The 219,568-nt window shown below is 69.9% G+C and carries 221 protein-coding genes, 1 other RNA gene and 4 pseudogenes (1 of these 226 cut by a window edge); 92 read left to right on the top strand and 134 right to left on the bottom strand.

What is annotated here, in order from left to right:
• Both hslU and hslV read right to left on the bottom strand, forming a co-directional pair.
• A protein-coding gene (gene hslU, locus OF850_RS06340) for an ATP-dependent protease ATPase subunit HslU (RefSeq protein ID WP_301589089.1) crosses the window boundary here: on the bottom strand, positions 1-582 show its start. The gene continues 759 nt to the left of window position 1, outside the view; 582 of the gene's 1,341 nt are visible here — the first part of the coding sequence; the start codon lies at positions 580-582; its stop codon lies off the left edge, out of view.
• Complete coding sequence (gene hslV / locus OF850_RS06335; protein WP_301589087.1) at positions 579-1,139, bottom strand: ATP-dependent protease subunit HslV; 561 nt, start codon at positions 1,137-1,139, stop codon at positions 579-581. The genes hslU and hslV overlap by 4 nt, the downstream gene beginning before the upstream one ends.
• Before the next feature lie 64 nt (positions 1,140-1,203).
• Between hslV and OF850_RS06330 the strand changes: the two genes are divergently transcribed.
• Both OF850_RS06330 and OF850_RS06325 read left to right on the top strand, forming a co-directional pair.
• On the top strand, positions 1,204-2,532 hold the full coding sequence (locus tag OF850_RS06330; protein WP_301589086.1) for a leucyl aminopeptidase family protein: 1,329 nt from the start codon (positions 1,204-1,206) through the stop codon (positions 2,530-2,532).
• A 173-nt stretch (positions 2,533-2,705) separates the two neighbouring features.
• Entirely contained in the window at positions 2,706-3,104 is a 399-nt protein-coding gene (locus OF850_RS06325; RefSeq protein WP_301589085.1) for a MarR family transcriptional regulator, read from the top strand.
• Between the two features lie 7 nt (positions 3,105-3,111).
• Here OF850_RS06325 and OF850_RS06320 read toward each other — a convergent pair whose 3' ends face one another.
• From OF850_RS06320 to OF850_RS06280, 9 genes are read right to left on the bottom strand one after another with little or no spacing between them, the layout of a single operon-like run.
• Entirely contained in the window at positions 3,112-4,044 is a 933-nt protein-coding gene (locus tag OF850_RS06320) for a 2-hydroxyacid dehydrogenase (RefSeq protein WP_301589083.1), read from the bottom strand.
• A gap of 3 nt (positions 4,045-4,047) precedes the next feature.
• A complete protein-coding gene (locus OF850_RS06315; RefSeq protein ID WP_301589082.1) occupies positions 4,048-4,509 on the bottom strand; it encodes a hypothetical protein in 462 nt (153 codons plus the stop codon).
• Positions 4,506-6,122, bottom strand: a complete 1,617-nt coding sequence (locus OF850_RS06310) for an ABC transporter ATP-binding protein (RefSeq protein ID WP_301589081.1) — start codon at positions 6,120-6,122, stop codon at positions 4,506-4,508. Before OF850_RS06310 ends, OF850_RS06315 begins: the two co-directional genes overlap by 4 nt.
• A complete protein-coding gene (locus OF850_RS06305) occupies positions 6,122-7,162 on the bottom strand; it encodes an ABC transporter permease (RefSeq protein WP_301589080.1) in 1,041 nt (346 codons plus the stop codon). The genes OF850_RS06310 and OF850_RS06305 overlap by 1 nt, the downstream gene beginning before the upstream one ends.
• A complete protein-coding gene (locus OF850_RS06300; RefSeq protein WP_301589079.1) occupies positions 7,159-7,887 on the bottom strand; it encodes a DUF3891 family protein in 729 nt (242 codons plus the stop codon). Before OF850_RS06300 ends, OF850_RS06305 begins: the two co-directional genes overlap by 4 nt.
• Positions 7,884-8,984: a microcin C ABC transporter permease YejB gene (locus OF850_RS06295; protein ID WP_301589078.1), complete on the bottom strand. Its 1,101-nt coding sequence runs from the start codon at positions 8,982-8,984 to the stop codon at positions 7,884-7,886. The genes OF850_RS06300 and OF850_RS06295 overlap by 4 nt, the downstream gene beginning before the upstream one ends.
• The gene (locus OF850_RS06290; protein ID WP_301589077.1) at positions 8,981-10,813 is read right to left on the bottom strand and encodes an extracellular solute-binding protein; all 1,833 of its coding nucleotides are present in this window, start codon (positions 10,811-10,813) and stop codon (positions 8,981-8,983) included. Before OF850_RS06290 ends, OF850_RS06295 begins: the two co-directional genes overlap by 4 nt.
• A gap of 8 nt (positions 10,814-10,821) precedes the next feature.
• Entirely contained in the window at positions 10,822-11,610 is a 789-nt protein-coding gene (locus OF850_RS06285; RefSeq protein WP_301589194.1) for an inositol monophosphatase family protein, read from the bottom strand.
• The gene (locus tag OF850_RS06280; protein WP_301589076.1) at positions 11,607-12,143 is read right to left on the bottom strand and encodes a c-type cytochrome; all 537 of its coding nucleotides are present in this window, start codon (positions 12,141-12,143) and stop codon (positions 11,607-11,609) included. The genes OF850_RS06285 and OF850_RS06280 overlap by 4 nt, the downstream gene beginning before the upstream one ends.
• A 135-nt stretch (positions 12,144-12,278) precedes the next feature.
• Here OF850_RS06280 and OF850_RS06275 point away from each other — a divergent pair, with 135 nt between their 5' ends.
• The 3 genes from OF850_RS06275 (at position 12,279) to OF850_RS06265 (ending at position 14,850) form a co-directional block, all read left to right on the top strand.
• A complete protein-coding gene (locus OF850_RS06275) occupies positions 12,279-13,124 on the top strand; it encodes a prephenate dehydratase (RefSeq protein WP_301589075.1) in 846 nt (281 codons plus the stop codon).
• 74 nt (positions 13,125-13,198) lie between these two features.
• Complete coding sequence (locus tag OF850_RS06270) at positions 13,199-13,603, top strand: DUF2382 domain-containing protein (RefSeq protein ID WP_301589073.1); 405 nt, start codon at positions 13,199-13,201, stop codon at positions 13,601-13,603.
• 20 nt (positions 13,604-13,623) lie between these two features.
• Positions 13,624-14,850: a YsnF/AvaK domain-containing protein gene (locus OF850_RS06265; RefSeq protein ID WP_301589072.1), complete on the top strand. Its 1,227-nt coding sequence runs from the start codon at positions 13,624-13,626 to the stop codon at positions 14,848-14,850.
• Between the two features lie 18 nt (positions 14,851-14,868).
• On the opposite strand, the gene OF850_RS06260 is transcribed toward OF850_RS06265, so the two are convergent.
• From OF850_RS06260 to OF850_RS06250, 3 genes are read right to left on the bottom strand one after another with little or no spacing between them, the layout of a single operon-like run.
• Complete coding sequence (locus OF850_RS06260; protein WP_301589071.1) at positions 14,869-15,153, bottom strand: phosphoribosylamine--glycine ligase; 285 nt, start codon at positions 15,151-15,153, stop codon at positions 14,869-14,871.
• Positions 15,150-16,076: an NAD(+) diphosphatase gene (gene nudC, locus OF850_RS06255; RefSeq protein ID WP_301589070.1), complete on the bottom strand. Its 927-nt coding sequence runs from the start codon at positions 16,074-16,076 to the stop codon at positions 15,150-15,152. Before nudC ends, OF850_RS06260 begins: the two co-directional genes overlap by 4 nt.
• Before the next feature lie 57 nt (positions 16,077-16,133).
• Positions 16,134-16,265, bottom strand: a complete 132-nt coding sequence (locus tag OF850_RS06250) for a hypothetical protein (protein ID WP_301589069.1) — start codon at positions 16,263-16,265, stop codon at positions 16,134-16,136.
• A gap of 66 nt (positions 16,266-16,331) precedes the next feature.
• Between OF850_RS06250 and ffs the strand changes: the two genes are divergently transcribed.
• From ffs to OF850_RS06225, 5 genes are all read left to right on the top strand, one after another.
• Positions 16,332-16,428: signal recognition particle sRNA small type (ffs, locus tag OF850_RS06245), an RNA gene on the top strand.
• A 22-nt stretch (positions 16,429-16,450) separates the two neighbouring features.
• A complete protein-coding gene (locus OF850_RS06240) occupies positions 16,451-18,322 on the top strand; it encodes a DNA polymerase III subunit gamma/tau (protein WP_301589068.1) in 1,872 nt (623 codons plus the stop codon).
• The gene (locus OF850_RS06235) at positions 18,323-18,646 is read left to right on the top strand and encodes a YbaB/EbfC family nucleoid-associated protein (protein ID WP_207539931.1); all 324 of its coding nucleotides are present in this window, start codon (positions 18,323-18,325) and stop codon (positions 18,644-18,646) included. It begins immediately after the preceding gene.
• Positions 18,647-18,665: 19 nt separating this feature from the next.
• The gene (gene recR / locus OF850_RS06230; protein WP_301589067.1) at positions 18,666-19,253 is read left to right on the top strand and encodes a recombination mediator RecR; all 588 of its coding nucleotides are present in this window, start codon (positions 18,666-18,668) and stop codon (positions 19,251-19,253) included.
• Between the two features lie 84 nt (positions 19,254-19,337).
• Positions 19,338-20,789 (top strand): FAD-dependent oxidoreductase, encoded by a 1,452-nt coding sequence (locus OF850_RS06225; protein ID WP_301589066.1) that lies wholly within the window; start codon positions 19,338-19,340, stop codon positions 20,787-20,789.
• Between the two features lie 4 nt (positions 20,790-20,793).
• On the opposite strand, the gene OF850_RS06220 is transcribed toward OF850_RS06225, so the two are convergent.
• The 6 genes from OF850_RS06220 to OF850_RS06195 form a co-directional block, all read right to left on the bottom strand.
• Entirely contained in the window at positions 20,794-22,284 is a 1,491-nt protein-coding gene (locus OF850_RS06220; protein WP_301589064.1) for a flavin monoamine oxidase family protein, read from the bottom strand.
• Between the two features lie 147 nt (positions 22,285-22,431).
• Entirely contained in the window at positions 22,432-22,917 is a 486-nt protein-coding gene (locus tag OF850_RS06215; protein ID WP_301589063.1) for a DUF1178 family protein, read from the bottom strand.
• Between the two features lie 89 nt (positions 22,918-23,006).
• Positions 23,007-23,264, bottom strand: a complete 258-nt coding sequence (gene grxC / locus OF850_RS06210; RefSeq protein WP_301589193.1) for a glutaredoxin 3 — start codon at positions 23,262-23,264, stop codon at positions 23,007-23,009.
• A 32-nt stretch (positions 23,265-23,296) separates the two neighbouring features.
• Positions 23,297-23,980 (bottom strand): double zinc ribbon domain-containing protein, encoded by a 684-nt coding sequence (locus tag OF850_RS06205; RefSeq protein WP_301589062.1) that lies wholly within the window; start codon positions 23,978-23,980, stop codon positions 23,297-23,299.
• Complete coding sequence (locus OF850_RS06200; RefSeq protein ID WP_301589061.1) at positions 23,958-25,496, bottom strand: rhodanese-like domain-containing protein; 1,539 nt, start codon at positions 25,494-25,496, stop codon at positions 23,958-23,960. The genes OF850_RS06205 and OF850_RS06200 overlap by 23 nt, the downstream gene beginning before the upstream one ends.
• Positions 25,496-26,110, bottom strand: coding sequence for a cysteine dioxygenase family protein (locus OF850_RS06195; protein ID WP_301589060.1), 615 nt, complete (start codon positions 26,108-26,110; stop codon positions 25,496-25,498). Before OF850_RS06195 ends, OF850_RS06200 begins: the two co-directional genes overlap by 1 nt.
• A gap of 97 nt (positions 26,111-26,207) precedes the next feature.
• On the opposite strand from OF850_RS06195, the gene OF850_RS06190 reads away from it, so the two are divergent.
• The 3 genes from OF850_RS06190 (at position 26,208) to OF850_RS06180 (ending at position 28,700) form a co-directional block, all read left to right on the top strand.
• The gene (locus OF850_RS06190; RefSeq protein ID WP_301589059.1) at positions 26,208-27,068 is read left to right on the top strand and encodes a class I SAM-dependent methyltransferase; all 861 of its coding nucleotides are present in this window, start codon (positions 26,208-26,210) and stop codon (positions 27,066-27,068) included.
• Between the two features lie 71 nt (positions 27,069-27,139).
• Positions 27,140-27,943 (top strand): type I methionyl aminopeptidase, encoded by an 804-nt coding sequence (gene map / locus OF850_RS06185; RefSeq protein ID WP_301589058.1) that lies wholly within the window; start codon positions 27,140-27,142, stop codon positions 27,941-27,943.
• Positions 27,944-28,229: 286 nt separating this feature from the next.
• Positions 28,230-28,700: a JAB domain-containing protein gene (locus OF850_RS06180; protein WP_301589057.1), complete on the top strand. Its 471-nt coding sequence runs from the start codon at positions 28,230-28,232 to the stop codon at positions 28,698-28,700.
• Positions 28,701-28,709: 9 nt separating this feature from the next.
• Here OF850_RS06180 and OF850_RS06175 read toward each other — a convergent pair whose 3' ends face one another.
• From OF850_RS06175 to OF850_RS06165, 3 genes and pseudogenes are all read right to left on the bottom strand, one after another.
• Positions 28,710-29,273: a hypothetical protein gene (locus tag OF850_RS06175; RefSeq protein ID WP_301589056.1), complete on the bottom strand. Its 564-nt coding sequence runs from the start codon at positions 29,271-29,273 to the stop codon at positions 28,710-28,712.
• Entirely contained in the window at positions 29,270-29,905 is a 636-nt protein-coding gene (locus tag OF850_RS06170) for a YjbE family putative metal transport protein (RefSeq protein ID WP_301589055.1), read from the bottom strand. The genes OF850_RS06175 and OF850_RS06170 overlap by 4 nt, the downstream gene beginning before the upstream one ends.
• A 516-nt stretch (positions 29,906-30,421) precedes the next feature.
• Positions 30,422-31,027, bottom strand: a pseudogene (locus OF850_RS06165) (TerC family protein); the annotation flags it as partial.
• Positions 31,028-31,186: 159 nt separating this feature from the next.
• Between OF850_RS06165 and purB the strand changes: the two are divergent.
• From purB to grxD, 12 genes are all read left to right on the top strand, one after another.
• Positions 31,187-32,524 (top strand): adenylosuccinate lyase, encoded by a 1,338-nt coding sequence (gene purB, locus OF850_RS06160; protein WP_301589054.1) that lies wholly within the window; start codon positions 31,187-31,189, stop codon positions 32,522-32,524.
• A 63-nt stretch (positions 32,525-32,587) separates the two neighbouring features.
• Positions 32,588-32,878: a hypothetical protein gene (locus OF850_RS06155; protein WP_301589053.1), complete on the top strand. Its 291-nt coding sequence runs from the start codon at positions 32,588-32,590 to the stop codon at positions 32,876-32,878.
• Positions 32,879-32,909: 31 nt separating this feature from the next.
• A complete protein-coding gene (locus tag OF850_RS06150) occupies positions 32,910-33,611 on the top strand; it encodes an NRDE family protein (RefSeq protein ID WP_301589052.1) in 702 nt (233 codons plus the stop codon).
• Between the two features lie 78 nt (positions 33,612-33,689).
• Positions 33,690-34,454 (top strand): phosphoribosylaminoimidazolesuccinocarboxamide synthase, encoded by a 765-nt coding sequence (gene purC / locus OF850_RS06145; protein ID WP_301589051.1) that lies wholly within the window; start codon positions 33,690-33,692, stop codon positions 34,452-34,454.
• Complete coding sequence (gene purS / locus OF850_RS06140) at positions 34,451-34,693, top strand: phosphoribosylformylglycinamidine synthase subunit PurS (protein ID WP_301589050.1); 243 nt, start codon at positions 34,451-34,453, stop codon at positions 34,691-34,693. Before purC ends, purS begins: the two co-directional genes overlap by 4 nt.
• Positions 34,690-34,953 carry a hypothetical protein gene (locus OF850_RS06135; RefSeq protein WP_301589049.1) on the top strand — a complete coding sequence of 88 codons (264 nt, stop codon included), beginning with the start codon at positions 34,690-34,692 and terminating at the stop codon, positions 34,951-34,953. Before purS ends, OF850_RS06135 begins: the two co-directional genes overlap by 4 nt.
• Positions 34,947-35,162: a hypothetical protein gene (locus OF850_RS06130; protein WP_301589048.1), complete on the top strand. Its 216-nt coding sequence runs from the start codon at positions 34,947-34,949 to the stop codon at positions 35,160-35,162. Before OF850_RS06135 ends, OF850_RS06130 begins: the two co-directional genes overlap by 7 nt.
• A complete protein-coding gene (locus OF850_RS06125; protein ID WP_301589047.1) occupies positions 35,159-35,503 on the top strand; it encodes a hypothetical protein in 345 nt (114 codons plus the stop codon). Before OF850_RS06130 ends, OF850_RS06125 begins: the two co-directional genes overlap by 4 nt.
• Before the next feature lie 12 nt (positions 35,504-35,515).
• Positions 35,516-36,193: a phosphoribosylformylglycinamidine synthase subunit PurQ gene (purQ, locus tag OF850_RS06120; RefSeq protein WP_301589046.1), complete on the top strand. Its 678-nt coding sequence runs from the start codon at positions 35,516-35,518 to the stop codon at positions 36,191-36,193.
• Positions 36,194-36,232: 39 nt separating this feature from the next.
• Positions 36,233-38,440: a phosphoribosylformylglycinamidine synthase subunit PurL gene (gene purL, locus OF850_RS06115; protein WP_301589192.1), complete on the top strand. Its 2,208-nt coding sequence runs from the start codon at positions 36,233-36,235 to the stop codon at positions 38,438-38,440.
• Between the two features lie 6 nt (positions 38,441-38,446).
• Complete coding sequence (locus OF850_RS06110; RefSeq protein WP_301589045.1) at positions 38,447-38,680, top strand: BolA family protein; 234 nt, start codon at positions 38,447-38,449, stop codon at positions 38,678-38,680.
• Positions 38,681-38,694: 14 nt separating this feature from the next.
• Positions 38,695-39,030 carry a Grx4 family monothiol glutaredoxin gene (grxD, locus tag OF850_RS06105; protein ID WP_301589044.1) on the top strand — a complete coding sequence of 112 codons (336 nt, stop codon included), beginning with the start codon at positions 38,695-38,697 and terminating at the stop codon, positions 39,028-39,030.
• A 7-nt stretch (positions 39,031-39,037) separates the two neighbouring features.
• Here grxD and OF850_RS06100 read toward each other — a convergent pair whose 3' ends face one another.
• Positions 39,038-39,955: a DUF1796 family putative cysteine peptidase gene (locus OF850_RS06100; protein WP_301589043.1), complete on the bottom strand. Its 918-nt coding sequence runs from the start codon at positions 39,953-39,955 to the stop codon at positions 39,038-39,040.
• A gap of 54 nt (positions 39,956-40,009) precedes the next feature.
• Entirely contained in the window at positions 40,010-40,651 is a 642-nt protein-coding gene (rpsD, locus tag OF850_RS06095) for a 30S ribosomal protein S4 (protein ID WP_301589042.1), read from the bottom strand.
• Between the two features lie 171 nt (positions 40,652-40,822).
• On the opposite strand from rpsD, the gene OF850_RS06090 reads away from it, so the two are divergent.
• Positions 40,823-41,059 carry a hypothetical protein gene (locus OF850_RS06090; RefSeq protein WP_301589041.1) on the top strand — a complete coding sequence of 79 codons (237 nt, stop codon included), beginning with the start codon at positions 40,823-40,825 and terminating at the stop codon, positions 41,057-41,059.
• Here OF850_RS06090 and OF850_RS06085 read toward each other — a convergent pair.
• From OF850_RS06085 to OF850_RS06040, 10 genes are all read right to left on the bottom strand, one after another.
• A complete protein-coding gene (locus OF850_RS06085) occupies positions 41,056-41,856 on the bottom strand; it encodes an RNA methyltransferase (protein ID WP_301589040.1) in 801 nt (266 codons plus the stop codon). The two genes, OF850_RS06090 and OF850_RS06085, sit on opposite strands and share 4 nt — an antisense overlap.
• Positions 41,853-43,265, bottom strand: a complete 1,413-nt coding sequence (gene cysS, locus OF850_RS06080) for a cysteine--tRNA ligase (protein ID WP_301589039.1) — start codon at positions 43,263-43,265, stop codon at positions 41,853-41,855. Before cysS ends, OF850_RS06085 begins: the two co-directional genes overlap by 4 nt.
• Before the next feature lie 144 nt (positions 43,266-43,409).
• Positions 43,410-44,735, bottom strand: coding sequence for a glutamate--tRNA ligase (gene gltX / locus OF850_RS06075; RefSeq protein ID WP_301589038.1), 1,326 nt, complete (start codon positions 44,733-44,735; stop codon positions 43,410-43,412).
• Positions 44,732-45,178 (bottom strand): hypothetical protein, encoded by a 447-nt coding sequence (locus OF850_RS06070; protein ID WP_301589037.1) that lies wholly within the window; start codon positions 45,176-45,178, stop codon positions 44,732-44,734. The genes gltX and OF850_RS06070 overlap by 4 nt, the downstream gene beginning before the upstream one ends.
• Positions 45,175-46,833 carry an NAD+ synthase gene (locus OF850_RS06065; RefSeq protein WP_301589036.1) on the bottom strand — a complete coding sequence of 553 codons (1,659 nt, stop codon included), beginning with the start codon at positions 46,831-46,833 and terminating at the stop codon, positions 45,175-45,177. The genes OF850_RS06070 and OF850_RS06065 overlap by 4 nt, the downstream gene beginning before the upstream one ends.
• A 44-nt stretch (positions 46,834-46,877) precedes the next feature.
• Complete coding sequence (locus OF850_RS06060) at positions 46,878-48,014, bottom strand: beta/alpha barrel domain-containing protein (protein WP_301589035.1); 1,137 nt, start codon at positions 48,012-48,014, stop codon at positions 46,878-46,880.
• On the bottom strand, positions 48,011-49,396 hold the full coding sequence (locus OF850_RS06055; RefSeq protein WP_301589034.1) for a class II 3-deoxy-7-phosphoheptulonate synthase: 1,386 nt from the start codon (positions 49,394-49,396) through the stop codon (positions 48,011-48,013). Before OF850_RS06055 ends, OF850_RS06060 begins: the two co-directional genes overlap by 4 nt.
• 64 nt (positions 49,397-49,460) lie before the next feature.
• Complete coding sequence (gene gorA, locus OF850_RS06050; protein WP_301589032.1) at positions 49,461-50,858, bottom strand: glutathione-disulfide reductase; 1,398 nt, start codon at positions 50,856-50,858, stop codon at positions 49,461-49,463.
• On the bottom strand, positions 50,845-51,918 hold the full coding sequence (locus OF850_RS06045; RefSeq protein ID WP_301589031.1) for a class I SAM-dependent methyltransferase: 1,074 nt from the start codon (positions 51,916-51,918) through the stop codon (positions 50,845-50,847). Before OF850_RS06045 ends, gorA begins: the two co-directional genes overlap by 14 nt.
• Positions 51,915-53,387: an NAD-dependent succinate-semialdehyde dehydrogenase gene (locus OF850_RS06040; RefSeq protein WP_301589029.1), complete on the bottom strand. Its 1,473-nt coding sequence runs from the start codon at positions 53,385-53,387 to the stop codon at positions 51,915-51,917. The genes OF850_RS06045 and OF850_RS06040 overlap by 4 nt, the downstream gene beginning before the upstream one ends.
• A 108-nt stretch (positions 53,388-53,495) precedes the next feature.
• Between OF850_RS06040 and OF850_RS06035 the strand changes: the two genes are divergently transcribed.
• Both OF850_RS06035 and OF850_RS06030 read left to right on the top strand, forming a co-directional pair.
• Positions 53,496-54,284, top strand: a complete 789-nt coding sequence (locus OF850_RS06035; protein WP_301589027.1) for a cyclase family protein — start codon at positions 53,496-53,498, stop codon at positions 54,282-54,284.
• A 5-nt stretch (positions 54,285-54,289) separates the two neighbouring features.
• Positions 54,290-55,237 (top strand): tripartite tricarboxylate transporter substrate binding protein, encoded by a 948-nt coding sequence (locus OF850_RS06030; RefSeq protein WP_301589026.1) that lies wholly within the window; start codon positions 54,290-54,292, stop codon positions 55,235-55,237.
• A 48-nt stretch (positions 55,238-55,285) separates the two neighbouring features.
• Here OF850_RS06030 and glmS read toward each other — a convergent pair whose 3' ends face one another.
• Together glmS and glmU are read right to left on the bottom strand one after the other, a co-directional pair.
• On the bottom strand, positions 55,286-57,109 hold the full coding sequence (glmS, locus tag OF850_RS06025; RefSeq protein WP_301589024.1) for a glutamine--fructose-6-phosphate transaminase (isomerizing): 1,824 nt from the start codon (positions 57,107-57,109) through the stop codon (positions 55,286-55,288).
• A gap of 4 nt (positions 57,110-57,113) precedes the next feature.
• The gene (glmU, locus tag OF850_RS06020; RefSeq protein ID WP_301589022.1) at positions 57,114-58,415 is read right to left on the bottom strand and encodes a bifunctional UDP-N-acetylglucosamine diphosphorylase/glucosamine-1-phosphate N-acetyltransferase GlmU; all 1,302 of its coding nucleotides are present in this window, start codon (positions 58,413-58,415) and stop codon (positions 57,114-57,116) included.
• A gap of 207 nt (positions 58,416-58,622) precedes the next feature.
• On the opposite strand from glmU, the gene OF850_RS06015 reads away from it, so the two are divergent.
• Positions 58,623-59,825: an RNA-guided endonuclease InsQ/TnpB family protein gene (locus OF850_RS06015; RefSeq protein ID WP_301589020.1), complete on the top strand. Its 1,203-nt coding sequence runs from the start codon at positions 58,623-58,625 to the stop codon at positions 59,823-59,825.
• Positions 59,826-59,917: 92 nt separating this feature from the next.
• On the top strand, positions 59,918-60,544 hold the full coding sequence (locus tag OF850_RS06010) for an HAD-IA family hydrolase (protein ID WP_301589018.1): 627 nt from the start codon (positions 59,918-59,920) through the stop codon (positions 60,542-60,544).
• On the opposite strand, the gene OF850_RS06005 is transcribed toward OF850_RS06010, so the two are convergent.
• The 14 genes from OF850_RS06005 to OF850_RS05940 form a co-directional block, all read right to left on the bottom strand.
• Positions 60,529-61,230 carry an ABC transporter ATP-binding protein gene (locus OF850_RS06005; RefSeq protein ID WP_301589016.1) on the bottom strand — a complete coding sequence of 234 codons (702 nt, stop codon included), beginning with the start codon at positions 61,228-61,230 and terminating at the stop codon, positions 60,529-60,531. The genes OF850_RS06010 and OF850_RS06005 overlap by 16 nt on opposite strands.
• Positions 61,223-61,984 (bottom strand): ABC transporter ATP-binding protein, encoded by a 762-nt coding sequence (locus tag OF850_RS06000; protein WP_301589015.1) that lies wholly within the window; start codon positions 61,982-61,984, stop codon positions 61,223-61,225. Before OF850_RS06000 ends, OF850_RS06005 begins: the two co-directional genes overlap by 8 nt.
• A complete protein-coding gene (locus OF850_RS05995) occupies positions 61,981-63,780 on the bottom strand; it encodes an ABC transporter permease (protein WP_456313807.1) in 1,800 nt (599 codons plus the stop codon). The genes OF850_RS06000 and OF850_RS05995 overlap by 4 nt, the downstream gene beginning before the upstream one ends.
• Before the next feature lie 30 nt (positions 63,781-63,810).
• Positions 63,811-65,019, bottom strand: a complete 1,209-nt coding sequence (locus OF850_RS05990) for an ABC transporter substrate-binding protein (protein ID WP_301589014.1) — start codon at positions 65,017-65,019, stop codon at positions 63,811-63,813.
• Between the two features lie 60 nt (positions 65,020-65,079).
• Positions 65,080-66,216, bottom strand: coding sequence for an acyl-CoA dehydrogenase family protein (locus OF850_RS05985; protein ID WP_301589013.1), 1,137 nt, complete (start codon positions 66,214-66,216; stop codon positions 65,080-65,082).
• Between the two features lie 40 nt (positions 66,217-66,256).
• Positions 66,257-67,459 (bottom strand): acyl-CoA dehydrogenase family protein, encoded by a 1,203-nt coding sequence (locus OF850_RS05980; RefSeq protein ID WP_301589012.1) that lies wholly within the window; start codon positions 67,457-67,459, stop codon positions 66,257-66,259.
• Between the two features lie 55 nt (positions 67,460-67,514).
• Complete coding sequence (locus OF850_RS05975) at positions 67,515-69,596, bottom strand: 3-hydroxyacyl-CoA dehydrogenase NAD-binding domain-containing protein (RefSeq protein ID WP_301589010.1); 2,082 nt, start codon at positions 69,594-69,596, stop codon at positions 67,515-67,517.
• A 131-nt stretch (positions 69,597-69,727) separates the two neighbouring features.
• On the bottom strand, positions 69,728-70,438 hold the full coding sequence (gene phoB, locus OF850_RS05970; protein ID WP_301589009.1) for a phosphate regulon transcriptional regulator PhoB: 711 nt from the start codon (positions 70,436-70,438) through the stop codon (positions 69,728-69,730).
• Between the two features lie 17 nt (positions 70,439-70,455).
• Positions 70,456-71,178 (bottom strand): phosphate signaling complex protein PhoU, encoded by a 723-nt coding sequence (gene phoU, locus OF850_RS05965; RefSeq protein ID WP_301589008.1) that lies wholly within the window; start codon positions 71,176-71,178, stop codon positions 70,456-70,458.
• A 10-nt stretch (positions 71,179-71,188) separates the two neighbouring features.
• A complete protein-coding gene (pstB, locus tag OF850_RS05960) occupies positions 71,189-71,986 on the bottom strand; it encodes a phosphate ABC transporter ATP-binding protein PstB (RefSeq protein WP_301589190.1) in 798 nt (265 codons plus the stop codon).
• 38 nt (positions 71,987-72,024) lie between these two features.
• Positions 72,025-72,927, bottom strand: coding sequence for a phosphate ABC transporter permease PstA (gene pstA, locus OF850_RS05955; protein ID WP_301589007.1), 903 nt, complete (start codon positions 72,925-72,927; stop codon positions 72,025-72,027).
• Positions 72,928-72,934: 7 nt separating this feature from the next.
• Entirely contained in the window at positions 72,935-73,876 is a 942-nt protein-coding gene (gene pstC, locus OF850_RS05950; RefSeq protein ID WP_301589006.1) for a phosphate ABC transporter permease subunit PstC, read from the bottom strand.
• 92 nt (positions 73,877-73,968) lie between these two features.
• Positions 73,969-75,027 (bottom strand): phosphate ABC transporter substrate-binding protein PstS, encoded by a 1,059-nt coding sequence (gene pstS, locus OF850_RS05945; RefSeq protein WP_301589005.1) that lies wholly within the window; start codon positions 75,025-75,027, stop codon positions 73,969-73,971.
• Between the two features lie 162 nt (positions 75,028-75,189).
• Positions 75,190-75,396 carry a hypothetical protein gene (locus OF850_RS05940; protein ID WP_301589004.1) on the bottom strand — a complete coding sequence of 69 codons (207 nt, stop codon included), beginning with the start codon at positions 75,394-75,396 and terminating at the stop codon, positions 75,190-75,192.
• A gap of 52 nt (positions 75,397-75,448) precedes the next feature.
• Here OF850_RS05940 and OF850_RS05935 point away from each other — a divergent pair, with 52 nt between their 5' ends.
• Positions 75,449-76,303, top strand: a complete 855-nt coding sequence (locus OF850_RS05935) for an FkbM family methyltransferase (RefSeq protein ID WP_301589003.1) — start codon at positions 75,449-75,451, stop codon at positions 76,301-76,303.
• Here the strand turns inward: OF850_RS05935 and OF850_RS05930 are convergent.
• Genes OF850_RS05930 through OF850_RS05915 form a run of 4 tightly spaced genes read right to left on the bottom strand, consistent with a single transcriptional unit; the run spans position 76,300 to position 81,826 of the window.
• The gene (locus OF850_RS05930; protein ID WP_301589002.1) at positions 76,300-76,647 is read right to left on the bottom strand and encodes a hypothetical protein; all 348 of its coding nucleotides are present in this window, start codon (positions 76,645-76,647) and stop codon (positions 76,300-76,302) included. The two genes, OF850_RS05935 and OF850_RS05930, sit on opposite strands and share 4 nt — an antisense overlap.
• A gap of 45 nt (positions 76,648-76,692) precedes the next feature.
• Entirely contained in the window at positions 76,693-77,829 is a 1,137-nt protein-coding gene (locus OF850_RS05925; RefSeq protein ID WP_301589001.1) for an acyl-CoA dehydrogenase family protein, read from the bottom strand.
• 11 nt (positions 77,830-77,840) lie between these two features.
• A complete protein-coding gene (locus OF850_RS05920) occupies positions 77,841-78,452 on the bottom strand; it encodes a hypothetical protein (protein WP_301589000.1) in 612 nt (203 codons plus the stop codon).
• Positions 78,453-78,499: 47 nt separating this feature from the next.
• Positions 78,500-81,826: an indolepyruvate ferredoxin oxidoreductase family protein gene (locus tag OF850_RS05915; RefSeq protein WP_301588999.1), complete on the bottom strand. Its 3,327-nt coding sequence runs from the start codon at positions 81,824-81,826 to the stop codon at positions 78,500-78,502.
• Positions 81,827-81,933: 107 nt separating this feature from the next.
• Between OF850_RS05915 and OF850_RS05910 the strand changes: the two genes are divergently transcribed.
• Positions 81,934-82,389, top strand: coding sequence for an Lrp/AsnC family transcriptional regulator (locus tag OF850_RS05910; protein ID WP_301588998.1), 456 nt, complete (start codon positions 81,934-81,936; stop codon positions 82,387-82,389).
• 150 nt (positions 82,390-82,539) lie between these two features.
• Here OF850_RS05910 and OF850_RS05905 read toward each other — a convergent pair whose 3' ends face one another.
• The 5 genes from OF850_RS05905 to OF850_RS05885 all read right to left on the bottom strand — a co-directional run bounded on the left by OF850_RS05905 (position 82,540) and on the right by OF850_RS05885 (position 86,917).
• Positions 82,540-84,003: an ATP-binding protein gene (locus OF850_RS05905; protein ID WP_301588997.1), complete on the bottom strand. Its 1,464-nt coding sequence runs from the start codon at positions 84,001-84,003 to the stop codon at positions 82,540-82,542.
• 85 nt (positions 84,004-84,088) lie between these two features.
• A complete protein-coding gene (gene bcp / locus OF850_RS05900; RefSeq protein WP_301588996.1) occupies positions 84,089-84,556 on the bottom strand; it encodes a thioredoxin-dependent thiol peroxidase in 468 nt (155 codons plus the stop codon).
• 56 nt (positions 84,557-84,612) lie between these two features.
• Positions 84,613-85,254, bottom strand: coding sequence for an aspartate/glutamate racemase family protein (locus OF850_RS05895; protein ID WP_301588995.1), 642 nt, complete (start codon positions 85,252-85,254; stop codon positions 84,613-84,615).
• A gap of 3 nt (positions 85,255-85,257) precedes the next feature.
• On the bottom strand, positions 85,258-85,695 hold the full coding sequence (locus OF850_RS05890; protein ID WP_301588994.1) for a hypothetical protein: 438 nt from the start codon (positions 85,693-85,695) through the stop codon (positions 85,258-85,260).
• 10 nt (positions 85,696-85,705) lie between these two features.
• Positions 85,706-86,917 carry an MFS transporter gene (locus tag OF850_RS05885; RefSeq protein ID WP_301588993.1) on the bottom strand — a complete coding sequence of 404 codons (1,212 nt, stop codon included), beginning with the start codon at positions 86,915-86,917 and terminating at the stop codon, positions 85,706-85,708.
• Between the two features lie 48 nt (positions 86,918-86,965).
• Here OF850_RS05885 and queA point away from each other — a divergent pair, with 48 nt between their 5' ends.
• The 3 genes from queA to queF are packed head-to-tail and all read left to right on the top strand — an operon-like array spanning position 86,966 to position 89,593.
• A complete protein-coding gene (gene queA, locus OF850_RS05880) occupies positions 86,966-88,027 on the top strand; it encodes a tRNA preQ1(34) S-adenosylmethionine ribosyltransferase-isomerase QueA (RefSeq protein WP_301588992.1) in 1,062 nt (353 codons plus the stop codon).
• Entirely contained in the window at positions 88,024-89,142 is a 1,119-nt protein-coding gene (gene tgt, locus OF850_RS05875) for a tRNA guanosine(34) transglycosylase Tgt (RefSeq protein ID WP_301588991.1), read from the top strand. Before queA ends, tgt begins: the two co-directional genes overlap by 4 nt.
• Positions 89,135-89,593 (top strand): preQ(1) synthase, encoded by a 459-nt coding sequence (queF, locus tag OF850_RS05870; RefSeq protein ID WP_301588990.1) that lies wholly within the window; start codon positions 89,135-89,137, stop codon positions 89,591-89,593. Before tgt ends, queF begins: the two co-directional genes overlap by 8 nt.
• Before the next feature lie 7 nt (positions 89,594-89,600).
• On the opposite strand, the gene OF850_RS05865 is transcribed toward queF, so the two are convergent.
• Positions 89,601-90,431: a DUF1206 domain-containing protein gene (locus tag OF850_RS05865; protein ID WP_301588989.1), complete on the bottom strand. Its 831-nt coding sequence runs from the start codon at positions 90,429-90,431 to the stop codon at positions 89,601-89,603.
• A gap of 81 nt (positions 90,432-90,512) precedes the next feature.
• On the opposite strand from OF850_RS05865, the gene OF850_RS05860 reads away from it, so the two are divergent.
• The gene (locus OF850_RS05860; RefSeq protein ID WP_301588988.1) at positions 90,513-91,229 is read left to right on the top strand and encodes a phosphatase PAP2 family protein; all 717 of its coding nucleotides are present in this window, start codon (positions 90,513-90,515) and stop codon (positions 91,227-91,229) included.
• Entirely contained in the window at positions 91,226-92,116 is an 891-nt protein-coding gene (locus tag OF850_RS05855) for a lipid kinase (protein ID WP_301588987.1), read from the top strand. The genes OF850_RS05860 and OF850_RS05855 overlap by 4 nt, the downstream gene beginning before the upstream one ends.
• Here the strand turns inward: OF850_RS05855 and OF850_RS05850 are convergent.
• Positions 92,113-93,504: an amidase gene (locus tag OF850_RS05850; protein WP_301588986.1), complete on the bottom strand. Its 1,392-nt coding sequence runs from the start codon at positions 93,502-93,504 to the stop codon at positions 92,113-92,115. The genes OF850_RS05855 and OF850_RS05850 overlap by 4 nt on opposite strands.
• A complete protein-coding gene (locus OF850_RS05845; RefSeq protein WP_301588985.1) occupies positions 93,501-93,695 on the bottom strand; it encodes a hypothetical protein in 195 nt (64 codons plus the stop codon). The genes OF850_RS05850 and OF850_RS05845 overlap by 4 nt, the downstream gene beginning before the upstream one ends.
• 63 nt (positions 93,696-93,758) lie before the next feature.
• Between OF850_RS05845 and OF850_RS05840 the strand changes: the two genes are divergently transcribed.
• The 5 genes from OF850_RS05840 (at position 93,759) to OF850_RS05820 (ending at position 99,727) form a co-directional block, all read left to right on the top strand.
• Positions 93,759-95,399, top strand: coding sequence for a thiamine pyrophosphate-requiring protein (locus OF850_RS05840; RefSeq protein WP_302474161.1), 1,641 nt, complete (start codon positions 93,759-93,761; stop codon positions 95,397-95,399).
• Entirely contained in the window at positions 95,399-96,448 is a 1,050-nt protein-coding gene (locus OF850_RS05835) for an ABC transporter ATP-binding protein (RefSeq protein ID WP_301588983.1), read from the top strand. The genes OF850_RS05840 and OF850_RS05835 overlap by 1 nt, the downstream gene beginning before the upstream one ends.
• Positions 96,449-96,479: 31 nt before the next feature.
• Positions 96,480-97,805, top strand: coding sequence for an ABC transporter substrate-binding protein (locus tag OF850_RS05830; protein WP_301588982.1), 1,326 nt, complete (start codon positions 96,480-96,482; stop codon positions 97,803-97,805).
• 65 nt (positions 97,806-97,870) lie between these two features.
• Positions 97,871-98,827, top strand: a complete 957-nt coding sequence (locus tag OF850_RS05825) for a carbohydrate ABC transporter permease (RefSeq protein WP_301588981.1) — start codon at positions 97,871-97,873, stop codon at positions 98,825-98,827.
• A 24-nt stretch (positions 98,828-98,851) separates the two neighbouring features.
• Positions 98,852-99,727 carry a carbohydrate ABC transporter permease gene (locus OF850_RS05820; RefSeq protein ID WP_301588980.1) on the top strand — a complete coding sequence of 292 codons (876 nt, stop codon included), beginning with the start codon at positions 98,852-98,854 and terminating at the stop codon, positions 99,725-99,727.
• A gap of 7 nt (positions 99,728-99,734) precedes the next feature.
• Here OF850_RS05820 and OF850_RS05815 read toward each other — a convergent pair whose 3' ends face one another.
• Positions 99,735-100,316, bottom strand: coding sequence for a transglycosylase (locus OF850_RS05815; RefSeq protein ID WP_301588979.1), 582 nt, complete (start codon positions 100,314-100,316; stop codon positions 99,735-99,737).
• 408 nt (positions 100,317-100,724) lie between these two features.
• On the opposite strand from OF850_RS05815, the gene OF850_RS05810 reads away from it, so the two are divergent.
• Genes OF850_RS05810 through OF850_RS05800 form a run of 3 tightly spaced genes read left to right on the top strand, consistent with a single transcriptional unit; the run spans position 100,725 to position 103,330 of the window.
• Positions 100,725-101,705 (top strand): tripartite tricarboxylate transporter substrate binding protein, encoded by a 981-nt coding sequence (locus OF850_RS05810; RefSeq protein WP_301588978.1) that lies wholly within the window; start codon positions 100,725-100,727, stop codon positions 101,703-101,705.
• 59 nt (positions 101,706-101,764) lie between these two features.
• Positions 101,765-102,931 (top strand): thiolase domain-containing protein, encoded by a 1,167-nt coding sequence (locus tag OF850_RS05805; RefSeq protein WP_301588977.1) that lies wholly within the window; start codon positions 101,765-101,767, stop codon positions 102,929-102,931.
• A gap of 6 nt (positions 102,932-102,937) precedes the next feature.
• Complete coding sequence (locus OF850_RS05800; protein WP_301588976.1) at positions 102,938-103,330, top strand: Zn-ribbon domain-containing OB-fold protein; 393 nt, start codon at positions 102,938-102,940, stop codon at positions 103,328-103,330.
• A 126-nt stretch (positions 103,331-103,456) separates the two neighbouring features.
• Here the strand turns inward: OF850_RS05800 and OF850_RS05795 are convergent, their stop codons facing one another.
• Genes OF850_RS05795 through prpB form a run of 3 tightly spaced genes read right to left on the bottom strand, consistent with a single transcriptional unit; the run spans position 103,457 to position 105,997 of the window.
• The gene (locus tag OF850_RS05795; RefSeq protein WP_301588975.1) at positions 103,457-103,933 is read right to left on the bottom strand and encodes a DUF192 domain-containing protein; all 477 of its coding nucleotides are present in this window, start codon (positions 103,931-103,933) and stop codon (positions 103,457-103,459) included.
• Positions 103,930-105,054, bottom strand: coding sequence for an acetoin utilization protein AcuC (locus tag OF850_RS05790; RefSeq protein WP_301588974.1), 1,125 nt, complete (start codon positions 105,052-105,054; stop codon positions 103,930-103,932). Before OF850_RS05790 ends, OF850_RS05795 begins: the two co-directional genes overlap by 4 nt.
• 19 nt (positions 105,055-105,073) lie before the next feature.
• Positions 105,074-105,997 carry a methylisocitrate lyase gene (gene prpB / locus OF850_RS05785; RefSeq protein WP_301588973.1) on the bottom strand — a complete coding sequence of 308 codons (924 nt, stop codon included), beginning with the start codon at positions 105,995-105,997 and terminating at the stop codon, positions 105,074-105,076.
• A 155-nt stretch (positions 105,998-106,152) separates the two neighbouring features.
• Between prpB and OF850_RS05780 the strand changes: the two genes are divergently transcribed.
• Genes OF850_RS05780 through OF850_RS05750 form a run of 7 tightly spaced genes read left to right on the top strand, consistent with a single transcriptional unit; the run spans position 106,153 to position 111,675 of the window.
• On the top strand, positions 106,153-106,758 hold the full coding sequence (locus OF850_RS05780) for a CoxG family protein (protein WP_301588971.1): 606 nt from the start codon (positions 106,153-106,155) through the stop codon (positions 106,756-106,758).
• Positions 106,755-107,639: an AAA family ATPase gene (locus OF850_RS05775; protein ID WP_301588970.1), complete on the top strand. Its 885-nt coding sequence runs from the start codon at positions 106,755-106,757 to the stop codon at positions 107,637-107,639. The genes OF850_RS05780 and OF850_RS05775 overlap by 4 nt, the downstream gene beginning before the upstream one ends.
• Complete coding sequence (locus tag OF850_RS05770) at positions 107,636-108,841, top strand: vWA domain-containing protein (RefSeq protein ID WP_301588969.1); 1,206 nt, start codon at positions 107,636-107,638, stop codon at positions 108,839-108,841. Before OF850_RS05775 ends, OF850_RS05770 begins: the two co-directional genes overlap by 4 nt.
• Positions 108,838-109,152, top strand: coding sequence for an XdhC family protein (locus OF850_RS05765; RefSeq protein WP_301588968.1), 315 nt, complete (start codon positions 108,838-108,840; stop codon positions 109,150-109,152). The genes OF850_RS05770 and OF850_RS05765 overlap by 4 nt, the downstream gene beginning before the upstream one ends.
• Complete coding sequence (locus OF850_RS05760; RefSeq protein ID WP_301588967.1) at positions 109,149-109,823, top strand: XdhC family protein; 675 nt, start codon at positions 109,149-109,151, stop codon at positions 109,821-109,823. Before OF850_RS05765 ends, OF850_RS05760 begins: the two co-directional genes overlap by 4 nt.
• Positions 109,820-111,457 carry a molybdopterin-binding/glycosyltransferase family 2 protein gene (locus OF850_RS05755; protein WP_301588966.1) on the top strand — a complete coding sequence of 546 codons (1,638 nt, stop codon included), beginning with the start codon at positions 109,820-109,822 and terminating at the stop codon, positions 111,455-111,457. Before OF850_RS05760 ends, OF850_RS05755 begins: the two co-directional genes overlap by 4 nt.
• Before the next feature lie 47 nt (positions 111,458-111,504).
• The gene (locus OF850_RS05750; protein WP_301588965.1) at positions 111,505-111,675 is read left to right on the top strand and encodes a hypothetical protein; all 171 of its coding nucleotides are present in this window, start codon (positions 111,505-111,507) and stop codon (positions 111,673-111,675) included.
• Here the strand turns inward: OF850_RS05750 and OF850_RS05745 are convergent.
• A pseudogene (locus tag OF850_RS05745) lies at positions 111,647-112,723 on the bottom strand (PrpF domain-containing protein). The gene OF850_RS05750 and the pseudogene OF850_RS05745 overlap by 29 nt on opposite strands.
• 103 nt (positions 112,724-112,826) lie before the next feature.
• Here OF850_RS05745 and OF850_RS05740 point away from each other — a divergent pair.
• Entirely contained in the window at positions 112,827-113,384 is a 558-nt protein-coding gene (locus OF850_RS05740; RefSeq protein ID WP_301588964.1) for a hypothetical protein, read from the top strand.
• Positions 113,381-114,076 (top strand): endonuclease/exonuclease/phosphatase family protein, encoded by a 696-nt coding sequence (locus OF850_RS05735; protein WP_301588963.1) that lies wholly within the window; start codon positions 113,381-113,383, stop codon positions 114,074-114,076. The genes OF850_RS05740 and OF850_RS05735 overlap by 4 nt, the downstream gene beginning before the upstream one ends.
• Positions 114,077-114,079: 3 nt before the next feature.
• On the opposite strand, the gene OF850_RS05730 is transcribed toward OF850_RS05735, so the two are convergent.
• Genes OF850_RS05730 through OF850_RS05700 form a run of 7 tightly spaced genes read right to left on the bottom strand, consistent with a single transcriptional unit; the run spans position 114,080 to position 120,806 of the window.
• Entirely contained in the window at positions 114,080-115,069 is a 990-nt protein-coding gene (locus OF850_RS05730; protein WP_301588962.1) for a Bug family tripartite tricarboxylate transporter substrate binding protein, read from the bottom strand.
• Positions 115,070-115,127: 58 nt separating this feature from the next.
• Positions 115,128-116,267, bottom strand: coding sequence for a mandelate racemase/muconate lactonizing enzyme family protein (locus OF850_RS05725; RefSeq protein ID WP_301588961.1), 1,140 nt, complete (start codon positions 116,265-116,267; stop codon positions 115,128-115,130).
• Positions 116,264-117,433, bottom strand: a complete 1,170-nt coding sequence (locus OF850_RS05720) for a mandelate racemase/muconate lactonizing enzyme family protein (protein ID WP_301588960.1) — start codon at positions 117,431-117,433, stop codon at positions 116,264-116,266. Before OF850_RS05720 ends, OF850_RS05725 begins: the two co-directional genes overlap by 4 nt.
• Positions 117,430-118,419 (bottom strand): hydroxyacid dehydrogenase, encoded by a 990-nt coding sequence (locus OF850_RS05715; protein WP_301588959.1) that lies wholly within the window; start codon positions 118,417-118,419, stop codon positions 117,430-117,432. Before OF850_RS05715 ends, OF850_RS05720 begins: the two co-directional genes overlap by 4 nt.
• 2 nt (positions 118,420-118,421) lie before the next feature.
• Positions 118,422-119,561 carry a mandelate racemase/muconate lactonizing enzyme family protein gene (locus tag OF850_RS05710; RefSeq protein WP_301588958.1) on the bottom strand — a complete coding sequence of 380 codons (1,140 nt, stop codon included), beginning with the start codon at positions 119,559-119,561 and terminating at the stop codon, positions 118,422-118,424.
• Positions 119,558-120,310 carry a FadR/GntR family transcriptional regulator gene (locus OF850_RS05705; RefSeq protein ID WP_301588957.1) on the bottom strand — a complete coding sequence of 251 codons (753 nt, stop codon included), beginning with the start codon at positions 120,308-120,310 and terminating at the stop codon, positions 119,558-119,560. The genes OF850_RS05710 and OF850_RS05705 overlap by 4 nt, the downstream gene beginning before the upstream one ends.
• Positions 120,311-120,350: 40 nt before the next feature.
• Entirely contained in the window at positions 120,351-120,806 is a 456-nt protein-coding gene (locus OF850_RS05700) for a thermonuclease family protein (protein ID WP_301588956.1), read from the bottom strand.
• 100 nt (positions 120,807-120,906) lie between these two features.
• On the opposite strand from OF850_RS05700, the gene OF850_RS05695 reads away from it, so the two are divergent.
• Both OF850_RS05695 and OF850_RS05690 read left to right on the top strand, forming a co-directional pair.
• A complete protein-coding gene (locus OF850_RS05695; protein ID WP_301588955.1) occupies positions 120,907-121,854 on the top strand; it encodes a helix-turn-helix domain-containing protein in 948 nt (315 codons plus the stop codon).
• A gap of 89 nt (positions 121,855-121,943) precedes the next feature.
• A complete protein-coding gene (locus tag OF850_RS05690; protein WP_301588954.1) occupies positions 121,944-122,120 on the top strand; it encodes a hypothetical protein in 177 nt (58 codons plus the stop codon).
• Positions 122,121-122,165: 45 nt separating this feature from the next.
• Here OF850_RS05690 and OF850_RS05685 read toward each other — a convergent pair whose 3' ends face one another.
• The 4 genes from OF850_RS05685 to OF850_RS05670 all read right to left on the bottom strand — a co-directional run bounded on the left by OF850_RS05685 (position 122,166) and on the right by OF850_RS05670 (position 128,655).
• The gene (locus OF850_RS05685) at positions 122,166-123,485 is read right to left on the bottom strand and encodes a UDP-glucose dehydrogenase family protein (protein WP_301589189.1); all 1,320 of its coding nucleotides are present in this window, start codon (positions 123,483-123,485) and stop codon (positions 122,166-122,168) included.
• 102 nt (positions 123,486-123,587) lie between these two features.
• Positions 123,588-124,931 carry an HlyD family type I secretion periplasmic adaptor subunit gene (locus OF850_RS05680; protein WP_301588953.1) on the bottom strand — a complete coding sequence of 448 codons (1,344 nt, stop codon included), beginning with the start codon at positions 124,929-124,931 and terminating at the stop codon, positions 123,588-123,590.
• Positions 124,897-127,098, bottom strand: coding sequence for a peptidase domain-containing ABC transporter (locus tag OF850_RS05675; RefSeq protein ID WP_301588952.1), 2,202 nt, complete (start codon positions 127,096-127,098; stop codon positions 124,897-124,899). Before OF850_RS05675 ends, OF850_RS05680 begins: the two co-directional genes overlap by 35 nt.
• Positions 127,099-127,230: 132 nt before the next feature.
• Positions 127,231-128,655: a mannose-1-phosphate guanylyltransferase/mannose-6-phosphate isomerase gene (locus OF850_RS05670; RefSeq protein WP_301588951.1), complete on the bottom strand. Its 1,425-nt coding sequence runs from the start codon at positions 128,653-128,655 to the stop codon at positions 127,231-127,233.
• 420 nt (positions 128,656-129,075) lie between these two features.
• Between OF850_RS05670 and OF850_RS05665 the strand changes: the two genes are divergently transcribed.
• On the top strand, positions 129,076-130,065 hold the full coding sequence (locus OF850_RS05665) for a GSCFA domain-containing protein (protein WP_301588950.1): 990 nt from the start codon (positions 129,076-129,078) through the stop codon (positions 130,063-130,065).
• Positions 130,066-130,078: 13 nt separating this feature from the next.
• Here the strand turns inward: OF850_RS05665 and OF850_RS05660 are convergent.
• Positions 130,079-130,544 (bottom strand): annotated as a pseudogene (locus OF850_RS05660) (transposase); the annotation flags it as partial.
• A gap of 86 nt (positions 130,545-130,630) precedes the next feature.
• Here OF850_RS05660 and OF850_RS05655 point away from each other — a divergent pair.
• A protein-coding gene (locus tag OF850_RS05655; RefSeq protein WP_301588949.1) for an IS3 family transposase occupies positions 130,631-131,868 on the top strand; the annotation gives its coding sequence in 2 pieces (ribosomal slippage) (positions 130,631-130,967 and positions 130,967-131,868; 1,239 coding nt in all).
• Between the two features lie 238 nt (positions 131,869-132,106).
• On the opposite strand, the gene OF850_RS05645 is transcribed toward OF850_RS05655, so the two are convergent.
• The 4 genes from OF850_RS05645 to OF850_RS05630 form a co-directional block, all read right to left on the bottom strand.
• Positions 132,107-133,339, bottom strand: a complete 1,233-nt coding sequence (locus OF850_RS05645) for a polysaccharide pyruvyl transferase family protein (RefSeq protein ID WP_301588948.1) — start codon at positions 133,337-133,339, stop codon at positions 132,107-132,109.
• A gap of 136 nt (positions 133,340-133,475) precedes the next feature.
• Complete coding sequence (locus OF850_RS05640) at positions 133,476-134,357, bottom strand: hypothetical protein (RefSeq protein WP_301588947.1); 882 nt, start codon at positions 134,355-134,357, stop codon at positions 133,476-133,478.
• A complete protein-coding gene (locus OF850_RS05635) occupies positions 134,354-135,697 on the bottom strand; it encodes a glycosyltransferase (RefSeq protein WP_301588946.1) in 1,344 nt (447 codons plus the stop codon). The genes OF850_RS05640 and OF850_RS05635 overlap by 4 nt, the downstream gene beginning before the upstream one ends.
• Positions 135,694-137,748, bottom strand: coding sequence for a hypothetical protein (locus OF850_RS05630; RefSeq protein WP_301588945.1), 2,055 nt, complete (start codon positions 137,746-137,748; stop codon positions 135,694-135,696). Before OF850_RS05630 ends, OF850_RS05635 begins: the two co-directional genes overlap by 4 nt.
• A gap of 593 nt (positions 137,749-138,341) precedes the next feature.
• Between OF850_RS05630 and OF850_RS05625 the strand changes: the two genes are divergently transcribed.
• The gene (locus OF850_RS05625) at positions 138,342-139,529 is read left to right on the top strand and encodes a polysaccharide pyruvyl transferase family protein (RefSeq protein WP_301588944.1); all 1,188 of its coding nucleotides are present in this window, start codon (positions 138,342-138,344) and stop codon (positions 139,527-139,529) included.
• Between the two features lie 129 nt (positions 139,530-139,658).
• On the opposite strand, the pseudogene OF850_RS23635 reads toward OF850_RS05625, so the two are convergent.
• A pseudogene (locus OF850_RS23635) lies at positions 139,659-139,873 on the bottom strand (transposase); the annotation flags it as partial.
• 349 nt (positions 139,874-140,222) lie between these two features.
• Here OF850_RS23635 and OF850_RS05620 point away from each other — a divergent pair.
• Positions 140,223-141,286 (top strand): IS630 family transposase gene (locus OF850_RS05620; protein WP_408906461.1). Its coding sequence is split into 2 segments (ribosomal slippage): positions 140,223-140,738 and positions 140,741-141,286, totalling 1,062 coding nucleotides; the frame shifts between segments, so codons are not numbered across the junction.
• The gene (locus OF850_RS05615) at positions 141,238-141,582 is read left to right on the top strand and encodes a PEP-CTERM sorting domain-containing protein (protein WP_301588943.1); all 345 of its coding nucleotides are present in this window, start codon (positions 141,238-141,240) and stop codon (positions 141,580-141,582) included. The genes OF850_RS05620 and OF850_RS05615 overlap by 49 nt, the downstream gene beginning before the upstream one ends.
• A 229-nt stretch (positions 141,583-141,811) precedes the next feature.
• Here the strand turns inward: OF850_RS05615 and OF850_RS05610 are convergent, their stop codons facing one another.
• From OF850_RS05610 to OF850_RS05575, 8 genes are all read right to left on the bottom strand, one after another.
• A complete protein-coding gene (locus tag OF850_RS05610) occupies positions 141,812-141,970 on the bottom strand; it encodes a hypothetical protein (protein WP_301588942.1) in 159 nt (52 codons plus the stop codon).
• 22 nt (positions 141,971-141,992) lie between these two features.
• The gene (locus OF850_RS05605) at positions 141,993-142,199 is read right to left on the bottom strand and encodes a MerR family transcriptional regulator (RefSeq protein ID WP_301588941.1); all 207 of its coding nucleotides are present in this window, start codon (positions 142,197-142,199) and stop codon (positions 141,993-141,995) included.
• A gap of 100 nt (positions 142,200-142,299) precedes the next feature.
• Positions 142,300-142,860 carry a hypothetical protein gene (locus OF850_RS05600; protein WP_301588940.1) on the bottom strand — a complete coding sequence of 187 codons (561 nt, stop codon included), beginning with the start codon at positions 142,858-142,860 and terminating at the stop codon, positions 142,300-142,302.
• Between the two features lie 238 nt (positions 142,861-143,098).
• Positions 143,099-143,908: a hypothetical protein gene (locus tag OF850_RS05595; protein WP_301588939.1), complete on the bottom strand. Its 810-nt coding sequence runs from the start codon at positions 143,906-143,908 to the stop codon at positions 143,099-143,101.
• Positions 143,909-144,775: 867 nt separating this feature from the next.
• A complete protein-coding gene (locus OF850_RS05590; protein WP_301588938.1) occupies positions 144,776-145,066 on the bottom strand; it encodes a SemiSWEET family sugar transporter in 291 nt (96 codons plus the stop codon).
• A 33-nt stretch (positions 145,067-145,099) separates the two neighbouring features.
• On the bottom strand, positions 145,100-145,939 hold the full coding sequence (locus OF850_RS05585) for a LysR family transcriptional regulator (protein ID WP_301588937.1): 840 nt from the start codon (positions 145,937-145,939) through the stop codon (positions 145,100-145,102).
• A 69-nt stretch (positions 145,940-146,008) separates the two neighbouring features.
• Positions 146,009-146,743 carry a DUF2076 domain-containing protein gene (locus tag OF850_RS05580; protein ID WP_301588936.1) on the bottom strand — a complete coding sequence of 245 codons (735 nt, stop codon included), beginning with the start codon at positions 146,741-146,743 and terminating at the stop codon, positions 146,009-146,011.
• Positions 146,744-146,850: 107 nt separating this feature from the next.
• On the bottom strand, positions 146,851-147,264 hold the full coding sequence (locus tag OF850_RS05575; protein WP_301588935.1) for a CoA-binding protein: 414 nt from the start codon (positions 147,262-147,264) through the stop codon (positions 146,851-146,853).
• Between the two features lie 113 nt (positions 147,265-147,377).
• Here OF850_RS05575 and OF850_RS05570 point away from each other — a divergent pair, with 113 nt between their 5' ends.
• Entirely contained in the window at positions 147,378-148,193 is an 816-nt protein-coding gene (locus OF850_RS05570) for a S49 family peptidase (protein ID WP_301588934.1), read from the top strand.
• A gap of 196 nt (positions 148,194-148,389) precedes the next feature.
• Positions 148,390-149,217, top strand: coding sequence for a vWA domain-containing protein (locus OF850_RS05565; protein ID WP_301588933.1), 828 nt, complete (start codon positions 148,390-148,392; stop codon positions 149,215-149,217).
• Between the two features lie 123 nt (positions 149,218-149,340).
• Here the strand turns inward: OF850_RS05565 and OF850_RS05560 are convergent, their stop codons facing one another.
• Positions 149,341-149,793 (bottom strand): methyltransferase family protein, encoded by a 453-nt coding sequence (locus OF850_RS05560; protein ID WP_301588932.1) that lies wholly within the window; start codon positions 149,791-149,793, stop codon positions 149,341-149,343.
• Positions 149,786-150,586 (bottom strand): CAF17-like 4Fe-4S cluster assembly/insertion protein YgfZ, encoded by an 801-nt coding sequence (gene ygfZ, locus OF850_RS05555; RefSeq protein WP_301588931.1) that lies wholly within the window; start codon positions 150,584-150,586, stop codon positions 149,786-149,788. The genes OF850_RS05560 and ygfZ overlap by 8 nt, the downstream gene beginning before the upstream one ends.
• 64 nt (positions 150,587-150,650) lie before the next feature.
• On the opposite strand from ygfZ, the gene OF850_RS05550 reads away from it, so the two are divergent.
• The 5 genes from OF850_RS05550 to asnB are packed head-to-tail and all read left to right on the top strand — an operon-like array spanning position 150,651 to position 156,049.
• Positions 150,651-151,565: a glycosyltransferase family 9 protein gene (locus OF850_RS05550; RefSeq protein ID WP_301588930.1), complete on the top strand. Its 915-nt coding sequence runs from the start codon at positions 150,651-150,653 to the stop codon at positions 151,563-151,565.
• Positions 151,562-152,326, top strand: coding sequence for a glycosyltransferase family 2 protein (locus tag OF850_RS05545; RefSeq protein WP_301588929.1), 765 nt, complete (start codon positions 151,562-151,564; stop codon positions 152,324-152,326). Before OF850_RS05550 ends, OF850_RS05545 begins: the two co-directional genes overlap by 4 nt.
• Positions 152,327-152,331: 5 nt before the next feature.
• On the top strand, positions 152,332-153,282 hold the full coding sequence (locus tag OF850_RS05540; RefSeq protein WP_301589188.1) for a glycosyltransferase: 951 nt from the start codon (positions 152,332-152,334) through the stop codon (positions 153,280-153,282).
• Positions 153,283-153,296: 14 nt separating this feature from the next.
• Positions 153,297-154,298 (top strand): glycosyltransferase, encoded by a 1,002-nt coding sequence (locus tag OF850_RS05535; RefSeq protein WP_301589187.1) that lies wholly within the window; start codon positions 153,297-153,299, stop codon positions 154,296-154,298.
• A complete protein-coding gene (asnB, locus tag OF850_RS05530) occupies positions 154,298-156,049 on the top strand; it encodes an asparagine synthase (glutamine-hydrolyzing) (RefSeq protein WP_301588928.1) in 1,752 nt (583 codons plus the stop codon). Before OF850_RS05535 ends, asnB begins: the two co-directional genes overlap by 1 nt.
• Here the strand turns inward: asnB and OF850_RS05525 are convergent.
• Positions 156,037-156,873 carry a 3-keto-5-aminohexanoate cleavage protein gene (locus OF850_RS05525; protein WP_301588927.1) on the bottom strand — a complete coding sequence of 279 codons (837 nt, stop codon included), beginning with the start codon at positions 156,871-156,873 and terminating at the stop codon, positions 156,037-156,039. The two genes, asnB and OF850_RS05525, sit on opposite strands and share 13 nt — an antisense overlap.
• A 57-nt stretch (positions 156,874-156,930) precedes the next feature.
• On the opposite strand from OF850_RS05525, the gene OF850_RS05520 reads away from it, so the two are divergent.
• Complete coding sequence (locus OF850_RS05520) at positions 156,931-158,241, top strand: dihydroorotase (RefSeq protein ID WP_301588926.1); 1,311 nt, start codon at positions 156,931-156,933, stop codon at positions 158,239-158,241.
• A 73-nt stretch (positions 158,242-158,314) separates the two neighbouring features.
• Here OF850_RS05520 and OF850_RS05515 read toward each other — a convergent pair whose 3' ends face one another.
• Complete coding sequence (locus OF850_RS05515) at positions 158,315-159,058, bottom strand: FkbM family methyltransferase (RefSeq protein WP_301588925.1); 744 nt, start codon at positions 159,056-159,058, stop codon at positions 158,315-158,317.
• Positions 159,059-159,399: 341 nt separating this feature from the next.
• Positions 159,400-159,669, bottom strand: coding sequence for a hypothetical protein (locus OF850_RS05510; RefSeq protein ID WP_301588924.1), 270 nt, complete (start codon positions 159,667-159,669; stop codon positions 159,400-159,402).
• Between the two features lie 76 nt (positions 159,670-159,745).
• Between OF850_RS05510 and OF850_RS05505 the strand changes: the two genes are divergently transcribed.
• The 5 genes from OF850_RS05505 to OF850_RS05485 all read left to right on the top strand — a co-directional run bounded on the left by OF850_RS05505 (position 159,746) and on the right by OF850_RS05485 (position 164,682).
• On the top strand, positions 159,746-160,402 hold the full coding sequence (locus OF850_RS05505) for a tetratricopeptide repeat protein (protein ID WP_301588923.1): 657 nt from the start codon (positions 159,746-159,748) through the stop codon (positions 160,400-160,402).
• On the top strand, positions 160,402-161,754 hold the full coding sequence (locus OF850_RS05500; protein ID WP_301588922.1) for an outer membrane protein assembly factor BamB family protein: 1,353 nt from the start codon (positions 160,402-160,404) through the stop codon (positions 161,752-161,754). The genes OF850_RS05505 and OF850_RS05500 overlap by 1 nt, the downstream gene beginning before the upstream one ends.
• A gap of 1 nt (position 161,755) precedes the next feature.
• Complete coding sequence (der, locus tag OF850_RS05495) at positions 161,756-163,114, top strand: ribosome biogenesis GTPase Der (RefSeq protein ID WP_301588921.1); 1,359 nt, start codon at positions 161,756-161,758, stop codon at positions 163,112-163,114.
• Positions 163,115-163,118: 4 nt separating this feature from the next.
• Positions 163,119-163,925: an isocitrate lyase/PEP mutase family protein gene (locus tag OF850_RS05490; protein WP_301588920.1), complete on the top strand. Its 807-nt coding sequence runs from the start codon at positions 163,119-163,121 to the stop codon at positions 163,923-163,925.
• Positions 163,926-164,001: 76 nt separating this feature from the next.
• Positions 164,002-164,682: a 3-oxoacid CoA-transferase subunit A gene (locus OF850_RS05485; RefSeq protein WP_301588919.1), complete on the top strand. Its 681-nt coding sequence runs from the start codon at positions 164,002-164,004 to the stop codon at positions 164,680-164,682.
• Positions 164,683-164,790: 108 nt separating this feature from the next.
• Here the strand turns inward: OF850_RS05485 and OF850_RS05480 are convergent, their stop codons facing one another.
• The 8 genes from OF850_RS05480 to zapE all read right to left on the bottom strand — a co-directional run bounded on the left by OF850_RS05480 (position 164,791) and on the right by zapE (position 174,499).
• Positions 164,791-165,018, bottom strand: coding sequence for a hypothetical protein (locus tag OF850_RS05480; protein ID WP_301588918.1), 228 nt, complete (start codon positions 165,016-165,018; stop codon positions 164,791-164,793).
• 3 nt (positions 165,019-165,021) lie between these two features.
• Entirely contained in the window at positions 165,022-166,338 is a 1,317-nt protein-coding gene (gene odhB, locus OF850_RS05475) for a 2-oxoglutarate dehydrogenase complex dihydrolipoyllysine-residue succinyltransferase (protein WP_301588917.1), read from the bottom strand.
• A gap of 84 nt (positions 166,339-166,422) precedes the next feature.
• Positions 166,423-169,296: a 2-oxoglutarate dehydrogenase E1 component gene (locus OF850_RS05470; RefSeq protein WP_301588916.1), complete on the bottom strand. Its 2,874-nt coding sequence runs from the start codon at positions 169,294-169,296 to the stop codon at positions 166,423-166,425.
• Between the two features lie 200 nt (positions 169,297-169,496).
• The gene (sucD, locus tag OF850_RS05465; RefSeq protein WP_301588915.1) at positions 169,497-170,393 is read right to left on the bottom strand and encodes a succinate--CoA ligase subunit alpha; all 897 of its coding nucleotides are present in this window, start codon (positions 170,391-170,393) and stop codon (positions 169,497-169,499) included.
• A gap of 2 nt (positions 170,394-170,395) precedes the next feature.
• Positions 170,396-171,589, bottom strand: coding sequence for an ADP-forming succinate--CoA ligase subunit beta (sucC, locus tag OF850_RS05460; RefSeq protein WP_301588914.1), 1,194 nt, complete (start codon positions 171,587-171,589; stop codon positions 170,396-170,398).
• A 31-nt stretch (positions 171,590-171,620) separates the two neighbouring features.
• Positions 171,621-172,574: a malate dehydrogenase gene (mdh, locus tag OF850_RS05455; RefSeq protein WP_301588913.1), complete on the bottom strand. Its 954-nt coding sequence runs from the start codon at positions 172,572-172,574 to the stop codon at positions 171,621-171,623.
• Between the two features lie 149 nt (positions 172,575-172,723).
• Positions 172,724-173,221, bottom strand: a complete 498-nt coding sequence (locus tag OF850_RS05450; protein ID WP_301588912.1) for a hypothetical protein — start codon at positions 173,219-173,221, stop codon at positions 172,724-172,726.
• 105 nt (positions 173,222-173,326) lie between these two features.
• Complete coding sequence (gene zapE, locus OF850_RS05445) at positions 173,327-174,499, bottom strand: cell division protein ZapE (protein ID WP_301588911.1); 1,173 nt, start codon at positions 174,497-174,499, stop codon at positions 173,327-173,329.
• 112 nt (positions 174,500-174,611) lie between these two features.
• Between zapE and OF850_RS05440 the strand changes: the two genes are divergently transcribed.
• The 3 genes from OF850_RS05440 to OF850_RS05430 all read left to right on the top strand — a co-directional run bounded on the left by OF850_RS05440 (position 174,612) and on the right by OF850_RS05430 (position 176,509).
• The gene (locus OF850_RS05440) at positions 174,612-175,643 is read left to right on the top strand and encodes an aspartate-semialdehyde dehydrogenase (RefSeq protein ID WP_301588910.1); all 1,032 of its coding nucleotides are present in this window, start codon (positions 174,612-174,614) and stop codon (positions 175,641-175,643) included.
• 314 nt (positions 175,644-175,957) lie between these two features.
• Entirely contained in the window at positions 175,958-176,371 is a 414-nt protein-coding gene (locus OF850_RS05435) for a hypothetical protein (protein ID WP_301588909.1), read from the top strand.
• A gap of 6 nt (positions 176,372-176,377) precedes the next feature.
• Positions 176,378-176,509, top strand: coding sequence for a hypothetical protein (locus tag OF850_RS05430; protein WP_301588908.1), 132 nt, complete (start codon positions 176,378-176,380; stop codon positions 176,507-176,509).
• On the opposite strand, the gene OF850_RS05425 is transcribed toward OF850_RS05430, so the two are convergent.
• The 7 genes from OF850_RS05425 to OF850_RS05395 are packed head-to-tail and all read right to left on the bottom strand — an operon-like array spanning position 176,490 to position 183,718.
• The gene (locus OF850_RS05425) at positions 176,490-177,008 is read right to left on the bottom strand and encodes an NADH-quinone oxidoreductase subunit B family protein (RefSeq protein ID WP_301588907.1); all 519 of its coding nucleotides are present in this window, start codon (positions 177,006-177,008) and stop codon (positions 176,490-176,492) included. The two genes, OF850_RS05430 and OF850_RS05425, sit on opposite strands and share 20 nt — an antisense overlap.
• Positions 177,008-177,379 (bottom strand): glyoxalase superfamily protein, encoded by a 372-nt coding sequence (locus tag OF850_RS05420; protein WP_301588906.1) that lies wholly within the window; start codon positions 177,377-177,379, stop codon positions 177,008-177,010. The genes OF850_RS05425 and OF850_RS05420 overlap by 1 nt, the downstream gene beginning before the upstream one ends.
• Positions 177,367-178,761, bottom strand: a complete 1,395-nt coding sequence (locus tag OF850_RS05415) for a hydrogenase large subunit (RefSeq protein WP_301588905.1) — start codon at positions 178,759-178,761, stop codon at positions 177,367-177,369. The genes OF850_RS05420 and OF850_RS05415 overlap by 13 nt, the downstream gene beginning before the upstream one ends.
• A complete protein-coding gene (locus OF850_RS05410) occupies positions 178,758-180,173 on the bottom strand; it encodes a proton-conducting transporter transmembrane domain-containing protein (protein WP_301588904.1) in 1,416 nt (471 codons plus the stop codon). The genes OF850_RS05415 and OF850_RS05410 overlap by 4 nt, the downstream gene beginning before the upstream one ends.
• A gap of 1 nt (position 180,174) precedes the next feature.
• On the bottom strand, positions 180,175-180,834 hold the full coding sequence (locus tag OF850_RS05405; RefSeq protein WP_301588903.1) for a hydrogenase-4 component E: 660 nt from the start codon (positions 180,832-180,834) through the stop codon (positions 180,175-180,177).
• Positions 180,834-181,796 (bottom strand): respiratory chain complex I subunit 1 family protein, encoded by a 963-nt coding sequence (locus OF850_RS05400; RefSeq protein WP_301588902.1) that lies wholly within the window; start codon positions 181,794-181,796, stop codon positions 180,834-180,836. The genes OF850_RS05405 and OF850_RS05400 overlap by 1 nt, the downstream gene beginning before the upstream one ends.
• Positions 181,793-183,718: a proton-conducting transporter transmembrane domain-containing protein gene (locus OF850_RS05395; RefSeq protein ID WP_301588901.1), complete on the bottom strand. Its 1,926-nt coding sequence runs from the start codon at positions 183,716-183,718 to the stop codon at positions 181,793-181,795. The genes OF850_RS05400 and OF850_RS05395 overlap by 4 nt, the downstream gene beginning before the upstream one ends.
• A gap of 108 nt (positions 183,719-183,826) precedes the next feature.
• Between OF850_RS05395 and OF850_RS05390 the strand changes: the two genes are divergently transcribed.
• Positions 183,827-184,375: a TRAP transporter small permease subunit gene (locus OF850_RS05390; protein WP_301588900.1), complete on the top strand. Its 549-nt coding sequence runs from the start codon at positions 183,827-183,829 to the stop codon at positions 184,373-184,375.
• Between the two features lie 13 nt (positions 184,376-184,388).
• On the top strand, positions 184,389-185,798 hold the full coding sequence (locus OF850_RS05385; RefSeq protein WP_301588899.1) for a TRAP transporter large permease: 1,410 nt from the start codon (positions 184,389-184,391) through the stop codon (positions 185,796-185,798).
• Between the two features lie 32 nt (positions 185,799-185,830).
• Here the strand turns inward: OF850_RS05385 and OF850_RS05380 are convergent, their stop codons facing one another.
• The 3 genes from OF850_RS05380 to ribA all read right to left on the bottom strand — a co-directional run bounded on the left by OF850_RS05380 (position 185,831) and on the right by ribA (position 187,991).
• Positions 185,831-186,316 (bottom strand): RES family NAD+ phosphorylase, encoded by a 486-nt coding sequence (locus tag OF850_RS05380; protein WP_301588898.1) that lies wholly within the window; start codon positions 186,314-186,316, stop codon positions 185,831-185,833.
• Positions 186,313-186,780 carry a type II RES/Xre toxin-antitoxin system antitoxin gene (gene parS, locus OF850_RS05375; protein WP_301588897.1) on the bottom strand — a complete coding sequence of 156 codons (468 nt, stop codon included), beginning with the start codon at positions 186,778-186,780 and terminating at the stop codon, positions 186,313-186,315. The genes OF850_RS05380 and parS overlap by 4 nt, the downstream gene beginning before the upstream one ends.
• Before the next feature lie 74 nt (positions 186,781-186,854).
• Complete coding sequence (gene ribA / locus OF850_RS05370) at positions 186,855-187,991, bottom strand: GTP cyclohydrolase II RibA (RefSeq protein WP_301588896.1); 1,137 nt, start codon at positions 187,989-187,991, stop codon at positions 186,855-186,857.
• A gap of 120 nt (positions 187,992-188,111) precedes the next feature.
• Between ribA and OF850_RS05365 the strand changes: the two genes are divergently transcribed.
• A complete protein-coding gene (locus OF850_RS05365) occupies positions 188,112-188,744 on the top strand; it encodes a response regulator transcription factor (RefSeq protein WP_301588895.1) in 633 nt (210 codons plus the stop codon).
• Between the two features lie 8 nt (positions 188,745-188,752).
• Here the strand turns inward: OF850_RS05365 and OF850_RS05360 are convergent, their stop codons facing one another.
• Genes OF850_RS05360 through OF850_RS05350 form a run of 3 tightly spaced genes read right to left on the bottom strand, consistent with a single transcriptional unit; the run spans position 188,753 to position 191,225 of the window.
• Positions 188,753-190,147, bottom strand: a complete 1,395-nt coding sequence (locus OF850_RS05360) for a sensor histidine kinase (protein ID WP_301588894.1) — start codon at positions 190,145-190,147, stop codon at positions 188,753-188,755.
• On the bottom strand, positions 190,144-190,809 hold the full coding sequence (locus tag OF850_RS05355; protein ID WP_301588893.1) for a response regulator transcription factor: 666 nt from the start codon (positions 190,807-190,809) through the stop codon (positions 190,144-190,146). The genes OF850_RS05360 and OF850_RS05355 overlap by 4 nt, the downstream gene beginning before the upstream one ends.
• A gap of 41 nt (positions 190,810-190,850) precedes the next feature.
• A complete protein-coding gene (locus OF850_RS05350; protein WP_301588892.1) occupies positions 190,851-191,225 on the bottom strand; it encodes a PepSY domain-containing protein in 375 nt (124 codons plus the stop codon).
• 113 nt (positions 191,226-191,338) lie between these two features.
• Here OF850_RS05350 and OF850_RS05345 point away from each other — a divergent pair, with 113 nt between their 5' ends.
• The gene (locus tag OF850_RS05345; protein WP_301588891.1) at positions 191,339-191,539 is read left to right on the top strand and encodes a hypothetical protein; all 201 of its coding nucleotides are present in this window, start codon (positions 191,339-191,341) and stop codon (positions 191,537-191,539) included.
• A gap of 117 nt (positions 191,540-191,656) precedes the next feature.
• Positions 191,657-191,854 carry a hypothetical protein gene (locus OF850_RS05340; RefSeq protein WP_301588890.1) on the top strand — a complete coding sequence of 66 codons (198 nt, stop codon included), beginning with the start codon at positions 191,657-191,659 and terminating at the stop codon, positions 191,852-191,854.
• Between the two features lie 39 nt (positions 191,855-191,893).
• On the opposite strand, the gene OF850_RS05335 is transcribed toward OF850_RS05340, so the two are convergent.
• The 4 genes from OF850_RS05335 to OF850_RS05320 form a co-directional block, all read right to left on the bottom strand.
• Positions 191,894-192,481: a malonic semialdehyde reductase gene (locus OF850_RS05335; protein WP_301588889.1), complete on the bottom strand. Its 588-nt coding sequence runs from the start codon at positions 192,479-192,481 to the stop codon at positions 191,894-191,896.
• 105 nt (positions 192,482-192,586) lie between these two features.
• Complete coding sequence (locus OF850_RS05330; protein WP_301588888.1) at positions 192,587-193,078, bottom strand: universal stress protein; 492 nt, start codon at positions 193,076-193,078, stop codon at positions 192,587-192,589.
• The gene (locus OF850_RS05325) at positions 193,078-193,821 is read right to left on the bottom strand and encodes a TIGR02186 family protein (RefSeq protein WP_301588887.1); all 744 of its coding nucleotides are present in this window, start codon (positions 193,819-193,821) and stop codon (positions 193,078-193,080) included. The genes OF850_RS05330 and OF850_RS05325 overlap by 1 nt, the downstream gene beginning before the upstream one ends.
• A complete protein-coding gene (locus tag OF850_RS05320) occupies positions 193,818-194,726 on the bottom strand; it encodes a sulfite exporter TauE/SafE family protein (protein WP_301588886.1) in 909 nt (302 codons plus the stop codon). The genes OF850_RS05325 and OF850_RS05320 overlap by 4 nt, the downstream gene beginning before the upstream one ends.
• A gap of 67 nt (positions 194,727-194,793) precedes the next feature.
• Here OF850_RS05320 and OF850_RS05315 point away from each other — a divergent pair, with 67 nt between their 5' ends.
• Positions 194,794-196,296: a bifunctional metallophosphatase/5'-nucleotidase gene (locus OF850_RS05315; RefSeq protein ID WP_301588885.1), complete on the top strand. Its 1,503-nt coding sequence runs from the start codon at positions 194,794-194,796 to the stop codon at positions 196,294-196,296.
• A gap of 15 nt (positions 196,297-196,311) precedes the next feature.
• Here the strand turns inward: OF850_RS05315 and OF850_RS05310 are convergent, their stop codons facing one another.
• Both OF850_RS05310 and OF850_RS05305 read right to left on the bottom strand, forming a co-directional pair.
• The gene (locus OF850_RS05310; protein ID WP_301588884.1) at positions 196,312-198,510 is read right to left on the bottom strand and encodes a hybrid sensor histidine kinase/response regulator; all 2,199 of its coding nucleotides are present in this window, start codon (positions 198,508-198,510) and stop codon (positions 196,312-196,314) included.
• A 475-nt stretch (positions 198,511-198,985) separates the two neighbouring features.
• Positions 198,986-199,165 carry a hypothetical protein gene (locus OF850_RS05305; RefSeq protein WP_301588883.1) on the bottom strand — a complete coding sequence of 60 codons (180 nt, stop codon included), beginning with the start codon at positions 199,163-199,165 and terminating at the stop codon, positions 198,986-198,988.
• Positions 199,166-199,678: 513 nt separating this feature from the next.
• Between OF850_RS05305 and OF850_RS05300 the strand changes: the two genes are divergently transcribed.
• The 5 genes from OF850_RS05300 to OF850_RS05280 are packed head-to-tail and all read left to right on the top strand — an operon-like array spanning position 199,679 to position 204,574.
• Complete coding sequence (locus OF850_RS05300) at positions 199,679-200,311, top strand: TetR/AcrR family transcriptional regulator (RefSeq protein ID WP_301588882.1); 633 nt, start codon at positions 199,679-199,681, stop codon at positions 200,309-200,311.
• A gap of 55 nt (positions 200,312-200,366) precedes the next feature.
• Positions 200,367-201,521, top strand: coding sequence for a Gfo/Idh/MocA family protein (locus tag OF850_RS05295; protein ID WP_301588881.1), 1,155 nt, complete (start codon positions 200,367-200,369; stop codon positions 201,519-201,521).
• Between the two features lie 2 nt (positions 201,522-201,523).
• Positions 201,524-202,681 carry a dihydrodipicolinate synthase family protein gene (locus OF850_RS05290; protein ID WP_301588880.1) on the top strand — a complete coding sequence of 386 codons (1,158 nt, stop codon included), beginning with the start codon at positions 201,524-201,526 and terminating at the stop codon, positions 202,679-202,681.
• Positions 202,682-202,712: 31 nt separating this feature from the next.
• Positions 202,713-203,543, top strand: a complete 831-nt coding sequence (locus OF850_RS05285) for a sugar phosphate isomerase/epimerase family protein (RefSeq protein ID WP_301588879.1) — start codon at positions 202,713-202,715, stop codon at positions 203,541-203,543.
• A gap of 50 nt (positions 203,544-203,593) precedes the next feature.
• Positions 203,594-204,574 (top strand): Bug family tripartite tricarboxylate transporter substrate binding protein, encoded by a 981-nt coding sequence (locus tag OF850_RS05280; RefSeq protein WP_301588878.1) that lies wholly within the window; start codon positions 203,594-203,596, stop codon positions 204,572-204,574.
• Here the strand turns inward: OF850_RS05280 and OF850_RS05275 are convergent.
• A complete protein-coding gene (locus OF850_RS05275) occupies positions 204,561-205,988 on the bottom strand; it encodes an enolase-like domain-containing protein (RefSeq protein WP_301588877.1) in 1,428 nt (475 codons plus the stop codon). The genes OF850_RS05280 and OF850_RS05275 overlap by 14 nt on opposite strands.
• A gap of 443 nt (positions 205,989-206,431) precedes the next feature.
• On the opposite strand from OF850_RS05275, the gene OF850_RS05270 reads away from it, so the two are divergent.
• Positions 206,432-206,845 (top strand): hypothetical protein, encoded by a 414-nt coding sequence (locus OF850_RS05270; RefSeq protein WP_301588876.1) that lies wholly within the window; start codon positions 206,432-206,434, stop codon positions 206,843-206,845.
• A 547-nt stretch (positions 206,846-207,392) separates the two neighbouring features.
• Here OF850_RS05270 and OF850_RS05265 read toward each other — a convergent pair.
• From OF850_RS05265 to OF850_RS05255, 3 genes are all read right to left on the bottom strand, one after another.
• Positions 207,393-209,621, bottom strand: a complete 2,229-nt coding sequence (locus tag OF850_RS05265) for an alpha/beta fold hydrolase (protein ID WP_301588875.1) — start codon at positions 209,619-209,621, stop codon at positions 207,393-207,395.
• 153 nt (positions 209,622-209,774) lie between these two features.
• Positions 209,775-210,128, bottom strand: a complete 354-nt coding sequence (locus tag OF850_RS05260; protein ID WP_301588874.1) for a nuclear transport factor 2 family protein — start codon at positions 210,126-210,128, stop codon at positions 209,775-209,777.
• A 92-nt stretch (positions 210,129-210,220) separates the two neighbouring features.
• On the bottom strand, positions 210,221-212,194 hold the full coding sequence (locus OF850_RS05255; RefSeq protein WP_301588873.1) for a PAS domain-containing hybrid sensor histidine kinase/response regulator: 1,974 nt from the start codon (positions 212,192-212,194) through the stop codon (positions 210,221-210,223).
• A 241-nt stretch (positions 212,195-212,435) separates the two neighbouring features.
• On the opposite strand from OF850_RS05255, the gene OF850_RS05250 reads away from it, so the two are divergent.
• Both OF850_RS05250 and OF850_RS05245 read left to right on the top strand, forming a co-directional pair.
• Entirely contained in the window at positions 212,436-212,642 is a 207-nt protein-coding gene (locus OF850_RS05250; protein ID WP_301588872.1) for a DUF1127 domain-containing protein, read from the top strand.
• A gap of 1 nt (position 212,643) precedes the next feature.
• Positions 212,644-213,168, top strand: coding sequence for a GNAT family N-acetyltransferase (locus OF850_RS05245; RefSeq protein WP_301588871.1), 525 nt, complete (start codon positions 212,644-212,646; stop codon positions 213,166-213,168).
• 51 nt (positions 213,169-213,219) lie between these two features.
• On the opposite strand, the gene OF850_RS05240 is transcribed toward OF850_RS05245, so the two are convergent.
• The 5 genes from OF850_RS05240 to OF850_RS05220 form a co-directional block, all read right to left on the bottom strand.
• Positions 213,220-213,693: a MaoC family dehydratase gene (locus OF850_RS05240; protein ID WP_301588870.1), complete on the bottom strand. Its 474-nt coding sequence runs from the start codon at positions 213,691-213,693 to the stop codon at positions 213,220-213,222.
• Positions 213,690-214,865 carry an NAD(P)/FAD-dependent oxidoreductase gene (locus OF850_RS05235; RefSeq protein WP_301588869.1) on the bottom strand — a complete coding sequence of 392 codons (1,176 nt, stop codon included), beginning with the start codon at positions 214,863-214,865 and terminating at the stop codon, positions 213,690-213,692. The genes OF850_RS05240 and OF850_RS05235 overlap by 4 nt, the downstream gene beginning before the upstream one ends.
• A gap of 15 nt (positions 214,866-214,880) precedes the next feature.
• Positions 214,881-216,131 carry an NAD(P)-binding domain-containing protein gene (locus tag OF850_RS05230; RefSeq protein ID WP_301588868.1) on the bottom strand — a complete coding sequence of 417 codons (1,251 nt, stop codon included), beginning with the start codon at positions 216,129-216,131 and terminating at the stop codon, positions 214,881-214,883.
• Between the two features lie 58 nt (positions 216,132-216,189).
• A complete protein-coding gene (locus OF850_RS05225; RefSeq protein WP_301588867.1) occupies positions 216,190-216,780 on the bottom strand; it encodes an OsmC family protein in 591 nt (196 codons plus the stop codon).
• Between the two features lie 627 nt (positions 216,781-217,407).
• On the bottom strand, positions 217,408-218,277 hold the full coding sequence (locus OF850_RS05220; RefSeq protein ID WP_301588866.1) for a LysR family transcriptional regulator: 870 nt from the start codon (positions 218,275-218,277) through the stop codon (positions 217,408-217,410).
• Here OF850_RS05220 and OF850_RS05215 point away from each other — a divergent pair.
• The gene (locus OF850_RS05215; RefSeq protein WP_301588865.1) at positions 218,245-218,976 is read left to right on the top strand and encodes a DUF924 family protein; all 732 of its coding nucleotides are present in this window, start codon (positions 218,245-218,247) and stop codon (positions 218,974-218,976) included. The genes OF850_RS05220 and OF850_RS05215 overlap by 33 nt on opposite strands.
• Positions 218,977-219,568 lie beyond the last annotated feature (592 nt).

Genomic DNA, 219,568 nt, shown 5'->3' with positions numbered 1-219,568 from the left:
GGGGGGCATGCCAGGCATGTCCATCATGCCGATGGGTGTGCCTTGCGGCTCGCTCACCTGCACCTCGATCTCGCGCTGTTCCACCTGGCCCTCGCGCAGCATGCGGCGGAACTTCATCCGCGTCTCGCCCGAGGCGCCCTCGCCCACCAGCGCGGTGACGAGGCGCTCCTCGGCGGCCAGCTCCGCCTTGGCCTGCACGCCCTTGCGCGCCGTGTCGCGCGCCTGGACGATCGCCGCCTCGACGAGGTCGCGCACGATGCTTTCCACGTCGCGGCCCACATAGCCCACCTCGGTGAACTTCGTCGCCTCGACCTTCAGGAAGGGTGCGTTGGCGAGGCGCGCGAGGCGGCGCGCGATTTCCGTCTTGCCACAGCCCGTCGGGCCGATCATCAGGATGTTCTTGGGCACCACCTCCTCGCGCAGCGCCTCGGGCAGTTGCTGGCGGCGCCAGCGGTTGCGCAGCGCGATGGCGACGGCGCGCTTGGCGTCGTGCTGGCCGATGATGAAGCGGTCCAGCTCGGAGACGATCTCGCGCGGGGACAGGTTCACGGCCTCGGCCGGGGGAAGGGTCATGTCGTTCATGCCGGCAGGCTTTCCAGGATGAAGTTTCCGTTGGTGTAGACGCAGATGTCGCCGGCGATGGTCATGGCGCGGCGCGCCACCTCCTCCGCCGGCAGGCCTTCCACCGTCATCAGGGCGCGGGCCGCAGCCAGGGCGTAGTTGCCGCCCGAGCCGATGCCGATCACGGAATCCTCCGGCTCCAGCACGTCGCCCTGGCCGGTGAGGAGGAGGGAGCGCTTCTCGTCCGCCACGGCGAGCAGGGCTTCGAGGCGGCGCAGGTAGCGGTCGGTGCGCCAATCCTTGGCCAGTTCGACGCAGGCGCGTTCCAGCTGGTCGGGAAAGCGCTCCAGCTTCGCCTCTAGCCGCTCCAGCAGCGTGAAGGCGTCGGCGGTGGCGCCGGCGAAGCCGGCCAGCACCTTGCCGTTGGCGATGCGGCGCACCTTGCGGGCGTTGCCCTTGACGATGGTCTGGCCGAGCGAGACCTGCCCGTCACCGGCCATGGCGACCCGTCCGTCACGGCGCACGCACAGGATGGTGGTGCCGTGCCAGCCGAGCGGGTCATGGGATGATGTCTGCATGGGGGCGATGTGGCGCCGCAGCGATCCCTTCGCAATGTCCGCATGGCTGGGATAAGGGGAAGGTATGAGCCTGCCCTGCTTCGCCGCCGACCCCGCTGGCGCCTTGCCGCTGCACCTCGTCGCGCCCGACGGGTGGCGGGACCGGCCCGGCGCCGCCCTCGCCGCCGCGCAGGGCTTCCGCGCCCGCCCCGGCGAGCATGCGCTGCTACTGGACGGCGAGGCGGTAACGGGCGCGCTGGTGGGGCGCGCCGAAGGGCCGCTGCCGTATGGTGCCCTGCCCCATGCCCTGCCCGAGGGCACGCGCTGGGTGGGCGGCGACGCCGACCTCGCCCTGGGATGGGCGCTCGGCGCGTATCGCTTCACCCGCTTCAAGGCGCCGCGCCGTGCCGCCGCGCAGCTCGTCCCGCAAGCCGGCTTCGACGACAGCATGGCGCGGGCGATCTGGCATGCGCGCGACCTCGTCAACATGCCCGCCAGCCATCTCGGCCCGGCGGAACTGGCCGAGGCGGTGGAGAAGCTGGGCGCTGCCCACGGCGCGGCGGTGCGGATCATCGAGGGCGCGGAACTGGCGCAGGGCTTCCCGGCCCTTGCGTTGGTGGGGGCGGGCAGCCCGCGCGCGCCACGCGTCGCCGTGCTGGAATGGGGCACGGAAGGGCCGCTGCTGGCGCTGTGCGGCAAGGGCGTGTGCTTCGACACGGGCGGGCTGGACCTCAAGCCGCCTGCCGGCATGCTGCGGATGAAGAAGGACATGGGCGGCGCCGCGGTGATGCTGGCGCTGGCCGATTGCCTGATGGCGCGGCGCGCCAGGCTGCGCCTGCTGGTGCTGGTCGGCGCGGTGGAGAACGGCGTCTCGGGCACCGCCTTCCGGCCGGGCGACGTGCTGCGGACCCGCAAGGGACTGACCGTGGAGGTGGGCAACACGGACGCGGAAGGCCGCCTCGTGCTTGCCGACCTTCTCGCCTTCGCGGCGGAGCGCGCGCCGGATGCGATCCTGGACGGGGCGACGCTGACCGGCGCGGCGCGGGTGGCGTTGGGCCCCGACCTCCCGGCCTTGTTCAGCAACGACGAGGCGCTGGCCGGCGCGCTGCTGGCCGGAGCCGAGGCGGCGCGCGACCCGCTTTGGCGCCTGCCGCTGCATGGCGGCTACGACTCCTGGCTGGACAGCCCGGTGGCCGACCTCAACAACGTCGCCGGCAAGCCCATGGCAGGTGCGATCGTCGCCGCGCTGTTCCTGCGCCGCTTCGTGCCCCACGGCACGCCATGGGCACATCTGGACCTTTACGCGTGGAATGATTCCAACCGGCCCGGCGCGCCAGAGGGCGGCGAGGCGACGGGATTGCGCGGCCTGCTGGCCGGAATCGAGCGCTGGATGGACGCTCATCCCCGATCCTGAAGCCGCGGACATCGAGCGGCTTGCGCCCGGGTTGCGCCCTGTGCACCCGGGCTTTCATGAAAATCTTGCAATTTTTTGCAAACCCGGCACTAATCAAATCCGACCCAGGCCCCAGATGGTGTGGGTATTCATGGTTCCGCGCCGCAGGCGTGGTGAATGAAGGGAAGGATGCCATGACCATGCAGACCAACCCCGATCAGCTTGTCGGGATCCTGCGCGACACCATCGTGACGCTGGTCCGGCAGGATGGCCCGGACCTTTCGGCGCGGCAGCTGGGCGTGCTGCTGACCGTCTACCTGACGCCCGGCCCCCACACGGTGCGTGGCTTGGCGCAGGAGCTGAACGTCTCCAAGCCCGCCATCACGCGCGCCCTGGACCGCCTCGGCGAGCTCGACTTGGCCCGGCGCAAGCTGGACATGATGGATCGCCGCTCCGTGCTGGTGCAGCGCACCTTGAAGGGCGCTTCCTTCTTGTCCGCGTTGCAGCGGACCATGTCGGAGTCCGACGGCACTGTGACGCCCATGCCGCCGCCCGAGATGGCCGAGGCCGGGGAATACGCGGCGGTCGGCTGACCGCCCCTCAATACCCGGCCGAGAAATCCACCAGGTTGATCAGCTCCCGCCCCTCGCGCAGGCGGCGGAGATTCTCGATCACCTGCGGCGCGGCGGAGCGCGGAATGGTGATGCTGGCCGCGTGCGGCCAGACCAGCACGCGCGGATGGCCCCAGAAGGGGTGATCCGCCGGCAGCGGCTCCGGCTCGAACACGTCCAGCGCGGCGGCGGCGATCTGGCCGGAATCCAGCGCCTCCAGCAGGTCGGGCTGCGCCACGTGCCCGCCGCGCGCCGCGTTGATCAGGAAGGCGCCGCGCGGCAGCATCGCGAGGGTGCGGGCGTTGAGGATGCCGCGCGTGTCCGGCGTCAGCGGCAGCAGGCAGACGAGGATGTCGCTCCTCCCCAGCATGGCGGCCAGCCCGTCCTCGCCGTGGAAGGTCTCGACGCCCTCCACCTGTCGCGCGCGGCGCGTCCAGCCCATGACCGGAAAGCCGAGCAAGCGGCAGGCATGGGCGGCGGCCATGCCCAGCTCGCCCAGTCCCAGGAAGCCGACGCGGCGCGCGGAGGTCTCGGGCGCAGGCAACTCGTCCCACACCCGTGCCGCCTGCTGCGCACGATACTCCAGGTCCTGCCGGTGGAAGCGCAGCACGTTCAGCAGCACCCATTCGGTCATGCCGCTGGTCAGGCGCTCATCCTTCAGGCGGGCCACCGGCACGCCGGGCGGCGGGCCAGGGGGGCGCAGCAGATGGTCCACCCCCGCCCCCATGGAGACGATGAGGCCGAGATTGGGGTAGCGGCGCAGCTCCCCCATGTCGTGCTGGGTCCAGCACACCGCGGCCTCGATCTCCGCCGGATCGCCCGCATCGGGAAACAGGCGGATGTCGAGGCCGGGCTCGAGCTCCAGCAGCGCGTCGCGCCACGCCTCCATCGCATTCGCCTTGGTGGAAAGCAGGATCGCCATGCCTCAGACCTCGTGGAAGGAGCGGACATAAGCCCGCCAATCGTCACGCCCGGTCGCCACGCGCTCCCGCCCATCGGGCATCTTGGCGTAGAGCGACAGCAGGCCGCGTGCCCAGTACACGTCGAAGTTCAGGTCGCTCGCCAGGACATAGGCGGCAGTGCGGTTGAACACGCCGTCCTTCACGCGCGGCATCACCTTGGCGAGCCACCACCAGCACCCCACCGCCAGGATCGCGGCGCCCACATAGAAATGCACCAGCGCCGTGCCGAGAAAGGAGGAGACCAGGATCAGCGCCGCCGGCACCACGTTCTCCCCGTAGCGGTACACGGGCGAGCCGGGCGAGTTCATCTTGCGGATGTGGATGCCCAGCTTGACCGCGCCGCTGTCCAGCAGGTCGGCCAGGCGTTCCCTTTCCTGCCCCGCCCAGGGGTGGGGGGGCGCGTCGGAGGTTTCGGTGCTGCTCATGCGGTGGCCAGGTCGAATGCGGCGCTCATCAAGGCGCGTGTATAGGGCTCGCGCGGGTTCCGGCACAGGGCCTCCGCCTCGCCCTCCTCCACCACGCGGCCCTGGCGCATCACCATGATCCGGTGCGCCATGGCGCGCACCACCCGCAGATCATGCGAGATGAACAGATAGGCGAGGCCATGCCGCGCCTGAAGCTCGCGCAGCAGCTCGACCACCTGCGCCTGCACCGAAACATCAAGGGCGGAGGTCGGCTCGTCCAGCACCAGGAGGCGCGGCTTCAGCACCAGGGCGCGGGCGATGGCGATGCGCTGGCGCTGCCCGCCGGAGAATTCATGCGGATAGCGCCCGGCCATGGCGGGATCGAGCCCCACCTCCTCCAGCGCCTGCGCCACGCGCGCCTCACGCTCCCGCGCCGGCAGGGAGGGCTCGTGCACCAGGAGTCCCTCGCCCACGATGTCGCCCGCGCTCATGCGCGGCGAGAGCGAGCCGTAGGGATCCTGGAAGACGATCTGCATCCGGGAGCGCAGCGGGCGAAGCTGCGTGCGCGAGAGCGGCACGATGTCCCGCCCCTCGAACAGGATGCCGCCGGTGGAACGCTCCAGCCGCAGCAGCGCAAAGCCGAGCGTGGTCTTGCCCGAGCCGGATTCGCCCACCAGCCCCAGCGTCTCCCCCGCGCGCAGGGTGAGGGACACGCCTTCCACCGCCCGCACCTCCGACACCACGCGGCGCAGGAAGCCCCGGCGGATGGGGAAGGAAACGCGGATGTCCCGCGCCTCCAGCACCGTCAGGGCATCGGGCGCGACAGGGGCGGGGCGGCCGCGCGGCTCGGTGGCCAGCAGCATCTTCGTGTAGGGATGCTTCGGGTCGCGGAAGATCGCCTCCGTCTCCCCCTGCTCCACCACCTTCCCGTCCTTCATCACCACCACGCGCTGGGCGTGGCGCCGCACGATGGCGAGGTCGTGGGTGATGAACAGCACCGCCATGCCGAGGCGCTTCTTCAGCCCGGCGATGAGTTCCAGGATCTGCGCCTGGATGGTCACGTCCAGTGCTGTGGTCGGCTCGTCCGCGATCAGCAGCTTGGGGTCGTTGGCCAGGGCGACGGCGATCATCACGCGCTGGCGCTGCCCGCCGGAAAGCTGGTGCGGATAGGCGTTGATCCGCTCCTCCGCATTGGCGAGGCCGGCGCGTTCCAGCTTCGCGATTACCTCGCGCCGCAGGGCGTCGCCGCGCAGCGGGCGATGGAGGGTGATGGCCTCGCCCACCTGCCGCCCGATCGTGTGCAGCGGGTTCAGGCTGGTCATCGGCTCCTGGAAGACCATGCCGGCCACGCCGCCGCGCAGCCGGTGCAGCGCGTCGTCATCGGCGCGCAGCACCTCCGTCCCGTCCAGCACGATGCGCCCCTCGGGGTTGCTGCCCGTGGCGGCGAGGAGGCGCAGCACGGACAGCGCCGTGACCGACTTGCCCGAGCCGCTTTCGCCGACCAGCGCCACCGTCTCGCCGGGACGCACCTCGAAGGATACGCCCTCCACGACCTTTTGCCCGCGGAAGGCGACCGACAGATTCTCCACCGAAAGCAGCGGCGCCTCGGCCATGCGGAGTTCCTCGGCCGGCATCAGCGCGCGCCTCCGGGCAGCTTACGCGGGTCGAAGGCGTCGCGCACCGCCTCGCCGACGAAGATCAGCAGGGTGAGCACGCCGCCCAACACGGCGAAGCCGGTGAAGGCGAGCCACGGCGCCTGAAGGTTGTTCTTGCCCTGAGCCAGCAACTCGCCGAGGGAAGGGGAGCCGGGGGGCAGGCCGAAGCCCAGGAAGTCCAGCGAGGCCAGCACCGTGACCGAGCCGGACAGGGTGAAGGGCAGGAAGGTGAGCGTCGCCACCATGGCGTTGGGCAGGATGTGGCGGAACATCAGCGTCGCGTCGCGCACCCCCAGCGCCCGGGCGGCGCGCACGTAGTCCAGGTTGCGGCCGCGCAGGAACTCGGCCCGCACCACCCCCACCAGCCCCATCCAGGAAAAGGCCAGCAGGAAGAGCAGCAGCGTCCAGAAGGAGGGCTCGATCACGCTAGCCAGGATGATCAGCAGGAAGAGCTGCGGCATCCCGGACCAGATCTCGATGAAGCGCTGGAAGAGCAGGTCGGTCGTGCCGCCGTAATAGCCCTGCACGGCCCCCGCCGCGATGCCGATGACCGAGGCGAAGATCGTCAGGGTGAAGCCGAACAGCACGGAAATGCGGAAGCCGTAGATCACCCGCGCCAGCACGTCGCGCGCCTGGTCGTCCGTGCCCAGCCAGTTGCGATCGGAGGGCGGCGAGGGCGCGGGCGTGCCCAGGTCGCGCACCACGCTGGCATGGCTGAAAGGAATGAGCGGCCAGATCACCGTGCCGCCCTTCTCCGCGACGTCGCGGGCGAAATCAGGGTCGGCCCAGTCGGCGGTGACGGGCAGGCCGGTCTCCACCACGTCGCTCTCGGCATACTCGGTCAGCACGGGGAAGAACCACTTGCCGTCCACATGCGCGACCAACGGCCGGTCATTCGCGATCACCTCGGCGAAGAGGGTGACGAGAAAAAGAACGAGAAAGATCCAGAAGGACACGTAGCCGCGCCGGTTCGCGCGGAAATTGGCGAGGCGCCGTTGGTTCAGCGGGGAGAATTTCATGCGGGGGAAAGGGTGAAGCGCAGCGTCTCGCGCGGGGCAAGCGGCAGCGCTTCGCGCATCGCCGCCGCGTCGGGGAAGCGGGCGGGCAGGCGCAGCGCGGTGGCGGTCGCCTCCAGCCGGGGCACGTCGAGGACCCAAGGGTCGAGCGTGGCGGCGAAGGGGCCGGTCCGGCGCAGCACCGTGCCGCCGCAATCGAAGCGCTCCTTGCCCCAGCACAGGCCGAGCGCGATGCCGTCCACCGTGGCGACCGCCTCGGAGAGGAGCGCCACCGCCTCCTCCGTGGTGCCCAGCCGGCGCGTCCAATCAGCGCTGCGCGCCGCCTCGCGCGCCAGGTAGCCCTGGATGGCCTCGGCAGCAGCGGCATCGGGGGGCGAGCGGTCGCTGCGCAGCGCCATGCGATAAACGTGGCTGCCGTGGCGCATGATCAGCAGCGCCTCCCACACTCCCCAATTCGCCAGCGCGACCTCCACCCCCGCCTCCCACAGCGCGACGTGGCGGTCGCCGGGCAGGTCGTTGAAGGCCAGCGGCAGGCCGGTCGCCGCGTCGAACTCGGGCGCTGGCTCCCAGGGCAACCAAGCACAGTCGTGTTGGGTAGCGGCGTTCACCAAAGCGTCGAAGGGTTCCAGGCGCGGCATCATGTGGCGCATGACCTGGCCGGAGAGCGCGGCATGGGCGGGCTGCGGCGTCGCCAGCACCGTGCCATCCGCTTGCGGCCAGAGGATCATCGGCGTGCCTCGAAGTCGATGCGCGGGTCCACCAGCGTGTAGGTGAAGTCGGAGACGATCTGCATCACGAGGCCCAGCAGGGTGAAGATGTAGAGCGTGCCGAACATCACCGGGTAGTCGCGGCGGATCGCCGCCTCGAAGCCTAGCAGCCCCAGCCCGTCCAGCGAGAAGATGATCTCCACCAGCAGCGCCCCGGTGAAGAGGATGCCGATAAAGGCCGCCGGGAAGCCCGCGATGATGATCAACATGGCGTTGCGGAAGACGTGGCCGTAGAGCACGCGCCCCTCCCCCGCCCCCTTGGCCCGCGCCGTCAGCACGTATTGCTTGTTGATCTCCTCCAGGAAGGAGTTCTTGGTGAGCATGGTCAGCCCGGCGAAGCCGCCGATCACCAGCGTCAGCGTCGGCAGGGTGATGTGCCAGGCATAGTCCAGCGCCCGCTGCCAGAAGGGCCAGGCCTCCGCGCCGGAGGAGGCGAGGCCGCGCAAGGGGAACCACTGCACGAAGGACCCGCCGGCGAAGAGCACCACCAGCAGCACGGCGAACAGGAAGCCCGGAATGGCGTAGCCGACCAGCACCACCGCCGAGGTCCAGAGGTCGAAGCGCGACCCGTCCCGCACCGCCTTGCGGATGCCGAGCGGAATGGAGATCAGGTAGATGATCAGCGTGGACCACAGCCCGAGCGAGACGGAGACGGGCAGCTTCTCGATCACCAGGTCCCAGACTGGCCGGTCGCGGAACAGCGAGCGGCCGAAATCGAAGCGCAGGTAGCCGGCCAGCATCTCCCCGAAGCGCACATGGGCCGGCTTGTCGAAGCCGAAGCTGCGCTCGATCTCGCGCACGATGGCGGGATCGAGGCCGCGCGCGCCGCGGTACGTGCTGCCCCCCCCGCCTTCGCCCGGCCCGGTGGTGGGGGCGCGTGTCTCGCCGCCCCCCTCGCCGGTCAGGCGGCCCAGGGTCTGCCCCTCGCCGCGCAGCTCCGCCAGCATCTGCTCCACCGGGCCGCCGGGGGCGAACTGCACCAGGGCGAAGTTGATCAGGATGATGCCGAACAGCGTCGGTACCACCAGCAGCAGGCGACGAAGGAGGTAGGCGCTCACAGGCCGCGCCGGGCCTCGCCGATGGCGCGTTCGCGCGCGGGGTCTACCCACCAGGAATCGGGAAAGCCGAGCCCGTAGCGCGGCGAGCGCTCCGGCCGGCCGAACTTATCCCAATATGCGACCCAGAAGGCGCGCAGGTGCCAGTTCGGGATGACGTAGTGGTGATGCAGCAGGACGCGGTCCAGCGCGCGGGTGCGGTGGATCAGCTCCTGCCGGTCGGGGGCGGCGATCACCAGCTCCACCAGCTCGTCGATCGCCGGGTCGCAGATGCCGGCGACGTTCTGCGAGCCCTGCTCGCGCGCGCGGGCGCAGGTGAAGTAGTCGCGCTGCTCGTTGCCCGGGGAGAGGGACTGGCCCAGCACGTCGATCGTCATGTCGTAGTCGAAGGCGTCGGTGCGGACCTGATACTGCGCCGGGTCCACCGTGCGGACGCGCGCCTCGATGCCCAGGCGGGCGAGCCACTGCACATAGGGTAGCGCGATCCGCTCAAAGGTCGCGCCATTCAGCAGGATCTCGAACTCGAAGCGCTGGCCCTGGGCGTTGACGAGGCGGCGGTCGCGCACCGTCCAGCCCGCCTGCCGCATCAGCTCGAGGGCGCGGCGCAGCCCGTCGCGGTTGTTGCCGCTGCCATCGGTGGTGGGCAGGCGGAATTCCGTGGTGAACACCGATTCCGGCACGCGGCCGCGGAACCCCTCCAGGATCTCCTTCTCCCGCCCCTCGGGCAGGCCGGAGGAGGCGAGTTCGGAATTGGAGAAATAGGAGTTGGTGCGGGCATAAAGGCCGAAGAAGATGTTGGCGTTCAGCCACTCGAAGTCGAACAGGTTGACCAGCGCCTCGCGCACCCGCGCATCCGCGAACATGGGCCGGCGCAAGTTCACCACGAAGGCCTGCATCCCAGTCGGCAATTCGTGGCGGATCGTGTCGCGCTTCACCAATTCGCGCCGCACGGCCGGGAAGTCGTAGCCGGTGGACCAGTTGCGGGCCACGTTCTCCGTGCGGAAGTCGATCTGCCCGGCCTTGAAGGCCTCGAAGGCCACGGTGGCGTCGCGGAAATACTCGAAGCGGATCGCGTCGAAATTGTTGGTACCGCGCCGCGTATTGAGGTCCCGCGCCCAGTAATCCTCGACGCGGCGCAGCGTCAGGCTGCGCCCGGCCTCGAAACGCTCCAGCCGGTAGGGACCGGAGCCGAGGGGCACCTCCAGCAGCGGGCGGGCAAAGTCGCGCCCCTCCCACCAATGCTTCGGCAGGACCTGCAACTGGCCCAGGATCAACGCGAGTTCGCGGTTCTCGTCGTTGCGGAACCGGAAGGTGACCCGGCGCGGCGACTCCGCCACCACCTCCGTCACGTCGGCCCAGTAGGAACGGTAGAAGGGCCGCCCGTGCGTGCGCAGCGCCTCGAAGGTCCAGACCACGTCCTCGGCGGTGATGGGGCGGCCATCGTGCCAGCGCACCGCTTCACGCAACTCGAAGGAAACGCCGCGGCGATCCGCCGGCACCTCCACCCATTCCGCGAGGTGGGCATATTCCGTGCTTGCCTCGTCGGCGCTTTGCACCAGCAGAGAGTCGTAGAGGTTGGACAAGCCGACGGCCGAGGTGCCGCGCAGGATGAAGGGGTTGAAGCTGTCAAAGGAGCCGAGGGCGGTGAGCGCCACTTCGCCCCCCTTGGGGGCCTCCGGGTTGACCCAGGGCCAGTGCGGGAAGTCGCGCGGCAGCGAGGGCTCGCCCAGGAGGGACAGGGCATGGGTCCGCACGGGACCGGCCTGCGCGGAGGCACGGCCAGTGGCGGCGAGGAGGCCGAAGCCGGCGGCGAAGAGGGGTCGGCGCTTCATGACCATGCTTATTGGGGGCGCGGGCCTCCCCCCGCAAGCGAAGCCTTGGCTTCATCGAGCAGCGCGGGGTCGCCCAGCGCCAGCACGCGGCCGTCGCAGCCCATCCGCAGCGCCTCGCCGTTCCAGCCGGTCATGGAGCCGCCGGCGCCCTCCACCACCGGGACCAGGGCTGCCCAGTCCCAGGGCTTCAGCGTCGCCTCCGCCACCACGTCCAGCAGGCCCAGCGACAGCAGGCCGTAGAGGTAGCAATCCCCGCCCCAGGAGATGCGTCGCGCCCCTGCGCGCAGCGCCTCGAAGCCGGGCCGGTCCGCCTCCGGGAACATCTCGGGCGCGGTGCAGGCCAGTTCCGCCTCGGCGAGGCGATTGCAGGAGCGGGTGCGGATGGGCTGGCCGTTGAAGCGCGTCCCCTGCCCCTTCACCCCCAGCCAGCGCTCGCCCAGCACGGGCTGGTCGATCAGGCCCAGGACCGGTTCGCCCCGGTGCATCAGCCCAATCAGCGTACCCCAGATCGGCCGCCCGGTAAGAAAGGCGCGCGTGCCGTCGATGGGATCGAGCACCCAGAGCCATTCGGCATCCGGCCGCTCCGCGCCGTATTCCTCGCCGAGGATGCCATGGTCGGGGAAGCGTGTGCCGAGGAAGCCGCGCAGGGCGCGCTCGGCGGCGCGGTCGGCTTCCGTGACGGGAGAGGCGTCGCCCTTGGCTTCCACCAGCAGGGCGGACCGGAAAAGGGGGCGGGTCTCCGCCCCCGCCAGCGCGGCGGCTTCTTCCGCCGCCGCGGCGTATTCCGCCGGGATCAGGGCAGTGGCGCGGGCTCGGCGGCCAGCGTGCGCAGATAGGCGATCACGTCGGCGCGCTGCCCGGTGTTGTTCAGCCCGGCGAAGGCCATGCGCGTGCCGGCGATGGCACGGGCCGGCGCGGCGAGGAACTGGTTCAGCGCCTCGTAGTCCCAGGGCTTGTCGGCCAGGGCGCGCATGGCGTTCGAGTAGTTGAAGCCGGGGATGTGCGCATGGCTGGCGCCGACGATGCCATAAAGGTTCGGGCCGACGCCGGAACGGCCGCCCTCGTTGAAGGTGTGGCAGGACCCGCAGGCGCGCGTGGCCAGGGTGCGGCCGTTATCGGCGTTGGCGGCAGCCAGGAGCGGGGCGATCGGCTCGATCGTCGGCGCGGCCGGGGCAGCGGCCTGCTGCGCCGGTGCCGGCTCCCCGACCTGGATGGCCGGAGTGGCCAGACGCTTCGGATGCACGATCTGCTCGCCCACGATACCCGCGCCCATGAAGGCGATCCCGGCGGTGAGGATGGCCGCGAATGCCTTGTTCAACTCCAGGCTCATGCCGAGCGGACCCTTCTCGTGGCGGGCACGGGACGCGGGTTTGCGCGCCTTCCGGCCCTGGCTTAGACGTTCCGGTCACATAAACCCCGCCGCGCCATCCATCAACCGCCCGCGCGGCTCCGCAACGGACGCAGCATGACCGTCATCGCCTTCCAGGGTGTTCCCGGCGCCTATTCCGACCTCGCCTGCCGGCATGCCTATCCGGGTTGGACCACCCTGCCCTGCCCCTCCTTCGAGGCGGCGATGGAGGCGGTGCGGGAAGGCCGGGCACAGAAGGCCATGCTCCCCTGCGAGAACAGCCTGGCGGGCCGGGTGCCGGACATTCACCGCCTCCTGCCCGACTCGGGACTGGCCGTGGTGGGCGAGCATTACGAGCGGGTGGAGCACTGCCTCCTCGCGCGGGAGGGGGCGACGCTGGCGTCGATCCGCCGCGCCCATTCGCATCCCATGGCGCTGGGCCAGGTGCTGAAGGTGCTGAAGGAACTCAGCCTGACGCCGGTGATCCAGGCCGACACGGCCGGCGCGGCGGAGATGGTGTCGCGCGAGGGAGGACCGGAGGACTGCGCCGTCGCCAGCGCCCTTGCCGCGGAGGTTTATGGCCTGCAGATCCTCCGCCGCAACGTGGAGGACGCCGCGCACAACACCACGCGCTTCTACGTGATGGCGACGCGGCCCGAGACGCCGCCGATCGAGGCGCCGCACCCGGTGACCACCTTCGTGTTCCGCGTCCGCAACATGCCGGCGGCGCTTTACAAGGCGCTGGGCGGCTTCGCCACCAACGGCGTGAACATGACCAAGCTCGAATCCTACATGCTGGACGGCGCCTTCACCGCGACGCAGTTCCTGTGCGACGTGGACGGCCATCCAGACGACCCGCGCCTGTTCCGCGCGCTGGAGGAGCTGCGTTTTTTCTCGCGCGAGGTGAAGGTGCTGGGCTGCTACCGCGCGCATCCGTTCCGCGTGGCGCGCGAGGGAACTTGACCCCTTCCCTTTGAAGGAAGGGCAACGACGCCGCCTTCTTTCCCGTTTCGGCCGCATTCAGCGCGAAAGGCGGGATGGTGGCTTCCGAGCCGGAGAAGGACGAAACGGTGCTGCCGCTCGCCGAGGAATCGGCGAAGCTGGAGAAGCACAGCCGTGAAACGGGGCGCGTGCGCGTGGCCCTGCGCACGGAGAGCGTCCCGCACGAAGTTTCCGAGACCCTCACCTCCCATGAGTTCGAGGTGTCCCACGTCCCGGTGAACCGCACCCTCGAAGCGGGCGAGGCCGCCCCCATGCCCCGGCAGGAGGCGGACGGTTCCTGGGTCATCCCGGTGCTGGAGGAGGTGCTGGTCGTCGAGCGGCGCCTCGTGGTGCGGGAGGAGATCCGCCTTCAGCGCCACACCACGGAGGAAGAGATCCGCGAGGTGGTGGCATTGCGCCGCCAGCGAGCCGAGATCGAACGCCTGCCGCCCGAACGCTGACCCACGAGGAGGAACTACCCATGTCCAATCGAACCATCACGGCTGTCTTCGACAACGAAACGGACGCGCTGCGCGCGCAGGAGGCGCTGGCCGCGCATGGCATCGCGCGCTCCGATATCCAGATGCACCGCCAGGCCGGCACCGCCGCAGACACGACCGCGGACAAGGGTTTCTGGGAATCCCTGGCCGATCTGTTCATGCCCGAGGCGGACCGGCACACCTATGCCGAGGCGGTCGGACGCGGCGCCACAGTGATGTCCGTGCGCCTGTCCGGGATGAACTGGGAGGAAGCCGCCGACATCCTGGAAGCGAACGGCGCCGTGGATCTGGACGAGCGCGAGGCGTCGTGGCGCGCCGAAGGCTGGAGCGGTCAGTCCTCCTATGCGCGTTCCGACTACATGAGCGGCCAGCCGGACGGCGCGCCGGGCAACCCGCCGGGCACTATGCTGTCCCGCGGCACCGACGAGGTGCTGGGCACGAACATCAGCGGCGCCTATCCCGAGAACGAGGCGGCGGCGAACAGCGCCTATGCCGCCGATCAAGGTCTGCGGGGCCGCGACACCGCGACCGGCACGGCCGCGCGCGCCACTGGCGTCAGCGGCGTCGGGTCGCGTGACTCCGCGACGACAGGCGACACGGCGCGCGATGTTGATAGCACGCTGGGCACCAATTTCGAGGGTCGCCCAGACGGCACGCCGGGCAATCCGCCGGGCACCATGCTGTCCCGCGGGGCGGATGACGCGCTGGGCACCAACATGAGCGGCGCGCGCCCCGAGCATGAGACCGGCGGCCGGTCGGGCGGGATGGCGTCCGGTGCCACGGAAGGCACGCTCGGCGGCGGCATGGGCACGGGCCGCGACACGCTGCACGACGGCGAAAGCATCCCCCTGGCGGAGGAGCGCCTGCGCGTGAGCAAGCGCGAAACGGGCCATGGCCGCGTCCGCATCCGCTCCTATGTCGTGGAGGAGCCCGTCGAGGCGCAGGTGACGCTGCGCGACGAGCACGTGGAGGTGGAACGCCGGACGCTCGACCGCCCGGCTTCCGGCATGGAGAACCCGTTCCAGGAGCGCACCATCGAGGCGACCGAATCCCACGAGGAGGCGGAGATCGCCAAGGAAGCGCGTGTCACGGGCGAGGTGCGGCTGCGCAAGGAAGCCGAGGAGCGGACGGAAACCGTGCGCGACACGGTGCGGCGCACCGAGGTCGAGGTCGAGCGCGACGGCGATACGCCGAAGCGCCGCACCTGACCCGGCGCGGCGTGGGGATCACCGCCCGCGGATGATCTCCACGCCGCCCGGCAGCGCCAGCCCGCGCTCGCGCAGGCAGCGGCGCCAGGCGGTCATCTCGGCGGCGCGAAGGTCGTCGTTGATCACGCCGTCGTTGCGGATCTCGAACATCGGGTTCACCCGCCGCATCACCTCCTGATATTCGGGTGAGCGGCGGGCCTCCTCACGGCAGGCCTGTTGCTCGGGCGACAGGGGCGTGCCCGTGGGCGCGCGCGCGCAGGCGGCAAGGGCCAGGAGGGCAAGGAAGGCCGGGACGGTCTTCATGGGGTGGCGAGCCAGTCCTCGATCAGGCGGCGGGCGATGCTGTCGGCGCGAGGCAGGGCGAAGCCGTGCGCGTCCGGATTCCGGATCTGGTCGCGGGTGAACCACCGCGCATCCTTGAGTTCCTCCGGGTCGATCTGGATCTCCTCCGACAGCGCCTCGGCATGGAAGCCGAGCATGATGGAAGAGGGAAAGGGCCAGGGTTGGGAGGAATGGTAGTGTACCTCCCCCACCCGCACGCCGGTCTCCTCCAGCACCTCGCGCCTCACCGCCTCCTCCAGGCTTTCGCCGGGTTCCACGAAGCCCGCGAGGGTCGAATACATGACGCTGTTGGGGAAGCGGTGCGAATGGCCGAGCAGGCAGGAATCGCCGCGCACCACCAGCATGATCACCGCCGGGTCGGTGCGCGGGAAATGCTGCGCGTTGCAGGCGGTGCAGGCAGTGGCGTTGCCGGCCGAGCGCGGCTCGCAGGGTGCGCCGCACACGCCGCAGAAGCGGTGCTTCACCCTCCAATGCATCAGCCCGCGCGCATGGGCGAGCATGCTGGCCTCGCCGGGCGGCAGGAGGCCCGCGACGGCGCGCAGATCCTGGAAGGCGCCCATGGAGGGCGGCAGCAGCGGCAGCGGATCATCCGCCGCGGAGCAATCCACCGCGAAGACCGCGCGCCCGTCCAGCATCCCGAGCAGGGCCCAGGGCCCGCCGGCCATGCGGACGGAGGAGGCGGCCTCGCCGGTCAGCATCACCGCCTCGGGCTTGCCCGACTCCACCCCGAGCAGGAGCGAGCGGGCGCGCCAGACCGGGATGAACAGGCTCGCCGGATCCTCGAAGGATGCGGCGACGAACGCCTCCTCGTCCCGGCGGCCGGAAACCCGGTCGAGCGGGGAGCCGGTGTAGGCGTTGGGGCGGCTGGCGGGAAAGGACAACATCGCGCCGGACCCTGCCACGGGGCGATGCCGCGCGGAAGGGGACGGGGCGGTGCCGCCTCAGGCGATGAAGTAGCCGATGACGAAGGCGACGATCACGAGAGCGAGGCTCCAGACCAGCACGTTCCGGTTCAGCTTCTTTCGGTCGCCCTGGCGGGCCTCGACCTTCGTGAGGGGTTCTGGCTCGTTCATGGCGGGGCAACGCTGCCATGGCTTCCGGGGTTGCCTCGCGGACGCCGAAGGGCGATATGGAGGGCGGAAGGTCGGCGGTGGACGGGCTCCCCGCCAACCCGGTCAGGTCCGGAAGGAAGCAGCCGTAACGGGTTCTCGCCCGGGTCATTCACCGGCCTTCCACCGCGTCTCATGCCAGGGGGCCCATGCCGAGCGATCTCCTCGCCCCGGAAGAGGGCCTACCTGAGCCACCGCCGGACGGTCCCGGCCTGTTCGGCGATGCACCCGGCGCGCCGCCCACCGCCATCCCCGCCGCCCCCTATCGCGTCCTCGCCCGCAAGTACCGGCCCCAGGCCCTCGATGACCTGATCGGTCAGGAGGCGCTGGTCCGCGTGCTGCGAAACGCCTTTGCGCGCGGCCGGGTCCACCACGCCTTCCTTCTGACCGGCGTGCGCGGCGTGGGAAAGACCACGACGGCGCGCATCATCGCCCGCGCGCTGAACTGCGTCGGCCCCGATGGCCAGGGCGGGCCCACCGCCGACCCCTGCGGCGTCTGCCCGGAATGCCGCGCCATCATGGCCGACCGCCACCCGGACGTGGTGGAGATGGACGCCGCCTCGAACCGCGGCATCGACGACGTGCGCGAACTGCGCGAGGCGCTGCGCTTCCGCCCGGCCCAGGGGCGGCAGAAGGTCTTCATCCTGGACGAGGTCCACATGCTGACGGAGCAGGCCTTCAACGCCCTGCTCAAGTCGCTGGAGGAACCGCCGCCCTCCATCACCTTCATCCTCGCCACCACGGAATTGCGGAAGGTGCCGATCACCATCCGCTCCCGCTGCCAGACCTTCGCGCTGCGCCGCGTGCCGGAGGAGGCTCTGGGGCGCCACTTCGACCGCATCGCGGGGCTGGAGGGCGCGCAGGCGGAATCCGAGGCGCTGGCCATGCTGGCGCGGGCCGCCGATGGCTCGGTGCGCGACGGGCTGTCGCTGCTGGACCAGGCCATCGCCCTCGCCGGGGCGGACGCGCGGGTTTCCGCCGAGGCCGTGCGCGACATGCTGGGCCTCGCGGACCGCACTCTGGTGCTGGACCTCGTCGAGGCTTCGCTGCGCGGCGACCTGCCCGCCGCCCTGGCGCGGCTGGGCGAGGCGCATGAATGCGGCGCCGAGCCGGTGACGGTGCTGCAGGACATGCTGGAGCAGATCCACACCCTGTCGCGCTTCGCGGCCATCCCCGCGCTGAAGGACGACGCCGCCCTGCCCGAAGCCGAGCGCACGCGCGGCGCCGAGCTTGCGGCGCGACTCTCCGTTCCGGCCCTCGCCCGCGCCTGGCAGATGGTGCTGAAGGGGATCGAGGAGGTGAACGCCGCCCCCGACCGCCTCGCCGCGGCGGAGATGGTACTGATCCGCCTCGCCCATGTCGCGGAGATGCCGACGCCGGGCGACATCCTGAAGCGCCTGGCCGATGGCGGCGCCGTTTCCGCCGGGGGCGGCGCGCCCGCGCCTGGCCCCGGGACGTCGCAGGGCGCGCCGGTGCTGCGCGCCGTGGTGAATGGCGCACCCGTTGCCGAAGCCGCGCCCGCCCCTGCCCCCGTCGCGCTCGCGGCGCCGACCGAATGGCGCGCGGTGGTGGCGCTGGCCCATGGCGTGTCGCCGCTGCTGCACGCGCACCTGCTGCACGACGTCCATCCGGTGCGCGTCGCGCCGCCGCTGCTGGAGATCCGCGTGCGGCCGCAGGCGCCGCGCGACCTGGGCGCCAAGCTTTCCGCGCTGCTGGAGGAAAAGACCGGCCGGCGCTGGACCGTGGCGCTGAGCAACGACGCGGGCGAGCCGACGCTCGCCGAGCAATCCGCGACGGCCGAGGCCGGGCGGCGGGAGATGGCGCGCAACCACCCGCTCGTCCTCGCCATTCTGGACCTGTTCCCGGGCGCCACGCTGGAGGCGGTGCGCGACGCCGACACCGACGCCTACGGTCTGAAGCCCGCAGCCTCCTCCGAGGAGGAGGAAGCGGAAACCCTGCCCGATTTCGCGCCGCCGGATGCCGAGCCCGTCGGGCTCGACGACATGCCAGAGGAGGATTGAGTGAAGAACCTGGGCAACATGCTGAAGCAGGCGCAGCAGATGCAGTCGCGCATGCAAGAGATGCAGGCGAAGCTGGAAGCCACCGAGGTGGAAGGTCAGGCCGGGGCCGGCATGGTCAAGCTGCGCCTCACCGGCAAGGGCGAACTGAAGCGCGTCACGATCGACCCCTCCCTCGCCACCGCCGAGGATCGCGAGGTGCTGGAGGACCTGCTGGTCGCGGCTCATGCCGACGCCAAGCAGAAGGTCGAGGCGATGATGGCGGAGGAGATGCAGAAGGCGACGGCCGGCATGTCCCTGCCGCCCGGCCTCAAGCTGCCCTTCTGACGCCACGCGCGGCGTCGCCATGCGCCCGAATGTCGATCCGGTCGAGCACCTGATCGCGCTGCTGGCCAAGCTGCCGGGGCTTGGCCGGCGCTCGGCGCGCCGTGCGGCGCTGCGCCTGCTGATGGACCCCGAGACGCGGATGCTGCCGCTGGCCGAGGCGCTGCGCAGCGCCGCGGAATCGGTGAAGAAGTGCCGCGTCTGCAACAACCTCGACAGCCGCGACCCTTGCTCCGTCTGCTCCGATCCCGAGCGGGATGCGGGGCTCATCTGCGTGGTGGAAGGCGTGTCCGACCTGTGGGCGCTGGAGCGGGCGCACGCGCACCAGGGAACGTATCATGTGCTGGGCGGCACGCTCTCCGCCCTCGCCGGCACGGGGCCGGAGGAGCTGTCGGTCGCCCCGCTGCTGCGCCGCGCGACGGAGGCGCGGGAGGTGATCCTGGCCCTGCCCGCCACGGTGGAGGGCGCGACGACCGCGCATTACCTCGCGGAACGGCTGGAGCCGGGCGGGGTGGCAGTCACGCGCCTCGCCCAGGGCGTGCCGATCGGCGGCGCGCTGGACGTGCTGGATGACGGGACGCTGGCGGCGGCGCTGAAAGCGCGGCGCTAGGCTTACGTAGTGTCCCGCTGGACGGGACACCCCACCCCTCCCAAGGTCCGCGCCGCTCGGCCGATGACCGAAGGGGATCGCACCATGACACTGCCCTTGACGCGCCGGCGCGCGCTGCTGGCGTTGCCGCTCGCGGCCTCGCTGCCGTTGGCCGCGCCGCGCCGCGCGCTTTCCGCCACGACCCGTCCCGACCCCGCGCTGCTGCGCGGCCGCGTCGCCGAGCTGATCGGGCGCGGCGATGCACGGCTCGACTCGCTCTCGCTGCCGCAGAACCTCGCCTATGCCGGCACGCGGCCCCTCGCCATCGCGCGCTGCGCCGAGCCCGCGCATGTTGCCAGCGCCATCACCTGGGCGCAGGAGAACCGCGTGCCCTTCGTGCTGCGCTCCGGCGGGCATTCCTATGCGGGCTGCTCGGTGACGGACGGGTTGCTGGTGGACATGCGGCCCATGTCCACCATCCGGGTGGCGCGGGACGGAGCCGTGACGCTGGGCGGCGGCGTGCTGAACCACGACGTCTACGCGGCGCTGCGCGCGCATGAGCTGATGGTGACGCATGGGCGCTGCGGCGGCGTGGGGGCCAGCGCCTTTCTGATGGGCGGCGGCATCGGCTTCGCAATGCGCGACCGCGGCATGGGCTGCGACGCCGTCCGCGCCGTGTCCCTGGTGCTGGCCGACGGCACCGAGGTGCGGGCCACCGAGGGCGACGAATTGTTCTGGGCGGTGCGCGGCGGCGGGGGCGGCAATTTCGGCGCCGCCACGCAATGGACGCTGGCGCCCTTCCCGGCCGAGCCGGTGACCCTGTTCGACCTGCGCTGGCGCGATGCCGATCCGGCGCTGTTCCTTGCCTTGGCGCGGGCGCTGGAGGCGGCGCCCGACCGGCTCGGCTCCAAGGTCACGGCCTTCGCGCCGGATCGCCGGCATGGCGGGGTGCCGCGCCTTACCCTGCTCGGGCAGATCCGCGGGCCGCGCGACGAGGCGATGGCGATCCTCGGGCCCGTGCTGCGCATGCGGCCCGCGACCGGGCGCGTCGAGACGATGGCGTACTGGGACGCGCAGGCCCTGCTCAGCGAAGAGGGCGAGCCTGCCCGTTACCGCGAAACCTCCCGCTTCACCGGGCACGTCCCCGAGGCCCTGGCGGAGGAGGCGTTCCGTCGCCTCCGCACCTGGCCCGGCACCTCCGGCGAGGCGCTGTTCAAGATGTTCCAGGTGGGCGGGCGGATCCGCGCGAAGGCGCCGGGCGACACCGCCTATGTGCATCGCGACGCCGAATGGCTCACCGGCACGGAGATCACCTGGGGTGCGGCGGATTCGCCGGCGCGGGTCGAGGCGGCGATGGGCTGGCAGCGCGCCTTCCACTGGGCCAGCGATGCCCTGGCGGACGCGCCGGGCGGGTCGTTCCAGAACTTTGTGGACCCGGGCCTCGAAGACCCGGCGGAAGCGTATTACGGCGCCAACCGGCAGCGCCTCGCGGCGCTGCGCGCCCGGCTGGACCCGAACGGGGCCTTCGCCCCGCCGCGCCGGCAGGGCATCGCCTGACCCGCTAGATTTCCTGCCGGATGCGCGGATTGCCCTCGGGCCGGGCCTGGGGGTCGATCTGCCGCGCGGCGCGCAAGCCGGATTCGATCGCGCCCTCCACCCAGCCGGTCTTCAGCGTCGTGAAGTCGCCGGCGAAGTGGATGCGCCCCTCGGGCTTCTGCCATTCCTGCACCATCCAGGCGCCGCCCAGCGCTGGCCCGCCGAAGGAGCCCTTGATCCAGGGCTGCTCGCTCCAGGCGAAGGAGTCGGTGGACAGCACCTCGTCGAACAGGTCGGGCATGTCCTGCCGGAACTGCGCGAGGGTGGCGGGCGCGCGCTGCTCCTTCGGCAGCGCCAGCACCGCGTCGGCATTGCTCCCGTTGAGGTAGAAGAACACGCTGCCATGGCCGCCCGGCTCGTTGCCGGTGATGTCGATGACGCGCTCCCAAGGCCGGTCGCCGCCCGCCATCGGCCAGCCATGCACGCTGCGCGTCAGCCAGGACGGGGTGCGGGTCTTGGCGATGATTTTCACCGTCCGGTCCCACTCCATCTCCGCGATCATCCGGCGCTTGCGCGGCGACCAGTGCGGCAGGACCTCCACATCATCCATCACGCTGAAGGGGATGGTGGAGACGACGGCATCGCCGGTGAACTCGCGCCCGTCCCGCGTCGCCACCCGCACCGTCGGTCCCGACTGGTCGATCCGGGCGACGGGCGCGTCCAGCACGAAGCGGTCGCGCCCGATCGCCGCCGCCATGGCGAGGGGCAGCCGGCTGTTGCCGCCCTGGATGCGGAACAGGTTCTGGTCGCCGAAATGGTAGGCGAGGTCCGGGATCGCCCCCAGCGCCATGGAGCCACTGGTGAAGGTGCCGCCATGCGCGTCCAGCAACTTGCAGAACACCTCCGAGGCGCCGACGCCGCGGATCAGGTCGCCCAGCGTCACGTTGCCGAGGCGATCCAGCGCATCATCGTCCGGCCAGCGGGAGTCGAGCACCGTGTCCGTGTCCAGCCCCGCCCGATAGAGATACTGGTTGAGCATGGTGGAGACGCTGACGTTGCGCTCCTCGCGCGACAGCGCCCAGGGCCAGCTTGCGGGGTTGGCCGCCTCGCCCGTTCGGCCTTCGACCATGTAGCGGGGCAGCCCGTCATTGAGGCTCAGCAGCGGCAGGCTGAACCGGCGCACATAAGCCAGGACATAGGGCATGTTGGAGCGGAAATGCCCGCCGCCGGCTTCCGTGAACATGCCGTCCCCGAGCGGCAGGGAAAGCAGTCGGCCGCCGATGCGGTTCTGATACTCGATGACCGTGACCTCGTGGCCGCGCCGGAGCAGGGAAAGGGCGGCGGTCAGCCCCGCCATGCCGGCGCCCAGCACCAGCACCGTCTTCCGGCCCGTGCCCGGCTGCGCAATGGCCGGGGAGGCCATGGCAGCACCCAGGACCGCGGCTGCACCCTGGAACCAGCCGCGCCGCGAGACGGGCGCAGCCGCAACGGATGTCGAATGGGTCCCGCTTTCCATGGCACGCCCCCTCTCCAATGAAAGGAGGGCTACACGATCACCGCTTTCCAGGCCAGGGGCACCACAACCTGCGGTCGAGCAAACCGAACACATGACAAGGCATAAAGGCCGGGAGAGCGTCCGCGGCGCCAAGCGAAAGCGATGGCCCTATCCGTCGCTGCGTGGCACCCAGGGCAGGCGGGCGACGCCGATGCCTTCCTCGCGCAACGCGTCGGCCTCCTCGTCGCTGGCCTCGCCATAGATGCCGCGGTTCTCGGTCTCGCCGCTGTGGATGCGGCGCGCTTCGTCGGCGAAGTCGCGGCCCACATAGTCGCAGTTCTTCTCCACCTCTGAGCGGAGGCGCTGCAGCATCGACAGGACCTGCGCCGGGATGGCGCCCGTGGCGGCCGGGCCCGGCGGGGGCGCCACCGCGGTGGAGACGGGCACGGGCGGTGCCTCGGCGGGCTCGGGACGCCCCTTCACACCGGGCGTCTTGCCGATGCGCGGCGTCATCAGCGCCTTCACGACCTGCGTGTCGCCGCAGACCGGGCACTCGACGAGCCCGGCCGCCGCCATGCGGTCATAGGCGGCACCGTCCTTGAACCAACTCTCGAATTCATGCGCCTTGGCGCAGCGCAGCGCGAAACGGATCATGCTCCCCGACCATCATCACGCGATCGCGAAGGCGCCGCGCGCCTGTGACAATATGGGCTGGCACTCGCGAGTGTCGAGTGCCAGAGGGTTCACGCCGCCAGAAGCCCGTCCAGCTTGCCGGCGCGGTCCAGTGCCGCGAGGTCGTCGCTGCCGCCGATGCTTTCGCCGTTGATGAAGATCTGCGGAACCGTCGTGCGCCCGCCGGAGCGTTGGATGGCGTCGCGCCGCTCGGGGCTGCCATGCGGCGCGTCGTGCTCCGTGAAGGACACGCCCTTGCGGGAGAGCAGCGCCTTCGCGCGCTCGCAATAGGGGCACCACGCGGTGGTGTAGATTTCGACCTCGGCCATGGCGCGATAACGCGCGCGGCCCGCCTGCGTCGTCAAGCCATCCCTTCCAGCCTGGGATCGGGCACGCAGGCGGTGGCCAGCACCGAGACCCGCGCCGCCCCCGCCGCCAGCAGGGCGCGGGCGCAGGCATCGGCGGTGGCGCCGCTGTCAGCACGTCGTCCACCAGCACGAGGCGCCACCCGGCGACTCTCGGCGTCATGGCGGACGGCACGGCGAAGGCGCCGTCCGGCCAGCCGCCCCAGCGCCACCGCCAGCAGCGCCGCCTGGTTGTGGCGGCGCGACAGCAGGCGCCAGCGATGCAGCGGCACCGGCACCCGCGCATCGGCCCCTTCCAGCATCGCCCGCCCGGCGCGCAGCATCATCCGCGCCAGGGGGGCCGCCATCTCCGTGCGGTCGCGGTGCTTGAAGGGCAGGATCAGCGCCTTCGAGCCCGCATCGTAGCGCAGCGCGGCACGGGCCTCGGCAGAGGCGGGGGGGAACGCAGCGCAGCCGGGGCAGAGCGCCCCGCCCTCCACTGCCTCGCCCTGCCGGTTATGGGCGAAGGGCACGCCGCAGCGCAGGCAATGCGGCGCCGAGACGGGCGAAGGCCGGGCAAAGCATGGGGGGCACAACCCGCCCTGCTCCGCGACCAGGGTGTCACAACTCAGGCAGGCTGGCGGGAACAGGGCGTCGAGTGCCCAGCGACCCAGCGCCCTACCAGGCGCCGAAACGCGCATCCCCATCCCGCGCCACCCCGTTCACCAGGTCGATCTCCCAGCGCAGGTATTCGTGCATCGCCGCTTCCTGGCCGCTGTTGCGGTCATAGGGGCGGAGATACCAGTCCACGCAATCCTCGTCCTCCGGCTGGTGGCGGTCGGCGGCGACCGGGCGGCCCTCCGCCTTCCAGGCCTTCAACCCGCCCGCGAGGACGCGCCCCCCCGGGATCTCGGCGGCGGCGAGGTGCGCGAGCGTCTCGTCCGGGGCGGTGACGACCACGGGCTTCGCGAAGGGGGGAACGCGGCCGCGCACCGCCCAGCGGCTGCCGGGGATATGCGACGCGCGGAAATCGATGGACCGGGCAAGGTCCACCACCTGCACCGTATCGCCCAGGGCGGCGAGTTCGGCGGGGGTGACCGTCGCGGCCCGCCGAAGCTCCGGCACCTCCGGGCGCCAGGGGCCGGTTTCGAGCGGGCCGTCCAGCGCGCCTTCCACCACCAGAACCTCCCACCCGCCCATCTGGCGCAGCCAGGCGCCGGACATGCGGGCGCGGACCGTGTCGTTGTCGGCCAGGATCACCCGCGCGCCGCGCGCCGCGACCCACTGGTCGGTGGCCTGGACCAGCTGGCCGCCCGGTGCATGGCGGAAGCCGGGGATATGCCCGGCCTCGTATTCCTCCGCCGTGCGGACATCGAGGGTGTAGGTCGTGCGGTCCTGCGCGGCCAGGAGGCGCTCGGCCTCCGCGCGCGAAACCGTCCGGACGCCATGCTCCTCGCCGAAGCGGGTGGCGCGGGCCAGGGCTTCCTTTGCCGTTCCGGGCGTGCCGGGGGCAAAGGAGCGGGACACGCCGCGCTCGCAGGAGAAGCCGGCCAGCTCCCATCCCATCGTGCCGTTGCGCAGCGCCACGACGCGGTTCGGCACCCCGGCGCGGCGCAGGCTTTCCGCCCCCATGATGGAGCGGGTGCGCCCGGCGCAATTCACCACGATGGTCGTCTCCGCATCGGGGACGAGGTCGCCGATGCGGTAGGCGAGCTCGCCGCCCGGCACGTTCAGCGCGCCGGGGATGGTCATCTTGGCGAACTCGTCCATCGGCCGGCTGTCGAGGATGACGTGCTTCACCCCGGACTTCACCAGCGCGTCCAGCTCCGGCGGGTCCAGGCTCTCCGTGCCGTAATGGTGCTCGACCCACTCGCCGAAGGCCTTGGAGGGGACGTGGACGCCGCTGAACAGCGGAAAGCCGGCTTCCTCCCAGGCGGCATTGCCGCCTTCCAGCACCGCGACATCCGTGCAGCCGATGCCGCGCAGGTATTCCGCGAGCGTCGCCGCGTAGCCCTCGCCGCCATCCACGCACACCACGGGGATGCCGCGCTTGGGCAGCAGGGCCCGCGCCCGCAGCTCCTTCCTGGAGAGCGGGCAGGGCACGGCCCAGAACAGGTGCGAGCCGCCGAACTCCCCCTCCTCGCGCGCATCGAGGATGGCGAGCCCGCTGCCCGTGCCGATCAGCCGCTTGAGCTCGGCGGCGGAGATGGACCGCATTACTTGTCGGCGCCGGCGGTCGGCTTCATGAAGTTCTTGTTGTAGTAGGAAACCTGCCCCGTCTTGTCGTCGAAGGCGCGGCGCCCCTCCAGCTTCTCCAGCGCCAGCCCGTACATGTGCAGGTGGCGCGTGGGCCTTGTGCCTGTGGTGTGGATGGAGTGGATGTCCTCTGGCATCAGGCAGATGCCCCGGCCCGGCTCCACCATCACCTCCTCCTTCACGCGCATCTCGCAGCGCTCGGGGTCGGAGCCGTCGTCCAGGCGCTCATAGACCTTGTTCAGCTCCTGCCCGTCCACGGCGACCACGACGGCCCAGGTGGTGTGGTCGTGCGGCTTGGTCTCGTTGCCGGGGTTCAGCGCGTTCAGGTAGAGGGCGAAGCGGTTGTTGTCCTCCTCGCGCAGCAGGTAGCGGTTGGAGCCCTTCTCGCCATTGGCCGGGGGCGGGAACTCGTTCGACGGGAACAGGTGCTCCTGCGCGGCCAGCGCCAGCAACTCCTCGCGGATCGCCTCCAGCGCCGGCCGGGTGACGCCCATGCGGCCTTCGATCTCGCGGATGCGGGAAACGGTGGCGGCGACGGCGGCGGAGCGCGCGGCCTTCACGTCCATCTGGTTCATCGGGTTTCCTCCTGGCGGCCGGGGCAGACTAGGCCCCCGCGCCGCGCCTGTCATGGCCCCGCTTGCACCGGGCCGGGCCGCGCCGCATCTGCCCCGGATGGATGTGATCTTCGACCGCCCCCTCCTTGCCCGACGCCGCGACCGCGCGGCGCGGCAGGTGGACGCGGTCGCCCCTGTGCTGCGCGCGGCGGCGGAATTGCTGCTGGAGCGGCTGGACGACACCACCCGCCGCTTCGAGGCGGCGCTGGAGATCGGCGGGCGCGGCGTGGTGGCGCCCCTGCTGCGCGGGCGCGGCATCGCCTCCGTCGTTTCCCTGGACCTGTCCCCCGCCATGGCGGCTCGTGCTGGGGGCGCCGCCGTCGCGGGCGACGAGGAGTTCCTGCCCTTCGCGGAGGGAAGCTTCGACCTCGTTGTCGCCTCGCTTTCCCTGCACGGGGTGAACGACCTGCCGGGGGCGCTGGTGCAGATCCGCCGGGCGCTGCGGCCCGACGGGCTGTTCCTCGCCACCCTTCCTGGGCTGGGAACCCTGCAGGGGCTGCGCGAGGCGCTGGCCGGGGCGGAAAGCGAGTTGCGCGGCGGCGTGTCGCCCCGTGTGTCTCCCTTCCCGGAGTTGCGCGACCTCGCGGGGCTGCTCCAGCGCGCGGGCTTCGCCCTGCCCGTGGCGGATCGCGACGCGCTGCCGCTGCGCTATGCGACGCCGATGGGGCTGGTGCGCGACCTGCGCGCCGCGGGCGAGACGGCGGCGCTGGTGGCGCGGGACCGGCGCATGCCGCCGCGCGCCCTGTTCCCCCTCGCCTTTTCGGTCATGCCGCTCGACCTCAGCCTGGACATCCTGGTGATGACGGGCTGGTCGCCCCATCCCTCGCAGCAACAGCCGGCGCGGCCGGGCAGCGCCGACACCCGGCTTTCGGACGCGCTGGGCGTGCCGGAACGGCGCCTGCCCGACAATCCGGGTTGAACCCGGGGGCCAGCAGGCGCATTTTGCGGGGAAATTCCCCCATCACCCCGATGACGGGCCGGACCCGAACCATGGACAAGCAAGGCGGCGAATCGCGTCGCATCATCCTGCACGACCCCGCCGATTTCGACGGGATGCGCCGCGCCGGCCGCCTCGCGGCCGAGTGCCTCGACATGATCGCCGCCCATGTCCGCCCCGGCGTCTCGACCGGCGATCTGGACCGCATCCTGCACGAGTTCATGCTGGCGCATGACGCGGTGCCGGCGACGCTCGGCTATCGCGGCTACACCAAGTCCTCCTGCATCTCGATCAACCATGTGGTCTGCCATGGCATCCCGGGCGATCGCGTGCTGGCCGAGGGTGACATCCTCAACATCGACGTGACGCCCTTGCTCGATGGCTGGTACGGCGACACGAGCCGCATGTTCGTCGCGGGCGAGCCCTCGACCAAGGCGCGGCTGCTGATGGACGTGACCTACGAGGCGATGATGCGCGGCATCGCCGCCGCCAAGCCGGGCAACACCTTCGGCGACATCGGCCATGCCATCCAGGGCTACGCGGAGCGGCACCGCTTCTCCATCGTGCGGGATTTCTGCGGCCACGGCATCGGCCGCACCTTCCACGCGCCGCCTAACGTGCTGCATTTCGGCCGCCCTGGGGAAGGGCCGGAACTGAAGCCCGGCATGTTCTTCACCATCGAGCCGATGGTGAATGCCGGCCGGTCCGAGGTGAAGATCCTGGACGATGGCTGGACGGCCGTGACGCGCGACCGCTCGCTTTCCGCCCAGTTCGAGCACATGGTCGGCATCACGGAGACGGGCTGCGAGATCTTCACCCTCAGCCCCGCCGGGCTGCACAAGCCGCCCTACGCGTGAGCGCACGCGCCCCCCGCCGCCCCGGCCTGGCCGAGGCGGGCGGGCTGTTCGGCGCGTAGGCCCCGGCCCTGGCCTCCCCCGCGCCGGGCGCCGAAGGGCACCGCGCGCATGCGGCAGAAGCTGCTGGAGGCGGGACCCGCCGCCCTGCTGGACCACGAGCTGGTCGAGATGGTGCTGTTCCTCGCCCTGCCCCGGCGCGACACCAAGCCCATCGTCCGCGCGTTGCTGGCGCGGTTCGGCGGCTTCGCCGAGGTCATCCGCCGCCCCCAATGCCGAGCTGCGCGAGGTGGAAGGGCTGGGCGAGGCCGGGGTGGCGGCGCTGCGCACCGTCCAGGCCGCGGCGCTGCGCCTGTCCGAGCGGCAGCTGCGCGACGCGCCCGTCCTGCACAACTGGGACCGGCTGCTGGACTACCTGACCGCCGCCTTGTCGCGCGAGCGCGTCGAGCAGTTCCGCGTCCTGTTCCTGGATGCGCGCAACCGCCTCCTCGCCGAGGAGGTGCTGGGAACCGGCACGGTGAACCACGCCCCGGTCTATCCGCGCGAGATCATGCGGCGCGCCATCGCCCTGCACGCCACGGCGCTGATCCTGGTGCACAACCATCCGAGCGGCGACCCTACCCCCTCGCGCGCCGACGTCGAGATGACGCGGGAGGTGGCCGAGGCGGCGCGGATGCTGGGCATCACGCTGCACGACCACCTCATCATCGGGCGGGGCGGGCATTGCTCCTTCCGCAAGGAAGGCCTGATGGCGGGCTGAGCCCGCCGCTCAGCGCCGCAGCGAGGCGGCGAGGTCGCGCAGGAAAGCCTCCGCATCCGCCACGGGCGGGTCGCGACGCGGCATGGAAACGCGGGCGCGCACCATCTGCCCAGCCGCCGCGCCGACGCAGGCCTTGCCCTCCACCGGCTGCCGCCCATAGGCGCCTTCCAGCTCGGCGCAGCGGAACAGCCCGGCCTGCTCCGTTTCGCGCACCACGCGCAGGCGGCGATGCGAGCCGGCGCCGCGCGTGACATCCCCGGTCCAACGCTGGAACTCCGCCTCCACCTCCGGCGCGCGGAAGCCGTCGGCCAGCGGGGCATCGGGGCGCAGCACCTGCACCACCGCGGCGGCGCGGTTGCCCGGCGTCGCATAGGCCACCTCCCGCCCCGGGCGCGGTGCGGAGATCACGGCCGTCCCCCCGCGCGAGAAGCCGGACAGGTTCTCGGGCAGGCGGTCGGCCAGGGCTTCGGGCGTGGCGGCGGGCGGCGTGGCGGGAGCGGGCGCCGCCGCATCCTCCGCCGCGCAGGCGGCGAGCAGGAGCGCGGCGCCGAGCGCCAGCCCGCGCGCGGTCAATGCCCGGGCGCCGCCGGCAGCGGCAGGCCCAGGTCGAGGTGACCGTTGGCGATCAGGAATCCTTCCCACAGCAACTCCAATCCGATCCATGCAATCAGGGCCACGCCGATGTAGGCGATGATGCGGAACCGGTCGAGGAGGCGGGCGAGCCATCCGCCCAGCAGGCCCATCATGACGATGGACACGCCGAGGCCGAGCGCCAGCAGCGCGAAGTTGGAGCGCGCGACGGCCGCGACAGCCAGCACGTTGTCCAGGCTCATCGAGACGTCAGCGATGATGATCTGCCACAGCGCGGCGACCAGGGTCTTGCGCTCGCCGCCGCCTTCGACCGTGCCGGCCACCTCGCCCGCGCCGGCCAGCAGCTCGTGCAGGAAGGTGCTGGCGATCCAGAGCAGCGCCGCGCCGCCGGCGATGTCCACCCACCACAGCGCCAGCAGAAAGGAGGCGAAGACCGAGAAGGCGATCCGCAGCACGGCGGCGGCGGCGATGCCGAAGAGGACGGCGCGGTTGCGTTGCGCCTCGGGCAGGCCGGCCGCGGCGAGGCCGATGACCACGGCATTGTCGCCGGACAGGATGATGTTGAGCCACATGATCTGGGCCAAGCCAGGCAGGGCGCCGCTGATCGCTTCCATTCACGCTCTCCGTGGAAGAAATGGCACGCTGAAGCGCAGCCATTCCCGGCGGGGTGGCCGGACGGCGGACGCTACGCCCGCGCCCAGGCGAAGTCCTGTTCGGAGGGTGACGCGCGGCTTAACGAAGGGAGAGGCCCGGCATGGCCCTTCCGTCATGTACGGGCCGCCGGGCAGTCCACGAAAACGAAGCGGACCGCGTGAGCGGCCCGCTGGATGGCGCAGCCGCCGGGGCGGTGCGCTCAGATGGCCGGAGCCGCCGGGGCGGCCCCGGGCGCGGCTTCACGGGGCCGGGGGAACCGTGGCCGCATGCATCGGCGCCGCCTGGACGTGGTGCACATGGGTGTGCACCTCGTCCTCCTCGCGGCGGGTGGCGGAAGACACCGCCTTCACCGCGAAGGTCGCGATCGCGGACAGCACGATCACCTGCAGCACCGTCGCCCCAGCCCAGATATAGGGCGGGAAGACGCCCGGCAGGGCCAGGTAGCCCATGGGTAGGAGCAGGAAGGCGTAGGAGCCGGGAACCCGCTCCGCCACCTCCGACGTGCCCTCGTAGATCATGGCGCCGGCGACGTAGAGGATGATCAGCAGCCCGACCCAGGCGATCCAGCGGTGCTTGTTCAGCAGCTTGGCGATAAAGGTCGCCGCCACGCCCATCAGCACCACCGAGATGGCGAGGCCGACGATCAGCACGTAGGGATGGTCCTTCGCCGCGCCGGCCACCGCCAGCACGTTGTCGAGGCTCATGGAGACGTCGGCGATCAGGATCTGCGTGATGGCCTGCCGCATGGTCTTGCGGGGCGCGCGGCTTTCGGCCTCGGCTAGCGCGGTGTCGGGGTCGCCCTCATGGCCGCCCTCACGCAACTCGCGGTACATCTTCCAGCATACCCAGAGCAGCAGAAGCCCGCCCGCGAGCAGGATGCCAACGATGGACATGAGCTGGACGGTGATGCTGGCGAAGGCGATGCGCATCACCGTGGCAGCGCCGATGCCCCACAGGATCGCGACGCGGCGCTGCTCGGGCGGCAGGCCCGCCGCGGCCATGCCGACCACGATCGCATTGTCGCCCGCGAGGACGATGTCGATCAGCAGCACCTGCATAAGTGGGACGAACCAATCCGGCATGGCGGACCTTCCACATGTATTTCTTGTAACGCCCACCTGCCCTGCAGATGGCCATTCGCTCATGAACGATTTGGCGTTGCGCGTCAAAGCCCGCTTGCTCTCCCGCTTCGCAGGCGCGAAAGGGTCACGCTGGTTCACCATCCTTGTCCGAGGCCGCCCATGGTTCCCCGCTACACGCGTCCCCAGATGGCCGAGATCTGGTCGCCCGAGGCGCGCTACCGCATCTGGTTCGAGATCGAGGCGCTGGCGGCTGAGGCCATGGCCGAACTCGGCACCATCCCGGCGGAGGCGGCCCGCGCCATCCGCGAGGGCGGCACCCGCAAGACGGCGAACATCACCACCGCCGACGTGGATCGCATCGACGAGATCGAGCGGGTGACGCGCCACGACGTCATCGCCTTCCTCACCTGGCTGGGCGAGGGAATCGGCGAGCACGCGCGCTACATGCACCAAGGCATGACCTCGAGCGACGTGCTCGATACTTGCCTCGCCGTGCAGATGACCCGCGCCGCTGACTTGCTGATCGCGGATGTGGAGGCGGTGATGGCCGCGCTGCGTGCCCGCGCGCTGGAGCACAAGTACACCCCGACCATCGGCCGCTCCCACGGCATCCATGCCGAGCCGACCACCTTCGGCCTCAAGCTGGCCGGGCATTACGTGGAATTCGCCCGCAACCTCGACCGGTTGAAGGCCGCGCGGGCCGAGGTGGCGACCTGCGCCATCTCCGGCCCTGTCGGCACCTTCGCCAGCGTGGACCCGCGCGTCGAGGCGCATGTGGCGAACCATCTGGGCCTCGCGGTGGAGCCCGTTTCGACCCAGGTCATCCCGCGCGACCGCCACGCCGCCTTCTTCTGCGCGCTGGCCGTGGTGGCGGGCGCGGTGGAGCGGCTGGCGACGGAGGTGCGCCACCTGCAGCGGAGCGAGGTGCGCGAAGCGGAGGAGTTCTTCCACGCCGGGCAAAAGGGCAGCAGCGCCATGCCCCACAAGCGCAACCCGGTGCTGAGCGAGAATCTCACGGGCTTGGCCCGCCTCGTGCGCGGCTATGCCTTCCCAGCCCTGGAGAACATCACCCTCTGGCATGAGCGGGACATCAGCCACTCCTCCGTGGAGCGCGTGATCGGTCCCGATTCAACCATCGCCCTCGACTTCGCCCTGATGCGCCTCGCCGGCATGATGGAGAAGCTGACCATCTACTCCGAACGAATGGAGGAGAACCTCGAATCGCTCGGCGGCGTCGTCCATTCCCAGAAGGTGCTGCTGGCCCTCACCCAGGCCGGGCTGTCGCGCGAGGGATCCTATGCTGCCGTGCAGAAGGCGGCGATGGAAACGTGGCTTGGCCTCGGAAAGGCCGATGCGCGCCGCTTCGCCGAGAACCTGCTTGCCGTGCCCGAGGTGGCGGCGCGGATGGATGCGGGTGCGCTGTCCGCAGCGATGGACCCGCAGCGGGATTTCCGGCACGTTGACACGGTATTCGCGCGCGTCTTCGGAACACCCTGAAGGCGCCACGATTCCGCCACGCCGTCGTTATTCTATGCGTCACGAACCAACAGGAGCCGTGCCATGCGACCCCTTCGCACCATGATTCTTGCGGGGCTCGGCGCGATGCTCGCGGCCGGCGCCCAGGCGCAAAGCGTCACCTTCGGCTTCGGGCCGTCCTATATCGCCCCGCCGCCGCCGGTTTACTACGCGCCTCCGCCGCCGCCGGTTTACTACGTGCCGCCGCGCCCCGTTTACGTGCCGCCGCCTCCGCCGGTGTATTACGCGCCGCCGCGCTATTACGGGCCGCGCTATTACCCGCCGCCACGCCATCGCGGTCCGCCGCCGGGGCATTGGCGCAACCGCCACTGGTAGCAGGCTTCCGCCCCGCGCATGATCGGGGCGGATGTGCACCGTGATCCTCTGGCGCGGCGAGGGACGATGCTGCCTCGCCGCCAATCGCGACGAGCGGCTGGACCGCGCCTGGGATCCGCCCGGCCCCTTCTGGCCGGGCGTCACCGGCGGGCGTGACCGCAGCGCCGGCGGAACGTGGATGGCGCTGAACCGGCACGGCATCGTGGCCGCGGTGCTGAACCGGCCCGGGACATTGGGTCCCGCCGCCGGCAAGCGCTCGCGCGGGGAATTGCCGGTCCTCGCCCTCCAGGCCGCCACCGCCGCTGAAGCCTCTGCTCGCATTGCGGCGCTCCCCGCTGGGGAATGGCGGCCCTTCCACATGGTCATCGCCGATGCGCAGGAAGCCTTCTTCCTGCGCGGCCTTGGCACTGGCGTCGCCGAGGCCACCCCGCTGCCCGAAGGTGTGTCCATGGTGACGGCCCATCCGCCCAATGACCGCGCCTCGCCGCGGACCACGCGCCACCTCCCGCGCTTCCAGGCCGCTTCGCCGCCCCGCTTGGGCGATTGGGGGGCATGGCCTACCCTGCTGGCCGATTCGACGGGCGCGGCGGCGGAGGCGCTGAACGTTCCGCCCCTGGGCGGCTTCGGCACGGTCTGCGCCTCGCTGGTGGCTTTGGAGCGGGGCGGGCGCGAATGGCTCTTCGCCCCTGGCCCCCCCGACCGCACCCCATTCGAGCCCGTCGCGCTGGGTTGAGGCCACGCCGGTCAGCCATGCGTGGCACGCGGGGCGGAAGCTGCTATACCGCGCCCGAGTTCCTGAGAGGTTTTCCCCATGGCGCGTCGCCGGCAGCTCTACGAGGGCAAGGCCAAGATCCTGTTCGAAGGCCCCGAGCCCGGCACCATCGTCCAGTATTTCAAGGACGATGCCACGGCCTTCAACGCCCAGAAGAAGGGCACCATCACGGGCAAGGGCGTGCTCAACAACCGCATCAGCGAATATCTGATGCAGCGCCTGACCGAGATCGGCATCCCCAACCACTTCATCCGCCGCCTTAACATGCGTGAGCAGCTGGTGCGCGAGGTGGAGATCATCCCGCTCGAGGTGGTGGTGCGCAACGTCGCCGCCGGCTCGCTCGCCACGCGGCTCGGCATCCAGGAAGGGACGCGGCTGCCGCGTTCCATCATCGAATACTACTACAAGAACGACGCGCTCCAGGACCCGATGGTGAGCGAGGAGCACATCACCGCCTTCGGCTGGGCCTCGACCCATGACCTGGACGACATCGTCCAGCTGACGCTGCGCGTGAACGACTTCCTCACCGGCCTCCTGCTGGGCGTCGGCATCACGCTGGTGGACTTCAAGCTGGAGTTTGGCCGGCTGTGGGAGAATGACGAGATGCGCATCGTCCTGGCCGACGAGATCAGCCCGGACAACTGCCGCCTCTGGGACCTCAAGACCGGCGAGAAGATGGACAAGGACCGCTTCCGTCGCGACCTCGGCAAGGTCGAGGAAGGCTACCAGGAAGTCGCTCGCCGCCTCGGCATCCTGCCCGAGGCCGGGGTGCGCGACATGAAGGGGCCGGAGGCGATGCAGTGACGAAGCTGAAGGTCACGGTCTTCCCGAAGGCCGGGGTGCTGGACCCGCAGGGCAAGGCGATCGAGCGCGCGCTCGGCAATCTCGGCTTCGCCGGGGTGGGCGAGGTGCGCGTCGGCAAGGTCATGGTGGTCGAAGTGAACGAGGCCGACCCGGCCCGCGCGAAGGCGCTGGGCGAGGAGATGGCCCGCCGCCTCCTCGCCAACACCGTGATCGAGAGCTTCACGGTGGAGGCGGCGTGACGGTGGCCGTGGCGGCGGAGGGGTTCCGGCAGCGTTCGCTGCGTGTCTTCATCGCCGTCTCCGTGGCGCTGGTCGCCTGGCGCCTGCTGCTCGCCGTGGCCTATCTCCTCTTCGGCCCGCCGCTGGACGTGCTGCCGCAGCACCACACGACGCAGATCTTCTTCATCCTGAGCAAGGCGGTGCTGGGCGGGCTGTTCTGGCCCGTTTCCCTCGCCCTGTCCTGGCGCGACCCGGTGGGCTGGCTGTTCTACCCATGGTGAAGCTCTCCCTCCTGCTGATGGTGGCGGCGACCGTGCTGATCGCCATGGGCATGCGCTGGCGGGAGGAAAGGCTGGGCGTCGCGCGGCCTCGCGGCCTCGTCGCCGGTGGCAAGGCCAGCCTGAACCGCTGGGTCACGGCCGCCGCCATCTCGGCCATCGGCACCTCCGTCGCGCTCGGGGTGCTGCATTGGGCGCGGGTGCTGGGGTGACCGGGCTCCAGGCCGGCCTCACCTGGCTGGAGTTCGAGCAGCCGCTCTGGTTGGCCCTGGCCTGGCCCTTGTTGCTCTCGGGCATCGCGGTGGCGCTGCTGGCGTTCGGCGCGCTGGTGCTGCCGCCGGCCTGGCGCCACCTGTTTCCGGGCGGCCTGGCCTTTGTCGCCTGCTTTCTCCTCGCCCCCGCCGTGCTGGTGGCCGGCATCGCCGCCGTCGCCTTGCTGCGCGATGATGGCGAGACCAACTTCCCTTCCCATGAGGCCACCGAGGCGCCGCGTCAGGTGGACCATCGCTGGCGGCACCTCGACCCCCGTCGCCCGCCCCGCGAGATTGAATAAGGAACTCCGGTCATGAAGGCCGCCATCGTCCATTTCCCCGGCACCAACCGCGAGCGCGACATGGCGATCGCGCTGCGCCAGGCGTCAGGCCAGCGGCCGCAGATGGTCTGGCACCGGGAAACGGAGCTGCCCCAGGGCCTCGACCTCGTCGTGCTGCCGGGCGGCTTCTCCTATGGCGATTACCTGCGCTGCGGTGCGATGGCGGCGCAGTCCCCGGTCATGGGCGCGGTGCGGGACTTCGCGGCCAAGGGCGGACACGTGCTGGGTGTGTGCAACGGCTTCCAGATGCTGACCGAGGCGGGGCTGCTGCCCGGCGCCCTGCTCCGCAACGCCACCCTGCGCTTCCTTGCCATGGACTGCACCATGAAGGTGGAGCGGGCCGACACCGCCTATACGCGCCACTTCCAGCCGGGCCAGCGCTTCCGCGCCACCATGGCACATGGCGACGGCAACTACTTCGCCGACGACGCGACGATCGAGCGGCTGGAGGGCGCGAACCGCGTCGTGTTCCGCTATGACGACGCGAACCTCAACGGCTCGCGCAACGCCATCGCCGGCATCTGCTCGGAGAACGGGCGGGTGCTGGGGCTGATGCCGCACCCTGAGAATTGCGTGGACCCGCTGGTGGGCGGCGAGGACGGGCTGCCGCTGTTCCTGTCGCTCGCCGAAAGCTTCGCCGAGGCGGGCTGAGGGATGGACAACGCCGCCACCCCTGGGGAGAAGCACGGCATGACCGCCCTGCCCCTGCTGGACCCTGCCCGCGCCGCGCAGCTTGCCGCCGAGTTCGGCCTCAAGCCCGACGAATACGAGCGGGCGCTCGGCATCCTCGGCCGGACGCCGACCTTGACGGAGCTCGGCGTCTTTTCCGTGATGTGGAGCGAGCACTGCTCCTACAAGTCGTCGCGCGTCTGGCTGCGCGAGCTGCCCACCAAGGCCCCCTGGGTGCTGGTCGGCCCGGGCGAGAATGCGGGCGTGATCGCCATCGGCGAGGGCTTGGCCGCCGTCTTCAAGATGGAAAGCCACAACCACCCAAGCTTCATCGAGCCCTATAACGGCGCGGCGACCGGGGTGGGCGGCATCCTGCGCGACGTGTTCACCATGGGCGCGCGGCCCATCGCCAACCTGAACGCGCTGCGCTTCGGCGACCCCGCCCTGCCCCGCACGCGGCAGATCCTGGACGGGGTGGTGCGCGGCATCGGCGGCTACGGCAATTGCGTGGGCGTGCCGACCGTGGGCGGCGAGGTGAACTTCCACCCGGCCTACAACGGCAACCCGCTGGTGAACGCCATGACGGTGGGCATCCTGCGCGCCGACCGCATCTTCACCGCCGCCGCGACCGGCGTGGGCAACCCGGTGGTCTATGTCGGCTCCAAGACCGGGCGCGACGGCATCCATGGCGCCACCATGAGCAGCACGGAATTCTCCGCCGACAGCGAGGAGAAGCGCCCCACCGTGCAGATCGGCGACCCCTTCGCCGAGAAGCTGCTGATCGAGGCCTGCCTGGAACTGATGGCGACCGACGCCATCGTCGCCATCCAGGACATGGGCGCGGCCGGGCTGACCAGCTCCTCCGTCGAGATGGCCGGCAAGGGCGGTATGGGGATCGAGCTGGAGCTGGACTCCGTGCCCCAGCGCGAGACCGGCATGACCGCCTACGAGATGATGCTGAGCGAAAGCCAGGAGCGCATGCTCATGGTGCTCAAGCCGGGTCGCGAGGAGTTGGCGGAGAGCATCTTCCACAAGTGGGAGCTGGACTTCGCCGTGATCGGCCGCCTCACCGACACGGGGCGCATCGTGATCCGCCACAAGGGCGTGACCGAGGCCGACATCCTCCTCGCGCCGCTGGAATCCGAGGCGCCGCTGTACCGCCGCCCGACGGAGGAGACGCCGAAGCTGCCGCCCTTGGGCGAGGTCGCGGACCCGCTCGGGCTGCTGCCGGCGCTGGAGAAGCTGGTGGCCTCGCCGGACCTGTGCTCGCGCCGCTGGATCTGGGACCAATACGACGCCCAGGTGGGCGGGCAGACCAGCAAGCGCCCCGGACAGGCCGATGCCGCCGTGGTGCGGGTGGAGGAAAGCGTGGATGCCGGCGGCAAGCTCGCCGTGGCGCTCACCACCGACACCACTCCACGCTACTGCCAAGCCGACCCGGAGGAGGGCGGCAAGCAGGCCGTGGCGGAGGCGTGGCGCAACATCACCGCCACCGGCGCCCTGCCCCGCGCCATCACCGACAACATGAATTTCGGCAACCCGGAGAAGCCGCGCATCATGGGGCAGTTCGCCGCCGCGGTGCGCGGCATGGCCGCCGCGTGCAACGCGCTGGACTTCCCGGTCGTGAGCGGCAACGTGTCGCTCTACAACGAGACGGAAGGCCGGGCGATCCTGCCCACCCCGGCCATTGGCGGCGTCGGCGTGCTGGAGGACGTAGCCAAGGCGGTCGGCCTCGCACTGCCCCCCGCCTGCGACCTCGTCCTGGTCGGCGAGACACGCGGCCATCTAGGCCAGTCCCTGTGGCTGCGCGAGGTGGCGGGGCGCGAGGAAGGCCCGCCCCCGCCGGTGGACCTCCAGGCCGAGCGGCGCAACGGCGACTTCGTGCGCGGCGAGATCCTGGCCGGACGCATCCGCGCCTGCCACGACTGCGCCGATGGCGGGCTGCTGGTGACGGTGGCGGAGATGGCGATGGCCTCGGGCGTCGGCGCCACGCTGGAGGCCGAGGGCGACCACGGCTTCTGGTTCGGCGAGGACCAGGCCCGCTACGTGCTGGCGGTGGAGGACGGCGCCGCCCTGCTGGCCGCCGCCGAGGCCGCCGGGGTGCCGGCGCGCCGCCTCGGCCGCTCGGGCGGCGGGGACTTGGTTGTGCCGGGGGCGGGTGCCATATCGGTGGCGAAGCTGGCGGCCGCGAACGAAGCGGCGCTGCCGGCCCTGATGCAGGGGGTCTGAACCGCGATGCCGATGCAGCCGGCCGAGATCGAGGCGCTCATCAAGTCGGCGCTGCCCGACGCCCAGGTCACCATCGAGGACCTGGCGGGGGATGGCGACCACTACGCGGCCACCGTGGTGAGCGAAAGCTTCCGCGGGATCAGCCGCGTGAAGCAGCACCAGATGGTCTATGCCGCGTTGCAGGGGCGGATGGGCGGCGTGCTCCATGCGCTGGCGCTGCAGACCAGCGCGCCCGATTGAACGGAGAGAATGCGATGAGCGACGTGAACACCCGCATCCAGGCGGAGATCGAAAGCCAGCCCGTGGTGCTGTTCATGAAGGGCACGCCGGTCTTCCCGCAATGCGGCTTCTCCGCGCGGGTGGTGCAGATCCTTTCGCACCTAGGCGTCCCCTTCAAGGGCGTGAACGTGCTGGAGGACATGGAGATCCGCGAGGGGATCAAGGCCTTCAGCAACTGGCCGACCATTCCCCAGCTCTACGTCAACGGCGAGTTCGTCGGCGGCTGCGACATCGCCATGGAGATGTTCCAGTCAGGCGAACTGCAGCAGATGTTCAAGGACAAGGGCCTGGAGACGCAGGCCGAGGCCTAAGCCTCGCCTAGCCCTGCGCGGTCGCCAGCGCGCCGCGCAGGATCACCACCTCGTCCAGCAGGTCGGCGAAGCCGAGGGGCTGCGGCGCGGACAGGACGCGGCAGCGCAGCAGTCGGTGCGCACCATGCGATTCCGCCAGTTCCATCTCCGGAAACGGCCCTTCCGGCGCGCCAGAGACCAGCGCCACCGTGACCAGCGTGGCGCCGCGGGCGAAGCGGTCCAGCGCCTCCCCCGTCTCGCCCCAGAGCGTGGGGGTGGCCGTCGTCTCCTCCACCACCTGCAGCAGCATCTTGGCGTGCAGGCCGCGCAGCGAGTCGCGCAGCCGCAGCGCCGCCCGCTCCAGCGCCGCGTAGCCGTCCTCCGTGGAGGGATCGACGCGGTGGAACACCGTGTCGTCATACTGCTCCGAATAGCGCAGGTGCCGGGCGAGGTGACCCTCCCTGCCCGCCGGGCGGTCCTCCGGCCGGATCGGCACGAGGTGGCGCGGCGAAAGCAGCGCGTTGAGGTTGTCGGTGAGGGCATCGCGCACCGCCTCGGGCGGCAGGGTCATCCAGTCGAAGGGACCGGCCCAGCGGCGCAGCCCGGCGCGGCGCAGCATCCCGGCCACGCGCGGCGTGCAGCCCGCAGAAATGGCGGCGATGGGGGTGGGGCGCAGCGACAGGCCCGGCGCGACGAAGTTCTGCAAGCTGCGCTCGCCGACCAGGCGGACGGCGCGTTCCTGCGCCTCCGGGCATTCATGGATCAGCTTGACGAAGCCGGACACGACGGCCTGGAGCTCCGTGCCCTCGGCGCGGCGCAGGAGCTCATCCACGAAGGCCTGGCGCCAGGCGGGGTCCACGTTGCGGCCCAATATGCCTTGGTGCGTGGCCTCGACCAGCAGGGAGAAAAGCTGGGGAAGCGTGACGGCTTCGGTCGTGCTGGACATGCCGGCCGTGTTTGGGCGGGGTGGGCCGGCGTCATCAAGCGCCGGCCCTTCCGGTCAGCGCGAGTAGAACTCGACCACCAGGTTCGGCTCCATCTGCACCGGGTAGGGCACGTCGGAGAACTTGGGCGTGCGGATGAAGCGGCCCTTCATCGCGCGGTGGTCGATCTCGATGTACTCCGGCACGTCGCGGCCGGCTTCCTGGGCGGCGTCCAGCACCATAGTCAGCTGCTTGGACTTCTCCTTCACCTCGATCACGTCGTTGTCGCGCACGATGTAGGAGGGGATGTTCACCCGCTTGCCGTTCACGGTCAGGTGGCCGTGGTTGACGAACTGGCGCGCCGCGAAGGGCGTCACGGCCAGCTTCATGCGGTACACCACCGTGTCCAGGCGGCGCTCCAGCAGGTCGATCAGGTTCTCGGAGGTGTCGCCCTTCCGGCGGACGGCTTCCTCGTAATACTTGCGGAACTGCTTCTCGCCGATGTTGCCGTAGTAGCCCTTCAGCTTCTGCTTCGCCATCAGCTGCACGCCGAAGTCGGTCGGCTTCTGCTTGCGGCGCTGCCCGTGCTGGCCGGGGCCGTAGGTGCGGGCGCCCTGGTCGCCCTTGCGGGGCTTGGAAACCGGCGACTTGGCGCGGCCCCACAGGTTCTCGCCCAGGCGGCGGTTGATCTTGTACTTGGAGGCAAGGCGCTTGGTCATGCGCGGCATCGCCGGCGCCTTTCGGGCCGGCCCTTCTCGGTGCTGCGGTCGGCTCGAAGGCCCCCGCGGGGTGTCCCGGTAGTCCCCTTCCCTTGCGGGCAGGGGCGGGCGCGTGCGGGAGCACGTCCTCGTTCCCAGGAATGCGGCGGGATCTAGACCCCGGGCGGGGCCTTGTCAAACCGCGGCTTCCGCCTTCCTTTGTCGCACATGGTCACGCGCGAAGAGATCCTGGTCCTCGGCCTCACCGCCGGCGTCACCGGCAGCCTGGTGGGCGGGCTCATGCTCGGAATCGGCATGGGGCTGGTGGTGCAGGGCGCCCATATCGGCTGGCTGCTGGTCCTGCCCGGCGCGCCCGTGGGCGGGATACTGGGCTACGTGCTGGCGCGGAAGCTGGCGAAGAAGCTCTAGTCCGGCCTTCCGCGCCGCATCCGGCCACGCGACAGCTCGGCCACCACGCCGTGCAGGGTGCGGACCTCCTGCTCGGTGATCTCGCCGCGCATGAACCAGTGACGCAGGTTGCGCACCATGCCGGGGCGCTTCGCCTCGTTGCGGAGGAAGCCGCAGGCATCTAGTTCCGCCAGCAGGTGCTCCATCAGATTCTCGACCTCGCCCTTGGTCGCCACCTCGGTCTTGTGGGTCTGGAGGATGCGCGGCGGGGTGGCGTCGGCGGCCGTCCACCACTCATAGGCCAGCACCATCACCGCCTGGGCCAGGTTCAGCGAGGAGAATTCCGGGTTCAGCGGATAGCGGACCAGCGCATCGCAGCGCGCCAGGTCCTCCGCCTCCAGCCCCGCCCGCTCCGGCCCGAACAGGATGGCGTGGCGGAGGTCGCGCGCGCCGAATTCGCGCAGCTCCGCCGCCGCCCCGCGGGCGGTCAGCACGGGGGTGACGACGTGGCGTGGGCGCGGGCAGGTACCGAAGACGCGGTGGCAATCCGCGAGGGCCGAATCCAGGTCAGGGAAGACCTTCGCCGCATCCAGGATGCGCCCGGCCCCGCTTGCCGTCGCCCAGGCGCGCGAATCCCGCGAGCCCTCGGGGGGCCAGCCCTCGCGCGGGGCGACGAGCCGCAGGTGGAACAGCCCGCCATTGGCCATGGCCCGTGCCGTGGCGCCGATATTCTCCGCCAGCTGCGGCCGGACCAGCACGACGATGGGGGATTCGCCGGGCGGCGGCTCCAGCGGCGCCGCGCCGTCCTCGTCCCTCATGCGCGCCGCCAGGTGGTCCCGCCCGGCCCGTCCTCCAGCACGATGCCCTGCGACTTCAGCTCGTCGCGAATGCGGTCCGCCTCGGCGAAGTCGCGCGCCTTGCGGGCGGCGAGGCGCGCGGCGATGGCCGCTTCCACCGACGCCGCATCCGCCCCGCCGCGCAGCCAGGCGGACGGATCGCCTCCCGCCACGCCGAGCACGGCCGCCGCCTCGCGGAAGGAGGCGGCGGCAACGCCCGGGGCCGGGGCGGCGCCGCGCCCGATGCGCCCAAGGACGGAAGCGGCGGACCCGCCCACCGTGGCCGAATTCTCCAGCGTCCGCAGGTCGCGCAGCCGCGCGAGCGCCAGCGGCGTGTTGAGATCGTCCCGCAGCGGCTCCAGCACCCATTCCACCAGGGCCGCATCGGCCTCGGCCGCCGTGGCGCGGGACAGCATGGCGTAGTGGTCGTCCAGCTCGGCCTTGGCCTCGTCCAGGCCGGATTCGGTGTAGTCCAGGTCGGCGCGGTAATGGGTGCGCAGCAGGAGGTAGCGGAACGCCTCGCCGGCCCATTCGCCCTTCGCCAGCACGTCCTGCACGGTGAGGAAGTTGCCCAGCGACTTGGACATCTTCTCCCCGTTCACGAGGAGCATGCCGTTGTGCATCCAGGTGTGCGCCATCAAGGGCGTGCCGAAGGCGCACCGGCTCTGCGCCACCTCGTTCTCGTGGTGCGGGAAAAGCAGGTCGTGCCCACCGCCGTGAATGTCGAATTCCTCGCCCAGGTGCTTCCACGCCATGGCCGAGCACTCGATGTGCCAGCCCGGCCGGCCGCGGCCCCAGGGCGAGTCCCAGCCGGGCGTATCCGGCTCGGCGGGCTTCCACAGCACGAAGTCGCCGGGGTCGCGCTTGTAGGGGGCGACATCCACCCGCGCCCCCGCGATCAGCTCGTCGGGCGAACGGCCGGAAAGCCGCCCGTATTCCGCAAACGAGCCGACGGAAAACAGCACGTGGCCCTCGGCCGCATAGGCGTGGCCGCGCGCGATCAGCCGCTCCGCCAGGGCGATCATCTCGGCGATGTGGCCGGTGGCGGTGGGTTCCACGTCGGGGGGCAGAGTGCCCAGCGCCGCCATGTCGCGGTGGAAGTCGGCGGTGGTGCGGGCGGTGATGGCGGCGATGGGCTCGCCACTCTCGCGCGAGCGCGCGTTGATCTTGTCGTCCACGTCCGTGATGTTCCGGGCGTAGGTCACGCGCAGGTAGAGGCGCCGCAAGAGGCGCGCCAGCACGTCGAACACCACCACGGGCCGCGCATTGCCCAGATGTGCGAGATCGTAGACGGTCGGGCCGCAGACATACATCCGCACATGCTCGGGATCGAGCGGCGCGAAGCGCTCGCGCCGGCGGGTCAGGCTGTTGTGCAGGTGCAGTTCGGTCATGGGAGGGGTCCATCGGGCGGCGCGGCCGGAAATTCAAGCCCCGCCCTTTCGGCGAAAGGGGGCGGGACGCGAGGCGTCAGCGACAGACCATGCGCGCAGCATGGCCCGCCCGAAGCACCCCCGTCCAGCGGAAAGGCGGGGCGGTCAGCCCCTCGGCAGGCGCTCCAGCACGCGCTCCCGCCCGATCAGCGGCAGCAGCGCCTTGAGGTCGGGGCCGTGATCCTCCCCCGTGAGGGCGAGGCGCAGCGGCAGGAACAGCGCCTTGCCCTTGCGGCCGGTCCGGCTCTTCAGCGCGTCCGTCCAGGCATTCCAGGTGGCCTCGTCCCAGGGCTCGGCCGGCAGGGACTCGCGCGCGGCGCGGAGGAACTCGCCCTCGCCCTCGATCTCCGGCGGGGCGATGCGGCCCGCCACCACTTCCCACCAGTGCTTCGCCTCGGGCAGCAGGTCGAGATTGCCGCGCACCGCCTCCCAGAACGGGGCATCGGCGCCCGCTGGCAGGTGGGGCTGTGCCGCCTCGAAGGGCATCTCGTGGAGGAGGCGGCGGTTCAGCGCCAGCATCTGCCGCAGGTCGAAGCGCGGCGAGGAATGCGACACGGAATTCAGCGAGAACCCCTCGACGAGCTCGGCAGGCCGCCCCGGCAAGGGATCGCGCGAGGTGCCGAGAGCGGCGAGGTAGCCGGTGATCGCCGCCGCCTCCACCCCGTCCCGCCGCAGCTGCCGCAGCGAAAGCGAGCCGATGCGCTTGGAGAGCGGCCCGCCATCGCTGTCGGTGAGCAGCGGCAGGTGCGCGAAGCGGATGCTGCCCGAATTGCCGCCCAACGCGGCGAAGATGTCGAGCTGGACGCCGGTGTTGGTGACGTGGTCCTCGCCGCGCACCACGTGGGTGATGTCCGTCTCCAGGTCGTCCACCACGGAGGTGAAGGTGTAGAGCGGCGAGCCATCGGCGCGCACCAGCACCGGGTCGCTGATCGCCGTGAGCTTCACCGAGCGTTCGCCCAGCACGCCGTCCTGCCAGGACGCGTGGCCGCCCGAAAGGCGGAAGCGCCAATAGGGCGACTTGCCGTTGTCCAGCGCCCGCTGGAACTGCTCCGGCGTCATCTTCAGCGCGCCGCGGTCATAAAGCGGCGGGCGGCCCTGCTTGCGCTGCTGTTCGCGCTTGTAGTTCAGCTCCTCCTCCGTCTCGAAGCACGGGTAGAGGCGGCCAGATTTCTTCAGCGTCTCGGCGGCGGCGGCATAGCGGTCCAGCCGGTCGGACTGGCGGAACATCCCGTCCCAGTCGAGGCCAAGCCAGCGCAGATCCTCCTCGATCGCCTGGGCGTATTCGGGGCGGGAGCGCTGCGTGTCCGTGTCGTCCAGGCGCAGCAGGAACGCGCCGCCCTGCCGCCGCGCGACGAGCCAGTTGGCCAGCGCCACGCGCGCATTGCCGACATGGAGGTGCCCGGTGGGCGAGGGGGCAAAGCGCAGCTTCATTCGCCGCCTCCCCCATCGCCGCTTCCGCCATCCCCGTCCCCGTCGCCGTCGCCCTCGCCGTCCTCGCCCTCTTCCTCGTCATCGCCGAGGTGCCGGGGGTCGAGGACGCGCCAGTTGCGCTGCTCCACGTCGCGGCAGGGATGGGCGGCAAAGTCGGCGAGTTCGCTCGCGCTGCTCCATCCGCCCTCGCCGCCGCCTTCCACCACCGCGTCCTCACCGAAGGAGAACCAGGCGTCCCGCACGGCCGCCGCGTCCATGCCGGGGGCGCGGCAGAACTCCACGCTGTCGCGCACGCGCCGCCGCGCGAACTGGTTGGCATGGGCGAGGGAGGAGAAGCCGCGCACCACCTCCACCGGCTCGGCGCCGTTGCCGCCGGAAAGGTCCATGATGCGCACCTCGATCTCCCCGCCGGAGCCGAGGATGTCGGAACCCTTGATGGTCACGTCACGAGTCCCGTGAAGCCGTTGGTGATGGGGTAGCGCCGGTCGCGCCCGACGGCGCGACGGCCGATCTTCACGCCGGGCGGCGCCTGGCGTCGCTTGTATTCCGCGCGGTCCAGCATGCGCCAGATGCGCAGCACCTCGGCCCGGTCATGGCCGCGCGCCACGATCTCGTCCACGCCGCGCTCCTCCTCCACCAGCGCGTGCAGGATGTCGTCCAGCACGTCATAGGGGGGCAGCGTGTCCTGGTCCGTCTGGTCGGGCTTCAGCTCGGCCGAGGGCGGCTTGGTGATCACGCGCTCGGGCATGGCGGGGCCGCGCGGGCCCTTGGCCCCATCGGGGAAGTGGGCATTGCGCCAGCGGCACACGGCGAAGACGTCGGTCTTGTAGACATCCTTCAGCACGGAATACCCGCCGCACATGTCGCCATAGATGGTGGCGTAGCCCGTGCTCATCTCGCTCTTGTTGCCGGTGGTCAGCAGCATGTCGCCGAACTTGTTGGACATGGCCATGAGCGTGACGCCGCGGATGCGCGATTGGATGTTCTCCTCCGTGATGTCGGGCGGGCGGTTGCCGAAGGCCGGGGCCAGCATGGAAGCGAAGGCCTCCATCGCCGCGCCGATCGGCACCGTCTCGTAGCGGATGCCCAGCAGCCGCGCGCATTCCGCCGCGTCCTCCAGGCTCTCGGCGCTGGTGTAGGGCGAGGGCAGCATCACCGCCCGCACCCGCTCCGGCCCCAGCGCATCCGCCGCCACGGCGGCCGAAAGCGCGGAATCGATGCCGCCCGAAAGCCCCAGCACCACACCGGGGAAGCGGTTCTTTTCCACGTAGTCGCGCAGGCCGAGCATCATCGCGTGGTAGATCTCGGAGGACCGCTCCAGCGGCGCGGCCATCTCGCCGGGCTGGCAGCGCCAGCCCTCGGCGCCGCGCTCCCAGTCTGTGAGGATCAGCGCCTCGCGGAAGGCGGGGGCGCGCAGGGCAAGGGAGCGGTCGGCGTTCAGCACGAAGGAGGCGCCGTCGAACACCACTTCGTCCTGGCCGCAATTCTGGTTGAGGAAGACGAAGGGCAGCCCCGTCTCCACCACCCGCGCCACGGCCAGATCCACGCGCCCCTGCGCCTTGCCCACCTCGAAGGGCGAGCCGTTGATCGAAACCAGCAACTCCGCGCCGCTTTCCGCCAGGGTCTCGGAAACGGCGGGGAACCACCAATCCTCGCAGATCAGCAGGCCGAGGCGCACGCCGCGAAACACCACCGGGCCGGGGGCCGGTCCGGGGTCGAAGACGCGCTTGTCGTCGAAGACGCCGTAGTTCGGAAGTTCGTGCTTGGCGCGGCGAGCCACGACGCGGCCGCCATCTAGCAGAAAGGCGGCGTTGTGGAGCTTGCCCCCTTCCACCCACGGCCCGCCCACGACGAGGCCCGGACCGCCATCCGCCGTTTCCGCCGCCAGCGCATCGATCTCCACCTCGCACATGGCGCGGAAGGCGGGCTTGAGGACCAGATCCTCCGGCGGATAGCCGGCGATGGAGAATTCGGGCGTCACCACGAGGTCGGCGCCTTCGGCGGCGGCCTCCGCCCGCAAGGCGCGGATCCGGGCCGCATTGGCGCGGATCTCCCCCTCATGCGGGTTCATCTGGGCCAGCGCGATGCGGAGCTTCATCCCCCCGAGTTAGGCTCCGGCCCCCGCCGGGTCAACGCGGGGATTCAGGCGGGGCTGGAACGCGCCTTGCCGTTCTTGCGCAGGAGGAACTCGCGGCCCAGCTTCACCCGCGGCGTCCCGCCATACTCGACGATGTCCGAGGTGGCGTAGGTCTCGCTCCAGGTGTCGGGGATGAAGGAGCCGGTGCCGACCACGTCCACCGGCGCCCGCGATTCCGCCATCACGCGGCACTTGCCCACCCCGAAGCCGGAGGAGGCGACGATGCGGACGCGCGGGAAGCCCGCCTCGTCCAGCGCCTCGCGGACGCGCCAAATAGCGGCGGCGCTGACCCCAGTGCCGACGAGGTGGCGAAGTTCGGTCTCCGAGCGGTAGCGGCGGATGGCGCCGGGCGCGTGGCGCTCCAGCACGGCGTAGCTTTCCGCCGGGTCCAACCCTTCCAGGAAGCGGCCGCCATGGGTGTCGAGCCGGAGCGCCAGCCGACCGGCCTCGGCGAGGTCGGGGAAGCGCCGGCACACGGCCAGCCCGTCCGTCACCTCCAACCCGAAATAATCCACCAGCACGGTGAGATCGGAATCCGGGAAGGTCTCGTGGAACATCTCCGCCGCGCGCAGCGTGGAACCGGCATAGCCGATCAAGGCATGCGGCATGGTGCCGCGCCCGGCCTCGGCGCCGAACCAGTGGGCGGTGGCGTCGTTGGCGTTGCCGACGAAGCCCTTGGCGCCCTCGCGCCGCGCCGCCGCGCTGCCCACGCTGGCGGCATAGGCCATCATCTCCTGCATCTCGGCGCCGGCGCAGTGCCGCGCCTCCATGGCCAGGAAGGCGGCGCCGGGCAGTTCCACGCACATCTGGTAGGCGTTGTGGGCGGCGACGCAGGCGGGGCCGAGGCGCTGGAGGTAGAGCGTCTCCAGGTCCGACAGGTGCGCCATGCTGCCCGAAAGGTAGAAGATCGGGTCGCCCGCGCCGACCCAGGTGCCTTCCGGGTATTTCAGGTCGATCTCGACCTCGGCGCCGCGCCGCGCCGAGACCTCACGCACGAAGTCGAGCGCGAGGCGAGGCGCGGAGATCACCGGGCGGCGCAGGAACACCGCATAGGTGACGCGGCAATCGCCGAAGCGCTCCACCACTTCGCGGGTGCGGTTGAAGTAGCTGTCGGTCCGCCCCCGGATCTCCGCCTCGTTCATTGCGCGGCGTGCGGCACGCTTCTGGCGGGCCGGGCGCGCTGCGCCTTCAACTCCTCCGCGATCAGGAAGGCGAGTTCCAGCGACTGCTCCGCGTTCAGGCGCGGATCGCAGAAAGTGGCGTAGTTCTCGCCCAGATTGGCGGCGGTGAGGCCATGGGCGCCGCCGACGCATTCCGTCACGTTGCGTCCCGTCATCTCGACATGGACGCCGCCGGGCACCGCGCCCGCCTCCGCCATCACATCGAAGAAACCGCGCACCTCGTTCATGATCGCGCCGAAGTCGCGCGTCTTGTAGCCGTTCTGCGTCGTGGTGTTGCCGTGCATCGGATCGCACAGCCACACCACCTCGCGCCCCTCCGCCTTCACGGCGCGCACCAGGGGCGACAGCTTCTCCGTCACCTTGCCCGCGCCCATGCGCGCGATCAGCGTCAGCCGCCCCGCCTCGTTGGCGGGGTTCAGCATCTCGATGAGGCGCAGGAGGTCGGGCGCCTCCATGCTCGGCCCGACCTTCATGCCAATCGGGTTGGCGACGCCGCGCAGGAACTCGACATGCGCGCCTTCCGCCTGCCGCGTCCGGTCGCCGATCCACAGGAAGTGGGCCGAGCACGCATAGGTCTTGCCCAGATGCGTCGAGCTTTCCCGCGTCAGCGCCTGCTCGTACGGAAGCAGCAGGGATTCGTGGGAGGTGTAGAAGGCGGTCTCGCGGATCTGCGGCGCGTTGTCGCTGTTCATGCCGCAGGCGGCCATGAAGCCCAGCGTCTCGTCGATGCGGCGCGCCAGCCCCTCGTATTGGTCGGCCAGCGGCGAGCGGTTGACGAATTCCAGGTTCCAGCGGTGCACCTGGTGCAGATCGGCGAAGCCGCCCGTCGCGAAGGCGCGCAGCAGGTTCATCGTCGCGGCGGATTGGAGGTAGGCGAACTCCATCCGCGACGGGTCCGGAATGCGGGCCTCGGCGGTGAAGGCGGCGCCGTTGATGATGTCGCCGCGATAGGAGGGCAGCGTCACCCCTTCCACCGTCTCCGTGTCGGAGGAGCGCGGCTTGGCGAACTGTCCGGCCATGCGGCCCAGCTTCACCACCGGGGTGCCGGCGCCGAAGGTCAGCACCACCGCCATCTGCAGCAGCACCTTGAAGGTGTCGCGGATCGCGTTGGTGTTGAAGTCGGCGAAGCTTTCGGCGCAATCGCCGCCTTGCAGCACGAAGGCGCGGCCCGCCGCGGCGTCGGCCAGACCGGATTTCAGCCGCTCGCACTCGCCGGCGAAGACCAGCGGGGGAAATCGCGCGACCTTGGCCTCCACGGCGGCGAGGGCCGCAGCGTCGGGGTATTCGGGCACCTGGCGGATCGGCATCCGCCGCCAGGAGGAAGGGCTCCAGCCGCGCGCCATGGGAGGCGAACTCCTTGGGAAGCTTCAAAGATCGCGGGAGATTAGGCCAGCGCGTCCCCCTTGCCTACTCCGCCGCGTAGCCATGGGCCGGCGTTTCCTCCACTCCCGCCACGCGGGTGCGGGTCCGCAGCGTCACGAACTCCTCCGCCGCCGTGGGATGGATGCCGATGGTGCGGTCGAAATCCGCCTTGGTCGCGCCCATCACCACGGCGATGCCGATGCCCTGCATGATCTCCGCCGAATCCTCGCCCAGCATGTGGGCGCCAAGGACGCGCTGGCTCACCTGGTCCACCACCAGCTTCATCAAGGTCTTGCGCCCCTCGCGCTTGCTGATGGTGTGGCGCATGGGCGTGAAGTGGGTGACGTAGATGTCGGTCGGGCCGCGCGCGGCTGCCTCCGCCTCGGTCAGCCCGACCGTGGCGATGGGGGGCGAGGTGAAGACGGCCGTAGGGACGTTCTCGTAGCTGGCCTTGCGCGGGTTCTTGCCGAACAGCGTGTCGGCCAGGGCATGGCCCACCGCCGTCGCCATGGGGGTCAGGTTCAGCCGGTCCGTCACGTCGCCCACGGCGAAGATGTGCGGAACATTGGTCGCGTGCTCGGCATCCACGGGGATGGCGCCGTTCTCCGCGACGGACACGCCCGCCTTTTCCAGCCCCAGCCCGCGCGTGTTGGGATCGCGCCCGGTGCAGAAGAACACCGCGTCCACCTCACGCGTGAAGTCGGTGGAAAGGGTGAGGAGGGTACAGTCCTCCATCTTGCTCAACCGCACCGGCGCAGTGCCGGAGGTCATGGTGATGCCCTGGGCAGACATCGCCTCCATGACCGAGGCGCGGATGTCGCGGTCGAAGCCGCGCAGCGGCAGGTCGCTGCGGAAGATCACCTCCACTTCCGCGCCCAGGCCGCGCAGGAGACAGGCGAATTCAAGGCCGATATAGCCGGAGCCGATCACCGCCACGCGCTTCGGCAACGCCTTCAGCGTGAACAGGTCGTCGCTGATCAGGCCCAGCTCCGCGCCGGGGATGTCGAGCCGCGTCGCCCAGCCGCCCGTGGCCACGACGATCCGCAAGGCCGTGACGCGCTCCCCGCCCACATCCAGCGTGTGCGGGTCGAGGAAGGTGGCGCGGGCGTCGAAGACGGTGCAGCCCGCCCCGGCCAGCATGCGGCCATAGATGCCGGAAAGCCGCGCCACCTCGGCGTCGCGCGCCGCGGCGAGCCGCGCCCAGTCATGGCCGTGATTCTCGATGTTCCAGCCGAAGGCGGCGGCGTCCTCCGCCCACATCCCGTACTCGGCGGCGTTGACCATGATCTTCTTGGGCACGCAGCCCACGTTGACGCAGGTGCCGCCCCAGAACCGCTCCTCGGCCACCGCGACCTTCGCGCCGTGCCCGGCGGCGATGCGCGCGAGCCGCACCCCCGCGCTGCCCCCGCCGATCACGAACAGGTCGAAGTCATGCTGGGGCATCGGCGAAATCCTCACGGGGTGTGGCGTGGATCAGGTGGGCGCGAAACGTCGCGGGGTGCTGGACGAAGACCGGCTCCCAGCCGGCGCGGCGCAGGGCTTCCAGCAGGAACTCCTTTTGGAAGCCCAGCTCCATCCAGCCGCGCTCGATCGCCTCGATGGAGATGCCGTCGAGGCGCGGGCCCCAGGGGTAGGGCACGGGGCCGGCGGTCATGCCGTCGGGGACGATGGGCTCGCCGCACAGGATCAGGCGGCCGCCGGGGTTGAGCCGGGCGCGCAGGCGGCGCAGCAGGGGCATGAAGTCAGCGGCGTGGTGGAAAGCCTCGAAGAACAGGATCGCGTCGAAGCGCTGATCACCGAAGCCCTCGCCGAACAGTCCCTGCTCGCAGAGGACGGACAGCCCCATCGCCCCGGCCTGGCGCTCGATCAGGCGCAGGTATTCCGGCTCCACGTCCACGGCATGGCAGCGATACCCCATGCGGGCAAGGCTGAGCAGGAACTGCCCCGTGCCCGCGCCGTATTCCAGCACCGTGGCGGGCGGCGGCAGCGGGAGGGCGCGCAGCATGGCGGCGTGGGCGTCCAGGAACTCCGCCACCAAGGCCGGGTCGCGGAAATCCCAGGGCGACAGGCCACTCCACAGGTCGCGGTCCTGCATGCCGTGGCCTAGGCGCTCATCCTGGTGCGGGTCGTAGCCGGGGCGGCCGCGCAGCGTGGCGAGCAGTGCCATGGCGCGCGCCGCGTAGTCCGGCGAGAACGGGTCGAGGGCGCGCATCTCCGCCACCTCGGGCGGCGGGTCGAGCATGAGGCGGCACAGCGCGTCGTAGAGAGCGCGCGCCTCGGCAGGCGGCGCCTCGCGCAGCGCCTGGATGCGCGCGCGCATCGCCTCCAGCGTTTCCACCGCCTCGCGGGGCTGGGACGTGGCCTCGTCCGGCGGCGGTGGGGTGGGGAGAGGTTCGGGCAGGCCGAGCACCGGGCGGAGCCGGGCCTGGGCACCCGGCGGCAGGTGGCGCCAGACGCGCCGTGCCGCCGGGTGGGCGATCACCTTGTCGCGAAGACGGCTCAAATCCCGCCCAGCGCGAGGTACTTGATCTCCAAGTAGTCGTCGATGCCGTACTTGCTGCCCTCGCGGCCGAGGCCCGACTGCTTCACACCGCCAAAGGGCGCCACCTCGGTGGAGATGATGCCTTCGTTGATGCCGATGATGCCGGCTTCCAGCCCCTCGGCCACGCGGAAGATGCGGCCGACGTCGCGCGCGTAGAAATACGCCGCCAGTCCGAACTCGCTGTCATTGGCCAGCCTGATGCCCTCCTCCTCCGTTTTGAAGCGGAAGAGCGGCGCGACGGGACCGAAGGTTTCCTCGCGGAAGATCTGCGCGTCCTGCGGCACGTTCGTGAGGATGGTGGGCTGGAAGAAATTGCCTCCCTTCTCGTGCCGCTCGCCGCCGGCCACCACCAGCGCGCCGCGCTTGAGCGCGTCCGCGATGTGCTCCTCCACCTTCTTCACCGCGTCGGGGTTGATGAGCGGCCCCTGGGTCACGCCCGGCTCCATGCCGTTGCCGACCTTCAGCGCGGACACCGCGTCCTTCAGCTTGGCGGCGAAGGCGTCGTACACGCCCTCCTGCACCAGGATGCGATTGGCGCAGACGCAGGTCTGCCCGGTGTTGCGGTACTTGGACGCCATGACGCCCTGCACCGCCGCGTCGAGGTCGGCATCGTCGAAGACCAGGAAGGGCGCGTTGCCGCCCAGCTCCATGGAGGTCTTCTTGATGGTCGGCGCGCATTGCTCCAGCAGGATGCGCCCCACCTCGGTCGAGCCGGTGAAGGACAGCTTGCGCACCGCCGGGTTGCCGGTGAGTTCCGCCCCCGTCTCGCCGGACGGGCCGGTGATGACGTTGCACACGCCCTTCGGCATGCCCGCGCGCTCCGCCAGCACAGCCAGCGCCAGGGCGGAGAAGGGCGTCTGCGAGGCCGGGCGGATCACGCCGGTGCAGCCCGCCGCCCAGCCGGGGCCGGCCTTGCGGGTAATCATCGCGGCGGGGAAGTTCCAGGGCGTGATGGCGGCGAAGACGCCGATCGGCTCCTTCAGCACCAGGACGCGGCGGCCCTGCTGGTTGTGCGGGATCACATCGCCATAGACGCGCTTCCCTTCCTCCGCGAACCACTCGATGAAGGAGGCGGCGTAGGCCACCTCGCCCTTCGATTCCGCCAGCGGCTTGCCCTGCTCGGCCGTCATGATGGCGGCGAGGTCGTCGGCATTGGCCAGCATCAGGTCATGGAGCTTGCGCAGGATCGCCGCGCGCTCCTTCGCGAGCATCTTGCGCCAGGCGGGCAGCGCCGCCTCGGCCGCCGCAATCGCGCGGGCGGTCTCGGCGCGGCCCATGGCCGGCACCTCGCCCACCACCTCGCCCGTCGCCGGGTTGCGGACGGCAATGCGCTTGCCACTGTCGGCCTGAACCCACTCGCCGTTGATGCAGTTGGACTGCCGCAGGAGGTCCGGATCCTTCAGGGGCAGCTTCGCGGTGGTGTCGAGCATGGGCTGGTTCCTCCGTTCCCGCCCGCAAGATAGGCAGCCCGGCCCCGGTTGTCAGCCGCGCGGGGCCGTGGGTAGCCTCGCGCCCGACGCAAGGGGAAGGAACGCGCCATGCCGCGCCGCATCGTGGACATCTCAGTGGCGCTGACCGCCGGCATCCGCAGCGACCCGCCGCACATGCTTCCGCAGATCGAGTACATCGGCCACCACGCCACGGCTCCCGGCATGGCCGCGACCATGGGCGTGCCCGTGGATGCGCTGCCCGAGGGCGAGTACGCGGCGGTGGAGCGGGTGACGCTGTCCACCCACAACGGCACCCACCTGGACGCGCCGTACCACTTCTTCTCCCGCATGAACGAGAGGACGGTGCCGGGCGGCGAGCCGTCCTGGCGCATCGACGAGGTGCCGCTGGACTGGTGCTTCCAGCCCGGCGTGAAGCTGGATTTCCGCCACCTGCCCGACGGTCACGTCGTCTCGGCGAAGGAGGTGGAGGCGGAGCTGGCACGCATCGGCCACGTGCTGAAGCCCCTGGAGATCGTGCTGGTGAACACCGCCGCCGGCGCCCGCTACGGGCAGGAGGATTTCCTCGACAGCGGCTGCGGCATGGGGCGCGAGGCGACGTTGTTCCTGGTCGAGCGCGGCATCCGCGTCGTCGGCACGGATGGCTGGAGCTGGGATGCCCCCTTCTCCCACACCGCGAAGCGCGTGAAGGAGACGGGCGACGCCTCCTTGATCTGGGAGGGGCACCGCGTCGGGCGCGACATCGCCTATTGCCACATGGAGAAGCTGTCGAACCTGGAGGCCCTGCCTTCGAGCGGCTTCACCGTCGCCTGCTTCCCGGTGAAGGTGCATCGCGGCAGCGCGGGCTGGACCCGCGCCGTGGCGATCCTCGAGGAGTGACCGCCATGCTGCGCCGCGCCCTGCTCGCCCTGCCCTTTCTCGCTCTTCCCGCCGCCGCGCAGGAATGGCGGCCGGAGCGGCCGATGACGATCGTCCTGCCCTATGCGCCCGGCTCCGCCGCCGATGGCTATAGCCGCGCCATGGGCGAGCATTTCACCCGCGTGCTCGGCCAGCCCGTCACCGTGATCAACCGCGACGGCGGCTCCGGCACGGTCGGCATGCGCGTCGTGGCGCAGGCGGCGCCGGACGGGCTCACCCTCGGCATCACGCCGATGACGCCGGTGGTGGTGCAGCCGCACATGGTCCGCAACCTGGGCATCGGGCCGGACAGCTTCGCGCCGGTCTGCGGCATCGCCGAGAACATCCTGGGCGTGGTGGTGCGCGAGGACAGCCCGTTCCGCTCGCTGACGGACCTCGTGGAGGAGGCGAAGCGCCGGCCGCTTTCCTATGGCAGCCCGGGGCCGAACTCCCTGCCCTTCCTGGGCGTCTGGCGCGTGCAGCGCAGCGCGGGCGGCAGCTTCGAGCACATCCCCTTCCGCGGCGACCCGCCCTCCATGACCGAGACCCTGGCCGGGCGGCTGGATTTTTCCGCCGTGGTGGTGGCCTCGGCGTCGGGGCAGATCGCCTCGGGCCGGATGCGGCTGATCGGCGTCTTCTCCGACCGCCGCCACCCCGACTTCCCGGACGTGCCGACGGCCCAGGAGCAGGGGCTGGACGCGGTGCAACTCTCCTTCGTGGGCATGTACGCGCCGCGCGGCACGCCAGAGCCGACCTTGCAGGTGCTGGAGCGCGAGTGCCGCAACGCGATGGAGACCGACACCTTCCGGCAGGTGGCGCGGCAGCTCAACGTCGTCGCCGGCTTCCGCTCGCGCGAGGAGTTCTCGGCCATGGTGCGCGACGAATACGCGAGCTTCGGCACCATCCTGCCGCAGCTGGGCGTGCGGCCGGAGTAGCGCCGGGCTCGATCCACTGCGGCGCTCGCCGCAGTGGATGGGGGAGCGCTACTCCACTGTCACGCTCTTCGCCAGGTTGCGCGGCTGGTCCACGTCGGTGCCCTTCAGCACGGCGACGTGATAGGCGAGAAGCTGCACCGGGATGGCGTGCAGGATGGGCTGCGCGATCGGCTCCACCTCCGGCAGCTCGATCACCGCCTCGGCGAAGCGGCGCAGCGCGGGCGCGCCGGCCGCGTCGGTGAAGGCCATGATGCGTCCGCCGCGCGCCGCCGCCTCCTGCAGATTGCTCAGCGTCTTCTCGAAGAGCGGCCCGCTCGGACAAAGGGAGATCACCGGCACGGCGCTGTCGATCAGCGCGATGGGGCCGTGCTTCATCTCGCCCGCGGCATAGCCCTCGGCGTGGATGTAGCTGATCTCCTTCAGCTTCAGCGCGCCTTCCATGGCAATGGGGAACATCGGCCCACGCCCCAGGAACAGCACGTCGCGCGCCTTCGCCACCTCGGCGGCCAGCTCGCGGATCTGCGCGTCCTTTTCCAGCACCAGCGCGGCGTTGTGCGGCAGGGTGAGCAAAGCCTGGGTCAGCCGCCCCTCGTCCAGCGTGGACAATTCGCGCCGTGCGCGGCCCATGCCGATGGCCAGGCAGGCCAGCACCGCCAGCTGCGCCGTGAAGGCCTTGGTGGAGGCCACCCCCACCTCCGGCCCCGCCACGGTCAGCACCGTCGCGTCGCTTTCGCGCGCCATGGAGCTCTCGGGCACGTTGACCACGGACAGCACCTTCTGCCCCCGCTCACGCAGCAGCTTCAGCGCCGCCATGGTGTCCGCCGTTTCGCCGGACTGGGAGACGAGGATGGCCGCGCCCCCTTCGGACAAAGGCGGGTCGCGGTAGCGCAGCTCGCTCGCCACGTCGGCATCCACGGGGATGCGCGCCAGGCGCTCGATCCAGTAGCGCCCCACCTGCCCGGCCAGGAAGGCGGAGCCGCAGGCCGAGACGGTGAGGCGCGGCACGCGAGCGGGGTCGAAGGGCAGGCGCGGCAGCCGCACTTCCAGCGTCTTGGGGTCCAGGTACTGCCGCAGCGTGTCGCCCAGCACCGCCGGGTGCTCGTGCAGCTCCTTTTCCATGTAGTGGCGGTAGTTGCCCTTGCCCGTCGCGGCGCCGGACACGGCGGTGGTGCGGATCTCGCGCTCCACCTCTTCGCCATCCACGTCAAAGAAGCGCGCGCTGCCGCAGTCGAGGATGGCGTGGTCGCCCTCCTCCAGATAGGCGATGCGGCGGGTCAGCGGCGCCAGGGCCAGCGCGTCGGAGCCGACGAACATCTCGCCCTCGCCGAAGCCGACGGCGAGCGGCGCGCCCTGGCGAGCGCAGATCATCAGCTCGGGCCGCCCGGCGAAGATCAGCGCCACGGCAAAGGCGCCATGGACGCGCTTCAGCGCGGCAGCCGCCGCCTCCTCCGGCTCCAGGCCCCCCGCCAGCAGGTGGTCCACGAGGCGGCAGAAGGTTTCCGTGTCGGTTTCGGTCTCGAAGACGGCGCCCTCGGCTTCCAGCTCCGCGCGCAGCTCGGCGTAGTTCTCGAAGATGCCGTTGTGGACGACCGCGACGCGCGTGGTGGCGTGGGGGTGGGCATTGCGCTCCACCGGCGCGCCATGGGTGGCCCAGCGCGTGTGGCCGATGCCGGTGGTGCCGGCCAGGCCCTCGCGCTCCAGCACGGTGGCGAGGTTGCCGAGCTTGCCCTCGGCGCGGCGGCGCTCGATGTGGCCGTTCACCAGCGTGGCCAACCCCGCGCTGTCATAGCCGCGATACTCCAGCCGGCGCAGCGCCTCGAGCAGCCTGGGCGCCACCTCGTCCTTGCCGACAATCCCGACAATGCCGCACATGCCCTTACTTCCCCTTGCCCTTGAAGCCGCGCCCCGGCTTGTTCACCTGCCGCCCGCGCGCGATGGCGAGCGCGTCGTCCGGCACTTCCTCGGTCACCACGCTGCCTGCGGCCACCAGCGCCCGTGCCCCAACCCGCACCGGCGCGACCAGCGCGGTGTCGGAGCCGATAAAGGCGCCCTCGCCGATCACGGTGCGGTGCTTGCGGATGCCGTCATAATTGCAGGTGATGGTCCCGGCGCCGATATTGGCCCGCGCGCCCACCGTCGCGTCACCAATGTAGCTCAGATGGTTCGCCTTGGCGCCCCGCCCAAGCGTCGCCGCCTTCAACTCCACGAAATTGCCCACATGGGCCTCTTCCCCCACCTCGGTGCCCGGGCGCAGCCGCGCGTAGGGGCCAATCACCGCCCCAGCGCGCACCACGCAATCTTCCAGATGTGAGAAGGCTCGGAGGGTCGCTCCGGTTTCCACCGAAACGCCTGGCGCGAAAACCACGTGCGGCTCCACCACCACGTCGGGGGCGAGGCACGTGTCCCAGGAGAACTGCACCGTCTCCGGCGCCACCAGCGTCACCCCGGCTTCCATGGCGGCCAGGCGAAGTCGCTGCTGGATCTCGGCCTCGGCCATCGCCAGCTCGGCGCGGCTGTTGATGCCGCGAAGCTCCGCCTCCGGCGCTTCCACGGCGCGGACGCGTAGCCCCTCGCCATGGGCCAGGGCCACCACGTCAGTCAGGTAGAATTCGCCCTGCCGGTTGTCGTTCCGCAGCGCCCCCAGCCAGCGGAACAGCCGCCCGGCCTCGGCGCAGACCACCCCTGCATTGCAGAGGGGAATGGCGCGCTCCTCCTCCGAGGCATCCGCCCATTCGACGATGCGCTCCACCTGTCCCGAGGTGCCCTGCACCACGCGGCCATACTTGCCCGGGTCGGCGGGGCGCATGGCCAGCAGCGCCAGGTCGGCGCCTGTCCGCGCCTCCACCAGCCGGCGCAGCGTTTCCGGCGCGATCAGCGGGTTGTCGCCATAAAGCACCGCCACGTCGCCGCTGAAGCCTTCGAGCAGGGGCGCGGCCATGCGGGCGGCGTGGCCCGTCCCGAGCCGCTCCGCCTGCACCACCGTGGCGTGGGGGGCGACGGCCTTTTCCAGCGCCTCCATCCCAGGACCGACCACCACCACCACCCGGTCGAACACGCCCTCGCAGGCCGCCAGCAGGTGCCGGATCATTGGCCGTCCGGCGAGGCGGTGCATGACCTTGGGCAAGGCGGATTTCATGCGGGTCCCCTGACCCGCAGCAAGGATGATGGCGGCGCGCATGAAGTGATCCCTGTCCCCGTGGGAAGGAGAGTCCCGACGGGCCCTCAGGTTGCCCGTAGTCAAGCGGAACGGGCGCGGCAAGACTACCCCCGGTGACCAGAGATCGGCCGCAAGCCCGATCCTTTAGGGCCGGGTCAGGCCATCAATGGCGCGTATGCGCCAAGAATGCTGTTGCCGACGCCGCATGGAACACAATAAGAACATTCTGTGCTGATCCGCAAGGCCCATGTTTTTCGCCTTGATCCGACGCCTGAGCAGGCGGCGGTGCTGTGGGCGTGGATCGGCTCAGTGCGCTGTGTCTACAACCTCGCTCTCGAACAGCGACGGGACTGGTATCAGCCCGGCCGGAGGTTCAACTTCGCCAGCCAGTGCCGCGAGGTCACGGCGCTCCGGGCAGAGTTCGACTGGCTCCAGGATGTGCCGGTCCATCCGCTGCAACAGGCGGTGAAGGACCTCGACCGCGCCTATCAGAACTGGTGGGAAGGTCGTGCTCGGGCACCGACGCCGCGCAAGCGCGGCAAGAACGACGCGATGCGCTTCCCGGATCCGGCCACGTTCGCCTTCCGGCGCTTGTCGCGCCGGGTGGGCGAGTTGAAGCTGCCGAAGCTCGGTTGGGTGCGGCTCCGCTGGGATCGGGAGATCCCCGGCGAGGTGAAGAACATCACCGTCTCGCGGCGGGCTGGCCTCTGGCAGATCGCCGCTCAGTACGAGCTTGAGATCGCTGATCCGGCACCATCAGCCTTGCCAGTGGTGGGCATTGACCGGGGCGTGAACGTGTTCGCCGCCCTGTCGGACGGCACGATGATCGAGCCTGCCAACTGCGGAAAGAAAGCGCTTCGGGCGCTGGCTCGCGCCCAGCGCAAGCTGGCGCGCAAGAAGCGCGGGTCAAACAACAGGAGAAAGCAAGTCCGCCGCGTGGCGCGGCTGCATCTGTGTGTCTCAAACGCGCGCAAGGACTTCCTGCACAAAGTCTCGACCGCCATTGCCAAGAACCACGGCGTGGTCGTGCTGGAGAAGCTGGAAGTCCGCAACATGGTCCGCTCGGCAGCCGGGACCGTGGAAGAGCCTGGCACGAATGTGCGGGCCAAGTCCGGGCTGAACCGCGCCATTCTCGATCAGGGATGGGGCATGTTCGACCGATTCCTTGGCTACAAGCTGCCAGAACGAAGTGGGCGCACGGCGCATGTCCCCGCTCGGAACAGCAGCCGGGAATGTTCGGCCTGTGGCCTTGTGGATGAGCGGAACCGGCAGGGCTCGCGCTTTCTCTGCGTCCGCTGCGGCCATGTGGAGCATGCCGACCTGAACGCCGCGAAGGTGATCAAACGGCGGTGGGGCACACCGTTGCTGCCTGTGGAGGGTGGCCGCAAGGCGCCCGCCGAAGCAGGAACCAGCCAGAGGGCGGCAGCATGAACGTCAGGCCGCCCTCGGGAACCCCAGCCCTTCAGGGCCAGGAGGATGTCAGGCTTTCTTGCGGCGTCTTGCGGGGCACGATAGGCGGGGTCATGCCCCTTGCCATCTTCGACCTGGACGGGACGCTGGTGCACAGCGCCCCGGACATCGCCGCTGCGCTGAACCGCCTCATGGCGCGTCGCGCCCTGCCCCCCTTCGCCCTGCCGGAGGTTCAGGCGATGATCGGCGACGGCGCGCGCGCCCTGCTGGCCAAGGCCTTCGCCGCGCGCGGCGCCGCCTGGGGCGAGGAGGATTTCGGGAGCTTCCTGCCGGACCTGGAGGCCAACAGCGCCGTGCTCTCCCGACCCTTCCCCGGCATTCCAGAGGCGCTGGCGGGGCTGGCCGAGGCCAGGTGGGGCCTCGCCGTCTGCACCAACAAGCCCATCGCTGCCACGCGCGCCCTGCTGGAGGGGCTGGGCCTGGCCGGGCGCTTCTCGGTCGTGCTGGGCGGCGACAGCCTTTCCGTCCGCAAGCCCGACCCGGGCCATGTGCGCGGCGTGCTGGAGGCGGCGGGCGCGGCGCCGGGCGAGGCGGTGATGATCGGCGACCACGCCAACGACGTGCTGGCCGCGCGCGGCGCCGGGGTGCGCAGCGTCTTCGCCGCCTGGGGCTATGGCGCCGACCCGGGCGCGGACGCGGTCGCGTTCTCGCCGGCGGAGTTGCTTCAGACCGTCAGATAGGCGGCCCGCGCCGCCTCGTCGGCCATCAGCGCCTGCATCGTGCCCTCCCAGCGGATCGCGCCCTTTTCCAGCACCAGGGCGCGGTCGCTGACGAGGCGCGCGAAATGCAGGTTCTGCTCGGAGATGAGCACGGTCAGCCCCTCCCGCTTCAGCTGCAGGATGGCGTCGGCCATGCGCTCCACGATCACGGGAGCCAGCCCTTCGCTCGGCTCGTCCAGCAGAATGAGGCGCGGATTGCCCATCAGCGTACGGGCGATGGTGAGCATTTGCTGCTCGCCGCCGCTCATCCGCCCGCCCGGCCGCGCCATCATGGCGCCCAGGCTGGGAAAGAGCGCGGCGATGCGCGCCGGCGTCCAGGACGCTAGGCCGGCGGGGGCCGGGCGGCGGCCCACCTCCAGGTTCTCGGCCACGGTCAACTCGCTGAAGATGCGCCGCTCCTCCGGCACGTAGCCCAGGCCGCGTCGCGCGATCGCGAAGGGCTCGCGCCCCGCCACCTCCTCTCCTCGGAAGCGGACCGAGCCGGAGGAAGGGCGCACCAGCCCCATCACCGCCTTCATGGTCGTGCTCTTGCCCGCGCCGTTGCGGCCAAGCAGCGCCACCACCTCCCCCTCCCGCGCCGCGAAGGACACGCCGTGCAGGATGTGGGCGCGGCCGTAATGCGCATGCAGCGCCGAAACCTCAAGCATGGCCGTGCGTCGCCCCGGTGCCGAGATACACCTCCCGCACCCGCGCATCGGCGCGCACGGCTTCGGGCGCGCCCTCCGCGATGGGGCGGCCACGGTCGAGAACCAGGATGCGGTCGGCGTGGCCGAACACCACGTCCATGTCGTGCTCGGTGAACAGGACGGCGATGCCGCCGTCGCGTGCGATGCGCGCGGTGAGTTCCATCAGCGCCACGCGCTCGGCCGGGGCCATACCAGCCGTCGGCTCGTCCATCAGAAGCAGGGCGGGGTCGTTGGCGAGCGCGATGGCGAGTTCCACCCGCTTCAGGTCGCCATAGGCCAGGACACCGCAGGGGCGAGCCGCCTGCGCCGCCATCCCCACCCGCTCCAGCAGGGCAAGTGCCCGCGCCGGGTCCTCGCGCCCCACGGGGTTCCACAGGTCGAACAGGCGGCGACGGTGGGAGAGCAGCGCCATCTGCACGTTCTCCAGCACCGTCATGGAGCCGAAGGTGGCGGTGATCTGGAAGGTGCGCCCCACCCCCATGCGCCAGACGCGGCGCGGGGCCATGCCGGTGATGTCCTCCCCGCGCAGCCGCACCTCGCCGCAGTCGGGGCGCAGCTGGCCGTTCAGCATGTTGAAGCAGGTGGATTTTCCGGCGCCGTTCGGTCCGATCAGCGCCAGCAGCTCGCCGGCCGCGACGCGCAGCGTCACCCCGGCCACGGCGTGCACGCCGCCGAAGCTCTTGTGCAGGTCGGTGGCTTCCAGCGTCGCGCTCACCCGCGCCTCCGCGCCACCCCGGCCAGTCCCTGCGGGAAGAACAGCACCAGCAGGAGGATCACCGTGCCAAGGAGCAGGCGCCACAGGTCGAAGAGCCGCATCAGCTGCTCATGGATCCAGGTATAGGCCAGGGCACCGACGATGGGCCCGCTGACGGTCTGAACGCCGCCCAACAGCACCATCAAGAGCGCGTCCACCGAGCGCGGGATGGCCATGTAGGTCGGGAAGACGCTGCCCTTGCTGTAGGCAAAGAGCCCGCCGGCGATCCCCGCCGCCACGGCCGCCAGGGTGAAGGCGGCCCAGCGTATGTGGAACCCGTCCATGCCGATCGCCTCCGCCCGCAGGGGCGAGTCGCGGCCGGCGCGCAGCGCGTAGCCGAAGGGCGCGAAGATCGCCCGGCGCAGCAGCAGCGTCGCCGCCACGCAAAGCGCCAAGGTCAGGTAGTAGAAAACCAGCTTCGGCTGCGCCCAGGCCGAGGGCCAGACGCCGAGGATGCCGTTGTCGCCCCCCGTGAGTTCGACCCACTGAAAGGCCGCCGACCAGGCGATCTGCGCGAAGGCCAGGGTCAGCATGGCGGCATAGACGCCCGACAGCCGCACGCAGAACCAGCCGAACACGACGCCCGCCAGCCCGGCGGCGAAGGGCGCGCCGACCAGCCCCAATTCCATCGGCGCGGCGAAATGCTTGACCAGCAGCGCCGCGCCATAGGCGCCCAGGCCGAAATAGGCAGCGTGGCCGAAGCTCGCCATGCCGCCTGGCCCCATGATGAAGTGCAGCGAGGCCGCGAAGAGCACCATGATCGCGATCTCGGTGAAGACGATCAGGGCGAAGTCGCCAAGGAAGGGCGGCACGAGGACGGCCAGCGCCAGCAGGGCAAGGAGGAGCCAACGCCCCCAGCCCGGCGTCGCCTCCAGCGGCGGCTCCACCGCCTGCGCCACGTGGGCGGAGGAAGGCGGGCGGCCCAGCAGCCCGTGTGGCCGCACCACCAGCACGGCCGCCATCACCAGGAAGGCCAGGACCAGCGTGATCTTCGGGAAGATCAGGATGCCGAAGGCCTGCATCTGGCCGATCAGCATCGCTGCCAGGAAGGCCCCGGGCAGGGAGCCCAGCCCGCCGACCACCACCACCACGAAGGCCTCGGCGATGACCGCGAGGTCCATCTGGAGGTTCACGCTTTCGCGCGGCAATTGCAGCGCCCCGCCCAGCCCAGCGAGGATAGAGCCCAGAAAGAACACGGTGGTGAAGAGCATGCGCTGGTTCACCCCCAGCGCGCCCACCATCTCCCGGTCCGCCGTCGCGGCGCGGACCAGCGTGCCCCAGCGCGTGCGGTGGAAGAGCAGCCAGAGCAAGCCGAGCACCACGGGCCCGACCGCGATCAGGAATAGTTCATAGAGGGGGAAGCGCACCCCCAGCACCTCGGTCGCGCCGCGCAGCCCCGGGGCGCGCGGGCCGAGCAGGTCCTGCGGGCCCCAGATCAGCAGGGCGAGGTCCTGCACGATCAGCACGACGCCAAAGGTGGCAAGAAGCTGGAAGAGTTCCGGCGCCTTGTAGATGCGGCGCAAGAGCAGCACTTCGATCAGCACGCCAATGACGCCGACGATCAGCGCCGCGGCCAGCACCCCGCCCCAGAAGCCGAGATGCCCGCGCGGCAGGACCGTGACCAGCGTCCAGGCCAAATATGCGCCCAGCATGTAGAAGGAGCCGTGCGCGAAGTTCACGATGCGCGTGACGCCGAAGATCACCGTCAACCCGGAGGCGACAAGAAACAGCGACGAGGCGGAGGCGAGGCCAGACAGCCCCTGGACGAGAAGGTTTTCCAGGGCGGGCTAGGCCTGCGGCCGCAATCCGCGCACCACGTCGTCGGGCGGCAGGTAGTTGCGCCCGTCGGCATAGCGCCAATCCACCATCACCCCACGTCCGCTCCGCACCGCCGTGCGCCCGACATAGGCACCCGAGGTGGATTGGTGGTCGAGGTCGCGGAACTCGACCTCGGTCTCGCCGAAGGCGGAGGGGAAGCGCAACCCGCGCATCGCCTCGATCATGCGGTCCGTGTCCGTGCCTTCCGACCTGCGCAGCATGGTCGCGATGGCGGTGACGGTGTCATAGGCGACGACGCTGCCCAGGCGCGGATGATCGCGGAACCGGGCGCGATACGCGTCGCGGAAGCGGCGATGGCCCTCGGTGTTGATGTCCTGCCAAGGATAGCCGGTGACGATCCAGTTCTCCGGCGCCTCGTCGCCCAGCGGATCAAGGTATTCGGGCTCTCCGGTCAGGAGCGAAACGACGCGGCGGCGGTCGAACAGCCCGCGCGTGGAGCCCTGGCGAACGAAATTCGTCAGGTCGGCCGCGAAGGTGACGTTGAAGATCGCCTCGGGGTTCGCACCGGCCAGGGCCTGGACCGTGGCGCCGGCATCGATGCGGCCCAGGGCCGGGAACTGCTCCGCCACGAACTGCACGTCGGGCTTGGCGCGGGTGAGCAATTCCTTGAACCAGCGCACCGAGGACTGGCCGTATTCGTAATTGGGCGCCACCGTGGCCCAGCGCCGGGCGGGCAGCTTCGCCGCCTCCTCCACCAGCATGGCGCATTGCATGTAGGTGGAGGCACGCAGCCGGAAGGTGTAGCGGTTGCCCCGCGCCCAGACGAGGGCGTCGGTCAGCGGCTCCGACGCCACGAAGAGGCGGCGATTCTGGTTGGCGAAATCCGCGATGGCGAGGCCGACATTGGACAGGAAGCCGCCGGCCAGCAGGTGGACGCGCTCGTTGTTGATCAACTCGCCGGCATGGCGCACCGCGTCCTCGGGACGGCCGGCATCGTCGCGGAACACCGTCTCGATCCGGCGGCCATTCACGCCGCCGGCGGCGTTCACCTCGTCCACCGCCATGGTCCAGGCATTGCGGTAGGGGATGAGGAAGGCGGGCTGCGACGAATAGGAGTTGATCTCGCCGATGCGGATCGGCCCTTCCTGCGCCTGCACCACGGGCGCGGCCAGAACCGCGCCACCCGCCAGGATCGCCCCACGACGCCCGAGAATCATCGCCATCTCCCCGCAGCTTGCGGCGCGAAGCAAAGCAAGCCCCGCGCCGCGCCGCAAGGACTAAGCGGCCTGCACAAGCCCTCCGGCGTCGGACAGCGCCCGCAGATGGTGGTCCGTGTCGCCGAAGGTGGCCTCGTTCACCGTCAGTCGCTTGAAGTAGTGACCGGCGGCGTATTCCATCGTCATGGCGATGCCGCCATGCAATTGGATGCTGTGCTGGCCCACCAGGCGGCTGGCTCGGCCGACCTGCACCTTCACCGCGTGCATGTCGCGTCGCCGCTCCTCCGCATTCTCGCCGCGCGAGGCCATGGCGGCGAAATACGCCATGGAGCGCGACTGCTCGATCGCCACCAGCATGTCCGCGGCCTTGTGCTGCAGAGCCTGGAAGGTGCCGATGGGGCGGCCGAACTGGGTGCGGGTCTTCATGTAGTCCAGGGTCATGGCGTGCACGACATCCATCGCCCCCACCGCCTCGGCGGCCAGGGCGGCGATTGCCTCGTCCACCACCCGGTCCACGAGGTCCATGCCGTCCTCGCTCAGGCAATGACTGGCGCGGGCGTTCTCGAAGGCCACCTCGGCCGCGCGGCTGCCATCCACCTGGCGGAAGCCCTTGACCGAGGAAGCCTCGGACTTCGGCACCAGGAAGACGCCCACGCCCTGCCGGTCGCGCTGGCCGCCGCCGGTGCGGGCGGTGACGACGAAGTGGTCCGCCGTGTCGCCGTGCAGCACCATGCCCTTGCGGCCGGTGATGGCCCAGCCGGAGCCGTCGCGCTTCGCCGTCGTCTGCACGTCATGCAGGTCGTAGCGGGACTGGCGCTCCTGCTGCGCGAAGGCGAGCAGCGTCTCGCCCGAAGCGATGCCGGGCACCAGTTCGCCACGCAGCCTGGCATCGGCGCCGTGGCGCAGGAAACCGCCGCCCAGCACCAGGGTCGAGAACCAGGGCTCCAGCGTGATCGAGCGGCCCATCTGCTCGGCCAGGATCAGCATCTCCTCGGCGCCGCCGCCGAAGCCGCCATCCTCCTCGCTGAAGGGCAGGCCCAGCAGGCCGAGCTCGGCATACTGGGCCCACATCTCACGGCTCCAGCCCGTCTCGCCCGCGATGAAGCCGCGACGGGCCTCGAAGCCGTAGCGGTCCGTGAGGGTGCGGCGGATGCTGTCCTGGAGCAGCGACTGCTCCTCGTTCAGGTCGAAATCCATGTCGTGTCAGAGTCTCCCAGGGCGCGCTCGCGCGCCCGCTTCAAAGGCCGAGGAAGGCCTTGGCCATGATGTTGCGCTGGATCTCGTTGGACCCGCCATAGATGCTCTGCTTGCGCCAGTTGAAGTAGATGCCCGCCAGGCCGAAGGCCCAGTCCGGCGCCACCTCCCACTCGTTGCTGCCTTCCATCTCCGGGTCGCCATCCACCCAGGCATAGGGGCCGGCCGCCTTCATCAGCAGCTCCGACACGCCCTGCTGGATCTCGGTGCCCTTGATCTTCAGCACGGAGGTCGTGGGGTCGGGCTTGCCGGTGCCGGCGCGCTTCGTTTCGTTGGCGATGACGCGCATCACGGTCATCTCCAGCGCCTTCAGCTCCACCTCCATCTCGGTCACCTGGCGGCGGAACTCCGGGTCCTCGATCAGCGGGCGGCCATTGTCGAGGGTTTCCTTGGCGATGGTCTTGAGGCGGCGGATGCGCTCGCGGCTCGCGCCCACGCGGGCTTGGCCGAAGCGCTCATTGCCCAGCAGGAACTTGGCGCAGTCCCAGCCCTTGTTCTCCTCGCCGACCAGGTTCTCGGCCGGGACCTTCACGTCGTCGAACCAGACCTCGTTCACCTCGTGCCCGCCCTCGATGGTGATGATCGGGCGCACCGAGATGCCGGGGGTCTTCATGTCCACGAGGAAGAAGGAGATGCCCTCCTGCTTCTTCGCCTCCGGGTTGGTGCGGGCGAGGACGAAGATCCAGTCGGCGTGCTGCGCCAACGTGGTCCAGGTCTTCTGGCCGTTGATGACCCAGCCGTCGCCCTCGCGCACCGCCTTGGTCTTGAGACCGGCGAGGTCGGAGCCGGCGCCTGGCTCGCTGAAGCCCTGGCACCACCAGTCGTCCAGGTTGAGCATGCGCGGCAGGAAGCGCTTCTTCTGCTCCTCCGTGCCGAACTCGATGATCACGGGGCCGCACATGTTGATGTTGAAGCCGAGCGGCGAGGGCGCCGGCCACATCTGCAGCTCCTCGCGGAAGATGTATTTCTGCGCCGGGGTCCAGCCCGGACCGCCATGGTCCTTCGGCCATTCCGGGGCGGCCCAGCCACGCGCGTTCAGCTTGCGCTGCCATTCCACCACCATGTCCTTGGTGGGGGACTTGCCGGCGATCATGTGCTGCCGCGTGGACTCGGGCAGCTCGGCGGCCAGGAAGTCGCGAACCTCCTGGCGGAAGGCCTTCTCGGCGTCGGTGAACTTCAGTTCCATGTTCGTCTCCTTGCGACCGGCGATGGACGCCGGGCGTTCCGCCCGGCGATCGCGGTCAGGCTGCCTTCTTCTGGCCCATGGCGGAGAAGGAACCGCCTTCGGCGGCCAGCTTCTCGATCAGCGCGGCGGGCTTGAGGTTGGGATCGTTGGTGGTTTCGGCATAGTGGGCCAGCTTGTCGCGCACGGCCTTCATGCCCATGCGGTCGGCCCAGAACATGGGACCGCCGCGCCAGGCCGGCCAGCCGAAGCCGTTGGCGAAGATCACGTCGATGTCGATGGCGCGGGAGGCGATGCCCTCCTCCAGGATGCGCGCGCCCTCGTTCACCATGGGCAGCAGCATCCGCTCAAGGATCTCGGAATCCTCGATCTTGCGGCGCTTCACCTGGTGCTTCTCGCTCATCTCGGTGATGAGCTTCTCCACCTCCGGGTCCGGCTGGCGCTGACGCTTCTCGTCATACACGTACCAGCCCTTGCCGGTCTTCTGGCCGTAGCGCCCGGCGGCCACGATGGCATCGGCGATGGGCGCCGTGGTGCCGCGCGCCTTGCGGACCGCCGCGCCGATGTCGAGCCCGGCGAGGTCGCCCGTGGCGCAGGGCCCCATGGCCATGCCGTAGCCTTCCATCACCCGGTCGATGTCCTGCGGCAGGGCACCTTCCAGCAGCAGGCGCTCCAGCTGGAAGCCGCGCTTGCCGGTCATGCGGTTGCCGACGAAGCCGTCGCAATTGCCGACGACCACGTTCACCTTGCCGATGCGCTTGCCCACATCCATCGCGGTGGCGATCGCCTCCCAGGAGGAGGCCTTGCCGCGCACGATCTCGAGCAGCTTCATCACGTTGGCGGGCGAGAAGAAGTGCATCCCCACCACGAATTCCGGCCGCTTGGTCGCGGAGGCGATGGCGTCGATGTCGAGGGTGGAGGTGTTGGAGGCCAGCACGATGCCCGGCCGCGCCAGTTCGTCCAGCTTCGCGAAGACCTGCTTCTTCACGCCCATGTCCTCGAACACCGCCTCGATGACGATGTCGGCCTCCTTCACCACGTTCCAGTCGGTGGAGCCGGACAGCAGGGCGCGGCGCTTCGCATAGTCTTCCTGCGAAAGCTTGCCGCCGGAAACGCTGCGCTCCCAGTTCGCCTCGCACTTCTTCAGCCCGCGGTCGAGCGCGTCCTGCGCCTGTTCCAGCACCGTGACCGGGATGCCGTTATTGGCGAAGCTCATCGCGATGCCGCCGCCCATGGTGCCGGCGCCGATCACCACCGCCTTCTTCACCGGCAGGGGCTGCGTGCCCTCGGGCATGCCCGGGATGCGCGCGGTCTCACGCTCGCCGAAGAAGATGTGGCGCAGCGCGTGGCTCTGCTCCCCGGAGACGAGGCGCTGGAACTGCTCGCGCTCCACGTTCAGCCCCTCCTCGAAGGGCATGGTCATCGCGGCGCGCACGGCGGCGGCGCAGCCCTTGGGGCTTTCCTGCCCGCGCGAGCGCTTGAGCAGCCCAGCCGCGGCGGCGTCGAAGGCCGCCATGTCGGCCCCCCTGATCTTGTCGTCGCGCTTGCGGGCCAGGGTGAAGGAACGGCCGGCATTCTCCCGCGCCCAGGCCACGGCCGCCTGCTCCAGCGGGCCTTCCACCACCGCGTCGATGAAGCCGAGCTTCAGCGCCTCGGCCGCCTTCACCGGCTCGCCGGAGACGATCATCTTCAGCGCCGTCTCGCCGCCGATCAGGCGCGGCAGGCGCTGGGTGCCGCCCGCGCCGGGCACGAAGCCGCGCTTCACCTCGGGCAGGCCCAGCTGCGCCGTGGGCGAGGCCACGCGGGCGTGGCAGGCCAGCGCCAGCTCGAGCCCGCCACCCAGGGCGGAGCCGTGGATGGCCGCGACGACCGGGACGCGGCTGTTCTCGATGGCGTCGAACACCTCAGGAAGCGAGGGGGGCTGCCGGGGCTTGTTGAACTCCGTCATCTCCGCCCCCGCGGAGAACATCCGGCCGGCGCCGATGAGCACGATGGCCCGTGCGCCTTCCTTCAGCGCGGCGGCGATGCCCTCGTGCAGGCCGGCGCGCACGCCAGTCCGCAGCGTGTTCACCGGCGGGTTGGCGATCCTGAGGATGTGGATGTCGCCATCGCGGTCATGTTCGACGAAGCTTTGTTCCATGGGCGGTCCCTCCGGTGCCGACGCCCGACCGACCGGTCGGTCGGCCGAGGGCCGCCGGCCTGCCAGGGCGGGCTTTGGGGCGGAGTGTCCGGCCTCGCGAGGCGCGCGTCAACGGGCGTGCGCGGCCCCGGTCATTCCGTGTCCAGCGCGTAGCCGGCGGAGCGGACGGTGCGGATCAGGTCCGACTCGCCCTCGCCGTTGATGGCCTTGCGGAGGCGCCGGATATGCACGTCCACCGTCCGCAGCTCCACATGGATGTCCCGGCCCCAGACCGCATCCAGCAGCTGCTCGCGCGAGAAGACGCGGCGCGGGTGGGACAGAAAGTATTCGAGCAGCCGGTACTCGGTCGGGCCGAGATGGACGGGCCGGCCGCCCCGGGTGACCCGGTGCGCGTCCTGGTCCATGACGAGGTCGGCGAAGGCGAGCGACCCTTTCTCCGCCACGGCGGCGGAGCGGCGCAGCAGCGCCCGGATCCGGGCCAGCAGCGCCTCCACCGCGAAGGGCTTGGTGATGTAGTCGTCGGCGCCGGTGTCGAGCGCCCGGACCGCGTCCATGTTCTCCGTGCGGGCGGTGACCATGATCACCGGCAGGTCGCGCGTCGCCGGACGGCGGCGGATCTGCCGGCAGACCTCGATGCCGGAAAGCGAGGGCAGCATCCAGTCCAGCAGGACAAGGTCGGGCTTGCTTTCTGCGATGCGCAGCAGCGCCTCCTGCCCGTCCGTCGCTTCTTCCACCCGGAAGCCCTGCTTCTCGAGGTTGTAGCGCAGGAGGGTGAGGAGCGCCGCCTCGTCCTCCACCACCAGGATGCTTGGCCGCGTGCCGCCCCCGAACCCGTCTGGCATGTCCTGACTCCCTGTCTTCAGCGGGGCGCGCCGGCCACGGCGCTGGCCGAGTCGTCGCCCTTGGGGCGATCCGCCGTCACCTGTTCGCCGCGCACGACGAAGTGCACGCGCTCGGCGATGTTGGTGGCGTGGTCGCCGATGCGCTCCATGTTCTTCGCGATGAAGAGGAGGTGCGTCGCCGCGGTGATGTTGCGCGGGTCCTCCATCATGAAGGTCAGCAGCTCGCGGAAGATGCCGTTGTAGATGCCGTCGATGGGCTCGTCGCTGCGCCACACCTCGTCGGCCTTCTCCGCATCCTCCTCCACCAGCGCGTCGATGGCGCTGCGCAGGTTCTCCTGCACCAGCTCCGACATGCGCTCGAAGCCGTTGAGGCTGCTGATCAGGGATTGCTGCGCCACCACGATGGCGCGCTTGGCCCCGTTGCGCGCGTAGTCGCCGATCCGCTCCAGGTCCGAAGAGATCTTCATCGCCGCGATGATGAGGCGGAGGTCGGCAGCCATGGGCTGCCGCAGGGCGAGGAGGCGGACGCAGAACTGCTCCACCTCCCGCTCCATCTGGTCCAGCTCCGCGTCGCGGCGCACCACCTCGGCGGCGAGGTCCGTGTCGCGGCGGATCAGCGCCTGGGCGCTGTCGGCCACCTGGCGCTCGGCGAGGCCGCCCATGCGGGCGATCATCTCGCGCAGGCGCCGCAGCTCGCCCTCGTAGGAGCGGACGATGTGGGGAGAGGCTTCCTGGGGCATGGGGGCGTCCTCAGCCGAAGCGGCCGGTGATGTATTCCTGGGTCTTGGGATGCCGCGGCGCGGTAAACATCTGCGCCGCCGGCCCCACCTCGATCAGCTCGCCCAGGTAAAAGAAGGCCACCTGGTCGGCGCAGCGCGCCGCCTGCTGCATGTTGTGGGTGACGATGACGATGGTGAAGTCCTTCTTCAGCTCGTCCACCAGCTCCTCGATCTTCAGGGTGGAGATCGGGTCGAGGGCGGAGGTCGGCTCGTCCAGCAGGATCACCTCGGGCCGCACGGCGATGGAACGGGCGATGCACAGGCGCTGCTGCTGCCCGCCCGACAGGCCGAGGGCGGAGGAATGCAGCCGGTCCTTCACCTCGTTCCAGATGGCGGCGCGGGTCAGCGCCCACTCCACCCGCTCGGCCATCTGGGCCTTGCCCAGGCGCTCGTGCAGCCGCACCCCGAAGGCGATGTTCTCGAAGATCGTCATCGGGAAGGGGGTGGGCTTCTGGAACACCATGCCGATCCGCGCGCGCAGCTCGTTGATGTCCACGTCGGGACCCACGAGGTTGCGCCCGTCCAGGATCACCTCGCCCTCGGCGCGCTGGCCGGGGTAGAGGCTGTACATTCGGTTCAGCACGCGCAGCAGCGTGGACTTGCCGCAGCCCGAGGGGCCGATCATCCCCGTGACCTGCCGGTCCGGGATGTCGAGGGTGATGCCCTTCAGCGCCTTGGGCAGGCCCGGGGCGTAGAAGAAGTCGAGGTTGCGGATGGCGATGCGCGGCGGCGCGGTGGCGGCGGCGGCCTGGGCCTGCTCGGCGGTCATCGCGGCTGCCATGGAAACGTCGTTCATGGGAAACCTTCCTACTTGCGGGGCCGCAGCGCCACGCGCGCCATGATGTTGATGGCCAGAACGCCAAAGGTCACGATCAATGCGCCCGACCAGGCGATCTCGATCAGGTCGGGGAAGCCGCTATTGGCCTGCTGGTAGATGGCGACGGGCAGCGACGCCATGGCACGGGACAGATCCGTGCTGAGCACGTTGTTGCCGAAGGAGGTGAGCAGCAGCGGCGCCGTCTCGCCGACGATGCGGGCGAAGGCGAGCAGCACGCCCGTCACAATGCCCGGCAGCGCCGCGCGCCACGCGACCAGGGTGATCATCTTCCAGCGCGGCGCGCCCAGCGCCACCACCGCCTCACGCAGCGTGTTCGGAAGAAGCTGGAGCATGTCCTCCGTCGTTCGCACCACCACCGGGATCACGATGATGGCCAGCGCCAGCGCGCCTGCGATGCCGGAGAAGCCGCCTGTGGGCAGCACCACCGTCTGGTAGATGAACAGCCCGACCAGGATGGAGGGAGCGGAAAGCAGGATGTCGGACACGAAGCGCACCGTGTGGCCGAAGCCCGACCCTCGGGCATATTCCGCGAGATAGGTGCCGACCAGCAGCCCGACCGGCGTGCCGATGAGGATGGCGATGCCGCTCTGCAGGATCGAGCCGACGATGGCGTGCACCAGCCCGCCCTTGGGCAGGGTGTCGTCGCCGTAGCGCGTCGGCTGGAATTCCTGCGTCAGCACGATGAAGTCCAGCGCCGCGAGGCCGCGCCAGAGCAGCGTTGCCATGATGGAGGCGAGAAAAAGCAGCCCGACGACCGTGGCGCCGAGGCAGAACCAGCGGACGCCCGCGTCGATCAGGGCACGGCGCCGGCCCAGGCGGCGCCGCGTTTCGGGATCCGACGTGAAGGCGGGGGCTTGGGTGGTCGCGCTCATCGGGGCCTCACTTCAGCCTGGGGCGCAGGAGCCAGCGCGACGTGGCCAGCACCAGGAAGGAGATGACGAATAGAAGGAAGCCGATGGCGAGCAGCGCGGATTGCTGCAGGCTGCCGCTCAGGCTCTCGGGGAACTCCATCGCGATGACGGAGGCGATGGTGTTGGTGGGGTCGAAGAGCGAGGTGGCGATGCGGTTCGCGTTGCCGATCACGAAGGTGACGGCCATGGTCTCGCCCAGGGCGCGGCCGAGGCCGAGCATGATGCCGCCCGCCACGGAGATGCGGGTGTAGGGGATGACGACGCCCCGCATCACCTCCCACCGCGTCGCGCCGAGGCCGTAGGCACTTTCCTTGTAGACCGGCGGCACCTGCGAGAACACGTCGCGCATCGTCGCGGCGATGAAGGGCAGGATCATGATGCCCAGCACCAGCGAGGCCGCGAAGAGCGAGGTGCCGGCGAAGTTGTTGCTCTGGAACAGGAAGCCGACCAGCGGCAGCGCCGCCAGTTGCTCCCCGAAGGCGAGCTGGATGTTGTACTGGATGAAGGGCACGATCACGAACAGGCCCCACATGCCGTAGATGATCGAGGGGATGGCGGCCAGGAGCTCGATCGCCGTGCCGACGGGGCGGCGCAGCCAGGGCGGCGCCAGCTCGGTCAGGAAGACGGCGATGCCGAAGGCGACCGGGACCGCGAAAATGATCGCGAGGATCGAGGATACCAGCGTACCGAAGATGGCGACGCCCGCGCCGAACTCCTCGCGCCCTTCCACCGGGTCCCAGTTGAGCCCCCAGACGAACTCGACGCCGAAGGCGCGGAAGGCCGGCAGCCCGCCGATGAACAGCGTGACGATGATGGCGCCGAGCAGGAGGAGGACGAAGCCCCCCGCCCCCCGGCACAGCCCGGCGAAGACGAGGTCGCCGGTCTCTCCGATTCGGCGGCGTTCGCCCATGACAGGTGCGGATGAAAGGCTGGTGGACACGGTGCCTCGCCAGGGAAGTAAGGGGGGAGGGCACCGGGCGGCGCCCTCCCGGGGGAGATGGCTCAGCCCGCCGCCTGCGTCCAGATCGCGGCGCCGGACGGGTCCTTCACGTTCTGCGCCCAGGCGGCGCGGATCGCGTTGTGCGCGCCTTCCGGCAGCGGGATGTACTCCAGCTGGCGCGCGGCCTGGCTGCCGTTGCGGAAGGCCCAGTCGAAGAAGCGCATCGTGTTGCGGCTGCCATCGACGCGCTCCGCGACCGGGTTGGTCGGCAGCAGGATGTAGGTGGGCGAGGTGACCGGCCATACATCGGCACCGGACAGGTCGATCGTGTCGGCGGCGAAGTTGGGCACCGACCAGTCGGCCGCGGCGGCGGTGGCGTTGAAGGCCGCCGGCTCGGGGCGGATGAAGTTGCCGGCCTTGTTGCGGATCTGCGTCGTCACCATGCGGTTCACCACGGCATAGGCGTTCTCGACATAGCCGATGGCGCCCGGGGTGTTGCGGATGATGTTGGACACGCCCTCATTGCCGCGGGCGCCGTTGCCCACCGGCCAGCGCACGGAGGTTCCGGCGCCCGGACCGTTGCGCCACTCCTCGGAGATGCGGGACAGGTAGGTGGTCCAGACCCAGGTCGTGCCCGAGCCATCGGCGCGGTAGCCGACCGAGACGGGCAGGTTGGGCAGGCGGATGTCGCGGTTCAGCTCGACCAGCTTGGGGTCGTTCCAGCGCGTGATGCGGCCGAGGAAGATTTCCACGATGGTTTCGGGCGTCAGGCGCAGCGCGTTGTCGGCGACGCCGGGCAGGTTCACCGAGAGCACCACCGAGCCCATGACCGTCGGGAACTGCATCAGATTGCGCTCGCGAAGCTGGTCGGCGGCGAGCGGGGCGTCGGAGGCGCCGAAATCCACGGTGCGGGCGGTGATCTGGTTGATGCCGCCGCCCGAGCCGATGCTCTGGTAGTTCAGCGCGACGCCGACGCCTTCGCGCGCGGCCGAGCCCCACCGGTCGTAGAGCGGACGCGGGAAGCTGGCACCGGCGCCGGTGATGGTCGCCTGTTGCGCGAAGGCAGGACGGGGAAGGAAGGGAAGCGCAGCAGCGGCGCCAAGAAGGGCACGACGGTTCACGTTAGGTCTCCAGTACTCGACGGCTGGCTGCCTAACGGCTGGTGGGGTCGCCCGTGTTTCGCTTTCGTGAAGCTTCCGTGACGGAACTATCCGTTCCAGGAAATGGGAGGGTTGGCCGTTGCGGGCCGATTGGCCAGCGCCTTGCGCAGAGTCGGCGGCAGGTCAGGGCGGGAACGGAGCAAGGCACGGGCGTCGCGCGCCAGCAGCCGCAGGAGTTCCGCGAGGAGCCGCGTCGAAGGCCAGGAACATCAGCACCTCCGGCGGCAGGCCGCGCGGGGCGGCCTGGGTGCGGCGCCCTGCGACCGGTCGCCGCCATTGCGCCAGTCGAGGGGTGCCGGGAGCAGGGAATTCGATCAGGGTGGACGCCATGGCATCCATCCTCGGCAAGCTGAGCTTAAACTCGCGTGAATCGGAGTCCGCGATGAGTCCCCGCCTGCCGCCTTCCCTTCTCCAGATCCTGTCCCGTCACAATTATCCAGGGAAGCACCGGCTGTTCCGGATCCTGCGCGACGCCGGGCTGCTCCGGTCGGAACTGCGCTTCGAGCTGGGCGGGATCGCGCTGCACGCCCCGGCCGAGGAATGGAATTTCTGGCGGCTGCGCGATGCCCGCCTTTACGACCCGGATGTGGACGCGCTGGGCCGCTTCGCCCAGGCGCGGCTCGGCTCCTTCGATCTTCTCGACCTGGGTGCCGATGTTGGCATGGTGAGCCGGCTGATCCATGCCGCCTGCCCGGAGCTGCGCTCGATCACGGCGGTGGAACCCAACCCAGCCTCCTTCGGCTTCCTGCGGCGGAACCTGGAGGCGCTGCCCCTGCCCACGCGCGCCCTGAACCTCGCCGTCTCCGACAAGCCGGGCGAGGCGGTGCTGGCGGCCGAGGCGGGGCGACGCTCCGATCACGCGGCGCATCTGCGGACGGAGGGGGCCGGGCTGCGCGTCACGGTGGAGCGGGTGGATGCGATCTTCTCGCCCGTCGCGCCCGACCTCCTGCTCAAGCTGGATGTGGAGGGCGAGGAGGCGGCGACGCTGCGCGGGGCGGAGCGGACATTGCGACGGCCCCGCCGGGCCGTGCTGTTCATGGAGATCCACCCGGAGGTGCTTCGGCGCGGCGGCGGTTCCGCCGAGGCGCTCTTCGCGGCGGCGGAGGCGATCCGCCCCTGCCGCTGGTTCCTGGCCGATGCGGCAGCAACGCCGGTGGACCGCGCCCTGCCCTTCTTCCAGCAGGTGCCGGAGCGGCAGCACGACGTCATCGGCTTGATGGATGAGCAGGACGCCTAGCGCGTGCAGGCGGGGGCGGTGGTGCCGCTGCCTGTCCCCGGCACCGAGGTGCCGGAGGCCGCGCCCGCGATCAGCGCTCCAGCCGCTGCGGCCAGCGGAAGCCCCACCAGCGCCGCGACGGCGAGGCTTTGCAGCGTCGCGTCGCCACCTCCGGCGCGCGAAGTGGCAGGTCCGCCCTGCCGGCCGCTTCGGGTCAGGCGCGGGCGGGTCGCGGCGACCACAGGTGCGGCTTCGGCGCCGCGCGCCGGCACCGCCAGCGCCGAGTCGGCGGGAACCACCACGCGCTGCTGCGCCAGGGCCGGCCCGGCGGCGGAAAGAACGAGAAGAAGGGCAAGGCCACGCATGGATCCATCCTGCCCTTCCCGCCAAAGCTTAACAAACCGTCAAGCTCAGGCCTTCAGCATCTGCCGCGCGACGATGACGCGCATGATCTCGTTGGTGCCTTCCAGGATGCGATGCACGCGGAGGTCGCGGACGATCTTCTCGATGCCGTAGTCGGCCAGGTAGCCATAGCCGCCCAGCAGCTGCAGCGCCTCGTCCGCCACGCGGTGGCCGGTGTCGGTGACGAAGCGCTTGGCCATGGCGCAGAAGCGCGTGGCGTCGGGTGACCGCGCATCCAGCTTGGCACAGGCGCGCCACAGCATGGCGCGCGCCGCCTCCAGCTCCGTCGCCATGTCGGCGAGGCGGAACTGCGTCGCCTGGAAGTCGGCGACCGGGCGGCCGAAGGCGCGGCGCTCCTTCACATAGGCCAGGGCGATGTCGAGCGCCGCCTGCGCGCCGCCCAGGGAACAGGCGGCGATGTTCAGCCGCCCCCCATCCAGCCCGGCCATCGCGTAGCGGAAGCCCTGCCCTTCCTCGCCCAGCAACGCGTCGGCGGGCACGCGCGCGCCCTCGAGGATCACCTGCCGCGTGGGCTGGGCGTTCCAGCCCATCTTGCGTTCATTGGCGCCGAAGGAAAGGCCGGGCGTGTCCTTTTCCACCAGCAGCGCCGAGACGCCATCTGCCCCCGGCCCGCCCGTGCGGACCATGGTGAGGTAGAGGTCGCTGCTCCCGGCGCCGGAGATGAACTGCTTGGCGCCGTCCAGCACCCAGCCCTCGTTGTCGCGCCGGCCGCGGGTGGACAGCGCGGCGGCGTCGCTGCCCGCTCCCGGCTCGGTGAGGCAGTAGGAGGCGATGCGCTCCATGGAAAGCAGGGAAGGAAGCTGGGCTTCGCGCTGCGCCTCGTTGCCCCAGCGGTCGATCATCCAGGCGACCATGTTGTGGATGGACAGGAAGGCCGAGATCGTCGGGCAGCCTGTGGCCAATGCCTCGAACACGACGGCGGCGTCGAGGCGCGTCAGCCCGGCGCCGCCGCTTTCCTCCCGCACGTAGAGCCCCGCCATGCCGAGCCCCGCCGCCTCGCGCAGCACCTCCACGGGGAAGTGCCGCTCCCGGTCCCATTCCAGGGCGTGGGGAGCCAGGCGCTCGCGGGCGAAGTCCTGCGCGACGGATTGCAGCTCGCGCGTCGCCTCCGGCAGCTCGAACATGGCCTCCCCCATCACTGGGGCGACTTGCGCTTCGTGGTGGTGCCCTGCGGCGCCGAGGCCTGGGCGTTCGTGCGGAGCACGCCCGCAAAGCGCTCCATCATGGCGCGAAGCTGGGCGCGCATGACTGGAAGCGCCTCACCAGGCGGTGCCATGCCCGCCGCGTCGTCGTGCCAAAGTGTCACGGGCGTGTCGAGCCTGCCCCCCGTGGCGGTCACCTGCCCCGTCACCCGCGCGCGGACCTGCATGATCAGCGAGGCGCCGCAGGGCGAGCCGGGCTGGTCGGGCCGCGCCACCACGCCGAAATTCGCAAACAGCAGCGGCTGCTGGTTGGTGGACGGCGTGCCCGCCACCATCAGGTGGCCGGGGCCGAGCTGGGCATCGCGCGTTCCCGTCGGCACACGCAGCCCAAGCCCCTCCGCCGTGGCGCGCAGCGTCTCGTAAAGGTCAGCCTCCAGCCCCTGGGGCAACTGGCAATGGGCCCGCGCCGCGTCTGGCGACTGCACCCCGAGCGCCAAGCGTACTTCCGAAAGCCCGCGCAGCGCCGTGGCCTCCGACTGGGCGAGGACGGGCGTGGCTGCCAGGAGCAGCGGCAGGGCAGCGAGGGACACGAGACGTCGCGACAAGGCGTTTTCTCCCGAGGAAGCCAGACGCGCCATAGCCTGCCCCATCCTCACGCCGCGAGGAACCTCCGTTCCGCTTCGGCGATGCGCGGGCGCGCCGCCTCGATGAAGCGCCGCTTCACCGGGCCGAAGCCCTTGATGCCGCCCCATTCGCGCACCCACTCCACCAGCGCCGCATGGTTGCCCGGGGAAAGCCGCGCGAGATGCGCCTCCAGCCCGGCGATGAACTCCTCGCGCAGGGCGCGCTCCTCGCGCCGCTCCTCCGAATGGCCGAAGGGGTCCAGCGCTGTGCCGCGCAGCGCCTTGCCGTGACGCAGGAGGCGCATGGCGCCGAGCATCCACGGGCCGAACTCGCGCTTGCCCTCGCCCAGCGCCGGCGGCGCGAGGTGGAAATGCAGGCGCGGCGTGCCCTCGAAGCGCTCGGTGATCCAGGAGGTGTCGGCATGGAGCCGCGCCACCTCATACTCGTCCTTGATCGCCATGACCCGGTAGAGCTGCCGTGCCACCTCGCGGGTCAGCGCATCGCTGTCCGGCGCCACGGAACGCTCCACCTCCACGACGCGGCGCATCAGCGCGGCGTAGCGGGCGGCGTAGCGGCGCGACTGGTAGGAAACCAGATCGGCCTCGCGGCGGGCGATCAGATCCTCCAGCGTTTCCGGCGCGGCGTCGCCCGCGGGCTCGGCGAGGCGCCCGGCCTCGAAGGCGGCAAGGTTGCGCTCCACAGCCGCGCCGTTCATCTCGATGGCCCGGCGCAGCGCGTCGCGCGACAGCGGGACCATGCCGCGCTGGAAGGCGGCGCCCAGCAGGAAGACGTTGAGGAAGATCAGGTCGCCGAAGCTTTCCTCCACCTCCTGCGCCGCCGGCAGCGCCACCACCTCGCGCGAGGCCGCGCGCAGGCTGTCCAGCATGGCGGCCGGGTCCTGCCGCGTCTCGGGGTTCAGCACGAAGGCACCGGTGGGCGAAACATCGGCGCTGACCACGATCCGCGACCGGCCGCGCCCCAGCATGGGCCGCGCCACCCTGCCCTGCGCGCCGATCAGGTCGGCGGCGATGACCGCATCCGCCTCGCCTGGGCCGATCCGGGGCGACAGCACCTGCTCGCCCGCGCGGCCGATCCGCATCTGCACGTAAACTCCGCCCCCCTTCTGGGCGAGGCCGAGCATGTCGAGGGTCCGCACCGGGCGGCCTTCCAGATGCGCCGCCATGGCAAGGATCTGCGCCAGCGCCGTCACGCCCTGCCCACCCACCCCGGCAAGAAGGAGGTTCCAGCTTTGACCGGCCTCCGCCTCGGGCAGTTCCGGCAGGGGTGGCGGGGCGGCGGGCTCCCGCACGGCGGGCTTGCGCGGCTGCGCGCCTTCGAGCGTCACGAAGGAGGGGCAGAATCCCTGCACGCAGGACAGGTCCTGGTTGCAGGCGCTCTGGTCGATGCGGCGCTTGCGGCCCCAGGGCGTTTCCACCGGCTCCACCGCGATGCAGTTGGAAACGCGGGAACAGTCGCCGCAATCCTCGCAGACGCGCGGATTGATCGCGGCGCGGCGCGCGGCGGGCGCGGCGAGGCCGCGCTTGCGCTGGCGCCGCCGCTCCGTCGCGCATTGCTGGTCATAGATCAGGACGGAAACGCCCGGCGCCTCGCGCAGCTCGCGCTGCACGGCGTCCAGCTCGGCGCGGTCGTGGAAGGAGGCGAAGCGCGGGATGGTGGCGTCGTCCCGGTGGCGGTCGGGGTCGTCGCCCACGATGGCGATGCGCTCCACCCCCTCGGCCGCCGCCTGGGCGGCGATGCGCGGCACCGTCACCTCCGCATCCGGCGCCTGACCGCCCGTCATGGCGACGGCGGAGTTCACCAGCACCTTGAAGGTCATGTTCGCCTTGGCGGCGACGGCGGCGCGGATGGCGAGGGAGCCCGAATGGGAATAGGTGCCGTCGCCCATGTTGGCGAAGACGTGCTTCGTTTCGGTGAAGTGCTGCTGGCCGATCCAGGGTGCGCCCTCGCCGCCCATGTGGGTGAAGAGGTCGCTGTTCCGGTCCATGTCCTTGGCCAGGTAGTGGCAGCCAATCCCGGCCAGGGCCATCGAGCCTTCGGGCACGCGGGTCGAGGTGTTGTGCGGGCAGCCGGGGCAGAAGAAGGGCGTCCGCAGCGCCACCGGCTCACGGTCCGATGCCGCCAGCGCGTCCAGTTCCGCGATGCGGGCGGCGAGGCGCTCGGTCCGCAGCGCCTCGGGCAGCCGTGCCGCGAGGGCGCGCAGCACGGATGCCACGTCCAGCTCCGCGAGGTCGCTCAGCACGTCCTTGCCGGTGAGGCGCGGGCGGACGGGGAGGTCGTAGAGCGCCTCGCGCAGCTGGGATTCCAGGAAGGCGCGGCGGTCCTCGACCACCAGCACCTCCTCCAGCCCGCGCGCGAAGGCGATGGCGCCTTCCCGATCCAGCGGCCAGGCGAGACCCACCTTCCAGATCCGCAGGCCCCCCATCCGGGCGAGTTCCGGCGTGATGCCGGCGTCGGACAGGGCCTGGCGCAACGTGGACCACGCCTTGCCGCGCACGGCGATGCCGAAGCGCGCCGTCGGCGAATCCTGCACCAGCCGGTCGAAGCCGTTCAGCCGCGCGAAGGCCTGTGCGGCGGGCAGCTTCACGTGGCGCAGGCGCTGCTCGATGGCGAGCGCTGCGTCCTTCAGCCGGATATGGACGTCGCCCGGCTCGCCCGGAACGGTGGTGGCAAAGGCGGCCGGGTCCACGACGAGGGACATGGTGGCGTCCATCGTCTCGGCGATGCACTTCATGCCGACCCAGGTGCCGGCGAAGCGCGACAGGGCGATGGCCTTCACGCCGTATTCCAGCACCTCCGCCACGTCGGCGGGGTCCAGCATCGGCATCTCGAGGTCGGCAAAGGCATGCTCGGAGCCGCTGGTGACGGTGGAGGACTTGCTGGCCGGGTCGTCCCCCGCCAGGGCCAGCACGCCGCCGAGCGGCGCGGTGCCGGCGCCGTTGGCGTGGCGCAAGACATCCCCGGACCGGTCCACCCCCGGCCCCTTGCCGTACCAGATGGCGAAGACCCCGTCCTGCTTCGCGCCGGGCAGCAGCCCGACCTGCTGAGTGCCCCAGCAGGCCGTGGCGGCGAGGTCCTCGTTCAGCCCCGGCTCGAAATGGATGCGCGCCTCGCGCAGCCGGTCGCGCTGCTTCCACAACTCCTTGTCGTAGACGCCGAGGGGCGAGCCGCGATAGCCGCTGATGAATCCTGCCGTGTCATGGCCCTGCGCGGCGTCCAGCTGCCGCCGGATCAGCGGCACGCGCACCAGCGCCTGGGTGCCGGTCAGCAGGGTTTCCCGTCCGGCCGCGTCCCACCGTTCCTCGAGCGAGGCCTCCGTGCGCTGGATGCTGCCCATGGGTTGGTATCCCGTTCCGGCTTACGATGGGAGAATGCACCGGACCCCGCCGGGGTTCATGCCGTATTCTGTTGTGCAGTGCCGAAAAGACAAAAGGATCTTCCGCCGTGGACGCGATCGACCGCCGCATCCTCCGTGCGCTCCACCGGGAGGCCCGGCTCACCAATGCCGAACTGGCCGAGCGCGTGGGGCTTTCCGCCTCGCCCTGCTGGCAGCGCGTGCGGCGTCTGGAGCAGGCGGGTGTCATCCGCGGCTATCGCGCGGAGCTGGACCAGGCGGCGCTGGGCATGCCGGACACGGTCTGGATCGAGATCATGACGGAGAAGCACGACGAGACGCAGCTGGCGCGCTTCGAGGAGGCGATCGCCGCCATGCCGGAAATCATCGAGGCGTGGCTGGCGACCGGCGAATACGACTACATCCTCAAGGCCGCCGTGGGCGGGACGGCGGGCTACGAGAAGCTGCTGCGCGAGAAGATCTACCGCCTGCCCGGCGTCCGCCACACCCGCACCGCCTTCGGCCTGCGCTGCCTCAAACAGGTCTTCACGCCGGTTCCGGCGTGAAGACCTGAGTCTTTTCTGCCCCCAGGCGCCGGGCGCGGCCTCCGGCCGCTGGGCTTTCGCCGCGTCAGGGTCGCGCCGGATGAAAGGTTGGCCTGGCGGCGCCGGCCGCCTTGCGGCCGGATGGAGGCTGCAGGGCGCGCCTGGGTCCTTCTAGGCGGCTGGGCCGGGCGCCGTTTCCCAGCCGAGGCCCACCACCGCGGCCACCCGCCCCTGCCCGCGCACCTCGCGCAGCACCAATGCGTTGCGCTCCTCCAGCCACGCCAGGAGGCGGCGGGCGCGGCCGACGGAGTGCGTGCCGTAGGCACGGGCGATCGAGGCGTCGTCGGGGCAGGGCAGCCCGTCCAGCGCGGCGCGGGCCAGCAGCAGGAACACGCCGCGCGCATCCTCGGGCAGGGCCTCGGCGCGGCTCACCGCGGCCTGCCATTCCTCGCCCTCCGCCACTTCCGGCGCGATGCCGGCGCGGGCATCGGCCAGCATCCGGCGGAACTCCGGAAGGCCGGGCGGGTCCTCCACCTCGCGGATGCGCAGCCGGACCAGGAAATCCTGGTAGAGCAGGCTTGCCGGGCGGAAGGCCTCGCCCTCCCCGTCCAGCACCTGGCGCAGCGACTCCTCGCAAATGCGCCGGCGCCCGGCCTCCTCCTCCGCCGTGCGTGCGCGCGGCGGGACGGGCGCGGCGGGGGAGAAGCGCGACAGCTCGGCCAGGATGTCGCTGGGCGGTGGGCGCGGCGCGCGGCGCGGCGGGGGCGCAGCGGGTTCCTCGGGCGCCGCCAGGATCAGCTCGCGTGCTTCCTCGGCGGAAGGGAGGCTGGGGGGTGGCACCAGGGCGGGGCCGGCGCTGCGCGTCGCCGTCTCCACCGTTCCGACATGCAGCGCGATGGGCCGCCGCGACAGGGCGGGACCCAGGGCCACGAAATGCCCGCGCCCCAGGTCGCGGAAGGATTCCGCCTGCCGCCGCTCCATGCCCAGCAGGTCGGCGGCGCGGGCCATGTCGATGTCGAGGAAGGTGCGTCCCATCATGAAGTTCGACGCCTCGGCGGCGACGTTCTTCGCCAGCTTGGCGAGGCGCTGCGTGGCGATGACCCCCGCGAGGCCGCGCTTGCGCCCGCGGCACATCAGGTTGGTCATGGCGCCGAGCGAGGCGCGGCGCGCCTCGTCCGAGGCATCGCCACCCATGGCGGGGGCGAAGAGCTGCGCCTCGTCCACCACCACCATCACCGGGGTCCAGGCATCGCGGTCGGCGTCGAACAGCCCGTTCAGGAAGGCGGCGGCGCAGCGCAGCTGGGCCTCCACCTCTACCCCCTCCAGGTTCAGCACCACGGAGACGCGGTGGCGCCGCACCCGGTCGGCGGCGCGGACCAGCATCGCCTCGGAATGGGCGGCGGCGTCGATCACCAGATGCCCGTGCCGGTCGGCCAGGGTGACGAAGTCGCCCTCCGGGTCCACCACCACCTGCTGCACCCAGGGCGCGCTCTGCTCCATGAGGCGGCGCAGCAGGTGCGACTTGCCGGAGCCGGAATTCCCCTGGACCAGCAGGCGGGTGGACAGCAATTCCTCGAGGTCGAGCGTCACGGGGGCGCCCGCCTGCGTCCGCCCCATCTCGATGCCGATCGTCATCCGGTGGTCCCGCGCCCTTTCCGGGAGGAGCCCCGGGGCGGGCTCCCTACCGCCCGGCGGGCGGGGTGGCCAGCCCTCGGACCCCTCACAGGCGCGATGCGGCCTCCATCACCTGCCGGGCGTGCTCGGCGGGCTTCACCTTGCGCCAGATGGCGGCGATGCGCCCCTCGCGGTCCACCAGGAAGGAGGAGCGCTCCATGCCCATGTACTTGCGGCCATACATGCTCTTCTCGACCCAGGTGCCGTAGGCGGCCGCCGCCTGCTTCTCGGCATCCGAGGCCAGGGGAAAGGTCAGGCTGTGCTTGCGGGCGAATTTCTCGATGGCGTTCATCGGGTCCGGGCTGATGCCGATCACCTCAAGGCCCAGCGTCCCGAGTTCGGGAAGCGCCTCCTCCATCCCCAGCGCCTGGACGGTGCAGCCGGAGGTGTCGGCCTTGGGGTAGAAATACAGCAGAAAGGGCCGGCCCTTGAGGCCGGCGCTGCTGACGCTGCGCCCGCCACTGGCGGGCAGGTCGAAGGGGGGCGCGACGTCACCCACCGCGAGTTCGGTCATGGCAATCTCTCCCAGGATCGGATGCGGGAAGGGAGATGCCCCTGCCCCGCCGCCCGTCAAGCCGCCAGCAGGCCGCGCAGCTTGCGGACGGCGCTGTCCGGGGTGGTGAAGACCGGCTTGCCCGTCGCCTCCGCCACGCGCGGCGCGACATGGGCGAGGCTGAACTGGCCGAGCGCGATGGCATCGCAATCGGCCAGCCGCGCCCCCGCCTCCGCCACCAGCCGGTCATGCGCGGCGACATCCCCGGCATCGAGCGCGGCCAGCGCGCCCTCTGCCAGCATCGGCACCACCTCGATGCCTTCGGGGAACTCGGGCGGCATGGAGGTGAGCGTTCCGGGAAAGGAGGCGAGCAGCCCGACGCGCCGCGCGCCGGAGGAAACGACCTCCTCGATCATCGCCTCGTTGGGCTTCAGCACCGGCATGGGCGCCTGCGCCTTCTGCACCGCCTCAATGGGCGGGCCGAAGGCGGAGCAGGTGAACAGGATCGCCTCCGCCCCCGTATCGGCGGCGTAGCGCGACAGGCGCAGGAAGCGCTCGGTCATCGCGGGCGTCAGCTCCCCGTCGCGGGCAAGGTCGGCGGACAGGCTGTCATCCAGGAGGTTCATGAGGCGCTGGCCGGGCCAGAGCTTGGCGAAGGCGGCCTCCACCGGCGGCGGGGAGTGCCGCAGCGCGTGGATCAGGGCGATGCGGCGCGTCACGGCTCAGCCCTTGCAGCGGCGTAGCGGGAAGGGGAAGTCGCTGCAGCCCTGCAGCACCACCTCGTCCTCGCCGCGCCGGACCACGCGCAGGAGGTCGGGGTTGCCGTCGCAGCCGAAGCCGGCCTCGGACGGGGCGCGGCCGGGGATGGGGGCCAGGCGGATCTCCACCCCGTTGGGGTTCAGGGCCACCGTCTCCACCAGGCGCTGCCGGAAGGCGACGTCGAGCGAGGAGGCACGCATCACCACGTCGGGGGCGACGATCAGCGTCACCGCGCCGAAGCAGGCGCTGCCCTGAGTGTCGATCGCCGGAAAGATGCCGCCCGTCCAGGAGCCGAACAGGAAGCCATGTGGCGGCAGGGGCCGGTCCTGCGCCGCGGCGGAGCGCAAGGCGGGCGTGGCGAGCAGCCCGGACAGGGCGGGCAGCAGGGTGCGGCGGAGCATGGGCGGGTTCCTATCGGGTGGCCGCGCTTGTAGCGGCGGCGGGGGCCGGCGTCATGCCGTCCCGGATCGGGATGTGGACCAGCGCGGCGAAGGCGGCGGCGGCGATGGAGATCGACCACATCAGGTCATAGGAACCCGTCCGGTCGAAGATCACCCCGCCCAGCCAGGCCCCGGTGAAGCCGCCCAACTGATGGCCCAGGAAGACGATGCCGAAGATGGTCGCCAGCCAGCGCGTGCCGAAGTTGCGGGCGCAGAGCGCCACCGTGGGCGGCACGGTGGACAGCCACAGCAGCCCCATCAGCGCCGAGAAGCCCAGCACCGTGGCCGCCGTTTTCTCCACCATGAGGAACCCGGCCATCAGCACGCCGCGCCCGGCATAGATCAGCACCAGCAGCTCGCGCCGCTTCCAGCGCGACGAGAGCTCGCCCGCCGTGAGCGAGCCGACCACGTTGAACAGCCCGATCAGCGCGATGGCCCCTGCCCCCACCGCCACCGGCAGGTGGCAGGAGGCGACGAAGCCCGGCAGGTGCACCGACAGGAAGGAGACATGGAGGCCACAGACATAGAAGCCGAAGAACAGGAACCAGAAGGAAGGCGTCCGCAGCGCGAAGGACAGCGCCTCCTTCGCCGATTGCTCGGGCTGCGCCGTCGTGGCCGGGGCCGGCTGGTCGTTCAGCGGCAGCGCGAGGGGGATCATCAGCAGCGCCGCCCCGGCCATGAGGAACAGCGCCCCTTGCCACCCTGCCTGGCTGATGCCCAGCCCAGCCATGGGCACCACGAGGAACTGCCCAAAGGAGGAGCCGGCCGTGCCCAGCCCGACCGCCCTGCCCCGCTGCTCCTCGGGCAGGAGGCGGGTCAGCGAGGCAATGATGACCGGCATCCCGGCCGCGGAAACCGCGACCCCCATCACCAGCCCGGCAAAGAAGGTGAAGAGCCCCAGCCCTTCCGAGAGCGCCATGCCGAGGATGCCCAGGGCGTAGAGCGCGGCGCCGCCCATGATCACCTTGCGGCCGCCGATCCGGTCTGCCACCTGCCCGCACAAGGGCTGCGACACCCCGTTCAGCAGCACCTGCAAGGCGATGGCGAGGGCGAAGCCGGAGGCGGACCAGCCCAGTTCCGTCGTCATCGGCGCGAGGAAGAGCCCGAAGCTTTGCCGCAGCCCCATGGCCAGGGCGGCGCAAAGCACGGCGCATGTCATCAGCAGCGTGGCGGAGCGGGTCATGGCGGGCAGCGTTGCACGGCGGCCCGGCGCGCGCTACGGCCCCGCGCCATGCCCCTGACCCTGCGGGATTTCGACTACGACCTGCCCGAGGCCCTGATCGCCCAGCAACCCGTACGACCGCGCGACGCGGCGCGGATGCTGGTGGTGCGCCCGGAGGCCCGGGAGGATCGCGGCGTGCTCGACCTGCCGGACTACCTGCGGCCCGGCGATGTCATGGTGGTGAACGACACCCGCGTCATCCCCGCCCGGCTGCGCGCCCGGCGCGGCGAGGCGCGGATCGAGGTGATGCTGAACCGCGCCGAGGGCGACGGCACTTGGCACGCGCTGATCCGCAACGCCCGCCGCCTGCGCGAGGGCGACACCCTCGCCATCGAGGGCTCCGCGGCGACGGCGCGCGTGGTGGAGAAGTTCGAGGGCGGCGCGGCGCGGCTCGATTTCGGCGCCGACCCGGCCGCGCTGGAACAGGCCCTGGCCGAGGCCGGCGAGATGCCCCTGCCCCCCTATATCCGCCGCGACGCCCCGCGCGGCGAGGACCGGGAGGATTACCAGACCCTCTTCGCCGCCCGCCCCGGCGCGGTGGCCGCCCCCACCGCCAGCCTGCATTTCACCCCGCGCCTGCTGGCTGCCGTGGCGGCCAGGGGCGTGCGCCGCGCCACCGTCACGCTGCATGTCGGCGCCGGCACCTTCCTGCCGGTGCGCGAGGAGAACCTGGACCGGCACCGCCTCCACGCCGAATGGTGCGAGCTTCCGACCGAAGCCGCGGAAACGATCAACGCCGCGCGGCGCGAGGGCGGGCGCATCCTGTGCTGCGGCACCACCGCGCTGCGCCTGCTGGAAACGGCGGCGCAGGGCGTCGAGGACCGCCGCGCGCCCATCCCGCCCTTCCGGGGGCTGACCGACATCTTCATCCGGCCGGGCTTCCGCTTCCGCGCCACGGATCTGCTGATGACCAACTTCCACCTGCCGAAATCCACGCTGCTGATGCTGGTCAGCGCCTTTGCCGGGACCGAGCGCATGCGCGCCGCCTATGCCCATGCCATAGGCGAGGGCTACCGCTTCTTCTCCTATGGCGACGCGTCCCTGCTGTTCCGGGCGGAGGAGACGGCATGACGCTGCGCTGGGAAGGGACCGGCTCGGACGGGCGCGCCCGCGCCGGCATCCTGCACACTGCCCATGGCGAGGTGCCGACGCCGGTCTTCATGCCGGTCGGCACCGCCGGCACGGTGAAGGGCATGACGGCGGACGGGGTGCGCGCCACCGGCGCGCGCATGGTGCTGGGCAACACCTATCACCTGATGCTGCGCCCGGGCGCCGAGCGCGTGGCGCGCCTCGGCGGGCTGCACGCCCTGATGGACTGGCACGGGCCGATCCTGACCGATTCCGGCGGGTTCCAGGTGATGAGCCTCGCGGCGCTGCGGAAGATGGACGAGGACGGCGTCACTTTCCGCTCCCACGTGGACGGCTCCAAGCACCGGCTGACGCCGGAGCGCAGCGTGGAGATCCAGCGCCTGCTGGGCGCGGACGTGACCATGTGCTTCGACGAGTGCACCCCCTTCCCCGCCACGCAGGAGGAAGCGGCGAAGTCCATGCGGCTTTCCATGCGCTGGGCGGCGCGCTGCCGCGAAGCCTTCGCCCCGCGCGAAGGGCACGGGATCTTCGGCATCGTCCAGGGCTCGACCTTCGAGGATCTTCGCGCGGAAAGCGCGGCGGCGCTGCGCGGCATCGGCTTCGAGGGCTATGCGATCGGCGGCCTTGCCGTCGGCGAGGGGCAGGAGGCGATGTTCTCCACCCTCGATTTCACCGTGCCCATGCTGCCCGAGGAGCAGGCGCGCTACCTGATGGGGGTGGGCATGCCCGCCGATCTGCTGGGCGCGGTGCGGCGCGGGGTGGACATGTTCGACTGCGTGATCCCGACGCGCTCGGGCCGCATGGGGCGGGCCTATACCTCGCGCGGGGCGCTGAACCTCCGCAACGCGCGCCACGCCGATGACGGGCGCCCGCTCGACCCCGCCTGCGCCTGCCCGGCTTGCCGGCGCCACTCCCGCGCCTACATCCATCACTTGCTGAAATGCGATGAGATGCTGGGGCCGATCCTGCTGACCTGGCACAACATCCAGTATTACCAGGACCTCATGCGCCGCCTGCGCGAAGCCATCCTCGCCGGTCGCCTCGACGTCGAGGCCGAGGCGATCGAGGCCGATTGGAACTGCGCCCACGATGACTGACACCTCCCGCCTCACCCAGCTTGGCCGCGCCACGCCCATGCCCGCCTCGCCGGTGGAGGCGGTGCTGGAGCGCGTGCCCAATCCCGAGCCGGGCCTGCATTACTGCGTGCGCTTCGCCGCTCCCGAGTTCACCTCGCTCTGCCCCCTCACCGGGCAGCCGGATTTCGCGCACCTCGTGCTGGACTACGTGCCGCGCGACTGGATCGTGGAAAGCAAGAGCCTGAAGCTCTTCCTCGCCTCCTTCCGCAACCACGGCGCCTTTCACGAGCATTGCACGCTCATGATCGCGAAGCGCCTCGTCGCGCTGCTCGACCCGGTCTGGCTGCGGATCGGCGGCTACTGGTATCCGCGCGGCGGCATCCCGATCGACGTGTTCTTCCAGACCGGCACGCCGCCCGAGGGGGTGTGGATCCCCGACCAGGGCGTGCCGGGGTATCGCGGGCGGGGCTGAGCCGCCCTTATCGGCCGGGCGACAGCATCGCCCCCACGGCATGGGCCTCGGGCGGGGTCCGCATGCGGCGGAACCGCGCCTCCGCCAGTCCGAACAGGCCGAAGGCGAAGAGGCCCGCCGCCACGATGCCGAAGATCGCCGCCCCGAAGGGCTGTGCGCGCAGGGCGACCAGGGCGCCGCCCAGGCCGCGCACCTCGTTCGGGTCGTGCTGCCAGGCGGCGAGGAGCAGGAACAGCCCGATCACCACGAAGACCACGGCCCGCGCCGCGTAGCCCGCCTGGCCCAGGCGCTTCACCCCATGCTCCATCCGGCCATTGCAGGACAGGTTCTCGCAGAACGAGGCGGTCCAGGCCTTGCGCGCCATGCCGAATGCGGCGCCCACGACGCCGAGCCCGACCGCCGCGACCAGCCAGCGCCCGAAGGGCTGGCTCATCAGCCAGCGCGTCCAGTCGCGCGCCGATTCACCCTCGCCACCCCCCGCTGCCCCGCCGAGCGCGAGACTGGCGGCGAAGCCGGCCAGGCCGAGATAGATCACGCCGGAGATGAACTGCCCCGCCCGCCGCATCAGCGCCTTGCGGTCCCGCCCGACCCCGTCCGCGTCCAGCAGCGACTGGAGGAAGCGCCACAGGGCGAAGCCGAACAGACCCAGCGCCAGCAACCCGAGGATGATCAGCCCCAAGGGCTGCGTGAGCAGCGTGCCGATGGCGCCCCGCGCGCCCGTCGCCTCGCCGCCGCGCCCCAGCGCCGCCATCAGCGCCAGCCCCCCCACCAGCAGGTTCACGATGCCCCGCGCGGCGAAGCCCATCCGGCCGAAAAGTACCAGACGATCCTGAGTCATGCGCGTCCACCCTTCCCCTTGTCCCTCGCCAACATTCGCGCGGGCGGAACGTTGCTTGGCGACGAGGAGGCGGGTGACCGGATGGAAGACAGGATGGAGGCGGTGGGCTGGCTGCGCGGCCTGACCCGGCGCGTCACGGCCGCCGAGCGCGGGACGCTGCTGGCGCTGGTCATCGTGGGGGTCGGGCTGTTCGGCTTCGCGCGCGTGGCCCTGGAGGTGGCGGATGGCGACACCCATTCGCTGGACCACGCGTTGCTGCTCGCGCTGCGGAGCGAGGCGGACCCGACCGACCCCTGGGGCCCCGGCTGGTTCGAGGAGATGATGCGCGACTTCACCGCGCTGGGCGGCACGGGCGTCCTCCTGCTGGTGACGGCGACGGTGTTCGGCTTCCTGCTGCTCACCGGCAGGCGGCAAGCGGCGATGCTGGTCCTGCTGTCCATCGCCTCCGGCGTCGTGGTCAGTCACGGGCTGAAATGGGGCTTCGGCCGGCCGCGACCCGACCTCGTCCCGCATGGCCAGTCCGTCTACTCGCAAAGCTTTCCGAGCGGCCACGCCATGCTCTCCGCCATCGTCTACCTGACGCTGGGGGCACTGCTGTCGCGGGTGCAGGAAAGGCGCCGGGCCAAGGTTTATCCGCTGGTGGTCGCGGCGCTGCTGGTGCTGCTGATCGGCTTCAGCCGCGTTTATCTGGGCGTCCATTGGCCGAGCGACGTGCTGGCCGGTTGGGCGGTGGGCGCCGGCTGGGCCGCGCTGTGCTGGCTGATCCTCCTGACCCTGCAGCGGCGCGGCCAGACATGAAGGACGCGAATCCGGGGCCGCGCGCCCTGCTCCTGGTCAATGCGAAGAGCCGCAGCGGCGCGGATGCCGCCGAGGATGCGGAAACGGCGCTGCGCGAGGCCGGGCTCCAGGTCACGCGCGGCGAGTGCGGCGACGGCGAAAAGCTGCGTGAGGCGATCCGCGCCGCGGCGAGCACGGTGGACATGGTCGTGCTGGGCGGCGGGGACGGCACCATGAACGCCGCCGCGCCGGCCCTGCGCGAGGCGGGCCTGCCGCTCGGCATCCTGCCCCTGGGCACCGCGAACGACCTCGCGCGCACCCTCGCCATCCCGCTCGACATCCCGGGCGCGGTGGGGGTGATCGCGGCCGGCCAGGCGCGCCCGGTGGATCTCGGCGAGGTGAACGGGCAGCTGTTCTTCAACGTCGCCAGCATCGGCCTCAGCGTGGCGGTGGCGCGGGAGTTGAGCGGCGCGGTGAAGCAGCGCTGGGGGCGGCTGGGCTATGCCATCGCCACCGCCCGTGCCGTGTGGCGCGCCCGGCCCTTCGCGGTGGAACTGCGCTGCGGCGGAGAACGGCGCATCCTGCGCTCCCTGCAGGTCGCGGTGGGGAATGGCCGCCACTACGGCGGCGGCATGACGGTGAAGCAGGATGCGGCGATCGATGACGGGCGACTCGACCTCTACAGCATCGAGGCGCGGCGCCTGTGGAAGCTGGCGCTGGTTTATCCGCTGTTCCGCACCGGGCGGCACCGTCTCCTCGCCGATGTGCGCACCGCCTCCTTCACCGAGGCGGAGATCCGCACCCGCCGCCCCATGCCCGTGAACACGGATGGCGAGGTGACGACGGAAACCCCCGCGCGGTTCCGCGTGCTGCGCGGGGCGCTGCGCGTCTTCGCGCCCGAGGCTTAGCCCGGCTTCATCTCCCCCACGGTGGGGCGCTTGGCGCGGTGGCCGTTCTCGCGCTCCACCGCATGGCCGGCGGCCAGCACCAGCCCGTCCTGCCAGGGCTTGCCGATGATCTGCGCCGCCACGGGCAGGTTCTTCTCGCCGAAGCCGGTGCAGACCGTCAGCGCCGGCCAGCCGAGCATGTTGAAGGGCACGGTGAAGTTGGGCTTCTCCAGGCTCGCCCATTTCGGCACGTCGTCGATGCGCGGCGCCTCGCCCGGCGCGGCGGCGGTGAGCAGCAGGTCGAACCCGGAAGCCGCTTCCGCCGTCCGGCGGATGAGGGTGCGGCGGCGCCGCTGCGCCTGGAGGTAGTCGGCGGAGGACACCAGGCCACCCAGGGCGAGGCGGCCGCGCAGATTCTCGCCGAACAGCATCGGCGTCTCGCGCATCCGCTGCTCGTGCACCGCGAACGCCTCGGCCGAAAGGATGATCCAGCCGGCGGCGTAGAACTCGTGCAGGGAGGGCAGCGTCACCTCCTCCACCGTGGCGCCGAGGCCCCGGAAGATCGCCGCCGTTTCCTCGATGCCGCGCAGCGTGGCCGGGGTGACCGGATTGTCCTGCTCGTGGAAGTGGCGGATCACGCCGATGCGCCGCCCGCGCCATTCGCGCGACAAGGAAAGGTCGGGCGCCGGGCGGTCGGCGCTCGCCGGATCTTCCGGGTCATGCCCCGCCATGACGGCGAGGAGCAGGGCGCAATCCTCACTGGTCCAGGCCATGGGGCCCGCATGATCCAGCGTCTGCGCCAGCGGCAGGATCCCGGCGCGCGAGCACAGCCCGTAGGTGGGCTTGATGCCGGCGATGCCGCATAGCGCCGCCGGGCCGCGGATGGAGCCGCCCGTGTCGCTGCCCGTCCCGCCCAGCACCATGCCGGAGGCCACTGCCGCCCCCGTGCCGGAGGAGGAGCCAGAGGTGAAATGCCCGGCGCCCCAGGGATTTTCGGCCGGCGGCCAGGGCAGGTCGCGGCTCGGCCCGCCAAAGGCGAATTCGTGGGTGGCGAGCTTGCCCATCAGCACAATGCCCGCCTCGGCCAGCTTGCGGACGGTGAAGCCGTCGCGCGCCGGCACGTGGTCGCGCAGCTGGGCGGAATGCGCAGTGGTGGGGATTCCTCCCGTCTCGTAGATGTCCTTGTGGCCGAAAGGGATGCCGTCCAGCGGGCCGCGCAGCGCACCGCGCATCTGCCGCTCCTCGGCAGCCTTCGCATCCTGCATTGCGCGCTCCTCCGTCACGCGGATGAAGGCGTGCAGCGAGGAATCCAGCCTGGCGATGCGGGCCAGCGAATCCCGCGCCAGCTCGACGGGCGAGACCTCCTTCGCCGCGATGCGGCGCGCGGCCTCGGCGATGGTGGGGATCATGCCTCGTCTCCCGCCGCGAAGGTGAAGGCGGGCTCCTCCTCCGCCGCCGGCGGCGGATCGCGCAGGGTGGCGAGCATGGCGAGGAGGCGCGGATGGGCGAGGCGGAGATCCTCCGCCTCCCGTTCCGGAAGGGCGATGCCGGCGCGGACGAGCAGCGCGGCGAATTCGGCGGGAGGGAGGGGCTCGGGCATGGACAAAGCATGCCACACTTGCGGAGCGCGCAAAGCGGGGTCTAGCCTCCCCACAACGAGACGATGGGAGGACGGCCGGGAATGAAGGTCGGCGACGCGATCGCGCGCATCATGCAGCGCGAGGGCATCGAGGTGCTCACCGGATATCCGGTGAACCACTTGATCGAACACGCAGCGGCCATCGATATCCGGCCGGTCATGGTGAGGCAGGAGCGCATCGGCCTGCACATGGCCGACGCGATCAGCCGCGTCACCTCGGGCCGCAAGCTCGGCGCCTTTTGCATGCAGCACGGGCCTGGGGCGGAGAACGCCTATGGCGGCGTCGCCCAATGCTTCGGCGAGAGTGTGCCGGTGCTGGTGCTGCCCATGGGCTATCCGCGCCGCATCGCCCACGTGCCGCCCAACTTCAACTCCACGGTGCAGATGCGCGGCATCAGCAAGAGCACCGAGGCGGTGATGAGCGCGGCGGAGGTGCCCAACATCATGCGCCGCGCCTTTGCCCGGCTGCGCAACGGTCGCGGTGGGCCGGTGGTGGTCGAGATCCCGACCGACATGTTCAACGAGGACATGCCGGAGAACTGGGAATACGAGCCGGTCGTCGCCGCGCGCTCCGGCCCCGACCCGCTGGACGTGAAGCGCGCGGCGGAGATGCTTCGCAACGCGAAGCGGCCCGTGATCTACGCCGGCACCGGCATCCACTGGGCCCGCGCCTGGGACCAGCTGCGCCGCCTGGCCGAGGTGCTGGGCGCGCCGGTGACGACCAGCCTGGGCGGCAAGTCGAGCTTCCCGGAGGACCATCCGCTTTCGCTCGGCTCGGGCGGCCTCGCCATGCCTGCGCCGGTGCGGCACTTCCTGGACAAGGCCGACGTCATCCTGGGGATCGGCTGCTCCTTCACCGAGACCAATTTCGGCATCAAGATGCCGAAGGGCCCCAAATACATTCACGCGACGCTCGATCCGGACCATCTGGACAAGGATATCCGCTGCGACATCGGCCTGCTGGGCGATGCCGGTCTGGTGATCGAGGCGCTGCTGGCGGAAATGCAGGGCCACAAGGGCCTGGATCACCCCACGGTGGCGCGGGAGATCGAGGAAAGCCGCGCCCCCTGGCTGGCGCAATGGGCCGCGAAGCGCGACAGCAACGACGCGCCGCTCAACCCCTACCGCGTGCTGCGCGACCTCCATCGCACGGTGGATCCCGACCAGACGATCATCACCCATGACGCCGGCTCGCCGCGCGACCAGCTCTCGCCCTTCTGGGTGTCGCGCACGCCGCTTTCCTACCTGGGCTGGGGCAAGACGACGCAGCTGGGCTACGGGCTCGGCCTCGCCATGGGCGCGAAGCTGGCGGCGCCCGACAAGCTCTGCATCAACGTCTGGGGCGACGCCGCTATCGGCTTCACGGGGATGGATTTCGAGACGGCGGTGCGCGAGCGCATCCCGATCCTGTCCATCCTGCTCAACAACTTTTCCATGGCGATCGAGCTGAAGATCATGGCGCTCAGCACGGAGAAGTACCGCACCACCGACATCTCCGGCGACTACGCGGCGATGGCGCGCGCCTTCGGCGGCCATGGCGAGCGGGTGGAGCGGCCGGAGGACATCGTGCCCGCCATCCAGCGCGGCATCCAGGCGACACGGGACGGCAAGCCCGCCCTACTGGAATTCATCACCTCCAAGGAAACCCAGGTGTCGAGGCTCTGATGGCGACTGTTGAAATTCGCGACGTCCGCAAGGCCTTCGGCAGCACCGCCGTCCTCCATGGCGTGTCCGTGGACATCGAGGACGGGGAGTTCGTCGTCCTCGTCGGTCCCTCGGGCTGCGGCAAGTCCACCCTGCTGCGGATGTTGGCGGGGCTGGAGAACATCACGGGCGGCGAGATCGCGATCGGCGGGCGGGTGGTGAACACCGTGCCGCCCAAGGACCGCGACATCGCCATGGTGTTCCAGAACTACGCGCTCTACCCGCACATGACCGTGTTCCAGAACATGGCCTTCTCCATGAAGCTGGCCAAGGCACCCAAGGAAGTGATGGAGCGCGAGGTGGGACGCGCCGCGCGCATCCTGGGGCTGGAGGCGCTGTTGGAGCGCTATCCGCGCCAGCTTTCCGGCGGCCAGCGCCAGCGCGTCGCCATGGGCCGCGCCATCGTGCGCGACCCGCAGGTCTTCCTGTTCGACGAGCCGCTCTCCAACCTCGATGCCAAGCTGCGCGTGCAGATGCGCTCCGAGATCAAGGAACTGCACCAGAGGCTGCGCGTCACCACCGTCTACGTCACCCACGACCAGATCGAGGCCATGACCATGGCCGACAAGATCGTGGTGATGGAGCTGGGCCACATCCGGCAGGCGGGGCCGCCGCTGGAGCTGTATGACCGGCCGCAGAACCTGTTCGTCGCGGGCTTCATCGGCAGCCCCGCCATGAACCTGCTGGACGGGCGGGTCGAAGGCGGTGCCTTCGTCACCTCCGACGGCACCTCCTGGCCCCTGCCAGCGGGCCAGCCCGCGCGCGAGGGGCCGGCCATCTACGGAATCCGGCCGGAGCATTTCCGCCTCGCCGGGGACGGGATGCAGGCGCGCATCCAGCTTGTCGAGCCCATGGGCAGCGAGACGCTGGTGATGATGCGAATCGGCGACACCCCCGTGCAGGGCGTGTTCCGGGAACGCATCGCGGCGCGCTCGGGCGACATCCTTCCGGTGCTGCCGCAGGCGGCGCAGGTGCATCTCTTCGACAAGGAGAGCGGGCAGAGGCTCTAGCCCGCCGGAACAAACAAGGAGGACCGTCAGGATGAGCTTCAACATCACGCGACGCGGCTTGGCGTCGCTGGGGGCCGGCCTCGCTGCCGCCCCCGCCTTCGCGCAATCCAACATCCCGACCGGCAACGCCACCGCTCCGCGCCTGCCGATCGAGAGCGGGGCGAGCCTGCGCATGCTGCGACCGGTGCGCTTCGTGCAGCCGGACGAGGAGGTGTTCCGCGCCAACGTCGCCCGCTTCGCGCAGCAGCACAACATCCAGGTCCGCGTGGACTTCGTCGGCTGGGAGGACATCAACCAGCAGACCGCCGTCACCGCCAACAGCGGCGCCGGGCCCGACCTCATCATCGGCTTCTCCGACGCGCCGCATGTCTACCAGGACAAGCTGATCGAGCTGACCGACGTGGCGGAGTACCTGGGCCAAAAATATGGCGGCTGGAAGCGGCTGGCGCAGCGCTACGGCAAGCGGCACGGCACCAACAACTGGATCGGCCTGCCCTTCGGCGCCTCTGGCGGGCCGATGGTCTGGCGGCAATCCGCGGTGCGGGAGGCCGGGTTCCAGAGCATCCCGGACGATCACGCCAACTACCTGCGCCTGTGCCAGGAGCTGAAGCGGCTGAACAAGCCCGCCGGCTTCGCACTGGGCAACGCCGTGGGCGATGGAAACTCCTTTGCCAACTGGCTGGTCTGGTCCTTTGGCGGCAAGCTGGTGAACGAGGACGGCTCGGTCGGCATCAACTCGCGCGAGACGATCAACGCGCTGAACTACCTGCGCGAGCTGTATCCTACCTTCATCCCCGGTACGATCGCCTGGAACGACATCTCCAACAACCGCGCCTATGCGTCGAACGAGCTGTTCATGACGACCAACGGCGTGTCGCTCTACTTCGCCCTGAAGAACGACCCGGCGACGCGCGCCATCGCCGACGACACGCAGCATTCGATGCTGCCCAAGGGTCTCGCCTCCTCCCCGCCCATGGGGGGGCTGACGCTGAACGCCATGGTGTTCCGCCACAGCCGCTTCCCCAACGCCTCCAAGGCGCTGCTGGCCTTCCTGATGGAGGTGGAGCAGTACGATCCGTGGCTGCAGGCCAACCTCGGCTACTGGGCGCAGCCGCTCAACGCCTACAACGACAGCGCCGTGTGGAAGAGCGACCCCAAGGTCGAGATCTTCCGCGACACCATGGATACCGAGTTCTACAACGGCTACAGCGGCCCCATCACGGAGGGCACGGCAGCCGCGAACGCGGACTACGTCATGGTGCAGATGTGTGCCTCCGTCGCGTCGGGCCAGGCGACGCCGGAACAGGCGGTGCGCGAGGCCGAGCGCCGCGCGCAGCGCTTCTTCCGCCGGCGCTGAGCTTCGCCGTCCCGCTGCGCGGCACCCTGCCGCGCAGCCCCCGCATCCTGTGAGGCCGCACCGCCATGGACGCCGTCGCCACTCCACATTGGTCCCGCACCCGCCCTCAGCCCTCCGCGCTGGCGCGGTTCTTCGACAACAAGGCGGTGCTGGTCGTCGCCTGCCTGCTGCCCGCGGTCGGGTTGCTTTCCGTCTTCCTCACCTACCCGCTCGGCCTCGGCATCTGGCTGGCCTTCACCGACCAGACGATCGGCCGCGCTGGCCAATACGTGGGGCTCGAGAATTTCGAGTTCCTGTTCACCGACCCGATCTTCTGGAGCGCGGTGTTCTACAGCGTCTTCTACACGGCGGTTGCGACGGTCGGAAAGTTCAGCCTGGGCCTCTGGCTCGCCCTGCTGCTGAACCAGCACTTGCCGTTCAAGTCGATGCTGCGCGCCATCATCCTGCTGCCGTGGATCGTGCCCACCGTTCTGTCGGCCATCGCCTTCTGGTGGATGTACGACCCGCAATTCTCCATCATCTCCTACGTGTTCAAGGACGTGCTGGGCTGGCGGGAAACGAACATCAACTTCCTCGGCTCCGAATGGCCGGCGCGCTGGTCGCTCATCGCGGCCAATATCTGGCGCGGCATCCCCTTCGTGGCGATCAGCCTGCTGGCAGGGCTGCAGACCATCTCGCCCTCGCTCTATGAGGCGGCGCTGCTGGACGGCGCCTCGCCCTGGCAGCGCTTCCGCTACATCACCTTCCCGATGCTGCTCCCCATTCTGGCCATCGTGATGACCTTCTCCATCATCTTCACCTTCACCGACTTCCAGCTGGTCTACGCCATCACGCGCGGCGGTCCGGTGAACTCGACCCACCTCCTCGCCACCCTCGCCTTCCAGCGCGGCATCCCGGGCGGGCAGCTGGGCGAGGGCGCGGCGATCGCGGTGGCGATGATCCCCTTTCTCGTCTTCGCGACACTCTTTTCCTACTTCGCCCTCGCGCGGCGGAAGTGGCAGCAGGGCGAAGGCAATGACTGAGCGGCGCGCGAGGAGGAACGACCGATGAGCAACAGCTCGACTGCCGCCCCGGAGGCGATGCAGTGGGACAGCAAGGCGCGGCGCATGGTCGTGCTCTGGCTGCCGCTGGCCTGCTTCGTCATCATTCTGCTCTTTCCGTTCTACTGGATGTCGATCACCGCCTTCAAACCGGATGCGGAGCTTTACGACTTCGCCACCCACAACCCGTTCTGGATCACTTCGCCGACGCTGGCGCATATCCGCAAGCTGCTCTTCGAGACGGATTATCCGTCCTGGCTGATGACGACGATGATGGTGGCGATCGGCTCAACCTTCCTGTCGCTGCTGGCCAGCACCCTGGCGGCCTATGCCATCCAGCGCCTGCGCTTCCGCGGCAGCCAGTATGTCGGGCTCGGTATCTACCTCGCCTACCTCGTGCCGCCCTCCATCCTGTTCATCCCGCTGGCGACGATTGTGGTGCAGCTGGGGCTGTTCGACAGTCCGCTCGCGCTGATCCTGGTTTATCCGACCTTCCTGGTGCCGTTCTGCACCTGGCTGCTGATCGGCTACTTCAAGTCCATCCCCTACGAGCTGGAGGAATGCGCGCTGATCGACGGCGCGTCGCGGCTGCAGATCCTGTGGCAGATCACCCTGCCCCTCGCCGTGCCGGGACTGATCAGCGCGGGGATCTTCTCCTTCACGCTGAGCTGGAACGAGTTCATCTACGCCCTGGCCTTCATCCAGAGCAGCGACAACAAGACCGTCCCCGTCGCCATCCTGACGGAGCTGGTGACGGGCGACGTGTACCAGTGGGGAGCGCTGATGGCGGGCAGCCTGCTCGGCTCGCTGCCCGTCGCCATCTTCTACTCGTTCTTCGTGGACTACTACGTGTCCAGCCTGACGGGGGCGGTGAAGGAGTAACCCTCCTTCACCCTTCCTCCGCGGCGCGGCTCAGATGGATCCGGCCATTGCGACGCGTTTCCCGCGCGTCGCCGCAATTCCAGCCCTCGAACATCTCGGTCCCGGGCGCCGTCACTTCCAGCTTTGCACGCACGCGGCACACGAGGCGCTGGGTGGAGGCTGGCGAACCGCCATGCCAGCGCCTCAGCGCCTCCGGCCAGGAACCCGTCTCACGCGCCCAGCGCGCCATCATCCCGCCTGCCCAGTCGGCGGCGCGGAAAGGATCGAGCGGCCAGTCGCTGTTGCGCGCATGGACGCGCGCATTCACCTGCACGCAGCCCGCCATGACGGAGCTCTGGACCGGCGCGGAATCGATGATCTGGCGCGCTTCCTCGCGCGACGAAGGGAAGTGCGAGCGGCCGCCGATGCTGAGCGCATAGGCGTGCAGCCCGCTTTCGGAAAGGGCGATGGCGGTGAGAAGGCCGCGCGGAACGTCGTGAACTTCCTCGGCACGCCGCGTGGCGGCGAGACAGGCGGCGCGGGGTGATGAGAATTGATGGCGAAGGTTGGAACCGGTGACGGGGATCAGCTCCTCCGGCGCGTCGCGCATGCGTGGCGTCGCCGCCGAGGCATGATGTCTTTCGCTGCGACGCATCTCCGCGCGGCGATGCGCGCGTGCGGGCGCGACGCCCGTTCGCGCGCTCGCGACAGAGTTGCGGACCTCCTGCCCTCCCCTGTCTGGGGATGCAGCGGCCGTGGCAGGCGCCGTCACAGCAAGCACACCGGCCACGAGGGCACAGGTGGCGTATCTGTTCTGGCGGCCCTGCGATGGGGGCCGGCGCGTCGGAAGGGTCATCGACGCACGGACCACTGGGGGATGTCGGTGGCTGCCCACCAACAAGCCAGTTTCGGTCTTCATGAAACAGTCCGTAGCATGACGTGAAAGACGAGGGCAACCCTATGGATTTCCACAGTGGGATTCACGTCACATCATCGAGCGAACAGGGAGGATCCAAAAATGATCCGCATCACGCGACGCAGCCTCGCTGCGCTGTTGCCTTTGCCCGCCTTCGCGCAAGGCAATTCCTTCATGCTCGATCGTCCGGTGACAGTGGTGGCGCCCTTCTCCGCGGGCGGCGCTGCTGATCTTGCCGCGCGTCTCTTCGCGCAGCACGCGCCTCGACACATGGGCGCAGGCGCACCGCCCGTGGTGGTGGAAAATCGCACCGGGGCCTCCGGCGCTGTGGGCACGCAGCACGTCGCGCGCGCGCGTCCCGACGGGACGACGCTACTGCTCGCGCGCGTCGGTTCCTCCGCGATCCTGCCGGCGACGGATTCGCGCACGCCCTATGCGCCGGAGGATTTCACCTGGCTCGGCCTGCTCGACGAGAATCCCTTCGTGGTCTGCGTGCGGGCGGATGCGCCCTGGAACGATCTGCGCGCGCTGCTCGCGGCGATGCGCGAGGCGCCAGGCCGGCTGAACTTCGCCACCTCCGGCCCCGCCACCATCCTCGATCTTGGCGTGCGGCAGATGATGGCGCTGGCGGAACTGCCGTTGGACGCGGCGCAGGCCCTGCCCTTCCGTGGTGGCGGCGACGCGCTGGTGGCGCTGCTCGGTGGGCAGGCGCAGTTCGTCGGCAACAACCTCGGCGACATGATGGGCGCGATCCGCGACGGTCGCGTGCGCCCCCTCGTGGTCAGCACCGCCGCGCGCCTGCCCGACCTGCCAGACGCGCCGACGGCACGCGAAGCGGGGATGCCCGGCCTCGCCGACCTCGCGGGGTGGAACGCCGTGGCGGCGCCGGCCAACCTGCCGGAGGCCGCGTCGCGCTACTGGTCTGGCGTGATCGCCGCGCTGGCGCAGGACGAGGCCTGGCTGACGGCCACGCGGCGCCTGGGCAGCGTGCCGCGCATCCTCGGCCCCGAGGAAACGCGCGCGCATGTCGTTGCGCAGATCGCGATGTTCCGTGGGCTGGCACAAAGGCTGGGCCTGGGTTGACGAACGCCCGGCGTGGGTGAAACCTCCCGCCGCGAGACTGGAGGAAGCCGAGACAGCCGATGAAAAACCCCGCCTATATCGTGGGTGCCTTCGAGCACCCCACCCGAAAGGCCGAGGACAAGTCCACCGCGCAGCTCCATGCCGAGGTCGCCTTCGGCGCGCTGCAGGATGCGGGGCTCTCCTCCTCCGACATCGACGGCTATTTCTGCGCCGGCGATGCGCCCGGCATGGGCGGGCTGTCCATGATCGACTACATGGGCCTCACCAAGCTGCGCCACTACGACACGACCGAGTCCGGCGGCTCCTCCTACGTGATCCATGTCGGCCATGCGGTCGAGGCGATCATGCAGGGCAAGTGCAACGTCGCGCTCATCACCCTCGCCGGCCGCCCGCGCGCCGAGGGGATGCAGACCGGCACGGCCGTGCGCTCCGCCGGCGTCGGCGTGCCAGATGAAAGCTTCGAGCTGCCTTATGGCCGCACCATCGCCACCATGCATGCCATGGTCGCGACGCGCCACATGCACGAATTCGGCACCACCTCCGAGCAGCTGGCCTGGGTGAAGGTCGCCGCCTCGCACCACGCGCAGCACAACAAGCACGCGATGCTGCCCAAGGTCGTGACGGTGGAGGACGTGGTGAACTCGCCCATGGTGGCGGATCCGCTGCATCGCCTCGATTGCTGTGTCATCTCCGATGGCGGCGGCGCGCTGATCGTTGCGCGGCCAGAGATCGCGAAGTCGCTGAACCGGCCCAAGGTGGGCGTAAAGGGCTGGGGCGAGGCCTACAAGCACCAGAACGCGGGCGGCATCGACCTCACCTACTCCGCCGCCGCCATGTCGGGGCCGATGGCCTTCGAGAAGGCGGGCGTGAAGCCGTCCGACATCAAGTACGCATCGATCTACGACAGCTTCACCATCTCCGTGGTGGTGCAGATCGAGGATCTGGGCTTCTGCGCCAAGGGCGAGGGCGGCAAGTTCGTGGCCGACGGCAACCTGATCAGCGGCACCGGCAAGCTGCCCTTCAACACGGATGGCGGCGGGCTGTGCAACAACCACCCCTCCAACCGCGGCGGCATGACCAAGGTGATCGAGGCGGTGCGCCAGGCGCGCGGCGAGGCGCATCCGGCGGTGCAGGTGCCCGACTCGTCGCTGGTGCTGGCGAACGGCAAGGGCGGCAACCTGGGCACGCGGCATGGCTGCGGCACCGTGATCCTGGAGAGGGAGTAAGCATCCATGGCGACCATGGCCTTTGACCGCCAGCCGGCGGCGCCGCAGGAAAGCCCGGACAACAAGGTGTATTTCGACGGCTGCCGCGCGGGCAAGCTGATCCTCGGCAAGTGCAACGACACAGGCAAGCTGTTCCACTACCCGCGCCACGTCTCCCCCTTCACGCTGAGCAACAATGTGGAGTTCGTGGAGGCGAAGGGCACCGGCACCATCTACAGTTGGAGCGTCGCGCGCGGGAAGGAGCCGTTCTGCGTGGCCTATGTCCAGCTGGACGAGGGGCCGATCATGCTCACCAACATCATCGAGTGCGACCTCGACTCGCTGAAGTGCGGACAGAAGGTGAAGGTGAAGTTCAAGGACACCGAGGGCGCCCCGGTGCCGATGTTCGTCCTCGCTTAGCGAGGACCAACTTTGTTTTGCGGCGCCCATCCGGGCGCCGCTCGCGCCTCGGACGTGTCGCCTTTGTGGACAGGTTTCGAGCCGCGCGGGCCTCGCTTTGCGGGGCCATTTTTGTTCGCGCCGGGCTTAGCGCGAAGTGCCGAAGACGCGGTGCTCCACGCGGTCGCCCACACGCAGGTTCAGCCGCTCCGCAGTGCCGCCCTGAAGTTCCAGCGTCGCGCGCACCGGGCCGCCGCTGCTGATGGTGGCGAGGCTTTGCGGCACCGCGCGCTCGTGAATGCGATGGACGCGGCCATCGGCGGCGATGAACACCATGTCGAGCGGGATCAGCGTGTTGCGCATCCACATCGTGCTCTCGCGCGGGGCGCCCCAGTCGAACAGCATCCCCTCCTCCGGCTGCATCTCCGTGCGGAACATCATGCCGATGGTCTGGTGCTCGGGCCGCACCGCCATCTCCACGCGGAACTCGTGGCGCGTTCCGTCACGGGAAACGATCGCCAACCGTTCCTCCGGCAGCTTGGGCTGCGGCCGGTCCACGCCCGGCTGGGCCGCGAGGGAGAACGGGGCAAGAAGCCCGGCGAGCAGGAGCAGGCGTCGCATCATGCGGCGCACTCTGCCACGGATTCCAGCATGGCGGGCAGTCCCGCCAGCAAGGAGGCGACTTCGGGCCGCACCTCGCCCTCGCGCGGCACGTCGGCCAGGGTGGTGAACCAATGCTCCGGCGGGTTGCGGCCGACGGCGCGGTGAAAGGACAGGCCGCGCAGCACCGCCTCGGCGGGCGGCGGCAGGCGTTCGGGTGGGGTGCGGCCGTTCAGCACGCCCCAGCCCCGCGCCCAGCACCGCGCCACGGTCCAGGGGTTGTAGCCGCCGCCGCCCAGCAGGACGAAGCGCGGCGCGCGCCCCATCACCGCCGCGATCACCTCGGCATGGGCGTTGTTGGACAGGGACAGCCGCGCCAGCGGGTCCTCTTCCACCCCGTCAGCGCCGCACTGGAGCATGATGGCCTCGGGCCGCAGCGCCTCGATCACCGGGAGGATGGCGCCGTGCAGGAGGGCGCGCATCTCCGTGTCGTGGAAGCCCTGGGGCACGGGCAGGTTCAGCGCGCCGCATGGGCCGTGGGTCAGCCCGGTGAAGGGCCAGCGCCCCTTCTCGTGGACCGAGAGGGTGACGACGCGCGGATCGTTCCGGAAGGCGATCTCCACCCCGTCGCCGTGATGCGCGTCGATGTCGAGGTACAGGATGCGCGTCAGCCCCAGATCCAGCCAGGCGAGCAGGCCGAGCACGGCGTCGTTCAGGTAGCAGAAGCCGCTGGCCCGCGCCCGCATGCCGTGATGCGTGCCGCCGCCGGGCACATGCACCACCCCGCCCCGCGCGGTCAGCCGCGCCGCCAGCATGGTGCCGCCTGCGCCGGTGGCTGGGCGGCGGAACACCTCTCGATAAACGGGGTTGCCGTCGGCGCCGATGCGGAAGCGTTCGCGATCCTCCGGGGAAACGGATTGCGCCGCCTCCGCCCGCTGGAGCGCCGCGACGTAGTCCGGGTCGTGGAAGCGCGCCAGCTGTTCCGGCGTGGCGCGGGGGCTGTCGAGGTAGCGGCGCTCGTCCAGCCAGCCCAGGGCGCGGATCAGGTCCAGCGTGGTGGAGACGCGCGGGATGGCGAGCGGATGCTTCGGCCCATAGGTGGAGCCGCGATAAATCTCGGAGCCGATGAGAAGGGGGGGCGACATGCGTCCCCCCATATGGGGGTCAGGCCTTTTGCGGCATCCCCTGCGGGATCACCGTGCGGACCAGCGAGGCATCCAGCGCCTCGTACTCGTGGTAGCCGATGGTGGCGTAGAGCTCGGCGCGGGTCTGCATCCGCTCCACCGCGCCCTGGGTGCCGCCCTCGGCGGCGATCTGGGCGTAGAGCGCCTCCCACGCCTTCGCCGCGACCCGCAGGTGGGAAACGGGCCAGATCACCATGGAATAGCCCATGGCGCCGAACTCCTCGGCGGTGAAGAAGGGGGTGCGGCCGAACTCGGTCATGTTGGCCAGCAGCTTCACGCCGGGCATGCGGGCGGCGAATTCGCGGAACATCTCGGCCGTGGTCAGCGCCTCCGGGAAGATGGCGTCGGCGCCCGCCTCCAGGTAGCGCTTGGCGCGGTCCACCGCGGCGTCCATCCCCTCGCTGGCCACGGCATCGGTGCGGGCGATGACGTAGAGGTGGCGGCGCGCCTTGCGGGCGGCGGCGACCTTGGCCGCCATCTCGTCCGCGCTGGCCAGCTTCTTGTCGTTCAGGTGGCCGCACTTCTTGGGCAGGAGCTGGTCCTCCAGGTGGACCGCGCCCGCCCCCGCGTCCTCAAAGGAGCGGACCATGTGCATGACGTTCAGCGCTTCGCCATAGCCGGTGTCGCCGTCCACCAGCATCGGCAGGCCCGTGGCGCGGGAAACCTGGCGGATGAAGAAGCACACGTCCTCGATCGTGATCATGCCGAGGTCCGGCAGGCCCATCGTCGCGCTCATCGCCGCGCCGGAAAGGTAGAGGGACTCGAAGCCCTGCTTCTTCGCCAGCAGCGCGGCGAGGCCGAGATGCGCACCGGGGATACGCAAGATTTCCGGCCGCTCCAGCAGGGCGCGGAAGCGCTCTCCGGCAGGCTGGTCGGGCAGGTCGGCGCCGATGACGTAGGGCATGGGAATGGGCCTTTCCTCGGCCGGCGGGGCGGACACGAAACCGCCGGGCTTTGCTTCGGCTTTCCCAGACATCGACCAAGGGGTCAACCACGCCCGGGCTTTGCCTCCCGCCGGGCGGGGGGGTATGACACGCGGAAAGGATTGGAGCGACCACGATGGAAATGTCCGGCGAGCGGCGGATCCCCGCCCCCCGTGCCCAGGTCTGGGAAGCGCTGAACGACCCCGAGCGGCTTCGCATGGCCATCCCCGGCTGCGAGCACATCGAGAAGACGGCCGATGACGAGTTCCAGGCCCGCGTCGCGCTGAAGATCGGCCCCATGGCCGCGAAGTTCGGCGGCAAGGTGAAGCTGGAGAACCTGAACCCGCCCGAGAGCTACACCATCACCGGCGAGGGCAATGGCGGCGCGATGGGCTTCGCCAAGGGCGGCGCCGACGTGCATCTGGAGGAGGTCGGCCCCTCCGAGACGCTGCTGCGCTACAACGTGAAGGCGCAGGTGGGCGGCAAGATGGCCCAGCTGGGAGGGCGGCTGATCGACTCGACCGCCAACCAGATGGCCGGGCTGTTCTTCGACCGGCTGGCGGCGCAGATGACCCCGGTGGCAATGCCGGGCGCCGGGCTTTCCACCCCCGCCCCGATCTCCCACAAGCACATCCCGGTGAAGCCGATGTTCCCGGCGGAGCTGTTCGGCCTGCCGCTGCCGGCGGTGATCGGCATCCCGGCGATGATCGTGGTGCTCTACCTGATCTTCCTGTCGTCGTGACGCCGGACTCCGTCGCCGCCACCGCCGCCCTCCTGGCTGAGGGCGGCTACGTGGCCGACACGGCGCTGGCCACCACCGTCCACCTCGCGCTGCGGATGGGGCGGCCGCTTTTCCTGGAGGGCGAGCCGGGCACGGGCAAGACGGAGATCGCCAAGGTGCTGGCGGCGAAGCTGCCGCGCCGTCTGGTGCGGCTGCAATGCTATGACGGGCTGGACCTGTCGGCCGCGGCCTATGAGTGGAACCACGCGCGGCAGCTCATGGCCATCCGCGTCGCCGAGGCGACGGGCGCGGTGGCGGACGTGGAGTCCACCATCTACGACCGGAAGTACCTGGAGGCGCGGCCGCTGCTCCAGGCGCTGGAGGGCGAGCCGGCCGTCCTGCTGATCGACGAGTTGGACCGGGCGGACGAGCCCTTCGAGGCCTTCCTGCTGGAGGTGCTGGCCGACTTCCAGCTTTCCGTCCCCGAGCTGGGCACGCTGCGCGCTGATGTGCCGCCCGTCGTCATCATCACCTCCAACCGCACGCGCGAGGTGCACGACGCCATCCGGCGTCGCTGCCTGTATCACTGGGTGGACTACCCCGATGCGGCGCGGGAGCGGGAGATCCTGCGGCTGCGGGCGCCGCGCGTGCCGGAGCGGCTTTCGGCGCAGATCGTCGCCTTCGTGCAGCGGCTGCGGCAGGGCGACTACTTCAAGCTGCCCGGCGTGGCGGAAAGCATCGACTGGGCCAATGCGCTCGCGGCGCTGGACGCGCGGGAGCTGGAGGGCGGCGCGGTGGACGCCACGCTCGGCGTGCTGCTGAAGTACCAGGACGACATCGCCAAGCTGAAGGGCGAGGAGGCGGCGCGCCTCGTGACCGAGGTGCGGCAGGCCACCCCGTGATCCCGCCGCGCGACGCGCTGGACGTGCCGGAGCCGGCCGCCGCGCTCGGCGCCAACATCCTAGGCTTCGTGCGGCTGCTGCGCCGCGCCGGGCTGCCGGTCGGCCCGGGCGAGGCGCTGCGGGCGGCGGAGGCGGTGAGCCTCGCGGGGGTGGAGCAGCGCGCCGTGGTGAAGGCGGCGCTGCGCGCGACGCTGGTGCGCCGCCACGACCAGAGCCTGCTCTTCGATGCCGCCTTCGACCTGTTCTGGCGCGACCCGGAGCGCGCCAGGGCCGGCGCCGCCCTGGCGCTGACCGAGGCGCAACGGCCGGAGGAGAAACCGCGCGCCGGCGGGCGGCGCCTGGCGGAAGCCATGGCCGGGCCGCGTCCCCCTCCCCCGCCGCCGGGCGAGGAGAAGCCGCTGCAGGACGCGGCCATGACCGTCTCGGAGCGCGAGGCGCTCGGGCGCCTGGATTTCGAGGCGATGAGCGCCGAGCAGATCGCCGCCGCCAAGCGGGAGATCCGCCGTCTCGCCCTGCGGTTGGACACTCGGCCCACGCGGCGCTTCCGCCGCGACCCGCTGGGCCCGCGCGTGGATCTGCGCGGAACGCTGCGCGAGGCGGCGCGCACGGGCGGCGAGATCGCGGGCATCGCCCGGCGTCGCCGCGTTCGGCGCCCGCCGCCGCTGGTCGCGATCTGCGACATCTCGGGCTCCATGGCGCGCTACGCCCAGGTGCTGCTGCACTTCCTCCACGCAGTCGTGAATGAGCGCGACCGGGTGCAGTGCTTCGTGTTCGGCACGCGCCTGTCCAACATCACCCGGCAGCTGCGCCACAAAGATCCCGAGATCGCCTTCGAGATGGTGGGCCACATGGTGCCCGACTGGTCGGGCGGCACGCGGATCGGCGAGGCGCTGGAGGAGTTCAATCGCCGCTGGGGCCGCCGCGTGCTGGGCCAGGGGGCGGTGGTGCTGCTGATCACCGACGGGCTGGACCGCGAGGGGGGCGCCGGACTGGCCGAGGCGACGGAGCGGCTGCGCCGTTCCTGCCGCCGGCTGGTCTGGCTGAACCCGCTGTTGCGCTACGCCGGGTTCGAGCCAAGATCGCAGGGGATCCGGGCGATGCTGCCGCACGTCCACGAGTTCCGCCCGGTGCACAATCTCGAGAGCCTGCGCGACCTGGTGGCCGCGCTCGCCCCCGGCGGAAGGGAAGAAAGGCGACGATGAGCGAGGACATCCTGGGCACCGCGGAACACTGGCTGCGCGCGGGCGAGCGCGTGGCGCTGGCGACGGTGGTGGAGACGTGGGGCTCCAGCCCTCGCCCCGCCGGCTCCATGCTCGCTGTGACGGAGGGCGGCCGCATGGAGGGCAGCGTCTCGGGCGGCTGCATCGAGGGCGCGGTGGCCGAGGTGGCGCGCGAGGTGATGCGCGAGGGCACGCCGCGCCTGCTCGACTTCGGCATCAGCGACGAGCAGGCCTGGGAAGTCGGGCTGGCCTGCGGCGGCAAGCTCAAGGTCTTCGTGGAGCGCCTCGGGTGACGCCGGACACCCTGGCGCGGCTCCAGGCCGCTCGCGCCGCCGGCACGCCGGTCGCGCTGCTGACGCGGCTGTCGGACGGGGCGCAGCGCCTGTTTCCCGAGGATGCGGTGCCCGAGGCCCTGGCCGAGGCGGCGCGGGCGGCGCTGGAGGCGGACCGGGCCGGCCCCACCGCATCCGGCGACGAATCCTGGTTCGTGCAGCCGCACAACCCGCCCTTGCGCCTCGTCGTGGTGGGCGCGGTGCACGTGGCGCAGCACCTGGCACCGCTGGGCGCCGCCATGGGCTTCGCGGTGACGGTGGTGGACCCGCGCCGCGCCTTCGCCACCGGGGAGCGCTTTCCCGGCGTGTCGCTGGTGCACGAATGGCCGGACGAAGCGCTAGACGCGCTGCGCCCCGATGCGCGTACGGCCGTCGTCACCCTCACCCACGACCCCAAGCTGGACGACCCGGCGCTGGAAACGGCGCTGCGCTCCCCCTGCTTCTACATCGGTGCCCTGGGCTCCAAGCGCACCCACGCCAAGCGCGTGGAGCGGCTGCGCGAGGCGGGGCTGGGCGACGACGCCATCGCCCGCATCGCCGCGCCGGTCGGGCTCGACATCGGCGCGGTGACGGCGCCCGAGATCGCCCTGTCGGTGATCGCGCAGGTGGTGGCGCGGAGGCGTGGGCGATGATCTTCGGCCCCACCCCCCTGGAGGAGGCGGAGGGGGCGGTGCTGGCGCACACGCTGCGCCTGCCGGGGCGGGTGCTGAAGAAGGGCACGGTGCTGGATGAGGGCGCCATCGCCGCGCTGCGCGAGGCGGGCCACGCAGAGGTGACGGCGGCGCGCCTCGCCCCCGGCGACGTGGGGGAGGACGAGGCGGCCTCGCGCCTCGCGGACGCGCTGCTTTCGCCGCTGATCGCGCGGTCGCGCGCGGCGACGGGGCGGGCGAATCTGCTGGCCGAGGCGGCAGGGTTGCTGGTGCTGGATGCGGAGCTGATCGACGCGGTGAACGCACTGGACGAGAGCCTGACCGTCGCCACCCTGCCCAACCACAGCGTCGTCGCGCCCAAGGAGATGCTGGCGACGATCAAGGTCATCCCTTTCGCCGTGCCGGGCGCGGTGCTGGGCGTAGCGGAGGCGATGATCCACCGCCGCGGCCCCGGCGCCATCGCGCTGCATCCCTTCCGTCCCTTCAAGGTCGGGCTGGTGATGACCGAGCTTCCGGGCGTCAAGGAAAGCGCCATGGAAGGCGCGGTGGAGGTGACGCAGGGGCGGGTGGAGGCGCTGCTCGGCACCCTGCTGCCGGTGGAGCGTGTGCCCCACGACACGGATGCCACCGCCGCCGCGCTGAAGCGCCTTATGGGTGCGGGCGCGGAGATGCTGCTGATCGCCGGCGCCTCCGCCGTGGTGGACCGGCGCGACGTCGGCCCGGCCGCCATCGTCGCGGCGGGCGGGCAGATTGAGCATTTCGGCATGCCGGTGGACCCGGGCAACCTGCTTTGCGTCGGCAGCGTGGGCGAGGCGCCGGCCATGGTGCTGCCGGGCTGCGCCCGCTCGCCCAAGCTCAACGGCTTCGACTGGGTGCTGCAGCGCTTCTTCGCCGGGCTGCCAGTCTCGGCGCGGGACGTGATGGGGATGGGGGTGGGCGGATTGCTGAAGGAGATCGAGGCGCGGCCCCTACCCCGCGCCAAGGCCCCCGCGCAGCCGAGCCAGGCGCCGCGCAGGGCCCGCAACGTGGCCGGGGTGGTGCTGGCCGCCGGGCGGTCGCGCCGCATGGCCCCGCGCAACAAGCTCCTGGAGCCAGACGGGTCCGGCACGCCCATGGTGGTGCGCGTGGTGGACCAGGTCGTTGCCAGCGGGCTGCGCCCGGTGATTGTGGTGACGGGTCATGAGCGGGCGCGGGTGGAGGAGGCGCTGACGGGGCGCCCCGTCGTCTTCGTCCATGCCGAGGATTACGCGGAGGGTTTATCCGCCTCGCTCCGCGCCGGCATCGCCGCCGTGCCGCCCGAGGCGGAGGGGGCGTTGGTGGCGCTGGGCGACATGCCGCTGGTTTCCGCCGCCAATATTGCGCGTCTGCTGGGGGCCTTCGATCCGGAGGAAGGCCGCGCCATCGTGCAGCCCACCTTTCGCGGCAAGCAGGGCAATCCCGTGCTCTGGGCGCGTGAGTTCTTCGCCCCGATGCGGGACATTCAGGGCGATGTCGGCGCCAGGCAACTGGTCGGGCGGCATGCCGACCGCCTCGTGGAGGTGGAGATGCCCGATGACGGAATCCTGCGCGACTTCGACACGCTGGACTCGCTTTCCGGTCTGCGCCGCGACACCTGAAGGGAGGCAGGGCGTTGACAGGGCCACAGGCAGGAAAGGATCGGCCCATGGCCAAGCCGCCGGAAAAGGACGAAGTGCAGGAAGCTTCGGAAGAAAGCTTCCCCGCCAGCGATCCGCCCTCCTGGACGCCGGTGCGGCGCACCGGGGTCACGCCCGAGAAGAAGGAGGGCGAGGACCCCGAGGAAAGCTTTACGGAAGAGCCACAGCGCCCTGCATGAGGCGGCGCGCGGTGCGGAACACCACGCCGCTCCGCGCTTCCCCTTCCGACACCTCGGCGCCGACGCTCAGCACCCCGGACGGGTTGGCGACCCGGATCTCCTCTTCCCGCGCCGGGCGCGACGCGGCGGCGTGGGGGACAGAGCCGGGTAGGCGGCAAGCCACGCCCAGGCACAGCCCGCCCGTCAGCGGCACGGCGCGGTGCACGCGCTCCATGGACAGCATCCGCACCGTGATCTCGTGACTCGCCGCGTCCTATGCGGTGCCGTCCAGCGCGCGGAACGGGCGCGGCGGGGCGACCAGTGCGATCTTCGGATTGGCGAGGCCCACCGCTTCCGGCGTGGCAGCCAGCCCCATCCGCACACCCGCGAGGCGGCGCAGCCGGTCGAGCCGTGCCATCAGCGCCGCGTCGGCCTCGATCGCCTCCGGCGCTTCCGCGCCGGACAGGCCGAAATCGCGCGCATCGGCGAAGGCGACGGCGTTGGCGGCGTCCACCAGCGTCATCCGCACCCCGTCGATCTCCTCTGCCACCGCGCCGCTGGGCAGGAGGCGCCCGGTGGTGGCGCCGCCGGGATGAAGGAAATCGAGCCGGATGCGCGCCCCGGTGCCGGACACGCCGGCGATGGCGAAGTCGCCGGTCACCACGGCGCGGCCATCCTGGACCGGGAAGCGCGCATGGATGATGCGCCGTGTGTTCACCTGGTGGATGCGGATCAGCACCTCGCCGTCCGCGACGCGAACCAGGCCTTCATCCACCGCGAAGGGCCCGACGGCGGAGGAAAGGTTGCCGCAATTCGCGCCCCAATCCACCACCGGCCGGTCCACCGAAACCTGCGCGAAGGTGTAGTCCAGATCGGCCTCCGGATGGGTGGACGGGCCGATGATCGCGGCCTTGGAAAGGGAGGAGACGCCGCCGCCCATGCCGTCGAGCTGCCGCCCGTTCGGGTCCGGGCTGCCGAGGACGCGCAGAAAGATCGCCGCCTGCGCCTCCCGTGATTCCGGCAGGTCGTGCGCATGAAAGAACACGCCCTTGGAGGAACCGCCGCGCATGAAGACGGCGGGAATGAATCGCTGGCCCATGGCAGCATCGCAGCACGGAAGCCGCGCGGCGTCACCGGCGTTGCCGCAAGGTGAGCCGCAGAAGGACGCCGCCTTGGCCCCACTGACCCGGGCGGACCTGTCCCGCCACTCGCCCCTCGCCTGGGTGGCGATGCTCGCGCTGCTCGCCATGGCGGCGTGGTTCTGGAGCCTCGGCAAGGGCAGCGCGACCTATGGCACGCTGCTGGCCGGGCTCGGATGCCTCGGGCTGATCCTGCCGCCGCGCGAGCGCATGGCGGTGCTGCCCCAACGCGTCCGTCGCCTGCCGCGCCTCTACGACGTCGCGCCGGTGTTGGGCACGGTGCTGACCAGCCCCGGTTACGGGTTGGGCTGGTTCTATGGCGCCAATCCCTTCGACGAGTTCGTGCACCTCGCCAACGGGGCGCTGGCGGGGGCGGTCTTCGCCGGGCTGGTGCTGGCCGACGGCGCGCCCCGCTCGCGCGCGCGCATGACGATGCTGTGCTGCGTCTTCGGCTTCGCCCTCGGCGTGGCGTGGGAAGTGTTCGAGTGGCTGGTGGACATCATCGGCGACTGGACCGACACCTGGACTGACGTGGTGCTGACGGCGGGAGGCGCGGCGCTCGCCGGCGCGCTGCACAGGCGCAAGCCATGATGCGCGTCGGCACCTGGAACATCCATCGCGGCCGCGCCGCCTTCGGACGCTTCCGCCCGGAACTGGCGACGGAGGTGATCGCGGAGCTGGGCTGCGACCTGCTCGCCCTGCAGGAGGCGCAGCATTACCTGGCGCGCGGCAAGCCGATGCTGGAGGAGGAGGCGATCCGTGCGCGCACGGGCCTCGTTCCGCTGCGGGTGACGGTGGGGCAGCAGGGGTTCCGCTCCAATATCCTCATGGCGCGCGAGGGCGCGCGGGTGCTGCGCGGCCCGGTTGGGGTGCGGCTGGGCGGCATGGAGCCGCGCGGCGCGATCATGACCGATCTCGACCTCGGGCATGGGCCGGTTCGCGTGCTGGTGGCGCATCTGTCGCTGGGGGCCGGCCGGCGGGCGATGCAGGCGCGCGTGCTGCTGGACGCGATGCGGGAATGGCCGCATCTGCCTGCGCTGATCCTGGGCGACCTGAACGAAAGGCGGCTGGACCAGGGCGCGCTTTCGGTGCTGGTGCCGGAATGCGGCGTGCCACCCCAGGTCGCGACCTTTCCCGCCTTCCGGCCCCTGCTGGCGCTGGACCGGGTGCTGTCGCATCCGGCGGGTCTCGTCGCGCGGCTCTGGGCGCATGACACGCCGGCCGCGCGCCGGGCCAGCGACCACCTGCCGCTGCTCGCGGAGGTGGCGCTGGGCGCGAGGTGAGCCTCAATCCGCCCGGATGTTGTGCTCGCGGATAATGCCGCCCCAGCGCTGGCGGTCAGTGGCGATCTGGCGCAGGAAATCCTCCTGCGACCCGCCCATGCGCTGCAGCCCGTTCTCGGCGAAGCGGCGCTGCACCTCCGGCGAGGCCAGGGCCTTGTTCAGCTCCTCGTTCCAGCGGGCGACGATGGGCTGCGGCGTGCGCCCGGGCAGCACCACTCCGAACCAGGAGGGGATGGTGAAGCCCTGTAGCCCGTCCTGCGAGATCACCGGCAGCTCCGGCATCAGCGGCGAGGCGGCGGAAGCGCCATAGGCGAGCGGCCGCAGCCCGCCATCGCGGATCTGGCCGAGGAATTCCGGCATGTTGCCAAACATCACGTCCACGCGCCCGGCGGCGATGTCCACGATGGCCGGCGCGCCGCCGCGATACGGCACCTGGGTGATCGGCGCGCCCGTCAGCGCCCCGAACAGGATGCAGGAAAGCTGCTGCGAGGAGCCGGCACCCACCGTGGCGCAGGTGGTGGTGCGGGAGCGGTCCTTGGCACGCTCCACCAGATCGCGCCAGGAATTGATGCCCGAGCGTGGCCCGGTCACCAGCAGGTTGTAGACGGAAGCGACGGCGGCCACCGGCGTGATGTCCGTCTCGACGTTGTAAGGAACCTGCTGCATCTGCGGCGTGATGGTGAGGATGCCCATGGAGGCGAGCAGGATGGTCTGCCCGTCCGGCGCCGCGCGCACCAGCTCCTGCGTCGCGATCACGCCACCGCCGCCGGTCCGCACATCCACCACCACGCGCTCGTTCAGCTGGGTGGAAAGCTGTTCGGCCAGGATGCGGGTGATGAGGTCCGAGGTGCCGCCGGCGGCAAAGGCGCCGATGAAGCGCACCGGGCCGCGCGGGAAAGCGTCCTGCGCCGCCGCGGTGCCCGCGCCCAGCGCCAGCCCGGCCGCGAGGGCCAGCCCCGCGAGGCGCCGGCCGAGATTCAGTCGTTCAGTCATCGTGTCCTCCTTCTGTGGCGCCGCCCGTCTCGCGGGGCGGTCGGTGGTTGAGACGCGTTCACACGTAGCCGGGCCCCTCGATGGCGGGATGGGCGCGCAGCCATTCCTCGTCCACCTCGACGCCGATTCCCGGTGCCTCGTTGGGACGCACCGTCCCGTCGGGGGAAAGCGTCCAGGGCGTGGAGACCAGCGCGTCGCGGAACAGGTTGGAGCGCGACACGTCGGCCTCGAAATAGCCCGGATTGTCCAGGGCGCAGAGGAAATGGATTGTCGCCGCCTGGTTCAGCCCGGTCATGGAGGAGTGCGGGTGGATCGGGATCTTGTACGCGGAGGCCATGGCGGCGATGCGCAGCGCCTCCGTGATGCCGCCGCATTTCGACAGGTCGGGCTGCCAGATGCCCACCGCTCCCCCCTCCAGCAGCGGCGCGAACTCGAAACGGGTGAAGTGGTTCTCCCCCACCGCGAGCGGCGTGCGCCCGTAGGAGCGCGCCTCGCGATAGGCGCGGTGGTCGTGCGGCGGGAAGGGTTCCTCCAGCCAGCCAATGCCGAGCGCGTCCATGGCCGGCATGACGCGGCGCACGTCCTCCAGCCGGTAAGCCGTATTGGCGTCGGTCAGGATGTCCACCTCGTCGCCGAAGGCGGCGCGGATCGCTTCCATGCGCGCGATGTCGAGCGGCACCGTGTCACCCACGCGCAGCTTCACCGCGCGGTAGCCGGCCTCCATGTGCGGCCGTGCCTCGTCCACCAGCTCGGCCGGGGGCTGGTAGCCGAGGGCGACGCCGCCGGCATAGGCGGGCACGGGGCGCGAGGCGCCGCCGAGCAGCCGGTAGAGCGGCATCCTCGCCGCCTTGGCGCGGATGTCCCACAGCGCCATGTCGAGGCCGGACATGGCGAGGGCACAGCCCGCCCCCATGCCGTGGGACGCCAGCTGGCCCTTGTAGATCTTGTGCCAGACGCCGACCGTGTCCGTCGCCTCCATGCCGAGGGCGAGGCGCTTCAGCGTCGTTTCCAGCAGGGCGGCGACGGCGGTGTGGGCGCGGCCGTGATGGCTCTCGCCCCACCCCACGACGCCGTCATCGGTGGTGACCTTCACGACCACCGCGTCCCGCTTCACCGCGCGCCCGACGCCGAGCGCCACCCCACCGCCCGGCGGCACGGGAAAGGAGGTCGGGAAAGCCTCGATATTCGCGATCTTCATGCGCGCACCCCGTATTCGTCGAGGAAGGATTGGCGAACGGTGATGCCCAGGCCTGGCCGGTCCGGGATCTCCACATGGCCATCCACCACGGTGAAATCCTCCTCGATCAGGTCGTGCAGCATCGGGTTGTGGCCCAGCGAGTATTCCAGGATGAAGCCCGAGGTTTGCGACACGGCGAGGTGCAGCCCCGCCGCGAAGGCCGGCGCGCCGGACCAGAGATGCGGCGCGAGGCGGAGATTGTAGGCGGAGGCGATGGCGCCGATCCGCATCCCCTCGGTGAGGCCGCCGGCGATGGCGAGATCGGGCTGCAGCACGTCCGCCCCGCGAAGCTCCGCGATCTCGCGGAAATCATGGCGGGTGAACTCGCTCTCGCCGGTGGAGATCGGCACGGTGGAGCAGGCGCGCACCTCGGCGAGGCCGCGCTTGTCGTCGGCGTTCACCGGCTCCTCGAACCAGAACAGGTCGCAATCCTCGACCATGCGGCAGAAGGCGCGGGCCTCGGCCACGGTCCAGGTGCCGTGCGCGTCGGCCATCAGCTTGATGTCGGGCCCCAGATGCTCGCGCGCCGCGCGGACGCGGGCGGCCGAGCCGGCGGGCGAGCCGTCCATCACGCCGACGCGCATCTTCACCGCCCGGAACCCGGCCTTGTCGCAATAGCCCTGCAGCTGCGGCCCGATATTGGCCGCATCCGCCCAGCCGCCCGAGGCATAGGCCGGCATGCGGTCCGCACGCTTGCCGCCGATGAGCCGCCACACCGGCACGTCGAGCGACTTGCCCAGGATGTCCCACAGCGCGACATCCACACCCGCGATGGCGGAGATGGACAGGCCGCGGCGCCCCACCTGCGGCAGGGCGTGGCCCTTCGCGATCGCGTAGCCCTCGCGCGGGGTGTTGTACATCACGTCCCACAGGCGGGAGATGTCGCGCGGGTCCTGGCCGACGAGCAGCGGCGCGTAGTCCAGGTTGATGATGGCGGCGAGGCCGGCGCAGGCGGCGGCGCTGCCCACGCCCGCCTTCGCCTCGCCCCAGCCGGTGATGCCCTTGTCCGTGTCCACACGGACGATCACGGAATCGAAGGTGGGGACGCGGCCGAAATCGCTGGTGTGCTGGCGCTCATACGGGATGGGCACGCGGCACCAGGTGGCGTGGACTCCGGTGATCTTCATGCGGAAACGCCTTCCAGGCCGAGCGCGGCGCGGCGGGCGCGCGACGCCTCCCAGGCCTCGGGGTTGATGAAGTGCTGCGGGCGGTCGCCGCGCAGGATCTGGATGACCTGCTCCGCCGCGCCGGTGCTCATCCGCACCACCGCCTCCTGCGACAGGCCCGCGACGTGCGGAGTGAGCAGCACGTTGGACAGCGCCATGTAGGGGTGGTCGGGCGCGAGGGGCTGCACGTCGAACACGTCCAGCGCCGCGCCGCCGATGCGACCCCCGCGCAGCGCGTCCACCAGCGCCGCCTCCTCGATCACCGGGCCGCGCGACACGTTGAGGATCCAGGCGTCGCGTTTCATGCGGGCGATGCGCGCGGCATTCGCGAGACCGCGCGTTTCCTCCGTCAGCGGGCAGGCCAGGACGACGAAGTCGCTTTCCGCGAAGAGCGTGTCGAGATCGGCGTACTCCACGCCTTTCGGCAGGGCGTTGCGGTCGCGGCGGTGGCCCAGCACGCGCATGCGGAAGCCGAGCCCCGCGATCTCGGCAAGGCGCGCGCCGATGGCGCCGACGCCGACAATGCCCAGCGTCTTGCCGCGCAGCTCGCGCGCCGCGTCGGAGCGGGCCCGCGCCTTCGCCCAGCCCTCACCCGGCAGGGCGGCGTGCATGGCGCGGGGCGAGCGGCAGATGTCCAGCATCTGCGCCACCGCGAACTCGGCGACCGAATCCGCGTTGGCGCCGGGCACGTTGGCGACGAGGACGCCGTGCGCGGTGCAGTTCCCGACCGGGATCATGTCCACACCAACTCCTTGGCGCACGGCGGCCAGAAGGCGCGGCGAGCGCTCGCACAAATCGGGCGGCAGGTTGCGGCGGACCACCACCGCCTCGGCCCGTGCCAGCAGCGCGTCGAGGCCGTCGGCTCCGGGAAGCTGGACGTCGTGGCCGGCTGCGCGCAGCTTCGCCTCGCCGTCGGGGTGGATGGGGTCGGTGAGGGCGACGAGCATCGTCAGGCGACCTTGTATTGCTGGAGGATGGCGCGATCGACCTCGATGCCGATGCCGGGCGCGTCGCGGACAGGGACGATGCCGTTCGTCTGCACGATGGGTTCCTTCGCCAGGTGGTCGCGCAGCGGGTTGGGCGTCTGCTCGTATTCCAGCATCGGCGGCATGGGGCGGAAGGCGGGCGGCGTGTCGGGCAGCGCCGCCAGGAACTGCACCGTGGCGGCGAGGCCGATGGCGCTGCCCCAGGCGTGCGGCACGCATTCCACGCCGTGCGCCGAGGCCATGGCGGCGATCTTTCGGCATTCGCTGATGCCGCCGGCGGCGCATAAATCGGGCTGGACGATGTCCATCGCCTTCTTCGCGATGATGTCGCGGAAGCCCCAGCGGGTGAAGTCGTTCTCGCCGCCCGCCACCGCCATGTCGAGGGAGCGCGTCACCTCGAGGTAGCCCTCGTGGTCCTCGGGGCTGATCGGCTCCTCGAACCACAGCAGGTCCAGCTCTTCCATCGCGCGGCCGAGGCGGATGGCCTGGGGCACGGTGAAGCAATGGTTGGCGTCCACCGCCAGCTTGATGTCAGGGCCGATCGCCTTGCGCACGGCGGCGACGCGCCGCACGTCCAGCTTGGGGTCGCCGAGGCCGATCTTCATCTTGATGGCGCGGAAGCCCATGGCCGCGTATTTCTCGGCCTCCTCCACCGCTTCCTCGACCAGGCGGTCCATGTCGATGAAGTAGAGGCCGGTGGCGTAGGCCTGGACTTCCTTGCGGTGCGCGCCGCCGAGGAGCTTGTGGATCGGCTTGTTCACCGCGCGGCCCATGATGTCCCACAGCGCGATGTCGATGCCCGAGAGCGCCGTGATGCTGAAGCCCTGCGCGCCGTAATCCTTGATGCGGTTGTAGAGGTCCTCCCACACCACCTCGACGTCGAACGGGTCCTTGCCGATGACGCGCGGCTTGTACTGCGTCTCGATCAGCGCCTTGTTGACGGCGGCCGGGCCGTAGCACTCGCCCCAGCCGGTGATGCCCTCGTCGGTGCTGATCTCCACGACGCAGGAGGAGCGGGTGGAATACACCCAGCCGCGCGCGGAAACGAAAGGCTGCTCCACCTTGCTTTGCAGGATGTGGCAGGTGACATCGGTGACCTTCATTCGCTCTCCCCCGTGGCTCGGCGCCTCAGCAGTTCCATCCAGTAGCTTTCCACCCCGCGCAGGTGACTTCCCATTGCGGCCTCGGCGCGGTCCGGGTCGCGCGCGGCGATGGCGTCGCGCATCGCCGCGTGCTGCGCGTGGGATTGGGCAGCGCGTGTGCCGTCGCGGAAATAGGTCCGGCGGCGCTCGCGCGACATCAGGTAGAAGCTGTTCACCACGCGCAGGAAGACGCGGTTGCCCGTCGCCTCCACGATGGCGAGGTGGAAGGCCGAATCCTCGTCGGCGAGGTTGGTTCCCTCGGCCACGCAGCGCGCGCCCGCTTCCAGCGCGGCATCGAGCCGCGCGAGGTCGGCGTCGGTGCGCCGCGCGGCGGCAAGGCGCATGGCCTGGAGTTCCATGATCCGGCGAAGCTCCACCACCTCGCGCACCTCGTCCTCCGAGAGCGGCACGCCGAGTTCGGCCTGCAGTACCATGGCATCGATCGAGCCCTGGCGGTCCACGGCGCGCAGGAAAATGCCGGAATTGGGCCGGCGCTCAACGATGCGCAGGGTTTCCAGCACCGCCAGTGCCTCGCGCAGCGCGGGGCGTGAGGCGCCGAAACGCGAAGCCAGCTCCCGCTCGGAGGGGAGGCGGTCGCCGGGGGCGAGGCGGTGATGGGCGATGAAGGGCAGCAAGCGGCCGATCAGCCCCTGCGCGCCTTCCGTTTCCTCCCGACCCGTCCCGGCCCGTTCGGGCGCCGGATTGGTCATACCGGATTGGTATGACCAATTTCGCTGGGGCGCAAGCGAATCAACACCAGCCCTGGCGGCGGGTTCGTCCGTCGTAGGGGCGCGCATGGCCCTCACGGATCAGGATGCGGGTCAGGTCGCGCCCCTCGCGGTCAAAAGCGGTGGCGAGGGTGCGGCCATAACGGTCCTCCCCGTCCCGCGCGAGGCGCACGCCGCCCTGCACCAGCGCGGCGAGGCGGTCGCGCGCGGCGCGGGCGCGGCGGCTTTCATCCGCGCAGCGGCCGGACATCTCGGGCGCGTCCAGGCCCAGCAGGCGCACGCGCTCCTCGCCGCAGCGAAGCGTGTCGCCATCCGTCGCGGCGCAGGACAGGAAGGCGCTGTCCGGTGCCGGGCGCTGCGTGGCCAGCCAGGCACCGAGCGCGGAGCCGAGCAGGATCAGCGGGAACAGGAAGCCACGCATCCCGCGCGGCGTCAGGATGCGCAGGAGGCGAAGCCAGGGATCACCGCTCCGGCGCATCGTCCTGTCCTCCTTCGCGGCGAATCCTGGCACCCGCGGAGCGATGCGCAAAGGCCCTGGCTGGACAGCATGGCTCGGCCCTCCTACGCGCAACGCGGCCATGCCTTCCCCACACCCCACGGCACGGGTGCTCGAGATCCGCTCGGAGAATCCCGAGGCCTTCGGCGCGACCTCCAGCACGCGCTTCCCATCGCGGCTGATCCTGCGCGGGCGCGGGCCTTTCGCAGGATGGCGGCGGCGCCTGGTCCTGGACGAGACGCTGGTCCACCTGGGCCGCGTCAACCTGCCCGTCACCTTCCACAACGCCACCGGTCCGCGCGCCACCTTCAGCCTGGCCATCGGGGAGGATCGCGGACCGCGCATCCAGGGCCAAGTTTTCGGGCTGAACACGCTGGTCTGGTGGCGGGCGGAGGCCGAGGTGCACACGCAATGGCCGGCCGGCCAGCCCTGGTGGAATCTGGGCTTTCCCCTGCCCCGACTGCTGGAGGCGGCGCGGCAGCTCCACGGGGTCGAGCTGCCAAAGCCGCGTGCCAGCGCGATGTTCCTGCCCCTTTCCCCGGCGCGATGCGGCGCCCTGCTGAAAGCAGCGGAGGCAGCGCTGAACGCGCCTGGCTGGGTCGGCACCGACCGGCTCGTGGACGGGCTGCTGAATGAGGTTCTCGGTGCCCTGTTCGCTGGGATTCCCGCGGCCGAGACCCCTTCCCCGTCGCTGGCCCGCCGCGCCGCCATCGCCGATGGGCTGGTCGCCATCGCGGAACGGGAAACGGATCACCGCTCCCTGATCGAGGTCTGCGCCGAACTCGGTGTGCCGCTGCGTACGCTCAATGCCTGCGCCAATTCCGTCCTGGGAATGAGCGCAGCGGCCTATCTGCGCGCGCGGCGCCTCGTGCGCGTCCGTGCCGTGCTGGAAGGGGGCGAGGCGGCGAGCGTGACGGAAGCGGCCACGCGCTTCGGCTTCTGGGAACTCGGCCGGTTCAGCGCCGCCTACCGCGCGCAATTCGGCGAAGCGCCGCTCGCCACGCTGCGGCACGGGCGCCGCTCCGCCTGAGTTCCCGTGCCCGTGCCGATTTCGCATATTCCGCCGCTTGCCGGGCGGTTAAGTCCCTCCCCGAATTCGAGCCAGCCGGAGAGGCCGCAATGGGCGAGAAGAGGACCCGAATCGGCGGGACGATGCGGCGCCATCCCATGGACGGGAGCGCGGGTGCGGAGCCTCGCCCGGTCCAGCAGGATTGGCTGACCGACCTGCTGACACGGGTGAAGCTCCCGGCCTGCCTGCTGCTCGGCCTGGGCTTGCTGCTTCTGATGGTGGCTTGATGGCGCCGGCGGCCCGGGCGCAAAGGCCCCGGGCCGCCACTCGTCTCAGGGTCGTCCGACGGAACTGTACTCGAAGCCCGCTTCACGCATCAGCTTGGGCTCGTAGAGGTTGCGGAGGTCCACCAGGACCTTGCCTCGCATCGCCTCGGCGAGGCGCTGTGGCGCCAGGGCCCGGAACTCGTTCCACTCGGTCAGCACGACCAGCGCGTCAGCGTCCTTCGCAGCGTCGAGCGCACCCTTCGCGTAGTGGATGCCCTCGGGAAGGATCTGCCGGGCGTGCGACATCCCCTCCGGGTCGAAGGCGCGGACGGTCGCGCCGGCCTCGATCAACCGCGGCAGGATGTCGAGGGACGGAGCGTCGCGCATGTCGTCCGTCTCGGGCTTGAAGGTCAGGCCCAGCACCGCGACCGTCTTGCCCGCGACGGAACCGCCACAGGCCGCGATCACCCGGTCCGCCATCGCCTTCTTGCGCCGGTCGTTGATGTCGATCGTCGCCTCGACCAGTTGCAGCGGCGCGCCCAGATCCTGGCCGGTGCGGGCGAAGGCCAGCGTGTCCTTGGGAAAGCAGGAGCCACCATAGCCTGGCCCGGCATGGAGGAACTTGCGTCCGATGCGCCCATCCAGCCCGATGCCGCGCGCCACGTCCTGCACATGGGCGCCGGCCTTCTCGCAAAGGTCGGCCACCTCGTTGATGAAGGAGATCTTCATGGCGAGGAATGCGTTGGCGGCGTATTTGATGATCTCGGCGGTTTCGAGCCCCACCACCATCACCGGACGCTCGATCAGGTAGAGCGGGCGGTAGAGGCGGCGCAGCACCTCGGCCGCGCGCTCCCCAGTCTCGCCCTCCTCCACGCCCACCACGACGCGGTCGGGGCGCATGAAGTCGCCGATCGCCGCGCCCTCGCGCAGGAATTCCGGGTTGGATGCGACGGCGATGTCCAGGTCGGGCCGTGCCTCGCGCACCAGCTGCTTGATGCGGCGCCCGGTCCCCACCGGAACGGTGCTCTTGGTGACGAGGACCAGGGGACCCTTGGCGGCGCGGGCCACCTGCTCGGCGGCGGCGAAGACATAGGACAGGTCGGCGTGGCCGTCGCCGCGGCGGGTCGGGGTGCCGACCGCCAGGAACACGGCGTCGACGCCATTCACCGCCGTTGCCAGCTCCGTGGTGAAGCGCAGCCGCTTCTCGCGCGCATTGTCGGCGACCAGCTTGTCGAGGCCGGGCTCATAGATCGGCATCCGCCCGGCCTTGAGCGCCTCGATCTTGGACGCATCGGTGTCCACGAGGCACACCTCGATCCCGAACTCTGCGAAGCACGCCCCCGAGACGAGGCCCACATAGCCCGCCCCAATCACCGCAATCTGCATTTTCACCCGGCTCCCGGTTCCTTGGCAGGAACCTTCCCATAACGGGCTCCCGCCGAGGCACAAACACACCCGGGCAAGGTTCGTTGCCCGGGTGGGGATGTTTTAAGGCTCGCGCATGCCTTGGACGAGGGTCGGAAGGGCGCGCTCGAAGAAATAACGCAGGATGGTGCGCTGCCCGACCACGATGTCGGCCTGCAGCGGCATACCCGGCAGGAGGCGGAAATCGGCTGGCAGGTTGCGCAGCTGCAACTCGTCGATGGACAGGCGGGCGCGGTAGAAGTGCGGCGCGTTGGCGGCCTGGGTGGGCTGGGTCGTGTCCTGGGCGATGTTCAGGACGCGGCCGCGGCCAAGGCCATGCCGGATGAAGGGAAAGCTTTCAAACTTTAGCGCCGCGCGGTCGCCAATGGCGACATGGCCCATGTCGCGCGGCTCCACCGCCACCTCGACCTCGAGCTTGGCGTCGAGGGGGACCATGGTCACCAGCATCTCGCCCGCGCTGAGCACGGCGCCGACCGAGCTCTTGCCGATCTCCAGCACCACGCCGTCGCGCGGGGCGCGCATCTCCACCAGCTCATGGCGAAGCTCCGTCTTGGTCAGCGACTCGTGCACATCGGCCAGTTCGCGTCGCTTCTGCGCGAGGTCGAGCGAGACCTGGGTCCGCCAGTTGCCCTGGAAGGCGGACAGGTCTGCCGTGGCGGCCGCAAGCTCCGCCGTGGCGGTGCGCAGCATCCCCTCCGAGGCGGCGATGTTGCGCTGGATCTCCAGGCGGCTGTCCACGGCGATCAGCGCATTGAGCCGCGATCCGACCTGCTGCCGCTCCAGGTCACGGCGCATGGTCTCGATCTGGCTCGCGATCTGCAGGCGCTGGTTCAGCTGACCGATCTCCGCCCGGATGCGGGTGATCGATTCCCGCAGCCCGCCCGCGCGCTGGCGCAGGCTTTCGGTCCGGAAGTCGCGCTCCGCCTGGCGCTGGGCGAAGATCGCCGCCTGCAGCGCCATGGCCGGTCCGCTGCCGGGCTGGAAGGGCAGGTCCGCCGCCTCCGCCTCCAGCCGCGCCACCTCGGCCGCCAGGGTCGCTTCCTGCGACCGCAGCGAGGCAAGGTCCGCGCCGACAAAGGTCGGGTCGAGCCGGGCGATCACGTCGCCCTGGCGGACCACCTGGTTCACCTGCACGTTGAAGGAGCGCAGGATCGACGCCTCCAGCGGCTGCACGAGGAGGGTCGGCACGGTGGGGACCAAGCGCCCGCTGGTCGTCACCACCCGGTCCATCGGCATCAGCGCGAAGACCGCGCCGATCGCGCAGAACAGCCCGAACAGCACCAGGATGACCGACCGGGCGAAGGGCGCGGGACGTCGCGCCACCTCCGCCGCGGTGGGGGAGACGAACTCCAGCGTGGAAAGGCGAGGTTCCTCAGCCCGCGGCGGCCGAGACGCGATCTGATTCATGGATCATCCTTCCGGCATCCCGGTTCTGCTGCATCCACAGCTGCCGGTAGAGGGCGTTGTTCCGCAGGAGTTCGGGGTGGGTGCCGTTGCCCACAACCTCGCCCGCGTCGAGCACGAGGATCTGGTCCGCATCCACCAGGGAGGACAGGCGGTGGCTGACCAGGATGATGGTGCGGCCGCGCCCGATGCGCCGCAGGTTGGCGTTCACGATCGCCTCGCTCTCCGGGTCGAGGGCGGAGGTTGCCTCGTCGAAGATTAGGATGGGCGGGTCGGTCACCAGGGCGCGGGCAATGGCGAGGCGCTGCTTCTGTCCACCCGACAGGTTGGGCGAGCCCTCCTCGATGAAAGTCTCATAGGAGCGAGGGAAGCGCTCGATGAACTCCTCCGCGCCGGCAAGGCGGCAGGCCTGGATGACCTTGTCGAAGGAGATGCCCGGGCGGCCGGCGATGATGTTCTCGCGGATCGTCCCGCGGAACATGAAGTTCTCCTGCAGCACGACGCCGAGGTTCCGGCGCAGGTGGGGAAGGTCCATCTCCCGCATCTCGACGCCGTCCAGCTTGATCAGGCCGCTATAGCCGGCGTTCAGCGCCTGAATCAGCCGCGTTACGGTGCTCTTGCCGGAGCCACTGCGGCCGACCAGTCCGATCACGCTGCCGGTGGGCACGTCGAAGCTCACGTTGCGCAGGACCGGGTCGGCTGCGCCGGGATAGGTGAAGGTGACGTTGCTGAAGGAAACGTGGCCCTTGATCTCGGGCCGCACGCCGACAGCATGGGGCGCGCGCTCGGGTGGGTGGTTGAGCACCATCATCGACTCCCCCACCGCGAGGCGGACCTGCTCCACGGCGTGGAGGAGTTGGGCGAGCGAGACGAGCGGCTGCGCCGCGCGCATTGCAAGCATGGTGAAGGCGAAGACCGCACCAACGCTCGCGGTGGAGCTCTCGGTCAGGATGATCAGCGCGCCGAGCATCATCGAGCCGGCCTGGAACAGGCGCTCAAACGGCGTGGAGACCGTCTCCAGCCGGTTGCTGTGGACCTGCAGCTCGAACTGCGCCCTCAGCGAGGCGGCGACGTTACGGTTCCAGGCCTCGCTCCGCTGGGCCTCGATGCCCAGGGCCTTCACCGTCCGCATGCCCTGCACCGTCTCGACCATCGCCACCACCTTGGCGCGGTCCGCCTCGATCACCTTGCCCGTGGCGCGGCGGATCGCCGGGCGGAAGGCCAGGATCAGCAGCACCAGCACCGCGGCGAGGCCGAGGATGAACCAGGTCAGTATCGGTGAGATCAGGAACAGCACCGGGATGACGACCAGCAGGGTGACGACGTCCAGGAAGGTGCGAAACAGGGGCCCGGTGATGAAGTCACGGATCTTGTAGATCTGGAACAGGCGGGACTGGATCTCGCCCGCCGGGGTCTTCTCGAAGAAGTCGAGCGGCAGGCGCAGCAGGCGCTGCATGGCCAAGAGGCTCATCCGCCCCTCGACCCGCCGCGCCAGCACCGCCGCGAGGTGCCGCCGCGCCCAGCCCAGCGCCGTCTCGAACAGGATGATCACGCCCATCAGAAGGGCGAAGAGCGTCAGCGTCGCGTGGGATTGGTAGAGCAGCACGCGATCGGCAATCGCCATGAAGATCAGGGCCGGAGCGAGGGCCAGGACGGACAGGACGACCGAGGCCAGGCCCATATCGCGCAGGATGGACTTGTCGCCGCCGAGCGTCCGGGCGACCCAGCGCAGGCCGAAAACTTCCTCCCCGGCGTCGCCCAGGGCGCCGGATCGGACCACGATGCCGCTGCGCAGCCACAGTCGGTCGAGGCGCTGCCGGTCCACCACCGCCGGGGCCGCGGTGAGGTCGAGCGGGTTGCGGAGCGAGACGGTGCTGCGGTCGGCGCTCGCCCCGTCCAGCAGGGCGGCGCCGCCATCCCGCAGAAGGATCATGGTGGGCGTCCCGGCCTCGGCGAGGCCGAGCAGGTCGCCCCAGCCGAGCGCCATGGCCTTGGCGGCGATGCCGCGATCGGCCGCGCAACTCACCAGCGCATGCGGCTCCACCTCGGGCGTCGCCGATAGGATGGCCAGCACACGCTGGTCCAGGTCGAGGCCGACACGGGCGGCGAGCGCCTGCAAGGCGGCGGGGCGCGCGGTGAGCGGCGTCGGTGACGCCTCGGTATCTGACATATTGTGCAAGAGCGGCTGGCCCCCGTCCGGTCGCCGCGTGCTTAGCACACGCGGCATGTATCGGAGAAACCTAGGGTTTCTCCCTATCCCGTATTGGGTAAGCTTGCCGCCCCTGCGAGGAGGCGGCCCGCCTCACTCCCGCCCGTAGCGGTCTTCCAGGCGGACGATGTCGTCCTCGCCCAGGTAGGAGCCGACCTGGACCTCGATCAGCACCAGCGGGATCTTGCCGGGGTTCTCCAGACGGTGCACGGCGCCGAGCGGCAGGTAGACGCTCTCGTTTTCGCTCCGCAGCAGGTCCTCGCCGTCACGCTCCACCCGCGCGGTGCCGTGCACCACCACCCAATGCTCCGCCCGGTGATGGTGCTTCTGCAAGGAAAGCTTGCCGCCGGGACGGACGACGATCTGCTTCACCTGGAAGCGGTCGCCCTGGATCATCCCCTCGTAATGGCCCCAGGGACGGTACATGCGGCGGTGCTCGGTGGCCTGCTTCACCCCCTTGGCGCGCAGGAGGTCCACGACGCGCTTCACGTCCTGCGACCGCTCGCGCGGCAGGGCCAGGACCGCATCGGGCGTGACCACCAGCGCCACGTCCTTCAGGCCGATCGCCGCGGTCAGGATGCCGTCCGAGCGGATCAGGCAGCCTTCGCAATCCAGCGCCTCCACCGCGCCCTGCAGTGCATTGCTCGAGGAGTCGCGCGGCGACACCTGCCACAGCGCGTCCCAGCTTCCTACGTCGGACCAGCCGATCTCGGCCAAGACGACCGCGGCCTTGGCGGTGCGCTCCATCACCGCGTAGTCGATGGAGATGGAGGGCGCCTCGCGGAACTCGGCGGCGCCCAGGCGGATGAAGTCCAGGTCGCGCGCGGCGGCGGAGATGGCGCCCCGCGCGGCTTCCAGCACCTTCGGTTCGTGGGCCTGAAGTTCCTCGATCAGCGTGCGGGCGGTGGCGACGAACATGCCACTGTTCCAGGAATGGCGCCCGCTCGAAGCCAGCTCCCGCGCGCTGGCGAGGTCGGGCTTCTCGATGAAGCGCCGCACCGCCAGCACGCCGGGAAGCCCGGGCAGCGCCTCGCCATGTTCGATGTAGCCATAGCCGGTCTCGGGCGCGGTGGGGCCCATGCCGAAGGTGACGACGAAGCCCTCGCGCGCCGCCTTGGCGGCTTGGCTGAGCGCGGCGTGCAGCGCCGGCACGTCGGACACCGCGGCATCGGCGGCCATGATCCACAGCACGGCGTCGGGCGACTGCTCGGCCAGGAAGAGCGCGGCGGCGGCGATCGCGGGAGCGCTGTTGCGCGCCTCCGGTTCCAGCAGGATGCGGGCGCCGCCGATGCCGCCTTCGCGCATCTGCTCGGCGACCTGGAAGCGGTGCACTTCCCCTGCCACCAGCAGGGGCGCCGCGAAGCTGGGGCCCGAGGCGCGGCGCGCCGTTTCCAGCAGCATCGAGTCGCCGCCGAGCAGCGGCCAGAACTGCTTGGGCAGAGATTCCCGTGACATGGGCCACAGGCGCGAGCCGGTGCCACCGCAGAGGATCACAGGGGTCAGAGAATCGTTGGCCATGCTGAGCAATGCCCTCCCGGGCAAGGCCATAAGCGCGTTCGCCGGCGCTGTCATCGGGTCATTGGATGACCGGCGCGTCCTGTTCCGACCCGACTGTCCCCCATCACCTACGGCGAAGGCCGGAAGATCCGCAGGCGGTCGAGGATTGGCAACGCGCCATGCCGACGGCTCGGGAAGCGATGCCTGACCGAGGCTCAAAGGAGTGGAACAACCAATGGCTCGCCCCCATGGCTCGCGGCGGATTGCATCCAAACGCGCTTTGACATCGGAGCAAAAGCTTAGCGGAGATGCAACGCTCTACGTACCACTGCGGAGACCTCTTGTTTGACTTCGAGTTGCTGCCATCATCGCGGTGCTGAAGTGGCGCACCCATTCATCATGGACGCCAAAAAAGTAGGCGCAGAGAACGGAGTGGCATACGTGTTTGAAGTCAGCGGATCTGAGGCTCTAGCTATTGCCAACAAGAATCCAACTCGAGCATGGAATGCAAAGAAGTTCAATGATGGCTTCTTCGAGATAAATCACATTTCAAAATTCAAGATACTACCAGATGAACCAATTTTTACAATGGGCTCCTGTTTCGCCCGCGAGGTTGAGAATAATCTCACCAAGCTCAAATATTCTCTCGTGACGCAGGACTATGGAATCGAGCCTGAATTTTACGACACATGGAACGAAGAGAAAGGTACTGGCGGAGGTGTAATGCGTGGCAAACTCAGCCGCGGCGCTTTCAACAAATATACTGTTGCCTCAATGACCAATGAGATCCGTCGCGTGCTATTGAATGAGCAGTATGAGAACAACGGCCTCATCGAGGTGCAGCCGGGCCAATGGTTCGATCCCCATGCTTCTGGACTGAAGGCTGGGCCATTTGAAGTCGTCAGCGGATTGCGAGACCGGATCGCCAGTGGCATCGCGCAGATCCGCAAGGCCAAAGTGATTTTCCTCACGCTCGGCCTAGTCGAGGGTTGGGTGGATGCGATGACCGGCCTATCGTTGGTGCGTCCCCCCACCGGCCGCGCACTCGTTCGGCTAGCCGACCGCTTCAAGTTGGTTCGACCAAGCTATACGGAGGCGCTTGCAGACCTGGAAGAAAACATTGCCCTGATTCGCGAACACTGTGACCCAGGGATGCGCTTCGTGATCACAGTAAGTCCGGTGCCCTTCCACGCTACCTTCCGCCCCCTCGATGTAGTTACGGCGAATACTCTATCTAAATCCCTACTTCGCACGCTTGCCGATGAAATTTCTGAAAAATATGATTATGTTGACTACTTTCCAAGTTATGAATTGGTCACGAATAGCCCGAGAAATATTGCTTGGAAGGACGATATGCTTCACGTGGAAAGAAATATGGTTTCTCACGTGATGAAGACGTTCAGCGCTGCATACATGGAAAATATTGAGTAAACAAAAGCCCGCTTCATGATGATGAAGCCAAGCGCCTAAGCAGGACGGTGGCTGCGGCGAGGACAAAGAAGGCGATGGCGGAGTTGGGCGTGGCTTCGTGGTCGCGTGCGAGACAGCGGCATCATGGGAGCCAGGCAAAGGTCCGCTCAATCACGCAGCGCCGAGGCTGCACAGCGAAGCCGCGCTGGCCCGGCTTCGGGCCGACGATTTCGACGCAGACCGTGGTGGCATCAGTGGCGCGCGCCCCGGCATAGGCACGATCCGCATAGCAGAGCGCGTCGAAGGGCCAGGGGCGGCACGAGTTCTGCAAGAGCGCGATCGCGCCGTTGGCTGTCGTGCAGGTTGGCTGGCGGGATGGCGGCCAGCCGTAATCGTCCGTCGGTGTCCACGAGCGCGTGGCGCTTGCGTCCGACCACGCGCTTGGAGACGTCGTAGCCCCCGTCGCCCGACAATGCCGGTGCCGCCCGAGCGCGCCGCCTGCGCATCCATCACCGTGGCGGTCGGTGAAGCGGCCCCCATTTCGACCGGACACCCGACGTAGCCCGGAGGGCCTAGGCGCACGCCTATGTCGAAGCCCATCGAACGCGTCGAAATCATCACCAGCCGTGAGCGCCGCCGACGCTATGCTGCCGAGGAAAAGGTCCGGCTGGTGGAGGAGACCGCCCGGCCTGGCATGACGGTCTCGGCCGTCGCCCGGCTCTACGGCGTCTCCCCCAGCCTCTTGTTCGGATGGAGGCGGCGCATGGCCGAAGGTGGTCTCGAAGCGGTCCGGGCTGACGAGGAGGTGGTTGCCGCCAGCCGCCTCCGTGAGCTGGAGGCCAAGGTGCGCGAGCTGGAGCGCTTGCTCGGCCGCAAGACCATGGAAGCCGAGATCCTCCGCGAGGCCCTCGAGCAAGCTCGCCTAAAAAAACACGCCTTGCGCTTGCCGTCGCCGCCACCGGGCGGTTCGCGGTGAAGACCGTGGCCGACACGCTCGGCGTGGCCAGGTCGAACCTGGCTGTTCAGCTTCGCCGCCCGGAGCGCCGACGCCGCGGGCCGTATCGCCGCGGAGGCGATGAGGACCTCACGTCCGAGATCCGGACCATCACCGATGAGCGGCCGACCTATGGCTATCGCCGCGTCACGGCCTTGCTGAACCGCGCCAGACGGAGCGCTGGCGAGCCGCCAGTGAACCGAAAGCGGGTGCTGCGCCTCATGCGTCTGGCCGGCCTCACGCTGCAGGCCTGCACGGCGCGCCGCATCGGCCGCGTCCACGAAGGTACGGTGGTCGCGCCTGCCTCGAACCAGCGCTGGTCCTCGGACGGTCTGGAGATCCCGTGCTGGAATGGCGAGGTGGTCCATGTCGCCTTTGCCATCGACACCCACGACCGCGAGATCATCTCCTGGGTGGCCACAGCCGGCAGCGGCATCTCGGGTGAGATGGTGCGCGACATGATGCTCGACTGCGTCGAGCGGCGGTTCGAGGCCATCCGCGCCCCGCACCCTGTCCAGTGGCTGGCCGACAACGGCTCGCCCTACACCGCGGGCGAGACCATCGATTTCGCCCCGGTCCTCGGTCTGGTTGCCTGTTTCACGCCGGTTCGCAGTCCAGAGAGAAACGGTGTTTGCGAGGCCTTCGTGAAGACGCTGAAGCGCGATTACGTGCGGGTAAACCCGTGCCCCGACGCGCCCTCAGTGCTTGGGCAGCTCCCGGCCTGGTTCGACGATTACAAGTCCGTCCATCCTCACAGCGGCTTGCAGATGCGCTCGCTGCATGAGTTCATTGCTCAGCAGTCAGCCACCCAAGCCGAGTGTCCGGTTTGATGGGGTGCACTCCAGTCGGCGAGGCGCCGCGCCCGGCCCGCTCACGGTCGGCCACCGTCAGCGCGTGGGCCATGCGCTCGAAGCCGCCGCTGCGGGCCAAGCTTAGGGATCAGCGCAGCGTTGTCTGCCAGGGCGGGAAGTCGTGCGGCAGGGGCCGCCAGGCGCAGCCGGTCCGCCTCACGGTGGTCTCATTCACCCAGAGATCTCCCCGCCGCACAGCACTGGCCACCTTCTGAGCTTAGGAAGATTCTGCAATTTTCTGAAGATAGGGGGCCGGCTTCAGCATATTGTTCTCTAGGAACTGCACATAGTGCTTAGCTGCGGTTGCACGGTGAGCGTCGTAAGTTGACGGGTCAAAGCGGATCACCTTTTTGAGACTGCTCCGCGTGATAGGTGCAGTCAGTTCCGAGGATGAGATGTGCGGCACCGAGGTGTTCTCGCACAGTTCGCGGGTGCGAGAGTCGATGGTGATCGTCAGCCCCATGCGCTCCGCCTGCAGGGCCAGAGCGACGCCGTGATACCGTGAGCCGATCGTCAGGTCGTGGCGACGCAGCGTGTCCATCCAGCTCGGCACATCATAGAAGGAGCGCGCATAAGTGCGGCACCAGACCTTGAACTCTTCGAGGGAGTAATGCGGAACCGTATGGAGGCGGATGTTCGTGAGCGTCTTCTCCTCGATCGAGTCGAACTCCCCACGGGATATCTTGATCATGTCTCCCATAGACTGCACGACATACTGACCTGGGACCAATGGATCCATCATCATGCCGATGAGCTGGTGCTCAATCTCGCGGGTTTTGACCCAGGACTCATGACCTCCCGCTACGGTGATGGACCGCGGGAGGGGATTCTTTGTCCAGTTCTCGTAGATCTTCTGGCCAAGCTTCACGTCTTGGTTGGTGAAGTAGGAGGGGCAACCGCCCGGCAACGAACCCTGGACGCCCAACTTGTCCAGCTGGCTCGTGGTGTAAGCGCCCCGGGTGTAGATGTTGGGCAAGGACGACACGGAAAGCCGTGCGATGACCTGCGCCCATCGAAGAGTGCCGGGTGAAGTGACAACATCCTTCGTGTAGTCTTCCGCCTGAGCACCCAAGCCAATCGCGACGACAGGCAAACCAGCATCGGACAGCCTGTCCGCAAAATCGCCAAGCTCGGTATGCCTACCAAGCTGATTGGCGCAGGGAATCACGACAATGTCGGCACTTTCTTTCAACTTCGCAGCGGAAACATGCCAAGGGAACAACTGCACAGGATTGGTGATCTGGCTTGCGATGGCATACACGAATGCCAAGTTGCCAGTGTTGTGCCCAACAGCTTTATAGAGCTCCCCAAACTCCGAATTCGAATACAAACCTAAATTGAGCGTCTTCCATAGGAGCGCAACACGGGGCACTGAACGTGGCATCTTGGGAAGCGTCTTCGACTCATCCTTTGAAGACTGCTCGGTTTTTTCCATCACGTCAGCGCACATCGGCGACGACTCCTGCCTGAGATTTAACGCGAACAATTCGATGTATTCAGGAAGAATTTTTTTTGCTTTTCACGTCCTCGGCACGGAGAAGCGCTATGAGGGCCGGGCGCTGCCCGCCGAGGACTGAGGGAAAGCCTCACGACGCCATCTCGTCGTCGCGAACCCCCAGGGCTGTGGCGGTTGGGCTCTCAGCACCGCTTCGCGTCGGGTAGAAGACCTGGAGGGAGCCGCCACCTGCCGCAACGGTCCTGCCGGACCCGAACTGCACCCACCGCCGCACTGCGACGAGGTTACGTCCGTCGGCTACGTACTCCACCGCGCCCGCCATCTCGGGATCCGTCGTCTGGTTCTCGGGACCGCAATTCGCGGCCTCGACGACGCGCAGCGTAGTCCGACGTTCCGCCGCCACCACGAACAGCCCGGCATTCGCCCAGGGCGCACCCTCCGCCATCACCTGGGACCGAAGGCTGCGTAGCGACTTGACCTCCAGCACGCCGACCCTGGCGCGCCCCAGCGTCACCGCCTCGAACAGCTCGCGCGCCGCATCCTCGGCGCTGCGGAGCTTCGGGTCGTGGGGCAGGTTCGCGACGCCGAAGGCGTCCAGCGTCTCGATCAGTTCGGACTGCGTCGCCTCGAGGCAGCAGCGGGCCTCCAGCCAGGCGCGCTGGGGCGCGTCAGGAAGCACGCCGGCGACGAAACTCTCGGCCGCCAGCGGCGCAGACCGATTCGTCACCAAGGCGCCCTGCTGCAGCAGATGCGCCTCGCACCCCTCAAGCGTCACGGTGACGCGAAGCGTGTCGGCGGGGCGGGGCAGGGTGATGCCGAACCGAAAGCCCAGGCACCCGTCGCCCAGACCGGCATCCTTCAGGTCCTGGCGGAAGGTCCCGACCTTTCCCGCGCCCACACAACTTCCATCCAGGAAGGCCAGCACGGGCGTGTCCCGGAGGTCCGCCGTCTTGCAGTGTATCCAGCCCGAAACCTCGTTCGGTTGGACTTCTTCAATCGCACCGATGATCATTCACCGACTTCCCCGACATTGATGAGTTGGCGCTTTCTCTTGCCAGCCCGCTTCCGCCCCGTCGGCGTTTCCGCCGCCAGGGTTGCGACGGGCTGCGAAATGCGTTCCGCATAGAATTCGACGTAATGCTCGGCCATCTCCCGAGCAGTGAACGGGCGGGGCAGCCCTTCCAGCAGGCGCTGGTGCCGGGCGGCGTCCGAGGCCGTGCGCAGCGCACGCACGAGGTCGGCCGGATCGTTGGGCCGGAAATGCAGGCCGGAGACACCGTCCTTCACCTTCTCGGCCATCCCGCCAATGCCTGGCGACAGGACCGGGCGGCCGCTCTCATAGGCCTCCTGGATTACGACCGGCGAGTTCTCCCACCAGGTGCTGAGCATGAGCACGTAGTCGCAGCCCCGCATCAGGCGGCCGACGGACTGGTTCGTATAGGGGCCACGATAGGCGAGAAACGGATACTCCTGCTGCGCCCGCTCGAGGCGCACACGGAATTCCTCAGAGCCGACCACGTTGCCGTTGATCTCGAGCTGAAGCGTCTCTGCCAGCTCCTTGTCCTTGGCGATCAGTTCACACGCGCGCAGAAGAACGTCCACGCCCTTGAACAGGTTGATCTGGCCAAAATACCCGAAGGTCCAGGGCGAGCCGGGCTTGTGGGTTTCGCCTGGGCGCTGCGTGCCGTCGAAGCCGAGCAGCCCGTTCTCAACCACGCGCATGCGCGTACCGTCCAGCCCCCAAGCAATGAAGCGGTCGGCCAGGAACTGGCTCGGCGAGATCCATCCCGCGAGCTGGGACAGGTGGCGCTGGAAGCGCTCGCGCCGTACCGCGAACTGCATACGGAGCACCTCTGGGAAGCATTCGCCGCAGGCCATCACTGAGTCGCGCTCGCACAGCACGCGGGCGGGGCGCGTCACCATCTGGCCGTGGTGGTGGCAGATGGCTAGGAACTCGTGCAGCGTCAGGAAGGTGGGCAGGCCGAGCTCGGTCACGGTCATGTCCAGCGCATCGAGCCCTATGAAGAACCAATGATGGAAGTTCACCAGTCGGACATCCTGGGCCCGCAGGATGTCGCGCAACGCCTCCGTCACCTCGGGCATGGCCGCATGATACAAGTGGTCGTAGGTCGCGCCGTCGTGGAACACGATGAACTCGCGGTCGGACTCGAGGTGGAGCCGGGCGCGGTTCGCGTTCTCGCATGCCGCGATGAAGATCGCGTCCACGCCGAGACCGAGCAGGCCCTGGTACAGCGTGTAGGCCGAGATCTCCGCCCCACCCTTCGACACCGAAGGATGCTGGTGGGAGACGATGGCAACACGGCCAGGGGGGAGGTTGCGGATCGCGCTCATAGGCTCACTTCCTGGCGCGCCAGCGCCTTGTTCACGGCCTGCGTCGTCGGGTCGGGTGGGCTGCCCCAGCTTCGGGACAGACGGCCCTTCCGGGTTTCGAGCGGTAAGGGCAGGCGCAGCATGCCGCTAGCACTCCCGCGCAGCCGCACGGGCAGCGCGTCCAGCGCCGCCTGGACCTCGGCGCAGTCAGCGACGAAGGCCTCGCACGACGAGTCACCCGCGGAGGAGCCGACCTCGCTGCCCGAGACGATCGGCAGTGCGAAGCCAGGCACCGGCCCGGGTGTGCGGAGGGCTCGCCCGATCTCGGCCATCGCGGCGGGGTCTGCATGCAGCCCTGGCGCCAGGAAGGCGAACCGCTCCGCGCCCAGCTGTTCCAGCACCTCCGGCAGCACGTAAGGGGAGTTCTCGGGCTGTAGCAGGAAGAACAGGCTGCATGGCGCGTCGCGCCGCCGTTCCATCGCACTAAAGAGCGATATAACCAGCGGCCGGTTCGCGCCCGGCACCGCCAGCACTGCGACGCCCGGCAGCTGATCGCGGCGCAGCATGGCCGTCAGCTCGCTGAAGGCGAGGTGGATCTCGCTGGCATCGTCGGGCAGCGCCACGATCAGCGCGCGCGGAGAGGGCGCCACGCGCACCGGCGTAAGGTCGCGAAGACCGGGACGGAGCTCCGCCGCCAGTGCGGCGGCCAGAGCCGGAAAGAAGGGCTCGCTGGACGGATCGGGGTAGAGGGACAGGATCTCCTGCAACCCCGCGGAATAGCCCAGCACCCGCAGCGCGCGTGCATCGATCTCATGGTTGGTGGAGACCCCGTCGGCGAAGACGTGCTTGATGATGGGGCGCACCATGTCGTCCGGATGTATGTCTCCGGGAAAGGCGGCGACGAAGCCCGCCTGGGCCGCGAGGGAGGCGCCACCGGGAAGCACGCCGGCCAAGTCGGCCCGCGAGCGGTTGAAGCTCGTTGCCGGGTCGGCGTGCAAGACCTTATCACCCAGGCGAAGCATCGCAGCTTCGGGGCGGCGCACCGGCGACAGCACCCAGCCCTCCACGAACGCGCCGAAGCCCGGCAGCACCAGGATGCGGTCCACCCCCTGCTCGATGGTCACGCCGAGCGCGCCCGCATTGCCCGTAGCCCAAGAGGAGGTGAGGCCCAGCAGGCGCCGCAGTTCACCGACTAGCGGGCCGGTCAGCTCCGCACGAAGCTCGTCGAAGCGGGCGGCCCACTCGGCGGTGCTCAGGTGCACGAGCGGCGCGTTGCTACGCAGATGAAGGGAAGCCCCCTCGCCGAAATGCAGCATGGCGACGTCGTGTGGGTCGCGCGACCGCCAGTCAGTCATCATCACGCCCATTACGCCCTGCGCCCCCTCGGGCAGGTCGCCGCGCGGGAAGCACGCATAGGCCATGGCCGCCGGGTACTTGACGCGGTCGACGATGACGCCCGAAAGGGCGAATTCCTCGGAGTCGTGCATCCAGCCGATGAACCAGACCAGGCCGGAAGTCTCGGTTGCGACCGCTTCGATGAAGCCCGACACGCGGTCACGCACGCCAGGTAGCGGCCGTGCCGCCATGGGCACCGCGGCGCGGCGCAGCTCGGTCAGGGCGGCCGGGAGGTCGCGCGCGAGAAGCCGGCTGAGCGGCATGGGCAGGCCGGTCGGGTCCGCCGCGCTGTTCAGGAACTCGCTGACCGTTGGCATCGGGTTCACCGCGCGCAGCTCCCCGGAAGTCCCGGCGACGCGCACGGAGAGCGGAGCGCTCGGCCGTGCGCGGGCGAAAGCCAGCAGCGATTGGATCTCCTGCACGCCGAAATGGAAGCCCGGCGCGGCGGAGGGTGCGGTCGGCAGCGCGATGTCGGGTCGTGGCAGGCTCGTCGTGACACGGGCCACCCGCTCCTTGCCAACGTGAAGCGCGACAGTGACGGGCGTGCCGGGTGAGCCGAGGTTCACGACCCAGCCGCTGATCCCGGTGCGGGCGTCCACGACGTCGAGATGCCCCCTTAGGGCGTTCGGCGAAGCCGTCGAAAGATCCGCATCCAGAATGTTGCTTTCGACGCTCATCGCCAACCTCATGCTGGCGATTGGTTATGAGACGGCCCTTCTGAGGTCAACAATTGTTGAGTGTTCTTGGCACGACCTAGTGTTCATACTTATTCATCATTGTGTATTTTATTTTTGCGAATTTTCTTGAAGCGACCATTGTTTGCGAGCCCTGCTCGTCGGATGACCCAAGCGCACGGTTTGATGCACAAGGTGAACCGCCGGCTAACGGAACGTCGGGCCGCCGGGCAAGGCTTCCCGGGGATCGCCGCGCTCTGTTGCGACCACTCGCGGTTCAGGTGAACGTGGCAGCGATACGTCGGCATGCACGGGTCCCAAGGATCGAACGAATGTGATTCAAGGACTGCCGCAAACTCGTGGCGCAACGTACAGGGCCCGAGAACCCAATATGCGATTCCATGACACAGCTGGCACCGACAGTAGGTCGCCTTGCCACGCAGCAGATAAACCGCCATTCTAGCATTGAATCAGACTTAACGCATTGTTGTTGTTGGCTTTACTAGGTTCCCGCGCTGTAGTGCCAAGTTCGGGCCACAGCAACCACGCTCTGTTAAGCCTCCAGTATAGATGCTCAAATTCAGAGTGGAGACCGCATGTCCGCCGCCGACGCAACCGTGACGAACCCGCCTGACGTCAAGACCACGAGCCTTCCGAGAATTCTTGTCCTTTCGCCAGCCGGACAGGTCTACCAAAAAGATTGCGTGCGGTGGTACGAGCAGCCTCGCGAGCAGGTCATCTCGAACTACTTCAACATCGGCGACATGGTCGTGTACGATTCTACGCTGAAGATGCTTGACTTCGCCGAGGTTCGCGGAGTCGTCATCGACAAGATCGTCGAGAAGGAAATCGAAGCCTACAACAACGGCTATGATTATTTCATTATCAGGGCCTCGAACTTCATCCACAATGACATGGACTGGCTCGAGGCCATCTCGGTCCTTGAGCGCGTCCCGCTGCCCATCTACGCGATCGGGGTTGGAGCGCAGTCCAGTGGAAAGGGCACCTACAAGCTCACCGGAAAGAATCTCCGCTTTTGGAAGATGGTTTCCGAGCGCAGCAACGTCATCGGCGTGCGGGGCACGTACACCGCGGATGTCCTTTCAGCGAGCGGGATCAAGAACGTCGAAGTGGTTGGCTGCCCCTCGATGTTTCGCAGTCGGCGCCGCGACCTAAATCTCAAGGCGCCGACTGGCGATCTGCGGCGCGTTGCCTTCTCGATCCGGCGTGAGGCTGATGGCACCTACGCGGCCGACGTGGCTCGCTATCGGGCCATCCAGCGGGACTTCCTTCTCAATGTCGCCGCCCATTTCGACACCACGGTGACGATCCACGGAGAACCCGAGGAAAAGGCCTTTTTTTTCCAAGATGAGCAGGGCATGAACAATGCCCGCCAAGTCTTTAGGCACGAGGGCTGGTTCTCTCCCGAAACGGAAGAACAAATGGAACGGCTCTACCAGGAGCATTTATTCTTCTTCCTGAAAGTCGAGGAATATGACCAGTTCATCAGGACGCAGGATTTCGCCTTGGGCTACCGCGTGCACGGGGTGCTGCCCGCTTTGTCAAATGGGGTCCCAGGAGTGCTCGTCCGCTATGACAGCCGCAGCGGCGAGTTGGCCGACACCCACGCGATCCCATCCATTGAGCTGAAATCTACCGACCGCGTGGATATCCATGACCTGATCCGGAACGTGGATTTCTCGGAGTTCAATCGGATCCACCGGCTGCGGTACGACAAGATGCGCTTCGTTCTTGACTACAACAACATGAAGCACCGGCTCTGACTTAGGCGGCGGGCGATGCTGGACGTCGCCCGACGCGGCCATCTGGTTCCGTGGGCCGGGAAGGAGAGGCGGTGAGGCCGCACTGCTACCCGCCTGGACTTTGCGCTACCTCCTCGCACTTGCGGCGGTCCGCTTCAGCCACGCATTCTCGCGCTCCAGATCCTTCAGTCGACGTACCTGGTCGACCTTCAGGCCACCGTATTCGGACCGCCAGCGATAGAAGCTCGCCTCCGACACACCGAGTCCGCGGCAGATATCCCCACCGTCCGACCTTGCGCCAACATCACCTCGGCCTGCCGCAACAGCCCAATGATCTGCTCCGCCGTGTGACGCCTCTTCGACATCCTGGCCTCCTTTCAAAGAGGCCAACTCTCTCATCACGGCCGGATTCCGGTCGGGGGAGAAGGTCAGGCAGCTCGACGACGACGGCAAAATTCTCATGGGGCTTCCTGAGGTCTTGGCGGAATTCGAGGGGCAGGCTCTCGCCGCTTATCGCTTCCTGACTACTCCGCTGGAGCCGCTCAACGGCAAGGCGCCTTGAATAGTGCTTCGGGACGGGCAGCGACTAGGGTGTAGACCAGTCACACCCAGTAGGTGATGGCTGATGCCAAGTCCTGACGGGTGCGACTCACGGAGGGTCTTCCCCGACGCGGTGCGGATCTGATTCAACGGGGCGAACATCGGAGCTTCGCCATGGGCCAGCCGCCTCCCCTCCGCCGCGACCATGACCCGGCGTCCCTGCGCGCCGGGGCTCGCCGCTCCAAGGACGGAGCGCAGGCCCGGCGTCTGCTGGCCCTGGCGGCGGTCTACGAGGGTGCGTCGCGCAGCATGGCGGCGCGGATCGGTGGGGTGACGCTTCAGATCGTCCGCGACTGGGTGGTCCGGTTCAACGCCCTGGGCCCGGAGGGGCTAATCGACCGCAAGCCACCGGGCTCGCCGCCACGGCTGACCGACGCTCACCGTGCGGCGCTGGCCGCGACGATCGAGGCAGGCCCGATCCCAGCCATCCATGGTGTGGAGCGGTGGCGGCTGCTCGATCTCGGCCAATGGCTGCGCCAGGAGTTCGGCGTGTCGGTCTCCAAGCAGACGCTGAGCCGGGAACTTCGCGCCATGGGCTACCGCAAGCTCTCGGCGCGACCGAGACATCATGCCCAGGCGGAGGGCGCCATCGATCTTTTTAAAAGACCTTCTCCGCCAGCCTGGAGGAGGTCGCGCGTGACCAGGGCATCGAGCCCGCGGCCGTAGAGATCTGGTTCGCCGACGAGGCTCGCGTGGGCCAGAAGAACAGGATCACCCGGCGCTGGGCGCCGCGAGGCAGCCGTCCCGCCGCGCCGCAGGACCAGAGGACAGCATCCACCTACATCTTCGGCGCAGTCTGTCCCGGTGAGGGCAAGGGAGCAGCGCTCGTGCTGCCCTTCTGCAACAGCGTGGCCATGAGCGTGCACCTGGCCGAGATCAGCCATATGATCGCACCCGGCAAGCACGCCGTGCTGCTGCTCGATCAGGCGGGCTGGCATCTGTCGGATCGGGTCCGGGTGCCGGCCAACATCAGCCTGCTGCCGCTGCCGCCGAAATGTCCCGAGCTGAACGTCATGGAGAACGTCTGGCAGTTCATGCGCGACAACTGGCTGTCCAACCGCATCTTCGCCGCCCACGACGACATCGTCGATCACTGCTGCCACGCCTGGAACAAGCTCGTCGCCCAGCCTTGGCGCATCATGTCTATCGGCCTTCGCGACTGGGCCCATGGGTTCTGATCAACAGGACTTGGTATAAGCCGGCCTTCTTCGCCGATGGCTTCCCGGGCATCGGCAATGCGGGCTTCGCCTTCGCGCTCGACACGAACAGCGTCGCCGACGCCACGCCCTTCTTCGCGGACGGCACCAACCGTCTCGGCCTGTTCGCCCGCGTGAGCGGTGCCGATGGCGGCCCGGAAACCTTTTACGCCCTGTCCGTGGGCCAGCCCCCGGCGCCGGTGCCCGCCCCCGCCGGTCTCGCATTGCTGTGCGTCGGCCTGCTCGGTCTTGGCCTGGTGCGTCGCAAGACCGTATAAAGCCTTCCCCCCCCGAGGCTTCAGGCACCGCGCTCCGGCCTTCCCCCCGAAAGGCCGGAGCGCTTCTCTTTCATGACGGGCACTCCTTCTGCGCGATCGGCAGGGGCCTGCTCCGTCGGATCGCCGCGTGTTCCCTGCGCGGGGCAGAGAAACAAATCTCGCCCCTGGGCCCGCACCCGACGCCGCGTCGCGCCCCTGAAACATCGCGCGTGACGTTCGGACCCGCCCGCTAGATGAGAAGATGAGGCTCCACGCCTTCAAAGCGAGGCGCTTGGGGTCGATCCTCGTCCGTTGTCTCGATGAGGTCGCGCAACGCCGCCACCAGGGCCTTCAGCGCCTCGCCGTTGCCCGCGAGCCGCTCCACTTCCGCCGCCGCGCGCTGCCGCATCTCCTCGGGCGTCGCGCCACCGTCAGAGGCTGAGCAGCGCCTGCACTTCCGGGAGCGGCAGTGCGAGTTCGCGCGCGTGCCGGATGAAGCGCAGCCGCGCGACCGTCTGCTCGGTGTAGAGGCGGTAGTTGTTGGCGTGCCGCCCTGGCCGCAACAAGCCGATCAGCCCGTAGTGCCGGATCATCTTGGCGTTCACCCCGCTGCGCCGGGCGGCTTCACCGATCCTCATGGTGGCTGGATCCTTCATCCACTGGCTGCTCAGCTGCCGCAATTTTTGTGCCAGGGTGAAGGTTTAAACAAATAGACAGGGCTTCAAGACGCGCATTTGTTTAATTAGGATCATATTCATAATCACTGAATATTTGCTGAACCCGATCTTCTGAAAATTTACTACCCTTGCAAAATACTGAGAGTTCGCCAAAACGAGCGACTTCCTGTGCTACCTCATGCACTATCTGATACTGAGACCTGCCTCGGAAATCGTGAATCGCAATGAATGAATCTTGCTTGGAGTTGAGGAGTGACTGCATAAAACACGCGACACGAAACCTTCCATCGATTAAGTAAAGATTCGCATTCCTCGAATAAGGAATTGCCCAAACCTCCAAGTAATAATTAGACCATTTCTCTTTCTCATATGGCCTTATTGGCGTCCCCCAATCTCCCGTTGGCCCGATATCTACATGATGTAAGGTCGGCAGGATTGGCGTCTTGTCTTCCATGCACGAATGAAGGACCTTATCTAACCACTCACGAGAAGAGTCAACCGAAACTACAGAGCTTTTCACAATTGAGGCGGCCAGATGGGTGCTCCCCCCCGAGCCAAATTCGACATAGCTCTCTGCGCAATTGAGAAAACTTTTGAATAGACAGATCTCCCCATCGCTCATCCATATTTTCAATTATCCTCTCCCATTCTGCGAGAACACATATATTTTACGCTGCAATTTCGTGGCATCTCGTAGATGCCTTAAAAGCGGGATGCCGCTCAGGCACTGCTTTCTGCGGCCCTTCATGACCGCACAGCCCCGCAAGGCGATACCGCACGGTAAGTGCCTGGCTCCGGTGAAGCTTCTGCTACCATGTGCTGGCCGACTTGGACTCCCGCTGCGATAGATTCGCAGCCGTTCATTCTCTCGACCTCTCACAGGCAACTGCCATTTCTCGAAAACCAAACATCTCCATGGCAAGGTTTATGTCTTTTACGGGGTGGACAAACTCCGAATCTAGTTTCTGCGGATCGCTAATCTTATCAGCACGGAAATTTCGATCGTTTGTCATCCCTGGCCATTTACTCTCGAAATCACAAATTTTGAAACCTGCGAGGGCGGCAATAGTAGGCATCGTAACTTCATAATGGCCACGCCACCCAAGCGCGAGGGCATCCCGATAGCTCTCAATAAACGAGCGGCTGCAGAAGCAGAGGGGCAAAAAAGCCTTCCAGATATCGGCCGGGCGGAGTGCCGTACCAATTGACTCCGGCACACTGAGAGTATTCCACCAAAAGAAACCTGGATACCGCTGCTTGTCTACTAGTCGTGCCCCGACGAAGTCGTAAGTGATAAATCGATTAATCGTTCGAAAGATTGTATCCCGTACGGGGGAAACGCAAAGCACGTCAAACTCCATCCTCAAGTAATAATCAAATTCTGACAGGAGTTCCGCCGAGCGGATCATTTTGAGGTCTGGATTTCCAGGTATGATTTGCGAAGTTCCGCGCTTCAAGGAACTCTGTCTAAGAAAAATTTCTTCGTCATTTAAGACGATTATGTTACTCCTGACCATAAACTCTGCTTTCGGAGCATGATAAATTAAAAATACCGCAATCTCCGGCGAAAGCGCTTCCGTCAAAGTTCTGAATTGGTAAAAAACTAAAGGATCAGTCTTATGGGCGTCCAGCAGAAGAGCAACTCTAGGCTGCGACTGGAAATCCTCCATTCGGTGCATACTCCTAATGTTGCCTCAGGGACAGCCCTTGGACCCGAGGTGAAATGTAAAACTGGCGAATTATAGCGATTGCACATCAAAAGCCACACCTGACTCGCCTCGCCTGTTAGAGGCTGATGCGAGACGCTTTACTGATTGTGCTCGGCACTGATTCGAGACCACCTTCGGCACAAGGGGCGCTCAAGGATGGCTCATTGCGGATCTGACAAGGCAGCCTTACTGCCAACTGGCGGCAGCACGAATCGCAGGTTGGACATAGCCGGCCCGATTGACTGTGTATGCAGGAGGACCTCCTGACCCACCAGGGTCGCCCCAATGGCCGCCCGGACTGTCCGCCGCTGCGCTGTTCCGCACGCTGCTGCTTGTGCAGCATACCAGCTCTCCGATCCTGACCTTGAGAAAGCGCTGGCGGCCCCCTATCCATCCGCCATTCCCGCGAGTTTATGCTCAGCGACGACACGTCGGACGAGATCACGCCCCGGCTGGCACTGCGGCAGCCTTTATAAACGCCGCGATCGTACCGATGCGAAGTCAAGTCGAGCACGTACTCGACATGCTGAAGAGCAGCTATAGCTGGCAGCGGATCCGACGCCACAGCTTGGCCTGCAATGGCGCCGATCTTCACCCACTTGCCACAGTGATGGTCGATCCCAGATGGCCCCGTAAACTGTCAAACTCCGACGCCACAGCTACCCACCCCAGAGGGGTCACTCTAGGCTCCTTATACAGCCATGCTGCACACGAAGCAGACTGGGCGGGTCGCTTTATGTGCTGGACCTATGCACGCGTGAATCTGTTCCAAAAGAATGGCTCACAGTGCTGGCGAAGGCAAAGTGCCGTGTGGCGTAACCCCACCTCTCACCCGCCTAAGCTCTGCGCCACCTCCTCGCGCTTGCGGCGGGGCAGCAGCTTCATGGCCAGGATGAAGGCCGAGAGCAGCAGGCAGACCCCGTTGGCCGCGATCAGCGGCAGCGCGCCCAGCATGATCCCGTAGGTGAGCCACAGGCTGAACCCCGTGACGGTCAGCACGTACATGCGGGTCGAGATGGCATCCGTGTCGCGGGTGCGGATCACCTTCCAGGCCTGTGGCACGAAGGAGGAGATAGAGCAGAGGGTGGCCAAGCCACCGACGATGTCCGCAAGCGCCATGCGGGGCTGAATGCCGCCAGGAGCCCTCCCGTTTCAGCCGGCGCGGAGTTCCTCGATCAAAGGCTCCACCAGGGGCGAGCGGTTGCCGGCGTCGCCGAACAGGCACATCTCCGCCGTGCCCAGCGCCGGCAGGCCCGGCCGCTCCACCAGCCCGTCCAGGATGCCGGTGCGGCCCAGCACCGTCAGCGCGAACCCCGCCTGCGCCGCCGCCGCCACGCCCATCAGCGAAGGGGAGGTGTAGACCACCTCGAAGGCGATGCCGGCACGGGCCAGGGCGGTCAGGGCGCGGTCGCGGAACATGCAGCCCTGCGGCAGCATCGCCAGCGGCAAGGGACGCCCCTCCGGCGGGACGAAATCCGGCGCCGCCACCCAGATCACCGCATCGGTGAAGAGGAGCCGACCTTCCGTTTCCCCGTCGCGGCGCTTGCCGAGAACGAGGTCCAGCTCCTCCCGCGCCAGCTGCGCGCGCAGCTCGTGGGAGCGGCCGACCTCCACCTCGATGCGAAGCTCGGGCCAGGTGCGGGCATAGCGCGCCAGGGTGGGGGTGAGGTGGCGCGGCACGAAGTGGTCGGCGACGCCGAGGCGCAGCTTCCCCTCCACGGGTGGGGCCACGAAGCGGCGCACCGCCTCCTCGTTCAGCGCCAGCATGCGGCGGCTATAGGCCAACAGCGTTTCGCCCTCGCGCGTGAGGGACACACGCTTGGGGCCGCGCACCAGCACCGGGCGGCCCAGGATCTCCTCCAGCCGCTTCACCTTGAGCGACACGGCCGACTGGGTGAGGCCGAGCGCCTGCCCCGCCGCGGTGAAGCCGCCGCGCTCGGCGACCGTCACGAAGCCGCGCAGCAGGTCGAGGTCGAGGTCCGGAAGGCGCATGGGCGCTTCATCGCGCCGCAAAGGGGGCGGCGCAAGCGGCGGGGGATCGCGCCCCCGCCGCGCACGGCGTCAGATCTCGTCGCCGAAATCGCCGTCGTCGTAGCCGCCGGCGGCATCGTCATACCCGCCCGAGGCATCGTCGTAGCCGGCCGGCGTCGCGTCATAGCCGCCCGCCGTGGCGTCGTTGTCGCCAGAGGCCGAGCCGGGGTCGGTCCAGGGGGAGGAGGTGGGCACCGCCTCCGTCCCGAAGCCGCCCCCCGTGGTCGCGGCTGCGGCGGCGCCGCCGCCACCGAAGGCGCCCATCAGCATGTTGCCCAGCACCATGCCGCCGGCGACGCCCGCCGCCGTCATCATCGCGGTGCCGAGGAAGCCGGGACCCTGCCGGCCCATCATCGCCGGGTTCACGTTGCCCGGCGCCTGGACGGGCTGCGGGCGGGGTGGCATCGGCGCGGGGCGCGAGCCGCCGAGGCCGAAGAAGCCGCGATTGCTGGCGGCCTGGGTCTGGCGCTGGGCGCCCTCAAGCTCCCACTCCAACTCCTGGATGCGATTCTGCGCCTGGACCAGCGCGTGCTCCTGCACGAAGGCGGTCTGGGTCAGGCGGTAGCGCGCCTCCGGGTGGCGGCTGAACAGCTCGCCGATCAGCCGGTCCGCCTCCGGGTCCACCGGGGGCAGGTTGGGCGCCGCACCCTGGCCGGTGCTGGGCACGCGGCCAGAATTCCACGGTCCGCCGGATGGCGCGGTGGGCGCCGCCCCCGCGACGCGCTGCACGTATTCCGTGATGATCCGGCGTTCTTCCTCGGTCATGTGTCCTTCCCTCCTGAGGGGGGCGATTTCGCTGGGCCCCGGACGGCGGCGGAAATGGCCCGACCCTGCCCGGATTTCAAGGATCTGGTCGGACGGTTACGCGCGCGTCACGCGATGCGCGAAGGCAGGCCCAGGCGCCCCCATTCGATCGCCGGACAGCGGTCCATCACGACCTCCAGCCCGGCGGCGCGGGCGCGGGCGGCGGCATCCTCGTCCACGACGCCCAGCTGCATCCAGACCGATTTGGCGCCCAGCCGGACCGCCTCGTCGGCCACCGCGCCCGCATCGGAGGAACGACGGAACACGTCCACCATGTCGAGCGGCCCCGCTTCCTCCAGCGACCCGACCACGCGGCAGCCGTGGATCTCCTGCCCGGCAAGCCCGGGATTGACCGGCGTCACCTCGTAGCCACGGTTGAGAAGGAAGCGCATCACCCCGAAGGATGGGCGATCCGGCTTGTTGGACGCGCCGACCACGGCGATGCGGCGGGTCTGGCGGAGCAGGCTTGCGATGTCGGTCATGGGCACAATCCGGGCATGGGTGGGACGGGGCATCAAGCCCGGCGGGACCTGCCCTGAACGCCGCGTTCCCTGCCCGTGGTTGCGATCCGCCGGGGGATCGGCATCTCTGGGCCATGCGCATCCCCTTCCTGTCCCCCCGCCCTCCCACCGTCGCCGTCGTGCGGCTGGAGGGGCCGATCTCCGCCCGCGCCGGCTTCCTGGGCGGGCTGAACCTCGCTGGGCTGGCCCCGGTGCTGGAGCGGGCCTTCAGCCTGAAGGGTGCCTCGGCGGTGTTCCTGGCGGTCAACTCGCCCGGAGGGTCGCCCGTGCAATCCGCGCTGATCGCGCGGCGGATCCGGCAATTGGCGGCGGAGAAGAAGCTGCCCGTCGTCGCGGTGTGCGAGGATGCGGCGGCCTCGGGCGGCTACTGGATCGCCTGCGCGGCGGACGAGATTGTCGCCGACGCGGCCAGCATCATCGGCTCCATCGGTGTCATCTCCGCCGGCTTCGGCTTCCAGGAAGCGATGGCGCGGCTCGGGGTGGAACGGCGGCTCCGCACCGCCGGGTCGGAAAAGGCCACCGCCGATCCCTTCCTGCCCGAGCGCGAAACCGACCGCGCCCGGCTGGAGGAATTGCTGCAAGACCTGCACGAGGAATTCAAATCCTGGGTGCGGGAGCGACGCGGCGGGCGGCTGAAGGCGGCGGAAACGGAACTGTTCACCGGGCGGTTCTGGGCCGGGCGGCGCGGCCTCGACCTCGGGCTGTGCGACAGGCTGGGCGATTTGCGGTCGGAAGCGGAGCGGCGCTTCGGGCCGAAAGTGAAGCTGGTGCGGGTTGGCGGGAAGCGGCGGCGCTTTCCCTTTTCTCTGCTGCCGTCGGGGCAGGCCCTCGCGGAGGGCGCGCTGGCTGCGGCGAAGGAACGGGCGGCCTGGGCGCGGCTGGGACTTTAGGGTCGAGCCGTGACAGCGGTTCGGGTGGCGAGGCCAAGCACCTGCTCCATCGGCAAAGATGAACGTTCCGTCATCGAACAAATCTTTACACAGTGAGGCAACCTTAGCCGCAAGTGCCTGAATCCAAACATTGGCCCGCTTCTTGCTCGGCGAGGCTGCAGCCATCGTGTTGCAGATACTTCAAGAGGAGGGACCAATGCGAAAGATCCTTGCGGCGCCCATTGCGGCGATCGCGTGTCTGCTTGCCAGCGTGTCCAACGCCGCGCCGATCCGCACGGACATCGTCTTCGTGGTGGATGAGTCCGGCAGCATGGGCAACGTCCAGGCCAATCTGCGCAACAACATCGGCGCCTTCGCCAGCATCCTGTCGGCGGGCGGCGTGGATGCGACCTACGCGCTGGTCGGCTACGGCGATGCCAACGTCGTGCCCCGGCTGATCACGAACTTCACCAATCCGACCAACTTCGCCACGGCCGCGCAGGGCCTGCGCGTCAACGGCGGCACCGAGCCCGGCTACTCGGCCATCGCCTTCGCGCTGAACGGCCTGGACAACCAGGCCTCCACCCTGAACTTCCGCACGAACTCGCTGACCAACATCATCCTGGTCACGGATGAGCCGAGCAACGGCGACTTCTGCACCGTCTCCCAGCCGCTCTGCGTCAATGCCGCCTCGGTGACGGCCGCCGTGGCCGACAGCCTGCTGAAGAACCGTCAGGCGCTGCTGAACTCCGTGCTGTCGGGCACCAGCACCATCGCCTCCTTCGGCAACCTGACCACCAGCAATGGCGGGCAGGTGTTCAATCTGAGCCAGCTTGGTTCCAGCAACCCGCAGGAGGTGCAGCAATTCGTCAGCACCTTCGCCACGGCCAAGCTGCAGGAGATCGTGGATACCTGCCAGAACAACCCGAACCTGCCGGGCTGCAACCCCGGCGGCAATCCGACCCCGGTTCCGGCTCCCGGCGGCCTGCTGCTGCTGGTTGGTGGCCTCGCCGGCCTGGGCGCCGCCCGCCGCTTCGCGGCCTGAAAAGGGCCGATGCCTTCCGTGGCGGGCCGGCACGTCCGGCCCGCTACTTTCGATCGAAACGCAGCTTGACGCGCCAGACGCGTCTCCCGAAGCGGGCGCACCAAGACCCGACGCGCGGGGACTTCAGACCCAGCGCCGGACCTTGGCGGCATAAGGCGGGTAGGAGGCAGGGAAGCGCCCGCGCAGATAGGCCTCCTCCTTCCGCACCGCGGCGCGGTCCAGCCACAGGAAGGCGAGCAGCACGGCCAGCCAGCCCCAGGCCTGGCCCCACCACAGCGCCAACCCGGCCGCGATGCCGAGGAAACCCAGGTAGATCGGGTTGCGGCCAAAGCGGAACGGCCCGGTGCCCACGAATTGCGTGTCCGGGGTGAAGGGGCGCGGATCGGTCCCGGCGCGGCGCATGACCGCCAGCGCCCAGAGCCCCCAGGCGAGGGACAGGATCGCAAGGGTGATGCCCGCACCCGCCAGGGGGCGATGGACGGGCAGCGGCAGCGCCCATCCGGCCAGGTAAGCCAGGAGCAGCAGCCCACCCACCACCAGGGGCGGCGGAGGCCAGACCCCCGGACCCTCACGCATCGGCGGCCTCCGGCAGGCGCATCCATTGCGGGACCTCGGGATGCAGCACGGCGTCGCCGCAGCGCAGCGCCCCCTCCCCGCGCAGCGCTGCGAGGCGCAGCACCGCCATGCCACGGCCGCCCTGGCCGGAGCGCATCTCGCCCACCTCCACGCCCTCGCGCAGCACGGGCGTGCCGCGCGGCGGCAACGCACCCTCGACGCGGACGGGAACGAGGCGGCGCTTCACCAGGCCGCGATAGCGGGTGCGCGCCGTCAGCTCCTGGCCCATGTAGCAGCCCTTGGTCCAGGACACGCCGCGAAGCTCGTCGAACCCGGCTTCCAGCAGGATGGACTGCCCCTCCTCCAGGTCATGCGAGCCGCCAGGCAGGCCGAGGCGCAGCCGGTGCGCCTCGTAATCCGCCCCGTCCGCCTCGGGCGGCGCGTCCGAAAGCAGCCGCCACCCCGCCTCGGGGAGGCGCGGATCGGCGAAGGCGCCGGGCGGGGCCGGGACGTCCCAGCCCGCGGTGACGGCAAGCTCAGGCCGCGCCCGCACTCCCACCTTGGAGCGGAGGCGGAAACGCAGCAGCCGCGCCTGCACTGCCTCGGCCTGCCCGGCCTCCACGTCCAGCAGCAGCGAGCCTTCCACTGGCACCACGAAGAAATCCGCCTGCCACTTGCCCTGGGGCGTCAGCAGCGCCGCCCAGACCGGCGCCCCCGTCGCCACGTCGTTGCTGACGAGGCCCTGGAGGAAGGCAATCCGGTCCTCGCCGGAGAGTTCGAGGACGGCGCGGTCGGGGAGATGGGCGACAGGCATGGGAAGGATGTGGCGGGGCTGGCAGGGGGGTTCAACGGGGGGAGGCCGTGGTAAGGGATGCGCCGTGCGCATCCTCTTCGTGTCCTCCACCCGCATCGGCGACGCGGTCTTGTCCACCGGGCTGCTCGACCACCTCCTGCGCGCGTATCCCGAGGCGCGCTTCACCGTGGCCTGCGGCGTGGTGGCGGAAGGTGTGTTCGCGCGGATGCCGCGACTGGAGCGGCTGATCCCCGTGGAAAAGAAGCGCTGGTCCCTCCACTGGCTCGGGCTGTGGCGACAGGTGGCCGCGACGCATTGGGACCTCGTGGTGGATCTGCGCGGCTCCGCCCTCGCCTGGACTCTGCTGGCGCGGCGGCGCGCGGTGATGCGCGGCGGGCGGCGGGAGGGGCATCGCCTGCTGCACCTCGCCGCTACGCTGGGCGTGCAGCCCGCACCGCGCCCGGTGGCGTGGTGGGACGGGGCGGATGCCGCGCGCGCCGAAGCGCTGCTGCCTGGCGCGAACTGGCTGCTGCTCGGCCCCACCGCCAATTGGAGCACCAAGACCTGGCCCGCCGAGCGCTTCGTCGCCGTGGCGGAGGCGCTGACCGCGCCGGACGGGGCGCTGGCCGGGGCGCGCATCGCCATACTGGGCGGGCCGGGCGCGGGGGAGCGCGCGGCGGCCGCGCCGGTGCTCGCGGCCCTGCCGGGCGCGGTGGACCTTGTCGGGCAGTTGACCCTGCCCGAGGCGGCCGCCGTCCTGTCCCGCGCCGCGCTGTTCATCGGCAACGACAGCGGGCTGATGCACCTCGCCGCCGCCGCGGGCGCGCCGACGCTGGGCCTGTTCGGCCCGACCCCGGCGAGCGAATACGCGCCGGTGGGCGCGCGGGCGCGGGCCGTGCTCGCCAAGGGGCCGCCCGGCGCGGCGCCCATGCAGCGGCTTTCCGTCGCGCAGGTGCTGCACGCGGCAGGCGCGCTGCTGGCGCCGGAAGCCGTCCCATGAAGCTTTCCGCCCTGGTCGTCGCGCGCAACGAGGAGGCGCGGCTGCCCGACTGCCTCGGGTCGCTCGGCTTCGCCGACGAGGTCGTGGTGGTTCTGGACCGCTCGACCGACGGCAGCGCCGCCATGGCCCGCGCCGCCGGGGCGCGCGTGCTGGAAGGCGCGTGGGAGCTGGAAGGCGACCGGCGCAATGCCGGCATCGCCGCCTGCGAGGGCGAGTGGATCCTGGAGGTGGACGCCGACGAGCGCGTGCCGTCCGAACTGGGCACGCAGATCCGACGCGTCATCGCCGGGAGCCCGCATGGCTTCCACCGGGTGCGGATCGACAACTACGTGGGCGGGCGGCTGATCCGGCATGGCTGGGGCGGCTCCTTCGGCACCACGCTGAAGCCCATCCTGTTCCGGCGCGGCGCGAAGCACTGGCGGGCGCAGCGCGTCCATCCCGGCCTCGACTGGACCGGAACGGAGGGCGAGCGCATCGAGATGCACGGCATCCGGCACGAGCTGGACCGCGACATCTCCGACATGCTCAAGCGCCTCGACCGCTATTCCAGCGCCAAGGCGGCGGATCTGCTGGCATCGGGCGAGATCGGCACACTGCCGGACAATGTGCGGCGCTTCGTCAGCCGCACGATCAAGTGCTACGTGGGCCGCAAGGGCTACCGGGAAGGCGGCTGGGGCCTGCTGATCGCGCTCTGCGCCGGGCTGTTTCCGCTGCTGTCCCACCTCAAGGCCCGGCTGGAGCCGGAAAGGCACCGCCCTTGAGGATCGTGCTGGCCAACGAGGGGCCGCGCATCACCGCCGACGCGATCACCGAACGCCCACTGGGCGGGGTGGAGACCGCCTTCGCCCTGCTGGCCGAGGCATTCGAGCGGCGCGGCCACGAGCTGACGCTGCATTTCGAGGGCGAGGCGACGTCCATGCCCGCCCGTGCCGACCTCGTGGTGGCGGCGCGGGTGCCACGGCTGTTCCGGGTCCTGCCGCGCGGGCGGCGCGTGCTGTGGCTGCACAATCCGGCAGGCTACCTCCGGAAGCCGCGCCACCTTTGGCCCCTGCTGCTGGCGCGGCCCGTTCTGGCAACGCTGGGCCCGCACCACGCCGCCACCGTCCCGCCTTGGCTGCCGGGCCGGCGCGTTTCCATCCCCTTGGCGCTGGCGCCGCCCTTCGACGCGCCCGCGCCGGAGCGCGCCCCGCCGCCGCCCGTGGCGGTCTTCACCTCCTCCCCGCTGCGCGGCCTCGCCGAGTTGGCGACGCTGTGGCCGCGCATCGGCATCGGCGAGTTCCGCGCCTATTCGGGCGCCGCGACCTATGGCGGCGATTCCCGCCTCGCCGCCCGTTCCGCCCCGGCGCTGGAAGCGGCGCGCGAGGCCGGGTTGCGCGTGCTGCCCCCCCTGCCCCGCCCCGCGCTGCGCGAAGCCCTGCTCGCGGCGCGGGTCATGCTCTACCCCGGCGATGCGGGCGAAACCTTCTGCCTCGCCCTCGCCGAGGCGCAGGCCATGGGCCTGCCCTGCGTCGTGATGGATCGCGGCGCGGTGGCGGAGCGGGTGGTGGACGGCGTTTCGGGTGTGGTGGCGCGCGACGCGGAGGGCTTCGTCGCGGCGGCGCGTCGCTTGCTGTCCGACGACACGGCCTGGCTTGCCATTCATCGCGCAGCGCTGCGGCGCGGCCCCGGCCCCTCCTGGGACGAGGTCGCCTCGCGCTTCGAGGCGCTGGCCGCGTGAGGCTCGCCAACCTCATGGCCGGGGCGAGGATGGGCGGCGCGGAGCGTTTCTTCGAGCGGCTGAGCCTCGCCCTGCCGCGCGCGGGGGTGGAGGTGCTGCCGGTGATCCGCCGCGACGCGGAACGGGCCGCGCGCCTCGCCGCGCTGGACCCGGTGCAGCTGGGCTTCGGCGGGCCGCTGGACCTGCTGACCAAGCCGCGCATCCGCCGCGTCCTGCGGGAATGGCGGCCGGACGTGGTGATGGCCTGGATGAACCGCGCCGCCCGTCACGCGCCGGCGGGGGACTGGGTGCTGGTGGGACGGCTGGGCGGGTATTACGACCTTCGCCACTACCGAAGCTGCGACCACCTCGTCGCCAACACGCGCGACCTCGTGCGCTGGATCACGGCGCAAGGCTGGCCTACGGGGCGCGTCCACCACCTGCCCAACTTCGCCACCGACTACGCAGGCGCCACCCCTGCCGCGCTGCCCGGAACTCCGCCGCGCCTGCTCGGCCTCGGGCGCCTCCATCGCAACAAGGGCTTCGACGTGCTGATCCGCGCGGTGGCCCTGCTGCCGGAGGCGACGCTGGTGATCGCAGGGGAAGGGCCGGAGCGCGCATCGCTGGAGGCGCTGTCGCGCGAATGCGGCGTGGAGGGCCGCGTCCACCTGCCCGGCTGGCGCGACGACGTGGGCGCGCTGCTCGCCGCCTCGGATGTCTTCGTCTCCTCCTCCCGCCACGAGCCCCTGGGCAACATGGTGCTGGAGGCTTGGGGCGCCGGGTGCCCGGTCGTGGCCGCCGCCGCCCAGGGCCCGAGCGAGCTGATCCGCGACGGGGAGACGGGGCTCCTTGCCCCCCCCGAAAACCCCGAGGCCCTGGCGCGCGGCATCGCCGAGGTGCTGGCCTCGCCCGCCCGCGCCGCCGCCCTGGCCCAAGCCGGCCGCGCCGCCTTCGAGAAGGAGCACGCGGAGGCTCCCGTGCTTTCCCTGTGGCACGATCTCCTGCACAAGGTCGCCCCCATGGCGGGTCGTTCCTGATGTGCGGGCTGGCGGGGCTGGCGCTGCGGGCCGGGGAGAACCCGGACCCCCGCGTGCTCGACGCGCTGTCGCGTGCCCTGGCGCATCGCGGCCCCGACGGGCAGGGCTGCCACGTCGCCGGCAACACCGCCCTGGCCCATGCGCGGCTTTCCATCATCGACCTCGAAACCGGGCAGCAGCCCTTGCTGGCCGGCGGGGCGGCGCTGGTCGCCAATGGCGAGATCTACAACTACCGCGAGTTGCGCGACGCGAACGGGCTGTCCTGCCTCACCGCCTCGGACTGCGAGCCGCCGCTGCACCTGTATCGCCGCGACGGGCTGGGCTTCGTGGAGGGGCTGCGCGGCATGTACGCCATCGCCCTCCATGACCGCGCGCATCGCCGGGTGGTGCTGGCGCGTGACCCCTTCGGCATCAAGCCGCTCTACGTGGCCGAGGTGCCGGGCGGCCTCGCCTTCGCCTCGGAGATGCAGGCGCTGGTCGCGGCCGGCCTCGTCGCGCCGCGCGTGCGGAAGGAAGCGCGCGACGAGTTGCTGCAGCTGCAGTTCACCACCGGCGCGGAAACGATCCTGTCGGGCATCACCCGCCTCCTGCCGGGCGAAAGCCTCACGATCGCCGATGGCCGCGTGACCGAGCGCCGCCGCCGCCTCGCCCTGCCCGAAGGCGGACCCGAGACCATCGGCGAGGAGGAGGCGATCGCCCGCTTCGACGCCGCCTTCGGGGAAAGCGTCTCGCTGCATCAGCGCTCCGACGTGCCCTATGGGCTGTTCCTGTCAGGCGGGACGGACAGCGCCGCCGTCCTGGCGATGATGGCGCGGCTGAACGAGAACCCCGTCACCGCCTTCACCGCCGGCTTCGACGTGAAGGGCGCGGCCGACGAGCGCGAGGCCGCGCGCCGCGCCGCCCAGGCCGTCGGCGCCCGCCACGTGGAGGTCGAGGTGACGGAGGCGATGGTGCTGCGCCACCTGCCGGAGATCGTCGCCTGCATGGACGACCCGGCGGCGGATTACGCCATCATCCCCTCCTGGTTCCTCGCCCGCCGCGCGCGGGAGGAGGTGAAGGTCGTGCTTTCCGGCGAGGGCGGGGACGAGATGCTGGGCGGCTATGGCCGCTACCGCGCCGCCATGCGCCCCTGGTGGCGCTGGGGCCGTGCCATGCGCGCGCGCGGGGCCTTCGACCGGCTGGACGTGCTGCGCGAGGATCCGCGATCCTGGCGCGACGGCATCGCGGCGGCGGAGGCCAAGGCGGCGGAGGGCGGGCGCACCCGGCTGCAGGCGGCGCAGGCGCTGGACGTGGCGGACTGGCTGCCCAATGACCTGCTGCTGAAGCTGGATCGCTGCCTGATGGCGCATGGCGTCGAGGGACGGACCCCCTTCCTCGACCCCGGCATGGCCGAAGCCTGCTTCCGCCTGCCCGATGCGCTGAAGGTGCGGCGCGGCCAGGGCAAGTGGCTGCTGCGTGAATGGCTGCGCCGCCACTTCCCGGCCAGCGAGCCCTTCCGCCCCAAGCAGGGTTTCACCGTGCCGGTCGGCGCCTGGATCGCCGCCCATGCCGAGCGCCTGGGGCCAATGGTGGCGCGGCAGGACAGCATCGCCGAGATCTGCCGTCCCGGCCGGGTGGAGGCGCTGTTCCGCGCCGCCGCCGGCAAGCGCGAGGGCGCGGCCTCCTGGCACCTCCTGTTCTACGCCCTGTGGCACCGGCGCCATGTCGAGGGCGTCCCGGCGGAAGGCAGCGTCTTCGACTATCTGGGCTGAAGCGCCGCGCGGATCTCCTTCGGCGTCGCCAGGCGGCGGGCGTGGCGCGCGGCGGCCCGGGTCAGCGCGGCGTTGTTCGCCTCCGTCCCCAGCGGCGCATCCTCCAGCCCCGCGCGCAACCCGCCGCCACGCGACGCCGCGTGCTCCAGCAGCGGCGACAGGTCCACGTCGAGACCCGCCACCATCCAGGGCGCGCCGGGATCGCATTCCGCCAGGAGCGCCAGATGCGCGTCGAGGAAGCGCGGGCGCGGCGGGAAGCCCCACAGGAAGCGGTCGCTGAACATGAAGCGGTAGATCGGCGTCGGCATCCCGGCCTGCCGCGCCAGCGCCGCCCCCGCGCGGGTGAAGCCCGGCTCGTAGATCGCGTAGCCCGGATGCAGGCGCCGCTCCGCGCAGAAGCCCGCCATCGGCCCCAGCTCCCGCGGCGGATTGCGGTACACCGCGCCCCGCCCCGGGCTGCCCGCCACGGAGAGGTTCACGCTGCCCGGGTCGAGCACCGTCCATTCCAGCAGGCCGCGCGCGGCAAGCTCGCGGATATGTGCGAATCGGTCCGGCGCGTGCGTCGCCTCGCCGGGAACCGTCGGATACAGGATGGCGTCGGTGCGCGCGCTGAGCCCCTCGATGATGCGGGCATAGATCTGCCAGTCATCGCGCTGCTCGCCGGTCGTTTCGTCATAGGCATGGAAATGCAGGATCGCCGCGCCCTCGGCGGCGGCGGCGGCTCCTTCCTCGACGATCTCCGCGACCGTGACGGGAATCCGGGGCTGGCGCTCGCGCGTCCAGGCGCCGTTCAGCGCGCATTCGAGCCAGATGGGCTGGGCCAATGGATTTTTCCTCCTGTCCGGCGCAGTTTACGCCCGACTTGCCGGGAGAATGCCACCTTGTTCGACCTGATCCTTCGCGGCGGAAAGGCCGTGCTGCCCTGGGGCATCGAGGCGCTGGACTTCGGCGTGCGCGACGGGCGCATCGCCGCCATGGGCGACCTTCGCACCGCCGAGGCGCGCGAGGTGGTGGATTGCAAGGGGCTGCACGTGCTGCCCGGGCTGGTGGACGCGCATGTCCATCTGCGCGAGCCGGGCGACGCCTCGGTCGAGACGATCGGCACCGGCACCCGCGCGGCGGTGTTGGGCGGGCTGACTGCGGTGTTCGACATGCCGAACACCAGCCCCGCCATCACCGACTCCGCGCAGCTCGCCTGGAAGCGCGGCCGCGTCGAGGAAACGGCGTGGTGCGACATGGGGCTCTATGTCGGCGCGACGCGGCGCAACATCCCCGAGCTCGCCGCGCTGGAGGTGGAGGAGAATGTCTGCGCCATCAAGGTCTTCGCCGGCTCCTCCACGGGCGACCTGATGATCGAGGACGATGCAGGGCTGGAGGCGGTGATGCGCTCCGGCCGCCGCCGCATCGCCTATCATTCGGAGGACGAGTACCGGCTGCGCGAGCGCAAGCCGAACTACCAGACCGGCATGCCGCACCGCATGCACGCGGAATGGCGCGACGTGGAGTGCGCCTTCCTCGGCACGCGGCGGCTGATGGCCCTGGCGCGCAAGACCGGCCGCCCGGCCCACATCCTGCACGTCAGCACGGCGGAGGAGCTGGAGTACCTCGCCGATTTTCGCGACATCTGCACCGTCGAGGTGCTGATGAACCACCTGACCCAGACGGACGAGGCCTATGACCGGCTGGGCGGCTATGCGGTCATGAACCCGCCCATCCGCGACAAGCGCCACCTGGAGGCCGCCTGGGCGGCGGTGCGCGACGGGCGCGTGGACGTGGTGGGCAGCGACCACGCGCCGCATTCCCGCGCGGCGAAGGAGCGTCCCTGGCCGGATTGCGCGGCGGGGCTGACCGGGGTGCAGACCATCGTGCCCGTCATGCTGGACCACGTGAGCAACGGGCGCCTGTCGCTGATGCGCCTCGCGGACCTGATGTGCGCCGGGCCGGCGCGGGTCTATGGCGTGGTGAACAAGGGACGCCTGTCCGTGGGCTACGACGCCGACTTCACCCTGGTGGACATGGCAAAGAGCCGGGTGATCGAGGAAAGCTGGATCGCTTCGCCCTGCGGCTGGACGCCCTTTGACGGGCATCGCTGCCAGGGCTGGCCGGTTGGCACGATCGTGCGCGGCCATGTGGTGATGCGCGAGGACGAGGTGCTGGGCACGCCGGTCGGCCGCCCCGTCGCCTTTCGCTGAAGCCCTTGCGGCCGGGGAGGGGCGGTGCCTCCTTCCCGCCGTCGGGTGGCAACACGGCCGGCGCCTGAAGGCCTCAGACCGGCCGCGCGATCAGGTTGTGGTTCACGAAGATCTCGCAGCGCTTCACGCCATAGGGATCGAGCGGCATCTCGCTGCCATTCAGGCAAAGCCGGGCGATGCGGTAGCCAGGCAACGCATCGAAGAAGTCGCGCATCGTCACCCCGGTGGCGATGTTGGCGCCGATGAACTCGAACTGGATCACGCGGAAGCGTTGGCGGGCGATGCTTTCGCGCGCCCCGCGCAGCACGTGCAGATCGTGGCCTTCCGTGTCGACCTTCAGGAAAGCCACCGTTCCGATCCCGTTCGCGTCCAGGAAATGGTCCAGCGTCGTGGCGGCGACGGCGTGCTCCACCACCTCCTCCTCGTAGAGAGCGACGGAATCGCGCGACAGGCTCGCCTGGGTCGAGCCATCGGCAGTGGCGAAGTCGAACAGCCGCGCCCTTCCCCGCGTGTCGCCGAGCGCCGCCGCTTGGATCTCGACCCCGGTTCCGGCGAGGCGCTCTTCCAACACGGCGCGGGTCGCAGGGTGCGGCTCGAAAGCCAGGATGCGTGCCAGGGGGGCCAAGCGTCGCAGCGCGACGGCATAGGCACCGGTGTTCGCGCCCACGTCGAGCACCGTGCCATCGCCGATCTCCGGTGCGATCCGCGCGAGAAACGCCTCTTCCGCCGCGGACAGACCGTGGCGGCCCCGGAAGTTGATGGCGATGCCGTTGCAACGCAGCGCGAAATCATAGGCGGCGCGACCGAACCAGGCCATGGACGGCCGATTCAGCAGCCAGAAGAGCGGGTAGGTGGTCCGCGCCAGCAGCTCGTGGCCCGGGCGAACCTGCCATCTTGGCACAGTCGTCCTCGATAGATGATTCATTTGCTGCCCGACCCCCAAAAGAATTCCCAGAATCAATCGGGTTCAACACCAAAAGGTGGGAACGGTTCATCTTCCATCAGTTCGATAACATTTTTGCCACGACTGGCGCGTTCCCTGTCGCAACGAGATAATTTACAAAATCGGAAGGTCGGTACTTCGGGCCTGCTTCTATCTTGGTGAGAAAGGAGGCGCGTCCGCCACGCCGCGCGGCTGCGGGATCGCGGGTGGCCGTGTCAGCCAGCAATCCACCGACCCCAGCGACCGGGTGCAGTAGGGGGGGGGCGACCCGGCACTTCCTCGCGCGGCGCGCAATAGGCGAGGCGACGGTCCAGGCGCGCCACCGAGCAGTCCCGGCCGGTCACTCCGCTCACCACCAGATCGGGCACGGTGCCGCCCGTGACGGCCAGCGCGGCGACGTTCACCCCCACCGTGGCGACGGCGGCGGGACCGTCGCATCCGGCGAGGAGAAGCAGGGCGAGAAAGGACAGCGTGGAAGGGCGCACCCCCGCAGCCAAACACCCCGCGCCTTAACGGGGCGCGAACATGCTGCTAGACCCTCGCCTTCTTGCAGCGGGACGGATGGCATTGCCGGATCTGGTTGACGAGGTTGACGAGGAACTGCGGGCGGAACGCGCCCAGCGCCTCGCGCAGCGCTTCGGCGGCGCCCTGACCGGGCTGGCGCTGATCGTGCTCGCGGGCGTGGGCGGCTGGGAAGGCTGGAAGTGGTGGGAATCCCGCCAGGCCGGCATCGCGGCCGGGCAGTTCCTTCAGGCCGCCGAAGCCGCCTCGGCCGAGAATGCGGACCTCGCCGCCGTCGCCGGGCGCTTCGGCGCCGTCGCGGCAGAGGCACCAGCCGGATACCGCACCCTGGCCCGCCTGCGCGAGGCCGCGTTGCTGGCCGAATCCGGCAATCGCGAGGGTGCCCTGGCCGCCTGGGACGCGCTGTCGCGCGACACGGGGGCGGAGGGGATCTACCGCGACCTCGCCACGCTGATGTGGGCGCTGCATTCCGTGGACTCGGCCGAGCCCGGCTCGGTGGAGGCGCGCCTTCTTCCCCTCGCGGCGGATGGCGCGCCCTGGCGCGCCTCGGCGCGGGAGGTGCTGGCGCTGCTCGCCATCCGGCGTGGCAACACGGAGCAGGCCCGGCGCTCACTCGAGGCCATCCTGTCGGACCAGGCATCGCCGCAAGGCGTGCGCGACCGCGCCGGACGGCTGCTCGGAGGATTGGGAAGCTGATGACACACGCAACGGGCCGCCGCGCCGCGCTCCTCGCCGGGGCCGGGCTTTTCCTCAGCGGCTGCGAAACCACGCAGGACCTGTTCGACCGCGTGGTGGGCAGCAGCAAGACCCCCCTGCCCGGCGAGCGCATCCCTATCCTGTCGGCCGAGCGCGGCGTCGAGGTGGACCGCGAGGCGGCGGAGCGCCCCCTCGTGCTGCCCGCCGCGCAGATTAACCGCGACTGGGCGGTGGCGGGCGGCACGCTCGGCCACAATCCGGGCCACCTGTCCCTGCCCAGCCCGCTGGGCCAGATCTGGACCAGCTCGATCGGAACCGGCACCGCCTATCGCCGCCGCCTGACCTGCCCGCCGCTGGTGGCGGGCGACACGGTCTTCGCGGCCGACGCCTATGGCTACGTCACGGCGCTGGACACGGCCCGGGGTGCCCGGCGCTGGCAGGCCGACACCCGCCCCCGGCGCGACCGCGACGGGGCGCTGGGCGGCGCCATCGCCTTCGCCGACGGCACGATCTTTGCTGCCACCGGCCTGTCCGAGATCATCGCAATCGATGCCGGGACGGGCACGATCCGCTGGCGCCAGCCTTTGCCGGCCCCGGCGCGCGGCGGCATCACCGTGGCGGGCGGGCGCATCCTGGTCCCGACGGTGGAGGGGCAGCTGATCGGGCTCGCGGCGGAGGATGGGCGGCAGGTCTGGACCTTCCGCTCCACCACGGTGCAGGCCCTGCCGCTCGGCCTGCCGGCGCCGGCCGTGGAGGGCGAGGTGGCGGTGGCGGGCTTCGCCTCCGGCGAGCTGGTGGCGCTGCGCGTCGCCGACGGGCGCGTGCAGTGGAGCGAAAGCCTCGGCACCTCGCGCGGCATGTCCCTGGCCGAGATCAGCGCCATCACCGCCATGCCGGTGATCGACCAGGGACGCGTCTACGCCGTCGGCATGGGCAACAGCACGGTCGCCATCGACATGCGCTCCGGCCGCCGCGTGTGGGAGCGCGAGATGGGCGGCAGCGCCACCCCGGCCGTGGCCGGGGACTGGGTCTTCGTCCTGTCCAGCCGGTCGGAGCTCGCCGCGATCGGCCGCACCGACGGGCGCATCCGCTGGATCAGCCCCCTGCCGGGCTTCGAGGACGAGGCGCGGCGCCGCCGTCCCATCACCTGGGCGGCCCCGGTGCTGGGCGGCGGGCGCATCCTGGTCGCCGGCAGTCACGGCCAGATGGCCGAGGTGGAGCCGGGCTCGGGCCAGATCGTCCAGCGCACGCGCATCGCGGGCGGGACGACGCTGCAGCCGGCCATCGCGGGCAACAGCCTCTACCTGCTGACGGATCGCGGCGACATCGCCGCGATGCGCGGGGTGGGGTGAGGTGAGCGCCCTTCCGGTCGTCGCGATCCTCGGACGGCCGAATGTCGGCAAGTCCTCCCTGTTCAACCGCCTCGCCGGGCGGCGCCTCGCCATCGTGGACGACACGCCGGGCGTGACGCGCGACCGCAAGGAGGTGGAGGCGGAGATCGCTGGCCGCCCCATCCTGCTGGTGGACACGGCGGGGCTGGAGGAGGCGGCGCCGGAATCGCTGTTCGGCCGCATGCGCGCCAGCAGCGAGGCAGCGCTGGAGCGCGCCGACGTCGCCGTCTTCGTGGTGGATGCCCGCGCCGGGCTGACGCCCTCCGACCGCGCCTTCGCCAATTGGCTGCGCCGGGCGCGGCGCCCCGTCATCCTCGTCGCCAACAAGGCGGAAGGACGCGGCGGCGCGGCAGCGGCGATGGAGGCCTTCGAACTCGGCCTGGGCGAGCCCATCGCCGTCTCGGCCGAACATGGCGACGGCATCATGGGGCTGATGCTGGCCATCGCCGAGCACCTGCCCGAACTTCCGCCCGAGGAGGAAGAGGGTGAGGGCGAGGACGGCGCGGAGAAGCCGCTGCGCCTCGCCATCCTCGGCCGCCCGAATGCAGGCAAGTCCACCCTGCTGAACCAGCTCCTCGGCGAGGAGCGGATGATCACCGGGCCGGAGCCCGGCCTGACGCGCGACGCCGTGGCGGCGATGTGGAGCGACGCGGTGGGACCCGTGCGCCTCGTGGACACTGCGGGGCTGCGCAAGCGCGCGCGCATCACCAAGAAGCTGGAGGAGCTGTCCGTCGCCTCCTCCATCTCGGCGCTGCGCGAGGCGGAAGTGGTGATCCTGGTGCTCGACGCCCTGCTGGGGCTGGAGGAGCAGGATATCCGCATCGCCCGCCTCGCCGAGCGCGAGGGGCGCGCCGTGGTCCTCGCGTTGAACAAGTGGGACGCGGTGGAGGACCGGGCGGCCGCCAAGGCCGCGCTGGACGACGTGCTGGAGGCTTCGCTGGCGCAGCTTCGCGGCATCGAGGTGGTGCCGCTTTCCGCCGCCACCGGGCGCGGCGTGGACAAGCTGATGCCGGCCGTGCGCCGCACGCATGAGCGCTGGAACCGCCGCATCGGCACCGGCGCGTTGAATCGCTGGTTCGGCACGATGCTGGAGCGGCACCAGCCGCCGCTGGTGGACGGGCGCCGCCTCAAGCTGCGCTACGCCACCATGCCCAAGGCGCGCCCGCCGACGCTGGTGATCTTCGGGACGCGCGCCGAACTCCTGCCGCAGGATTACCGCCGCTACCTGCTGAACGGGTTCCGCGAGGAGTTTGACATGCCGGGCGTGCCGATCCGCCTGCAGCTTCGCGGCACGGAGAATCCCTACGCCGAAGAGGAGTGAGCCGATGTCCGAAGGATTCGAGCGCTTCCGCGCCCTGCACCAAAGCGGCTGCTTCGTCATGCCGAATCCCTGGGATGGCGGCTCCGCCGTTCTGATGGCGCGGGAGGGCTTCCCCGCCCTCGCCTCCACCTCGGCCGGCATCGCCTGGGCGATGGGCCGGCTGGACGGGCTCGCGGCCGTGTCGCGGGAGGAGGCAATCGCGAATGCCGCGATGATCACCCGACTGACGGGGCTGCCGGTGAATGGCGACCTGGAGGACGGGTTCGGCCCCGCGCCGGAGGACTGCGCCGCGACGGTGGAAGCCGCGATCGAATCCGGCCTCGCCGGACTGGGCATCGAGGACACGACCGCCGACCCGGAGGCGCCCATTCACCCCTTCGACGCGGCGGTGCGGCGGCTGGAGGCGGCTGCCAAGGCGGCGAAAGGGCGCATCCTGCTGACTGGGCGCACCGACAACTTCCTGCACGGACGCAACGACCTCGACGACACGATCCGCCGCCTCCAGGCCTTCGCCGAGGCAGGGGCGGACGTGCTCTACGCGCCCGGCCTGCCGGACATGGACAGCATCCGCGCCGTGGTGATGGCAGTCTCGCCCAAGCCGGTGAACGTGGTGATGGGGCCGCGCTCCGGCCTCGTGCCGCTTTCGGTGCTGGCCGAGGCGGGGGTGCGGCGCGTTTCGATCGGCGGCGGCAATTACCGCCACGCGATGGGCGCAGTGGTCGCCGCCTCGCGTGCGCTGATGCAGGGCGACCTCGCGGTGCTGAACGGCGTGCCGACGGGCGCGGAGATCTCGGCGCTGCTGCGGCGCTGAGCCCCGGCGGCCCTTGCCGCACCGGCATGCGTGGCGCAACTTGCGCGCCTCGCCGGGAGGAAAGGGGAATCGCCGCGTGATCAACAAGATCGTCCAGTCCGTCGCCGACGCGTTGGCCGGGGTCAAGGATGGCTCCACCGTCCTGATCGGCGGCTTCGGCTCCGTGGGCCAGCCTGATGCGCTGATCGAGGGGCTGATCGAGCAGGGCGCGACCGACCTTGTCTGCGTCGCCAACAACGCGGGCGCCGGGCGCGTCGGCCTGGCGCGGCTGATGGAGTTGGGGCGCGTCCGAAAGATCATCTGCTCCTTCCCGCGCTCCCAGGGCTCCGTCGTGTTCGAGGAGCTGTACCGCGAAGGCAAGATCGAGCTGGAGATCGTGCCCCAGGGCACGATGGCCGAGCGGATGCGTGCCGCGGGCGCCGGCATCCCGGCCTTCTTCACCGCCACCTCCGTCGGCACGCTGCTGGCCAAGGGCAAGGAGGAGCGGGAGTTCGACGGGCGCCGCTACGTGATGGAGCACGCGCTGAAGGGCGACGTGGCGCTGGTGGAGGCGTGGGAAGGCGACCGCTGGGGCAATCTGACCTACCGGCAGTCGGGACGGAACTTCAACCCGGTCATGGCGATGGCGGCCGAGCTGACGGTCGTGCAGGTGCAGCATATCCGCGAGCTGGGCGAGCTGGACCCGGAGAAGGTCGCGACGCCGGGCATCTTCGTGAACCGCGTGGTCCGGGTGGACCGGGGCGCGCCCTGGGTGTGACGAAAAAGGCGGGGGAGTTTCCTCCCCCGCCTGGGTCCAGCCTGTTTCTTGGACGCATTCTCCGAGTCGCGCCGAGCGGTTCCGCTCGGCTTGGAGATGCGCCGGGCGTCAGAACTCGCGCCGCGGCGGGCGCCGGTCGCGCGGGGGCGGCGGCGGGGCCGCCAGCTCCGCCTCCAGCTCCTTGATCTTGTTCTTCACGCTGTCGCGCAGGGCAGGCGTGGCATGGGGCTTCATGCCCGCCAGCACCTCCTTGAGGTCGCGCAGCTGCTTCTCCTTCTCCACGCGCGAGCGGGAGATGGGGCGGTTGTCGGAAAGCTGGCCTTCGCGGGAACGCATGGCTCAAACCGCCAGCAGGAGGCGGCGCGGGTCCTCGATCGCTTCCTTCACGCGAACGAGGAAGGAGACGGCCTCCTTCCCGTCCACGATCCGGTGATCATAGGACAGGGCCAGGTACATCATCGGGCGGATCTCCACCTTGCCGCCGACGGCCATCGGGCGCTCCTGGATCTTGTGCATGCCTAGGATACCCGATTGCGGCGGGTTGAGGATCGGCGTGGACATCAGCGAGCCGTAGATGCCGCCATTGGTGATGGTGAAGGAGCCGCCAGCCATCTCCTCGAGCTTCAGCTGCCCGTCGCGCACGCGCTTGCCGAAATCGGCGATGCGCTTCTCGATCTCGGCGAAGCCGGCTTCCTCCACGTTGCGCAGCACCGGTACGACGAGGCCGTTGGGCCCGCCCACCGCGATGCCCATGTGGACGAAGTTCTTGTAGATGATCTCGTCGCCCTCGATCTCCGCGTTCACGGCGGGGAATTCCTGGAGGGCGGCGACGCAGGCCTTCACGAAGAAGCTCATGAAGCCGAGCTTCGTGCCGTGGCGCTTCTCGAAATGGTCCTTGTACTCGGCGCGCAGGGCCATCACCGCGCCCATGTCCACCTCGTTGAAGGTGGTGAGCATGGCGGCGGTGTTCTGCGCCTCCTTCAGGCGGCGGGCGATGGTGACGCGCAGCCGCGTCATCTTCACCCGCTCCTCGCCGCCTTCCAGCGAGCGGGCGGGGGCCTTGGCGGCGGGAGTGCTGGCGGGTGCGGCAGCCGGGCGCTGGAGGAAGTCGAGCACGTCACCCTTGGCGATGCGGCCGCCCTTGGCGCTGCCCGCCCCGATCTGCTCGGCCGAGACGCTGTTCTCCGCCATCATCTTGGCGGCGGCGGGCAGCGGCGCGCTGTGCGAAACGGAGGCGGAAACGGAGCCGCCCCCCGTGCCGGCGGGCTTGGCCGCGGAATTGCCCGGCGCCGGGGCCGAGGTGGGGGCCGAGGCCGGCGGCGGCGGGTTGCCGGGCGCGTTGGGCGGCGGGGCCGGGTTGGGGTCGGAGGTCTTGGGCGGCGCAGCCGCCGAAGCTGGCGCCGGGGCGGCCGCCCCGGAACCGGCGGCGACAGTCCCCAGCACGGCGCCCGGCTCCACCTCGGCGCCTTCCTGCACCGCGATGGCCTCCAGCACGCCGGCGGAGGGCGCATTCACCTCCACCGTCACCTTGTCCGTTTCGAGTTCCACCAGCGGCTCGTCGGCCTTCACCGCCTCCCCGGCCTTCTTCAGCCAGCGCGCCACGGTCGCGCTGCTTACGCTTTCGCCCAGGGTGGGCACGAGGATTTCGGTCGCCATCGTCCTGTCTGCCTTTTTCGCGCCCGGCGGCGCGCCGCTTGGGGCGGGGACGATTGGCCCCCGCCGCTGGAATTCACGGGGTGATTACAACCCCAGCGCCTGCTTCACCAGGGCATCCTGCTCCCCCTGGTGAACCTTGGCGAGGCCGGTGGCGGGGCTCGCCGCGGCCTCGCGCCCCAAATAGACCGGGCGCTGCGCCTTGCCGCCGAGTCCGACCAGCACCTTCTCGATCTTGCGGTCGAGGAAGTGCCAGGCGCCCATGTTCTCCGGCTCCTCCTGGCACCACACCACCTCGGCGTTGCGGTACGGGGCGAGCACGGGGGGCAGGCTTTTCACCGGGAAGGGGTAGAGCTGCTCCACCCGGATGATCGCGACGTCGTTCACGCCCTTGTCCCGCCGCTCCTGCAGCAGGTCGTAATAGACCTTGCCGGTGCAGAGCACGACGCGGCGCACCTGCGCCTCCGGCACCAGCGCGTCCACCTCGGGGATGACATGGCGGAAGGCGCTGCCCGGCCCGAACTCGGCGAGCGAGGACACGGCCAGCTTGTGGCGCAGCAGCGACTTCGGCGTCATCACCACCAGCGGCTTGCGGTAGTTCGCCTTCAGCTGGCGGCGCAGCGCGTGGAAGTAGTTGGCCGGGGTGGTGAAGTTGCAGACGCGCATGTTGCGCTCGGCGCAAAGCTGGAGGTAGCGCTCCAGCCGGGCGGAGGAGTGCTCCGGCCCCTGCCCCTCATAGCCGTGCGGCAGCAGCATCACGAGGCCGGACATGCGCAGCCACTTCGTTTCGGCGGAGGCGATGAACTGGTCGATGATGACCTGCGCGCCATTGGCGAAGTCGCCGAACTGCGCCTCCCACAGCACCAGCGTATTGGGATCGGCCAAGGAATAGCCGTAGTCGAAGCCCAGAACGCCGAACTCGGACAGGAGGGAGTTGAAAGCCTCGAACTTGGCCTGCCCCTCGCGGATCTGATTCATCGGCGTGTATTCGCGCTGCGTGCGCTGGTCCACCAGCACCGCATGGCGGTGGGAGAAGGTGCCGCGCTGCACGTCCTCGCCGGACAGGCGGACGCGGTGGCCCTCCAGCAGCAGCGTGCCGAAGGCCAGCGCCTCGCCGGTCGCCCAGTCGATGCCCTCGCCGCCCTCGATGGCCTGCTTCTTGGCCTCCATCTGCCGGGCGATCTTCGGGTTGACGTTGAAGTCCTCGGGCACCCGCGAAAGGGCGGCGCCGACCTCGCGCAGCGTGTCGAGCGGCAGGGCGGTGGCGTGGTCCAGTTCCCCTTCCCCGCCCTTGGGCTGCAGCCCGGCCCAGTGGCCTTCCAGCCAGTCGGCCTTGTTGGGCTTGAAGGCGTTGGCGGCCCCGAAGGCCTCCTCCAGCGTCGCGTTGAACGCGTCCTGGATGGCCTGCGCCTCCTCGGCCGGAATGCTGCCCTCGGTGGCCAGGCGTTCGGCGTAGAGGGTGCGCGTGGTCCGCATCTGGCGGATGCGGCTGTACATGTTGGGCTGGGTGAAGGCCGGCTCGTCGCTCTCGTTGTGGCCGTGGCGGCGGTAGCAGACGATGTCCAACACCACGTCGGCGCGGAAGCGCATCCGGAACTCGGCACAGAGCCGCGCGGCCCAGACCACCGCCTCAGGGTCGTCGCCGTTCACGTGGATGATGGGCGCCTGCACGGACTTGGCGATGTCGGTGCAGTACAGGCCGCTATAGGCGTGGACCGGGACGGTGGTGAAGCCGATCTGGTTGTTGGTGACGATGTGCACCGTCCCGCCCGTGCGGTAGCCGACGAGCTGCGACATGGCCATCGTCTCGTACACGACGCCCTGGCCCGCGAAGGCGGCGTCGCCGTGCAGCAGGATGGCCATGACCGTGGAGCGCTCGATGGTGTCGCCGGACATGTCCTGGCGCGCTCGCACCTTGCCCACCACCACCGGGTCCACCGCTTCGAGGTGGGAGGGGTTGGGCTGCAGGGACAGGTGCACCATCCGCCCGGCGATCTCGACGTCGGTCGAGGTGCCGAGGTGGTACTTCACGTCGCCCGAGCCCTGCACGTCGTCGGGCTTGAAGGAGCCGCCCTTGAACTCGGAGAAGACCTGCACGTAGGGCTTCTTCACCACGTTCACGAGCATGTTCAGCCGGCCGCGATGCGCCATGCCGATCGCGATCTCGCTCACGCCGAGCCCGGCCGTGGTCTCGATCACCGCCTGCACGGCGGGGATGGTGCTCTCGCCACCCTCCAGGCCGAAGCGCTTGGTGCCGACATACTTCTTGGCGCAGAAGGCCTCCCAGCCCTCGGCCTCGGTCAGCTCCTTCAGGATCTTGCGCTTGCTGTCCTTGTCGAAGGCGCCCGTCCAGGGCGCTCCTTCCAGCTTCTGCTGGATCCAGGATTTCTGGCCGGGATCCTGGATGTGCATGAACTCGGCGCCGATCGGGCCGCAATAGGTGGCGCGCAGCCGCTCCATGATCTCGCGCACCGTGGCCGTTTCCAGCCCGAGCACGTTGTCGATGAAGACGCGGCGGTCGAGGTCGCCTTCCTCGAAGCCCCAGAAGGCGGGGGAAAGCTCCGGGTGCGGGGCGGGCTGCTGCAGTCCCAGCGGATCGAGCTGTGCCTCCAGGTGGCCACGCACGCGGTAGGAGCGGATCAGCATGAGGGCACGGAGGGAATCCAGCGCCGCCTTGCGCACCGCCTCGGGGTCCGTGGCGCGGGCCTCGCCGGGCTTGGCGCCCTTGGGGGCGGGCCTCGCTTCCTCGGCGGGCGCGAAGCCGCCGCGGGGCCGCGGCGCCCAGGAAGCGCCCATCGCGTCCGTCAGCACGGCGCGGGCATCGTCGTTCAGCGCGGCGAAGAGTTCCGCGAAGGAAGGGTCCACGCTGTCAGGCTTCTCGACCCACCGCGCATAGGTGTCGGCGAGATAGGCGGCATTCGCCCCGTTCATCGCGCTCGCGAGGATGTCCACACCGGCCATTCTTGTCCTCCCGGTCCGCGTTTCGGCGGCCGGTCCTTCTTCATGCAGCATGCTTCGCCGCAGGACGGAGCCTGCGGCGGGGTCGCTTAACATAGGGATGATGGCGGTGGCGAGGCATCCCCCCTCCCGCATGGGAGAGGGGGAAAAATGGCCGTGCTGCGCCGCAAAATCGCGTTGCGGCGCCGTTCAGAAGGCCTGGATCAACCCTTCAGCGCCCGCACCATGGTCGAGCCGAGGCTCGCCGGGCTGTCGGCGACGTGGATGCCGGCGGACCTCATCGCCTCCATCTTCGCCTCCGCCGTGTCCTTGCCACCCGAGATCACGGCACCGGCATGGCCCATGCGGCGGCCCGGGGGGGCGGTGGCGCCGGCGATGAAGCCGACCACTGGCTTATTCGGCTTGCCGGGACCGAAATTCTCCCGGGCCAGGAACTCGGCCGCGAGGATCTCGGACTGCCCGCCGATCTCGCCGATCATGATCAGCGACTTCGTCTCGTCGTCCCGAAGGAACAGCTCCAGCACGTCCACGAAGTCCATGCCCTTCACCGGGTCGCCGCCGATGCCGACGCAGGAGGATTGGCCAAGCCCGGCCGCCGTGGTCTGAGCCACCGCCTCGTAGGTCAGCGTGCCCGAGCGGGACACGATGCCGACCGAGCCGCGGCGGTGGATATGGCCGGGCATGATGCCGATCTTGCACGCCTCGGGCGTGATGACGCCGGGGCAGTTCGGGCCCACCAGGATGGACTTGGAGCCCCCCAGCGCGCGCTTCACCCGCACCATGTCGAGCACGGGAATGCCCTCGGTGATGCAGATGATCAGCGGCACCTCGGCGTCGATCGCCTCCATGATGCTGTCGGCGGCGAAGGCGGCGGGGACGTAGATCACGGAGGCATCGGCGCCGGTCTTTTCCCGGCATTCGGCCACCGTGTTGAAAACGGGCAGGTTCAGCGTGGGGTGCATGGTGCCCCCCTTGCCCGGCGTCACGCCGCCCACGTAGTTCGAGCCGTAGGCAATGCCCTGGCTGGCGTGGAAGGTGCCCTGGGCCCCGGTGAAGCCCTGGGTCATGACCTTCGTGTTCTTGTCGACGAGGATGGCCATGGTCAGGCGCCCTTCACCGCCGCGACCGCCTTCTGGGCGGCGTCGGCCAGGTTGTCCGCGGGGATGATCTTCAGCCCGCTCTCGGCCAGGATCTTCTTGCCGAGCTCCACGTTCGTGCCTTCCAGTCGGACCACGAGGGGGACCTTGAGGTCCAGGTTCTTGGAGGCAGCGACGATGCCCTCGGCGATCATGTCGCACTTGGCGATGCCGCCGAAGATGTTGACCAGGATGCCCTTCACGTTGGCGTCGCTGGTGATGATGCGGAACGCCTCCGTCACCCGCGCCGCGTCCGCCGTGCCGCCCACGTCCAGGAAGTTCGCCGGCGAGGAGCCGTAGAGCTTGATGATGTCCATGGTCGCCATGGCGAGGCCGGCGCCGTTCACCATGCAGCCGATCTCGCCGTCCAGCGCCACGTAGTTCAGCTCGTGCGTGACGGCGTCCAGCTCCTTCGGGTCCATCTCGCTGTCGTCGCGCAGCGCCTCGAGGTCCTTGTGGCGGAACAGCGCGTTGTCGTCGAAGGACACCTTGGCGTCGAGCGCCACCACCTCGCCGGCCTTGGTGACCACCAGCGGGTTCACCTCGACGATGGCGCAGTCCAGCTCGACATAGGCACGGTACATCGCCTCGACGAACTTCACGAAGGAGTTGACCTGCTTGCCCTCGAGGCCGAGGGCGAAGGCCAGCTTGCGGCCGTGCCAGCCGCTGAACCCCGTCGCCGGGTCCACATGGACCTTGAGGATCTTCTCCGGCTGGTGCTCGGCGACCTCCTCGATCTCCATGCCGCCCTCGGTGGAGGCCATGATGACGATGCGCGAGGTTTCGCGGTCCAGCAGCAGCGAAAGGTAGAGCTCGCGCGCGATGTCGCAGCCCGCCTCGACATAGACGCGGGAGACGAGCTTGCCCTCGGGCCCGGTCTGCTTGGTGACCAGCGTGTGGCCGATCATCGCCTCGGCGGCCGCGCGGGCCTCCTCGGGCGACTTGGCGAGGCGGACGCCGCCCTTGCCGTTCGGGTCGTCGGTGAAGCGGCCGGCGCCGCGGCCGCCCGCGTGGATCTGCGACTTCACCACGTAGATCGGGCCGGGCAGCTTGCGCGCGGCGGCCTCGGCCTCCTCGGCCGTCCACGCGACATGGCCGTCCAGCACCGCCACGCCGTAGCGGCGCAGCAGTTCCTTGCCCTGGTACTCATGGATGTTCATGGCTGGTTTCCTGCTGCGTCTCGGGGTGGGATCAGACGCCGAGCTTCTTGAAGTCCTCGACCAGCTTCTTCACCGCGTCGCAGGACTTGTCGAAGGCCGCCTTCTCCTCCGGCGTGAACTGAACCTCGACGATGCGCTCGACGCCGCCCTCGCCGATCACCACAGGCACGCCGACGTAGAAGTCCTTCAGCCCGTACTCGCCGTTCAGCATGACGGCGCAGGGCAGGACGCGCTTCTTGTCCTTCAGGTAGGCCTCGGCCATCTGCACCGCCGACGCGGCCGGGGCGTAGAAGGCGGAGCCCTTCTCCAGCAGCTTCACGATCTCGCCGCCGCCATTGGCGGTGCGGTGGACGATCGCGTCGATCTTCTCCTGCGTGGTCCAGCCCATCTTCACCAGATCAGGCACCGGGATGCCGGCGACGGTGGAGTAGCGGGTCAGCGGTACCATCGTGTCGCCATGGCCGCCGAGCACGAAGGCGGTCACGTCCTCGACCGAAACGTTGAACTCCTGCGCCAGGAACAGGCGGAAGCGCGCGGAGTCGAGCACGCCGGCCATGCCGACCACCTTGTGCGCGGGCAGGCCCGACTTCTGCTGCAGCGCCCAGACCATGACGTCGAGCGGATTGGTGATGCAGATCACGAACGCGTCGGGGGCATACTGCTTGATGCCCTCGGCCACCTGGCCCATCACGCCGGCATTCTTGGTGAGCAGGTCGTCACGGCTCATGCCCGGCATGCGGGGGAAGCCAGCGGTGACGATGATGACGTCCGCGCCCGCGATGGCGCTGTAGTCGCTGCCGCCGGACATGGCGCTGTCGAAGCCGTCCACCGGGCCGGACTGCATGATGTCGAGCGCCTTGCCCGCCGCCACACCGCCGAACACGTCGAACAGGACGACGTCGCCCAGCTCCTTCAGGCCGATCAGGTGGGCGAGGGTGCCGCCGATGTTGCCGGCGCCGATGAGGGCGATCTTCTTGCGGGCCATTGCGCGTCCTTCGCTGGTGGCTTTGCCGAAATGCGCGGCATCCGTAGCCCCACCCGGCCATTCGGGCAAGGCGGGCACCCCGCCCGCCCCGGACATGAAAAAGGGGCGCCGAGGCGCCCCTTTCGCGAACCCGCGGTCCCGTCCGCCCCTCAGAGCGGGACGCAGCGGATCACGTCGGTGTGGCCCAGCGCCATGGTGGCCATGGTGCCATCCGGGCAGGAAGTCTGCGCCATGGTCATGGGCGGAAGGTCGCTGCCCCAGCGGAAGGACACGTTGCGCGGCTGCGCGGCGGCGGCCGGGGCGCAGACGCGGCGCCCGCCACGCATGGTGCAGGTTGCCATGGCGGACTGGCGCAGGCCCTGCGACGCGGCGGTCTGGTGGCGGCTATACGGCACCGGCGCCGTGCTGCGGCCACGCTGCGCGACCTGCATGCGGCTGTTGGTCGTGGCGGCCTGGCGCGCCGTGGCGCGGCCGTTGCGGGCCGGGGCCTGACGCGACGCCTGCTGCCGCGCGGACGACGCCGCAGGGCCCGCAGCGGCGCGGGCCGGGGCGGCGGAACGGGAAGCGTTGCGCACGGGAGCAGCCACTGGCCGGCTTGGTTTCTGGGACTGCACCGTGCCGCGCGCGTCCCCACGCGCCTCGGCCATCGATGGAATCCCCGCAAGCAGGCATAGGCCGACAAGGCCCCCGAAGAGCATCCGCATGAAACCCCCTTTTCCCCAGTCTCTTTCCCGTGTTGCGGCTTATTTCAATCAGGGCAGGTGAGGCAACCCCAAATAGTCCTGACTCTGCATTTCCATGAGACGTGATGCAGTACGCTCGAACATCGCCGCATTTTCGCCACGTTCGTAGAGCCGGTCCGGCTCGGCTTCCGCACTCGCAACGAGCTTGCAGCGATGCTCGTAGAGCGCGTCCACCAGCGTGATGAAGCGTCGCGCCTTGTCGAAATTCTCCGGGCCCAGGCGCGGGATTCCATCCAGCACCAGCGTGTGGAAATGCGTCGCGATGGCGAGGTAGTCGGCGGGGCCGAGAAAGGCGCCGCACGCCGCGTCGAAATCCATGCGCGCCACGCCGCGCGACGCCTGCGGCACCTCCACCGCGCGCCCCAGCACGGTGAGCGTGCAGGGCGTGCCGTGCGGCGTCCCCGCAAGTTCGGCAAAGGCCGCATCCAGCGCGCGCTCGGCCCGCGCATCGGCGGGGAAGTGCCAGGTGGGAAGGCCCCGGATGCGCTCGCGTCGGTAATCCCCCTGCGCTTCCAGATGCAGCACCTCCACGTGCTGCTTGATCAGCGCGATGAAGGGCAGGAAGGCGTCGCGCCCGGGCTTGCCCTTGAACAGGTCGTCGGGCGCGGTGTTGCTGGTCGCGACCACGACGACCCCGCGCGCGAAGAGCGCCTCGAACAAGCGCCCCAGGATCATCGCGTCGGTGATGTCGTGCACCTGGAACTCGTCGAAGCACAGCAGCGCCGCCTCGGCCGTGACCACATCCGCGAGCGGCGGGATCGGATCGTCGCTGCCCGGGTTCTCCTTCTTCCAGCGATGGATGCGCTGGTGCGCCTGCTGCATGAAGGCGTGAAAGTGGATGCGCTTCTTGCGCGGCACCTCCGCCGTCTCGAAGAACAGGTCCATCAGCATGGACTTGCCGCGCCCCACTGCGCCGACGAGGTAGAGCCCTTCCGGCATGTCCTCGGGCGGCGCGAGGTCGCCCGAGCCGCGCTTGCCGAAGAGCCGCCCCAGCAGCCCCGTGGGCTTCGGCGCGGGAGCGGCGGGGCTGGGGTCGTAGCCGCGCAGGGTCTTCCACAAGCCCTGCAGCCGCTCCGCCGCCTGGGCCTGGGCCGGATCGGGGCGCAGCGCCCCGGCGGCGACGCGGGCGCGGTAAAGGGCGAGCGGACCGGCGGGGCGGGCCTCGGGCGGGGCAGAATCCATGCGCACCGGGGGATAGACCCGGCGGCCCCGCGGCTCAACCGGGCGGATTGCTGGACGTGCCGGGGCGGGGGGCGTAAAGGAGGCGCCCTCTTGTCAAGTGGAGCTTTGGGTCATGGGCTACAGGGTCGCGGTCGTCGGCGCCACCGGTGCGGTGGGGCGCGAGATGCTGAAGACGCTGTCCGAGCGCAACTTCCCCGCCAGCGAGGTCGTCGCGCTGGCCAGCGGGCGTTCGGCTGGTCAGCAGGTCTCCTTCGGCGAGAAGCAGATCCTGACGGTGAAAAACCTGGAGACCTTCGACTTCACGGGCACGGATATCGGCCTGTTCTCGCCGGGCGCCTCCGTCTCGGCGGTGCATGCGCCGCGCGCCGCCGCCCAGGGCTGCGTGGTGATCGACAACACCAGCCAGTTCCGGATGGAGCCGGACGTGCCGCTGGTGGTGCCGGAGGTGAACCCGCAGGCCATCGCTGGCTTCCGCAAGCGCGGCATCATCGCCAACCCCAACTGCTCGACCATTCAGATGGTGGTGGCGCTGAAGCCGCTGCATGCCATCAGCCGCATCAAGCGCGTGGTCGTCGCCACCTACCAGAGCGTCTCCGGCGCGGGGAAGGAGGCGATGGACGAGCTGTTCAACCAAACCAAGGGCTCCTTCGTCCACGACCAGCCGGTGGTCGAGCAGTTCACCAAGCCCATCGCCTTCAACTGCATCCCGCACATCGACAAGTTCATGGAGGACGGGTTCACGAAGGAGGAGTGGAAGATGGCGGTGGAGACGAGGAAGATCCTCGATCCCGACATCGCCGTGGTCGCCACCGCCGTGCGTGTGCCCGTCTTCGTCGGCCATTCCGAAGCGGTCCACGTGGAGTTCGAGGGGCCGATCACCGTCGCCCAGGCGCGCGACGCCTTGCGCGACGCACCCGGCCTCCAGCTCGTGGACCGGCGCGAGGATGGTGGCTACGTCACTCAGCTCGACGCGGCGGGCGAGGATGCGGTGTTCGTGTCGCGGCTGCGCAAGGACCCGACCGTGCCGCACGGCCTCGCCTTCTGGTGCGTGGGCGACAACCTCCGCAAGGGCGCGGCGCTGAACGCCGTGCAGATCGCGGAGGAACTGGTGCGCCAAGGCCTGCTGCAGAAGCAGGCGGCCTGATTTCCCGCCCCGCGGCGCCCTGCCGCGGGGCCTTTCCATGCTGTGAGCGTGTTATGCGGGCCACGCCGTGGGACGAAGTTCCTGTTTTGCTGGACTCATAGAACGAATTAGGAACATTTGGGGCGGCTGAACCGGAGACCGCCCTTGCCCCTCGCTTCCACTACCCCCTCCTCGACTTTCTCGCCCTCCTGTTCGCCACCTGGCAGGCCGGTGCCCTGGCTGCGCCGGCCGCTTTCGCGGCCCTGCTGATCTTCTGCGTGGGGCTGGGCTTCGCCGCCTTTCTGTGATGGCTCGCCGCGCGCCCCTTCGCCCTGTTGCGCGACCCAGCGACGACGCCGGAGCAGGTGGCAGCGCTGCGCGACCTGCCCATGGCGCTGCCGGAAGGGACGGTGCGCGCCGTGCTCGCCCTGGTGGCGGGCATCGTTGGGCTGCCGCTCCTGCTGTTCTCGCAGGCGCTGGCGCTGAACGAGGCCGTGGCCGGCTACGCGAACGGCATCATCGCGGGGGTGTTCGGCTATTACTTCGGCGCCCGCTCCACCGCGCCCGACGCCCAAGCCGCGCGCCGCGCGCAGGAAGCCCTCGCGGTGGAGCAGGCGCGCAGCGCCGAGCTGTGCGAGGCCGCGGAAGCGCCCGACCGCCTGAGCGAGACGCTGGCGACGCTGGAAGCCCAGGCGCGGGTCGCGCGCCCGTCCCGGGCAGGCAGCCTGCGCGCGGCGGAAAATCCCTAGGACCTGGTGCAGACGCGACGAGGCGACGGTACCTTCCACGCCGATGCCTTCTGCGCCTTCCTGGGCGACGCGCTGGCGGTGCTGCGCGACGCCCCGCCCGAAGCGGAGACGCCGAGCCTCAGCGCCCTGCTTCGATGAGGGCGAGCAGCCCCTCCAGGATCTGCGACGGGGTGGGCGGGCAGCCGGGGATCAGGAGGTCCACCGGCACCGCCTGGGCCACCCCGCCCTCCACGGCGTAGGAGCCCTTGAACACGCCGCCATCCGCCGCGCAGTCGCCGATCGCCACCACCCAGCACGGCTCGGGGGTGGCGGCGCGGGTGCGCTCCAGCGCCACGCGGAGGTTGCGCGTCAGCGGGCCGGTGACGAGCAAGACGTCGGCATGGCGCGGGCTGGCGACGAAGCGCAGCCCCAGCCGCTCCAGGTCGTGCACCACGTTCTCCGTCGCGTTCAGCTCCAGCTCGCAGCCGTTGCAGGAGCCGGAATCCACGTGGCGCAAGGAGAGCGAACGGCCGAGGCGGCGCTGGGCGGCGGCGTCCATGCGGGCGCGCAGCGCCTCCACGATCTCCGGGGAAGGGTGTGGCGCCGGGTCGGTGACAGGGCGCGAGAGGAGGTTCCTCGCCAGGCGGGGCCAGAGCATCACGCCTCCTTTGGCGAGAAGAAATGCAGGCGGTTGCCGAAGGGGTCCGTCACGCGCATGGCGCGCTCGCCCCAAGGCATCTCCTCCACGGAAGGACGCGCCCAGGAACGGGGCGCCAGCGCGGCGTGGAGCGCATCCACGTCGTCGCAATGCAGGCGCAGCGCGCTGCCCGGCGTGGCGTCGCCGTGGTGCATGGACAGGTGCAGCGTGACGCCGTCGCGCGAGACCTGGGCATAGAGCGGCAAGTCCGGCTCGAAGCGGTGCTCCCAGTCCCAGCGGAAGCCGAGCCAGTCCCCATAGAACTGGCGCGCCAGTCCAGCGTCGAAGACCCGCAGGATGGGCACGAGGCCGCGCAGCGTCACAGGTCGCACCCCGAGTAGGAGCCGTTGAAGCTTTTGTTGATCAGCGGGAAATCGGCGACGATGTTGCCGATGACGGCGGCTTCCAGCAGCGGCCAGTGCAGCCAGGACGGGTCGCGCAGGAAGCTGGCCTCGATCAGCCCGCCATCGTCCAGGCGCAGCCAGGCGAGGCATTCGCCGCGGAAGCCCTCGGCCAGCGCCACCGCCTCGCCGCCGCGCTGCGGCAGGGGGGCGGTGGCGGGGCCGGATGGCAGGGCGGAAAGGATGACGTCCAGCAGGGCCAGGGAATGCAGCGCCTCGTCATGGCGCTGGCGCCAGCGCGCGTCCACGTCGCCCCCCGCGCGCACCGGCACGGTGATCGGCCCATCCAGCAGCCGCGCGTCGAAGGGGCGGCCAGCGGAGCGCCCAACCACGCCACCTGGCGCAAAGGAAGCGACCAGTGCGGGCGGGATGATGCCCGTGCCCATCATCCGGTCCTGCAGGGAGGCATGTCCCTCGTAGATCGCCAGCAGACCCGGCAATTCGCGCCCGATCTCCGCCAGCACGGCGCGCAGCCGGGCGAGCGAGACATCCTCCGGGTCCAGGGCGACGCCGCCCGGGATCACGCGGTCCATCATCAGCCGGTGGCCGAAGCATTGCGCCAGCACGCGCAGCAGCGCCTCGCGCAGCAGGCCGAACTGGGCGCTGAGCGGGGCGAAGGCGGCGTCCTTCGCCAGGAAGCCCATGTCGTTCAGGTGGTTGTGCAGCCGCTCCAGCTCCAGCATCACGGCACGCAGCGCCGCGGCGCGGGGCGGCAGCTCGGCGCCGGTCGCGGCCTCGGCCGCGCGGGCGAAGGCGATGGAGTGGGCGACGGTGGTGTCGCCGGACAGGCGGGCGGCGAAGCGCATGGCGGCGCGGGGCGACTTGCCGAGCATCAGCGCCAGCACGCCCTTGTGCTTGTAGCCCAGCCGCGCCTCCAGCCGCACGATCGTCTCGCCCTGCACGTGGAAGCGGAAATGCCCGGCCTCGATCACCCCGGCATGGATGGGGCCGACCGGGATGCGGTGGATGCCCTCCCCTTCCACCGGAAGGAACTCCGGCAATTCCTGCAAGGGCGAGTGACGCGCGGCGCTGCCCGAGAGCGGCGCCCGGATGTGCCAAAGGCCGTGATCCAGCCAGGGACGCAGGTCGGCGGCGCCTTCCGCCTCCAACCCCCACAGGTCGCGGATGGAACGCTCGAACCAGGCGGCGGCGGGGAAGCGCCGCGACAGGGCGGGGTAGCGTCCCGCTTCCGCCGGAAGCGTGGCCCTGACCACCGCAGGCCCGGCAACATCCAGGAAGGCGGCGTGGACGCGGTCCGGCTCGGCCCAGAGGGCGAGGAGATCGTGCCCGTCGAAGCGCGGCCAGTCTCTCATCCCAGCAGCCTCGCCGCGTCGCGGAACAGGGCGGCGAGCGGCTCCGGCAGGGCGAGGCCCAGCACGGCCGCGAGCAGCAGATGCGCCCAGAGCGGCAGCAGCGTCACCACCCCCGCCGCCGGTGCCGGATGGGCCGGGCCGAAGCACAGGCGCTGCATGGCGGCGAGGATCGCCAGCCCCGCCACCAGCAGCCCGACCAGCAAGGGCAGCAGGAGCCAGGGCGCCTCGCGCCCCGCCGTCGCCGCCATCAGCAACTCGGAGGCGAAGAGCGCGAAGGGCGGCAGCCCGGCGAGCCCGGCCATGGCGAAGACCAGCCCCCAGCCCAGCGCGGGGTGCGAGCGGGCGAGGCCCGAGATGTCGGCGATGGCCTGGCTCCCGCGCAGCTGCGCCGCGCGTCCCAGCGCGAAGAAGGCAGCGGATTTCAGCAGCGAATGGCCGCAGAGATGCACCATCCCTGCCATGTGCCCCGCCGGCCCGCCCAGGCCGAAGGCGAAGGCCGACAGCCCCATGTGCTCGACCGAGGACCAGCCAAGCAGCCGCTTCGTGTCGCGCCGCCGCCACAGCGACAGCGAGGCGAGCAGCAGCGAGGCCAGCCCGGCCGCGACGAGGAACGGCCCCGGGGCGATGGCCGCATCATTCGCGTTGACGATGGCCAGCCCGCGCAGGATGCCGAGCATGGCGCAGTTCAGCAGCAGCCCGGACAGCACGGCGGCGATGGGGGTCGGCCCCTCGGCATGGGCGTCGGGCAGCCAGGAATGCAGCGGCACCAGCCCCGCCTTGGTGCCGAATCCCACCAGCAGGAACAGGAAGGCGAGGTTGAGCAGACCCGCCTCGGCACGCGGCGCGGCGGCGAGGATGGCGGCGAAGGACAAGCGCCGCGCCTCCTCCACCAGGGGCTGCGCCGCCATGGCCAGCAGGATGACGCCGAACAGCGCCAGCGCGATGCCGATGCCGCAGAGGATGAAGAACTTCCACGCCGCCTCCATCGCCGCAGGAGTGCGGCGCATCCCGACCACGAGGATGCAGAGCAAGGTCGCCGCCTCGATCGCCACCCACATCAGGCCGAGATTATCGGCCAGCAGGGCCAGCATCTGCGCGGCGACGAAACCCTGGAAGCAGGCGTGGTAGAGGCGGGTGGCGCCGGTGTCGAAGCCCTCGGCGCGGATGTCGCCGAAGGAGAAGATGGCGGTGGACAGGCCGACCAGCGCCGCCACCAGCACCAGCGGCCGGTTCAGCGCATCCGCCGCCAGCCACGCGCCTTCCGGCGCCGGCCCGGTCAGGAGCAGCCCCACGGCCAGCAGCAGCGTCAGCGCCGCCGCCGCGACGTTCAGTGCTGCCGCACGCGCCGGCCAGGCGGCGAGCAGCGCCGCGGCGGCCAGGGGCATCAGGACGAGGGCCAGGGGCAGCGTCACCTCAGCGCCCCCGGTGCGGGTCGAGCAGGGCGGTGTCGAGGCTGCCCCAGCGCCCGTGGATCTGCCGCGCCAGCACCCCGGCCAGCAGCGCGATCACCAGCACGAGGCCGGCGGTCGAGATCTCCACGACGAAGGGCATGCCCGCGACGCCCGTAGCGGCGAGGACGAGGCCGTTTTCCAGCGTCATCAGCCCCGCCACCTGCGCCAGCGCCAGCCGCCGCGTCGCCATGATGACGAGGCCGATCAGCAGCAGCGACAGCGCGACGGCGAGGTCCTCGCGCAGCATGGCGCGGGCGCCCGCGGTGACGGGCAGCGCCACCAGCAGCGACAGCCCGACCAGGGCGAGGCCGAGCAGCAGCGACAGCGCGACCGGTGCGTCCTCCACCCGCGCCTCGGGCGGCCATTGCCGCAGGAGGCGGCGCAGCACGAGCGGGATCGCCACGCCCTTGGCCGCGAGGGCGATCAGCCCCGTCAGGTAGAGCGAGGGTGCGCCCTGCACGTGGCCCTGCCACAGCGCGGCCAGGCCGAGCAGCACGCCCTGCGCCGCCAGCGCCGTGACCAGCGCCTGGAGGCGGCGCTGGTAGAGCATCACGAAGGAGCACAGCAGCATCGCCCCGCCCAGCAGGTGCGCGACGTCGTAGGGAAGCTGGCCGAACCCCATTAGGCGAGCCCCGTCGAGACGAAGAGCAGCGCGGCGGCCAGCAGCGCGAGCAGCAGCGCGCCGCCCAGGAATTCCGGCACGCGGAAGACGCGCATCTTGCTGATGGCGCTCTCGAAGGCCGCCAGCGCCAGGGCGAGCAGCCCCAGCTTGCCCAGCCACAGCGCCAGCCCCTTGAGCCACAGCAGCGGCCCCGCCCCGGCGGGCGCCATGCCGAAGGGCGCGAAGACCGCCAGCAGCAGGGAGAACCAGAGCAGCAGCTTCAGCGCCGCCTGCATCTCCCACAGGGCGAGGTGACGGCCGGAGGCTTCCAGGATCATCGCCTCGTGCACCATGGTCAGCTCCAGGTGGGTGGCGGGATTGTCCACCGGGATGCGCGCATTCTCCGCCAGGGCGACGGCGACCAGCGCCAGCGCGGCGAAAAGGAGGGAGACGCGTAGCCCCACCTGCCCGTCGCGGAAGATCGCGGCGATGCCGTCCAGGGAGGTGGTCCCGGCCAGTACGGCGAAGGACAGGATGCACAGCAGCAGCGCCGGCTCGGCAAAGGCGGCGAAGGCCAGTTCGCGCGAGGCGCCCATGCCGCCGAAGCCGTTGCCCGCGTCGAACCCCGCCAGCGCCAGGGCGGCGCGCCCCACCGCCACCAACCCCGCGATCAGCACGAGGTCCGACAAGGCGGACAGCGCCATCCCGCCCGCGAAGGAAGGCACCAGCAGAACCGCCAGCAGCGTCGCCGCCAGGGCCATGTAGGGCGCCGCGCGCGAAACCGGCGAGGCGTGGAAGGCGAGGATCGGCCGCTTCCGCAGCAGGCGCACGAGGTCGCGCCAGGGCTGGATGGGCGAGGCCCCGCGTCGTCCCATCATCCGCGCCTTGAGCCATCGCACCAGCCCGACCAGCAGCGGCGCCAGGGCCAGGGTCAGCGCCGCGTGCAGCAGCAGCGACAGGAAGCCGCCGATCGCCGCCATCATCGCAGGCGCTCCAGCACCGCCAGCAGGGCCAGCAGCGCCACCAGCGTCAGCAGGGAAAGGGCGACGAAGCCGCGCAGGGAAAGGTCGCGCAGCCTTTCCGCCTCGCGCGCCAGGAAGCGGCGCAGCCGGGTCAAGGGCTGCACGAGCGCCGGGAAGGCCCGGTCGCGCAGGCGGAGGCGCAGCCGTGCCGGCCAGGGGCTGCCGGGAATGGCGGCGTCGTGGCGTTCGGCGACCGCCATGGGGATGCCGCCCAGCATCCGGCGCAGGGGCTGCGCGGCCCCGGCGGCGCTGGGCTGGGTCAGCACGTCGCCGAAAGGCAGGTGCGCCGGGGCCGGGCCGAAGCCGCAATCCCAGGCCGGGCCGAGGACAGGCGGCTCGGGTGACAGGCGGCGCGTGCCGAAATAGCCCAGGGCCAGCAGCAACCCGAGCAGCAGGATCACCGCGACGGGGCTGAACAGCGCCGCCCCGTCGGGCAGGAGCAAGGCGAGGCCGGAGGCAGGCGGCTGCGCCACCGGCCCCAGCACCCGCCGCACCGCCCCGCCTGCCAGGGAAAGCGCCGGGCCGGGCAGCACGGAAAGCAGCAGCAGGAAGCCGCCGGGCAGAAGAAGGGAAAGGCGCAGCAGCCCCGTCGCCTCGCCCGCCCCGGCGGCGCGCGGGGTGCGCGGCCGGCCGAGGAACACCGTCCCGGCGAGGCGCAGCATGGCGGCCGCCGCCAGGGCCGTGGCCATGCCGGCGGCGGCCAGCGCCGCGGCGCCGAGCAGCTGGAACGACATCTCGGCGAGGCGCCAGGATTGCAGCAGCGACTGCAGCAGCAGCCATTCGGAGGAGAAGCCGGCCAGGGGCGGCAGCGCGGCGGCGGAGGCGGCGGCGAGGCCCATCAGCCCCGCAACCCAGGGCATGCGATGGACCAGCCCACCCAGCCGGTCCGGGTCGCGCGTGCCGGCCAGCGCGACCACCGCGCCGGCACCGAGGAAGAGCAGCGTCTTGAAGCAGGCATGAACCAGCGCGTGCAGCAGCAGCGCCGACAGCGCCAAGGCGGCGAGCGGCCGGAGGTCGCTGCCGCGGAACATCAGGGCGAGGCCGAGGGCGATGGCGAGCAACCCGACATTCTCCAGCGTCGAGCAGGCCAGCACCGCCTTCATGTCGGTTTCCAGATTGGCGCGGATCGCCCCCCACAGCGCGGAGACCGCGCCCAGCGCCAGAAAGGGCACGCCCCACCAGGCGGGCTGCGCCGGCCCGGCGAGGTCCATGACCACGCGCAGCAGGACATAGAGCGCCACCTTCACCATCGCGGCCGACAGGAGCGCGGAGAGCGCCGTGGGTGCCGCCGGGTGCGCGACGGGCAGCCAGGGATGCAACGGGACCAGCCCCGCCTTGCTGCCCGCCCCCAGCAGGACGAGCGCCAGCAGCAGCGTGGCGCGCAGCCCCTCGGGCGGGGCAGCGCGGATCGCGTCGAAGCCGAAGCCCGAGGGGGCGAGCGCCGCCACCGCGCCCAGCAGCGCCACGCCTGAGACGGTCGCGAAGCCGAGATAAAGCCGCGCCGCCCGACGCTGCCCCCTGGCGGCGATGATCCCCCAGGACAGCAGCGACATCGCCTCGAAGCCCAGGAGCAGGGTCACCGTGTCCGCCGCCAGCAGCACCAGCGCCATGGCGAGCAGGAAAGGAGGCAGCAGCAGCGCCTGGGCGCGGGACAGGCCGGAGGCGACGGCGAAGAGCGCGGCGGGCAGCCCGGCCGCGCCGAGGATGAGCAGGAACCAAGCGGAAAGCGGGTCCAGCGCCAGGGAAAGCGCGCCCCAGGGTGGGCCGAAGGGCAGCGCCACCGGACCGAAGCCGCCCACGGCCAGCGCCCAGGCCGCCACGAGCAGCCCCAGCGCCGCCAGCGCGGCCGAGGCGAGCGCCGCCCCCATCCCCATCCCGACCATGGGAGGAGCCTACCGGGGCCAGGGCCGCAGGGCGAGAGGGCCGCTGGCCTTCCCCGTCACACGGCGTTAAAGATCGTGGCGGGGGCTCCACTCGAAGGGAAATTGCGCATGGCATGGCTGCTGGCGTTCAGCCGGGGCGTGGACTGGATGAACCAGCGCTTCGGCATGGCCGCGAACGTGTGCGTCCTGCTCGCCTGCGGCATCAGCGCGGCCAATGCCTTCGTCCGCTACGGCATCAACTACTCCTCCAACGCCTGGCTGGAGGTGCAGTGGTACCTCTTCGCCGGCATCGTGATGCTGGGGGCCAGCTACACGCTGTTCCGCAACGAGCATGTCCGGGTGGACCTGGTCTACGGACTTGTGGGCGAGCGGGGCCGGATCTGGATCGACATCTTCGGCTTCGTCTTCTTCATGCTGCCCGCCATGGTGCTGCTGACCTGGATGACCTGGCCCTTCGCGCTGGACAGCTGGGTGCGGTGGGAGGACAGCCCCAATGCCGGCGGCCTGCTGCGCTGGCCGGTCAAGATGCTGCTGCCGCTGGGCTTCTTCCTGATCACCCTCCAGGGCCTGTCGGAGCTGATCAAGCGCATCGCGCTGCTGCGCGGCGCCCGCCAGCCCGTCGAGGTCGTCACCGAATACCACCGGCCCGAGCAGTAAGAGGCGCGCCCCGATGAACCTCGACGTGATGCCGCCGCTGATGTTCGGCGGCCTGGTCATCTTCCTGCTGATCGGCTTCCCGGTCGCGTTCTCGCTTTGCGCGGTGGGACTGTTCTTCGGCTTCCTGTCCATCGAGCTGGGGTTCTTCGGCCCCGCCTATCTGGGCAATTTGCCGTTGCGCGTCTTCGGCATCCTTTCCAACGACCTGCTGCTGGCCATCCCCTTCTTCACGCTGATGGGCGCGATCCTGGAGCGCTGCGGCCTGGCGGAGGACCTGCTGGAGGGGACGGGACAGCTTTTCGGCAAGGTTCCGGGTGGCCTCGCCTACGCGGTCATCCTGGTGGGCGCGGTGCTGGGGGCCATCACCGGCACGGTCGCGGCCTCGGTCATCGCCATGGGCATGATCTCCCTGCCCGTCATGATGCGCTACGGCTACGACATGCGGATCGCGACCGGCGTGATCGCGGCCTCGGGCACCATCACCCAGGTCATCCCGCCCTCGCTCGTGCTCATCATCCTGGGCGACCAGCTCGGCAAGCCGGTGGGCGACATGTATGCGGGCGCCATCGGCCCGTCCTTTCTGCAGATCCTGCTCTTCCTCGCCTTCATCGCCGTCGTGTCGGTGGTGGCGCCGCACAAGGTCCCGCCCCTGCCGCCCGAGGCGCTGGCGCCGCGCGGCTGGCCGCTCTACTGGCGCGTCATCAAGGGCATGGTGCCCTCCATCGTGCTGATCTTCCTGGTGCTGGGCACGATCTTCATGGGCCTCGCCACGCCGACCGAGGCGGGGGCGATGGGAACGGTGGGCGCGGTGGTGCTGGCGGTGATCAACCGCCGCTTCTCCTGGACGCTGCTGTTCCAGGCCATGGGCAACACGATGCGGATCACGGCCATGGTGATCTTCATCCTGATCGGCGCGACGGTGTTCTCGCTGGTCTTCCAGGGCGTGGACGGCTCCATCTGGATCGAGCACCTGCTGTCGCAGCTGCCCGGCGGCCAGATGGGCTTCCTGATCTTCGTCAACATCTTCGTCTTCCTGCTGGCCTTCTTCCTCGACTTCTTCGAGATCGCCTTCATCGTCGTGCCGCTGTTGGCCCCGGTGGCGGAGAAGCTCGGCATCGACCTCGTGTGGTTCGGCGTGCTGCTCTGCATCAACATGCAGACCAGCTTCATGCACCCGCCCTTCGGCTTCGCGCTGTTCTACCTGCGCGGCATCGCGCCGAAGGAGGTGCTGACCAAGGACATCTACCTGGGCGCGATTCCGTGGCTCTTCCTCCAGCTGACGCTGGTGGCGATCGTGATCGCCTGGCCCGAGGCGGTGACCTACTTCCTCGACCGCGGCACCGGGGTGGATCCCGCTACCGTCACCATCGACGTGCCGCTGCCCGACATGCCGGAGGAGGATTCGGTGCCGATCTTCCGCTGAGGGGGAGCAGGGCCAGGCGGTGCCGCGGGGATCTACAGCCTTCCGGACAGCCGGGGATCGTAGGTCCAGAGGCGGAGCTTGCGGGCCGCGATGGCGGCGGCGGCCGGATGCTGGGGGTTGATCAGCACGTTCCGCTCCTCGGGCACGATCACCGATGGCAGCACGAGAAGCGCGGTCCGCCGGCTCAGCAGCCAGGCCGTGCCGAATCCGATGCTCGTCCGGCTGGGCGGGCGGGCATCCCACCCCACGGGAAGCGCGTCCGCGCGGTGCTCCTCCCGCGCATCCCAAACCGCGTCGGGGATGACGATCTCCACGAGGTAGCGATTGAGCGGCAAGCCCCCCGCGTTGAGGTGGGCCATCGTTTCCAGGCAGGCGAGCGCCCGGTTCTCCGAGGCATAAAGGACGGGAAGTTCCTTCTCGTTCCAGCGCCCGCCCGTGCGCTTGGCCCCCGCGCCCGAAAGATCGTCGGCCCCGTAGCCCGGCGCGTCGGTCGCGATCCGCCAGGCGGTCCGCGTCACGCGTAGGCGCCACTCTGGATGCGGGCAAGGGCACCCGAAACCAGGGCCTGGCCTTCCATCGTGTCCAGCAGATCGAGCGGACGCGCCCCGCCCAGGGCCGGAAGCGGTTCGCCCAGCCAGCGCGACATCCAGGCGGCCGCATCGAAGCCCTTCGGGCTGCCGGATTCCTCCACGATCGCCTGGACCTGGCCGACGAGGCGAGCCACGCCCAGGACGCGCTCGCTCTCGGCGGGGGGCAGCCGGTCCTCGCCCTTCGCCTTGCGGTTCATGGTGGCGGCGGAGATGTTCAGGGCCCGCATGGCCACGGCCTGCGTCACCGCAAGGTCGGACAGGATGCGTTTCGCGTCCGAGGCCCGGAGCCCGTGCTTGATCATCCCGATCCGCTCGATCGGCTCCGCCCGGAACACCTTCACGTAGGACAGGGCCGGGTTGCGGCGTGGCGCGGCGCCATCGGCATGGGTCATCGTCTGCTCCTTTGAGCAATCTATATGCTCAAATGAGCAGACGATGCGAGGGGTTTTGGCTTCGAGGGTATCGTTCAGAGCATGTGGCCGAAGCGCCGCGCCTTGGTGGCGAGATAGGCGTCGTTCACCCCGTTGCCGCCGAAGCTGTGCGCCTCGCGCGAAGCCACCTCGATGCCGCAGGCGGCGAGGCCAGCGAGCTTGTCGGGATTGTTGGTGAGCAGCCGCACGCGCGGAATGCGCAGCGCGCGCAACATGGTGCCGGCGAGCAGGAAGTTCCGCTCGTCGGCGCCGTAGCCCAGTGCCCGGTTGGCATCCAGCGTGTCCAGACCGCCATCCTGCAGCGCATAGGCGCGCAGCTTGTTCACGAGGCCGATGCCCCGCCCCTCCTGCGCCAGGTAGAGCAGCACCCCGGCCCCGTCCTCAGCCATGCGGCGCAGCGCCCCGCGGAGCTGCGGCCCGCAATCGCAACGCAGCGAGCCCAGGAGGTCGCCGGTGAAGCATTCGGAATGGAGCCGCGCCAGCGGCGCTCCCCCGGAGGCGAGGCGCCCTTCCGGGTCGCCCACCAGCATCGCCAGGTGCTCGATGCCACCATCGGCGGCGCGGAAGGCTACGATGCGCGTGTCTGGCGCCTCCTCCAGCGGCACGCGCGCCTCGGCGACGCGGCGCAGCGTGGTGGCGGCGGTGTCCGGATAAGCGAGGACCGAGTCGGCGGGCACGCGCTGCCAGCCCGCATCGGCCCCGGCGGCGGGCACCGCGACCAGCGCGGGGAGGAGGCGGCCCAGCTTCGCCAAGGTGAGCGCCACCCCGGCCAGGGCGGGGACCGGCGCGCGTTCCGTTCCCGCCGGCATCAGCATCTCGGCGGTCGGGTCGGCAAAGGCGGCGAGGCGCTGCGGGTCCATCAGCGAAGGCGGCAGGCGCAGCGCCGCCACGCCCTGCTCGGGCGCCGAAAGCGGCACGGGGCGGCTGAGCACGGCCGCCGCCCGCACGGGGGCCAGCAGCAGCAGGGGCGGCTGCGTGCCCACCTCGCGAAGCTGGGCAAGGCCGGCGGCGCCCACCGTCTCGGCCGCGGCCACGGCCAAGGGCTGGCCCTCCCCTTCCACCAGCACCGGCCCGCCGCGGCGCAGCTCGGCGATGGCCCGATGCACCTCGCGCAGCGCGAGCGCCTCGGCAGAGAGCCCGGGTTCGGGGCGGGGGGTGACGAAGCCGGTCATGCTGGGTCCTGATCCTCTGCCTTCAATGCAGCCTTCCCACAGCAGGTGCCAGAGGCTGGTAATGAATGTTTGTTGGCACCGTCCGGAATGCTATGGGGAAAATGAATCCCCCTGAGCGACATGACGCTGCCCCGCCGAATCCTGCTGCTCACGGCCGACCCGGCCCTGACACAGCTCCTGCCTACCCAACTCGGGCAGGAAGGGGAATTCGCGGTCGCGGCCACGTACGATCCCGAAGCCCCGGCGGGCGAGGCGGAGGTGCTGCTGCTGGACGCCGCCCTTCCCCCCAGCGCGGCGGAAAATGCCTCCCGCCTCGCGGCGCGCGCAGGGGGCCGCCCCATCCTGCTGCTGGGCGGCGAGGAGGCCGAGTCGCCGCGCGGGGTGGAGCGCGTGCCAAAGCCCATCCGCCTCGCCGACCTCAAGCACCGGCTGCATGCGCGCCTCGCCGCCTTCGACGCCTCGCCGGAGGCGGCGATCCCGCTCGGCCCGTTTTCCTTCCACGCCGCGGGGCGGATACTGACGGAAGGCGCGCGCCGCATCCGCCTGACGGAAACGGAGGCGGCGATCCTGTCCTACCTGCACCGCGCCGCGCCGCGCCCCGTCCCGCGCGAAGAGTTGCTGGGCGAGGTTTGGGGCTATTCCGCCGCCGTGGCGACGCACACGCTGGAAACCCACATCTACCGCTTGCGCCGCAAGCTGGGCGAGGCGGGCGCGCTACTGCGGCGCGAGCCGGGCGGCTACTGCATCGGCTGAGCGCGGCGTCAGTCGGGTCCCTCGTAGCGTCCGCCGGCCACCCGCCCCGGCAGGAAGATTTCCGCCCGCAACCCTCCCAGCCGCGCCGACCGGCCGAGCGACAGGGAACCGCCATACAGCCCCACGAGGTCGGAAACGATGGCGAGGCCGAGGCCGGAGCCCGGCTTGGCCTCGTCCAGCCGCATGCCGCGCGCCAGGGCCACGCCATCCTCGCCTTCCTCCAGGCCCTCGCCGTCATCCTCCACCGCGATGCCGACCAGCCCTTCCCCGGCCGGCGCGACGGTGACGAGGACCTGGGTGCGGCCGTACTTGCAGGCATTCTCCATGAGGTTGCCCAGCATCTCGGTCACGTCCTGGCTGTCGGCACGGACGCGCGCCCCTTCCTCGCCGGTGACGCGCAGCCGGATGCCGCGCGAGGCCGAAAGCCGCCCCAGCGCGGTGGCCAGGGCGCTGGCGAGCGCATGCGGGCCGCATTCCGCCCCCGCGCTGCCGGCCAGGGCGCCGGCGCGGGCGCGGCGCAGATGGTGCTGCACCAGCCGCTCCAGCGTCGCCACCTGGCCCCGCACCGTGCCGAGATCCTCGGCCTCCACTGCGTTGCGCAGCACGGCGATGGGCGTCTTCATCGCATGGGCGAGATTGCCGACATGGTGGCGCGCGCGCTCGACCGTTGCGCGATTCTGCTCGATCAGCGCCTCGATCTCCGCCACCAGCGGCGCGATCTCCGACGGCGCGGTGATGTCCATGTGCAGCCGCCGTCCCTGCCGCACCTCCACCAGCTCCTCCTGCGTGCGGCGCAGTGGGCGCAGGCCCCAGACCACCAGCAGCGCCACGGCGGCGACAAGGCCGGAGCCGAGCACGAAGAAGGCGAGGATCATCTGCTGGCGCAGCCGCGTGATCTCCGCCTCCATCGCGTCGCGCGGCACCGCCACCTGCACGGTGAGCGGCACCTGCCCGGTGCGGCCGGAGATGGTCACGTCGCGCTCCAGGACGCGAAGCGGCTCGTCGCGCGGGCCGTCCATGTCGCGGGCGCGGATGCCCTCGGCCGGCGGCAGCGGCGGATGGAGGCGCGAATCCCAGAGCGAGCGGGAGGTGGCGACCGTGCCGCCCGGACCGCGAATCTGCCAGTAATGCCCGGAAAGCGGGCGTTCGAACTCCGGATCGGCGAGGGAGCGCAGCAGGATGGGGCCGGAAAGCGGGTCGAAGGCCACCGCCGCCACCACCGCGTCCAGCAGCGAGGTGAGGCGTGCATCCGTCGCCGTCTCGATCTGCTGCTCGTCCTTGCGGACCACGTACCAGCCGAGCAGCCCGAGCCCGATCGCGACCCAGAGCGCGGTGAGCGCCGCGAGGCGGCGTGTCAGCGAGCCGCGGGCGGCGATGGAGGCCCGCGGCGTCGTGCCGCTCATGCCGAGGCGGGCTGGAGCCGGTAGCCCTGGCCGCGGACCGTCTCGATCAGCCCTTCCCCGAGCTTGCGCCGCAGCCGCGCCACAATGACCTCGAGCGTGTTGGAATCCCGGTCGAAATCCTGGGAATAGAGATGCTCGGTCAGCTCGGTCTTGCTCACCGGCCGCCCGGCATGCAGCGCCAGATAGGCGAAGAGCCCGTATTCCAGGGCGGTCAGCCGCACATGCGCTCCGGCCCGGGAAACGGAACGCGTGGCGGTGTCGAGCCGCACCTCCCCGAAGACCAGTTCCGGCTTGCTGACGCCGTTGGCGCGGCGGATCAGCGCGTTCAGCCGCGCCACGAGTTCCGCCATGGCGAAGGGCTTGGCGAGGTAGTCGTCCGCCCCGGCATTGAGCCCTTCCACCTTCTCCGTCCAGGAGTCGCGGGCGGTGAGGATCAGAACGGGCATGGCGCGCCCGGCGGCACGCCAGCGGCGCAGCACGGTCAGCCCGTCCACCCGCGGCAGGCCGAGGTCGAGCACCACGGCGTCATAGGGCTCGGTGTCGCCCAGGTGCAGCGCCTCCTCCCCGTCCAGCGCCATGTCCACGGCAAAGCCGGATTCGGATAGCCCTTGGCGCAGTTGGCCAGCCAGGGCGGCAGTGTCCTCGACGACGAGAAGGCGCATGCGGGGAGGATGGGCTTATGACGCGGTGCGGTAAAGCGCGTTCATCGGCCCGCCGGGCGCGGGGGTTGCGCCGTCTCGCTCGCCGGGCGTTCCTGGATCGGGCCGCGGCCGCGCAGGAACTGGCCGGTCGCGGCGTCCATCTCGATGGTGAAGACGCGGCCATTGGGCGGCAGGATCTTCAACTCGTAGAGCCATTGCCCGTCGTCGCGCTCCAAGTCGGCCTCGATGACGCGACCGCGATAGCGGCGCTCCACCTCGGCCAGGATGTCCGTGAGCGGGCGGATCTGCCCCGCCTCCAGCGCGGCGCGCGCACGTTCATGGTCGCGGCGGTCCTGCGCCGCAGCGAGGCTCGACGGCAGGGCGAGCAGGAGAAGCAGAGTGAAAAGCGCCGACACGCGCCGGAATAGCCGCATCATGACCAGCGCTTGCAGCCGTGCGCCTGAACGCATCCTGAACCTGCCACTCAGCATGGGTTCAGACAACCAGGACTAGAAACAAGCATCAACACCTGCCTTCGGGGGCCCCGACCGTGACCGTGACGAACAGCATCCTCAGCCTCTTCATGCTGGCCCTGGCGCTGTTCCCGGTTCTCCTCGTCCTGCGCGACGGGCGCGGCCGCGCCCAGCGTCAGGAGCGGCTGGCCGAGCTTCGCCATGCGGCGCGGCTGGGTGCCCAGCTTCGCCCCCAGGCGGCACGGGCGCCGCGATGGGACGGCGCGCTGCGGCGCTGACCACCCTCCGAAGGGTGAATCGCGCGAAGGGCGGGGCCGCAAGGTCCCGCCCTTCCCGATTCGGGGGCAACAGCATGGAGGCTGGGGCGTTCCTCCCCGGTTCAGGAGGAGTCACATATGTCGAAGGCGAAGATGCCGCCCGTCCCGCCCGCCAACCGTCCCGCCCACGGCGGTAACCCGGCCAAGCCGGGCCCCATGGATCCGGTGCAGGACAAGAGCCAGGCCGAGGACCGCGACCGGAACACGGAGCAGCAGGGCCAGACGGGGGCCAGCTACCAGAACACCCATCACAAGGGCTATCAGCAGGATCGCTGACCCAGGCCGGGGGCGGGACCGTCCCGCCCCCGCGCGGCCTCAGGCAAGGCGCGCCACCTCTTCGAAGGACAGGCGCGGGGCGCGCTTGTAGGTCTCGTCCCACTCGCCGTGGCCCAGATTGACCAGGAAGTTCGACTTCCAGCCGCTCTCCGCGAAGAACAGCTCATCCACCTTGGCGTTGTCGAAGCCGCTCATCGGGCCGACGTCCAGGCCGAGCGCGCGCGCCGCCATGATCAGGTAGGCACCCTGCAGCGAGCCGTTGCGGAAGGCGGTCGCATCGGCCAGGGACCAGTTGCCGGCGAACCAGGAGCGCGCATCGGCGCTCGGGAAAAGGCGCGGCAGTTCGTCATAGAATTTCGGGTCGTGCGCCACGATTACCGTGACCGGCGCCGTCATGGTCTTTTCCGTGTTGCCGGCTGAAAGCGCGTGCTTCAGCTTCGCCTTGCCCTCCGGCGTGCGCACGAAGACGAGCCGCGCGGGCGAGGAATTGGCGCTGGTTGGTCCCATCTTCACCAGATCGTACAGGCGGTGCAGCGTCTCGTCCGGGACAGGATCGGACTTCCAGCGATAGGAGGTGCGGGCCTCGCGGAACAGCGTGTCGAGGGCCTTGTCGTCGAGCGCGGTCATGATCTCTCCAGGAAAACGCGTTGCCTCCGCATAGGGGCGGCCGGAGGCGTCAGGCAATCGCCCCCGTGAATGGCGCCGATGGAGGTGGGGAATGAGGAGCAGGCGTCACGTGACGCGCTCCAGCTCCTCGTCGCTCATGTTGCCGGGCACCACCGTCATCGGCACGGAAAGCCGGGCCGAGAGCCGGCCGGTCAGGGCGGTGATCAACGGCCCCGGTCCCTTGCCGTCCGCCGCCGTCGCCAGGACCAGGATGGAGATCCGCGGATCCTCCTCCAGCAGGGAAAGCAGCTCATCCGAGGCCGTGCCCTCGCGCACCAGCAGGATGGGCAGCCCGCCGGTGATCTCCGTCACCTGCGCGGCGAGGCCGTTCAGCAGCGCCTCCGCCTCCTCGCGGCGCTCCTGCTGCATCATCGCCTCGATCCCGGCCCATTCCGCCTGCTCCACGGGCTCGACCACCCGCAACAGGGCGACGCGGCCGCCGGATTTCGCGGCGCGCAGGCAGGCGTAGCGCAGCGCCACGGCGCGCTCGGCGCTGTCATCCACCACGACCAGGAAGACACGGTCGCGGCGGGCCTGGCGGGCGGTCTCGTCGGACATCAGCTTCTCCGGAACAGCACGCTGCCCAGCCAGCCGGTGAGGCCGGCGAGCAGGATGCAGACGATGGCGTAAAGGGCGGGGCGCTCGCGCGCCACCTCGTTGATGGAGGCGGCGGTGCCGATACGCTCCACCGTGAAGCCCAGGCTTTCCCGCGCGACCACGCGACGCGAGCGGACCAGCAGCACCTCCACCCGGTAGGAGCCGGGCTGCACCGTGGCGGGCAGCGGCAAGAGGAGGTTGAACAAGCGCGACCCCGCCACCTCCACCGTCGAGCGGTTCTCCTGCCACAACCCCGCCTCCTGCTTCAGTTCCAGGAGCGCGGCGCGGAAGCCCGGGGAACGCGCGCCAGAGCGGCGGTCCAGCGACAGGGCATCTAGGCCGAGGCCGAGGGCGCGCCGCTCCTCCTCCGGGAGGATGCGCCAGGCGGGGCGGGTGCCGGCGACGGCGTAGAAGCTCGGCACGTCCTCGAAGCGCGCGGAGGGCCCGTTCAGCCACAGCCCGAGCACCTGCACCTTGCGCCGCACGACAAAGGGCGAGGATGGGCCGCGCGCCACCACCACCACCTCGTCCCCGCCGGGACCGAGCGGCTCCTCGGTGGAGCCGAAGATCATCAGGCTTTCCCCGGTGAAGGCGGTGGTGATGAACACGCGGTTGACCGAAAGCCGCGCCACCAGCGGCGAGGGCTGCGCGAAGGCCGGCCCGGCGACGGCCAGCGCCAGAAGCAGGGCCAGCAGCGCCCTCACCAGGCCGGGCCCACGGAGAACAGGTTGGGCGGCAGGCGCAGCAGGTCCCAAAGCAGCGCCGCGGCGACGGCCAGCACGAGGAGGCCGAGCAGGGCGCGCGTTTCCTCGCCACGCAGCCGCGCCCCCATCGAGGCGCCGAACTGCGCGCCGGCCACCGCCCCCAGCAGCAGCAGCAGGGTCAGCACGATGTCCACGCCCCCCACCTGCACGGCCTGGAGGAAGGTGACGGAGGCGGTAACGCAGACCACCTGGAACAGCGAGGTGCCGATCACCACCGCCGTCGGCATGCCGAGGATGTAGATCATCGCCGGCACCAGCATGAAGCCGCCGCCCACACCCATCACCGCCGACAGCACGCCGATGAAGAATCCCACCGCCAGCGGCGGGATGACGGAGATGTAGAGGCGGCTCTTGCGGAAGCGCAGCTTGAAGGGCAGCCCATGCGCCCAGGAATGCTGGTGCAGGCGCCGGGGCATGGCGGCGCGGCGGCGGAAGATGGCGCGCACGCTTTCCATCACCATCAGCGAGCCGACGATGCCCAGCACGACGACGTAGAAGATCGCCACTGCCGCATCCACTTGGCCGAGCCGACTCAGCAGGGCGAAGAGCTGCACGCCCGCGACGCTGCCCAGCAGGCCGCCCACCACCAGCACGGAGCCCATCACCCAGTCCACGTTGCCGCGCCGCGCCTGGGCCAGCAGCCCCGAGACGGAGGCGCCCAGCGTCTGGTTCGCACCCGAGGCCACGGCGACCGGGGACGGGATGCCGATCAGCATCAGGACAGGCGTCAGCAGGAAGCCGCCCCCCACGCCGAACAGGCCCGACAGCCAACCCACGACGAAGCCGATGCCCGAGAGAAGGAGGGCATTGACGCTCATTTCCGCGATGGGAAGGTAGATCTGCAAGCCCGGCCCCCTCCCTGGCAAGCTTCACCCGATGCGCGGTTCTGGCAAGGGGCGCTATGCTCCGCCGATGCCGAGCCGCCGCCTGCTTCTCGCCACGCCCTTCCTGCTGCGTCCCGCCTTCGCGCAGGCGCCGGCCGCGCGCGTCACGCTGCTGCACCTGAACGATTTCCACAGCCGGCACGAGCCGGTGACGGCGGGCGCCGCCAATTGCGCGGGGGGCGACGCATGCCTGGGCGGTTCCGCCCGTATGGCCACCGCGATCCGCGAGGCGCGGGAAGCGGCCCGCGCCGACGGACGGGCATCGCTGCTGCTGGACGCGGGGGACGAGTTCCTCGGCTCCCTGTTCTTCCGCGAGCATCACGGCATGGCCGAGGCGCGGATGCAGCGCCTGTGGGGCGTGCAGGCCATGGCGCCGGGCAACCACGAATTCGACCTCGGCCCCGCCGCCCTGGCGCGCTACCTGGAGGCGTTGGACTTCCCCGTCCTCGCCGCCAACCTGGAAACGGCGGAGGAGCCCGCCCTGGCCGGCAAGCTGCGCCCGACCGTCACCTTCAGCTCCGGCCCGGCGCGGCTAGTCTTCGCCGGCCTCGTCACGCCGGACACGCCCAGCATCTCTTCTCCCGGCCCCCATCTCCGCTTCACCGACCCGGCCGAGGCCGCCAGCCGCGCGGTGTGGGAGGCGCGGCGCGAGGGGGCGGCGACGGTTGTGGTGCTGTCGCATCTGGGACTGGGGGCGGATCGCCGCCTGGCGCGGGACGTTCCGGGCATCGACGTGATCATCGGCGGGCATTCGCACACGCTGGTCGCGCCCCCCGAGACGGTGGAGGTGGGGGAGCGCCGCGTCCTCATCGTGCAGGCGGGGGCCTTCGGGCAGCATCTGGGCCGGCTGGACCTCGACCTGGGTGCGGAGGGGCAAGTGGTGCAGTCCGTGCAGGCCATGCGCCTGCTGGACGTGTCCGTGCGCGAGGATGGGGAGGCGCTCGCCCTGGTGCGCGAACTGGCCGAACCGCTGGAAGCGCTGCGCCGCCGCACCGCCTTTCGGCTGGAGACCGCCCTGCCCCTGCAAGGCTGCGCCACGGGTTCCTGCGCCCTGGGCGCCACCGTGGCCCGTGCGATGCGCGAGGCGGCGGGGGCGGAGATCGGCTGGCAGAATGCCGGCGGGGTCCGCGCCGGACTGCCGGCGGGCGAGGTGTCCTTGGGCGACCTGCTCACCACCCTGCCCTTCTCCAACACGCTGGCGGTGGTGGTCTTGCGCGGCCACGCGGTGCGCGACGCGCTGGAGAACGGGGTGTCGCGCCTGCCGCAGCCATCCGGGCGCTTCCCGCAGCTGGACGGGCTGCGCTTCGAGGCGGACCTGGCACGGCCGGTCGGCCAACGCGTCCTGCGCGCCGAAGTGCGCGAGGCGGACGGCACCTGGCGCGCCCTGGAGCCGGAACGCGCCTACCGCATCGCCACCAACGACTTCCTGCGCCGGGGCGGCGACGGCTACGAAAGCTTCGCACACGCCCTCGAGGCACGGGATGACGGGCCGCCGCTGGAGGATGCGGTGGCGGCACGGCTGGGCGGCTGAGCGCGGCTGCGCCCGCTAGCGCTCCGCCAGCACGGATGGCGGCGGGGCGACTTCGCCGATTCCCTGCGCCAGCGCCGCGATGCCGAAGGGCTTGCGCAGGACCAGGAACGGACCCGGGGGAAGCCCGCCCGTCCGTGCCTCGTCGAGCACCGCATTGCCCGTGACCAGCACCGCCGGCAGGCCGGGACGCTGGACCCGCGCGGCGGCGATGAGGTCAAGCCCGTTCATGCGCGGCATGGCGAGGTCGGTCACCAGCACCTCGACCTCGGCACCCGCGCCCAGCAGGACGAGGGCCGCCTCGGCATCGGCGGCGGGCAGCACGGCATGGCCGTATTCCTCGAGGCCCCGGGCAATGGTGGCGCGAACGAGGTCCTCGTCATCCACCAGCAGGATGCGGCGCCTCGGCCCGGCGGGAGCGGGCTGCACCGTGGCGGGTGGGGCCCTGCCTTCGGCCACGGGCAGCAGGATCTCCGCAACCGTGCCCTCCCCGCGCCGGCTCGAAAGGCACAGCTGCCCCCCCGACTGCTCTGCGAAGCTGCGGGCGATGGCGAGGCCCAGCCCGGTTCCCTTGCCGATCTCCTTGGTTGTGAAGAAGGGATCGGAGGCCCGGGCGAGGGTTTCCGCGTCCATGCCCGCTCCGGTGTCCGAAACCCCGAGCGCCACGTAGCGCCCGGTCGGCAGCCCCTCCGCGGCGTCTTCCGGGCCGATCTCCCGTGCTTCCAGGAACAGGGTCAGCCGGCCGCCGGAGGGCATGGCGTCGCGGGCATTGGTCGCGAGGTTGAGCAGGACCGTTTCCAGCTGCCCCCGGTCCACGAACACGCGTGACGCGGGCGCCTCGGCCCGGACCTCCATCCGGATCGCCGGGTCGAGGGAATGGGCCAGGACCTCGTGGATCTCGCGCAGCACGCCCTCGGGGTCCACCGCCTCCGCGCGCAGCTCGCCGCGACGGGCGAAGGCCAGCAGGCGCCGCGTGACGGAACCGCCCCGTTCCGCCGAGGCTTCGATCATGCGCGCAAGATTCTCGACGGCCGCGGCGTCCGAGGCGCGGCGGCGGATCAGCGCTGCCCCCGTGCCAACCGCCTGCATGACGTTGTTGATGTCGTGGGCGATGCCGCCCGCCAGCTGGCCCAGCGCCTCCTGCCGCTGCCGCTGGGCCTGGAGGCGCTGCACCTGGCGGCGCTCTTCCTCCGCGGCCTCGCGCAGCACGCGCTCGGCGGTGAGTTCCGCGACGGCACCCTCCAGCCCCCGGGCCTGGCGGATCGCCACCCAGACGAGGCCGAACAGGGCCAGGGCGGTGGGCACGGCCAGCAGGGCCGGCAGGATCAGCGATTGCAGCCACCGCGCCCGCACGATCGCCATGTCGAGCCCGGTCACGACATAGACCGGATGGCTGGGAAGCCGCCGGTAGGCCAGCAGCAGCGCGGTCCCGCCTTGCAGGGAGCGTCCCACATAGAGCCCCCGCTCGGGCGCCTCGGCGGTCCGTTCCCGGAAGGCGCTACCGTCCGAGACCCGGCGCGTCGCACTGGGATTGAGCGCCGGGAACCGGGCCAGGAGATAGGCGTCGTCGCGCACGAGCGAGGCCGTCGTCAGCCCGCTAGCAGGGGTCTTGCCGTAATACTCCACGAAATAGGAAGGCTGCACGGAAACGGCGACGATGCCGGCGAAGCCGCCATCCGCGCGCGGGCTGCGCCGCCGGGCGAACTGGAAGAAGCGCGTTTCCGGCCGGACCCGCCCGTTGATGACGTCGCTGATCACGAGGTCGGTCTCGCCGTCGCGCAGCGCCCGGAAATACTCCCGGTCGGAAACATTCAGGTCGCGGGGCACCGGGACCACCTGCGTGGAGGCCACGGCGAAGCCGGTCGAGCCGATGATCCAGACGTTCTGGATCTGCGGCAGGGACTGCTTAAATCTTTGCAGTCTCCCGCTGATCTCGGCCTCTCGCTCGCGCAGCTGGTCGTCGTCCAGGCCGCGAACCAGCTCGTCCGCATAGGCCAGCAGGATCTCGTAGGTGTCGAAGACCTTCGTGCCGTGCTCGTGCAGAAGGTCGAGGGTGCGGACGACCTGTCCTTCCGCCTCGCGCTGGTGGAAGCGGTGGCTGGAAAGGGCATAGGCCGCGAGGAGCGCCACCGGAACGGCCAGGGCGAGAAAGGCCAGGACCCGGAGCACCCCAAGCCGCGATGGGATGGTCGTCTTCCCTTCGGGCCTTGGCTTCATGCCTGGATCGTATCCCTTGCGAGCGGAATTCCCAGCCGCCGAGCCGGCACCGGGCGCTGCTTCCTCCCTGCTCCTATACAACGGCGGACATTGCGGGTCACGCCTGCCAGACCAGGGGCGAGACGCCATAAACTCCAGCTGCTGTCGTGGGTTTGGTGAAGCCAGCTCAGTGGCCAGGGCAGCACGCTCAACCCGATGACGCCCCATGGCGGGAATGGCCGGACGCCTGAGGAGATCCTCAGATTGCTCGGCGCGCTGAACAAAGCGGCTGGAGAATCTCGACGAGCTTGCCGAGGACGGTCCAATGGCGGGTCTGGAAGGAAGGCGGGATCAGCAGAGGCAGGGCGAGGACGCGACGCCGGCTGCAGTGTGGCCGGCCTCACTTGTGCTCAGAAGCGGTAAGCGATGCGCGCGGTGCCGGTGTGGGAGGTGTAGCGACCGCCACCCTCGGCGCAAGCGAGTCCTGCCCTCCCACTTAACTGTACTCGGCGGCGGTAAAAGCCTCATCGCCTTCCGGCGATAACGCCTCGCAGGCAGCGCGCATCAGCAGCGGCCGCGCCAAGGCGCCGCCAGAGGCCTGCACACCCGAGTGACGATCGTAGCCGCCTTGTCCGTTCATCGAGGCCGGGCATACCGACATCGTGTCCTCGATCATGAGTGTGCTCCCCTGGATGTCGGCGATCCGTTGTGTGAGCGGGCGCATGGCGTGGGCTCCTGATCTGGGTGAGTCAGTATCGCTGCTTGTCGCGCGATACGTCCTGAGGAACCGCACAAACTTTGCCGATCGCCGTCCGATGCTGTGTTCGGGGTTCTTTCGGGCCGAGTGAACGCCTCGGGACGCCCAGGCCCCAACACGAGGTGGCCCGTCCGGGGGCCGCTGGAGAGCGCAGCGGGTAAGGCATGGCGGGGCGCACGGCTTTGCTGATGTGTGAGAAGCCGCCTATCGGCGCAGTGGACCTCGATACCGCCCTGCCGAGCCGGGCGCGGCTTTAACCTGAAGCTGAAGCGTCTTGTGGATCTAGCCGGTGATTGCGCACAGGAGGATTTTGGTGTGGCTCCCGCAGCGAAAGTAGGAGGAAGTATCGAGGATGACTTGCGGTCCAGACCGAGCGCACTTCCGGTCCGGGGGCCTTCCCGTCCGCGCGGCGCTGGTGTGACATCAGCCGCGATGACATCGTCCGCCCCCCTCTCCGCCCGTGCCGTTGCGACGCGCCAAAGAATCCTCGACGCCGCGCTGGTCGAGTTCGCCGCCAAGGGCCTCGCCGGCGCGCGGGTGGACGAGATTGCGGCACGCGCTGGGACCAACAAGCGTATGCTCTACGCATATTTCGGCGCGAAGGAAGCCTTGTGGCTCACCGCGCTGGAGGCCGCCTATGCGGCAAAGCGCGCGGAGGAGGAGGATCTCGACGTAGCGCACCTGCCGCCTCGGGCCGCGATGGCGCGGCTCGTCGCGTTCAACCTGCGCTACACGGCCCGGCACCCGGAATTCGTCGCGCTGCTCAATCAGGAGAACCTGCATCAAGCCGTTTATCTCCGTCGCAGCCTGGACGTGCCTGCACTCTACTCCCCCCTGACCGACATGCTGCGTGACGTCCTCGCGCGCGGCGCCGAACAGGGCCAGTTCCGCGCCGACGTGGATGCGCTGCAGCTCTATCTCTCCATCGTCGCGCTGGGGCACTTCACCGTTGCGAACCGGCACACGCTCTCGGCGATCTTCGGCCAGGACCTCGGCAGCGAGGCCGCGCTCGCGGCGCGGGAGGCGCACGCGGTGGAGATGGTGCTGGGGTACCTTCGCCCTTGACATCCGGCTTCGTTTCCTCCGAAGTAACCAACTAGTTACTTCGGAGGAAATGGCCATGGCCGAACGGCGCATCGGCATCATCATGAACGGCGTCACGGGGCGCATGGGCATGAACCAGCACCTCATCCGCTCCATCGCGGCGATCCGCGCGGAGGGTGGGGTCCGGCTCGCGAACGGCGATGTGCTGATGCCAGACCCGGTCATCACCGGCCGCAACCGCGCGAAGCTCGATGCGCTCGCCAAGGCGCACAACATCAGCCGCGTCAGCACCGACCTCGACGCCTGCCTCGCCGATCCGAAGGACGAGATCTTCTTCGATGCCGCCACCACGCAGATGCGCGCGGGGCTCATCCGCAAGGCCATCGCGGCCGGCAAGCACATCTATTGCGAGAAGCCGACGGCCGACACGCTGGAAGACGCGCTCGACCTCGCGCGCCTTGCGAAGCAGGCCGGCATCAAGCATGGCGTGGTGCAGGACAAGCTGTTCCTTCCCGGGCTGCGCAAGCTGAAGATGGTGATCGACAGCGGCTTCCTCGGGCGCATCCTCAGCATCCGGGGCGAGTTCGGCTATTGGGTCTTCGAGGGCGACCTGCAGCCGACGCAGCGCCCTTCGTGGAACTACAAGCTCGCCGAAGGCGGCGGCATCATTCTCGACATGCTTTGCCACTGGCGATACGTCCTCGATAACCTGTTCGGGAACGTCGAGAGCGTTTCCTGCCTGGGGGCGGTGCACATCCCACGCCGCGTGCAGGAGGATGGCAGCTTCTACGAAGCCGATGCCGACGACGCGGCCTACGCCACCTTCCAGCTCGAGGGCGGGGCCATCGCGCACATCAATTCCTCCTGGTGCACGCGCGTGCGCCGCGACGATCTCGTGACCTTCCACGTCGACGGCACGCACGGCAGCGCGGTTGCAGGCCTCACTGATTGCTGGACGCAAGCGCGGGTGAACACGCCCAAGCCCGTCTGGAATCCGGACGTGCCGCAGGCCATCGACTTCTTCGAAGGCTGGCAGAAAGTGCCCGACACGCAGGCCTACCCCAACGGCTTCCGCGTGCAGTGGGAGCTGTTCCTGCGCTACGTGGCCGGCGAGGTATCGGAGTATCCTTGGGACCTGCTCGCCGGCGCGAAGGGCGTGCAGCTCGCGATGGCGGGGCTGCAATCCTGGAAGGAGCGCCGCTGGGTGGACCTGCCGAAGCTGGAGGCCTGACCATGGCGACGATCCGCCTTCCCACGGCGAAGGGCCTGGAGGACTTCACCCTCTCGCCGACACGCGATTTCCCGACCGCCACGCCGCCTTTCCCGCGTGTGGCCCTCGCCGCCGCGCATGTGGTGGCTGACCCCCTCGCCGAGCAGGATCCATGGCTCGACGCGAAGGTGGATTGGGACCGCACCATCGCCTTCCGCAAGCATCTTTGGTCGCTCGGGCTTGGCGTGGCCGAGGCCATGGACACGGCACAGCGCGGCATGGGCCTGGACTGGCTGGCGGCGCAGCAGCTCATCCGCCTGAGCCTCGACGCCGCGAAGGACACGCCGGGCGCCGTGATCGCCAGCGGTGCCGGCACGGACCACCTCGCACCAGGCCCGGACGTCTCGGTGGACGACGTGATCCGCGCCTATGAGGAGCAATGCGCCGCCGTCGAGGGCATGGGCGGGCGGATCATCCTCATGGCCTCGCGCGCCCTGGCCAAGGCCGCGCGCGGGCCCGACGACTACGTGCGCGTCTATGACCGCGTGCTGCGCCAGGTGAAGGAGCCGGTGATCATCCACTGGCTCGGCGAAATGTTCGACCCCGCGCTCGAGGGCTATTGGGGCCACGCCGACCACATGAAGGCGATGGAGGTCGCGCTCGACGTCATCGCTGCCCACGCCGACAAGGTGGACGGCGTGAAGATCTCCCTTCTCGACGACAAGAAGGAGATCGCCATGCGCCGCCGCCTTCCCAGGGGCGTGCGCATGTACACGGGCGACGACTTCAACTACGCGGAGCTGATCGCGGGCGATGCGGACGGTCATTCCGACGCGCTGCTGGGCATCTTCGACCCGATCGCGCCAGCCGTGGGCGGGGCGCTTGCCGCGCTCTCGCGCAACGACCTCTCGACCTTCCACGAGATCCTGGCGCCGACGGTGCCGCTTTCCCGCCACATCTTCCGGGCGCCAACGCGCTTCTACAAGACAGGCGTGGTGTTCATGGCTTGGCTGAACGGCCATCAGGATCACTTCGTGATGGTTGGCGGGCAGCAAAGCACGCGCTCCATCCAGCACTTCGCCGAACTGTTCCGCCTGGCGGACAAGGCCGGCCTGCTGCGCGACCCGGACCTCGCCGTGGCGCGGATGCGCCAGCTTCTCGCGCTGCACGGGGTGGCCTGATGCGCGCGAGCGCGGCGGCGCGGAGTCGACCGTGACCAGCCCGCGCGGAGCGCCGATCCCGCTCTCGCTCAACACCGTCACGGTGAAGGAGCGCTGGGGCCTCGCGGATTGTATCGAGGGATGCGCCCGGCACGGCATCCCCGGGATCTCGCCCTGGCGCGACGTGCTGCATGCGATGGGCGTGCAGGCCGCCGCGCGGCGCATCCGCGATGCGGGTCTGGTGGTGACGGGCCTGTGCCGCGGCGGCATGTTCCCCGCGGCTGACGCCACCGGTCGCGCCGCCGCGATCGAGGACAACCTGCGCGCCATCGAGGAGGCGCATGCTCTCAGCGCAGCCTGCCTCGTCATGGTCTGTGGCGGGCTGCCGCCCGGCTCAAAGGACCTGCCGGGCGCGCGCGCCATGGTACGGGAGGGGCTAGAGGCCATCCTGCCAGCGGCGCGCGCGGCGGGCGTCACGCTTGCGCTGGAACCGCTGCATCCCATGACCTGCGCAGACCGGTCGGTCCTCTCGACCCTCGGACAGGCGCTTGATCTCTGCGAGGCGTTGGGGCCGGGCGTTGGCGTGGCGGTTGATGTTTATCACGTCTGGTGGGATCCCGACCTCGCGCGGCAGATGCAGCGCGCGGAAGGACGGATCGCCGCCTTCCATGCCTGCGATTGGCTGGTGCCGACGACCGACCTCGTCTTCGACCGCGGAATGCCGGGGGATGGCGTGATCGACATCGCCGCCATCCGGCGCATGGCGGAAGCAGCCGGCTATGCCGGATTCACGGAGGTCGAGCTTCTCTCCCGCCGCTGGTGGGGCGAGGATCCGGATCATGTGCTCACGGTGACCAAGGAACGGCACGCAAAAGACAGCTGATTCCAAGAAGCGGTTCACGAGAACGACCGCAACGAGAGGAGGAAACACGGATGTCTTTCACCCGCCGCGCCGCGCTGGCGCTGCCCGCACTCACGCTCCCGGCATTGGCCCGGCCCGTGCTTGCGCAAGGCTGGGCGCCGCAGCGCCCGCTTCGCTTCATCGTGCCCTTCGCGGCCGGCGGTGCCACCGATATCGTTGCACGTGTGCTTGCCGAACCGATGGGCGAGCGCCTCGGCCAGGCCGTCGCGGTGGAAAACCGCACCGGTGCAGGCGGCAATGTCGGTGTCGAGTTTGCGGCGCGCAGCGCGCCGGATGGCCACACCATTCTGATGGGCACCACGGGCACGCTCACGATCAATCCCCATCTCTACAGCAACATGGGCTTCAACCCGCTCACCGACCTCGCGCCGGTGAGCCTCGCCTTCGGGACGGATCACGTGCTGATCGTGAACCCGAACGTGCCAGCGCAGAATGCGCAGGATTTCCTGGCCCTCGTCCGCTCGCAGCCCGGGCGCCTTTCCTACGGCTCGGGCGGCAACGGCACCTCCACGCACACGGTGGCCGAGCTGTTCAAGCTCGTCGCGCGGGTGGACATCCAGCATGTGCCGTATCGCGGCTCGGCTCCCGCGCTCAACGACACGGTCGCCGGCAACGTGCAGGTGATGCTCGATCAGATGGCCAGCGCGCTCCCGATGATCCAGATCGGGCGCGTGCGCGCCCTGGCCGTGACCGGCGCACGGCGCCATGCGGCGCTTCCCGATGTGCCGACGATGGCGGAGCTCGGCCTGCCCGCTGCCGAGGCCTCCTCCTGGGGCGCGGTGCTGGCGCCTTCCGGCACGCCCGCTCCCGTGATCCAGCGCCTCAACGCGGTGATGCGGGAGTCGCTCGGCCTCCAGGCCGTGAAGGACCGCCTGACGCAGGTGGGGGCGGATGCATTGACCTCGACGCCCGAGGAACTCGCCACCTACCTCCGCGCCGAGACCGAAAAATGGGGGCGTGTGGTGCGGGAGGCGCGCATCACGGTGAACTGACCGGCCAAGCCGCCTTTGCCATCGGTCGCATCGCCGCGACATCGGGCAACACCGCGCTGCCGAAACCCGGCGCGGCGAGGCTTGCGATGTCGATCTCGCCGTCTCGGATCGACAAGCGCGGACCGCGCGGCGTGCCCAAGTACAGGCCGGCATGCGCCTCCAGGAAGCGTGCCGCATCTTCCCTCGGTTGCCCTGCGAAGCCTGCGATGAAATGGTGGCCGTTGCGCTCGACATGCGGCAATCCGAGTGCACTGACGAGCGCGAGATCCTGCTGAACGCAAAGACCCGCGAGGGTCGTCAGGTCTTCGGCCGAAAGGAAGTAGCGTGTCTGGCCCAATGCTGCGTTCCAGGCGCGGCAACGCGCTAGGTTGATCAGGGAGCGCCAGAACCCTTTGCACGCCTTGGTTGATACACCGATGTAGCCGAGGCCGCGCGCGACGAGGAAGGCATCGAGCGGTCCGTCGCTCTCGTCGATGATCACCGGTCGCTCTGCGGCAAGCGCATCCATGCCCGTCTCAAGCGCTCGGGCCCGCTTCACCGGCTGTTCGATCAGCGCCACGGAGGCGCAAAGCCGATTCAGGCGCGGCTCCGCCTGCATGGCGCGCCACAAAGCGAGCGCACCCGCTGCATCCTCGTACTGCTCGTTCCCATCGAGCGTGACGTGATACTTGTCCAACCGGTCGAGCACGGAAGCGACGCGGCAAAGCCGGTCCACGTCCGCATGGATGTCGCCGCCGACCTTCAACTTCCACCAGGCATGGCGATAAACGCCAGCAACCTGCTCGAGCGTTTCCGGCAGGCCATCATCCACGGGTTCGACGAGGTCAGCCTTAGTGATGGGATCAAGCAGGCCGACGGTGTGGCGCGCATTGATCCGCGATGGCGCAGGCGTCGCGGCGAGCATCGCGCGTGCATCGAAGTCCGCCAATTCGGGCGCGAGGCGCGCAGGTTCGAAGCCGCCCAGATCGGCGCGAAGCCCCTCGTGGAAGGCAAGGCCTTCGAGGCGCAGCAGCGCGTCGAAAGCAGCGCGGTCCACCAGCGCTCGGCCAAAGCTCGCCACGAGCGGATTGAGCCCCTCCGCACCGCAGGCGGCGGCATGCGCGGGATAGGCGGCGGCGAAGTGACCGAAGGCCGTGTGCGCTGGTGCGGCCAGTGCCTGTGCCATCGCGATCTCGACCGTGCGGCGAAGCTGGTGCTGATTATTGGCGTCATCCAGACCAGGATTCTTGTCGAACCACTTGGCAGCTAGCGTCTCGGCAGCCATGCCGTCACCCTCGCGGCCGTCCTCCGTGCGGATGCGCGCGCGCACCACGCATTGAATCCCGTCGCGCACCGTGATGACGCCGAAGCGGAATGGCATGCGCAGCGTGAAGTCCCACTCGAAGGCATGGAGTTCGGCGAAACGGAACTTCATGGGGCATTGGCCTCCTGGATGTCTCGCAGACGGCCGGTCGCACGCACCGCAGAGGTGGCGCCAACGGGGGTGTGCCTGACAGGGCTTGACCGCCGCCTCCTCGGCATAGCCGGTTTCATGCAGCGCGGCCAGGATCTGCGCGAAGCGATCGTCTTCCCGGCCGCCATCGTGTCAAGTCAGGTCCGGCTCGCGCTTGCCGCGCCCGCTCCACCTCGCCCTCATCGCCCTTGACGTCGCCTCATCTGCATACGGCAGACCAAGCGGTATCGCCCCTCACTTTCAAGCAGAACCCACAAGGGCTGCGACGCACTTCATCGGTCCTACAACGCTGCATGCCGCAATTACCACGTCGGCTCCCCCGCCCGCTCACACTCCGGCGCCTCACTGTTTCTCCGTGGTCGGACCCCGGCCCGAACGAAACATGTGAGCAAGGAGAAGCAGACATGAGTACGCACAATGCCTTCCAAACTCCCGATGCCCGGCGTGACGAAAGAGGCGACAGCTGGATGGCCGGTCACGGAAACGCGCGTCGGCATCGCCTTGCGACGGGCGCGGCTGGCCCGCATCGCAAGCTGGCCATAGCGTTCGCCTCTGCACTCGTCCTGATGTCCGGGCTCGCGATCGCCGCACCGGCGCTCGAATACGGACCGGAAGCTGAGGCTCGCTTCCTCGGTCGGTGCACCGGAAACTGCGCTCCGGCTGCGTTGTGCCGCGACCTGATGGAGCGTCTGCAGGAGAGCCTGGGCTACGAGGTGTTTCTCCAGCTTGTGGACGGCGGCCCGGAGGGCTTCGGCCGCGTTCCCGAGGAACGAATGGCATCGGCTGCCGCAGAGAGCCGACCCGATGTGCATCATTGAGACGTGCCCGGCGCGCGGCCGCGGGCCGGTCGGCGCGGCTGAAGAACCCACGGATAGAACCGCGCCCTACCGTTCTGAAAAGTCTCGGATATGGAGATCACAACATGACCTCGGAACCTACGAGTCCTCCTCAACCACCTTTCTGGAAGAGTGAGTATGACCGAATCTATCGCGCCATGGCGACAAGGCTCCGATCGAGAAGCAGCCCTCTGGCCGAAGCCGGCTAAGCCTGGACGCGCACGCACGAGCGTCCTTCGCATCCCGATCTCGAACCGGCCTCAAGTCGGTTCGGATCGCTGTTACCGAAGATTGTCAGTGCGTCTGCAGCTGGCTGTGGACCCATGCCGTCACCACATGATGTTAGCAGTCACGCCGAGCGCAGCGTCATTCGTTAGTCACCCGGTGTCTGGGAGAATGCGGCCATACATCGCGAGACGACGCACTCAGCCTTCGATATGTTATCGCGGTGGCATCGCCTTCGTCGTGCTGCCATCGAGCGTGCCAACCAGATCTACGATCCCTCGTGGCTGGTCGGCACAATGCCAGCCTATGGTCTGAGTTCCCCGGCGACGGGCTCGACCGCCTTCTCGTGATTTGGTGCGACGTCTGCTTCGAGAAAGGGTCGCACTTCGGCCAGGAAACGCTCCCACGCCGGCTCCTCCTCGAGCAGGATGTGGTTTCGTCCCTCCAGCTGAACGAACCGCGCGCCGGGGATACCCCTGGCCAGCCGCCGACCCTCCTCGAAAGGCACCACGCTGTCGCCGACGCAGTGCAGGACAAGCGTGGGAACGCGGACACGCGGCAGTAGCGCCTCGATCTGCACTTGTCCAAAGACCTCGTGCAGCCGGAACGCATTCTCGGGCGAAGCCGAGACGCGCTGCAGTTCGTTGAACCACTGCGCTTGCTCCGACGTGCCATCCGGCACGAACAGGGACGTGAAGAGCTGCCGGGATGCCGGGTTGTCGACGCCCCAGCCATGCTGCATCAGCGTGCCGAACGCGGCGCGCGTGTCCGCCTGCGCGGCATCGCCTCGCTTGGCCCAGCCGCGTGCGTATCCGCCATACAAGACGAGGCGGCTGACGCGCTCGGGATGCTGCACCGCATAGGCCACCGCGAAAGCGCATCCCTGTGAGATGCCCAGCATCGGAAAGCGCTGGAGGTTTGCAGCTTCGATGACGGCCTCGAGATCGCGCTCGCATGCATCGAACGACAGGTCCTCCGCGTGCCAGTCCGACAAACCGTTGCAGCGTTCGTCGTACCTGATCAGGCGGTGGTTGCGCGAAAGCTCACGCAGCCAGTGACGCCAGACTGGGCTCTCCCAGTCGTGCTCTAGATGCGTCATCCAGTTGGCTGGCTTGAGCAAAGGTGGACCCGCACCGCTGGTGGCGTACGCGATCTGCACGCCGTCGGCCGAGCGGCAGAAACGCACCTCCTGACCTTGTTTGGTTCGCGGGCCGCCCGTGCCGCCGTTCTTCGCCAGCCTGAAACCACGCGCTTCGCTGGCCGCCACACTGGGCCGAGCATCGCCACCGACAGACACGCCGTCGGACAGCCCCGGCACTGTTCGATCCGATCCAGTGGAAACCACTTCCGTTCGGCGCAAGGCGGCCTGGATGCGCGCCCGCAGCTCGCGCAGGTCGAACGGCTTGGTAAGGTAGTCCTCGGCGCCCAGCTCGAGACCGACCACGCGGTCCACCACCTCGGCCGCAGCGCTGAGGAACAGCATCGGCGGTCCACCCCGGGCCCGCAGGCGTCGCGCGATGGCGAAACCGTCCTCTCCGGGAAGGTTAACGTCCAGCACCACAAGGTCGGCCGAGCCGCTGGCCAGCACCGCATCCAGTGCTGCTCCGCTGGCAGCGGTGCGCACGGAGAAGCCGTGGCGTTCGAGGTACTCAGCGACGATGCGACCGAGTTCCAGCTCGTCATCCACGACGACTATGCGCCGTCCCGCCATGGCCGCATCAGACCCGGCGGTGACGGCCAATGCCGGACGCACTACGGCTTCTAGCTCCCCCACCTCCCCTCCGGCGCCACCGCTCCCGCGATTAGCCCTCGCGGCACGCAACTGGCGTCCGACGCGAGACAGCTCCGCTGCCGGAAGTCCCGCCTCGCGGAGAGCGCTCAATCCTGCTTCAACGTGCTGCTCAGCCTCCTCGCGACGGCCGGTACGTGCCAACAGCTCGACCAATCCAGCCCGCTCCTGCTCATCGAATGCGTCGAGCGCGACAAGCCGGCGCGAATGCACCAGCGCCTCCTCCGGCGCATCGGGGGCGAGCCGTGCGACAAGGGCGCCGAGGACGGCGGCATGATGACGGCGTGCTTCCTCCCGTTCTGCCACGCACCAAGCCTGGAATTCCGGTTGCGTGGGGAGGTCCAGGCCTTCCAGGAAGTCGCCGTTCACGGCCTCGGCGACTGCCCGCAGATGCTCAACCGGCAAGGCCTCGATTGGCCGCGCCACCGCGGCCGCCCGCAAGGCGTGGAGATCGCAGGCTACGCCATTCGGAACGAAGCGGACGGTGTCGCGGTCCGCGAGGATGCGCGCCCCGTCCCCGGGATCGTCGACGACTGCGCGCAGCTTGCTGAGCGACCAACGCAGGGCGCCGCGCGGATCGTCGGGCACCTCCCAGAGCAAGCGGCACAACCTCTCACGGCTCTGCGGCCGGCCGGTCGCGACGAGGTAGGCGAGCAGGGCACGCGTCTTTTTGGAAGGCGGCAGAGCCAGGGCCTCGCCACCACGTATCACCGAGACCTCGCCGAGCAATCGGATGGTGAGCATTTCGTGCACCCATTCCAGCCACTGTTTCTTCACACTAACGGGTGCCGGGGCCCGCGCCAATCGAGATTGGCGCAAGTCACCACAGTAGTCGAAACCAATATTCCTGGAGTATTATTCATCGAGGCAAGATTGCGCCGCAGCCGGGTCGAAACGCTACTCGACTGGGCAGCCCATGCAGCTTCGGAAAGGATGGCTTGTCCCAGACTCGCGCTGGAATGCGAATCTCCCATCGTGCACCGTGAAGAAACCGTAACCGCGTAAGCTCAATGCATTGCGCCACTCAAGTGCAATCACGTCGCCCGCCTCGTGTATGGCCTCCACAATGCGGACCATTGGCGGCCTGCCAAAAACCTCCGCGAACTTCGTCCAGATCGTTTCACGGCCTTCGACCGGTTGCTGCGCAACCTGATGCTTTACGGCGTTCGAATGATACAGTTCGGCGACGCCGTCCGCATCAGCAGCCTTGAACTTCTTGACCCACACCCCGACGCCTTCGCGGGGCGTCATTCCGAGGACCCCCTCGACACGCCGGACGGGACCAAACTTTCGCAAGCCCTGCGAAGACCGCGGCGGCACCGATGAACGAGGACCTGGTCACGTCATGAAGTCTCGTGCGGCGACGCCCCGTCGGCCGCGAGCGACGCGATGACCCGACGCAGATCGGCCGGCACCAGCGGCTTTTCCAGGGCCGGTCGTCCCGAACTGGCGAGAAAGGCGGCGGCGGAAGGCGACAAGGTATCCCCGGTCGCGAAGGCGATGCGTTTGCAGAGGTGTGGGTGTTCGTCCGCCATCCAGGCGTACAGTGCGGGGCCGTCGATATCCGGCATGCGAAGGTCGCACAGGATGGCATCATAGCGATGGATGGCGAGGAGGGCCTGCGCCTCTCGCCCCGTCGAGGCCAAATCGCACGCGAAGCCGGATGCCGCGAGGCTTTCCCCCACCACCTGTGCCAAGGCCGGCTCGTCATCCACGATGAGGGCTCGCAGCTGGCCGGTTGCCCCGTCTGGCGCGGCGTCCGCCGCGGCGACCCGTGGGGTCGGGGCCGCAGCGGCGGCGCTTGGCAGCCGCAGGTGGAACCGGGCGCCGCCGGCCGATTTTTCGGCCAGGTCGAGCGTACCCCCGTGAGCCTCCGCAATGCCGCGCGACACGGCGAGGCCGATGCCGTTTCCGACACCGATCGGTTTGGTGGTGAAGAATGGGTCGAAAATTCGTCCCCTGACATCGGCGGGGATGCCGGGCCCGTTATCCTCCACCGCGATCTCGATCATCCCATCCGCGACCTCTCGCGCCGAGAGGTGCAGGCGGCGCGGGCCAGGCTGCCGTTCCAGCGCTTGCCGGGCATTGGTCACGAGGTTCGCGAGCACCTGGTGCAACTGGTCGGCGTCGCCCAGCAGCGGTGGCAGATCAGCCGGAAAGTCGCGCTCCACCTCGACGCCGGCGCTGCGCACGCCGTAGGCCAGGAGGTTCAGCACGTCTTCCATGAGATCAGCAGCTGCCAGCGGGCGCCGCTCGGCCGCCTGTTGCCGCGCCATCGCGAGAAAGGATCGGATGATCCGGCTGCAGCGCTCGGCCGCCACCTGGATTCGCTCCGCCTTCGTCACCAAGGCCGGCGCCACGGTCTCTGCCTCCTCCTTCAGCATCAAGGCGCCGCCCAGCACGATGGAGAGCGGATTATTCAGCTCGTGCGCCACGCCGGCGAGAAGCGATCCGAAGGCCGCCATTCGCTCGCTTTGCGCCAGCGCATCCCGCTGGCGCCGGATCTCGCGGGCGGCCGCGCGGGCTTCCGTGAGGTCGCGAAGATAAGCCGTAAAGAGGCGCCGCTCCGGCAGCCTTACCTCGGTGATCGCCAGCTCGATCGGGAAGACCGCGCCGTCCGACCGCATCGCCTCAATCTCGATGCGCCGCCCGAGCATGGTGCCCTGGCCGGTTGTCAGGTAACGCCGGAACCCCTCGGCGTGCCGATCCCGAAGTGCGGGCGGCACGATGAGATCGCCGATGGGTCGGCCCAGCGCCGCACTCCGCTCGTAACCGAAAGTCCGCTCCGCCGCGGGGTTGAACTCGATGACATGCCCGGCCTCGTCCACGACCACGACGCAGTCGAGCGCCGAGGCCGTGATTGCGGCGTTGAGCGCCTCGCTCGCTCGCAATGCGTCCAAGCGCTCCGCGAGCTGCTGCTCGCTCCGCTTCAGCACGGTCAGGTCGCGGGTGAAGATGAAATACCCGTCCACGGCGCCGGTGGGCCCGCGATGCGGGAGGTAGAAGCGCTGGACGAAGCAGGGTTCGCCCTCGGCGCTGTAGGGCAGCCAGCCCTCCCAGCGCGAGGCCTCGCCGCTCAGTGCTCGCTCCCAGTGAGGGCGTAGTTGGGCGTAATGGGGCTGGAGCCGGGCATAGGCCTCAGGCCCCATCACCTCCTCCAGCGTGTGGCCCAGGATCGCTTCGGGTTCCCGCCCCACGAACTGCGCATAGTCGCGGTTGACATAGCGATGCCGGCGGTCGCGGTCGTAGAGGACCACGCGCGCGGGAATGCCGTCGAGCAGCGCCCGCAGCTCCGCCGTGCCAACGCTCAGCTCCATCTGGAACCTCCCTCAGCCGCCTGCTCGGCGCAGGGAGGACGAACGCCGATCCGGGCGGCCGCAATGAAGCGGCTGCTCACGAGCGATACCACCGGCCTCGGGACCCCACCTCGCCCTCGCAGCCTCGGCCACCCGCCAATACGACGCAATGCCGGACGTTTCCACGCCGCCGCCAACGGTACATCACACGCGGCCTTCGCATCCTGCCCTCACCGCCATTCCGGCGGAGGAGCAAAGGATTATGAACAGCATCACCGGCCATCTGGCCACCAATCATTGGACCCCGGCCCTCGCCCTCTTCGGCGCGATCCAGCGCCGCTGGCGGGAGCGGCGCATGGCCGCCGCGCTGGAGGCGCTCGATGACGCCACGCTGAAGGACATCGGCCTCTTCCGCGGCGACATTCCTTCCAAAGTTCGGGAGCGGTGCATGTCCACTGGAGGAATGTGAGGTGGCCCTGGTCGCCGACGCCCCATCCCACGCTTCGGATCCTGCCGATTGGAATGTGCGGCGGCTGGCGGCGAGCGACCTGTCCCGCATCGAGCGTCACCTGCTGGGGCTCGACGCGGCGGACCGGCGGGCACGGTTTGGTCTCGCCCTTGGCGATGCGGCGGTGCACGCCTACGCCCAGCGGCTCGACCTGGAGCGCGCGGTGGTGTTCGGTGCGATAGACAGGTTGAGCGGCGAGCTGCTGGGCATCGCCGAAGCGCAGCCGGTCCATTTCATGCATCGCGTCGAGGTGGCGGTGTCGGTGCATCCGGGCCACCGGCGCCGCGGCATCGGGCGGCTGCTCGTCAGCGCCGCGCTGGCCGCCGCCTTCGCGCGCGGCGCCCATGTGGGAGAGTTCGTGTTCGCTCCAGCCAACCGGCCCATAGTGGCCCTGATGCGCTCGCTCGACGCCTGGATGGCGGGAACGATGGACCGCGCGGAGATCCGCCGGTTCTCGGCGGCAACGGAAACGGCCAAGACCGCCTGAACGGATTAGGCCGCCTTCCCCGTGGCAGCGATCACCTGCGGACATCGCGTGTCAGTTGCCCGCGTCCGAAGGCCGGCCGGAGAGGGGCACCGTGTAGGTGACGGCCGTGCCTACCAGGCAGACCTCGCCCTTCGCGTTGCGCACCTCGGTGCGGAGCGTGCAGATCGGCTTGTCGTCCCGCACGGAGGTCACCTCGACCCGGCCGACGATCTCCTCGCCGACGGACACCGCCTTCAGGAAGCGCCACTCCACGCCGAGGAAGACGCTGCCCGGCCCGGGAAGGTCCTCAGCCACGATGGCGTTGAGCAGGCCCGAGGTGACGCCGCCCTGGACGATCAGCGCGCCGAAAGGCGACCGGGCGGCGAGGTCGGCATCGTAATGCAGAGGATTGCGGTCCCCGGTCATCTCGGAAAACATCTCCACGTCGCGCATGCGCGTCCGGCGGGTACGCTCTGCGACACAGCCGAGGCCGGGCTTTCCCCGCAAGCTCGCCGCCCAGGCCGAAGTTGCTGATTTCGATGTCATCGGCACCCTCCCGCTTCGATGGGGTCGCCAACCCGCGCGGCGAGGAGGTGCTCCACTTCGCGACGCATGGCGGCGTTCAGCGCCTGATGATAGGTCTTCAGACGGTCCAGATTCCAGTCGAAGGATGCGATCGCGTCCGTCGCCTCGAACAGCGGCACCGATAATTCGTCGCGCCGTGCGGCGTAGTCGGCGAAATCCGCTTCCGAGCCGCGTGTGGCCGCATCCGCCAGCAGCTCCGCGTCTCGGAAGGCGTCGGTGATCCCGTGCGCGGTCAGCGGATCCTTGAAGTAGCCAGCATCGCCGACCAGGGCCCAGCCAGGACCGCTGGGAACCCGCAGAAAGCCCTTGCGGCCAGCAAAGGCCCAAAGGCGGCTCTCCAGCGTCGAGGCCGCGACTGCCTCGGCCAGCGCTGGCGACACTTCCGCGAGCACGCGGCGGTAGCCCATGGCTGGATCTGCCCGGAAAGCTAGATCGCGCATCCGCGCCGGGGGCATGGCAACGAAGATGCAATGCCGCCCTGCATTGGTGGGCATGACGCCCGCGCTCACGCCCGGACGGTAATGCCAGTGATATCCAGAGGAGCGGAGGCCGGACCAGTGACCGTAGATCACTGCGCTGGTGTGCCGCGCCACTCTCAGCAAGGAGGCGTCCACAAGCCGCGCGACGGCGGAACCAAGGCCATCGGCGCCGACGACGAGCCCGGCCTCGATCTCGGCGCATCGGCCCTCGTCGTCCACGACGCACGCGCCGCGGACCCGGCCGGACCCGTCCCGGATCAGGTCGGTCAGCGTATGCTGGTGCCGCACCTCCGCGCCGGCCTCCTGGGCCGCATCCACGAGAACGCTGTCCAGGAGGGTCCGGCGGGGCGCAAGGAGCGCGTCCACGCCGTGGCCAGGCTTGACGGGGAGTTCCAGCACCTCGTCGCCGTAATGGAAGGTGGTGCTGCGTACGGGCGGCGTGCCCATCTCCAGGAGGCGCGGCAAGACGCCCCAGCGATGGAGCTGAAGGATGCCGCCGCGCATCAGCGCGTGGGTGGACAGGGCGTCGGCGCCATAGGCGCCGCGGTCGATGGCCAGCACCCGCATGCCGCGGCGCGCCATCAGCATGGCGGTGGTGGCGCCCGCGCAGCGCGCCCCGACCACCAAGGCGTCGTATCGTGTCCTCTTGGGCATGGTACGTCCTCCCGGTCAGGCCGCGACGCGGCGCGGCGACGTCAGTTGAGCGATGAGGTGCTTCGCGATCGCCTCGGCGTCGCCTCCGACACCATCGAGAAAGCTCGACTTTCGCCGCCGGAGAAAGCGCAGCCCGAGCACACAGAGGCCGGGGACGGCCGTGACGCCGTCGCGGTGGATGATCTCCCCGGACGCGTCGAGCACCTCGGGAACGCGCAGCCAGCCGTAGCTCCTTCGGTAGCCGGTCGCCCAGAGCACCGTTCGAATGCCGTCGGCTGCGAGGTCGAGTGCAGGGGGGGCGGGTTCAAAGGCCACGGGTCGCAGCAAGGCCGCGGCCTCCACGCGGCCCTGGCCGTTGGCGTCGGGCACCGCCGCGTCAATCCGTGCCAGCAGACGCGCCAGAGTGCCTTGCGAGGCGGTGGTCGTTTCGGCCAAATCGTCGCGCAGATGCACCAACCCGCCCTCGACCCCGATGGCGCGACCTACGATGCGCAGGCCTGTCTTCCGGAGCGTGTCGAGATCGATGCTGCGCCGATCCACTGATCCGACGAGTTGCAGCGAGGGCTGCGTCCGCGCACGCTGGAGATTCGGGACATCGCCAGCGCGTTCGTCGAGCACGCCGATGCGATCCATCCACCACATGATATCGCGTCCGCGGTAAGTCCGTGGCAGCCGCGTGTGACTCCCGACCGAGAGCGTGACGGGTCTGCCGGAACGATGGATCTCCTCCGCGAGCTGGACGCCGGTGGCCGACGCACCGACCACCAGCACGCCGCCATCGGCGAGCGTCGAAGGCCTGCGATAATCGGAAGGCGTGACCTGGCCGATCGCGGACGGCAGGCAACGCGCCATCGCCGGGATGGCAGGGTGACCGCAATGGCCCGTCGCCACCACGACCGCCCCTGCCGCCCAGGTTCCACGACTGGTCGCCACCTGATAGCCGCCGGGAACGCGGCGGACTGACAGCACATCCGTGCCGGCTTCGAGGGGAGTCCTGGAAAGGCGAGAATAGCTGCTGAGAAACTCGACCACCTCCGGCATCGCCATGTAGCCATCCGGATCGTGCCCCTGATAGGACCACCCGGGCAGGCGGCTCATCCAGTTCGGCGTGAGCAGCCGCAGCGAGTCCCATCGCTCGGTCCGCCACCGCTCGGCGACGCGCCCGCGTTCGAGCACAACATGGTCGATGCCGTGGCGGCCGAGACAGTGGCTCATCGCGAGGCCTGCCTGGCCGGCGCCGATGATGATGGCCTGAACGCTTCGCATGATTCCCTCCACTGCGCCCTACCCGCCGGCCACAGGTGGCCGACGGGGCTCGTTCCGCTCAGCTGTTCATCTTGATGTCGACGGGCACGCCGTTGGTGAGCACGTCGAACACGGCGGATCGCGCCCGGGACTGCTCGACGATCTTGCGCAGCGTCTCCGCCGGCGCGTCCCCGGTGACGCGGAATCTCACCTGGATCGCCCGGAAGCCGTTCCGCACGTCGCGGGAAAGCCCGAGAATGCCGCGCAGATCCATGTCGCCTTCGACGTCGCACGCGACCGAGCCGAGGCTGACGCCCCGCGCAGCGGCAATGTTCGCAATGCCGGCCGTGAGGCACCCAGCAAGCGCGTGCAGCAGCCACTCGACGGGAGTCGGCCCGCGATCCTCGCCGCACAGGACGCTCGGGTGGTCGGAGTCGGCCTCGATGGCCTCGACGTGGCGCATCTCCCCGCCGACGCCGTAGAAGCCGGAGATGGTGGTGCGGCTGTGGGTTCCGCCCATCCAGCGGCCCTGCGCGCGGAAGCGGAACTCGGCCAGCGAGGGCTGGTCCGCAACGACGGCGATGGTAGCGAAGAGCTTGGGCGTATCGACGCCGTTGCGCGGCGTCGGCGGGCGCTTCGGCGAGGAAGCCTCAATAGTGTTGGTGCTCATGATGGTTCTCCTCGTTTACCGGTGGGGCACGGTTGCCTGTCCGGGACGAGGAAGGAGGTACGGGGGCGCCGTGGATGCAGCCGTGGAAGCGCTAGTGGTATCCTTGGAATGGACCGTGTGATCGCGTTGGAGCACCCCTCGCGGAGCGCGGCGATCGTCTGGCCCATTCACGCAGACGCGAGGGGCACCCGCATTCCTTGGCGCCGGTGGCGAACCGCAAGGCCTCTTCCACGTGCTCGCGCTCAAGCTTGTCCGACGTCACGGCGATCAGTCCGATCACCGGACGGAGAAGCCCAGAGATGATCAAGACTCCGCCGCCCGCCATGGCATTGAACGCGGCCGACGTACCCAACTGCTACGCTATGCGGGTGACCTATGGCGTGAGCCCGTCAGAGCCCACGAACGTCATCATGCACCAAGTCAACTAGGCGAAGATCGGGCAGGTGACCATGACTGATCAGCACAGCTTCTGAACCATCAGCGACATCGAGGGCATGGTCCAGTGCATCACGAAGGATACCGCGCACGTCAGCAAACGAGAATCGTCTCCTGGAAGGTCTCTCCAACCAGCTTGGGAAGCTCCGCTGAAAGTTCGCATCAGGAACGGACCACTTGCGGCGTGCCAATTCAGCGGTCGCCACGCTCGATCAGCGCCAGCAACCAAGCGATCCCGGCATCCCGCAACGCCACCTTCGGCACGATCGCCCGTATGGGGAAGCGCCGCAGCTTCAGCGGCACCTCTGCGGCCACCACGCCGAAGCGCACCCCATGGGCGGCAACGAGCTGGCGCGGCAGCGCCCCAATGAAATCTGTTTGTCCCACCACCGCCAGCGCCAGCAGGAAATTCGGCACGGCCAGCGCCACGCGCCGACGCAGCCCATGCTCAGCCAGCACGTCGTCAACATTGCCCTGCACATCGCCGCTCTGCGACACAAGGACATGCGAGGCCGTGCAATAGGCAGCTTGCGTTGGCGCCGCGCCCATCGGATGTCCCCGCCGCATCGCCACGACGAAATCCTCGGCATAGGCGGGCCGCGCCGCGAAGCGCGCTGGGATGGCGTCGATCGGCAGGATGGCCACGTCGAGGCTGCGCGTGTCGAGTTCGGCCAGCGCCGCCTCGAAGGGATGCATCGCCTGCCGGAGCACCAGGTTGACGCCCGGCGCCACCTTTCCGATCTCGGCCAGCAGCGGCGGCAGGATGACGGTAGAAATCCCGTCTGGCGCGCCGATGACGAAGCGGCGGGTCGAGGTGGCGGGGTCGAAGCGGCTGCTCCCGGCGACGACTTGCCGGACGCGGCGCAGGATCTCGGCGACCGGCTCCGCCAGCGCCTCAGCTGCGGCGGTTGGCACCACCCCCTTCGGATGGCGGAGAAACAGCGGGTCGTCCAGCAGCCGCCGCAGCCGGCCGAGGCCATGACTGACAGCAGAAGGAGACAGGCTCAGCCGGGCCGCCGCCCGCCCGACATGACGGTCCTGCAGCACTGCCTCGAACAGCACCAGCAGGTTCAGGTCGATGCGAGAGAGATCGATCTCGTGCAGCATATTGGTGAAATCATACCACTGGATGCAGGGCAGTGCGTCAGGGATATCGGCTTGATGACACACCGCAGATCCCTCTTTGCCCTCCCCCTGGCCAATCGCGCTTCCGGCACCACGGACCATCCTGGCATTCTCGACGTGACCAGTTTCTGGCGCGAGGCAGGTCCCAGACTTTGGTTTGCCAAGGACGAGGCGTTCGACACCCGCTTCCGCACGCGCTTCCTGGCGCTGCATGAAGCCGCCACCATCGGCGCCTTGGCGGCCTGGGCGGGCACGCCCGAAGGATCGCTCGCCCTGCTGGTGCTGCTGGACCAGTTTCCGCGCAACGCCTTCCGCGGTACGCGGCGCATGTATGCCAGCGACCCATTTGCGAGGCAGATCGCCGCCGCCGCCATAGCAGCAGGCCATGACGTGGCGCTGGAGCCGGCGATGCGGCTGTTCGTCTACCTGCCCTTCGGACATTCCGAGGATCTGGCGGACCAGGAGCGCTCCGTGGCCTTCGCCCACGGCCTCGGCCAGCCAAGCCTGTCGCATGCCGAGCGCCACCGCGACATCATCCGCCGCTTCGGTCGCTTTCCACACCGCAATCCGATCCTCGGCCGCACGATGACCGCAGAGGAGCAACGCTACCTCGACGAGGGCGGCTATGCCGGATGAGTGCTCTGTGCGATCCGGTCAAAATCCTCGATCTTTTGTCACAAGCTCGTATGACCAACATGTGAGCGCTCGCAATTAGTGAAATTTCCTACCCGAATGTACACAGTTACTGAAATCGCCCTTCTGCTCAAGGTACGGCTCCCGTGTGAGCGCGCCTATCGAGCGTCATTTACTTGCTGTCTCGGGCTCTGGTCGTAGAGGCGGTCGTTACGACTGGTAAAGACGGCCCCGCGGCCACCGGGAGGTAGCACGTTCTTGAGAAGCCGACGGCCGGCCGAGCACAGCGGACCGAGAATAACGCCACGGCAGCTGACTGATGGCCGACCCTCGCTGGGTGGTGAGTTCGCTTCCTTCTAGCCGGCATCTGCTTCATCTGCGCCTATGGCCCGTTAGCCTCTGAGCCAGTCGAGCGCTGCGGCGAGGCAAAGCGGTTCTGAAACAAGGCGGGCATGCTTCTCGGCTTGGTTGGCAGCATCCTCAATCGACGCTGGCGCCGGAGATCCGCACCATCTCGGCCCATTTCGGCAATTCGGCCGCGATGAAGCGGGAGAACTCCTCCGGTGTGCTGCCGACCGGCTCGCTGCCCTGCTCG

The organism is Sabulicella glaciei, from assembly GCF_026183895.1.
In the GTDB taxonomy this organism is placed as follows: Bacteria; Pseudomonadota; Alphaproteobacteria; order Acetobacterales; family Acetobacteraceae; genus Roseococcus; species Roseococcus glaciei.
Note: the sequence above shows the minus strand (reverse complement) of the source record. Positions and strands in the feature narration are given on the sequence as shown.

What these genes read in the sequence shown, in the direction of transcription:
- hslV (WP_301589087.1), bottom strand. Translation starts at nt 1,139, where the DNA reads ATGCAGACATCATCCCATGACCCGCTCGGCTGGCACGGCACCACCATC.
- OF850_RS06330 (WP_301589086.1), top strand. Translation starts at nt 1,204, where the DNA reads ATGAGCCTGCCCTGCTTCGCCGCCGACCCCGCTGGCGCCTTGCCGCTG.
- OF850_RS06325 (WP_301589085.1), top strand. Translation starts at nt 2,706, where the DNA reads ATGACCATGCAGACCAACCCCGATCAGCTTGTCGGGATCCTGCGCGAC.
- OF850_RS06320 (WP_301589083.1), bottom strand. Translation starts at nt 4,044, where the DNA reads ATGGCGATCCTGCTTTCCACCAAGGCGAATGCGATGGAGGCGTGGCGC.
- OF850_RS06315 (WP_301589082.1), bottom strand. Translation starts at nt 4,509, where the DNA reads ATGAGCAGCACCGAAACCTCCGACGCGCCCCCCCACCCCTGGGCGGGG.
- OF850_RS06310 (WP_301589081.1), bottom strand. Translation starts at nt 6,122, where the DNA reads ATGCCGGCCGAGGAACTCCGCATGGCCGAGGCGCCGCTGCTTTCGGTG.
- OF850_RS06305 (WP_301589080.1), bottom strand. Translation starts at nt 7,162, where the DNA reads ATGAAATTCTCCCCGCTGAACCAACGGCGCCTCGCCAATTTCCGCGCG.
- OF850_RS06300 (WP_301589079.1), bottom strand. Translation starts at nt 7,887, where the DNA reads ATGATCCTCTGGCCGCAAGCGGATGGCACGGTGCTGGCGACGCCGCAG.
- OF850_RS06290 (WP_301589077.1), bottom strand. Translation starts at nt 10,813, where the DNA reads ATGAAGCGCCGACCCCTCTTCGCCGCCGGCTTCGGCCTCCTCGCCGCC.
- OF850_RS06280 (WP_301589076.1), bottom strand. Translation starts at nt 12,143, where the DNA reads ATGAGCCTGGAGTTGAACAAGGCATTCGCGGCCATCCTCACCGCCGGG.
- OF850_RS06275 (WP_301589075.1), top strand. Translation starts at nt 12,279, where the DNA reads ATGACCGTCATCGCCTTCCAGGGTGTTCCCGGCGCCTATTCCGACCTC.
- OF850_RS06270 (WP_301589073.1), top strand. Translation starts at nt 13,199, where the DNA reads ATGGTGGCTTCCGAGCCGGAGAAGGACGAAACGGTGCTGCCGCTCGCC.
- OF850_RS06265 (WP_301589072.1), top strand. Translation starts at nt 13,624, where the DNA reads ATGTCCAATCGAACCATCACGGCTGTCTTCGACAACGAAACGGACGCG.
- OF850_RS06260 (WP_301589071.1), bottom strand. Translation starts at nt 15,153, where the DNA reads ATGAAGACCGTCCCGGCCTTCCTTGCCCTCCTGGCCCTTGCCGCCTGC.
- nudC (WP_301589070.1), bottom strand. Translation starts at nt 16,076, where the DNA reads ATGTTGTCCTTTCCCGCCAGCCGCCCCAACGCCTACACCGGCTCCCCG.
- OF850_RS06250 (WP_301589069.1), bottom strand. Translation starts at nt 16,265, where the DNA reads ATGAACGAGCCAGAACCCCTCACGAAGGTCGAGGCCCGCCAGGGCGAC.
- OF850_RS06240 (WP_301589068.1), top strand. Translation starts at nt 16,451, where the DNA reads ATGCCGAGCGATCTCCTCGCCCCGGAAGAGGGCCTACCTGAGCCACCG.
- recR (WP_301589067.1), top strand. Translation starts at nt 18,666, where the DNA reads ATGCGCCCGAATGTCGATCCGGTCGAGCACCTGATCGCGCTGCTGGCC.
- OF850_RS06225 (WP_301589066.1), top strand. Translation starts at nt 19,338, where the DNA reads ATGACACTGCCCTTGACGCGCCGGCGCGCGCTGCTGGCGTTGCCGCTC.
- OF850_RS06220 (WP_301589064.1), bottom strand. Translation starts at nt 22,284, where the DNA reads ATGGAAAGCGGGACCCATTCGACATCCGTTGCGGCTGCGCCCGTCTCG.
- OF850_RS06215 (WP_301589063.1), bottom strand. Translation starts at nt 22,917, where the DNA reads ATGATCCGTTTCGCGCTGCGCTGCGCCAAGGCGCATGAATTCGAGAGT.
- grxC (WP_301589193.1), bottom strand. Translation starts at nt 23,264, where the DNA reads ATGGCCGAGGTCGAAATCTACACCACCGCGTGGTGCCCCTATTGCGAG.
- OF850_RS06205 (WP_301589062.1), bottom strand. Translation starts at nt 23,980, where the DNA reads ATGCGCGTTTCGGCGCCTGGTAGGGCGCTGGGTCGCTGGGCACTCGAC.
- OF850_RS06200 (WP_301589061.1), bottom strand. Translation starts at nt 25,496, where the DNA reads ATGCGGTCCATCTCCGCCGCCGAGCTCAAGCGGCTGATCGGCACGGGC.
- OF850_RS06195 (WP_301589060.1), bottom strand. Translation starts at nt 26,110, where the DNA reads ATGAACCAGATGGACGTGAAGGCCGCGCGCTCCGCCGCCGTCGCCGCC.
- OF850_RS06190 (WP_301589059.1), top strand. Translation starts at nt 26,208, where the DNA reads ATGGATGTGATCTTCGACCGCCCCCTCCTTGCCCGACGCCGCGACCGC.
- map (WP_301589058.1), top strand. Translation starts at nt 27,140, where the DNA reads ATGGACAAGCAAGGCGGCGAATCGCGTCGCATCATCCTGCACGACCCC.
- OF850_RS06170 (WP_301589055.1), bottom strand. Translation starts at nt 29,905, where the DNA reads ATGGAAGCGATCAGCGGCGCCCTGCCTGGCTTGGCCCAGATCATGTGG.
- purB (WP_301589054.1), top strand. Translation starts at nt 31,187, where the DNA reads ATGGTTCCCCGCTACACGCGTCCCCAGATGGCCGAGATCTGGTCGCCC.
- OF850_RS06155 (WP_301589053.1), top strand. Translation starts at nt 32,588, where the DNA reads ATGCGACCCCTTCGCACCATGATTCTTGCGGGGCTCGGCGCGATGCTC.
- OF850_RS06150 (WP_301589052.1), top strand. Translation starts at nt 32,910, where the DNA reads ATGTGCACCGTGATCCTCTGGCGCGGCGAGGGACGATGCTGCCTCGCC.
- purC (WP_301589051.1), top strand. Translation starts at nt 33,690, where the DNA reads ATGGCGCGTCGCCGGCAGCTCTACGAGGGCAAGGCCAAGATCCTGTTC.
- OF850_RS06130 (WP_301589048.1), top strand. Translation starts at nt 34,947, where the DNA reads ATGGTGAAGCTCTCCCTCCTGCTGATGGTGGCGGCGACCGTGCTGATC.
- purQ (WP_301589046.1), top strand. Translation starts at nt 35,516, where the DNA reads ATGAAGGCCGCCATCGTCCATTTCCCCGGCACCAACCGCGAGCGCGAC.
- purL (WP_301589192.1), top strand. Translation starts at nt 36,233, where the DNA reads ATGACCGCCCTGCCCCTGCTGGACCCTGCCCGCGCCGCGCAGCTTGCC.
- OF850_RS06110 (WP_301589045.1), top strand. Translation starts at nt 38,447, where the DNA reads ATGCCGATGCAGCCGGCCGAGATCGAGGCGCTCATCAAGTCGGCGCTG.
- grxD (WP_301589044.1), top strand. Translation starts at nt 38,695, where the DNA reads ATGAGCGACGTGAACACCCGCATCCAGGCGGAGATCGAAAGCCAGCCC.
- OF850_RS06100 (WP_301589043.1), bottom strand. Translation starts at nt 39,955, where the DNA reads ATGTCCAGCACGACCGAAGCCGTCACGCTTCCCCAGCTTTTCTCCCTG.
- rpsD (WP_301589042.1), bottom strand. Translation starts at nt 40,651, where the DNA reads ATGACCAAGCGCCTTGCCTCCAAGTACAAGATCAACCGCCGCCTGGGC.
- OF850_RS06085 (WP_301589040.1), bottom strand. Translation starts at nt 41,856, where the DNA reads ATGAGGGACGAGGACGGCGCGGCGCCGCTGGAGCCGCCGCCCGGCGAA.
- cysS (WP_301589039.1), bottom strand. Translation starts at nt 43,265, where the DNA reads ATGACCGAACTGCACCTGCACAACAGCCTGACCCGCCGGCGCGAGCGC.
- gltX (WP_301589038.1), bottom strand. Translation starts at nt 44,735, where the DNA reads ATGAAGCTGCGCTTTGCCCCCTCGCCCACCGGGCACCTCCATGTCGGC.
- OF850_RS06065 (WP_301589036.1), bottom strand. Translation starts at nt 46,833, where the DNA reads ATGAAGCTCCGCATCGCGCTGGCCCAGATGAACCCGCATGAGGGGGAG.
- OF850_RS06060 (WP_301589035.1), bottom strand. Translation starts at nt 48,014, where the DNA reads ATGAACGAGGCGGAGATCCGGGGGCGGACCGACAGCTACTTCAACCGC.
- OF850_RS06055 (WP_301589034.1), bottom strand. Translation starts at nt 49,396, where the DNA reads ATGGCGCGCGGCTGGAGCCCTTCCTCCTGGCGGCGGATGCCGATCCGC.
- gorA (WP_301589032.1), bottom strand. Translation starts at nt 50,858, where the DNA reads ATGCCCCAGCATGACTTCGACCTGTTCGTGATCGGCGGGGGCAGCGCG.
- OF850_RS06040 (WP_301589029.1), bottom strand. Translation starts at nt 53,387, where the DNA reads ATGCTCGACACCACCGCGAAGCTGCCCCTGAAGGATCCGGACCTCCTG.
- OF850_RS06035 (WP_301589027.1), top strand. Translation starts at nt 53,496, where the DNA reads ATGCCGCGCCGCATCGTGGACATCTCAGTGGCGCTGACCGCCGGCATC.
- OF850_RS06030 (WP_301589026.1), top strand. Translation starts at nt 54,290, where the DNA reads ATGCTGCGCCGCGCCCTGCTCGCCCTGCCCTTTCTCGCTCTTCCCGCC.
- glmS (WP_301589024.1), bottom strand. Translation starts at nt 57,109, where the DNA reads ATGTGCGGCATTGTCGGGATTGTCGGCAAGGACGAGGTGGCGCCCAGG.
- glmU (WP_301589022.1), bottom strand. Translation starts at nt 58,415, where the DNA reads ATGCGCGCCGCCATCATCCTTGCTGCGGGTCAGGGGACCCGCATGAAA.
- OF850_RS06010 (WP_301589018.1), top strand. Translation starts at nt 59,918, where the DNA reads ATGCCCCTTGCCATCTTCGACCTGGACGGGACGCTGGTGCACAGCGCC.
- OF850_RS06005 (WP_301589016.1), bottom strand. Translation starts at nt 61,230, where the DNA reads ATGCTTGAGGTTTCGGCGCTGCATGCGCATTACGGCCGCGCCCACATC.
- OF850_RS05990 (WP_301589014.1), bottom strand. Translation starts at nt 65,019, where the DNA reads ATGATTCTCGGGCGTCGTGGGGCGATCCTGGCGGGTGGCGCGGTTCTG.
- OF850_RS05985 (WP_301589013.1), bottom strand. Translation starts at nt 66,216, where the DNA reads ATGGATTTCGACCTGAACGAGGAGCAGTCGCTGCTCCAGGACAGCATC.
- OF850_RS05980 (WP_301589012.1), bottom strand. Translation starts at nt 67,459, where the DNA reads ATGGAACTGAAGTTCACCGACGCCGAGAAGGCCTTCCGCCAGGAGGTT.
- OF850_RS05975 (WP_301589010.1), bottom strand. Translation starts at nt 69,596, where the DNA reads ATGGAACAAAGCTTCGTCGAACATGACCGCGATGGCGACATCCACATC.
- phoB (WP_301589009.1), bottom strand. Translation starts at nt 70,438, where the DNA reads ATGCCAGACGGGTTCGGGGGCGGCACGCGGCCAAGCATCCTGGTGGTG.
- phoU (WP_301589008.1), bottom strand. Translation starts at nt 71,178, where the DNA reads ATGCCCCAGGAAGCCTCTCCCCACATCGTCCGCTCCTACGAGGGCGAG.
- pstB (WP_301589190.1), bottom strand. Translation starts at nt 71,986, where the DNA reads ATGACCGCCGAGCAGGCCCAGGCCGCCGCCGCCACCGCGCCGCCGCGC.
- pstA (WP_301589007.1), bottom strand. Translation starts at nt 72,927, where the DNA reads ATGAGCGCGACCACCCAAGCCCCCGCCTTCACGTCGGATCCCGAAACG.
- pstC (WP_301589006.1), bottom strand. Translation starts at nt 73,876, where the DNA reads ATGGGCGAACGCCGCCGAATCGGAGAGACCGGCGACCTCGTCTTCGCC.
- OF850_RS05940 (WP_301589004.1), bottom strand. Translation starts at nt 75,396, where the DNA reads ATGGCGTCCACCCTGATCGAATTCCCTGCTCCCGGCACCCCTCGACTG.
- OF850_RS05935 (WP_301589003.1), top strand. Translation starts at nt 75,449, where the DNA reads ATGAGTCCCCGCCTGCCGCCTTCCCTTCTCCAGATCCTGTCCCGTCAC.
- OF850_RS05930 (WP_301589002.1), bottom strand. Translation starts at nt 76,647, where the DNA reads ATGCGTGGCCTTGCCCTTCTTCTCGTTCTTTCCGCCGCCGGGCCGGCC.
- OF850_RS05925 (WP_301589001.1), bottom strand. Translation starts at nt 77,829, where the DNA reads ATGTTCGAGCTGCCGGAGGCGACGCGCGAGCTGCAATCCGTCGCGCAG.
- OF850_RS05915 (WP_301588999.1), bottom strand. Translation starts at nt 81,826, where the DNA reads ATGGGCAGCATCCAGCGCACGGAGGCCTCGCTCGAGGAACGGTGGGAC.
- OF850_RS05905 (WP_301588997.1), bottom strand. Translation starts at nt 84,003, where the DNA reads ATGACGATCGGCATCGAGATGGGGCGGACGCAGGCGGGCGCCCCCGTG.
- bcp (WP_301588996.1), bottom strand. Translation starts at nt 84,556, where the DNA reads ATGACCGAACTCGCGGTGGGTGACGTCGCGCCCCCCTTCGACCTGCCC.
- OF850_RS05890 (WP_301588994.1), bottom strand. Translation starts at nt 85,695, where the DNA reads ATGCTCCGCCGCACCCTGCTGCCCGCCCTGTCCGGGCTGCTCGCCACG.
- OF850_RS05885 (WP_301588993.1), bottom strand. Translation starts at nt 86,917, where the DNA reads ATGACCCGCTCCGCCACGCTGCTGATGACATGCGCCGTGCTTTGCGCC.
- queA (WP_301588992.1), top strand. Translation starts at nt 86,966, where the DNA reads ATGCCCCTGACCCTGCGGGATTTCGACTACGACCTGCCCGAGGCCCTG.
- tgt (WP_301588991.1), top strand. Translation starts at nt 88,024, where the DNA reads ATGACGCTGCGCTGGGAAGGGACCGGCTCGGACGGGCGCGCCCGCGCC.
- queF (WP_301588990.1), top strand. Translation starts at nt 89,135, where the DNA reads ATGACTGACACCTCCCGCCTCACCCAGCTTGGCCGCGCCACGCCCATG.
- OF850_RS05865 (WP_301588989.1), bottom strand. Translation starts at nt 90,431, where the DNA reads ATGACTCAGGATCGTCTGGTACTTTTCGGCCGGATGGGCTTCGCCGCG.
- OF850_RS05860 (WP_301588988.1), top strand. Translation starts at nt 90,513, where the DNA reads ATGGAAGACAGGATGGAGGCGGTGGGCTGGCTGCGCGGCCTGACCCGG.
- OF850_RS05855 (WP_301588987.1), top strand. Translation starts at nt 91,226, where the DNA reads ATGAAGGACGCGAATCCGGGGCCGCGCGCCCTGCTCCTGGTCAATGCG.
- OF850_RS05850 (WP_301588986.1), bottom strand. Translation starts at nt 93,504, where the DNA reads ATGATCCCCACCATCGCCGAGGCCGCGCGCCGCATCGCGGCGAAGGAG.
- OF850_RS05845 (WP_301588985.1), bottom strand. Translation starts at nt 93,695, where the DNA reads ATGCCCGAGCCCCTCCCTCCCGCCGAATTCGCCGCGCTGCTCGTCCGC.
- OF850_RS05840 (WP_302474161.1), top strand. Translation starts at nt 93,759, where the DNA reads ATGGGAGGACGGCCGGGAATGAAGGTCGGCGACGCGATCGCGCGCATC.
- OF850_RS05835 (WP_301588983.1), top strand. Translation starts at nt 95,399, where the DNA reads ATGGCGACTGTTGAAATTCGCGACGTCCGCAAGGCCTTCGGCAGCACC.
- OF850_RS05830 (WP_301588982.1), top strand. Translation starts at nt 96,480, where the DNA reads ATGAGCTTCAACATCACGCGACGCGGCTTGGCGTCGCTGGGGGCCGGC.
- OF850_RS05825 (WP_301588981.1), top strand. Translation starts at nt 97,871, where the DNA reads ATGGACGCCGTCGCCACTCCACATTGGTCCCGCACCCGCCCTCAGCCC.
- OF850_RS05820 (WP_301588980.1), top strand. Translation starts at nt 98,852, where the DNA reads ATGAGCAACAGCTCGACTGCCGCCCCGGAGGCGATGCAGTGGGACAGC.
- OF850_RS05815 (WP_301588979.1), bottom strand. Translation starts at nt 100,316, where the DNA reads ATGCGCGACGCGCCGGAGGAGCTGATCCCCGTCACCGGTTCCAACCTT.
- OF850_RS05810 (WP_301588978.1), top strand. Translation starts at nt 100,725, where the DNA reads ATGATCCGCATCACGCGACGCAGCCTCGCTGCGCTGTTGCCTTTGCCC.
- OF850_RS05805 (WP_301588977.1), top strand. Translation starts at nt 101,765, where the DNA reads ATGAAAAACCCCGCCTATATCGTGGGTGCCTTCGAGCACCCCACCCGA.
- OF850_RS05800 (WP_301588976.1), top strand. Translation starts at nt 102,938, where the DNA reads ATGGCGACCATGGCCTTTGACCGCCAGCCGGCGGCGCCGCAGGAAAGC.
- OF850_RS05795 (WP_301588975.1), bottom strand. Translation starts at nt 103,933, where the DNA reads ATGATGCGACGCCTGCTCCTGCTCGCCGGGCTTCTTGCCCCGTTCTCC.
- OF850_RS05790 (WP_301588974.1), bottom strand. Translation starts at nt 105,054, where the DNA reads ATGTCGCCCCCCCTTCTCATCGGCTCCGAGATTTATCGCGGCTCCACC.
- prpB (WP_301588973.1), bottom strand. Translation starts at nt 105,997, where the DNA reads ATGCCCTACGTCATCGGCGCCGACCTGCCCGACCAGCCTGCCGGAGAG.
- OF850_RS05780 (WP_301588971.1), top strand. Translation starts at nt 106,153, where the DNA reads ATGGAAATGTCCGGCGAGCGGCGGATCCCCGCCCCCCGTGCCCAGGTC.
- OF850_RS05765 (WP_301588968.1), top strand. Translation starts at nt 108,838, where the DNA reads ATGAGCGAGGACATCCTGGGCACCGCGGAACACTGGCTGCGCGCGGGC.
- OF850_RS05755 (WP_301588966.1), top strand. Translation starts at nt 109,820, where the DNA reads ATGATCTTCGGCCCCACCCCCCTGGAGGAGGCGGAGGGGGCGGTGCTG.
- OF850_RS05750 (WP_301588965.1), top strand. Translation starts at nt 111,505, where the DNA reads ATGGCCAAGCCGCCGGAAAAGGACGAAGTGCAGGAAGCTTCGGAAGAA.
- OF850_RS05735 (WP_301588963.1), top strand. Translation starts at nt 113,381, where the DNA reads ATGATGCGCGTCGGCACCTGGAACATCCATCGCGGCCGCGCCGCCTTC.
- OF850_RS05730 (WP_301588962.1), bottom strand. Translation starts at nt 115,069, where the DNA reads ATGACTGAACGACTGAATCTCGGCCGGCGCCTCGCGGGGCTGGCCCTC.
- OF850_RS05725 (WP_301588961.1), bottom strand. Translation starts at nt 116,267, where the DNA reads ATGAAGATCGCGAATATCGAGGCTTTCCCGACCTCCTTTCCCGTGCCG.
- OF850_RS05720 (WP_301588960.1), bottom strand. Translation starts at nt 117,433, where the DNA reads ATGAAGATCACCGGAGTCCACGCCACCTGGTGCCGCGTGCCCATCCCG.
- OF850_RS05715 (WP_301588959.1), bottom strand. Translation starts at nt 118,419, where the DNA reads ATGCTCGTCGCCCTCACCGACCCCATCCACCCCGACGGCGAGGCGAAG.
- OF850_RS05710 (WP_301588958.1), bottom strand. Translation starts at nt 119,561, where the DNA reads ATGAAGGTCACCGATGTCACCTGCCACATCCTGCAAAGCAAGGTGGAG.
- OF850_RS05705 (WP_301588957.1), bottom strand. Translation starts at nt 120,310, where the DNA reads ATGACCAATCCGGCGCCCGAACGGGCCGGGACGGGTCGGGAGGAAACG.
- OF850_RS05700 (WP_301588956.1), bottom strand. Translation starts at nt 120,806, where the DNA reads ATGCGCCGGAGCGGTGATCCCTGGCTTCGCCTCCTGCGCATCCTGACG.
- OF850_RS05695 (WP_301588955.1), top strand. Translation starts at nt 120,907, where the DNA reads ATGCCTTCCCCACACCCCACGGCACGGGTGCTCGAGATCCGCTCGGAG.
- OF850_RS05690 (WP_301588954.1), top strand. Translation starts at nt 121,944, where the DNA reads ATGGGCGAGAAGAGGACCCGAATCGGCGGGACGATGCGGCGCCATCCC.
- OF850_RS05685 (WP_301589189.1), bottom strand. Translation starts at nt 123,485, where the DNA reads ATGCAGATTGCGGTGATTGGGGCGGGCTATGTGGGCCTCGTCTCGGGG.
- OF850_RS05680 (WP_301588953.1), bottom strand. Translation starts at nt 124,931, where the DNA reads ATGAATCAGATCGCGTCTCGGCCGCCGCGGGCTGAGGAACCTCGCCTT.
- OF850_RS05675 (WP_301588952.1), bottom strand. Translation starts at nt 127,098, where the DNA reads ATGTCAGATACCGAGGCGTCACCGACGCCGCTCACCGCGCGCCCCGCC.
- OF850_RS05670 (WP_301588951.1), bottom strand. Translation starts at nt 128,655, where the DNA reads ATGGCCAACGATTCTCTGACCCCTGTGATCCTCTGCGGTGGCACCGGC.
- OF850_RS05645 (WP_301588948.1), bottom strand. Translation starts at nt 133,339, where the DNA reads ATGTGCGCTGACGTGATGGAAAAAACCGAGCAGTCTTCAAAGGATGAG.
- OF850_RS05640 (WP_301588947.1), bottom strand. Translation starts at nt 134,357, where the DNA reads ATGATCATCGGTGCGATTGAAGAAGTCCAACCGAACGAGGTTTCGGGC.
- OF850_RS05635 (WP_301588946.1), bottom strand. Translation starts at nt 135,697, where the DNA reads ATGAGCGCGATCCGCAACCTCCCCCCTGGCCGTGTTGCCATCGTCTCC.
- OF850_RS05630 (WP_301588945.1), bottom strand. Translation starts at nt 137,748, where the DNA reads ATGAGCGTCGAAAGCAACATTCTGGATGCGGATCTTTCGACGGCTTCG.
- OF850_RS05625 (WP_301588944.1), top strand. Translation starts at nt 138,342, where the DNA reads ATGTCCGCCGCCGACGCAACCGTGACGAACCCGCCTGACGTCAAGACC.
- OF850_RS05610 (WP_301588942.1), bottom strand. Translation starts at nt 141,970, where the DNA reads ATGCGGCAGCGCGCGGCGGCGGAAGTGGAGCGGCTCGCGGGCAACGGC.
- OF850_RS05605 (WP_301588941.1), bottom strand. Translation starts at nt 142,199, where the DNA reads ATGAGGATCGGTGAAGCCGCCCGGCGCAGCGGGGTGAACGCCAAGATG.
- OF850_RS05600 (WP_301588940.1), bottom strand. Translation starts at nt 142,860, where the DNA reads ATGAGCGATGGGGAGATCTGTCTATTCAAAAGTTTTCTCAATTGCGCA.
- OF850_RS05595 (WP_301588939.1), bottom strand. Translation starts at nt 143,908, where the DNA reads ATGGAGGATTTCCAGTCGCAGCCTAGAGTTGCTCTTCTGCTGGACGCC.
- OF850_RS05590 (WP_301588938.1), bottom strand. Translation starts at nt 145,066, where the DNA reads ATGGCGCTTGCGGACATCGTCGGTGGCTTGGCCACCCTCTGCTCTATC.
- OF850_RS05585 (WP_301588937.1), bottom strand. Translation starts at nt 145,939, where the DNA reads ATGCGCCTTCCGGACCTCGACCTCGACCTGCTGCGCGGCTTCGTGACG.
- OF850_RS05580 (WP_301588936.1), bottom strand. Translation starts at nt 146,743, where the DNA reads ATGACCGAGGAAGAACGCCGGATCATCACGGAATACGTGCAGCGCGTC.
- OF850_RS05575 (WP_301588935.1), bottom strand. Translation starts at nt 147,264, where the DNA reads ATGACCGACATCGCAAGCCTGCTCCGCCAGACCCGCCGCATCGCCGTG.
- OF850_RS05570 (WP_301588934.1), top strand. Translation starts at nt 147,378, where the DNA reads ATGCGCATCCCCTTCCTGTCCCCCCGCCCTCCCACCGTCGCCGTCGTG.
- OF850_RS05565 (WP_301588933.1), top strand. Translation starts at nt 148,390, where the DNA reads ATGCGAAAGATCCTTGCGGCGCCCATTGCGGCGATCGCGTGTCTGCTT.
- OF850_RS05560 (WP_301588932.1), bottom strand. Translation starts at nt 149,793, where the DNA reads ATGCGTGAGGGTCCGGGGGTCTGGCCTCCGCCGCCCCTGGTGGTGGGT.
- ygfZ (WP_301588931.1), bottom strand. Translation starts at nt 150,586, where the DNA reads ATGCCTGTCGCCCATCTCCCCGACCGCGCCGTCCTCGAACTCTCCGGC.
- OF850_RS05545 (WP_301588929.1), top strand. Translation starts at nt 151,562, where the DNA reads ATGAAGCTTTCCGCCCTGGTCGTCGCGCGCAACGAGGAGGCGCGGCTG.
- OF850_RS05535 (WP_301589187.1), top strand. Translation starts at nt 153,297, where the DNA reads ATGGCCGGGGCGAGGATGGGCGGCGCGGAGCGTTTCTTCGAGCGGCTG.
- asnB (WP_301588928.1), top strand. Translation starts at nt 154,298, where the DNA reads ATGTGCGGGCTGGCGGGGCTGGCGCTGCGGGCCGGGGAGAACCCGGAC.
- OF850_RS05515 (WP_301588925.1), bottom strand. Translation starts at nt 159,058, where the DNA reads ATGGCCTGGTTCGGTCGCGCCGCCTATGATTTCGCGCTGCGTTGCAAC.
- OF850_RS05505 (WP_301588923.1), top strand. Translation starts at nt 159,746, where the DNA reads ATGGCATTGCCGGATCTGGTTGACGAGGTTGACGAGGAACTGCGGGCG.
- OF850_RS05500 (WP_301588922.1), top strand. Translation starts at nt 160,402, where the DNA reads ATGACACACGCAACGGGCCGCCGCGCCGCGCTCCTCGCCGGGGCCGGG.
- OF850_RS05490 (WP_301588920.1), top strand. Translation starts at nt 163,119, where the DNA reads ATGTCCGAAGGATTCGAGCGCTTCCGCGCCCTGCACCAAAGCGGCTGC.
- OF850_RS05480 (WP_301588918.1), bottom strand. Translation starts at nt 165,018, where the DNA reads ATGCGTTCCCGCGAAGGCCAGCTTTCCGACAACCGCCCCATCTCCCGC.
- odhB (WP_301588917.1), bottom strand. Translation starts at nt 166,338, where the DNA reads ATGGCGACCGAAATCCTCGTGCCCACCCTGGGCGAAAGCGTAAGCAGC.
- OF850_RS05470 (WP_301588916.1), bottom strand. Translation starts at nt 169,296, where the DNA reads ATGGCCGGTGTGGACATCCTCGCGAGCGCGATGAACGGGGCGAATGCC.
- sucD (WP_301588915.1), bottom strand. Translation starts at nt 170,393, where the DNA reads ATGGCCATCCTCGTCGACAAGAACACGAAGGTCATGACCCAGGGCTTC.
- sucC (WP_301588914.1), bottom strand. Translation starts at nt 171,589, where the DNA reads ATGAACATCCATGAGTACCAGGGCAAGGAACTGCTGCGCCGCTACGGC.
- mdh (WP_301588913.1), bottom strand. Translation starts at nt 172,574, where the DNA reads ATGGCCCGCAAGAAGATCGCCCTCATCGGCGCCGGCAACATCGGCGGC.
- OF850_RS05450 (WP_301588912.1), bottom strand. Translation starts at nt 173,221, where the DNA reads ATGGCCGAGGCGCGTGGGGACGCGCGCGGCACGGTGCAGTCCCAGAAA.
- zapE (WP_301588911.1), bottom strand. Translation starts at nt 174,499, where the DNA reads ATGGATTCTGCCCCGCCCGAGGCCCGCCCCGCCGGTCCGCTCGCCCTT.
- OF850_RS05440 (WP_301588910.1), top strand. Translation starts at nt 174,612, where the DNA reads ATGGGCTACAGGGTCGCGGTCGTCGGCGCCACCGGTGCGGTGGGGCGC.
- OF850_RS05425 (WP_301588907.1), bottom strand. Translation starts at nt 177,008, where the DNA reads ATGCTCTGGCCCCGCCTGGCGAGGAACCTCCTCTCGCGCCCTGTCACC.
- OF850_RS05415 (WP_301588905.1), bottom strand. Translation starts at nt 178,761, where the DNA reads ATGAGAGACTGGCCGCGCTTCGACGGGCACGATCTCCTCGCCCTCTGG.
- OF850_RS05405 (WP_301588903.1), bottom strand. Translation starts at nt 180,834, where the DNA reads ATGGGGTTCGGCCAGCTTCCCTACGACGTCGCGCACCTGCTGGGCGGG.
- OF850_RS05400 (WP_301588902.1), bottom strand. Translation starts at nt 181,796, where the DNA reads ATGATGGCGGCGATCGGCGGCTTCCTGTCGCTGCTGCTGCACGCGGCG.
- OF850_RS05395 (WP_301588901.1), bottom strand. Translation starts at nt 183,718, where the DNA reads ATGGTCGGGATGGGGATGGGGGCGGCGCTCGCCTCGGCCGCGCTGGCG.
- OF850_RS05390 (WP_301588900.1), top strand. Translation starts at nt 183,827, where the DNA reads ATGGCATGGCTGCTGGCGTTCAGCCGGGGCGTGGACTGGATGAACCAG.
- OF850_RS05385 (WP_301588899.1), top strand. Translation starts at nt 184,389, where the DNA reads ATGAACCTCGACGTGATGCCGCCGCTGATGTTCGGCGGCCTGGTCATC.
- parS (WP_301588897.1), bottom strand. Translation starts at nt 186,780, where the DNA reads ATGACCCATGCCGATGGCGCCGCGCCACGCCGCAACCCGGCCCTGTCC.
- ribA (WP_301588896.1), bottom strand. Translation starts at nt 187,991, where the DNA reads ATGACCGGCTTCGTCACCCCCCGCCCCGAACCCGGGCTCTCTGCCGAG.
- OF850_RS05365 (WP_301588895.1), top strand. Translation starts at nt 188,112, where the DNA reads ATGACGCTGCCCCGCCGAATCCTGCTGCTCACGGCCGACCCGGCCCTG.
- OF850_RS05360 (WP_301588894.1), bottom strand. Translation starts at nt 190,147, where the DNA reads ATGAGCGGCACGACGCCGCGGGCCTCCATCGCCGCCCGCGGCTCGCTG.
- OF850_RS05355 (WP_301588893.1), bottom strand. Translation starts at nt 190,809, where the DNA reads ATGCGCCTTCTCGTCGTCGAGGACACTGCCGCCCTGGCTGGCCAACTG.
- OF850_RS05350 (WP_301588892.1), bottom strand. Translation starts at nt 191,225, where the DNA reads ATGATGCGGCTATTCCGGCGCGTGTCGGCGCTTTTCACTCTGCTTCTC.
- OF850_RS05340 (WP_301588890.1), top strand. Translation starts at nt 191,657, where the DNA reads ATGTCGAAGGCGAAGATGCCGCCCGTCCCGCCCGCCAACCGTCCCGCC.
- OF850_RS05335 (WP_301588889.1), bottom strand. Translation starts at nt 192,481, where the DNA reads ATGACCGCGCTCGACGACAAGGCCCTCGACACGCTGTTCCGCGAGGCC.
- OF850_RS05330 (WP_301588888.1), bottom strand. Translation starts at nt 193,078, where the DNA reads ATGTCCGACGAGACCGCCCGCCAGGCCCGCCGCGACCGTGTCTTCCTG.
- OF850_RS05315 (WP_301588885.1), top strand. Translation starts at nt 194,794, where the DNA reads ATGCCGAGCCGCCGCCTGCTTCTCGCCACGCCCTTCCTGCTGCGTCCC.
- OF850_RS05310 (WP_301588884.1), bottom strand. Translation starts at nt 198,510, where the DNA reads ATGAAGCCAAGGCCCGAAGGGAAGACGACCATCCCATCGCGGCTTGGG.
- OF850_RS05305 (WP_301588883.1), bottom strand. Translation starts at nt 199,165, where the DNA reads ATGATCGAGGACACGATGTCGGTATGCCCGGCCTCGATGAACGGACAA.
- OF850_RS05300 (WP_301588882.1), top strand. Translation starts at nt 199,679, where the DNA reads ATGACATCGTCCGCCCCCCTCTCCGCCCGTGCCGTTGCGACGCGCCAA.
- OF850_RS05295 (WP_301588881.1), top strand. Translation starts at nt 200,367, where the DNA reads ATGGCCGAACGGCGCATCGGCATCATCATGAACGGCGTCACGGGGCGC.
- OF850_RS05290 (WP_301588880.1), top strand. Translation starts at nt 201,524, where the DNA reads ATGGCGACGATCCGCCTTCCCACGGCGAAGGGCCTGGAGGACTTCACC.
- OF850_RS05280 (WP_301588878.1), top strand. Translation starts at nt 203,594, where the DNA reads ATGTCTTTCACCCGCCGCGCCGCGCTGGCGCTGCCCGCACTCACGCTC.
- OF850_RS05275 (WP_301588877.1), bottom strand. Translation starts at nt 205,988, where the DNA reads ATGAAGTTCCGTTTCGCCGAACTCCATGCCTTCGAGTGGGACTTCACG.
- OF850_RS05270 (WP_301588876.1), top strand. Translation starts at nt 206,432, where the DNA reads ATGAGTACGCACAATGCCTTCCAAACTCCCGATGCCCGGCGTGACGAA.
- OF850_RS05265 (WP_301588875.1), bottom strand. Translation starts at nt 209,621, where the DNA reads ATGCTCACCATCCGATTGCTCGGCGAGGTCTCGGTGATACGTGGTGGC.
- OF850_RS05260 (WP_301588874.1), bottom strand. Translation starts at nt 210,128, where the DNA reads ATGACGCCCCGCGAAGGCGTCGGGGTGTGGGTCAAGAAGTTCAAGGCT.
- OF850_RS05255 (WP_301588873.1), bottom strand. Translation starts at nt 212,194, where the DNA reads ATGGAGCTGAGCGTTGGCACGGCGGAGCTGCGGGCGCTGCTCGACGGC.
- OF850_RS05250 (WP_301588872.1), top strand. Translation starts at nt 212,436, where the DNA reads ATGAACAGCATCACCGGCCATCTGGCCACCAATCATTGGACCCCGGCC.
- OF850_RS05240 (WP_301588870.1), bottom strand. Translation starts at nt 213,693, where the DNA reads ATGACATCGAAATCAGCAACTTCGGCCTGGGCGGCGAGCTTGCGGGGA.
- OF850_RS05235 (WP_301588869.1), bottom strand. Translation starts at nt 214,865, where the DNA reads ATGCCCAAGAGGACACGATACGACGCCTTGGTGGTCGGGGCGCGCTGC.
- OF850_RS05230 (WP_301588868.1), bottom strand. Translation starts at nt 216,131, where the DNA reads ATGCGAAGCGTTCAGGCCATCATCATCGGCGCCGGCCAGGCAGGCCTC.
- OF850_RS05225 (WP_301588867.1), bottom strand. Translation starts at nt 216,780, where the DNA reads ATGAGCACCAACACTATTGAGGCTTCCTCGCCGAAGCGCCCGCCGACG.
- OF850_RS05215 (WP_301588865.1), top strand. Translation starts at nt 218,245, where the DNA reads ATGACGGTCCTGCAGCACTGCCTCGAACAGCACCAGCAGGTTCAGGTC.